The organism is Nocardia sp. NBC_01009 (assembly GCF_045208035.1).
Lineage (GTDB): Bacteria > Actinomycetota > Actinomycetes > Mycobacteriales > Mycobacteriaceae > Nocardia.
This window is the reverse complement of the sequence record NZ_CP108695.1, coordinates 4596110-4826795: the sequence shown is the minus strand read 5'-3', so window position 1 is coordinate 4826795 and position 230686 is coordinate 4596110. Positions and strand designations below refer to the sequence as shown.

The 230686-nt window shown below is 66.2% G+C and carries 212 protein-coding genes, 2 pseudogenes and 1 riboswitch (2 of these 215 cut by a window edge); of the genes and pseudogenes, 134 read left to right on the top strand and 80 right to left on the bottom strand.

What is annotated here, in order from left to right:
• The 3 genes from helR to OHA42_RS21595 form a co-directional block, all read right to left on the bottom strand.
• On the bottom strand, positions 1-591 hold the beginning of the coding sequence (helR, locus tag OHA42_RS21605) for an RNA polymerase recycling motor ATPase HelR (RefSeq protein ID WP_406229696.1). 1611 nt of this gene lie to the left of the window's left edge; 591 of the gene's 2202 nt are visible here — the first part of the coding sequence; its start codon is at positions 589-591; its stop codon lies off the left edge, out of view.
• Positions 592-629: 38 nt separating this feature from the next.
• Positions 630-1865 carry a glycosyltransferase gene (locus tag OHA42_RS21600; protein WP_406239513.1) on the bottom strand — a complete coding sequence of 412 codons (1236 nt, stop codon included), beginning with the start codon at positions 1863-1865 and terminating at the stop codon, positions 630-632.
• Between the two features lie 219 nt (positions 1866-2084).
• Entirely contained in the window at positions 2085-2606 is a 522-nt protein-coding gene (locus OHA42_RS21595) for a hypothetical protein (protein WP_406229695.1), read from the bottom strand.
• A gap of 228 nt (positions 2607-2834) precedes the next feature.
• Between OHA42_RS21595 and OHA42_RS21590 the strand changes: the two genes are divergently transcribed.
• Complete coding sequence (locus tag OHA42_RS21590) at positions 2835-3242, top strand: TIGR03668 family PPOX class F420-dependent oxidoreductase (RefSeq protein ID WP_406239511.1); 408 nt, start codon at positions 2835-2837, stop codon at positions 3240-3242.
• Positions 3243-3276: 34 nt separating this feature from the next.
• Here the strand turns inward: OHA42_RS21590 and OHA42_RS21585 are convergent, their stop codons facing one another.
• A complete protein-coding gene (locus OHA42_RS21585) occupies positions 3277-3990 on the bottom strand; it encodes a hypothetical protein (protein WP_406229694.1) in 714 nt (237 codons plus the stop codon).
• A 228-nt stretch (positions 3991-4218) separates the two neighbouring features.
• Here OHA42_RS21585 and OHA42_RS21580 point away from each other — a divergent pair, with 228 nt between their 5' ends.
• The 13 genes from OHA42_RS21580 to OHA42_RS21520 all read left to right on the top strand — a co-directional run bounded on the left by OHA42_RS21580 (position 4219) and on the right by OHA42_RS21520 (position 19692).
• Positions 4219-5217 carry a FecCD family ABC transporter permease gene (locus OHA42_RS21580; RefSeq protein WP_406239509.1) on the top strand — a complete coding sequence of 333 codons (999 nt, stop codon included), beginning with the start codon at positions 4219-4221 and terminating at the stop codon, positions 5215-5217.
• Positions 5217-6356 carry a FecCD family ABC transporter permease gene (locus OHA42_RS21575; RefSeq protein ID WP_406229693.1) on the top strand — a complete coding sequence of 380 codons (1140 nt, stop codon included), beginning with the start codon at positions 5217-5219 and terminating at the stop codon, positions 6354-6356. Before OHA42_RS21580 ends, OHA42_RS21575 begins: the two co-directional genes overlap by 1 nt.
• Entirely contained in the window at positions 6353-7243 is an 891-nt protein-coding gene (locus tag OHA42_RS21570) for an ABC transporter ATP-binding protein (RefSeq protein ID WP_406229692.1), read from the top strand. Before OHA42_RS21575 ends, OHA42_RS21570 begins: the two co-directional genes overlap by 4 nt.
• A 36-nt stretch (positions 7244-7279) precedes the next feature.
• Positions 7280-7672, top strand: coding sequence for a BlaI/MecI/CopY family transcriptional regulator (locus OHA42_RS21565; protein ID WP_328400153.1), 393 nt, complete (start codon positions 7280-7282; stop codon positions 7670-7672).
• Positions 7673-7734: 62 nt separating this feature from the next.
• Complete coding sequence (locus OHA42_RS21560) at positions 7735-8673, top strand: M56 family metallopeptidase (protein ID WP_406229691.1); 939 nt, start codon at positions 7735-7737, stop codon at positions 8671-8673.
• Positions 8674-8797: 124 nt separating this feature from the next.
• Positions 8798-10426, top strand: coding sequence for a DEAD/DEAH box helicase (locus tag OHA42_RS21555; protein ID WP_406229690.1), 1629 nt, complete (start codon positions 8798-8800; stop codon positions 10424-10426).
• A 3-nt stretch (positions 10427-10429) separates the two neighbouring features.
• Positions 10430-11275 (top strand): DMT family transporter, encoded by an 846-nt coding sequence (locus OHA42_RS21550; RefSeq protein WP_406229689.1) that lies wholly within the window; start codon positions 10430-10432, stop codon positions 11273-11275.
• 257 nt (positions 11276-11532) lie between these two features.
• Positions 11533-12969: a GuaB1 family IMP dehydrogenase-related protein gene (locus tag OHA42_RS21545; RefSeq protein ID WP_406229688.1), complete on the top strand. Its 1437-nt coding sequence runs from the start codon at positions 11533-11535 to the stop codon at positions 12967-12969.
• 707 nt (positions 12970-13676) lie between these two features.
• Positions 13677-15074: a hemolysin family protein gene (locus OHA42_RS21540; RefSeq protein WP_406229687.1), complete on the top strand. Its 1398-nt coding sequence runs from the start codon at positions 13677-13679 to the stop codon at positions 15072-15074.
• Positions 15067-16131 (top strand): hemolysin family protein, encoded by a 1065-nt coding sequence (locus OHA42_RS21535; protein WP_328400143.1) that lies wholly within the window; start codon positions 15067-15069, stop codon positions 16129-16131. The genes OHA42_RS21540 and OHA42_RS21535 overlap by 8 nt, the downstream gene beginning before the upstream one ends.
• Positions 16132-16147: 16 nt before the next feature.
• Positions 16148-17122: a 3-methyladenine DNA glycosylase gene (locus OHA42_RS21530; protein WP_406229686.1), complete on the top strand. Its 975-nt coding sequence runs from the start codon at positions 16148-16150 to the stop codon at positions 17120-17122.
• 231 nt (positions 17123-17353) lie between these two features.
• Positions 17354-18928: an LVIVD repeat-containing protein gene (locus OHA42_RS21525; protein ID WP_406229685.1), complete on the top strand. Its 1575-nt coding sequence runs from the start codon at positions 17354-17356 to the stop codon at positions 18926-18928.
• A gap of 101 nt (positions 18929-19029) precedes the next feature.
• Positions 19030-19692, top strand: coding sequence for a DUF305 domain-containing protein (locus OHA42_RS21520; protein WP_406239507.1), 663 nt, complete (start codon positions 19030-19032; stop codon positions 19690-19692).
• A 195-nt stretch (positions 19693-19887) separates the two neighbouring features.
• Here OHA42_RS21520 and OHA42_RS21515 read toward each other — a convergent pair whose 3' ends face one another.
• The gene (locus OHA42_RS21515; RefSeq protein ID WP_406229684.1) at positions 19888-20463 is read right to left on the bottom strand and encodes a hypothetical protein; all 576 of its coding nucleotides are present in this window, start codon (positions 20461-20463) and stop codon (positions 19888-19890) included.
• A 439-nt stretch (positions 20464-20902) separates the two neighbouring features.
• Complete coding sequence (locus tag OHA42_RS21510; protein ID WP_406229683.1) at positions 20903-23086, bottom strand: malate synthase G; 2184 nt, start codon at positions 23084-23086, stop codon at positions 20903-20905.
• Between the two features lie 349 nt (positions 23087-23435).
• Here OHA42_RS21510 and OHA42_RS21505 point away from each other — a divergent pair, with 349 nt between their 5' ends.
• From OHA42_RS21505 to OHA42_RS21490, 4 genes are all read left to right on the top strand, one after another.
• A complete protein-coding gene (locus tag OHA42_RS21505) occupies positions 23436-24116 on the top strand; it encodes an SDR family NAD(P)-dependent oxidoreductase (RefSeq protein WP_406239505.1) in 681 nt (226 codons plus the stop codon).
• A gap of 73 nt (positions 24117-24189) precedes the next feature.
• Positions 24190-25239 (top strand): alcohol dehydrogenase catalytic domain-containing protein, encoded by a 1050-nt coding sequence (locus OHA42_RS21500; RefSeq protein ID WP_406229682.1) that lies wholly within the window; start codon positions 24190-24192, stop codon positions 25237-25239.
• Positions 25236-25877, top strand: a complete 642-nt coding sequence (locus OHA42_RS21495; RefSeq protein WP_406229681.1) for a TetR/AcrR family transcriptional regulator — start codon at positions 25236-25238, stop codon at positions 25875-25877. The genes OHA42_RS21500 and OHA42_RS21495 overlap by 4 nt, the downstream gene beginning before the upstream one ends.
• A gap of 2 nt (positions 25878-25879) precedes the next feature.
• A complete protein-coding gene (locus OHA42_RS21490; protein ID WP_406229680.1) occupies positions 25880-27169 on the top strand; it encodes an acyl-CoA dehydrogenase family protein in 1290 nt (429 codons plus the stop codon).
• A 45-nt stretch (positions 27170-27214) separates the two neighbouring features.
• Here the strand turns inward: OHA42_RS21490 and OHA42_RS21485 are convergent, their stop codons facing one another.
• Positions 27215-27877, bottom strand: coding sequence for an SCP2 sterol-binding domain-containing protein (locus tag OHA42_RS21485; RefSeq protein ID WP_406229679.1), 663 nt, complete (start codon positions 27875-27877; stop codon positions 27215-27217).
• Positions 27878-28064: 187 nt separating this feature from the next.
• A complete protein-coding gene (locus tag OHA42_RS21480; protein WP_406229678.1) occupies positions 28065-28316 on the bottom strand; it encodes a hypothetical protein in 252 nt (83 codons plus the stop codon).
• A 260-nt stretch (positions 28317-28576) separates the two neighbouring features.
• Here OHA42_RS21480 and OHA42_RS21475 point away from each other — a divergent pair, with 260 nt between their 5' ends.
• On the top strand, positions 28577-29479 hold the full coding sequence (locus OHA42_RS21475; protein ID WP_406239504.1) for a cutinase family protein: 903 nt from the start codon (positions 28577-28579) through the stop codon (positions 29477-29479).
• A 48-nt stretch (positions 29480-29527) separates the two neighbouring features.
• Here the strand turns inward: OHA42_RS21475 and OHA42_RS21470 are convergent, their stop codons facing one another.
• Positions 29528-29746, bottom strand: coding sequence for a hypothetical protein (locus tag OHA42_RS21470; protein WP_406229677.1), 219 nt, complete (start codon positions 29744-29746; stop codon positions 29528-29530).
• Between the two features lie 630 nt (positions 29747-30376).
• On the opposite strand from OHA42_RS21470, the gene OHA42_RS21465 reads away from it, so the two are divergent.
• The 3 genes from OHA42_RS21465 (at position 30377) to OHA42_RS21455 (ending at position 33046) form a co-directional block, all read left to right on the top strand.
• The gene (locus OHA42_RS21465; RefSeq protein ID WP_406229676.1) at positions 30377-30931 is read left to right on the top strand and encodes an HNH endonuclease; all 555 of its coding nucleotides are present in this window, start codon (positions 30377-30379) and stop codon (positions 30929-30931) included.
• 18 nt (positions 30932-30949) lie between these two features.
• Entirely contained in the window at positions 30950-31225 is a 276-nt protein-coding gene (locus OHA42_RS21460; protein WP_406229675.1) for a WhiB family transcriptional regulator, read from the top strand.
• A 144-nt stretch (positions 31226-31369) separates the two neighbouring features.
• Positions 31370-33046, top strand: a complete 1677-nt coding sequence (locus tag OHA42_RS21455; protein WP_406229674.1) for a VWA domain-containing protein — start codon at positions 31370-31372, stop codon at positions 33044-33046.
• A 231-nt stretch (positions 33047-33277) separates the two neighbouring features.
• Here the strand turns inward: OHA42_RS21455 and gcvP are convergent, their stop codons facing one another.
• From gcvP to OHA42_RS21420, 7 genes and pseudogenes are all read right to left on the bottom strand, one after another.
• Positions 33278-36085 (bottom strand): aminomethyl-transferring glycine dehydrogenase, encoded by a 2808-nt coding sequence (gene gcvP / locus OHA42_RS21450; RefSeq protein WP_406229673.1) that lies wholly within the window; start codon positions 36083-36085, stop codon positions 33278-33280.
• Positions 36086-36244: 159 nt separating this feature from the next.
• Positions 36245-36345: riboswitch (glycine riboswitch) on the bottom strand.
• 129 nt (positions 36346-36474) lie between these two features.
• A pseudogene (locus OHA42_RS21445) lies at positions 36475-37026 on the bottom strand (MerR family transcriptional regulator); the annotation flags it as partial.
• Positions 37027-37241: 215 nt separating this feature from the next.
• Positions 37242-37715 carry a bifunctional nuclease family protein gene (locus OHA42_RS21440; protein WP_328400111.1) on the bottom strand — a complete coding sequence of 158 codons (474 nt, stop codon included), beginning with the start codon at positions 37713-37715 and terminating at the stop codon, positions 37242-37244.
• Between the two features lie 252 nt (positions 37716-37967).
• The gene (locus OHA42_RS21435) at positions 37968-38780 is read right to left on the bottom strand and encodes a MerR family transcriptional regulator (protein WP_406229672.1); all 813 of its coding nucleotides are present in this window, start codon (positions 38778-38780) and stop codon (positions 37968-37970) included.
• Between the two features lie 72 nt (positions 38781-38852).
• Positions 38853-39338: an FHA domain-containing protein gene (locus OHA42_RS21430; RefSeq protein WP_406229671.1), complete on the bottom strand. Its 486-nt coding sequence runs from the start codon at positions 39336-39338 to the stop codon at positions 38853-38855.
• Positions 39339-39507: 169 nt separating this feature from the next.
• Complete coding sequence (gene gcvH, locus OHA42_RS21425) at positions 39508-39906, bottom strand: glycine cleavage system protein GcvH (RefSeq protein WP_328400105.1); 399 nt, start codon at positions 39904-39906, stop codon at positions 39508-39510.
• Positions 39907-39949: 43 nt separating this feature from the next.
• Positions 39950-40606: a CDP-alcohol phosphatidyltransferase family protein gene (locus tag OHA42_RS21420; protein WP_406229670.1), complete on the bottom strand. Its 657-nt coding sequence runs from the start codon at positions 40604-40606 to the stop codon at positions 39950-39952.
• Between the two features lie 159 nt (positions 40607-40765).
• Here OHA42_RS21420 and OHA42_RS21415 point away from each other — a divergent pair, with 159 nt between their 5' ends.
• The 4 genes from OHA42_RS21415 to OHA42_RS21400 all read left to right on the top strand — a co-directional run bounded on the left by OHA42_RS21415 (position 40766) and on the right by OHA42_RS21400 (position 45640).
• Positions 40766-42460 (top strand): GMC oxidoreductase, encoded by a 1695-nt coding sequence (locus OHA42_RS21415; RefSeq protein WP_406229668.1) that lies wholly within the window; start codon positions 40766-40768, stop codon positions 42458-42460.
• Positions 42461-42569: 109 nt separating this feature from the next.
• Positions 42570-43961 (top strand): DUF2252 domain-containing protein, encoded by a 1392-nt coding sequence (locus OHA42_RS21410; RefSeq protein ID WP_406229667.1) that lies wholly within the window; start codon positions 42570-42572, stop codon positions 43959-43961.
• 103 nt (positions 43962-44064) lie between these two features.
• Positions 44065-44961, top strand: coding sequence for a nuclease-related domain-containing protein (locus OHA42_RS21405; protein ID WP_406229666.1), 897 nt, complete (start codon positions 44065-44067; stop codon positions 44959-44961).
• A gap of 31 nt (positions 44962-44992) precedes the next feature.
• Positions 44993-45640, top strand: a complete 648-nt coding sequence (locus OHA42_RS21400) for a phosphatase PAP2 family protein (RefSeq protein WP_406229665.1) — start codon at positions 44993-44995, stop codon at positions 45638-45640.
• Positions 45641-45666: 26 nt separating this feature from the next.
• Here the strand turns inward: OHA42_RS21400 and OHA42_RS21395 are convergent, their stop codons facing one another.
• Entirely contained in the window at positions 45667-47619 is a 1953-nt protein-coding gene (locus OHA42_RS21395) for an acyl-CoA dehydrogenase (RefSeq protein WP_406229664.1), read from the bottom strand.
• 157 nt (positions 47620-47776) lie between these two features.
• On the opposite strand from OHA42_RS21395, the gene OHA42_RS21390 reads away from it, so the two are divergent.
• The 4 genes from OHA42_RS21390 to OHA42_RS21375 all read left to right on the top strand — a co-directional run bounded on the left by OHA42_RS21390 (position 47777) and on the right by OHA42_RS21375 (position 53083).
• Positions 47777-48406, top strand: a complete 630-nt coding sequence (locus OHA42_RS21390; RefSeq protein ID WP_406229663.1) for a TetR family transcriptional regulator — start codon at positions 47777-47779, stop codon at positions 48404-48406.
• A complete protein-coding gene (locus tag OHA42_RS21385; RefSeq protein WP_406229662.1) occupies positions 48406-49341 on the top strand; it encodes an ATP-binding cassette domain-containing protein in 936 nt (311 codons plus the stop codon). Before OHA42_RS21390 ends, OHA42_RS21385 begins: the two co-directional genes overlap by 1 nt.
• Positions 49338-50972 carry an ABC transporter permease gene (locus tag OHA42_RS21380; protein ID WP_406229661.1) on the top strand — a complete coding sequence of 545 codons (1635 nt, stop codon included), beginning with the start codon at positions 49338-49340 and terminating at the stop codon, positions 50970-50972. Before OHA42_RS21385 ends, OHA42_RS21380 begins: the two co-directional genes overlap by 4 nt.
• 185 nt (positions 50973-51157) lie before the next feature.
• Positions 51158-53083 (top strand): vWA domain-containing protein, encoded by a 1926-nt coding sequence (locus OHA42_RS21375; RefSeq protein ID WP_406229660.1) that lies wholly within the window; start codon positions 51158-51160, stop codon positions 53081-53083.
• An 87-nt stretch (positions 53084-53170) separates the two neighbouring features.
• Here the strand turns inward: OHA42_RS21375 and OHA42_RS21370 are convergent, their stop codons facing one another.
• The gene (locus tag OHA42_RS21370; RefSeq protein ID WP_406229659.1) at positions 53171-54040 is read right to left on the bottom strand and encodes a TIGR03619 family F420-dependent LLM class oxidoreductase; all 870 of its coding nucleotides are present in this window, start codon (positions 54038-54040) and stop codon (positions 53171-53173) included.
• 133 nt (positions 54041-54173) lie between these two features.
• Here OHA42_RS21370 and OHA42_RS21365 point away from each other — a divergent pair, with 133 nt between their 5' ends.
• Positions 54174-55724 carry a threonine/serine exporter ThrE family protein gene (locus OHA42_RS21365; RefSeq protein ID WP_406229658.1) on the top strand — a complete coding sequence of 517 codons (1551 nt, stop codon included), beginning with the start codon at positions 54174-54176 and terminating at the stop codon, positions 55722-55724.
• 74 nt (positions 55725-55798) lie between these two features.
• Positions 55799-56461 carry a heme oxygenase (biliverdin-producing) gene (locus tag OHA42_RS21360; protein WP_406229657.1) on the top strand — a complete coding sequence of 221 codons (663 nt, stop codon included), beginning with the start codon at positions 55799-55801 and terminating at the stop codon, positions 56459-56461.
• 10 nt (positions 56462-56471) lie between these two features.
• On the opposite strand, the gene OHA42_RS21355 is transcribed toward OHA42_RS21360, so the two are convergent.
• The gene (locus OHA42_RS21355) at positions 56472-57983 is read right to left on the bottom strand and encodes a sugar transferase (RefSeq protein ID WP_406229656.1); all 1512 of its coding nucleotides are present in this window, start codon (positions 57981-57983) and stop codon (positions 56472-56474) included.
• Between the two features lie 491 nt (positions 57984-58474).
• On the opposite strand from OHA42_RS21355, the gene OHA42_RS21350 reads away from it, so the two are divergent.
• From OHA42_RS21350 to OHA42_RS21335, 4 genes are read left to right on the top strand one after another with little or no spacing between them, the layout of a single operon-like run.
• Positions 58475-59749, top strand: a complete 1275-nt coding sequence (locus OHA42_RS21350; RefSeq protein ID WP_406229655.1) for a methyltransferase domain-containing protein — start codon at positions 58475-58477, stop codon at positions 59747-59749.
• Positions 59746-60528 (top strand): glucose-1-phosphate cytidylyltransferase, encoded by a 783-nt coding sequence (locus tag OHA42_RS21345; protein ID WP_328400077.1) that lies wholly within the window; start codon positions 59746-59748, stop codon positions 60526-60528. Before OHA42_RS21350 ends, OHA42_RS21345 begins: the two co-directional genes overlap by 4 nt.
• The gene (locus tag OHA42_RS21340) at positions 60525-61175 is read left to right on the top strand and encodes a PIG-L deacetylase family protein (RefSeq protein WP_406229654.1); all 651 of its coding nucleotides are present in this window, start codon (positions 60525-60527) and stop codon (positions 61173-61175) included. The genes OHA42_RS21345 and OHA42_RS21340 overlap by 4 nt, the downstream gene beginning before the upstream one ends.
• A 2-nt stretch (positions 61176-61177) precedes the next feature.
• Positions 61178-62221 carry an NAD-dependent epimerase/dehydratase family protein gene (locus tag OHA42_RS21335; protein WP_406239502.1) on the top strand — a complete coding sequence of 348 codons (1044 nt, stop codon included), beginning with the start codon at positions 61178-61180 and terminating at the stop codon, positions 62219-62221.
• Here the strand turns inward: OHA42_RS21335 and rfbC are convergent.
• Positions 62205-62759: a dTDP-4-dehydrorhamnose 3,5-epimerase gene (rfbC, locus tag OHA42_RS21330; RefSeq protein WP_406229653.1), complete on the bottom strand. Its 555-nt coding sequence runs from the start codon at positions 62757-62759 to the stop codon at positions 62205-62207. The two genes, OHA42_RS21335 and rfbC, sit on opposite strands and share 17 nt — an antisense overlap.
• A gap of 29 nt (positions 62760-62788) precedes the next feature.
• On the opposite strand from rfbC, the gene OHA42_RS21325 reads away from it, so the two are divergent.
• A complete protein-coding gene (locus OHA42_RS21325) occupies positions 62789-63892 on the top strand; it encodes a class I SAM-dependent methyltransferase (protein WP_406229652.1) in 1104 nt (367 codons plus the stop codon).
• Between the two features lie 197 nt (positions 63893-64089).
• Positions 64090-64728, top strand: coding sequence for an MspA family porin (locus tag OHA42_RS21320; RefSeq protein WP_406229651.1), 639 nt, complete (start codon positions 64090-64092; stop codon positions 64726-64728).
• An 81-nt stretch (positions 64729-64809) separates the two neighbouring features.
• Here OHA42_RS21320 and OHA42_RS21315 read toward each other — a convergent pair whose 3' ends face one another.
• From OHA42_RS21315 to OHA42_RS21305, 3 genes are all read right to left on the bottom strand, one after another.
• Complete coding sequence (locus OHA42_RS21315; RefSeq protein ID WP_406229650.1) at positions 64810-65643, bottom strand: glycosyltransferase family 2 protein; 834 nt, start codon at positions 65641-65643, stop codon at positions 64810-64812.
• Between the two features lie 12 nt (positions 65644-65655).
• The gene (locus OHA42_RS21310) at positions 65656-67017 is read right to left on the bottom strand and encodes a polysaccharide pyruvyl transferase family protein (RefSeq protein WP_406229649.1); all 1362 of its coding nucleotides are present in this window, start codon (positions 67015-67017) and stop codon (positions 65656-65658) included.
• A 125-nt stretch (positions 67018-67142) separates the two neighbouring features.
• Entirely contained in the window at positions 67143-67838 is a 696-nt protein-coding gene (locus tag OHA42_RS21305; protein WP_406229648.1) for a TetR/AcrR family transcriptional regulator, read from the bottom strand.
• Positions 67839-67941: 103 nt separating this feature from the next.
• Here OHA42_RS21305 and OHA42_RS21300 point away from each other — a divergent pair, with 103 nt between their 5' ends.
• The 11 genes from OHA42_RS21300 (at position 67942) to OHA42_RS21250 (ending at position 82878) form a co-directional block, all read left to right on the top strand.
• Positions 67942-69777 carry an FAD-dependent oxidoreductase gene (locus tag OHA42_RS21300; protein WP_406229647.1) on the top strand — a complete coding sequence of 612 codons (1836 nt, stop codon included), beginning with the start codon at positions 67942-67944 and terminating at the stop codon, positions 69775-69777.
• A 248-nt stretch (positions 69778-70025) separates the two neighbouring features.
• On the top strand, positions 70026-71123 hold the full coding sequence (locus OHA42_RS21295) for a glycosyltransferase family 4 protein (RefSeq protein ID WP_406239501.1): 1098 nt from the start codon (positions 70026-70028) through the stop codon (positions 71121-71123).
• Positions 71120-72322, top strand: coding sequence for a glycosyltransferase family 4 protein (locus tag OHA42_RS21290; RefSeq protein ID WP_406229646.1), 1203 nt, complete (start codon positions 71120-71122; stop codon positions 72320-72322). Before OHA42_RS21295 ends, OHA42_RS21290 begins: the two co-directional genes overlap by 4 nt.
• Positions 72315-73724 (top strand): lipopolysaccharide biosynthesis protein, encoded by a 1410-nt coding sequence (locus OHA42_RS21285; protein ID WP_406229645.1) that lies wholly within the window; start codon positions 72315-72317, stop codon positions 73722-73724. The genes OHA42_RS21290 and OHA42_RS21285 overlap by 8 nt, the downstream gene beginning before the upstream one ends.
• Positions 73721-74821: a glycosyltransferase gene (locus OHA42_RS21280; RefSeq protein WP_406229644.1), complete on the top strand. Its 1101-nt coding sequence runs from the start codon at positions 73721-73723 to the stop codon at positions 74819-74821. Before OHA42_RS21285 ends, OHA42_RS21280 begins: the two co-directional genes overlap by 4 nt.
• On the top strand, positions 74818-76215 hold the full coding sequence (locus OHA42_RS21275; RefSeq protein ID WP_406229643.1) for a hypothetical protein: 1398 nt from the start codon (positions 74818-74820) through the stop codon (positions 76213-76215). The genes OHA42_RS21280 and OHA42_RS21275 overlap by 4 nt, the downstream gene beginning before the upstream one ends.
• Positions 76206-77483 carry a protein tyrosine kinase gene (locus OHA42_RS21270; protein ID WP_406229642.1) on the top strand — a complete coding sequence of 426 codons (1278 nt, stop codon included), beginning with the start codon at positions 76206-76208 and terminating at the stop codon, positions 77481-77483. Before OHA42_RS21275 ends, OHA42_RS21270 begins: the two co-directional genes overlap by 10 nt.
• Before the next feature lie 2 nt (positions 77484-77485).
• On the top strand, positions 77486-78841 hold the full coding sequence (locus tag OHA42_RS21265; RefSeq protein ID WP_406229641.1) for a glycosyl hydrolase family 28-related protein: 1356 nt from the start codon (positions 77486-77488) through the stop codon (positions 78839-78841).
• 3 nt (positions 78842-78844) lie between these two features.
• Entirely contained in the window at positions 78845-80200 is a 1356-nt protein-coding gene (locus tag OHA42_RS21260; protein ID WP_406229640.1) for a GNAT family N-acetyltransferase, read from the top strand.
• Between the two features lie 80 nt (positions 80201-80280).
• The gene (locus OHA42_RS21255; protein WP_406229639.1) at positions 80281-81648 is read left to right on the top strand and encodes a glutamate-1-semialdehyde 2,1-aminomutase; all 1368 of its coding nucleotides are present in this window, start codon (positions 80281-80283) and stop codon (positions 81646-81648) included.
• A gap of 114 nt (positions 81649-81762) precedes the next feature.
• Positions 81763-82878: a glycosyltransferase gene (locus tag OHA42_RS21250; RefSeq protein WP_406229638.1), complete on the top strand. Its 1116-nt coding sequence runs from the start codon at positions 81763-81765 to the stop codon at positions 82876-82878.
• A 28-nt stretch (positions 82879-82906) separates the two neighbouring features.
• Here the strand turns inward: OHA42_RS21250 and OHA42_RS21245 are convergent, their stop codons facing one another.
• The 5 genes from OHA42_RS21245 to OHA42_RS21225 form a co-directional block, all read right to left on the bottom strand.
• The gene (locus OHA42_RS21245) at positions 82907-83446 is read right to left on the bottom strand and encodes a sigma-70 family RNA polymerase sigma factor (RefSeq protein ID WP_406239499.1); all 540 of its coding nucleotides are present in this window, start codon (positions 83444-83446) and stop codon (positions 82907-82909) included.
• A gap of 208 nt (positions 83447-83654) precedes the next feature.
• A complete protein-coding gene (locus OHA42_RS21240) occupies positions 83655-84419 on the bottom strand; it encodes a GAF domain-containing protein (RefSeq protein ID WP_406229637.1) in 765 nt (254 codons plus the stop codon).
• Positions 84420-84635: 216 nt separating this feature from the next.
• Positions 84636-85358: a GAF and ANTAR domain-containing protein gene (locus tag OHA42_RS21235; protein ID WP_406229636.1), complete on the bottom strand. Its 723-nt coding sequence runs from the start codon at positions 85356-85358 to the stop codon at positions 84636-84638.
• 172 nt (positions 85359-85530) lie between these two features.
• Entirely contained in the window at positions 85531-85938 is a 408-nt protein-coding gene (locus tag OHA42_RS21230) for a hypothetical protein (protein WP_406229635.1), read from the bottom strand.
• Entirely contained in the window at positions 85935-86207 is a 273-nt protein-coding gene (locus OHA42_RS21225) for a hypothetical protein (RefSeq protein ID WP_328400034.1), read from the bottom strand. Before OHA42_RS21225 ends, OHA42_RS21230 begins: the two co-directional genes overlap by 4 nt.
• A 73-nt stretch (positions 86208-86280) precedes the next feature.
• Between OHA42_RS21225 and OHA42_RS21220 the strand changes: the two genes are divergently transcribed.
• Positions 86281-87987 carry a bifunctional metallophosphatase/5'-nucleotidase gene (locus OHA42_RS21220; protein WP_406229634.1) on the top strand — a complete coding sequence of 569 codons (1707 nt, stop codon included), beginning with the start codon at positions 86281-86283 and terminating at the stop codon, positions 87985-87987.
• A 340-nt stretch (positions 87988-88327) separates the two neighbouring features.
• The gene (locus OHA42_RS21215; RefSeq protein ID WP_406229633.1) at positions 88328-90376 is read left to right on the top strand and encodes an SDR family oxidoreductase; all 2049 of its coding nucleotides are present in this window, start codon (positions 88328-88330) and stop codon (positions 90374-90376) included.
• A 90-nt stretch (positions 90377-90466) separates the two neighbouring features.
• Here the strand turns inward: OHA42_RS21215 and OHA42_RS21210 are convergent, their stop codons facing one another.
• The 3 genes from OHA42_RS21210 to OHA42_RS21200 form a co-directional block, all read right to left on the bottom strand.
• A complete protein-coding gene (locus OHA42_RS21210; RefSeq protein ID WP_406229632.1) occupies positions 90467-91129 on the bottom strand; it encodes a cutinase family protein in 663 nt (220 codons plus the stop codon).
• 495 nt (positions 91130-91624) lie between these two features.
• The gene (locus OHA42_RS21205) at positions 91625-92287 is read right to left on the bottom strand and encodes a cutinase family protein (protein ID WP_406229631.1); all 663 of its coding nucleotides are present in this window, start codon (positions 92285-92287) and stop codon (positions 91625-91627) included.
• Positions 92288-92484: 197 nt separating this feature from the next.
• Entirely contained in the window at positions 92485-93498 is a 1014-nt protein-coding gene (locus OHA42_RS21200; RefSeq protein WP_406239498.1) for a zinc-binding alcohol dehydrogenase family protein, read from the bottom strand.
• 214 nt (positions 93499-93712) lie between these two features.
• Here OHA42_RS21200 and OHA42_RS21195 point away from each other — a divergent pair, with 214 nt between their 5' ends.
• On the top strand, positions 93713-94372 hold the full coding sequence (locus OHA42_RS21195; protein ID WP_406229630.1) for a TetR/AcrR family transcriptional regulator: 660 nt from the start codon (positions 93713-93715) through the stop codon (positions 94370-94372).
• Positions 94369-96060: an FAD-binding dehydrogenase gene (locus OHA42_RS21190; protein WP_406229629.1), complete on the top strand. Its 1692-nt coding sequence runs from the start codon at positions 94369-94371 to the stop codon at positions 96058-96060. Before OHA42_RS21195 ends, OHA42_RS21190 begins: the two co-directional genes overlap by 4 nt.
• 19 nt (positions 96061-96079) lie before the next feature.
• Here OHA42_RS21190 and OHA42_RS21185 read toward each other — a convergent pair whose 3' ends face one another.
• The 3 genes from OHA42_RS21185 to OHA42_RS21175 form a co-directional block, all read right to left on the bottom strand.
• Positions 96080-96895 (bottom strand): expansin EXLX1 family cellulose-binding protein, encoded by an 816-nt coding sequence (locus OHA42_RS21185; protein ID WP_406229628.1) that lies wholly within the window; start codon positions 96893-96895, stop codon positions 96080-96082.
• A 296-nt stretch (positions 96896-97191) separates the two neighbouring features.
• The gene (locus OHA42_RS21180; protein WP_406229627.1) at positions 97192-98445 is read right to left on the bottom strand and encodes a bifunctional 3,4-dihydroxy-2-butanone-4-phosphate synthase/GTP cyclohydrolase II; all 1254 of its coding nucleotides are present in this window, start codon (positions 98443-98445) and stop codon (positions 97192-97194) included.
• Between the two features lie 73 nt (positions 98446-98518).
• Positions 98519-99154, bottom strand: coding sequence for a PadR family transcriptional regulator (locus tag OHA42_RS21175; RefSeq protein WP_406229626.1), 636 nt, complete (start codon positions 99152-99154; stop codon positions 98519-98521).
• Positions 99155-99341: 187 nt separating this feature from the next.
• Here OHA42_RS21175 and OHA42_RS21170 point away from each other — a divergent pair, with 187 nt between their 5' ends.
• From OHA42_RS21170 to OHA42_RS21150, 5 genes are all read left to right on the top strand, one after another.
• A complete protein-coding gene (locus tag OHA42_RS21170; protein ID WP_406229625.1) occupies positions 99342-100808 on the top strand; it encodes a KamA family radical SAM protein in 1467 nt (488 codons plus the stop codon).
• 322 nt (positions 100809-101130) lie between these two features.
• A complete protein-coding gene (locus tag OHA42_RS21165) occupies positions 101131-102174 on the top strand; it encodes a GNAT family N-acetyltransferase (RefSeq protein ID WP_406229624.1) in 1044 nt (347 codons plus the stop codon).
• Positions 102162-103463 (top strand): MFS transporter, encoded by a 1302-nt coding sequence (locus OHA42_RS21160; RefSeq protein ID WP_406229623.1) that lies wholly within the window; start codon positions 102162-102164, stop codon positions 103461-103463. The genes OHA42_RS21165 and OHA42_RS21160 overlap by 13 nt, the downstream gene beginning before the upstream one ends.
• The gene (locus tag OHA42_RS21155) at positions 103460-104878 is read left to right on the top strand and encodes an amino acid permease (RefSeq protein ID WP_406229622.1); all 1419 of its coding nucleotides are present in this window, start codon (positions 103460-103462) and stop codon (positions 104876-104878) included. Before OHA42_RS21160 ends, OHA42_RS21155 begins: the two co-directional genes overlap by 4 nt.
• Positions 104879-105169: 291 nt before the next feature.
• A complete protein-coding gene (locus OHA42_RS21150; protein WP_406229621.1) occupies positions 105170-106804 on the top strand; it encodes an MFS transporter in 1635 nt (544 codons plus the stop codon).
• A 566-nt stretch (positions 106805-107370) separates the two neighbouring features.
• Here the strand turns inward: OHA42_RS21150 and OHA42_RS21145 are convergent.
• Entirely contained in the window at positions 107371-108216 is an 846-nt protein-coding gene (locus OHA42_RS21145; RefSeq protein WP_328400006.1) for an IclR family transcriptional regulator, read from the bottom strand.
• 241 nt (positions 108217-108457) lie between these two features.
• On the opposite strand from OHA42_RS21145, the gene OHA42_RS21140 reads away from it, so the two are divergent.
• From OHA42_RS21140 to OHA42_RS21110, 7 genes are all read left to right on the top strand, one after another.
• Entirely contained in the window at positions 108458-108952 is a 495-nt protein-coding gene (locus OHA42_RS21140; protein ID WP_406229620.1) for a flavin reductase family protein, read from the top strand.
• A 172-nt stretch (positions 108953-109124) separates the two neighbouring features.
• Positions 109125-110267: a Rieske 2Fe-2S domain-containing protein gene (locus tag OHA42_RS21135; protein WP_406229619.1), complete on the top strand. Its 1143-nt coding sequence runs from the start codon at positions 109125-109127 to the stop codon at positions 110265-110267.
• Between the two features lie 11 nt (positions 110268-110278).
• Complete coding sequence (locus OHA42_RS21130; RefSeq protein WP_406229618.1) at positions 110279-110506, top strand: hypothetical protein; 228 nt, start codon at positions 110279-110281, stop codon at positions 110504-110506.
• Positions 110507-110565: 59 nt separating this feature from the next.
• Positions 110566-111528: a 2Fe-2S iron-sulfur cluster-binding protein gene (locus OHA42_RS21125; RefSeq protein WP_406239496.1), complete on the top strand. Its 963-nt coding sequence runs from the start codon at positions 110566-110568 to the stop codon at positions 111526-111528.
• A gap of 13 nt (positions 111529-111541) precedes the next feature.
• On the top strand, positions 111542-112429 hold the full coding sequence (locus tag OHA42_RS21120) for a VOC family protein (protein ID WP_406229617.1): 888 nt from the start codon (positions 111542-111544) through the stop codon (positions 112427-112429).
• Between the two features lie 34 nt (positions 112430-112463).
• Entirely contained in the window at positions 112464-113669 is a 1206-nt protein-coding gene (locus OHA42_RS21115; protein WP_406229616.1) for an LLM class flavin-dependent oxidoreductase, read from the top strand.
• 28 nt (positions 113670-113697) lie between these two features.
• Positions 113698-114729, top strand: a complete 1032-nt coding sequence (locus tag OHA42_RS21110) for a zinc-binding dehydrogenase (protein WP_406229615.1) — start codon at positions 113698-113700, stop codon at positions 114727-114729.
• Here the strand turns inward: OHA42_RS21110 and OHA42_RS21105 are convergent.
• The gene (locus tag OHA42_RS21105) at positions 114702-114998 is read right to left on the bottom strand and encodes a three-helix bundle dimerization domain-containing protein (RefSeq protein ID WP_406229614.1); all 297 of its coding nucleotides are present in this window, start codon (positions 114996-114998) and stop codon (positions 114702-114704) included. The two genes, OHA42_RS21110 and OHA42_RS21105, sit on opposite strands and share 28 nt — an antisense overlap.
• A gap of 255 nt (positions 114999-115253) precedes the next feature.
• Between OHA42_RS21105 and OHA42_RS21100 the strand changes: the two genes are divergently transcribed.
• From OHA42_RS21100 to OHA42_RS21090, 3 genes are all read left to right on the top strand, one after another.
• Positions 115254-115736 carry a nuclear transport factor 2 family protein gene (locus OHA42_RS21100; RefSeq protein ID WP_328399990.1) on the top strand — a complete coding sequence of 161 codons (483 nt, stop codon included), beginning with the start codon at positions 115254-115256 and terminating at the stop codon, positions 115734-115736.
• A 29-nt stretch (positions 115737-115765) separates the two neighbouring features.
• Positions 115766-116179, top strand: a complete 414-nt coding sequence (locus tag OHA42_RS21095; RefSeq protein ID WP_406229613.1) for an SRPBCC family protein — start codon at positions 115766-115768, stop codon at positions 116177-116179.
• 115 nt (positions 116180-116294) lie between these two features.
• A complete protein-coding gene (locus OHA42_RS21090) occupies positions 116295-117344 on the top strand; it encodes an aminotransferase class V-fold PLP-dependent enzyme (RefSeq protein ID WP_406229612.1) in 1050 nt (349 codons plus the stop codon).
• Between the two features lie 201 nt (positions 117345-117545).
• On the opposite strand, the gene OHA42_RS21085 is transcribed toward OHA42_RS21090, so the two are convergent.
• Both OHA42_RS21085 and OHA42_RS21080 read right to left on the bottom strand, forming a co-directional pair.
• On the bottom strand, positions 117546-118613 hold the full coding sequence (locus OHA42_RS21085) for a diacylglycerol kinase (RefSeq protein ID WP_406229611.1): 1068 nt from the start codon (positions 118611-118613) through the stop codon (positions 117546-117548).
• 1 nt (position 118614) lies between these two features.
• Positions 118615-119406 (bottom strand): SDR family oxidoreductase, encoded by a 792-nt coding sequence (locus OHA42_RS21080; RefSeq protein WP_406229610.1) that lies wholly within the window; start codon positions 119404-119406, stop codon positions 118615-118617.
• A gap of 103 nt (positions 119407-119509) precedes the next feature.
• On the opposite strand from OHA42_RS21080, the gene OHA42_RS21075 reads away from it, so the two are divergent.
• Positions 119510-120379 carry a helix-turn-helix domain-containing protein gene (locus OHA42_RS21075; RefSeq protein WP_406229609.1) on the top strand — a complete coding sequence of 290 codons (870 nt, stop codon included), beginning with the start codon at positions 119510-119512 and terminating at the stop codon, positions 120377-120379.
• A gap of 109 nt (positions 120380-120488) precedes the next feature.
• Positions 120489-121772: a serine/threonine-protein kinase gene (locus tag OHA42_RS21070; protein WP_406229608.1), complete on the top strand. Its 1284-nt coding sequence runs from the start codon at positions 120489-120491 to the stop codon at positions 121770-121772.
• Positions 121773-121803: 31 nt separating this feature from the next.
• Here OHA42_RS21070 and OHA42_RS21065 read toward each other — a convergent pair whose 3' ends face one another.
• From OHA42_RS21065 to OHA42_RS21055, 3 genes are all read right to left on the bottom strand, one after another.
• Positions 121804-122799 (bottom strand): TAXI family TRAP transporter solute-binding subunit, encoded by a 996-nt coding sequence (locus tag OHA42_RS21065; protein ID WP_406229607.1) that lies wholly within the window; start codon positions 122797-122799, stop codon positions 121804-121806.
• The gene (locus tag OHA42_RS21060) at positions 122796-124889 is read right to left on the bottom strand and encodes a TRAP transporter permease (RefSeq protein WP_406229606.1); all 2094 of its coding nucleotides are present in this window, start codon (positions 124887-124889) and stop codon (positions 122796-122798) included. The genes OHA42_RS21065 and OHA42_RS21060 overlap by 4 nt, the downstream gene beginning before the upstream one ends.
• A 213-nt stretch (positions 124890-125102) precedes the next feature.
• Positions 125103-125504, bottom strand: coding sequence for a nuclear transport factor 2 family protein (locus OHA42_RS21055; RefSeq protein WP_406229605.1), 402 nt, complete (start codon positions 125502-125504; stop codon positions 125103-125105).
• A 104-nt stretch (positions 125505-125608) separates the two neighbouring features.
• Between OHA42_RS21055 and OHA42_RS21050 the strand changes: the two genes are divergently transcribed.
• Entirely contained in the window at positions 125609-126205 is a 597-nt protein-coding gene (locus OHA42_RS21050; protein WP_406229604.1) for a TetR/AcrR family transcriptional regulator, read from the top strand.
• 150 nt (positions 126206-126355) lie between these two features.
• Here OHA42_RS21050 and OHA42_RS21045 read toward each other — a convergent pair whose 3' ends face one another.
• The 4 genes from OHA42_RS21045 to OHA42_RS21030 form a co-directional block, all read right to left on the bottom strand.
• Positions 126356-126718, bottom strand: a complete 363-nt coding sequence (locus OHA42_RS21045; protein ID WP_406229603.1) for a VOC family protein — start codon at positions 126716-126718, stop codon at positions 126356-126358.
• Positions 126715-127719 (bottom strand): alpha/beta hydrolase, encoded by a 1005-nt coding sequence (locus tag OHA42_RS21040; RefSeq protein ID WP_406229602.1) that lies wholly within the window; start codon positions 127717-127719, stop codon positions 126715-126717. The genes OHA42_RS21045 and OHA42_RS21040 overlap by 4 nt, the downstream gene beginning before the upstream one ends.
• Positions 127720-127729: 10 nt before the next feature.
• Positions 127730-128518: a glucose 1-dehydrogenase gene (locus OHA42_RS21035; protein WP_406229601.1), complete on the bottom strand. Its 789-nt coding sequence runs from the start codon at positions 128516-128518 to the stop codon at positions 127730-127732.
• Between the two features lie 132 nt (positions 128519-128650).
• A complete protein-coding gene (locus tag OHA42_RS21030; protein ID WP_406229600.1) occupies positions 128651-129778 on the bottom strand; it encodes an LLM class flavin-dependent oxidoreductase in 1128 nt (375 codons plus the stop codon).
• 203 nt (positions 129779-129981) lie between these two features.
• Between OHA42_RS21030 and OHA42_RS21025 the strand changes: the two genes are divergently transcribed.
• From OHA42_RS21025 to OHA42_RS21010, 4 genes are read left to right on the top strand one after another with little or no spacing between them, the layout of a single operon-like run.
• Positions 129982-130680: an SDR family oxidoreductase gene (locus OHA42_RS21025; RefSeq protein ID WP_406239495.1), complete on the top strand. Its 699-nt coding sequence runs from the start codon at positions 129982-129984 to the stop codon at positions 130678-130680.
• Positions 130681-130707: 27 nt separating this feature from the next.
• Positions 130708-132384 (top strand): 3-oxosteroid 1-dehydrogenase, encoded by a 1677-nt coding sequence (gene kstD / locus OHA42_RS21020; RefSeq protein WP_406229599.1) that lies wholly within the window; start codon positions 130708-130710, stop codon positions 132382-132384.
• A gap of 51 nt (positions 132385-132435) precedes the next feature.
• Positions 132436-133167, top strand: a complete 732-nt coding sequence (locus OHA42_RS21015; RefSeq protein ID WP_406229598.1) for a glucose 1-dehydrogenase — start codon at positions 132436-132438, stop codon at positions 133165-133167.
• 13 nt (positions 133168-133180) lie between these two features.
• Positions 133181-133999 carry an SDR family NAD(P)-dependent oxidoreductase gene (locus OHA42_RS21010; protein ID WP_406229597.1) on the top strand — a complete coding sequence of 273 codons (819 nt, stop codon included), beginning with the start codon at positions 133181-133183 and terminating at the stop codon, positions 133997-133999.
• Positions 134000-134286: 287 nt separating this feature from the next.
• On the opposite strand, the gene OHA42_RS21005 is transcribed toward OHA42_RS21010, so the two are convergent.
• From OHA42_RS21005 to OHA42_RS20995, 3 genes are read right to left on the bottom strand one after another with little or no spacing between them, the layout of a single operon-like run.
• Complete coding sequence (locus OHA42_RS21005; RefSeq protein ID WP_406229596.1) at positions 134287-134478, bottom strand: hypothetical protein; 192 nt, start codon at positions 134476-134478, stop codon at positions 134287-134289.
• Between the two features lie 54 nt (positions 134479-134532).
• The gene (locus OHA42_RS21000; RefSeq protein WP_406229595.1) at positions 134533-134751 is read right to left on the bottom strand and encodes a hypothetical protein; all 219 of its coding nucleotides are present in this window, start codon (positions 134749-134751) and stop codon (positions 134533-134535) included.
• The gene (locus OHA42_RS20995; protein ID WP_406229594.1) at positions 134711-134917 is read right to left on the bottom strand and encodes a hypothetical protein; all 207 of its coding nucleotides are present in this window, start codon (positions 134915-134917) and stop codon (positions 134711-134713) included. Before OHA42_RS20995 ends, OHA42_RS21000 begins: the two co-directional genes overlap by 41 nt.
• Positions 134918-135542: 625 nt before the next feature.
• On the opposite strand from OHA42_RS20995, the gene OHA42_RS20990 reads away from it, so the two are divergent.
• On the top strand, positions 135543-137720 hold the full coding sequence (locus tag OHA42_RS20990) for a pyruvate, phosphate dikinase (protein WP_406229593.1): 2178 nt from the start codon (positions 135543-135545) through the stop codon (positions 137718-137720).
• 58 nt (positions 137721-137778) lie between these two features.
• Positions 137779-138546, top strand: a complete 768-nt coding sequence (locus OHA42_RS20985) for a tyrosine-protein phosphatase (RefSeq protein WP_406229592.1) — start codon at positions 137779-137781, stop codon at positions 138544-138546.
• Between the two features lie 141 nt (positions 138547-138687).
• Here the strand turns inward: OHA42_RS20985 and OHA42_RS20980 are convergent, their stop codons facing one another.
• Positions 138688-140091: a cellulase family glycosylhydrolase gene (locus OHA42_RS20980; RefSeq protein WP_406229591.1), complete on the bottom strand. Its 1404-nt coding sequence runs from the start codon at positions 140089-140091 to the stop codon at positions 138688-138690.
• 198 nt (positions 140092-140289) lie between these two features.
• Between OHA42_RS20980 and OHA42_RS20975 the strand changes: the two genes are divergently transcribed.
• From OHA42_RS20975 to OHA42_RS20950, 6 genes are all read left to right on the top strand, one after another.
• A complete protein-coding gene (locus OHA42_RS20975) occupies positions 140290-140427 on the top strand; it encodes a hypothetical protein (RefSeq protein ID WP_406229590.1) in 138 nt (45 codons plus the stop codon).
• Positions 140428-140751: 324 nt separating this feature from the next.
• Positions 140752-141630 (top strand): glycosyl hydrolase family 32, encoded by an 879-nt coding sequence (locus OHA42_RS20970; protein ID WP_406229589.1) that lies wholly within the window; start codon positions 140752-140754, stop codon positions 141628-141630.
• An 84-nt stretch (positions 141631-141714) separates the two neighbouring features.
• On the top strand, positions 141715-143127 hold the full coding sequence (locus tag OHA42_RS20965) for an L-fucose/L-arabinose isomerase family protein (RefSeq protein ID WP_406229588.1): 1413 nt from the start codon (positions 141715-141717) through the stop codon (positions 143125-143127).
• Positions 143128-143172: 45 nt separating this feature from the next.
• A complete protein-coding gene (locus OHA42_RS20960) occupies positions 143173-144696 on the top strand; it encodes an FGGY-family carbohydrate kinase (RefSeq protein WP_406229587.1) in 1524 nt (507 codons plus the stop codon).
• A 25-nt stretch (positions 144697-144721) separates the two neighbouring features.
• Entirely contained in the window at positions 144722-145150 is a 429-nt protein-coding gene (locus tag OHA42_RS20955) for a thioredoxin family protein (RefSeq protein ID WP_406229586.1), read from the top strand.
• Complete coding sequence (locus tag OHA42_RS20950) at positions 145147-146169, top strand: glycoside hydrolase family 172 protein (RefSeq protein WP_406229585.1); 1023 nt, start codon at positions 145147-145149, stop codon at positions 146167-146169. The genes OHA42_RS20955 and OHA42_RS20950 overlap by 4 nt, the downstream gene beginning before the upstream one ends.
• Positions 146170-146227: 58 nt before the next feature.
• Here the strand turns inward: OHA42_RS20950 and OHA42_RS20945 are convergent, their stop codons facing one another.
• The gene (locus OHA42_RS20945) at positions 146228-146725 is read right to left on the bottom strand and encodes a hypothetical protein (RefSeq protein WP_406229584.1); all 498 of its coding nucleotides are present in this window, start codon (positions 146723-146725) and stop codon (positions 146228-146230) included.
• Between the two features lie 107 nt (positions 146726-146832).
• Here OHA42_RS20945 and xylB point away from each other — a divergent pair, with 107 nt between their 5' ends.
• The 3 genes from xylB (at position 146833) to OHA42_RS20930 (ending at position 150215) form a co-directional block, all read left to right on the top strand.
• Positions 146833-148245: a xylulokinase gene (gene xylB / locus OHA42_RS20940; protein ID WP_406229583.1), complete on the top strand. Its 1413-nt coding sequence runs from the start codon at positions 146833-146835 to the stop codon at positions 148243-148245.
• 118 nt (positions 148246-148363) lie between these two features.
• Positions 148364-149959, top strand: a complete 1596-nt coding sequence (locus OHA42_RS20935) for an esterase/lipase family protein (protein ID WP_406229582.1) — start codon at positions 148364-148366, stop codon at positions 149957-149959.
• Positions 149960-149996: 37 nt separating this feature from the next.
• The gene (locus tag OHA42_RS20930) at positions 149997-150215 is read left to right on the top strand and encodes a hypothetical protein (RefSeq protein WP_406229581.1); all 219 of its coding nucleotides are present in this window, start codon (positions 149997-149999) and stop codon (positions 150213-150215) included.
• A gap of 103 nt (positions 150216-150318) precedes the next feature.
• On the opposite strand, the gene OHA42_RS20925 is transcribed toward OHA42_RS20930, so the two are convergent.
• Positions 150319-150603, bottom strand: coding sequence for a tyrosine-protein phosphatase (locus tag OHA42_RS20925; protein ID WP_406229580.1), 285 nt, complete (start codon positions 150601-150603; stop codon positions 150319-150321).
• A 147-nt stretch (positions 150604-150750) separates the two neighbouring features.
• Here OHA42_RS20925 and OHA42_RS20920 point away from each other — a divergent pair, with 147 nt between their 5' ends.
• Complete coding sequence (locus OHA42_RS20920; RefSeq protein WP_406229579.1) at positions 150751-151494, top strand: hypothetical protein; 744 nt, start codon at positions 150751-150753, stop codon at positions 151492-151494.
• 44 nt (positions 151495-151538) lie between these two features.
• Positions 151539-152081 carry a DUF302 domain-containing protein gene (locus OHA42_RS20915; protein WP_406229578.1) on the top strand — a complete coding sequence of 181 codons (543 nt, stop codon included), beginning with the start codon at positions 151539-151541 and terminating at the stop codon, positions 152079-152081.
• Here OHA42_RS20915 and OHA42_RS20910 read toward each other — a convergent pair.
• Both OHA42_RS20910 and OHA42_RS20905 read right to left on the bottom strand, forming a co-directional pair.
• Positions 152047-152364, bottom strand: a complete 318-nt coding sequence (locus OHA42_RS20910) for a hypothetical protein (RefSeq protein WP_406229577.1) — start codon at positions 152362-152364, stop codon at positions 152047-152049. The two genes, OHA42_RS20915 and OHA42_RS20910, sit on opposite strands and share 35 nt — an antisense overlap.
• 157 nt (positions 152365-152521) lie before the next feature.
• Complete coding sequence (locus OHA42_RS20905) at positions 152522-153175, bottom strand: winged helix-turn-helix transcriptional regulator (RefSeq protein WP_406229576.1); 654 nt, start codon at positions 153173-153175, stop codon at positions 152522-152524.
• Positions 153176-153319: 144 nt separating this feature from the next.
• On the opposite strand from OHA42_RS20905, the gene OHA42_RS20900 reads away from it, so the two are divergent.
• Entirely contained in the window at positions 153320-155002 is a 1683-nt protein-coding gene (locus OHA42_RS20900) for an MFS transporter (RefSeq protein ID WP_406229575.1), read from the top strand.
• A gap of 9 nt (positions 155003-155011) precedes the next feature.
• On the top strand, positions 155012-155479 hold the full coding sequence (locus tag OHA42_RS20895; RefSeq protein WP_406229574.1) for a hypothetical protein: 468 nt from the start codon (positions 155012-155014) through the stop codon (positions 155477-155479).
• Between the two features lie 242 nt (positions 155480-155721).
• Here OHA42_RS20895 and OHA42_RS20890 read toward each other — a convergent pair whose 3' ends face one another.
• Positions 155722-156027, bottom strand: coding sequence for a MarR family winged helix-turn-helix transcriptional regulator (locus OHA42_RS20890; RefSeq protein WP_406229573.1), 306 nt, complete (start codon positions 156025-156027; stop codon positions 155722-155724).
• Between the two features lie 223 nt (positions 156028-156250).
• Here OHA42_RS20890 and OHA42_RS20885 point away from each other — a divergent pair, with 223 nt between their 5' ends.
• The 4 genes from OHA42_RS20885 to aac(6') all read left to right on the top strand — a co-directional run bounded on the left by OHA42_RS20885 (position 156251) and on the right by aac(6') (position 160067).
• Positions 156251-156700 carry a hypothetical protein gene (locus tag OHA42_RS20885; RefSeq protein WP_406229572.1) on the top strand — a complete coding sequence of 150 codons (450 nt, stop codon included), beginning with the start codon at positions 156251-156253 and terminating at the stop codon, positions 156698-156700.
• Positions 156701-156734: 34 nt separating this feature from the next.
• Entirely contained in the window at positions 156735-157685 is a 951-nt protein-coding gene (locus OHA42_RS20880) for a hypothetical protein (RefSeq protein ID WP_406229571.1), read from the top strand.
• Between the two features lie 280 nt (positions 157686-157965).
• Positions 157966-159417 carry an FAD-binding oxidoreductase gene (locus OHA42_RS20875; protein WP_406229570.1) on the top strand — a complete coding sequence of 484 codons (1452 nt, stop codon included), beginning with the start codon at positions 157966-157968 and terminating at the stop codon, positions 159415-159417.
• Between the two features lie 209 nt (positions 159418-159626).
• Positions 159627-160067 carry an aminoglycoside 6'-N-acetyltransferase gene (aac(6'), locus tag OHA42_RS20870; protein ID WP_406229569.1) on the top strand — a complete coding sequence of 147 codons (441 nt, stop codon included), beginning with the start codon at positions 159627-159629 and terminating at the stop codon, positions 160065-160067.
• A 205-nt stretch (positions 160068-160272) separates the two neighbouring features.
• Here the strand turns inward: aac(6') and OHA42_RS20865 are convergent, their stop codons facing one another.
• Both OHA42_RS20865 and OHA42_RS20860 read right to left on the bottom strand, forming a co-directional pair.
• Positions 160273-161196 carry a tyrosine-protein phosphatase gene (locus tag OHA42_RS20865; protein WP_406229568.1) on the bottom strand — a complete coding sequence of 308 codons (924 nt, stop codon included), beginning with the start codon at positions 161194-161196 and terminating at the stop codon, positions 160273-160275.
• A gap of 52 nt (positions 161197-161248) precedes the next feature.
• Positions 161249-163699, bottom strand: coding sequence for a PEP-utilizing enzyme (locus OHA42_RS20860; RefSeq protein ID WP_406229567.1), 2451 nt, complete (start codon positions 163697-163699; stop codon positions 161249-161251).
• 168 nt (positions 163700-163867) lie between these two features.
• Here OHA42_RS20860 and OHA42_RS20855 point away from each other — a divergent pair, with 168 nt between their 5' ends.
• From OHA42_RS20855 to OHA42_RS20840, 4 genes are all read left to right on the top strand, one after another.
• Positions 163868-165349, top strand: a complete 1482-nt coding sequence (locus tag OHA42_RS20855; RefSeq protein WP_406239493.1) for an FAD-dependent oxidoreductase — start codon at positions 163868-163870, stop codon at positions 165347-165349.
• Between the two features lie 117 nt (positions 165350-165466).
• Positions 165467-166633 (top strand): 3-hydroxy-9,10-secoandrosta-1,3,5(10)-triene-9,17-dione monooxygenase oxygenase subunit, encoded by a 1167-nt coding sequence (hsaA, locus tag OHA42_RS20850; protein WP_328399924.1) that lies wholly within the window; start codon positions 165467-165469, stop codon positions 166631-166633.
• Entirely contained in the window at positions 166633-167484 is an 852-nt protein-coding gene (locus OHA42_RS20845) for an alpha/beta fold hydrolase (RefSeq protein WP_406229566.1), read from the top strand. The genes hsaA and OHA42_RS20845 overlap by 1 nt, the downstream gene beginning before the upstream one ends.
• A gap of 126 nt (positions 167485-167610) precedes the next feature.
• Complete coding sequence (locus tag OHA42_RS20840) at positions 167611-168132, top strand: DinB family protein (RefSeq protein ID WP_406229565.1); 522 nt, start codon at positions 167611-167613, stop codon at positions 168130-168132.
• A gap of 10 nt (positions 168133-168142) precedes the next feature.
• Here OHA42_RS20840 and OHA42_RS20835 read toward each other — a convergent pair whose 3' ends face one another.
• Entirely contained in the window at positions 168143-170488 is a 2346-nt protein-coding gene (locus OHA42_RS20835; protein ID WP_406229564.1) for a LuxR C-terminal-related transcriptional regulator, read from the bottom strand.
• A gap of 103 nt (positions 170489-170591) precedes the next feature.
• Complete coding sequence (locus tag OHA42_RS20830) at positions 170592-172376, bottom strand: 2-isopropylmalate synthase (protein ID WP_406229563.1); 1785 nt, start codon at positions 172374-172376, stop codon at positions 170592-170594.
• Positions 172377-172626: 250 nt separating this feature from the next.
• Here OHA42_RS20830 and OHA42_RS20825 point away from each other — a divergent pair, with 250 nt between their 5' ends.
• The 5 genes from OHA42_RS20825 to OHA42_RS20805 all read left to right on the top strand — a co-directional run bounded on the left by OHA42_RS20825 (position 172627) and on the right by OHA42_RS20805 (position 176336).
• Positions 172627-173292, top strand: a complete 666-nt coding sequence (locus OHA42_RS20825) for a FadR/GntR family transcriptional regulator (RefSeq protein WP_406229562.1) — start codon at positions 172627-172629, stop codon at positions 173290-173292.
• Complete coding sequence (locus tag OHA42_RS20820; RefSeq protein ID WP_406229561.1) at positions 173289-174122, top strand: ABC transporter ATP-binding protein; 834 nt, start codon at positions 173289-173291, stop codon at positions 174120-174122. The genes OHA42_RS20825 and OHA42_RS20820 overlap by 4 nt, the downstream gene beginning before the upstream one ends.
• Before the next feature lie 199 nt (positions 174123-174321).
• A complete protein-coding gene (locus OHA42_RS20815) occupies positions 174322-174678 on the top strand; it encodes a YciI family protein (RefSeq protein ID WP_406229560.1) in 357 nt (118 codons plus the stop codon).
• Between the two features lie 15 nt (positions 174679-174693).
• Entirely contained in the window at positions 174694-176019 is a 1326-nt protein-coding gene (locus OHA42_RS20810; RefSeq protein ID WP_406229559.1) for an RNA polymerase sigma factor, read from the top strand.
• Positions 176020-176066: 47 nt separating this feature from the next.
• The gene (locus OHA42_RS20805) at positions 176067-176336 is read left to right on the top strand and encodes a hypothetical protein (RefSeq protein ID WP_406229558.1); all 270 of its coding nucleotides are present in this window, start codon (positions 176067-176069) and stop codon (positions 176334-176336) included.
• Positions 176337-176427: 91 nt separating this feature from the next.
• Here the strand turns inward: OHA42_RS20805 and OHA42_RS20800 are convergent, their stop codons facing one another.
• The 3 genes from OHA42_RS20800 to OHA42_RS20790 form a co-directional block, all read right to left on the bottom strand.
• On the bottom strand, positions 176428-177171 hold the full coding sequence (locus OHA42_RS20800; protein ID WP_406229557.1) for a hypothetical protein: 744 nt from the start codon (positions 177169-177171) through the stop codon (positions 176428-176430).
• Between the two features lie 109 nt (positions 177172-177280).
• Positions 177281-177616, bottom strand: coding sequence for a YnfA family protein (locus OHA42_RS20795; RefSeq protein ID WP_406229556.1), 336 nt, complete (start codon positions 177614-177616; stop codon positions 177281-177283).
• Positions 177617-177772: 156 nt separating this feature from the next.
• Positions 177773-178060, bottom strand: a complete 288-nt coding sequence (locus OHA42_RS20790; protein ID WP_406229555.1) for a hypothetical protein — start codon at positions 178058-178060, stop codon at positions 177773-177775.
• Between the two features lie 842 nt (positions 178061-178902).
• Between OHA42_RS20790 and OHA42_RS20785 the strand changes: the two genes are divergently transcribed.
• Both OHA42_RS20785 and OHA42_RS20780 read left to right on the top strand, forming a co-directional pair.
• Complete coding sequence (locus tag OHA42_RS20785; protein WP_406229554.1) at positions 178903-179745, top strand: IS5 family transposase; 843 nt, start codon at positions 178903-178905, stop codon at positions 179743-179745.
• Positions 179746-179825: 80 nt separating this feature from the next.
• Positions 179826-179960, top strand: coding sequence for a hypothetical protein (locus OHA42_RS20780; RefSeq protein ID WP_406229553.1), 135 nt, complete (start codon positions 179826-179828; stop codon positions 179958-179960).
• 27 nt (positions 179961-179987) lie between these two features.
• Here the strand turns inward: OHA42_RS20780 and OHA42_RS20775 are convergent, their stop codons facing one another.
• The 4 genes from OHA42_RS20775 to OHA42_RS20760 form a co-directional block, all read right to left on the bottom strand.
• Entirely contained in the window at positions 179988-181223 is a 1236-nt protein-coding gene (locus OHA42_RS20775; protein WP_406229552.1) for an FxsB family cyclophane-forming radical SAM/SPASM peptide maturase, read from the bottom strand.
• A gap of 22 nt (positions 181224-181245) precedes the next feature.
• The gene (locus OHA42_RS20770) at positions 181246-183039 is read right to left on the bottom strand and encodes an HEXXH motif domain-containing protein (protein ID WP_406229551.1); all 1794 of its coding nucleotides are present in this window, start codon (positions 183037-183039) and stop codon (positions 181246-181248) included.
• Between the two features lie 16 nt (positions 183040-183055).
• Positions 183056-184294, bottom strand: coding sequence for an FxsB family cyclophane-forming radical SAM/SPASM peptide maturase (locus OHA42_RS20765; RefSeq protein ID WP_406229550.1), 1239 nt, complete (start codon positions 184292-184294; stop codon positions 183056-183058).
• Between the two features lie 67 nt (positions 184295-184361).
• On the bottom strand, positions 184362-184514 hold the full coding sequence (locus tag OHA42_RS20760) for a hypothetical protein (RefSeq protein WP_406229549.1): 153 nt from the start codon (positions 184512-184514) through the stop codon (positions 184362-184364).
• A gap of 1029 nt (positions 184515-185543) precedes the next feature.
• On the opposite strand from OHA42_RS20760, the gene OHA42_RS20755 reads away from it, so the two are divergent.
• From OHA42_RS20755 to OHA42_RS20745, 3 genes are all read left to right on the top strand, one after another.
• A complete protein-coding gene (locus tag OHA42_RS20755) occupies positions 185544-185756 on the top strand; it encodes a hypothetical protein (protein WP_406229548.1) in 213 nt (70 codons plus the stop codon).
• Positions 185757-185836: 80 nt separating this feature from the next.
• Positions 185837-187627 (top strand): HEXXH motif domain-containing protein, encoded by a 1791-nt coding sequence (locus OHA42_RS20750; protein ID WP_406229547.1) that lies wholly within the window; start codon positions 185837-185839, stop codon positions 187625-187627.
• Positions 187620-188858, top strand: a complete 1239-nt coding sequence (locus tag OHA42_RS20745; RefSeq protein WP_406229546.1) for an MFS transporter — start codon at positions 187620-187622, stop codon at positions 188856-188858. The genes OHA42_RS20750 and OHA42_RS20745 overlap by 8 nt, the downstream gene beginning before the upstream one ends.
• A gap of 343 nt (positions 188859-189201) precedes the next feature.
• Here the strand turns inward: OHA42_RS20745 and OHA42_RS20740 are convergent, their stop codons facing one another.
• The gene (locus OHA42_RS20740; protein ID WP_406229545.1) at positions 189202-189696 is read right to left on the bottom strand and encodes a hypothetical protein; all 495 of its coding nucleotides are present in this window, start codon (positions 189694-189696) and stop codon (positions 189202-189204) included.
• Positions 189693-190061, bottom strand: a complete 369-nt coding sequence (locus tag OHA42_RS20735) for a hypothetical protein (RefSeq protein WP_406229544.1) — start codon at positions 190059-190061, stop codon at positions 189693-189695. The genes OHA42_RS20740 and OHA42_RS20735 overlap by 4 nt, the downstream gene beginning before the upstream one ends.
• 21 nt (positions 190062-190082) lie before the next feature.
• Between OHA42_RS20735 and OHA42_RS20730 the strand changes: the two genes are divergently transcribed.
• Positions 190083-190676 (top strand): TetR family transcriptional regulator, encoded by a 594-nt coding sequence (locus tag OHA42_RS20730; protein ID WP_406229543.1) that lies wholly within the window; start codon positions 190083-190085, stop codon positions 190674-190676.
• A gap of 36 nt (positions 190677-190712) precedes the next feature.
• On the opposite strand, the gene OHA42_RS20725 is transcribed toward OHA42_RS20730, so the two are convergent.
• Positions 190713-191363, bottom strand: a complete 651-nt coding sequence (locus OHA42_RS20725; RefSeq protein ID WP_406229542.1) for an HAD family hydrolase — start codon at positions 191361-191363, stop codon at positions 190713-190715.
• A 228-nt stretch (positions 191364-191591) separates the two neighbouring features.
• Here OHA42_RS20725 and OHA42_RS20720 point away from each other — a divergent pair, with 228 nt between their 5' ends.
• Positions 191592-192266, top strand: coding sequence for a PaaI family thioesterase (locus tag OHA42_RS20720; RefSeq protein WP_406229541.1), 675 nt, complete (start codon positions 191592-191594; stop codon positions 192264-192266).
• A 130-nt stretch (positions 192267-192396) separates the two neighbouring features.
• On the opposite strand, the gene OHA42_RS20715 is transcribed toward OHA42_RS20720, so the two are convergent.
• Genes OHA42_RS20715 through OHA42_RS20705 form a run of 3 tightly spaced genes read right to left on the bottom strand, consistent with a single transcriptional unit; the run spans position 192397 to position 195540 of the window.
• Positions 192397-193566 (bottom strand): sulfotransferase family protein, encoded by a 1170-nt coding sequence (locus OHA42_RS20715; RefSeq protein WP_406229540.1) that lies wholly within the window; start codon positions 193564-193566, stop codon positions 192397-192399.
• A 34-nt stretch (positions 193567-193600) separates the two neighbouring features.
• Positions 193601-194377, bottom strand: a complete 777-nt coding sequence (locus tag OHA42_RS20710; protein WP_406229539.1) for an SDR family oxidoreductase — start codon at positions 194375-194377, stop codon at positions 193601-193603.
• Positions 194377-195540, bottom strand: a complete 1164-nt coding sequence (locus tag OHA42_RS20705) for a hypothetical protein (protein WP_406229538.1) — start codon at positions 195538-195540, stop codon at positions 194377-194379. Before OHA42_RS20705 ends, OHA42_RS20710 begins: the two co-directional genes overlap by 1 nt.
• Positions 195541-195657: 117 nt before the next feature.
• On the opposite strand from OHA42_RS20705, the gene OHA42_RS20700 reads away from it, so the two are divergent.
• The 4 genes from OHA42_RS20700 to OHA42_RS20685 all read left to right on the top strand — a co-directional run bounded on the left by OHA42_RS20700 (position 195658) and on the right by OHA42_RS20685 (position 200455).
• On the top strand, positions 195658-196545 hold the full coding sequence (locus OHA42_RS20700; RefSeq protein WP_406229537.1) for a helix-turn-helix domain-containing protein: 888 nt from the start codon (positions 195658-195660) through the stop codon (positions 196543-196545).
• Between the two features lie 119 nt (positions 196546-196664).
• Positions 196665-197579 (top strand): sulfate adenylyltransferase subunit CysD, encoded by a 915-nt coding sequence (gene cysD, locus OHA42_RS20695; protein ID WP_406239492.1) that lies wholly within the window; start codon positions 196665-196667, stop codon positions 197577-197579.
• On the top strand, positions 197579-199417 hold the full coding sequence (gene cysC, locus OHA42_RS20690; protein WP_406229536.1) for an adenylyl-sulfate kinase: 1839 nt from the start codon (positions 197579-197581) through the stop codon (positions 199415-199417). Before cysD ends, cysC begins: the two co-directional genes overlap by 1 nt.
• 600 nt (positions 199418-200017) lie before the next feature.
• Positions 200018-200455 (top strand): hypothetical protein, encoded by a 438-nt coding sequence (locus OHA42_RS20685; RefSeq protein WP_406229535.1) that lies wholly within the window; start codon positions 200018-200020, stop codon positions 200453-200455.
• A gap of 258 nt (positions 200456-200713) precedes the next feature.
• Here the strand turns inward: OHA42_RS20685 and OHA42_RS20680 are convergent, their stop codons facing one another.
• Positions 200714-201532 carry an MBL fold metallo-hydrolase gene (locus OHA42_RS20680; protein WP_406229534.1) on the bottom strand — a complete coding sequence of 273 codons (819 nt, stop codon included), beginning with the start codon at positions 201530-201532 and terminating at the stop codon, positions 200714-200716.
• Positions 201533-201544: 12 nt separating this feature from the next.
• Between OHA42_RS20680 and OHA42_RS20675 the strand changes: the two genes are divergently transcribed.
• Entirely contained in the window at positions 201545-202252 is a 708-nt protein-coding gene (locus OHA42_RS20675) for a helix-turn-helix domain-containing protein (RefSeq protein ID WP_406229533.1), read from the top strand.
• Positions 202253-202379: 127 nt separating this feature from the next.
• Positions 202380-203216 carry an alpha/beta hydrolase gene (locus tag OHA42_RS20670; RefSeq protein WP_406229532.1) on the top strand — a complete coding sequence of 279 codons (837 nt, stop codon included), beginning with the start codon at positions 202380-202382 and terminating at the stop codon, positions 203214-203216.
• Here OHA42_RS20670 and OHA42_RS20665 read toward each other — a convergent pair.
• Positions 203205-204512, bottom strand: coding sequence for a helix-turn-helix domain-containing protein (locus tag OHA42_RS20665; RefSeq protein WP_406229531.1), 1308 nt, complete (start codon positions 204510-204512; stop codon positions 203205-203207). The genes OHA42_RS20670 and OHA42_RS20665 overlap by 12 nt on opposite strands.
• A 321-nt stretch (positions 204513-204833) precedes the next feature.
• Between OHA42_RS20665 and OHA42_RS20660 the strand changes: the two genes are divergently transcribed.
• The 4 genes from OHA42_RS20660 (at position 204834) to OHA42_RS20645 (ending at position 207318) form a co-directional block, all read left to right on the top strand.
• Positions 204834-205508 (top strand): hypothetical protein, encoded by a 675-nt coding sequence (locus OHA42_RS20660; protein WP_406229530.1) that lies wholly within the window; start codon positions 204834-204836, stop codon positions 205506-205508.
• 86 nt (positions 205509-205594) lie between these two features.
• A complete protein-coding gene (locus OHA42_RS20655) occupies positions 205595-205723 on the top strand; it encodes a hypothetical protein (RefSeq protein WP_406229529.1) in 129 nt (42 codons plus the stop codon).
• A gap of 2 nt (positions 205724-205725) precedes the next feature.
• The gene (locus OHA42_RS20650) at positions 205726-206655 is read left to right on the top strand and encodes a radical SAM protein (protein WP_406229528.1); all 930 of its coding nucleotides are present in this window, start codon (positions 205726-205728) and stop codon (positions 206653-206655) included.
• A gap of 9 nt (positions 206656-206664) precedes the next feature.
• Positions 206665-207318 carry a hypothetical protein gene (locus OHA42_RS20645; protein ID WP_406229527.1) on the top strand — a complete coding sequence of 218 codons (654 nt, stop codon included), beginning with the start codon at positions 206665-206667 and terminating at the stop codon, positions 207316-207318.
• On the opposite strand, the gene OHA42_RS20640 is transcribed toward OHA42_RS20645, so the two are convergent.
• Positions 207315-208220 carry a carbohydrate kinase family protein gene (locus OHA42_RS20640; protein WP_406229526.1) on the bottom strand — a complete coding sequence of 302 codons (906 nt, stop codon included), beginning with the start codon at positions 208218-208220 and terminating at the stop codon, positions 207315-207317. The two genes, OHA42_RS20645 and OHA42_RS20640, sit on opposite strands and share 4 nt — an antisense overlap.
• A 25-nt stretch (positions 208221-208245) precedes the next feature.
• Positions 208246-208713, bottom strand: coding sequence for an NUDIX domain-containing protein (locus tag OHA42_RS20635; protein ID WP_406229525.1), 468 nt, complete (start codon positions 208711-208713; stop codon positions 208246-208248).
• A gap of 199 nt (positions 208714-208912) precedes the next feature.
• Between OHA42_RS20635 and OHA42_RS20630 the strand changes: the two genes are divergently transcribed.
• Together OHA42_RS20630 and OHA42_RS20625 are read left to right on the top strand one after the other, a co-directional pair.
• Positions 208913-209113, top strand: coding sequence for a hypothetical protein (locus OHA42_RS20630; protein ID WP_406229524.1), 201 nt, complete (start codon positions 208913-208915; stop codon positions 209111-209113).
• Positions 209114-209199: 86 nt separating this feature from the next.
• Complete coding sequence (locus OHA42_RS20625; protein ID WP_406229522.1) at positions 209200-209322, top strand: hypothetical protein; 123 nt, start codon at positions 209200-209202, stop codon at positions 209320-209322.
• A 738-nt stretch (positions 209323-210060) separates the two neighbouring features.
• Here OHA42_RS20625 and OHA42_RS20620 read toward each other — a convergent pair.
• Together OHA42_RS20620 and OHA42_RS20615 are read right to left on the bottom strand one after the other, a co-directional pair.
• Positions 210061-210873, bottom strand: coding sequence for a thioesterase family protein (locus tag OHA42_RS20620; protein WP_406229521.1), 813 nt, complete (start codon positions 210871-210873; stop codon positions 210061-210063).
• 272 nt (positions 210874-211145) lie between these two features.
• A complete protein-coding gene (locus OHA42_RS20615; RefSeq protein ID WP_406229520.1) occupies positions 211146-211745 on the bottom strand; it encodes an ABATE domain-containing protein in 600 nt (199 codons plus the stop codon).
• Between the two features lie 150 nt (positions 211746-211895).
• Here OHA42_RS20615 and OHA42_RS20610 point away from each other — a divergent pair, with 150 nt between their 5' ends.
• Both OHA42_RS20610 and OHA42_RS20605 read left to right on the top strand, forming a co-directional pair.
• A complete protein-coding gene (locus tag OHA42_RS20610) occupies positions 211896-212813 on the top strand; it encodes an MBL fold metallo-hydrolase (protein WP_406229519.1) in 918 nt (305 codons plus the stop codon).
• 23 nt (positions 212814-212836) lie between these two features.
• A pseudogene (locus OHA42_RS20605) lies at positions 212837-213061 on the top strand (MFS transporter); the annotation flags it as partial.
• Between the two features lie 134 nt (positions 213062-213195).
• Here OHA42_RS20605 and OHA42_RS20600 read toward each other — a convergent pair.
• Positions 213196-214131, bottom strand: coding sequence for a MerR family transcriptional regulator (locus OHA42_RS20600; protein ID WP_406229518.1), 936 nt, complete (start codon positions 214129-214131; stop codon positions 213196-213198).
• A gap of 243 nt (positions 214132-214374) precedes the next feature.
• Positions 214375-215535, bottom strand: a complete 1161-nt coding sequence (locus tag OHA42_RS20595) for an epoxide hydrolase family protein (RefSeq protein WP_406229517.1) — start codon at positions 215533-215535, stop codon at positions 214375-214377.
• A gap of 149 nt (positions 215536-215684) precedes the next feature.
• On the opposite strand from OHA42_RS20595, the gene OHA42_RS20590 reads away from it, so the two are divergent.
• Together OHA42_RS20590 and OHA42_RS20585 are read left to right on the top strand one after the other, a co-directional pair.
• Positions 215685-218528 carry a helix-turn-helix transcriptional regulator gene (locus OHA42_RS20590; protein ID WP_406229516.1) on the top strand — a complete coding sequence of 948 codons (2844 nt, stop codon included), beginning with the start codon at positions 215685-215687 and terminating at the stop codon, positions 218526-218528.
• Between the two features lie 30 nt (positions 218529-218558).
• The gene (locus OHA42_RS20585; RefSeq protein ID WP_406229515.1) at positions 218559-219557 is read left to right on the top strand and encodes a 1-aminocyclopropane-1-carboxylate deaminase/D-cysteine desulfhydrase; all 999 of its coding nucleotides are present in this window, start codon (positions 218559-218561) and stop codon (positions 219555-219557) included.
• A gap of 3 nt (positions 219558-219560) precedes the next feature.
• On the opposite strand, the gene OHA42_RS20580 is transcribed toward OHA42_RS20585, so the two are convergent.
• Entirely contained in the window at positions 219561-220163 is a 603-nt protein-coding gene (locus OHA42_RS20580; RefSeq protein WP_406229514.1) for a QsdR family transcriptional regulator, read from the bottom strand.
• Between the two features lie 164 nt (positions 220164-220327).
• Between OHA42_RS20580 and OHA42_RS20575 the strand changes: the two genes are divergently transcribed.
• The 8 genes from OHA42_RS20575 to OHA42_RS20540 all read left to right on the top strand — a co-directional run.
• On the top strand, positions 220328-222124 hold the full coding sequence (locus OHA42_RS20575) for an acyl-CoA dehydrogenase (protein ID WP_406229513.1): 1797 nt from the start codon (positions 220328-220330) through the stop codon (positions 222122-222124).
• Between the two features lie 394 nt (positions 222125-222518).
• Positions 222519-223304 carry a GntR family transcriptional regulator gene (locus OHA42_RS20570; RefSeq protein WP_406229512.1) on the top strand — a complete coding sequence of 262 codons (786 nt, stop codon included), beginning with the start codon at positions 222519-222521 and terminating at the stop codon, positions 223302-223304.
• On the top strand, positions 223304-223531 hold the full coding sequence (locus OHA42_RS20565; protein WP_040689749.1) for a ferredoxin family protein: 228 nt from the start codon (positions 223304-223306) through the stop codon (positions 223529-223531). Before OHA42_RS20570 ends, OHA42_RS20565 begins: the two co-directional genes overlap by 1 nt.
• A gap of 26 nt (positions 223532-223557) precedes the next feature.
• The gene (locus OHA42_RS20560; protein WP_406229511.1) at positions 223558-224985 is read left to right on the top strand and encodes an ABC transporter substrate-binding protein; all 1428 of its coding nucleotides are present in this window, start codon (positions 223558-223560) and stop codon (positions 224983-224985) included.
• 64 nt (positions 224986-225049) lie between these two features.
• Positions 225050-225892 carry an ABC transporter permease gene (locus tag OHA42_RS20555; RefSeq protein ID WP_406229510.1) on the top strand — a complete coding sequence of 281 codons (843 nt, stop codon included), beginning with the start codon at positions 225050-225052 and terminating at the stop codon, positions 225890-225892.
• A gap of 41 nt (positions 225893-225933) precedes the next feature.
• The gene (locus tag OHA42_RS20550; RefSeq protein ID WP_406239490.1) at positions 225934-226647 is read left to right on the top strand and encodes an ABC transporter ATP-binding protein; all 714 of its coding nucleotides are present in this window, start codon (positions 225934-225936) and stop codon (positions 226645-226647) included.
• A 32-nt stretch (positions 226648-226679) separates the two neighbouring features.
• Complete coding sequence (locus OHA42_RS20545; protein ID WP_406239488.1) at positions 226680-229352, top strand: fumarate reductase/succinate dehydrogenase flavoprotein subunit; 2673 nt, start codon at positions 226680-226682, stop codon at positions 229350-229352.
• 284 nt (positions 229353-229636) lie between these two features.
• Positions 229637-230686 carry the 5' portion of an alkene reductase gene (locus tag OHA42_RS20540; protein ID WP_406229509.1) on the top strand. 24 nt of this gene lie beyond the right edge of the window, so only the first 1050 of its 1074 coding nucleotides appear in the window; it begins with the start codon at positions 229637-229639; its stop codon lies off the right edge, out of view.

Below are 230686 nucleotides of genomic sequence, written 5' to 3'. Positions count from 1 at the left end.
GCCACCCTCGATCACCAGCACCCCGGGGTGATCGAGCCGGATGATCTCGTCCTGCTCGGCCTGGATCGTCGCAACGATGTCGCCCATCCCGTCACCGCGCGGCGCGTTGACCGCAGCCAGCAGGGCCGCGTCCCCTCCCTCGCCACCACTGGGGCGGCCGAGCACATCGTCGGTGAAGCCGACTACGTGACGCCCGCGGGTGTGGAACTGGCGGCGGCGGCGCATGTTCTCCGGGGTCGCGGCGGTGGCGACATAGAACGCGCGCGCGGCCGGCGCCCGCCAATCGAGTAACACCGGTTCGTACTCGTTCTCCTCGTCGAAAATGCCGATCCGGCCGATGTAGGAATGTTCGCCCGAAAGAGTGTCCAGCCGACCGAAACACAGCCCGTTGTCGGCCACATCCAGCCGCTTCACCTCCTTGGCCAGCGCGCGCACCTCGACTTCCCGTTCCATCGGTGTTCCGCCGTTTCCCCGCAACGCCGCGCTGTACTGACCCTTCACTCGCCCGCGCTCGGCGTCGAGCCGCGTGTAGAGCCCGGCCACGTAGCTCCGCTCGGACCGCAATTCCGCTTCGTACCCTCGAGTTGACATGTGCCCCTTACTTTTCCGGCTCGACGATCCCATGTGGTTCATGCGGACACCGGCGGTCTTTCTCGGCTGACCGCGTCGAGCAGCAGAGTCGCGGCCACCGTCGCGCCGTCGGTGCGGATCGCGCCGGCCACGGCGGTCGCTCGTGCGCGGGTCTCGGAGGTCAGAGCCGTCACGAGCGCGGCCGACAGGGACTCGGTGGTCGGTGTCGGACCGTCGTGTGCCGCGCCGATGCCCAGGTCGGCCACACGGCCGGCCCAGTACGGCTGGTCCGTCGCCTGTGGCACCACCACCTGAGGCGCGCCGGCCCGGGTGGCCGTCGTCGTGGTGCCCGCGCCGCCGTGGTGCACGACGGCGGCCACCCGGCCGAACAGTGCCTGGTGGTTGACCTCGCCGACGACGAAACAATCGTCCCGGTCGTCGATCAGGCCCATGTCCGCCCAGCCGCGGGCGACGAGTGCGCGGCGGCCCTGCGCGCGGATCGCCTCGATGGTCACCTGGGCGATGTCCTTCGAGGCGCGCATGGGCATGCTGCCGAAGCCTGCGTACACCGGTGGTGCGCCGGCGTCCAGGAACGACACCAGCTCGTCCGGGAGTGGGCGAACGTCGGGCAGGATCCACGCGCCGGTCTGCACGACATCGAGGTCCGGCGTCTCCAGCCACGGGTCCAGGGTCGGGTCCGTCGCCAGCCACGGCTGGTCGCCGATGACGTAGTCGCGAACATTGTCCACCGGGGGCAGGCCGATCGACGCCCGGTTAGTGTTGAGCGCCGCACCGAACAGCGCGTTGCTGCTTTGGGCGTCCAGGTCCCACAGCACCCGGTTGTCGGTCACCTCCGGCGGGAACGGCCGGCCCGCATACGCCAGCGGCGGGTGGTGCGGCGACGGCAGCGTGAGCTGCTGGAAAGTCACTGACACGGAGCGGATGCCCAGCTTCTCGGCCACCGAGAGCGCGCCGGCCGCGGCAGGCAACATGCCGGTCGCCACCAGCGCGTCGCATCCCTCGGCCGCCCCGGCGACCGCCTCGAACTGGCTGGCGATCAACTCGGCCGCACGCTGGGGCAGGGACGACGACGGCGGCGCCGCAGTCGTCAGCGCGCGCGCCGACCGGCCAACCGGCACCATCGGCACGCCGACACCGGCCAGCCGCTGCGCGAAGTCCTCGTCCGGCGGCGCGCACACCCGCACCTCTGCGCCGCGTGCCCGCAACTGCACCGCGAGTCCCACCAGCGGTTCGACGTCCCCGCGCGACCCATAGGTCGACAACAACACACGCAATTTCACGACTCCCATTTCCGCGGGTTTTGGCCTCGGCCGGCAATTCTGCGGCACGACCCGGGTCTTGCCACAAGCCCCCCGGTGCGTTATAAGTTGAGGGTGGAAGGAGTGGGTAGCCTCCTTTCTCTTTATGAGCGTGAGCCCGCGGACGCGTCGGTGGCCGACCGTCCGCGCCGACCGAATTGCAGGTCCTCGGGCAACTGGCCGTGAGCGACCAGGTCATACCTTGGGGCGCACCACACGGCGCTCATCGTGATCGTCGAGCAGCTGCAATCCCTCCATCAGCGCCGCACCGATGCGAAATTCCTCGGTCCACCACTTGGCCGACCGGATCGGCAGACCGCGCGGCCGATACTTCCGCATGATCTCGACGTGGTAGGGCAGGCCCATGAACTTCGCCAATCCCCTGTCATCCACCCAGATCGACAGCGACCCGACCTGACGACGTGCGGGTCGGAAATAGGTCAGCACGCCGACCGCGCCGTCGATCATCGCCAGCTGATCACCCAACCGCTCCGAGGCACGCCAGATGGCCGGAACGTCGGTCACCTGTGTGGTCGTGTATTGGGTCATGCTGATCATGAACGGGCCACCGGCTCGGGCCGCGGTTCCGGATTTCCATCTGCTGTTGAGCACCAGGTCGGCCAGCGACGAACCGGGCGCGCGGTGCCGACGCCAGGTTTGCCACGGCAGCCTGCGGTCGTCGAGGAGGTCTCTCCACAGAGGTCGTGTATTTCCCATTGATGGTCAGGGGCGATAGATCGGGGACGCACCCTGCACGGCGCAAACCCCTATGCCCCGTCCTCCTTACTTATCTAGAGACCGAATTGATCTACAGGTGCGTACGATATGTACATGCTTATCATTAGTCAATGCGGCGACACGGACAGGTGCGGCAGCATGAACAACTCCCGCTCGCCTGCATACTTACTGTGGACACCGCGCCAATTCGAGGAGGCCGGCGTGCGACTGAGTCCCGACGAAGCACGCAGACGGTTCGCTACCAGCCCCGTCGCACGACTGGCGACCGCGTCGAGGTCCGGCCTGCCACACATCGTTCCGATTGTGTTCATCCTGATCGACGATGTCGTCTACACCAGTGTCGACGCGAAGCCCAAAACGTCCATGAAGTTGCGACGGTTGACGAACATCGCGGCCAATCCGGCAGTCAGCGTGCTCGCCGACCGCTATGACGACGACTGGACCCAGCTGTGGTGGGCGCGCGCCGACGGCAACGCCCGGATCGCCGACTCCGAGGAGGAGCGAATGGCGAAGCGCCAGTTGACCGCACGCTATCCCGACTACACGAAACAGCCGCCGCCGGGACCGGTGATCGCCGTCGATGTCCACCGCTGGTCGGGATGGAGCTCGAGCTGACGCCCGATGTGCTGCACAGTGCTGCCATTTCGGGCTACCTGACCAGGCAACCCGCCGTTCGACGCACCGGCAGGCCGCGCTCCTCCAACGCCATGAGCAGCCCCCGACCACGCTGTGCGCCGACCAGCGCATCCGTGCGTGCCAGGTCCGGCACGTAAGTCGCTGCGCCGATGACGGATTCGCCGACCAGCGACCAGAAGCGGCGGGCGCTCAGGGCCGAACAGCGCGCGAGGCTGTACTGGATCATCGTCAGCGACGGCTCGCACCGGTGCGCCAGCCAGACGTACATCGCGCGCTCGCACGGCAGCGTCACCACACCGGACTCTCCAACCAGCCGGTCACCGTCGAGCACGCGAATGGTGGTGTCCACCAAGCCTGCCCAATCGATGCCGCCATCGTTGTCGGTGTGGATCCAGAGGTTCTCCAGCCCCGGATCCCAGGCCCGCCCCTCGGAGACCAGCAGCGCGACCACCCGGCCGATCACCGCATGGATCTGGGCGGTCGCCACCACCTCGGCGGCAGTGTCCGCGCTGATCATCTCTGCCGCGTGGCGGCGGTACATCAGCTCGATCCGCCCCTCCCGCAATCCATCCGAGAGCCGCCACCATCGACGTTTGCTCTGCTCAGACATTGCGGCCACCGCGTAGACGCGCGGATGTTCCGGTTGCAGTGCGCGAAGCCGGTTACACACGCGTCCGAATTCCACGTGGGAGCGGCGGGCCGTGTAGGTCATCACTGGCTCGGGCATCGAACCTCCTCGGGGTCGGCTCCGTCATGGGTCCATAGCGGAAGATAGGTTAGGCTTACCAGACCTCGCAACCCGCGCGGGATACAGAGTCAGGAGTAGTTCGTCGCCGTGACGGCATCAGGCACCGCCGCGCCGAAGGCGGCACGATCGAAAACTGCGCAACAGGCGCGGGCACGCAGCACCAGACCGCAGGCGAAAACCGCGCGGCGTCGGTGGCTCGGACTACTCCTGCTGACGGCTCTGCTGCTGGCCGCCGCGGTGGCCGGCATCGCGATCGGGACCCGCACGCTCTCGCCCGGCACTGTCTATGCCGCGATGCACGACGCACTCACCTGCCCGGGCGGCCCCTTCCACTGCCAGGCCGGATCGACGGCCGAAGAGATCGTGCGCGGACTTCGATTGCCCCGCACCGCGCTCGCGCTCGCCTGTGGACTGGCACTCGGCATCGCCGGTGTGCTGATCCAGGGCTACACGCGCAACCCGCTCGCCGACGCCGGGCTGCTCGGCCTCAATGCGGGCGCCGCATTTCTGGCGGCCCTGAGCGTCTACCTCTTCGCCTTCACCGCGCCCGAGCAGTACATCTGGTTCGCCTTCGCCGGGGCGCTGGTCGCCGGGCTCGTGGTGTTCACGGTGTCGTCCATCGGCGGCGGAAAGGCGAACCCGCTGAGCCTGGTGCTGGCCGGCGCGGCGGTGACCGCATTCCTGCAGGCAATGACGAATACCGTTGTACTGCTGGACACCACGGCGCTGGACACGTATCGGTTCTGGGTAGTCGGCAGCGTGAGCGGGCGCGACGCGGAAGTGTTCTGGCAGGTGTTGCCGTTCCTGGCGGTCGGTCTCGTGCTCGCGGTGACGGCGTCGCCGGGATTGAACCTGCTCAGCCTCGGCGACGAGGTCGCCCGCGGGCTCGGTGTCAATATCGGTCGCAGCCGGGCGCTGGGGCTGGCCGCGATCGTCCTGCTGTGCGGAGCCGCGACCGCCGCCGTCGGGCCCATTGCCTTTCTCGGCTTGGTAGTGCCCCATCTGGCCCGAGTGTTCACCGGGCCCGACTATCGCTGGTTGATCCCGTACTCCGGCTTGTTCGGCGCGTTGCTGCTGCTGATTGCCGATATCGTCGGACGCGTCGTGGCAAGGCCCGGCGAGCTCGAGGTCGGTGTCACCCTCGCCGCGATCGGCGCACCGTGCTTCATTCTGCTCATGCGACGCCGAAAGCTGGTGAACCTGTGATGCTTTCCTCGAACACGCTCGCCACGACGAGCCCACCGACCAAAGACATCGGCAAGTCCGCGGGGCCCGGCCGCTTCCGCCCTCCCCTGCGCATCGGCCCGCTGTCGCTGGTGCTCCGGCCCACGATGCTGTTGGTCGTGTTGATACTCGCCGCAGTGCTTTTCGCCATGTTCTGCCTCGACATGACGATCGGCGACGCACACATTCCCGTCGGCCGGGTCCTTGACGTGCTGACCGGCGGCGGCACGCGCTCTCAGCGTTTCATCGTGCTGGAGTCGCGCCTGCCCCGCGCGCTCACCGCGGTCGTGGTCGGCACCGCGCTCGGCCTCGCAGGCGCCCTCACCCAGTCGATCCTGCACAACCCGCTCGCCGCTCCGGATGCCCTCGGCATCACCGCGGGAGCGAGCCTCGGCGCGGTGGCGGTCATCGTCGGAACCGGCGGCGCCACAACGGGGTTCGCCGCATCGGTCGGCGCGCCACTTGCCGCACTGACGGGCGGCCTGCTCACCGCGGTGGCGATCTACCTGCTCGCGTGGGGGCGCAGCCCGACCGGCGACCACGGCGTCACCGGTCTGCGGTTGGTACTGGTCGGCATCGGTGTGAACGCATTCCTTTTGTCCGGTATCAGTTTCCTGCTCACTCGCGCCAGCCTGCAGGACGCGGCACGCGCCCAGCTCTGGCTCAACGGGTCACTCAACAGCACCGACATGTCCCGGTTGATCCCGGCGGCGCTCGCGCTGACCGTCGTCGTTGCGGTTGCGCTCGGCTCGGCCCGCACGCTCGCCGCGCTGCGCCTCGGCGCCGAGACCACCAGGGTGCTCGGCGTACGTATCCAAACGCAGCAGGCGATGCTGATCGGTGCGGCGGTCGTGGCCGCCTCGGTTGCCACCGCTGTCGTCGGCCCGGTCGGTTTCGTGGGCCTGGCCGGACCCCAGATCGCACGCAGATTGCTGCGAACACCCGGCGAACCGCTCATCGGCTCGGCGCTCGTCGGCGCCATCGCGGTAGTCGGGGCAGATGTGGCGTCGCGAACACTGTTTCCGGTGGATCTTCCGGTCGGTGTGGTGACCGCGGCGTTCGGCGGTCCGTTCCTGCTCTACCTGCTCGTGCGTATGAATCGGAAGGCGACCCTGTCATGACTACCGAATCCGCCGAAAGCGTCGACGCACACCGGCTTTCCGCCGAGAACATCACCCTCGGCTACGGCGATCGCGTCATCGTCGACGGGCTCTGCATCGACGTCGCCCCCGGCGTGATCACCACCGTCATCGGCCCGAACGGCTGCGGCAAGTCGACACTGCTGCGCTCGCTCGGCCGCCTGTTGCGGCCGCAGCAGGGCCGAGTCCTGTTGGACGGCAAGGCGATCTCGTCGATGAAGACCAAGGATGTCGCCCGCGTTGTCGGCATGCTTCCGCAGGCTCCCGTCGCACCGGAAGGGCTGACGGTCGCCGATCTGGTTGCCCGCGGCCGCCACCCGCACCAGTCCTGGATCCGGCAGTGGTCGGTCACCGACGAAGCCGAGGTGATGACCGCACTGGAGCAGACCGGCATCGCCGATCTCGCCGACCGCCCGCTCGACGAGCTCTCCGGCGGGCAGCGCCAGCGGGCCTGGATCTCGATGGCGCTGGCCCAGGGCACCGACATCCTGCTGCTGGACGAGCCGACCACCTACCTCGATCTCGCGCACTCGGTCGAGGTGCTCGACCTCGTCGACCGGTTGCACGACGACCTCGGACGGACCGTGGTGATGGTGCTGCACGACCTGAATCTGGCCATCCGCTACAGCGACGAACTGATCGTCATGCACGCGGGCCGGATCGTCGCACAGGGCAAGCCGGGTGACATCATCGATGCCGGGCTGTTGCGCGAGGTGTTCGATCTCGACGCCTCGGTGCTGGAAGACCCGGTGTCCGGTCGGCCGATGATCGTGCCCATCGGCACCAGGCACGTGCGCGCGGCCTACGGGTCGAGGCCGCCGGGTATGACAAATGCCACACAGCTATCAGACAGTTACGACGGCGTGTAGTACGCAATTGTGTCGTTGAGTCCGTAAACTTGTGGGATGGCAGGACTTGGTGAACTCGAGAAAGCGGTCATGGACCAGTTGTGGTCGAGTGACGAACCGCAAACGGTCCGGCAGGTGCACGAGGCATTGGCTGCGCGACGTGAGCTCGCCTACACCACCGTGATGACGGTGTTGCAGCGGTTGGCGAAGAAGAACCTCGTCGTCCAGCGGCGCGACGACCGCGCACATCGCTATGCGCCGGTGCACACTCGCGACGAGCTGGTCGCCAGTTTGATGTTCGACGCATTGCAACAGGCCGACGAAGCGGGCAGCCGGGCAGCGGCACTCGTCCATTTCGTCGAACAGGTCGGCAGGGATGAGGCTGACGCTTTGCGCGAAGCACTCGCTAAGCTCGAAGCATCCGAGGGCACTGCGCCGCCGTCGCAGTAATCTTGGACCTGGCCTCACAATGCCGTGAGCGCCCTGGCCCCACAACGCAGTGAGCTGAGTCGATGAACGCAACCGCGCCGGTCTTCGCCGGACTCGCTTTGCTTCTCGCGGGGCCTGCCCCAGCACTACTGAGCCGGGCGACCTGGACATACCGGACGCCTCGGGCCGCACTCGTGCTGTGGCAGGCCATCGCGCTGGCCGCCGTGCTCAGCGCATTCGGCTCCGGTCTGGCCATCGCCGCCGAACTGCTCGTCCCGGGACCCGATGGCCGACCGACCACCTCGCCGGCCAGGGAAATCGACGCACTCGGCCTGCCGCTGTGGCTGGCTTACGTCTTCGTCTTCGCGCTCACCCTGATGATCGGTGCCCGGCTGATCTACGCAGTGATCCGAGTCGGCGTGCACACGCGCAGACGGCGCGCTCACCACCGCATGCTGGTCGACCTGCTCGACCAGAGCGGACCGCATCGCCGGGCAGCCGACATCCGGGTGCTCGCCTCGACCGAGCCGATCGCCTACTGTCTCCCCGGCTTGCGCCAACGGGTCGTACTCAGCGAGGGCACGCTCACCAATCTGGCCGATGCCGAAGTCACCGCCATCGTCAGCCACGAACGCTCGCACCTGCGCGCCCGCCACGACCTGGTACTCGAGGCATTCACCGCGGTCCATGAAGCCTTCCCAGTGGTGGTGCGCAGCAGGGCCGCGCTCGGCTCGGTGAAGCTGCTGATCGAACTGCTCGCCGACGACTCCGCCGTAAAGGTGACCGGCCCGACACCGCTCGCGCGGGCGCTGGTCGCCTGTTCGAAGTCCACCGCCCCGCAGGGCGCGCTGGCCGCGGGCGGGCCGACCACGCTCATCCGCATCCAACGACTCGGCGGACGTATCGGCGATATCCGGGTCGCCTCGGCCGCCTATCTCGGCTCGGCGGCCATTCTTGTCGTTCCGACCATGGCCGTCGCGGTACCCTGGTTGGTCGAACTGGATCGGCTGCTCCGCAACTGAATCACTCGGTCCTCGCTGACCACCCGGCCCCAGCACTCTTCCCGAAGGCCGGGCCAACTTTCTCGGCACGCACCACGAGTGCCCGGTTTCCCGCCGCGCCGAGACACGAAAGGCACACACACCTTTGACCTCCTCGCCCCCTGCCACCGCGGCGCCCGCCGTGACCTTCGCCGATCTGGGCCTGCCGGTCCCGCTGGTGCAGGCACTGCGCAACGACGGCATCGAGGCTCCGTTCCCGATCCAGGCCGCGACGGTGCCCGACGCAATGGCGGGCAGGGATGTGCTCGGGCGCGGGCCGACGGGTTCCGGTAAGACGCTCGCCTTCGGGCTGCCCATGCTCGCCCGGCTCGCCGGTGCGTCGGCCAAGCCCGGCAAACCACGCGGACTCGTGCTGGTGCCTACCAGGGAGCTGGCCGCACAGATCGAACGCGCACTGGACAACCCGGCGCTTTCGCTCGGTTTGCGGGTGGCCGCGGTGGTCGGAGGTGCGCCGATCAAGCGTCAGGCCGACCGGCTTGCTCGCGGCGTCGACCTGCTGATTGCCACACCTGGCCGGCTGGAAGACCTGGTGAATCAGCGCTCGGCCGACCTCTCGGAAGTCCGCATCACCGCGTTGGACGAGGCCGACCACATGGCCGATATGGGCTTCCTGCCCCAGGTCACCAAGTTGCTGGACCGGACACCGAAAGATGGTCAGCGACTGCTGTTCTCGGCCACACTGGACGGTGAGGTAGACAAGCTCGTCAAGCGCTACCTGGACTCCCCGGTCACGCATTCGACCGCGCCGCCGTCGGCCTCGGTCGCGACCATGTCGCACCATCTGCTGCATCTGCGCAAGATCGACAAGCGCACCGTCATCGCCGAGATCGCCGCCCGCGACGGGCTGACCATCATGTTCGTGCGGACAAAGCACGGCGCCGACCGGCTGGCCAAGCAGTTGCGCGCCGCGGGCATCGCCGCGGGCGCGCTGCACGGCGGCAAGGCGCAGAACAACCGGACCCGGACCCTCGCCGCGTTCTCCGACGGCTCGACCCCGGTTCTGGTGACCACCGACGTCGCCGCGCGCGGTATCCATGTGGACGGGATTTCCCTTGTCGTGCACGTGGACCCGCCTGCCGAGTCCAAGGCCTACCTGCATCGCGCCGGGCGCACGGCCCGCGCGGGCGAGGACGGCGTCGTCGTCACGCTGGTCACCGAGGACGAGCGCGACGACGTCGACAAGATGACCCGCAAGGCGGGTGTGGACATCGACGCGGTGGAGGTGCGGCCGGGAGATCGGCGACTGATCGCGATCACCGGTGCCAGGCAGCCGTCTGGCATACCCGTCGTTGCCGCGGTGGCCAACGATGCAGAGCCGAAGTCCGCGACGGCCGGCGGTCGATCCGGGTCCACGAGCCGCAAGTCCGGCAGCGCCGCGGCAGGCGGTCGCGGGTCGAGCGGGCGCGGCGCACGTTCGGGTGCGCGCGGCGCGGGCGCAGCGAAGACTTCCGGCCGTTCGACAGGCACTTCGGCGGGGGCAGACCGCGCAGCGGGCGCGACGAAGACGTCACGAGCCGCGGGCCCGGCGTCGTCGTCGAATCGCGCCGCCGGTTCGGCGACGACCGGTCACGCAACGAGTTCGACCGGGCGCGCGACCGGTTCGTCGAACGCCGCGCCGAGCCGGACCACCGCGGGTGACACGCCCGGGAATACACGTCGACGCGCCGGTCGGCCACAGGGCGTGGCGGACAACAGCAACCGCATGGCAAACTGACCTATGCCCCACCATCCGCTGGCCGCCATCATCTGCGCATTGCTCGCGGCGCTGCTGTTCGCAGTCGCCGCGGTCGCCCAGCAGCATGCGGCCGCGGCGGTGCCCGAGGGCGACTCGTTGATCCGCGCACTGCTGCGCAATCCACGGTGGTGGGCCGGGATCCTCGGGGACGCGGGCGGCTTCGCAATGCAGGTCGTTGCGCTCGCGCTGGGCGCGGTGCTTCTCGTCCAGCCGATCCTTGTGAGCATGCTCGTCTTCGCGCTGCCGCTGTCCGCGCGACTCAATAAACGCACCGTCACCGCGCGCACCTGGGCGACCGCCATCGCACTCGTCGCGGCATTGGCGTGCTTCCTGATCGTCGGTGATCCGTCGGAGGGAAATGCCAACGCACCCCTGCACGAGTGGATCGTGCCGCTGGCGATCCTGCTCGGCCTGATCGCCGCCGCGATCGCGATCGGTGCCGCCACCGCGGCCCCGGCCCTGCGCGCGATGCTGCTCGGCACGGCGGGCGGCGCGCTGTTCGGTCTGGCCGCCGCGCTCACCGAATACGTCACGACCTTGTTCGAGCACGGCCTCGGTCAGGTACTCGGCAGCTGGCAGACCTGGGCGCTCGTCGCCGCCAGTTTGATCGGTTTCTACCTCCAGCAGCGCGCGTTCCAAGCCGGCCCCCTCGTCGCCTCGCTGCCCGCCATCTGCATCACCGAACCCTTGGCTGCCGCCTACGTCGGCATCACCGTTCTCGACGAGCGGCTGCGCACCGGCACCATCGGCCTCGTAGTGATCGGCTGTACGGTGATTGTCATGTGCGCGACCACAATCCAGCTCTCACGTGCCCAAGCGGAGGCTTGAAGTCCGACGGACAACCCGGCCGCGGACCGAGAACGGACTCGGCACCACGTAGCCGAACACCGCACCGCCGATCTTCCTCCGCTGCCGCGGATCCGCCGTCATCTGGGCGCGCCTGTCGATGCCAGCAGCCGGTATTGGTCGCGCTGCTCACCCCGACCCGACAACCGCCACCGTGTGTGATGGGTGTCTCTCTTGCGCCAGGCGTCGAATGCTGGGGAATTGCACGCGGCCCCACAGAGCCGGATATCATCGGTTAAGTGCAGTTTCTCCCTGGCCATCAGCCGCCGTATGACCTGACCTACGACGACATCTTCCTCGTCCCGAATCGGACGGATGTCGCGTCGCGGTTCGACGTCGATCTGTCGACTGCCGACGGGTCCGGCACCACCATCCCCATCGTCGTGGCGAATATGACCGCGGTCGCGGGGCGCCGGATGGCCGAGACGGTCGCCCGTCGCGGCGGCATCGTGGTGTTGCCGCAGGACCTGCCCATCAGCGCGGCCGCCGACACCATCGGATTCGTCAAGAGCCGATCGCTCACCGCCGACACCCCGGTGACCCTCGACCCCGAGCGTTCGGTGTCCGAGGCCGTCGCTCTGATGCACAAGCGCGCCCACGGTGCGGTCGTTGTGGTGGACGGCGGCAAGCCGATCGGCGTCGTCACCGAGGCGTCGTGCACCGACGTCGACCGGTTCGCCCGGCTGCGCGACGTCGCGATGACCGATTTCGTGCAGGCCCCGGCCAGCACCTCACCGCGCGACATCTTCGATCTGCTCGAAGCCAAGCATGCCCAGTTGGCCGTGCTGGTCGGCGAGGACGGCTCCCTGGCGGGTGTGATGACTCGCACCGGCTCGGTCCGTGACGGCATCTACCAGCCGAATGTCGACGCCAACAACCAGCTGCGCGTCGCCGCCGCCGTCGGCATCAACGGTGACGTGGCCGCCCGGGCCAAGGCGCTCGCCGACTCCGGCGCCGACCTGCTCGTCATCGACACCGCACACGGCCACCAGGCCAAGATGCTCGAAACCCTCAGCGCCATCCGCGACCTCGGCCTCGGCGTTCCGTTGGTCGCAGGCAACGTCGTCTCGGCGGCGGGCACTCGCGACCTCGCCGCGGCAGGCGCGGACATCATCAAGGTCGGCGTTGGCCCCGGCGCCATGTGCACCACGCGCATGATGACCGGCGTCGGCCGCCCGCAGTTCTCCGCGGTCGCCGAATGCGCCGCCGCGGCAAAGGAACTCGGTGTGCACATCTGGGCGGACGGTGGCGTCCGGCACCCGCGCGACGTCGCACTCGCACTGGCCGCCGGCGCGTCCAACGTGATGATCGGCTCCTGGTTCGCAGGCACCTACGAGTCGCCTGGCGACCTGCGCGTCGACCGCGACGGCAACGCCTACAAGGAGAGCTTCGGCATGGCCTCCAAGCGCGCCGTCGCCGCCCGCACCGCCTCCGACAGCGGTTTCGACCGAGCCCGCAAGGCACTGTTCGAGGAGGGCATCTCCAGCTCACGGATGCGTCTGGATCCCGAGCGCCCCGGCGTCGAGGACCTCATCGACCACATCTGCTCCGGCGTTCGTAGCGCCTGCACCTACGCGGGCGCACGCAGCCTCGCCGAACTGCACGACAAGGCCGTCCTCGGCGTCCAGTCCGCCGCAGGTTTCGCCGAGGGCCGCCCCCTGCCCAGTGGCTGGTAAACCGGACGCAATCCATCAGCGGCGCTGCGCGTGCACCTACCCCGCACGCGCAGCCCGACCCGAACCGCACAACAAGATCATCCTCCAAGTGCAGTCGGCCGCCCGTTTCACCGAAGAACACCCGCACCCAGCAGCGGGCAAGACCAGGCACAAACCATCAATGACGCTGCGCGCGCACCTACCCCCGCACACGCAGCCCAACCCGAACCGCACAACAAGATCATCCTCCAAGTGCGGTCGGCCGCCGGTTTCGCCGATGGAATACCGCCACAGCGACCAGCAAGAGCCCGGCAGCCCTCTCCAGCAGGCTCGCCTCGTCATGGCACCTGACACCACCAACCCACCCACCACGGAGCGAGTCTTACGAGCGACCGTTCGCGGCCGGCTCGCGGCCGAGCGGCCGAAGCGCATGTGCCGCAGGCACGAGTCTCGGCCGCTCGGACGCGAGCCTCGGGGGCCGCGAACACGCCGCGCCGCAGGCGCGGCCAAAAGACACAGCCGGTAGCATGAGGGTTGCCGGTCTCCGGCATTACAGCTCCCATTCGCGAAAGGAACAAGTTGTCACCCGCGTCCGAGGGCGCCGCACAGGAGGGCTCCTCTACCGAGCCGGGTGACAAACCCGGCGCTCTCCTTCCCGCAGCAGTCCACTCTGATTCAGTTCGATTCCCCGCGGTCGACCGTGCCGCGTCCCGCGGGCGGTGCTGACGATGTCTGTCGTGCTCACCGCGCTCAGCCTGGTCGGTTTCATTGCACTCACCGCAGGCACCGCGCTGTTCGTCGCCGCCGAGTTCTCCCTGACCGCACTCGAACGCAGCACCGTCGAGGCACATGCGCGCACCGGTGACGCACGCTCGCGGATGGTCCGTCAGGCGCATCGCACGCTGTCGTTCCAGCTCTCCGGCGCCCAGCTCGGGATCACCATCACCACGCTGATTACCGGCTACATTGCCGAACCGGTGCTGGCCAGGCTGCTGTCCCCGCCGTTCACCGCGCTCGGCGTGAGCGCGGGTGCCGCGCACGGCATCTCGCTGACGCTGGCGCTGGTGCTGGCCACCTCGCTGTCGATGATCTACGGCGAGCTGGTGCCCAAAAACATCGCGATCGCGATGCCGCTCGGCACCGCGCGACTCACCGCGGGTCCGATGATCGCGTTCTCGGTGGTTTTCAAGTGGATGATCCACTTCCTCAACGGCACCGCGAACTGGGTGGTTCGCCGCCTCGGGGTGGAACCCGCGGAGGAATTGCGCTCGGCGCGTTCGCCGCAGGAGCTCGGCTCGTTGGTGCGAACGTCTGCGCTGCGCGGCGCGCTCGATCAGCGCACCGCAGTGGTGATCGACCGCTCGCTGCAGTTCGGCGAGCGCAGCGCCGAGGAGCTGATGACCCCGCGCGTCAAGATCGAATCGCTGGACAAGTCCGACACCATCGCCGATCTCATCGCGGCCGCCAGCCGCACCGGGTACTCCCGCTTCCCGGTGATCGACGGGGATCTCGACAACACTCTCGGAGTTGTGCACGTGAAGCAGGCGTTCACCCATGCGGCGAACGTCCGGAGCACCATACCGCTGCAGTTGCTCGCGCGGCCGGTGCCGATCGTGCCCGCCAGTCTCGACGGTGACGAGGTGCTCGAACGAGTACGCCGCGACGGCATGCAGGTGGCGCTGGTCGTCGACGAATACGGCGGCACCGCAGGCATCGTCACCATGGAGGACATCATCGAGGAGATCCTCGGTGATGTGCGCGACGAGCACGACGAAGAGGAGCGCGACGTCCGCCGGGTCTCCGACGGCTGGGACTGCTCTGGTCTGCTGCGTATCGACGAGGTGTCGCGCGCGACCGGATACGACGCACCCGAAGGTGAATACGAGACGCTCGGCGGCCTCGTGCTCACCCGGCTCGGCCGCATTCCGGTGACCGGTGACGAGGTGGTGCTGCCGAATCCGGGTTCGCACAACCGACCGTCGAACGACTCGGACGAAGGCGGCTGGATCGCCAAGATCGAACGGATGGACGGGCGGCGCATCGACCGCGTGCGGTTGATCCCGGTCTCCTCCGAGGTGCTGCATTCCCGTGTGCACCACGCAGACCAGGAGCACAGTCGTGGGTGATCTGTTCGGAGTGCTGCTCACGGTGGTGCTGCTCGCGGGCAATGCCTTCTTCGTCGCCGCCGAATTCGCGCTGATCTCGGCCCGCCGGGACCGTCTGGAAGCGCTTGCAGCACAGGGCAAGCGCAATGCGACCACGGTGATCCGGGCGGGTGAGAACCTGTCGATGATGCTCGCCGCGGCACAGCTCGGCATCACCATCTGCTCGATCCTGCTCGGCCGAGTCGGCGAGCCCGCGGTGGCGCATCTGCTGGAGGGCCCGTTCGAGCTGGTCGGCCTGCCGGATCAGCTGCTGCATCCGGTTGCGTTCGCCGTCGCGTTGACGATCGTGGTGATCCTGCACATCCTGTTCGGCGAGATGATCCCGAAGAACATCGCGCTGGCGGGTCCGGAACGCAGCGCGCTGCTGCTGGTTCCGATCCACCTGGCGTGGCTGCGGCTGGCCCGCCCGCTCATCGCGATCTACAACATGGCCGCGAACCTGTCGTTGCGACTGCTGCGGATCGAGCCGAAAGACGAGCTCAATGCCACCGTCTCCAGCGTCGAGCTGGCCGAGATGATCGGTGAATCCCGGTCGGAGGGACTGCTCGACGAGGAGGAGCACCGGCGACTGACCCAGGCGCTCGGCACTTCCGATCGTGTGGTCGCCGATGTCGTGGTGCCACTGGAAACAACCAGGTCGGTCCCATTGCGCGGCAACGGAACCACGCTCGGCGACATCGAGTCCGCCGTCGCGGAGACCGGTTTCTCCCGTTATCCGGTCCGCGCCGTCGATGGATCGCTGGTCGGTTATCTGCACGTGAAGGATGTGCTCGACAAGGTCGCCGATGAGACGGCCGGACCGAACACGCCCATCCCGCGCACCGATATTCGGCCGCTGCCGACGGTGAGCATGGGCACCACGTTGTACGAGGCGCTTGCTCGGCTGCGCCGCACCAACAGCCACCTCGGCCGGGTGGTGGACAGTCGCGGCAACACCACCGGCATCGTCGCACTCGAGGATCTGGTGGAGGAGTTCGTCGGCACGGTCCGTGACAACACGCACCGGGTGATCGAATGAGGCAGGTCCCGTTCGAATGAGTCTGCGCGTACTGCCCGAGGCGCAGTGGCGAGCCCACGCCGCTGCGCATCGGGCACGGCTGGATGAACTCGTCGGGCCCTATCTCCAACGGCGGGCGGCGGGGTCGTCGCATCCGGTGATCGACTTCCTGTTCACCTACTACGGGCACAAGCCTGCGCAGTTGCGGCGCTGGCATCCCGGCTACGGGGTGGCACTCGCAGGCGCAGCCGAATACGAGGGCGCTCGCGGATATCATCGCGTCGTGCCGACCGGCGATCTCGTGGCGAATCCGAGCACCACCGAGATCGCCGGCGACGGTTCGCGAATCGAATCCGATTCCGGCAGTAGCACGTTCACCGCCGATCCCGCGTATCTCGCACGGCGTCGGGACACCATCGAGTTCGTCGCGAACCTGGTGCGCGCCACCGCATCTCGACCCGCACAGCTGTCGTGTTTCGGGTTGCACGAGTGGGCTATGGTCTATCGCACCGACGACGTCCGCCACCAGCAGGTCCCGCTGCGGTTGGGCAGGACAGGCACCGACGAGGTCGTGGAGTCGATGTCGCTGCGCTGCACCCACTACGACGCCTTCCGTTTTTTCACGCCGGAAGCGATCGGGCGAAATATCGAGCCGCTGACGCGCGCGGACCAGGTATCCCGCGAACAGCCCGGCTGCTTGCACGCCAACATGGACCTCTACAAATGGGGTTTCAAACTGGCCCCGCTCATCGCCTCGGACATGTTGCTGGATTTCTTCGAGTTCGCCTGTGCCGCACGGGAACTGGATATGCGCGCGAGTCCGTACGATCTCTCCGCCTACGGGTACGAGCCGGTGCGCATCGAAACGCCGACAGGACGAGCCGAATACGTCCGAGCACAGTCGGACCTCGCGAAACAATCGGTTCGACTCAGACAGCGCCTTCTAGAGCTCTGCGACACGTTGCTCGCCGTCGACACGCAGGCGCTCGACACCTCCCTGCTCAGCAGCTAGTACCTCGCAGATCTAGACCCGGTTCAACCCCCGGCCACCCGCGCCGACCAGCCCCGGATCCGGCGATCTCGGTGAGCGTCATGCCTTCCGAACAAACCAAGCATTTGGAATTATCTCCAAACCACTGCCATAAGTTACTGAGTATTACTACTATTCAGTCAGTTCGCGCCTGCTGACTGAGTCAGCGCGGCCGGCATGGTTCGAGATCGAAGAAAGTTGGGGGATGCAACGATGCGCCCATTGGTGAGGATTCGCCGCGCCCGCACGCTGGCATTGGTCGCCACCGCGGTGATTGCCGCGATGATGGTGCCCAGCAGCGCGTCGGCCGATCTGCAGTCCGATATCGCCACCTTCGTCCAGGAATTCCTCGATGTCGGCCGCACTTCGGTGCCGCGTGCGAACTGCGGGCCGGGGTCAATGCCGGAAACCGGCCTGCAGGGCGACGTGCCTGCCGCCGACCGCGACAGTCGGCGCAGCACCCAGGGCTACCGGTGCAATATGACCATGCTCGGCGGCTTCGCAGGGCGCGGCGCGGGCATCACCTCGACCAGCTACGAGAACTGCGCGTACATGGGCTCGTTCTTTCCCGGCGACTTGATCAGCGAAGGCCGCGGCGTCCAGGTGCTCGACGTGTCCGATCCGGCGAACCCGCGGCCGACGGCGACCTTGACCGAACCCGCAATGCTCGCGGGCACCTGGGAGAGCCTGAAAGTCAATGCCGCTCGCAAGTTACTGGTCGGCACCGGCGTTCCCGTCGGTGAGGGCGTCGGCTACCTCTCGGTCTACGACATCTCCGATTGCGCACATCCGCGCCTGCTCAATCCTGGCGCAGGTACGAATCTGCTGATGCCACTGCCGATCACTACCCACGAGGGTGGCTTCTCCCCCGACGGCAACACGTATTGGGCCTCCGGTGTCGCCCCCGGCTTCGTCAGCGCCGTCGACCTCACCGATCCGACCAACCCGCGTGTCATCTGGCAGGGCCTGACCGGTATCGAGGCACACGGCTTCGGCATCAGCGCCGACGGCAATCGGATGTACCTGTCGGCGCTGGGCGGCTTCACCGTGCTCGATATCAGCGCAGTGCAGCGACGCGACCCCAACTCACAGGTGCAGCACATCGGGCGGACGTTCTGGACCGACGGCTGGGCCACCCAGCACAGCATTCCGGTCAGCTACAGCGGCAAGCCGTACCTCTACACCGTCGACGAAGGTGGTTCCGGCGGTGTGAAACTCATCGATATCTCCGATGACACCGCCCCGAAGGTCGCGGGCAAGATCAAGCTGGAGATCAACCTGCCGCAACACATCGACGCCAATATCGGTTCGTCCATGGGTGGTTCGGTCTTCGCCTACGAATCGCACTACTGCGCCGCCGACCGACCGACCGACCCCACCGCACTGGCCTGCGGCTGGATCTCCTCCGGTATCCGTGTCTTCGATATCCGCAACCCGCACGACATTCACGAGATCGCCTACTTCAATCCGCCTGCCCGCACCGACCAGAACCTGTCGCTCTGGAACTCCCCGCACGCTTTGGCCTCGATCATCGGCGTCCCGCTGATGACCGCGCCGCCTGCGGCCCGCGCGGTGCTCGAAGGACAGTTCAACCCCTGGGACGCCATCACCCCACGCACCGGCAAGCTCGCCTTCGGCGACGTCTCCACCGACTGGTGCTTCTCCCCGCCGGAGTGGCGCGGCGACCAGCTCTACGTCGCCTGCTCCGACAACGGATTCATGGTGCTGCAACTCGACAACGATGTGTACAGCCCGCCCGCCGACCAGCAATCAATCGTCGGGTCGTAGGCAAATTGTCCAGCTCGAACCGAACAGACGCCGACGCAATCCGCCCGGACGTGGCCGGCGCGAGCGATGCCGATGCTCACCGGGTCGGCTCGCGCACAGCGATCTGGCACACCGGTCGCATCAAGGTCGCCGCAATCGCTTCGTCGGCTTTCGCGCTGCTGGTGATCGGGGCAGCACTGCGCCCACTCGTTCTCCCCGAACACCACACCGCCGCACCGATTCTCACCTCGGTCGAGGTCGGCTTCGCCCAGGATATGACCGCGCACCATCAACAGGCCTTGATCATGGTGCAACGCCTGGACCGCAGCGCGGACCCCACCGTTCTGCGCCTCGCACAGCAGCTCGCCGACGCGCAACGCATCGAAATCGGCACCCTGCTCGGCTGGCTCCGCCTCGCGAACGAGACCCCTTTGTCCCCACACCCCATGGCCTGGATGCACACCGAAGAACCCGCGCCGCACCACCATTCGGTAGCCGCCCCCGACCACCCACAGACGCCGCCGGACACCACCATGCCGGGGCTGGCGACCATGTCCGAACTCGACGCCCTCGCCACCGCCCGCGGGCGCGACGCTGCAATCCTCTTCTTACAACTCATGTTCCGCCACCACCAGGGTGGCCTCACCATGTCCCAGGCCGCCGACCGACTCCTCCCCTCCGGCCCGGTCAAAGAATCCGCCCGCTCCATGTTCCAATCCCAAAGCCAAGAAACGGGTGTAATCAGCGTTCTGCTGACCCAGCTCGGCGCCCAGCCCCTCCCTTGACGCCGCCGTACTGTCAAAAGCAGGGAGCCGAGATCGTCGGCTGTACCGCGCCGCTCGACTCATGGAACGGAGCAACAGCCAGCACGTTGACGGAAGTGCTCGGCGAGTAAGTCACGCAATCGGCGGATCGCTCGACGCAGGTGTTCGTCCGATCATGATCAGGGATAGGAAGTGCCGGAGCTCCACCCGAGGCCCTCAGGACGAGTCGACGAACCGGTACCAGCGCCCATCGTAGGGCCGATATTCGACACCTCGTTCGGCCGGTGGACCCAGACTCGGCGGCGCATTTTCGGGCGGGAAGTAGGCGAAGCCTTCCGAAATTTTCGATGTCCCTTGGACATAGAACAGACAGCCGCCATCACGCGGAGTGATGGCGACGATGGTGTAGACACCGAGCCTGGTGCGAGGCCCGGGGTTGGCACAATCGATCGACTGGTCTTCGAGGATGCCTCGCGACACCTGCCAGCCCGCTTCCTGCGGGACCTCGAACCAGACCAGGGCGGCGAGCACAGTGATCGACAAGGGCACCGCGAGGCTGAGCTGAATGGTGTGATACCGAATCAGACCGATCAGGCCGAAGAACAGCGCGACCGCGCTGACCACCGAAAGACCCACCCACAGCAGCACTTTGGTGAAATGATCCCCGAAGGATGCCAACTCCCAGCACAGCGCGGCGCACACGACCGCGACCACACAGGTGAGGAAACCCATCCACAGAACGAACCAGCGCGGCGGGCCCGAACGCGCGCGGGCGGTGGCGACACTGTTCATGCCAACAAGATACGGCGCAGAGCGGTGGCCCGAGCCGCAATCGCGTGTCTCGAGCGCACTGCGCGCCGAGCGGGGTTGGCGTCCGATGAGCAAACACCCGCCGGATAAAGAAACCCCTGGCCGTGGCGACCGAAAACGACGGCCACGAGCCAGGGGCTCGGATGCTGGACGATCAGCTCGGCATCACAGCGGCGGGAAACCGGCCGAGCCGGTGACAGCCCAATTCCAGAACGACGCGGCGCGGTTGGCAACCAGGGCAATCACATCAAGGACAACGCTTCCCATAAAACTTCCTTACATCGGGCGTCTGCAGTGCAGGCCAAGAGTAACGGATAGGCATCGGGCCCCGAATTCGCCCGGCCACCCGACAGCGACCTTCGGGTGATAGCCGAACTCCCTGGTCGACATCGTGCCGACCAGGGAGTTCACCGTCGAGAACTCAGAGGCAGTCCAGCGCCTTGGCCTCACGGCGGCGGCGGTGCAGGATCGGCTCGGTGTAGCCGTTGGGCTGCTTGGTGCCCTCGAGGACCAGTTCCTTGGCGGCCTGGAAAGCAATGCTGCCCGCGAAGTCCGGCGCCAGCGGCCGGTAGTTCGGGTCGCCCGCGTTCTGCGTGTCCACTACTGGAGCCATCCGCTCCAAACTGGCCAGCACCTCGTCGGCAGTGACGACGCCGTGGCGCAGCCAGTTCGCCATCAGCTGGCTCGAGATGCGCAGCGTCGCACGGTCTTCCATGAGGCCGACGTCGCGGATGTCGGGCACCTTGGAGCAGCCGACACCCTGGTCGATCCAGCGCACCACGTAGCCGAGGATGCCCTGCGAGTTGTTGTCGAGCTCCTGCTGCTTCTCCTCGGCCGACCAGTTCGGGTTCGCGGCCAGCGGGATCTCCAGGATCTGGTCGACCGTGGCGCGGCGGCCACCTGCGGCGATCTCCTGCTGGCGCTCGAAGACATTCACCTGGTGGTAATGGGTGGCGTGCAAGGTGGCCGCGGTCGGCGAGGGCACCCATGCGGTGTTCGCGCCCGCACGCGGGTGGCCGATCTTCTGCTCGAGCATGTCGTGCATCAGATCCGGCATCGCCCACATGCCCTTGCCGATCTGCGCCTTGCCGGGCAGGCCGGTGGCCAAGCCGGTGTCGACGTTCCAGTCCTCGTAGGACAGGATCCACTGCTGCTGCTTCATTTCGGCCTTGCGGACCATCGGCCCGGCCTCCATGGAGGTATGGATCTCGTCGCCGGTGCGGTCGAGGAAGCCGGTGTTGATGAACACGACCCGCTCACGCGCGGCCTCGATACACGCCTTCAGGTTCACCGTGGTGCGGCGCTCCTCGTCCATGATGCCGACCTTCAGGGTGTTGCGCGGCAGGCCGAGCACGTCCTCGATCCGGCCGAACAGCTCGTTGGTGAAGGCGACCTCGTCGGGGCCGTGCATCTTCGGCTTCACGATGTAAACCGAGCCGGTGCGGCTGTTCTTCAGCTTGGTGTCGCCCTCGAGGCTGTGGGTGGCGATCAGCGAGGTGATCAGGCCGTCCATGATGCCTTCCGGCACCTCGTAGCCGTCGGAGTCGACGATCGCGTCGCTGGTCATCAGGTGACCGACGTTGCGCACGAACAGCAGCGAACGGCCGTGCAGTACCAGCTCGCCGCCGTCGATGGCGGTGTAGACGCGGTCGGGGTTCATGGTGCGGGTGAAGGTCTTCTCGCCCTTGCTGACCTTCTCCGCCAGATCGCCCTTCATCAGGCCGAGCCAGTTGTGGTAGCAGAGGACCTTGTCCTCGGCGTCCACCGCGGCGACCGAATCCTCGAAGTCCATGATCGTGGTGATTGCGGACTCCAGCACCACGTCCTTGACACCCGCGGGGTCGGTCTTGCCGATCGGCGAGGAGCCATCGATCTGGATCTCGGCGTGCAATCCGTTGTGCCTCAGCAGCACCGAGGTCGGCGAGGCCGGGTCACCCAGGTAGCCGACCAACTCGGCGCCGTCGGCGGCCAGCGTGGTCACCTCGTCGTTGGCCAGCGTGACGGCCAGCGCGCCGTTCTCGATCGCGTAGTGCGTCGAGCTACGGTGCGAGCCGTCGGCCAGCGGTGCCGCGGTGTCGAGGAAAGCGCGCGCGAACTCGATCACCCGGGCGCCCCGGACCGGGTTGTAGCTGGTGCCCTTCTCCGCGCCGTCGGCCTCCGAGATGGCGTCGGTGCCGTAGAGCGCGTCGTAGAGCGAGCCCCAGCGCGCGTTGGCGGCGTTGATCGCGAAGCGCGCATTCATCACCGGAACCACGAGCTGCGGACCCGCGGTGACGGCGATCTCGGTGTCCACGTTCTCGGTGGCGATCGCGAAGTCGGCCGGTTCCGGGCGCAGGTAGCCGATCTCGCCGAGGAAGCTCTTGTAGGCGGCCTTGTCATAGTTCGCGCCGGCATGCTCGGCATGCCAGGCGTCGAGTTTGCCCTGGATCGCGTCGCGTTCGGCCAGCAGGACACGGTTGCGCGGAGCGAGGTCATTGATGACCTGCTCGGCGCCGGCCCAGAACGCGGCGGAATCTACGCCGGTACCGGGGAGCGCCTCGTTCTCGATGAACTCGTGGAGAACGCTGGCCACCTGGAGCCCGCCGACCTGAATCCGCTCTGTCATCTACTGCCTCACTTTTGAGAAAGCCGGGTAGGAAAATCGCCGCCAATGTTACCCGTGGGTAGTGACACCTCGATGCGTCGGGTCGACGCGTCGCACTTCCGGCGCCTGCTGCCACAGCATTCCGCCACGCCGACCATCGGGCGCCCATTCGTCTGCGCGTCCAAAGGGCGCGGCGGAAGGTCGTGCAGACCCTTGATTGTATCGGCCGGTACATTTAATGTACTGACTGGAACATTTCCTACAGGTTCGTATGCCTAGACCAATGGAGTGCAGGGTGTCGTTGCCGGGACAGTCGTTGTCGGACAAGGTCGTGCTGGTCACCGGGGGAAGCCGGGGCCTCGGCAGGGAGATGGTGCTCGCGTTCGCAGAAGCGGGCGCCGACGTGGTGATCGCCAGCCGCAAGCTCGACGGGTGCGTCGAGCTCGCCGACGAGGTGCGCAGCACCTACGGTCGCCGGGCCTTGCCGGTGGCGTGCAATGTCAGCGATTGGGCGCAGTGCGATGCACTGGTCGACACCGTCTACGCCGAATTCGGCACGGTCGACGTGCTGGTCAACAACGCGGGAATGTCGCTGCTGTATCCGAGCCTGGACCAGGTGACCGAAGCGATGTTCGACAAGGTGATCGGGGTGAACCTCAAGGGTCCGTTCCGCCTGTCCGCCGTGATCGGCACGCGCATGGCGGCTGTGGGCGGCGGTTCGATCATCAATATCTCCTCGATCGAGGCGGCACGGCCGGAGCCGCTCGCGGTTCCCTACGCGGCAGCGAAGGCCGGGTTGTCCAATCTGACCGGCGGTCTTGCGCAGACATTCGGACCGACGGTGCGCGTCAACACCATTCAGTGCGGCGCCTTCGCCACCGATATCGCCAAGTCGTGGCCCGACGAGCTACGGGCCGAGATGACCAGACAGAACGCACTGGCCCGGGTGGGCGAACCGAACGAGATCGTCGGCGCCGCGCTCTTCTTCGCCACCGATGCCTCGGCATTCTGCACCGGAGCCACCCTCGCCCTGGATGGCGGCTGGCGATGAAAGCCTCTGAATACCAAGACACCCCACCGATTTCGCGCAACACAGCGCTCGACTATGTGGAGGGCAGCATCCGATGAAGGCATTGACCTACGTGGGCCCGCAGCAGATTTCGTTCACCGAAGTGCCCGATCCGGCATTGCCGGGGCGCGACGGGGCAATCATCCGCGTCACAGCGGCGGGCATCTGCGGTAGCGACCTGCACATCTATTCCGGACACGGCTTCACCGACGGCACCGGATATACCGTCGGCCATGAAGCGGTCGGCGAGATCATCGAACTCGGTCCCGATGTCGAAGGTTTCGCGATCGGCGACCGGGTGCTCGCCTCCGCCTCGGTCGGCTGCGATCGGTGCGCGCAGTGCAAGCGTGGCATCGTCGCCGCCTGCGAACGCCATCCCCTGCCGATCGATGCCTGCTACGGGCTGGGCGGGTCACTGGCAGGCACGCAGGCCGAACTACTCGCAGTCCCCCACGCCGAAGGAAACTTGGTGCGCCTACCCGACGCGGTCGGCGACGAGGCCGCGGTCGTGCTGACCGATAACGCCCCCACCGCCTGGTACGGAGCGCGCCGGGCCCGCATCACACCCGGTGACACCGTGGTGGTCATCGGGCTCGGGCCGGTGGGGCTGATGGCGGTCCAGTCGGCGTTCGCGATGGGCGCCGCGCGGGTGCTCGGCGTCGATCTGGTCGGCGAGCGCCGCAAGCGGGCCGCCGAATTGGGCGCAGAGCCCATCGAGTCCGACGATCCCAAGGCTGCCATCCGCGACATGCTCGGCGGCGGTGCGGACGTCGCGCTGGAGGCGGTCGGCGCCGACGCGACGATCAAGCTCGCCATCAGCGCGGTCGGACATCGGGGTCGGGTCAGCGTTGTCGGAGTGAGCCAGAATCGAGCGTTTCCTTTCCATATGCAGCTGGCGCAGGTCAAGGAGCTCGAGTTCCACATCGGGCTGTGTTCGATCCAATACGAATTGCCCGCACTGCTTCGTCTCACGGCGGCCGGGCGGCTGACTCCGGAAGCGGTTGTGTCGCATCGACTCCTGATGTCCGAGGGGCCGAGTGCATATCGGATGTTCGCCGAACGAGCCGACGGCGTCTCCAAAGTCGTGCTGGATCCACGCCGATGACCGATATCGCCACTCCACGCCGCCGCGGTCGCCCGCCCGCGACGGAAACGACTGCCGAGGCGACCCGCGAGCGCATTGTGGATGCCGCTGTGGAACTGTTCGCGGAGAAGGGTTTCCACGGCACCGGCGTGGCCGAGATCGGTAATCGGGCCGGGGTGCAGCGCGGTGCGCTCTACTACCACATCGGGTCCAAAGAAGAACTACTGTGGCAGATTCTGCGGGACTACATCCACTTGATGCTCATCGATGCCCAACAGATCGCCGATAGCGACGACGACCCGATCACCAAGCTGCGCAAGCTGATCCACAGTCACGTCGACCTGATCGTCCGGCACCGTCGCGAGGTCGCCATCCAATTGCGCGACGTGACAGCATTGACCGGCGAGCGCGGCACCCAACTGCAAGACCTGCGCGATCAGGTGCAGCACTGCTGGCAGCGCGTCATCGACGCGGGCTGCGCGGCCGGACTGTTGCGCACCGACGACCATGTCGTCACCAACAGCGTGCTCGGCATGCTGAACATGGTGACCTTCTGGTACCGCCCGCGCGGCGGTCACACACCCGAAGAGATCGCCGACATCCTCGCGATCACCTTCCTCGACGGCATTGTGCACCCGACCGAACAGACGAAAGGCTGACCATGGCTTGGGATTTCGAAACCGACCCGGAATATCAGAAGAAACTGGACTGGGCAGCGGAATTCGTCCGCACCGAGGTGGAGCCGTTGGATCTGCTCTACCCGAATCCCTACGACCGCACCAACACCGAAGCCATGGCGCTGATGCGGCCACTCAAGGAGCAGGTGAAGGCACAAGGCCTGTGGGCCTGTCACCTGGGTCCCGAACTCGGCGGCCCCGGCTACGGGCAGATGAAGCTCGCGCTGCTCAACGAGGTGCTCGGCACCTCGATGTGGGCACCCTCGATATTCGGTTGTCAGGCACCGGATTCCGGCAACGCGGAAATTCTCGCGCACTACGGCACGCCGGAGCAGAAGGCGAAGTACCTCGAACCGTTGCTGTCCGGTGAGATCGGATCCTGCTATGTGATGACCGAGCCGACCGGCGGCTCCGATCCGACGACATTCAAGACGACGGCCGTGCGCGACGGCGACTCCTGGGTGATCAACGGCGAGAAGTGGTTCAACTCGAACGCGCAGTTCGCGAGCTTCCACATCGTCATGGTGGTCACCGACACCGAAGTCAGTGCGTACCAGGGTATGTCGATGTTCATTGTGCCCGCCGACACCCCCGGCCTCGAGATCGTCAAGAACTTCCACGTCCACGGCTTCAGCGAGCACGAGGGCCACCTGCGCTTCACCGACGTCCGGGTCCCCGCCGACCATCTGCTCGGCGCCGAAGGTCAGGGTTTCGTCGTGGCCCAGACCCGTCTCGGCGGCGGCCGCGTGCATCACGCCATGCGCACGGTCGCGTTGGTGCGCAAGGCCTTCGACATGATGGCCGAGCGCGCCGTCTCCCGGCCGATGCGCAAAGGACCGCTGGCGGGACTGCAGATGACGCAGGAACGCATCGCCGACAGCTGGATCGAGATGGAGCAGTTCCGGCTACTGGTGCTGCGCACCGCGTGGCGCATCGATAAGGAACAGGACTACGTGAAGGTGCGCAAGGACATTGCCGCCATCAAGGTCGCGATGCCCAAGGTGATGCACGACATCGCACAGCGCGCACTGCATCTGCACGGCGCCATCGGCGTCAGCACCGATCTCCCGTTCGTCGACATGATGAACTACGCCGAGGTCATGGCCATTGCCGATGGACCGACCGAGGTCCACAAGATCACGCTGGCCAAGGAGGTGCTGAAGGACTACGCCCCGGGCGATCCGGTCTATCCGAGCGGCTACCGCCCGGCGCTGCGCGAACAGGCACGCGAACTGGTGGCGCGCCGTCTCGAGCACCTCGTCGGGAACCTCTGACGCGACACCCTATCGGCCCCGCCCGCCCGGCGATTCGCGGCGCCGCTACGAGGCGCGGGTGGCGGGGTCGAGGGTGGATAGCGAATCCGAGTACGGCGCAACGGGGCTCAGTTTCAGTACCGAGGGCATGCGGCGGGTCAGTGCGGACGGGCCCGCGAATTCGACGCGGCCTGTTCGCACAGCGTGCGACAGGGGCATGCGGCCGAGCCAGACCTGGTAGAGCGAGGCCATGTCTGCGGTGATCGTGACGTCGACCCGGTAGCCGGGGTCGCCGACGCAGACCGAGGCGATGCCGGATTCGACGACGATCCAGTAGCGGCGGACCTCGTCGCGGAAGCGGACCGCGAACACGTGCCGTTTGCCGGGAAACGACGAGGTGTCCAGCCGGGAGTGCATCCACCAGACCAGCAGACCCGGGTCGAGTTCCTCTTGCCGCGGTTCGCCGAAGGTCCAGCGGGCGCCCCATTCGCCGAGGCCGAAGAGGATCGGTTCCAGCTCCTGCCCGGACGCGGTGAGCAGGTATCCGACAATCTGCGCTTCGACAACACCGATGCCTACGCCGCCCGCACCCTGAGCCGCAAGACGGTGGCCGCCGAGGCTCTCATCTCGGCCGTCCGCCTCGCCATCGAAACCGTCGGCGGTCTGGGCTATTCCCGCACCTGCGATATCGAAATGCGTTACCGCGACGTGCACGGCAGTCTGTTCCACCCGCTCCCGCGGGCCAAGCAGACTCGGTTCAGCGGACGCGTGCTGTTGGGGCACTCCCCGATCGGCTGAACACGACGTGCGGGTCGCTCGAAACAACACACCGGCGTTAACACGCCGCGCCGAGCGCTCCAGATGACCAGTCGGGGGCGAAATCCGCCACAACGAGGTTGACTGGGTCGAACCGTGGTCACGAGATCCGGAGGAGAAGGATGATGTCCGTCCGCACGATAGCCCGCTCTCCGATCACCTGGGTGCTGACCGGGCTGCTGGTGATCGGCGTCGGCGTCGGGCTCGCGCTGTTCGAGCCATGGCGATTGTTCACCGACACGACAGTGAACGAGGCGGCGCCGTCGGTCGCCTCCCCTGTCTCCTCCGGTGCCACCTCGCAGCACGCTTCAACGTGTCTTTCGGCGCGGCCCGACTCGAACAGAGCTGACACGTCGGCAAACCTCTTGCCGCACAGGGCGGCCCACACATAGAGCTGGTCGGCCGCCCAATTCAAATGCGGCAGAGCCGGAATCGGATCATTCTCCCTGATGAGAAGCCTGCGCAGGACGGTCGGCGGAAAATGTCTACTCTTTGTCGGCCGTGATTCCCATCGAACTCCCCGGACAGACCGTACGGTTGTCAGTGTGGGGACCAACGTGGTCGCCAGCGGCAACCAGCCAGCTTCGGAACCAGCACACCCGGGGTATGAACATGATGATTCGCAGAATAATCGGCGCCATCGTCGGATCTGTCACGATCGGCGCGGCAGGCGCCGTCGGTGGAGCAGGCATAGCGCCTGCCGCACCCGAGTGCCCCGATCTCTACGTCGTTGCGATACCCGGTACCTGGGAGACCTCCGACAGCAAGCCCGGCGAGGGCATGCTCGCGAGCGTCACCGACAATCTGCCCTCCGATGTGCAGACCGACTACGTGAGCTATGCCGCCACCGCTTTCCCGTGGGAGGTCGACGTCTACGGCCGCTCCAAGAAGCAGGCCACCGACAACGCCCGCGGCCTGGTCACCGCCATGGCTCGGCGGTGCGGCGCGACGAAGATCGCGCTCATCGGCTACAGCCAGGGCGCCGACGCCGCCGGCGACCTGGCCGCGGAAATCGGCACCGGCTTCGGTCCGGTCGAACCGGAGCGCATCGCCGCGGTCGGCCTCGTCTCGGATCCGCGCCGCTCCCCCAATGACGCGCTCGTCGGTCCGCCGGTGCAGGGTGCGGGTGCGGGTGGTCCGCGGATCGGCGGCTTCGGCCTCCTCAGCCACAAGACCCGGACCTTCTGCGCGGACGGCGACCTGTACTGCTCGACCCCGCCCACCGATTTCGCGGCCCGTTTCGCAGGCTTCCTCGCCCAGGCTTCCGATCCGAACCCGGCGCAGCTGTGGCGTTACCAGCAGGAAGCCGTCGCAATCTTCAACGATCTGATGACCGTCGGCATCGTCCCGATGTTGCAGAACCAGCTCGCCGATCCGGGCATGGACGAGCGCAAGCAGAAACTCGAGGAGTTCTACAACTCCTTCGTCCACCAGAACTATCCCGCCTACGTCGTCGACCCGTCGGGCGCCACCGCCACCTCCTGGCTGCGCCAGTGGTTGGTCGATCAGACATGAGCCGTTGGACGAGCTCGGAACCGGCTAGCCCCGCTCTGGGGCCTACCCTCACATCAGGAAATACAGCGCGAGCATTACGACTACGGTACCGCTGACACCGCCCACGACTTCGACGAAGAGGTATCCGTTGGAGTAGGCGCCTTGTATCCACAGGGCCCAGACCGGCGGATAGACCCGCAGCGCGGCGAACAACCCGGCCAGCAGCATCGCTCCGGCCAGACCGTGCACCGGGAGCAGCGGATGCAGCCAAGCAAACCCGATCGTCATGATGTACACCTCGATTTGCGTACCCAGCAAACGAGTGGACATAGCGCGAGGCCTGGCCGATCCGATCCGCGCGGGCGGGCTCACCTCGCTGTCGGCGGCATAAATCCGTTTCACCAACGGACTTCCGTACAGGACCACTATCGCAACAAAGTGGACAAGTCCCGCGACGAGTCCCCACAGCAGTACTTCGACCGCAATCATTTCCCTCGTTCCCACGGTCCCACGACTCGATCGGTGCGCACTCCACCTCGAGAACGATGCGCCATGTCATCCCATGGCAGACCCGACAGCCGAAACTCGACGCGACTCAGTATGTCAATGCCGTTGCGCAAGACCGCCTTTACGTATTCCTGTGACTGGAAACTCCGCCACCGCTGATCGCCGAAAGCACGCGAGGCCCCGAAAAATAACCCGACAACGGCGAGTGTGGTGTGCCACCATGTGATTCGACGACGATCACCCGATTCCGAGGCGATCAAGAGCACCACGAAAGGAGGAGGTGGCTTTGATCAATACGCGCCAGTGCGCAACCAGCAGTGGATCGGATCTCGGCCGCCTCCCGGCCGGCGTCTGACCGCCCGCCACTCTCCTTCGAATTCGCTCACCCTCACTCGAAACATGGTGATTCCCATGATGTTCCACCGTGCCGCCGATCCGGTGGTGTTGACTGTCGACAATTGGATACGCACCCGCGTGCTGGTGCTCAACGCCAGCTACGAGGCGCTCGACGAGATCACTGCCGAGCGGGCCGTCGTGCTGCTCATGGGCGGGGTCGCCGAATCCGTCGCCGACCGGGAACCGCACTTCCCGATCCGGTCCAGGCACCTCGAGATCGCACTGCCGGAAACTATCCGGCTGCTGCGCTACGTGTACCTCGAGCATGTGGTCCGAGTGCAGGACGAGAGCCGCGCGACGCTGGCCGGGGTGCTGCGCCGCGACAGCCACCGGTGCGGCTACTGCGCCGCGCGGGCCAGCACCGTCGACCACGTCCGCCCGCGCAGCCGCGGCGGACCGAATACGTGGAGCAACCTGATCGCCTGCTGCGCGCCGTGCAACACGATCAAGGCCGACCGCACCCCCGAGGAGGCGGGCATGCGGCTGCTGTGGGAGCCGAAGGCGCCGCATCATCTGGAAAAGCGGCAGCGGCAGATCTGGAAGCAACTGGCAGGCACTCGAGCCGCGTGAGAAAGGAGAAGGACCGCCATGAACGTCCGACTGGAGACAACCGCACCCGCCGAATCGACACTGAGCGATCTGCTCCCGGTCTCGGACAGCCAGGGCTGGCACCGAGCGGCCTGCCGCGGTGACCCGAATCACGAAGCGTGGTTTCCGTATCCGTCGCAGGATTTCGACTATGCCCGCGAGGTCTGCGCGGGCTGCCCGATCCGGGTGGCCTGCGGTGAATTCGCCGCTCGCACCGATCAATCCGGTGTCTGGGGCGGCCAAGAATTCGACCGTGGTCGGATGATCCGCGAGTAACCGAATGCCGGTACCTTAGCCAGCCGGTGTAAGCGGGGCCCCGAAGTCCCGGCTTACACCGGTTTGACGGGCGGTTTGGTGTCGGACGTCTCGATCGATGCCACACCCGCTCGGCAAATCTCACGTGAACATACACTTGATCTCGTGGGCACTCATCGCAGCGGAACCCGATCACGGGGGGTCAGCAAAGGTCCGGTTATCGCAGTGGCGGCCGTCGTGCTGCTAGTCGCGGGCGTGTTCGCCTGGAACAAGCTGAGCAACAGGGCCGCCGATCGGGACAGCGCCGCCGCAATGGAGTGCGTGGAAGGGCCCGCAACGCTGTACGTCACAGCCGACTCGGACATCGCGCCCTCGGTGCGCACGATCGCCGACGCCTACAACGCGACCAATCCGCGCATCCGTGATCACTGTGCGAAGGTCGAGGTGACCGCCCAACCGTCCGCGGCAATGGTGGCGGCCTTCACCGCGAACGCGTCGTGGAACCAGCAGCTCGGACCACAGCCCGCGCTGTGGATCGCCGACTCGCTGCGCTCCATCGAATCCATGCGGACGCCAGGTCTGATCGAGGGCAGTCCGGCGCCGGTCGCCGTCAGCCCGATCGTGCTCGCCGTCCCAGAAGACCTGAGCCGGGCGCTCGACGATGCCAAGGTCACCTGGTCAGATCTGCCACGCCTGCAACAGGGTTCGCTTGCCGAGATCGGCCTGCCCGACTGGGCCGGACTGCGCATGGCGCTGCCGCCGGGCGACGCGACGCTGGCCGCGGCCGCCGCGGTCGGCTCGACCGTGTCCGGCACCGATCCACTCTCCGATCAGGCAGCGCAGTCCGGCCAGGTGGTGTCCGCAATCTCCCTGCTCGCCGCCAAAGCACCCGAGGCTCAGGACACTACGATGGCACTGGCCGCCGTCGCGGGCGCGCCCCAACCGGCAGACGCGCCCGTTCATGTGGTGGCCACCACCGCGCAGCAGGTCAAGGCGCAGGGCGGACTCGCAACGTTCAGCCCCGCCGGTGCGGCGCCGGTGGCCGACCACCCGGCCGCATTGATGTCGGGACCCTGGGTGGACAAGACCCAGAACCTGATCGCAGGCATATTCGCCGACTACCTGCGCACCCCACAGCAGGCACAGACCTTCGCCGCCGCCGGCTTCGCTGCCGCACCGGCCACCGCGACCGCCGTGCCATCCCGCGCCGCGCTCGACAAGGTGCGCGCCACCCTCGCCAACCCGGTTCTCGGTGTGCAGTCGACGGTGCTGCTCGATGTCTCCGCCTCGATGGGCAACACCGACGGCTCGACCACCCGACTCACGAATGTCCTCGGCGCACTCACCTCGACGATGAATGTCATGCCGCCGGACTTCGGCCTCGGTGTCTGGACCTTCGGCAAAAATCTCGACGGTGCCGCTCCGTACCGGGTCGAGGCGGTCACCGCACCACTCACCGTCGACCAGCGAACCGCTCTCACCACAGCGCTGAATACCCTGCGCCCCACCGAATCCCGCACCGACCAGGCGTACCCTTCGCTACTGGCCGCCTATCGCGCCGCGGTCCAGGGCTACACCGCGGGCCGCACCAATTCGGTCCTCCTGATCACCGACGGCCCCGACGACGACTCGACGGTCACCGGCACCAAACTGATCGCCGACCTCAGCAATGCCACGGACAAATCCCGCCCTGTCCGCATCGACGTCATCGTCATCGGCGGCAACGGCACCGAAACCCTGCAAACCGCCACCCAGCGCACCGGCGGTACCTACACTCGCCTGGCCAGCTCCGACGACATCAGCTTCGGCACCGCCATGGTGCACGCGCTGACCACACCCTGAGCCCGGCTCGCCCCTCATAGCTGAGCGCGCAGACCGCCGACGATCGGTTCGGTCATCCGCGCGGCACGAGCCGCACCACAGCGCGCGCAGCTGCCGAAGATGTCCTCGGAGCGAGGACGCCCGCCCGGTTCCCGACAGCAGCCGAACCCGTTGCGGCACAATAAACGAACCGATGCTCGCGCCATACCGGCCCAACCTCCGAAGAGAGGAGGCGGGCCGGTATGGCGGTGGTCAGTCGGCGTACGCCTCCAGCGGCGGGCAGGAGCAGACCAGGTTGCGGTCGCCATAAGCACCGTCGATACGGCGAACCGACGGCCAGACCTTGCCACGGTCGGGGGTCAGACCGTGCGGGAACACCGCGACCTCCCGGCTGTAGGGGTGATCCCATTCGCCGACGAGGCACGCCGCCGTGTGCGGTGCGCCGCGCAACGGGTTGTCTTCCACCGGCCACACGCCGGCGGCCACCTTGTCGATCTCATCGCGGATCGAGGTCATCGCGAGGATGAACTCGTCGAGTTCGGCCAGGTTCTCGCTTTCGGTCGGTTCCACCATCAGGGTGCCTGCGACCGGGAAGCTCATGGTCGGGGCGTGGAAACCGTAGTCCGCCAGACGCTTTGCGACATCATCGACGGTGACGCCGGTCTGCTTGGTGATCTCGCGCAGATCCAGGATGCACTCGTGGGCGACCATGCCGTGCTCGCCGGTGTAGAGCACCGGGAAGTGCTCGTCGAGGCGGCGGGCGATGTAGTTGGCCGAGGCGATCGCGGTCAGCGTGGCCTTGCGCAGACCGTCGGCGCCCATCATCCGAATGTAGGCCCAGGTGATCGGCAGGATCGAGGCCGAGCCGTACTCGGCGGCCGACACCGCGTGCGAACCGGTTTCGAGCGGATCGCCGGGCAGGTACGGCGCCAGGTGCGAGCGCACCGCCACCGGGCCGACGCCCGGACCGCCGCCGCCGTGCGGGATGCAGAAGGTCTTGTGCAGGTTCAGGTGGCTCACATCGCCGCCGAAGCGACCCGGACGGGCAAGTCCGACAAGCGCATTCAGATTCGCGCCGTCGACATACACCTGACCGCCCGCGTCGTGCACCAGCGCGCACAGGTCGGCGACCTCATGCTCGTACACGCCGTGCGTGGACGGGTAGGTGATCATGATGCAGGCCAGCCGGTCGGCGTGGTCGGCGATCTTGGCGCGCAGGTCGTCCAGGTCGACATCACCGTTGTCACGACACTTCACCATCTCGACGCGCAGCCCGGCCATCGCCGCGGACGCCGCGTTGGTGCCGTGCGCGCTGGACGGAATCAGGCACGTATCCCGGTGCGTGTCACCACGATCGAGGTGGTACCGCCGGATCGCGAGCAGCCCGGCGTATTCGCCCTGACTGCCCGCGTTCGGCTGCAGGCTCACCGAGTCGTACCCGGTGATCGCCGAGAGCCAGCTCTCCAGATCGTGGATCACCCGCAACAGGCCCGGCGCATCCTCCACCGGCGCGTACGGATGCACCCGCGCGAAGCCGGGCCAGGTAATGGCCTCCATCTCGGCGGTCGCGTTCAGCTTCATGGTGCAGGAACCGAGCGGAATCATGCTGCGGTCCAGAGCAATATCCTTGTCCGACAGCCGCCGCAGGTATCGCAACATCGCGGTCTCGGTGTGGTAGCTGCTGAAGGCCGGGTGCGTGAGATATTCGGAGGCGCGGGTCTCGATCGATCCGCCCGCGGCCGGGGCCGACGCCTCGGAAGACAGTGCGGTACCGAAGGATTCGAGCACGGCGGCAACATGCGCCGCGGTGGTGGCCTCGTCGCAGGCGATGCCGATGTGATCGGCGTCCACCAGTCGCAGGTTGATGCCACGCGACTTCGCCTTCGCCACAACGGCTTCCGCGCCGCCGGGCACGTGCACCAGCACGGTGTCGAAGAAGTTGTCGTGCACGACGGCGCCGTCGAGTCCGGCGGCGATGGCCCGTGCATGGCCGTGCACCCGCCGCGCGATCTCCCGCAATCCGTCGGGACCGTGATAGCTGGCGTACATCGCGGCAAGGATGGCGAGCAGCACCTGGGCGGTACAGATGTTGGAGGTCGCCTTTTCGCGGCGAATGTGCTGTTCACGGGTCTGCAGTGCGAGCCGGTAGGCGACCGAACCGTCCGCGTCGACGGAGACGCCGACCAGCCGGCCCGGCAACTGCCGCGCATGCTTGGAGTGCACCGACAGATATCCGGCGTGCGGTCCGCCGAAGCCCATCGGCACGCCGAACCGCTGTGTGGTGCCGAAGCAGGCGTCCGCGCCATGTTCCCCCGGCGGCGTGATCAACGTCAGCGCGAGCAGATCGGCACCGACGGCGACCAGCGCACCGCGCTCGTGTGCCGCCTCGATCAGCGGCGCCCAGTCCACCACCCGGCCCGACGCACCGGGAATCTGCACCAGCACACCGAAGAACTCGCCGTCGGGCAGACCGCAGGAGAGGTCGGCCTCGACAATCTCGATGCCGAGCGGCTCGGCCCTGGTGTACAGCACGGTCTTGGTCTGCGGGAAAAGGTCGGTGTCGATGAGCAGTCGCTCGGACTTCGACCGGCCCGCCCTGCGCAGCAGCGTCATCGCCTCGGCAGCCGCGGTGGCCTCGTCGAGCATGGAGGAGTTGGCGACCTCCATACCGGTCAGATCCGACACCATGGTCTGGAAGTTGAGCAGCGCTTCGAGACGGCCCTGGCTGATCTCGGGCTGGTAGGGGGTGTAGGCGGTGTACCAGGCCGGATTCTCCAGCAGGCTGCGCACCAGTACGGGCGGGGTCAACGTGTCGTAGTAGCCGAGGCCGATCATCGAGGTCGCGACGGTGTTCGAATGGGCGAGCTCGGCCAGCTCGGTGAGCACCTCGTGCTCGGTGGCCGCGGGCGGGAGCACATCGAGACCGGAGCCGTCGAGGATGCTCGCGGGCAAGGCGGCGGTGGCGAGCTCGTCGAGCGAACCGACGCCGACGACGTCCAGGATCCGGGCGAGTTCGTCCCGGTCGGGTCCGATATGGCGGTCGGCGAATGATCGAGTCACGGCAGCAGCTCCCAAGGTCGGGCGGGTCGACCAACGCGGTCGACGAATACCAGCCCTCCCCCTCTGTCGTGGAGCCTGAGAGATTCGGGGTGCGACCCCTTTCCCCATGGGCGGGCGACCGTGCGCTGTCTGCAGCGGTCACCACTTTCCAGAGGCGTCGAAGCCCGAACGGTCCCTGTTGCCTGAGAGGTTGACGGGGAGGTGCTGCTCCTTCGGCGCCCGGACTCTTCTGAAGACCGGGACTCTCCCGCACGGCGGCGACGCACCGCCAGTTTATGCCGCGCGCGCAACGAACCGCGCCACCGGACCCCGGATGGCGGTGTCGCCCTCGTCACTTTCCGCACAAAGCAAAGTGCCCGCCGCATGCGACGGGCACTCCCATGGAATCTCTAGCCGGTCTTCTGGTTCATCCGCGCCTTGCGCCGGAATGACAGTTCGTCCTCGGGGCGCTCGCTCGCGCTGCCGCTGACGGCACGCTCGGCTGGGAAGTTGGCGATCGCGCCGGTCAACTCACGCATTGCACCGCTCACCGCGATGCCGAAAACGCCCTGCCCACCCTGCAGTAAATCAACTACCTCCTCGGCCGAGGTGCATTCGTACACCGAGGTGCCGTCGGAGAACAGTGTGATGCCCGCCAAGTCCTGCACGCCGCGACTGCGTAAGTGGTCGACCGCGATGCGGATGTTCTGCAGCGAGATCCCCGCGTCCAATAGTCGCTTCACGATCTTCAGGACCAGAATGTCCTTGAACGAGTACAGCCGCTGACTGCCCGAACCCGCGGCGCTCCGGATGGACGGCACGACCAGACCGGTGCGCGCCCAGTAATCGAGCTGCCGATAGGTGATCCCGGCTACCTGGCATGCGCTGGGAACGCGGTAGCCGACAAGATCGTCAGGTACCGAATCGTCCGGGAACAGGCCTGGCTGTACCACTCCCTGCGATTGCTCTGCCACTGACCACTCCCTTGCTTCGCCGACGCCTTGGCCTCATCAATGTCCCGGCTCCGTTGACCACATACACCCAGTCATAACGGACGTGGCCCAACTATCGAGGTTACTCCCTCTGATTGTCCCGGGAGCGGCATCGTCCGACCAAACGCGACGCGCGGTAAGAGTCTCGACCTGTAGTTGAGGTCTAGAAGAAAGTTCGAAATCCCTCAGCTGTCAGTGGCTTTGAAGTCATCGGGCGAAACCGACTCGAGGAACTCCTTGAACTTCTCGACCTCGTCCTCGCGCTCGTCCGGCATGACCAATCCGGCTTCCTCGAGGACCGGTTCCTCGGCATAGATCGGGCAACCGACTCGCAACGCGATCGCTACCGAATCCGAGGGCCGGGCCGAAACCCGTAGATCGTTCTCGAAGACCAGATCCGCGTAGAAAGTGCCCTCTTGCAGATCCACGATCCGCACTTCCTTGAGGGTGTGCCCGAGGTCGGTGATCAGGATCTTGATCAGATCGTGGGTCAATGGACGAATCGGGGTCACCCCCTCCTGCTCGAGCACGATCGCAGTCGCCTCGGCCTGTCCGATCCAGATCGGTAGATACCGATCGCCGGACGCCTCACGGAGCAACAGCACGGGCTGGTTCTGTGGCTGCTCGACACGAATGCCGATCACGCGCATTTCACTCATGCCTGCGCCTCGCTAACGCTCAGCTCCGGCATGCGCGAAGCACCCTGTGACATGATTCGCTCGCTGCGCTCACTCATCGCACTGCCTCCCAATACCTCCGCCGGCCACCCGGCATGACTACCGCAGAGCTCGCCGTACCACCGAGTCTAAGCGAACGGGAAGGGGTCTAGCGATCCGTGTGCACAGCCGAAATCTCCGTGTTGTCGGAGTGGAACCCGCTACGGCCGTGACAAGCGACGACGCACCGAAGACTCAGCCGCCGAGCGAGTTCCGCACCGACGCTTTCACCAGGCAGGTATGCAGGGTCAGCGACAGCGCGGCAAGCTCGCGCACGGTCTCCTCTGCGCGGGCGCGGGCGCCCGCATCGCGACTCTTGGCGATCGGGGCGGCGATCTGGGCAACCAGCGCCGCTTCCCGGTCCGCGGCGAGCTTGAAGGCGCGCAGGTGCCGCGCCTCCAGACCGAATTCCGCCATCGCCCTGGCGGTCCGTGCGAGCGTCACCGCCTCGGCGTCGAAGAAGCCCGCGGCGCCGGGGGTGATCAGATTCGCCCGAATCAGGTCGTTCAAGAACTTCTCGTCGATGTCGGCCTGCGTCAGCAGATCGGCACGGGTGAGCCGGATTTCGTGATCGAATCGCAGCTCGTCCGGCGAGACCTCACCGGGCACGACACCCAGCCTGCGCGGCGCGCTGACAGTCACGCCGCGGGCGGCCCGACCATTCTCGGAGGGTGTGGCGAGCTCGTTGTCGCGGACGGCGTGCGCCCGGGCGCGGGCTTCCCGCACACCGAGCGTCGCCGCACCGCTGTCGATCGCTTCGAGCTGCTCCTTGATCACCTTCAACGGCAGGTACTGGTCGCGTTGCGCGGTCAGTACGAACCTGAGCCGTTCACAGTCGGCAATCGAGAATCTGCGGTATCCGGACGGAGTGCGCTCCGGCCGGATCAGACCCTCGGCCTCGAGGAAACGGATCTTCGAGATGGTGATGTCCGGGAAGTCCGGCCGCAGCAGGTCCAGCACGGAGCCGATCGACATGCCTCCGCGCGCCCACTGCGCCGCGCCCGTCATAGCATCGAGTCTTTCATGAAGCCGCGTTCTTCCCTGCCAACACGGCCGTCACGAGGACCCGTGCCGTGTGCGTCATAGACTGCCAGCACCCGCAGACGACTCGTTCGCCTGAGCGCGCGGGCCGGTGAGGAAGACGAGACGGAACTTTCCGATCTGCACCTCGTCACCGTTCTGCAGCTCCGAAGAGTCCACCGGCTCCCGGTTGACGTAGGTGCCGTTGAGGCTGCCCACGTCGACCACCTGGAAGGAATCGTCGTCCTGCCGGAACTCGGCGTGCCGACGGCTGACGGTGACGTCGTCGAGAAAGATGTCACTGTCGGGATGGCGACCTGCCGACGTGGTCGGCTGATCCAGCAGGAACCGCGAGCCGGCATTCGGTCCGCGCTTGACCACCAGGAGAGCCGCACCAACCGGCAGACCCTCGACCCCTTGGACCGGCTGCTCACCGGTCGGCTCCCCGGAGCGCGACGCGTCGACCTCGTTCAGGAAATCCGCGCGGAAGACCGACGTCGTCTCGGCCGCGGTCTCCCCGTAACCCGGGTCTTTGTTCTCGCTCACCGTTTCTCTCCTCCTCGAACCTGATTATCCGTGCAAGCAGGTGCTGCCTTCACCGCCACGACCTGGGATCGTTGACGCTAGAACACCGGATCAGCTCACCGGCACATCTGTTGGCTTTGACCGTACCCTGCCGGGGCGTACCCGTGCAGGTAGAACCGGGAAGGCTGATTCAGCCCCCGATAACTCCTTGATAACCTGCGGCATCCAGCAGCTCGCCAAGTGCAGCATCCAGGGTTGCCGGGTCGGCCAGTTCGAGCTCGAACAGCCACCCTTCGCCGAACGGATCGGTGTTCAGCGTCTCCGGCTTCTGCACCAGATCCTCGTTCACCGCAACAACTTTCGCGGCCAACGGAGCGTAGATATCGGACACGCTCTTGGTCGACTCGACCTCGGCGATGCTCTCGCCGGCGGCCGCATCCCGATCTGCCTCCGGCAGCTGCACGAACACGACGTCACCGAGTTGAGACTGGGCGTAATCGGTGATGCCCACCCGAACCCGTGTCGGGCTGATCCGTTGCACCCACTCGTGCTCTTCGGTGTAGCGCAGATCCTCGGGGGTCTGGGTCACAGGCCGTCCTTTCCGTCGGGAACCTTCACGCAAACTCTAATCGCTATGTGGACCGGTGCGGCACAGACGGTATCGCTCGCGCTACGGCGACGGCCTTCCCGGTGTAGAGGACACCCGTCCACACATACACCGCCGTACCCCAGACCAGGAATGCCCCGCCGAAGGCCCGGCCGAAACCTGCCAGCGCCCAATCCATCTGACCTGCAAGCAACCAGGGCAATGCGGACATCAACGCGAAGGTAGCCGCTTTGCCCAGGTAGATCACCTCCGGCGGGTCGAGTGCGCGACGTTTGTACACCGAAAGCGTCAGCGTGAGCAGCAGATCACGACCGACCAAGATCACCGCGACCCACCATGGGATGAGCCCGCGGATCACGAAAGCGGCCAGTGTCGTCACCAGGTAGAGCCGGTCCACGAACGGGTCGAGCAGCGCACCGAGGCGCGAGGACTGGTCCAGCAGCCTGGCCAGCTTGCCGTCCAGGAAGTCGGTGACGCCACTGGCGACCAGCAGCGCGAACGCCCAGCCGTCGGCCCGCTCGACCAGCAGTAACCACAGGAACAGCGGCACCCCCAGAAGGCGCAGCACGCTCAGCGCATTGGGGACGGTGAGGATGCGGTCGGCGAAGATACCGCCGGCCGCGCCGTCATTGCCGGAGCCGGCGCGCTCGCCCGGCTCCGTGGTCCCCGATTCCGTTGTCACAGCCCGTGCATACCGCACCGACCCCCGCCGGCGCCATCCGGGCACGCCGGTTGCGACCACATCGGCACGGCGGCATGCTATGGATTCCGTCGCATCCGACCCGGTGACAGAATGACTGTGCAAACATCTCATCCGTTATTCGGTCAGTGAGAGGAAGTCATGCCCGCATTCGACTACGACGTGGTGGTGATCGGTTCCGGGTTCGGCGGCAGTGTGAGCGCGCTGCGGCTGACCGAGAAGGGGTATCGGGTCGGTGTGCTCGAGGCGGGCAGACGCTGGAATGCCGAGGACATCCCGAAAACGAATTGGGATGTGCGCAACTCGATCTGGGCGCCGCGGCTCGGCCTGACCGGTCCGCAGCGGATCAGCATCCTCGGCAAGTGCGCGGTGTTCTCCGGCGCCGGGGTCGGTGGCGGCTCGCTGATTTACGGCAACACCCTCTACGAGCCGCTGCCGAACTTTTATACCGATAACCAGTGGTCGCACATCACCGACTGGAAATCCGAGCTCGCGCCGTACTACGACCAGGCACAGCGCATGCTCGGCGTAGCGCCCAATCCACGGATGACCCCGGCCGACGAGGTGATCAAGGAGATCGCCGAGGACCTCGGCGTCGGCCACACCTTCCATCCGACCGATGTGGGGGTGTTCTTCAACGAGGACGACCCGGGCACCGAAGTGGACGATCCCTATTTCGGTGGCGCGGGCCCACGGCGGCGCGGCTGTGTGCACTGCGCGCAATGTTTCACCGGCTGCCCCAACAACGCGAAGAACACCACACCTACGAACTACCTCTACCTGGCCGAACAGGCCGGCGCCGAGGTCCGCCCACTCACCACAGCTACCGCGGTGCGGCCGCTTCCGGAGGGCGGCTACGCGATCGATACCGTGCGTTCGGATCGCTGGATCCGCAAGGAGCGCACAACCTTCACCGCCGAACAGGTCGTCTTCGCCGGTGCCGCGCTCGGCACCCAGAAGCTGCTGCACAAGATGCGCGACGAGCACGTGCTGCCCAACCTCTCGCCGCGCCTCGGCGAACTGACGCGCAGTAATTCCGAGGCCATCCTCAATGTGGTCAGTCGCGCACGTCACGATTTCGCCGAGGGCATCGCTATCACCTCCTCGATCCATCCGGAGGCCGACACCCATATCGAGGTGTGCCACTACGGCAAGGGGCAGAACGCTCTGTTCCCGATGTCGGTGCCGATCGTCGACGGCGGCGCGTTCCGGTTCCTGCGCTTCCTGCTGGCCATCGTGTTGCATCCCCTGGTGTTCCTGCGCAGTCTCAATGCCAGGCACGCGTCGGAGAAGTCGGTGATCCTGCTGGTGATGCAGTCGCTGGACAACTCGCTGACCTCCTTCCGCAAGCGCGGGCAGCTCAAGACCAAGGCGGGCACCGGCGAACCGAACCCGACCTGGATTCCCTTGGCCCACGATGTCGGCCGCCGTTTCGGCGCGAAGGTGAACGGTGACACCCACGGCCTGATCATGGACGTGCTCAACATCCCGGCGACCGCGCACTACATCGGCGGTTGCGTCATCGGCGAGAGCGCCGACACCGGGGTGGTCGACCCGTATCAGCGGGTGTACGGGCATCCCGGGCTGCATGTCGCGGACGGCTCGGCAGTGACGGCCAACCTCGGCGTCAACCCGTCGCTGACCATCACCGCACAAGCCGAGCGGGCAATGGCGTTCTGGCCCAACAAGGACGAGGCGGACGCCCGCCCGGCGCTCGGCACCGCCTACCAGCGAATCACCCCGGTCGCGCCGAACCATCCGGCCGTCCCCGGCGCGGCGCCCGGCGCGCTGCATCTGCCGATCACTCCGGTCGACCCGGGCGTTCCGGCCAACTGAACAGCCGTCCCGTCGCTGCGCTCCCCCGGCACGGGCGGGCGGCGGGACGTGGCCGACGTGGCGAATCCGACAAGACCAGGCGGTTCCATACCGGCTAGCGTGGGATGTTGTGTCCAACAGTGGTATCGACCTTCGCACCTACGTGCCCGCCGACGAGGTGCTGGCCCGCGGCCGTGCGCAACGCCAGCGGGTTCCGGTCACCGCTCGTGATCGCGCGGCCACCTGGGCCACGCGCCCGAGCGTGCTCGAATTCATCGAGGCGAGCAATGCGGGTCGGCTGCCGCATCTGACGCCGTTGCGCGTCGGCCGCATGCTCGCCACCCCGTTCACCTTCTACCGTGGCGCGGCCGGGCTGATGGCCGCCGATCTGGCAGGCAGCCCCGACAGCGGGCTGGCCGCGCAGATCTGCGGCGACGCGCATGCCGCGAACTTCGGCCTGTACGGCACGCCGCGCGGCGAAATCATCATGGACATCAACGATTTCGACGAAACCATCGTTGGGCCGTGGGAGTGGGACCTGGAACGACTCGCGGCGAGTCTAGTGCTCGCGGGCCGTGAGGGCGGTGCCGACGAGGACAACTGCTACCAGGCGGCACGCGACGCGGCGACCTCTTACCGGCTCGCCGTCACCCAGTTGGCGCGGCTGCCGTTCATGGAATCGTGGACCGCACTCCCCGACGAATCGGTGATCAGCAAGGCCAGAGCCGACGATCTGCTCGACGACTTCAAGAAGGCTGCGAAGAAGGCGCGCAAGAACACCAGCGCCAAGGTGGTGGCGAAGTGGACCGAGCACTTGGAGGATCACGAGACCGGCATCAGCAAGCACCGATTCGTCAGCGACCCACCGATTCTCACCCACGTCGAGGCTACGGTCGCCGGAGCTGTCACCGACGGCCTGGAACGGTACACCGACACGTTGCGCGAGTCCCGCCGGAATCTGATCGCCCGATTTGCCGTGTCCGACATTGCCTTTCGGATCGTCGGCACCGGTAGTGTCGGGTTGCACAGCTATGTTGCGCTGCTGCACGGCAATGACGGAGAGGCACTGGTGCTCCAGGTGAAACAGGCGAACCCGTCCGCGCTCGCCCCGTTCCTGGACGCGCCGCCGCCGCGACACGAGGGGGAACGAATTGTGCAGGGCGCCAGGCTTGTTCAGTCCGAGAGCGACATCCTGCTCGGTTGGACCACACTCGAGTTGCCCACGGGTGCACTACCGTTCGTCGTGCGCCAATTCCGTAACCTCAAAGGCGATATCGATCCCGCGGGTCTGCCGTCGAGCGATCTCGACGACTACGGCAGGCTCGCAGGCGCCCTGCTCGCTCGCGCACATTCGCGGTCGCTCGATCCGCGGCTGGTGGCGGGCTATCTGGACGGTGACGATCGTTTCGACGACGCGGTCGCCCGCTTCGCGGTCCGCTACGCCGACCGCACCGAGGAAGACCACAGCACATTGGTCGCCGCGGTGCACGCCGGAAAGGTCGTCGCCGAACAGCCGCAGTAGATCTCGTGCCCAACACGCCGTGTCTGGCCGCAGGCGCAGCGAACCGGGCCCGGGTGCTCGTATCCTTTCCACCATCGAGTGTCGACGTGAAGGGCGGTCGTGAATGCTCGTGCGAGTGCAGAATCCGGCAGGCACCAACGCCGAACGGGCGTTGATCGACTGGCTGCGCACCTGGAAGGACCCGGCAAGCCCGCACGGTGTCGCGACAATCAACTGCAGTCTGTTCCACAAGGATCGGCTGCACCAGTTCGACGCCGTGGTCTGGACACCGACCAGTTGCGTGGTGATCGAGGCCGAGGCGCTGGTCGCCCGCCAGGACGGCGTGCTGGAAATCCCGCTCAACGGCGCATGGACGATCTCGGGTGAGCCGGTCGCCATGGAGGGCCGGGATCGGCGCACCCCACTGGAGAAGTCGCGCGAGCACACCTTCGCCCTGCAGACTTGGTTGGCCGCGCGCGGCCTCGGCCAGCGCGCGGTGCACGGCGTCGCGCTGATCGTCCCGTTGCGCGGTGCGGAGCTGAAGGTCCAGCAGGCGTGGAGCGACCCGAGCTTCGATGTGATCCTCGGTACCGACCCCGGCAGGTTGCGCCACTATTTCGACACCCTGGCCGAGAGCGAGAAGCAGCTGTGGACGGCCAATGATGTCGCGGTGGCCTTCCGCAGCCTGGGCATCCTGCCGTATCTGCCCGCACCACAGGAATTGCTGAACGAGGGGTTCATCGGCCCGATCGACATCACGCTCTGGCACGGCGGCCCCCAGCAGGCCCAGGCCGAGGCCTACGCCGAGGAACTGGCGATGGCCGAGCGGGAAGCGCACTCGCCCGCCCTGGTGATCGAAGCGCCGTGGTACAGCCCGTGGAAGCTGTATCCGCGAGAGTCGGGCGATATGGACCTCGGTAGGGCGTTCATGCGGATCACGCTGGCGATCGGTATGGTCATCGGCTTCGCGTGGGTTCTCTGGTTCGTCGTCACCGCGATCCTGACCTACGGGCCCGGCTGATCCACCACGACCGCTGGCTATCGTCGTCGGCGTGAGCACCACACGACAGGCACTCGGTTGGCCTACCGCATTCCGGCTGGGCCTTGTGTCGCTCTGTGCTGTGGTCACGGTGAGTCTGCCGCTGAGTTTTCCGCACGACGACGGGCCGACCGACCTCGATCGCGACCTTGCCGCGCCGATCCACTCGGCGCTCGACAGCCATCCCGGCGTGTACCAAACCCTCGTGATCCCGAGCAACGGCTACATCGTGATACCACTGCTGCTCGTGGCCGCCTGCTGGTTCGCCTACCGCGGCCAATGGTGGCGCGCGGCAACGATGGTCGTGGTTCCCGAACTCGCCGTCGCGGTCAACAGCTGGTTGCTCAAACCGCTGTGGGAGCGGCCGCTGCACGATTACCTGGCGTATCCGAGCGGACACACGGTGCACCTGGTCGCAGTGGCCAGTGCCTTCGTGCTGCTGACCGACGTGCCGAGGGCGCGGGCGACAACACTCGGGTCAAGTGTGCTCGCCATGCTCTGCGCGGCTGTCGGCATGATCGGTCTCGGCTATCACCTACCGACCGACATCCTCGGCGGTGCGGCCGCCGCGATCGCCATGGTCACCGCGCTGTGCTGGCCTGCCGAACGGTTTCTCCTGCGGACCGAACGCGTACACCCGGCCGCGCGGCTGGACGCCTAGCGACCCAGCCCCAAGCCGCGACTGTCCTACACCGGCGCCTCGCTGCGGCCCGCCCGATCGAAGACGCTCGCGTCCGACAGCAGCGCCGCACGCAACATCCCTTGCGGCACACCCATGCCTTCGACGAGCGTGAGCGCGTCCGGGCGCAGCCGGTCGACCAGCTCGTTGACTCCCCTGCGCACGGCCTTCGCCCGTTCGACCGACATGAACCGGTGCATGATGAACCAGGCCGAATCCTCCTCGAGCATCGAGTACGCGAACAGATCGCAGACCGTCTCGGCGAGGTCGCGTGCCGCCGGATCCTCGATGCCCGCAATACCTTCGATGAATTCCTCGAGAATCAACCGATCGATGTGCGCGGTGCCTGCGGCGAGGATGTGGTCCTGCGCGTTGTTGAACGCTTCGAACGGAGTCGTGTCCTTCGCGCGTGCGCGCAGCCGGTGGCCTGCGGTGCGGACCAAATAGTCCTCACGGTCGGCGAACAGCTGCAACTGCACCGAGCGGCGTGACACATCGGCCTCGTCGACGGTGTCGTCACCGCGGTCGCGCAGTGTCTGGATCAGTTGGCGCACACCGGAACGCTTGCGCACCACGTCGCCGGCCATGGTCGCAGCGAAGCGCACCCAGCCGAGCGCGTCGAGCTCACGAATCTCATCCGAATAGGAGGTGAGCAGTTCCTTGGCCACCAGCTGGGTGAGCACGACATTGTCGCCCTCGAAGGTGGTGAACACATCGGTGTCGGCTTTGAGCGTGACCAGCCGGTTCTCGGTGAGATAGCCTGCGCCGCCGCAGGCTTCGCGGCACTCCTGGATGGCGCGGGTCGCGTGCCTGGTCTGTGCGACCTTCAGGCCCGCGGCCCGCGTCTCCAGCGCCCGCTGCGAGCCGGGGTCCAGGTCCTGACCGGTCTGCACGAGATGCATACGGCGCACCAGATCGTTCTGCGCGAAGGCCAGCGCGTAGGACCGGGCGATCAACGGCAGCAACCGGCGCTGGTGACTGCGGTAGTCGAGCAGCAGCGTCTCCTGGCCGGTGTCCGGGTCGGAGAACTGACGCCGCTCGAGCGCGTACCTCGTCGCGATGCTCAGCGCGACCCGCGCACCGGCGGCCGCGGCACCGCCGACGCTCACTCGACCGCGCACCAAGGTGCCGAGGGTGGTGAAGAAGCGGCGGCTCGGATTCTCGATCTCGGTGTCGTAGGCGCCGTCCGGAGCTACATCGGCGAAACGGTTGAGCAGGTTCTCCCGTGGCACCCGTACCTGGTCGAACACGATGCGCCCGTTGTCGACACCGGGCAGCCCGCCCTTGAGCCCGTCGTCGTAGGTGGTGACGCCGGGCAGATCAATGCCGTGCTCGTCCCGGATGGGGACAAGCAGACAGTGCACGCCACGGTTCTCGCCCTGGGTGATCAGCTGCGCGAAAACCGCTGCCATCCTTGCGTGTTCGGCCGCACCGCCGATGTAGTCCTTGCGCGCCGACGGCGTCGGCGAGTGCACGACGAATTCCTGGGTGTCCGGATCGTAGGTTGCGGTCGTCTCGAGGTTGGCGACGTCGCTACCGTGCCCGGATTCGGTCATCGCGAAACAACCGAGCAGATCCAGCGACAGCAGCGCCTTGACCACATCGCGGTGACGTTCGGTGCCGAGGTTCTCCACGGCACCGCCGAACAAGCCCCACTGCACACCCGATTTCACCCACAGTGACAGGTCCGCGTATGCCAGCATCTCCAAGGCGACGACGGCCGCGCCGGGTTCTCCGGTACCGCCGTTCTCCAGCCGGAAGCCACGCTCGGCGATCCCCATGGTCGCGATGGCCCGCATCTGGTCGAGGACCCGCGCCCGCGCTGCCTTGTAGTCGAGGTAGGGGTCTCCGGCGAATTTCTCGTCCGCGAGCTGGCCGCGGGCCTCTTCCCGGACCGCGCCCCATGGTCCGTCGAGCGCTGCGCGAAGGTGATCTGCCGTCGATGCGGTGCCGGTAGTCATAACTCGACATTAGCCCGCCCCGGCTCGGGCAAACCGTGACAGTTGACACGACATCCTGCGCGAAACTCTTGCCCCTCGTTGAACAGTCGTTTAATATATTGAACATGCGTTTAACCGAGGAGCCCTACCGCAAAGACCCGCCGAGATAGAATTCGCCGTGACACAGACCTCAGATCTCACGACCGCCGCCCGAATTCGCGATGCCGCGATCGAGGTGTTCGGTGAGCACGGATTCCAGGTCGGAGTCCGTGTCATCGCCGCCGCCGCCGGCGTCTCCCCCGGATTGGTGAACCATCACTTCGGCTCCAAGGACGGCCTGCGGGCCGCCTGCGACGAGCGGGTGCTGGAGCTGACCAGGAATGAGAAGGCCAAGGCAACCACTGCACCGAGCATCGCGAAAGGCATGCTCACCGCGCTGGCCGACATCGAGGAATACGGACCGCTGGTCGCCTATATGGTGCGCAGCCTGCAATCGGGCGGCCCACTGGCCGAATCCCTTTTCGAGCACATGGTTTCCGATGCTGAGGTGTACATCCAGGCCGGAGTCGACGCCGGCAGCATCAAGCCGAGCCGAGACCCGGCTGCGCGCGCCAGATATCTGATGATGCTCAACCTCGGCGCGACCCTGCTCTACGTGCAGATGCGTCAACAACGAGGCGAGAAGCTCGACTTCCGCAAGATCACCCGTGAGCTCACCGAAGAGCTCACACCACCTGCCCTGGAGTTCTACACCCAGGGCCTACTCACCGACCCCTCGATTTTGGACACACTCGACAAGGAGACCTGATGTCCGACATCATCGAAGTTCATGATCTGCACAAGAACTTCGGCCACTTCACCGCGCTCGACGGACTCGATCTCACGGTCAGCGAAGGTGAAATCCACGGCTTCCTCGGCCCCAACGGGGCCGGCAAGTCGACCACGATCCGCATCCTGCTCGGCATCCTGCGTGCCAGCTCAGGGAAAGTCGCGCTACTCGGCCGCGACCCGTGGGCCGATGCGGTCGCCCTCCACAGCGAAATCGCTTATGTACCAGGTGATGTCACACTATGGCCATCGCTTTCCGGCGGCGAAACCATCGACCTGCTCGCCAGAATGCGCGGCGGCATCAACGAACAGCGGCGCACCGAGCTGATCGAACGGTTCGACCTGGATCCGCGCAAGAAGGCGCGGACCTATTCGAAGGGCAACCGGCAGAAGGTCGCATTGATCTCAGCGCTCGCCTCCGACGTGCGCCTGCTGCTGCTCGACGAGCCGACCTCGGGTCTGGATCCGTTGATGGAGCAGGTATTCCGTGAATGCGTCGACGAAGCCAACCAGCGCGGCACCACAGTCCTGTTGTCGAGCCACATCCTGTCCGAGGTCGAGGTGCTGTGCGACCGGGTGACCATCATCCGGGCCGGCCGCACCGTGGAGAGCGGCTCGCTGGCGGATATGCGACACCTCTCACGCACCTCGATCACCGCTGAATTGCTCGGCAACCCAGGCGATCTCACCCGCATCCCCGGCGTCGAGGATGTCGAACTCGACGGCTCGACACTGCGCTGCCAGGTGGAGGGTGAGCACCTCGGTGAGCTGATCCGAGTGCTCGGCGACACCGGCGTACGCAGCCTCGTCAGCGCGCCGCCGACGCTGGAAGAACTGTTCATGCGGCACTACCACGTCGACGGCAACGACTCGCGGACCGCCGCCACGCATTCCGGAGAGAAGGTGCGAGCATGACCACCATCACCGCCGGCAGGCACCACGCGGCCCCGGCCGTGCGCGGCTCGGCCGACTTCGCCGGTACCGCCAAGTTGCTTCGCCTCTACCTGCGCCGCGACCGAATCGTGTTGCCGCTGTGGGTACTCGCCTTCGGCATGCTGCCCGCCTCCTACGTCGCGAGCACCAAGAGCGTCTACGACACCCAAGCCGAGCTCGACAACTACGCCAAGTCCATCACCGAAAGCCCGGCGCTTGTCGCCATGTACGGGCCGGTTTTCAGCACCGAACTCGGCTCGATCGCCCTGTGGAAGGCCGGGCCCTACTTCGCGATCATCGCGATCGCGACGATCCTCACCGTCATTCGGCACACCAGGGTCGAAGAGGAAACCGGACGCGCCGAGTTGGTCGGCGCGACCAGCATCGGCCGCTATGCCGGACTCACTGCAGCCATGCTGATGACCGCGGCAGGCTGTCTGGTCACCGGAATCCTGTGCACGCTACTGCTGACCGCCAACGACCTGCCCGCCACCGGTTCGCTGGCCTTCGGGTCGGCGCTGGCCGCATCGGGTCTGGCCTGGGCTGGTGTCGCCGCGGTCGCCGCCCAGGTCAGCACCAGCGCGCGAATCGCACGCGGCGTCGCGTTCGGCGCGCTCGGGTCCGCGTTCGCGCTGCGCGCGGTCGGCGATGCGGGAAATGGTGTGCTGTCCTGGTTTTCACCGCTCGGCTGGTGCATCCAGATGCGGCCGTACGCGGATGAACGATGGTGGGTCCTGATTCCGCTCGCGGCGGTTGCCGTGCTCACCACCACGGCCGCCTATGTACTGCTGAGCCGGCGCGACACCGGCTCGGGGCTGCTCGCGGAGCGCCCCGGCCCGCCGGTCGCGGCGCCGACATTGTCCGGACCGACCGGGCTGGCGTGGCGGCTGCAGCGCGGCTCACTGCTGGCCTGGTCCGTCGGCTTCCTCCTCTACGGCATGTTGATGGGCGGCGCCCTCGACTCCGTCGGCAAGATGCTCGACAACAGCCAACAGATCCGCGACATGCTCGCCCGGGTCGGCGGCACCGATGTCCTGCAGAATTCCTTCATCACCTTCGCGATCGCCATGCTCGCCGTCGCGGCGGCCGCCTACTCCATCTCGGCGGTGCTGCGCCTGCACGAGGAGGAATCAAGTCAGCGCGCGGAGGCGACCCTGGCCGGGTCGGTGAGCAGGGTGCGGTACGCGGTGAGCCACATCGGTCTCGCACTGCTCGGTCCGGTGGTGGTCCTGATGATCGCCGGCGCGGCGATCGGCATTGTCTACGGCGCGATGGACGGTGACCTGGCCGCCAAGCTGGGCGACACACTCGGCGCGGCGGCGGTTCAGCTGCCCGCGGTGTGGGTGGTGACCGGAATTGCGGTGGCCATTTACGGCATAGTGCCACGATTCACGCCGGTCGCTTGGGGCGTACTGAGCGTCATGATGGTGATCTTCTTCCTCGGCTCGCTCGACGGACTGCCGCAGTGGCTCGTAGACCTGGTGCCGTTCGTCCATCCGCCGAAGCTGCCCGGCGCGGCCTTCCACGCTGCCCCGGTGCTGTGGCTGCTCGGGATCGCGGCCGTGTTGCTGACGGTCGGCATCGCCGCCTTCCGCCGTCGCGACCTGCGCTGATCGCGAGGCGACCCGCCAGGGGTTCCCGCTCCTGGTGGGTCGTCGCGCACGCGCCGACCTGGTGCGATAACCAGCAGCGATGAACGATTTGTTATGCGGGTGAGCTTTTGAACAAGGGAACCGACTGGTTGCTGTCTGTAATGTCCAACTCGCAATACAGCAGGCGAACCAAGCAGACGAGGACCATGTCGAGAGTTACCAAGCGACTGACAGGGCTCACCGCGGCGATAGCTATCGGGCTGACAAGCCTTTCCATTGCTGCCCTACCCGCCCACGCGGAGGAGGGCCAAGAGCAGGCCCCTCAATACGCGCCGACCATGCTCATCCTGGACGCATCGGGTTCCATGCAGCGTCCCGACCCGGCGGGCACCATGATGGATGCCGCCAAGAACGCCGTACGGACTTTCGTCGGCTCCGCACCCGCCGAATCCAAGGTGGGGCTGACTGTTTACGGCACAAGCACCGGCAACGCCGAGGCCGACAAACCGGCCGGGTGCCGGGACGTACAGGTACTGCACAAGCCGGACACGCTCGACAAGGCCGCGCTCACCAGCGCGGTCGACGGCATCAAGGCAAGCGGCTGGACGCCGATGGGCACCGCGCTGCGCGAGGCCGCAGCGACCCTGCCCAAGTCGGGACCGCGCTCGATCGTGCTGGTCTCCGACGGCGACGACACCTGTTCACCGCCCGACCCGTGTGAGGTCGCAAGGGAATTGAAGCAGCAGGGCCTCGACCTGGTCATGCACGCGATCGGCTTCGCGGTGGATGCCAAGGCCCGCGCCCAGCTCACCTGTATGGCCCAGGCCACCGGTGGCACCTACACCGACGCCGCCGACGGCCCCGCGCTCGAGCGGACGCTGCCCCGAGTCACCTCGGCCGCGTTGCGCAACTACAAGGCGGCAGGGGCACCGATCACCGGCACCGCCACCTACGACACCGCGCCGGTGGCGACACCGGGCCAATACCTGGACACCATAGGCCAGAAGGAAAAGCGCTACTGGTCCGTCGAAGTGCCCGCAGGCGCTACCGCCTACTTCAGCGGCACCGTGTCCTTCCCTCGGCTGCCGAACATCTCCTCCACCGACGACATCAACACCCTCCAGATGCACGTCTACGGGAGGGATGGCAGGGACTGCAACGCCTTCGAATCCGAGATGACGACCAGTTCCAGCGACGGCGTGGCGCTCACCGTCGCCCAGGCCTTCGACGGCGCAACCAAGGAACGCAAGGACGACACAAGCGCCGACAAATGCAAGGGCGGCGGCCGGTACTACTTCGCGCTGACCTGGGATCACGTCTCCAACGGGGTGCCGGAGCGACTGCCGATCGAATTGCTCGTCGGCATCGAACCCGCCGCGACCGATCCCGGCCCGGTCGCCGTGCGACCCGCGACGACCTTCACCGAGCCGACCGGCGCGCGTACCGCGGCAACGGGCGGTGGGTCCTTCAATGTCGCCGCTGAGTTGCCTGCCAGCGGCACTTACACCGACACCGTGCGGCCCGGCGAGTTCGTCTTCTACCGAGTTCGACTGAACTGGGGACAAGGTCTGGCGTATCGAGTGCGCTTCGGCGCGACCGGCAACCACCAAAGCGAAAACTTCTCGAATATCACCACCACCCTGTACTCCCCCATCCGCGAGAGAATCGACAATGACACCATGGTGTACACCGGTTCCGACCAGGTGTTGCCGTCCAACGACCCCGCGATGGCGACCGTGCCGATCAGGTACAACAATCGCAATGCCGACGACCACGACATTCGCACGCAAGCCGTCGCGGGCTGGTACTACATCGCGGTCAAACTCGGCTCGACCTCCGCGGACCGCGGAAGCACCCCGGTTCCGATTCGCCTCGATCTCACCGTCTCCGGCGCTCAGGAGGGCGGGCCGAAGTATTCGACCTCGGCCACCGACGGCGTCTTCGGTGAGAACACCCCGGCGGGCGGCGGAAAGTCTACGGGTGCAGGCGCCCCCGGCGCGGCCGCGAGTGCGGCGGGCGCGACCGAATCGAAATCCTCGGCGTTGATTGTGGTGGCCATTGTCGGCGCCGCGGGCGTCGGTGTGCTCGGCGCGATCGGTGGCTGGCTGTTCGCACGGAGGCGGCGCGGTTAGCACTCAGAAGAGACTCCGCCCGCGGCACCGGGTCTGCGACCCTGGTGCGGCGGGCGGAAAATCTCTACGACAGGACCGCTGATGAGGTCAGCGAGCAGCTTCGACGCCAAGCTTTCCCGCCAGCCGCGTCAGGTACCCACGCACTTCGTCAGCGTCGCGGTCCGGCACTCCGAATACCGCTTCGGTGACCCCGAGTTCGGCCCATTGCGCGAGCTGGGCGGCATCGTGGCGCCCGGCGAGCGCGATGATCTCCGGAGTCCCCGTTCGTTCGTGTTCACGCCAGACCCGGTGCAACAGTTCTATCTTGGTATCCAGACCGTCCTCGGTCGGCGTGGTGAGCCAGCCGTCGGCATTCTTCGCCAGCCAGGTGAAGGACTGTTCGGTGCCCGCCGCACCCAGGATGACCGGGATGCGCTTCTGCACCGGCTTCGGCCACGACCAGCTCGGACCGAAGTTCACGAACTGTCCGGCGAAGCTAGCCTCCTCCTCGGACCAGAGGGCTCGCATGGCGTCCAGATGCTCGCGCAACACCGTCCGGCGTTTCCCGGCCGGCACCCCGTGATGGGCGAGTTCGTCGGTGTTCCAACCGAATCCGACGCCGAGGCTGACCCGGCCGCCGGACAGGTGGTCCAGCGAGGCCACGGTTTTGGCGAGGGTGATCGGATGGTGCTCGGCGGGCAGCGCCACCGCGGTCGACAGGGTGATCCTGCTGGTGACAGCGGCGGCGGTGGCCAGCGCGACCCACGGATCGAGTGTGCGCAGGTAACGGTCGTCGGGCAGGCTCGCATCGCCCGTGCGGGGATGCGCCGCGGCACGGACCACCGGGATATGGGTGTGCTCCGGCACGTAGAAGGCATCGAAGCCGGCCTGTTCGGCAGCTGCTGCCGCATCGGCGGGCGTAATGCCCCGGTCACTGGTGAACAACACAATTCCGTACCGCACCGTACGCGCTCCCATCGCAGAATTAGAACAAGTTCTACCACCTTTTCAGGACAGGACCAAGGCTGTTGCCGTACCGAACGAGAACCGACGCGCCCGCCGCGAACAGCGCGGATGACGCCGACACCTCGAGATGACTAGGTTCGCGGTCATGGGCTCTGACGCACTTTCGGGAGGAGAAGACGTCGATCCGCGGATCGACGAACTCGGCGGGCGACGCGCCCGATGGTGGCGCCGGCCACCGCGAATTCCGGTGGTGAGTCAGGCCGTCGGGCGCTTGGTCGCCGACCGGCAGGCCACCGCCGACACCATCGTTGCTGCCCCGACCCCGCTGCAGCCGATCGATCTCACCGACGACGCCCGCGTCGCCGAGGTGCTCGATCTTGCCGTTCGCGTCGGCGAAGTGGTGCTGGCATCGGGCACCGGTGTCATCGACACCACCACTCAGGTGCGTTTCATCGCCGCCACCTACGGGCTGTCGCGCTGCAGCATCGACGTCACCTATGACGCGATCAGGATCTGGGCTGATCGAGGTCCGGAACTGCCGCCCGCGAGCACCATGCGAATCGTGCACTATCGGTCGCTCGACTTCACCAGGTTGGCCGCCGTGGACCGTCTCACGCGCCGCATCCGCAATGAAGTGGTCGCCCCGGAGGACGCACGTACCGCGCTCGACGCCATCACCTCGGCCCCGCATCCCTACCACCGCTGGATGGCCACCTTCGGCTGGTCACTGCTCGCCGCGGCCATCGCGGCCCTGCTCGGCGGCGGTGTGCTCGTCGCCGCAATCAGTTTCGCGACCACCCTGGCGATCGACCGGGCCAACCGGGTGCTCAATCGGTTCGGACTGCCGTTCTTCTTCCAGCACATGGTCGGCGGCGCCATCGCGGCCGCACCCGCGGTCGCGCTGGCCACACTGGCCGGGCCACTGCATATCGATGTCGACCCGACACTGATCATCGCGGCCGGAATCACCGTGCTACTCAGCGGTTTACAGCTGGTCGGCGCGGTGCAGGATGCCATCACCGGCGCGCCGATCACCGCATCCGCGCGCATGCTCGAGGTCGTCATGATGACCGGCGGCATCATCGCGGGCATTACGGTCGCGTTGCGGATCGGCGACCTCGTCGGCGCCACGGTTCCGCCGGTGTATCTAGCCAGCCGTGACATCACCGATCTCGCGCTGAAGGTACTCGCGGGCGCGGTCGCGGCGCTGGCCTTCGCCCTCGCGTGTTATGCCGAGCGCCGGGCCCTTGCCGCCGCCGCGTGCAGCGGTGCCGCGGGCACGATCTGCTATCTGCTCGTGCAGCAGACCGGTTTCGGACCGGTGGTTTCCTCCGGCGTAGCCGCCACCCTGGTCGGCCTCGCCGGTGGTCTGATGGCACGGCGCGCATTGACGCCGCCGCTGGTCGTCGCGGTCGCAGGCATCACGCCACTGTTGCCGGGACTCAGCGTGTACCGCGGTCTCTACGCGCTGCTCAACGACGAGTTGCTGATCGGAGCCAACCAGTTGCTCGCGGCCATCGGTGTCGGCTGTGCGCTGGCCGCGGGCGTTACCCTCGGTGAATGGTTCGACCGCACAGTGCGCAGGCCACGGATCCTGAGTCGCTTCGGTGCGCTGCGCAGGCCGATCGTGCGCCGCCGCCGAGCCGACCGCGGCTTCCGGGCCGCGTTGCGGACTCCCGTGCGACTTCGGCGGTGACCCGGTATCGTCGTACCGGTTAGTTAGGGTAGCCATACAGCGGACTCCCGCGCGATAGCGAGGTGGTTTCGGACATGTCGGACACAATTCCGTTCTCGACGGCGATCCGTACCGCCACCGAGGAACAGCACACCGAGGCCGAGAACTCCCGGTTCATGAGCGACATGCTCGGCGGCGCGCTCGGGGTGGACTCCTATCACCGCTACACCGGTCAGCTCTGGTTCATCTACCGCGCACTCGAAGGGCGCTGGAGCCACCTCTCCGACGATCCGGTCGCCGGTCCGTTCATCCGACCGGAACTGGCGAGGACCGCAGAATTGGAACGCGACCTCACCCACCTGATCGGACCGGCCTGGCGCGAAGATCTGCAACCGCTGCCCGCGACCGCCGCCTACGCCGCCCGCATCGTCGAGTGCGCACACCAATGGCCCGCCGGCTACATCGCCCACCACTACACCCGCTACCTCGGCGACCTGTCCGGCGGACAGGTAATCCGCGGCACCGCCGAAAAACTGTGGAACCTGCCGCATCGGGGCGATGGCGTGCGCTTCTACGTCTTCGATGCCGTCGGCAACCCGGCCGCCTTCAAGCGCGAATACCGGGCCCTGCTGGACCAACTGCCCTTCGACGAGCTCGAACGCCGCAGAGTGCTCGACGAAGGCAAGCGCGCCTTCGCCATGAACACCGCGGTCTTCGAGGAGTTGGCCGCCGAATTCCCGGCCCGGCGGCCATCCTGACCAGGGCCGATCAGTACGCACCTTCGCCGCGGGCCACGGCGCCGATGGTCTTGGCGATCAACAGCAGATCCAGCACCATCGACCAGTTCTCGACGTAGGAAAGATCCAGTCGCACCGAATCTTCCAGCGACAGATCCGATCGCCCGCTGACCTGCCACAACCCGGTGACCCCCGGCTTGACCAACAGCCTGCGGCGCATGTTGCCGTCGTAGGAGTCCACTTCGCGCTGCACCTGCGGGCGCGGCCCGACCACGCTCATCTGACCGCCGAGCACGTTCAGGAACTGCGGTAGCTCGTCGAGGCTGAACTTGCGGATGACGCGCCCGATCGGCGTGATGCGTGGATCGTCCTTCATCTTGAAGAACACCGGGTTGCCGCCGTTGCGCTCGATAAGTGCGGCGACATTGCTGTCTGCATCGACATACATACTGCGGAACTTGATCATCCGGAACGGCTTACCGCCACGCCCGATTCGCTCCGACAGGTAGAACACCGGCCCCGGGCTGGTCAGCTTGACCGCAAGCGCGATGGCGAGCAACACCGGCGCGATCGCCAGCAGCACCGCGCCCGCGAAGCAGACGTCGAACACCGCCTTGCCGGTCGACTTGGCACGGTCGTACTGCGGTTTCGCAATATGCAGCATCGGCATGCCGGCAACCTGACGGTTTGTCAGGCGGGTGCCCGCGATGTCCACCACGCCGGGAGCCACGATCAGTTCCACCCCGATCGGGTCGAGTTCCCAGGCCATGCGGCGCAATTCGACCGGGCCGAGATGGTCGGTCGCGGTGACTGCGACGGTATCGGCGCCGCTGCGGCGCACCGCCTCGAGTACCGACCGGTCATCGCCGACCACCGAATAGGTGCGCCCCGATGCTTCGATGCCGTAGGCGGTGCTTCCGTCGACGCCGTCCGGAATGCACACACCGACCACCTGATAGCCGGAGTCCGGGTCGCGCGAGAACGCGGTCGCCATCGCCTGTGCCGCCTCGGCACCACCCACCACCAGGACCGATGTCCGGTACTCACCGATACCGCGGCGTGCACGCGCGTGCAACCGCCACAGCAACCTGCTGAACATCAGCCCGAGCAAGCCGAGCGGCAACGCGATCGCCAGATAACCACGTGCGAACTCGATCTGGAAGATCAGCGACGCGATGGCAAGGAAACCGAACAAACGCAATGTGGCCGAGACCAGGCGCCGGTATTCCTCCGAGCCTATGCCGACCACCTGTGGTGACCGGGTATTGCACACGGCCAGAAAGGTTATCCAGGCCAAAGCCAATGTTGTAGAGACAACTACATAGCCGACCTCATAGGGCATCGGCCAGGCCAGCGGCGGTGCGACCGGCCCACCGAAGCGAATGACCTGTGCCAACCCGACAGCGACGGCGATGACCACTGAATCCGTTGCCGCCAAGCGGCGTACATACTCGGCCTGCCAGCGCTCGCGTTCCGAGCGCGGCGAAGTCAGCGGCGGTCCGGATACATCCAGATCGTCGCCATCGGTGAGCTCGAAGCTCATAAGAAGACGCACCTCCCCCTGGGAGAGAAACTCGTTGCCCCCGATCGACATCGATCGGTCCCCTCGGCTCAGCCTGACCGCCTGGGGTGTTCCATCAGTCGGTGACCAGAAGCTGATTGTTACAGAACACAATCTGTTTCACATATCGAATCACAAGGGCCGCACAGTATTCCACGCGATAGCCAATAGCGGGACGGTCAGCTTCCCGCCCGTCACCCGACAGTCGTTGTAGCGACAACCAAGCAGGTGAAGCACGTACGTCACCGATGGCCGCGCTTCGCGATCACAGTATTGCCCCCGACATTATCGGTAACTGTTCGGATGCTACCGATCGTTAATGGGGGAAATCCGTCCAGAAACCGCTATCACCCAGAAGATTTCAGCATCGCCATGCAGGCGATTCGTTGTAACGTCTCACTGGATCGCACCGACGTCTGGGGCGTGCCGGTAATGCGCCGGGCGATCAAACTAGCCGCAGAAGTGGGGCCTGCATGCGTTGTCGACTCTGTGATTCCAATAAGCTATCAAGCGTTCTCGACCTCGGCGCGACCCCACCATGCGAGAAGTTCCTCGCCGCAGCCGAACTCGATCTCGCCGAACCCACCTTCCCATTGCACCTGCGCTTGTGTGACGAGTGTCTCCTTTTGCAAATTCCGGCACTGATCACGCCCGAGGAAACATTCACCGAGTATGCCTACTTCGCATCGTATTCCGATAGCTGGGTTCGGCATGCCGAAGCTTTTGTGACCCACGCCATCGAAAAGCTCGGCCTCGGACCGGATTCGTTCATAGTGGAAGCTGCAAGCAACGACGGCTACCTGCTGCAGCACGCAGTCGCTGCGGGGATCAGGTGCCTGGGGATCGAGCCGTCGGTCAATGTCGGCGCAGCCGCCCGGCTGGCAGGCGTACCCACCGAAACCGCTTTCCTGGACGAGGATTCCGCCGCGAAGGTCCGCGCCCAACACGGGCCCGCGAATCTGGTCGTCGCCAACAACGTCTACGCGCACGTCCCCGACCTGCGCGGTTTCACCCGCGGGCTGCGCGAGCTCATGGCCGACGACGGCTGGCTTTCCATCGAGGTGCACCACGCGCTGAACCTGATGCGCCTGGGCCAGTTCGATACGATCTACCACGAACACTTCCAGTACTACACGGTGCTCTCGGCCCAGCGGGCCCTCGCCACCGCCGGATTGACGGTGGTCGATGTCGAACTGCTTGCCACCCACGGCGGCTCGATTCGGCTCTGGGCACGGCCCGAGGCGGTCGCCGACGGGCCGAGCGAGCGGATGCTCGAGGTGCTCCGCACCGAGGAAGCCGCCGGTCTCCACGACGTCGCCGGCTACCGTGACCTGCAACCCCGTGCCGACGCGGTGCGGCAGGAGCTGCTTCGCTTCCTGCTCGAACAGCGCGCCGAAGGCAAACGCGTGGTCGGCTACGGCGCACCGGGCAAAGGCAACACACTGCTCAACTATTGCGGCATCCGGCCAGACCTGCTGAACTACACGGTCGACCGAAACCCGTATAAGCACGGGAAGTTCACGCCAGGCACCAGGATCCCGATCCACGAGCCCGAGCGGATCGACAACGATCGGCCCGATGTCGTGCTGGTCCTGCCCTGGAATCTCGAAGCCGAGATCACCGAGCAGCTTCGCCACATCACCGAATGGGGCGCCCAGCTCGTCTATCCACTACCCACGCTGCACTTCGCCGCGCTGGACTCCGGCGCCGATCCGAGCAATCAAAACACCGAAAGGCCTGCGCGATGAAGGTTGTGCTGTTCTGTGGCGGCTACGGCATGCGGATGCGTGACGGCACCGACGACGTGATCCCCAAGCCGATGCAGATGGTCGGCCCCCGGCCGCTGCTGTGGCACGTCATGCGCTACTACGCACACTTCGGGCACAAAGAATTCATCCTGTGCCTCGGCTATGGCGCCCAGCACATCAAAAACTTCTTCCTGAACTACCAGGAATCGGTGTCCAACGACTTCGTGATCCGTGACGGCCGTGTCGAATTGCTGCACAGCGACATCAGCGACTGGTCGATCACCTTCGTCGACACCGGCGTCCAGTCGGCGATCGGCGAACGGCTGCGCCGGGTGCGCCCCTATCTCGAAGGCGAAGAGACCTTCCTGGCCAACTATGCCGATGTCCTCACCGACGCGCCGCTGGACGAGATGATCGAGAAGTTCACCGCTTCCGGTGCCGCCGCATCGATGATGGTCGTGCCACCGCAGTCGTCGTTCCACTGCGTCGACGTGACGGCGAACGGCGAAGTCAAAGAAATCATGCCGGTGTCGCGGATGCCGATCTGGGAGAACGGCGGCTACTTCGTGCTCACCCAGGAGGTTCTCGACCTGCTGCCGCCGGGCGGCGATCTCGTCGAAGACGCCTGCGGCGCCCTGGCCGGACAGGGGCGGTTGTTCGGCTACCAGCACGAAGGCTTCTGGAAGCCCGCCGACACGTTCAAAGAACGCGCCGAGCTCGACGCGGGCTATCGCACCGGCGTTCGTCCGTGGATGGTGTGGGAGAAGCAGGACGCATGATCGCGCTGACCACCGCACCGCTGACCGAAATAGCTGTACTCGGCGCGCATTGCGACGACATCGCCATCGGTATGGGCGCCACCCTGCTGACGCTGGCCGGGAAGCATCCCGGTCTGCGGGTCCGCGCCCTGGTGATTTCCGGCGGCGACAGTGAGCGGGAGTTCGAGGAGCAGACGGCGCTGGCCGAATTCTGTCCGAATGCCGATCTCGATCTCACCGTGCTCGATGTTCCCGATGGCAGGGCGCCCGCGCACTGGGACCGAATCAAGAACGCCGTACAGCACTTCCGTGGCAAGTCGGATCCGGATCTGGTCTTCGCGCCACAGCGCGGCGATGCCCACCAGGACCATCGGCTGCTCGCGGAGCTGGTCCCCACCGAGTTCCGCAACCACCTGATACTCGGCTACGAGATCCTCAAGTGGGAGACCGACACCCCACAGCCGACCGTATTCCACCCGGTCAGCACGGAATTCACGGAGGCAAAGGCCAGGCTGCTGCTGAAGCACTATCCGTCGCAGGCAGGCCGCGACTGGTTCGACGAGCAGGCGTTCACCGGCCTGGCCCGACTGCGCGGTGTGCAGTGCCGGGCCGAATACGCCGAGGCATTCGTGATCGATAAGGTTGTCCTCGATTTGGGAGGGAAATGAGCATGCGAGTTCTGGTCACCGGGCACCAGGGGTACCTCGGAACTGTGATGGTTCCGGTGCTGCGCGCCGACGGGCACGACGTGGTCGGACTCGATTCCGGGTTCTTCGCCGATTGCGTGCTCGGCGCGCTGCCCGGCGATCCGCCCGGCATCGCCGTCGACCTACGCGATGTGACCGTCGAGCAACTCGCCGGTTTCGACGCGGTGATCCACCTCGCCGCGCTGTCGAACGACCCGCTGGGCGCGTTGCATCCCGAGATCACCTACGACATCAACCATCACGCGTCGGTCCGGCTGGCCCGGCTCGCGAAAGCGGCGGGCGTCGCGCGCTTCCTCTATGCCTCGACCTGCTCGGTGTACGGTGCGGCCGGCGAAGAGCTGGTCACCGAAGACGCTCCGTTGAAGCCGATCACGCCCTACGCTGAGAGCAAGGTACGCGTCGAGGACGACGTCGCAGCACTGGCCGACGCCGACTTCACTCCGGTATTTCTCCGCAATGCCACGGCATTCGGCTTCTCGCCGCGGCTGCGCGCGGACATCGTGCTGAACAATCTGGTCGGGTACGCAGTGCTCACCGGGGAGGTCAAGGTGCTCTCCGATGGAACGCCGTGGCGCCCACTGGTGCACGCGGCCGACATCGCGACCGCCTTCGCGACCTGCCTCACCGCGCCGACCGAGGCGATTCACTGCCGCGCGTTCAATATCGGCACCGAGGCCAACAACCTGACCGTCGCGGACATCGCGCAGGCGGTGGTGGACGCGGTCCCGGGTTCGCGGCTCAACATCACCGGGGAGAGCGGCGCCGATCCGCGCTCCTATCGCGTCGGCTTCTCCGCCGCGCGCGAAGCCATCGGCTTCCACGCCGCATGGACCATTCCGGCGGGCGCGCAAGAGCTGTATCAGGAATACACAGCCAGGGGACTCACCAGTGACGACTTTTTCCACCGGTTCACCAGACTGCCGCACCTCGAGAAACTTCGCGACGCCGGGATTCTCGACACTTCGATGCGGCGGGTCGGCGGTCGGGGTGTCACAGCACTCGTGTGACCAGGTGCTGCCAACTGCCCGCGGCGCGGTCGCGGGCGGAGACGACGGTGACCGGCAACGGCCAGCCGATGGCGAGGTCCGGATCGTCGTAAGCGACACCGATGTCCTCGGTCGGATCATGCGGACGATCGATGCGATAACACACATCGGCCGTCGCGGTGAGCGCCTGGAAACCGTGCAGGAACCCGGGCGGCACGTACAGGTGCCGGAAGTCGTTGTCGTCGAGCCGGAAAGCCTGCTGCTGCCCGAAGGTCGGCGACGAGGGCCGGATGTCGACGAGCACGTCGTGCACCGCGCCGTTCGCGCACCGCACCAGTTTCGCCTCGCCGCGCCCGGAGCGGCCGTGCATGCCCCGGATCACCCCGCGTGTCGACCGCGACTGCGAGTCCTGCAGGAACGCTGCCGCGGCACCGGGCACACCCAGCGCGGCTTCGAACTCCTCGGCATCGAAAGTCCTGGTGAAAAGCCCGCGTTCGTCACGAAAGGGCTCCGGCGCCAGAACAAGGACATCGGCGAGTTCGGTCGGCTCGATACGCACGTGGCCATGGTGTCACGACTGTGGCTGTCGTGAACGCCGACGGTAGCCCTTGCCGCGGTTGCGGAAGCGACCGGCTGACAACGGTGCTCGATCTCGGCGCCGTGCCCGCCGCCGACTACTTCCCCAGCGCCGACGCGGCGATCGGGGTCGAGGAAGACGCGCATCCGCTCCGCATGGATATGTGCGAGGCGTGTGGGCTCGCGCAGCTGGCCGACGACGACACACGCACCGAGGAGCCGCGTGGCGTGGAACCGCAGGCGCTGCGCGATCAGGCCGCCGATGCGATCGCCCGGGTCGCGCAGGCGGGTCTGCTGCGCGGGACCACGGTGCGCGAGTTCGGCAGCCCGCACGGCGGCACCTGGCTACCGCTGCTCGCCGAACGCGGATTCCGCACCAGCGCGGAGTCTGCCGACATCGTGCTCGACTGCTTCGGCATCATGCACGAACCCGATCAGGCCACGGCTGTCGAGGAACGTGCCGCCGCCACCGCGCCGGACGGGCTGCTGCTGATCCAATACCACTCGCTGGCCACCATCGTCTCGGCGGGTCAGTGGAACGCGCTGAGGCACGGACACTTTGCTTACTATTCGCTGGCCGCACTCGGCCGATTGCTGACGTCGGCAGGCATGAGCGTAGCGACGGCGTGGGAATTCGACCTCTACGGCGGAACCGTACTGGTCGGTGCAGTACACGGCGCGGTCGAGCCCGATCGAGCGGTGCAGGCCGTACTGGCCGCGGAGGCGGAACACACCGACGTTGCCGCCCTACGGAGGCTCCAACACACGACCGACCAGCATGCCGAAATGTTGCGGGCATGGTTGGAAGCGACCACCGCACGCGGACAACGCGTGTACGCCTACGGCGCCGCCTCCCGCGCGGTGGCGCTGTTCAGCCTGGCCGGCCTGCACCGCGGACTCGTCGCGGCGGTAGCCGACGCCTCGCCCGCCAAACACGGACGCCGGATGCCCGGCACCGATATTCCGATCATCTCCCCCGCCGAACTCGTCTCGGCCCGACCGGATTCGGTGCTGCTGACACTGCGGGACCTGCTGCCCGAGGTTCGAGCCGAGTTCCCGGAGCTGGAAGGACGTTGGGTGCTCGACGACCCGGCGGGACCCTCGGAGGGATGGTGAAATATTGCATTGAATTCGCTGTGCCGAAACCAGATTGTTGCTGAATCAACCCGACGTAGTTGACATGACTAGTTCTATTTACCACCACCAGCCCACCCTGGACGATTGAAGGGCTTGTCGCCCCCATGAGCCGGGGGGGTCGGGCGTCGAGCGCGGCAGCGCTCGGCAGTGCGAGGGGAATCTAAGGGGATAATCTGATGAGGGAAACAGCACCGTTCCGTAGCCGGAGTCTGCGCATTTTTGCCATGGCCTCGGTCGTCGCGTCGGGCCTGATCTTCGCGAACGGCACCGCAGCGGCCGCCATCGACAGCACCAATCAAGTCGTCGACCACAGCGACCGTATGGTCGAGGCAATCCAATCCGATACTCGCATCGATTTCGTGGCACCGCTGGACGGAAACCCGTTGACCCGCGAGTGGTTTCACAACGGTGAGGCGGCATTCCAGATCTCCGGCCCGGACGCGGAGGACTGGACCGGCCACATCACCGTCGGCTATATGGTCGGATTCCCAGCCACCCTCAATGGAAAATTGCGATTCGAGTGGTCGTCACCGAGTCTCGGACTAGATCTCGGCGGCACCGAAGGCGCGTTGCTGAGGCTCAACGACCTGATCCCGCGCGGCGGCATTCAGCTCGAGGTCGGTTTCGGCCCCGGCATCCAGACGGTCGAATGCGCAGGCGGCGACGTCTCCGGTTCTGCAGGATTCATCCGGATGTCCGGTTTCCACGGCACTGTCACCGGTGTCCTCGGCCCGACCAACATCCGTCCGTTCGTCCGGGTGGTCAGTTCCAGCGGCGACACAGTGATCACCTACGGCAGGCTCTGGACCATCTGATCCCGGAAAGACCGAACGTGGTGTCCCGGCCGGGGCACCACGTTCGTCGTCGAGGGGCGTGCAGAGCCGAGTGCGGGCCGTTCAGAGCAGATCTGGACGGTGCCGTACCGTCGCGACGGTACGGATCCGCAACCGCTGCAGCGCCGCCTTCGCCAGCCGGGTGTCGCCGGCCAGCACGTCGGCACGCTTCACCAACTCCGGGTAGTCGCCAGCGAGACGGTGGTGGAAGCGGAGCATATCGGTGAGCTTGCTGACCGTCGAGGTGCTGCTGCACAGGTTGAACGATGAATTCCGCCACGCGGCGGTGATTTCGGGCATTCCGTAGAACACCCCGAACGACGACACCCGCGCGAACAGGTCGACATCCATCGGGAACACCAGGTCGCCGCGCAGCCCGCCGACCCGATCGAAATGCTCGCGATGGAACATCGCCGCCGCGGTCGGACCGAAATCGGCGGGCCCGAGGCGCACGATCGTGCGTGCCAGCGCACGGGCCGGCTGCCTGCCCTCCAACCCGGCCAAACCGAGATCGGTTTCCAGCACCTCGCCCGCCTCGTCGATCACCTCGAACCGGCTGGCACAGATGGCGATCGACTCGTCGGCCATCACCGTCAACTGTGCGGTCAGCGCGCCGGGTCGCAGCACGTCATCGGCGCAGACCACCTTCACGAGCTTTCCGGTCGAGGCCCGGATCACGGTGTTCCAGTTGTCGCCGATCGGCAGCACGGAATCATTGCGGAGCACCCGGATGCGCGGGTCGTCGAAGGAGTGCGCGATCTCGGCGGTGGCGTCGGTGCTCGCGTTGTCGAGGACGACGAGCTCGAAATCCACATCCTGTTCCAGCACCGAGCGCAGCGTCGTCGCGAGGGTGCGCGCCGAGTTGTAGGCCGGAACACATACCGACAGCGTTGTCATGACAGGTACCCCCTAAACGATCGCGCGGCGCACTGGGCCGCTCTCCACCAACCGGAACACTCGCTCCAGGCCGGCCCGGCTGGCGTCGATCTGATCGACGGCCTTCTGCCGCAACGAATCCCGGACAGCCGGCGCATCGTCCCATACCTCCCGGATCGCGCGGCCGAGATTGTCCTCGAGCTCCGCATCGTTCAGATGTACCACCTGCAGCCCGGTGCCGAACATTTGGGCCAGGCCGTGAAACTTGTCGTCGTAGTACTCCGAGGCGGTAATTCCGACCGCAGGAATGCCTTGCGACAGTGCGAATACCGCTAGATGGTAGGCACTTGTTACAAGCAGCCTGCAACGCGCGACCTGACGTGCCACATCGTGCGCGGTGCCGCCACGCCCGACCGGTGCCGCCGTCCGCGCCGCCCCGGCCAGCAGCGGCAAGGTCGCGAGTCGATCCTCCGAGGCGTATTCGGAGATGATCAGTGGCACCACACCGGCATCGAGCTCTACGGCCTGGTCCCGGACCACCCCACCGAGCGTCGCCTGGGCGGCCGCACTGACCTTCGAATAATCGGCCACCCGCAGGCACAGCCCGATATCGGTCCCGATCCGTGCGCCGCGCAACCGATAGCCGAACTCGACCGCGTCGTCACCGGTGATCATGACCCGCTCGGACTCCACGCCGAACCCGCTCAGCAGTTCCGGGCCGCGGCGCGGTTCCCGCAGCGCGATGAAATCGGCGCCCGGCAACACCTGCGTGGCACGGCGCTGCAGCAGCGGATCCCGCAGCGGCCCCATGCCCTGCCCGACCATCGCGGTCGGAATGCCCAACGCATGAGCGCGTTCGAGCAGGTTGAGGGTGCGATTGGCCTGGTAGCGATCCACATCGGTCATGTAGCCGCCGCCGAGGGCGATGACCAGCGACGCCTGGGCGACGGCGGCTGGGATCTCGACAGGAAACTCGGCGCCGGCCGCTTCGGCATCCGACTCGTCGTGGTACCGGCGCAGACATGCGCTGGAACGCAGGGCCCTCAGCCGATCCTTCGGCCCGTCGGTCGCGGCGCGCCACCGCAGTGCCGCAGGTCCGATCAGTCTCGTGCCCGCGGTTCGCGACAGCCGTCCCTGCCAACTGTCCGATCCCCAGCACCACTCGGGTCCACAAATCGGTTCCGCCTCCGGCAGCATTGCTTGAAGCACGGCGGGTTGATGGGTCAGCACGCCGATGCGCGCATGCGGCCAGCGTTCCCGTATCCGCTCGATGGTGACGGTCATCATGGCGATATCGCCGCGATTACGTAGCCAATACTCGCCGTTCTCGACAAGTACTCGAATCTCTTGTTGGTCGATGTCGGAATGATCTGCAACCGAATGCTCGGTCCCCACTGTGATTTCCTCCCGCCAGTCCCCCGCGGGTCGGTTCGTGCCCGGCACGAACTCGTTGTGAAATCTACCGCACCCGAGAGATGTCGGCCAGACTTGCGACCAACCCTTCCGGTAGGTTTCGTTCCCTAATCCTTTGTGCGCTTATCGATTTCGCCCGAATGGACGGCCCGCAGCGACGCCCCGGCAAAGGCGGTGCAATAGTCGATGAGATTGTCCATCGGCACCGCCAAACGACCGCCTTGTTTCTCCACGATGACCCGCTCCAGCATGCCGACCACCGACAACGCGAAAATATCGACGATCGGTGCCGGCGGATAATCTTCCGGCCGCGCCTCGGTGGCGGTGGCCGCGACCAATCGCGCGAAGCGCCATAATGCATCGTGCAGGCGATGCTCCGCCCCCGCTGCGGTCGGCTCGACGAACACGATGCGAAGTTTGCGCGGATCCTGCGCCAGCGCTGTGAGATACGTGCCGATGCCCGCCCGGAGTTTGCGTGTCCCCTGAGGCGGCGTCGCCTCCACCGCACGCGCCACGGCGGCGAACAACTCGTCGATGACGTGGTCGAAGACCGCCGCGAACAGCTCGCGCGTCCCGGCGAACGACTCGTAGAAGTATCGGTCGGTCAGGCCGGCCGCACGGCACAGGTCCTTGACGCCGGTCGCCGAATACCCGCGGGTGCCGAACAGCTCGAGCCCTGCATCCAGCAGCTTGCCGCGCCGGGCGGCAACCCGGGCTTCCGCGTCGACGCCGCCATAGGAGCGGACCGGCCGCCGCTGTCGTGGGGCGGTCGCATCTGCCGTTCGCTCGCCGCGCTCACTCACGACATCCGCGCCAACGTCGTTGTCATGCCTGCATTGTCTCCCATCCGCGGCGACCATCTGCTAAATATGACGATCAGGATAGTCAGAACTAGGCAGGGTCTTCATGACAACTCGGGGTTCATCGACACATCGCCCGCAGGACTCGGGCTTCAGCAGACGCTCGTTGCTGCGCGGAGCCGCCGCGGCGGCGGGAACCGCGGGTCTGGCGGCAACGACGGGAATGACCGCGGGACCGGTCGCCGCCCGGGCGCCCCGCAGGCGAAACGGTCCCGCACGCAACACCGTCGCGGTGCTCGGCGCGGGGATCGGCGGGCTCACCGCCGCCCACGAACTGGCCGAACGCGGATTCGAGGTGACCGTCTTCGACCGCAAAGAACTCGGCGGCAAGTCGCGCACCATCCCGCTGCCCGGCACCGGCGTGGACGGCCGGGCGCCGCTGCCGGGTGAACACGGCGCCCGCGGCTTCACCTCGTTCTATCACCACGTGCACGACACGATGCGCCGCATTCCGGTGCCCGGCACCGGCAAAACCGTCTACGACAATCTGATTCCGTTCTCGGTGAACGACCCGCGCTACCCGCGCGCGAACAATCTCCCCGACGGCTTCCCCCTGATGTTCGGGTTCTATTTCGATCCGCGCCAGGCGCTCACGGCGGAAGGGATGCAGCGCGTCCTCGTCGAGGTGTTCATGAAGAACAACCTCATCCCGCCGCCGGAGGCGATGTACATGGCCGGGCGGGTGATCACCTATCTCACCTCCAGCGAGGAACGCCGCTTCGGGCAGTGGGAGCACGTCAGCTGGTGGGACTTCGTCGGTGCGGGCACCCGTTCGGCCCAGTTCCAGGCACTTGCGGCGACCGGCCTCACCCGTGCACTAGTCGCCGCCAAGGAGTACGTGGCGAGCACCAGGACGATGGGCAACATGATGGAGGGCTTCTTCATCGCGCTGATGCAGGAGCTGACTGGCGGCCCGAAGGTATACGAGGTGCTCAACGGTCCGACCAACGAGGCTTGGCTCGACCCGTGGATCTCCCTGCTCCGCAATATGGGCGTGCAGTTCCACCCCGGCCACGCACTGCAGGGCTTCGTGGTGGACGACGACCGGATCGGCGGCGCCCGCATCCAGCGCCCGGACGGTTCGATCCAGGTCTTCGAGGCGGATTGGTATGTCTGCGCGATGCCGACCGACCGGGCCCGCCGCCTGTGGTCGCCCGAGATCCGCACCCTCGACCCGGCTCTGGGCCGGATGGACGCGCTCCGTGTCGACTGGATGAACGGCATGCAGATGTTCGTCAGCGAGAAGCTGGAACTCGGCGCGGGATACAACATCTACCTCGATGCGCCGTGGCGGCTGACCTCCTATACCCAGCGCGCGTTCTGGGATGTCGACTACGCCGCGAAGTACGGCGACGGCAGCATCGTCGACGGTCTGACCATCGACATCGCCGACTGGGATACCCCCGGCATCCTCTTCGGGAAAACCGCCAAGCAGTGCACGCGCGCGGAGATCTACCAGGAGACCTGGGCGCAGATGACCGCGGCGCTCAACGATGACGGCAGGATTCAATTGAAGGAGGGCATCGTGCGCGAGTGGTTGCTCGACCCCGGCATCACCTGGGCCGACGGGCAGAACCACAATGACGAACCGCTGCTGGTCAATACGATCGGGTCCTGGGCCGATCGACCCACCGCGCACACACGGATTCCGAATCTCTTCCTTGCCGCCGACTACGTGCAGACGAATTTCGACCTGGCCACCATGGAGGGGGCCGACGAGGCAGGCCGTACCGCCGTCAACGCACTGCTGGAGGCGGCAGGTTCGAGCGCGCCGCGTGCCCGGCTGTTCACTCGCGACTCGATACCGGCTTTCGAGCCGCTGCGCCAATTGGATGCGGCACGATATCGAGCAGGCCAACCGAACCTTTTCGACCTTGGTTAGATCCCGGCAAACACCCCCGCCCCACTGTGATGTCGACTCGCAGGTCGCCGGGCCGCACCGGACGCGGCCGGTAGCCCGGAGTTGAAAAAGACTGTTCCAGCTACTGGTCGATCTTCCTCGGGAGCCCGAAATGCCGGATGTCACTTAGACTGTTGCGCGGGAAGCGAGTTCGGTAGGAGGGCTCGCATCAAGATCACCAGCAACAGGGGGCAACGGTGACGGCATCGACCGGGCCGCTCCGCGTACATATGACCGGGTCCGAGTGGTTCGCAGCGGCGCCGGGTGGACTGAATCGGTACTTCACCGACCTGTTCGACGCACTCACCCGACAGCCGAATGTCGAGGTGTCCGCCGCCGCCTTCGGTGCGGTGTCCACGGACTCCGCCCCAGGCCTGCCGGGCGCCCGATCCTGGGGACCGCTCGGCGGATCCACCCTGCATCGGGCGCGCACAGCGTTTCTGGACCGCACCGAATTGCGTCGAGCAACGGTGCTCGACCGGCATTTCTGCCTGTACGGACCCGTCGCGATCGATCGGCGCGGACGGGTCCCGCTGGTCGTGCACTTCCACGGTCCGTGGGCGGCCGAGAGCAGGCTCACCGGTCAGAGCGAACTGGGCGCAAAGGCGAAATACCTGGTCGAGCGCCTGCGCTACGCCGGAGCCGACCGATTCGTCGTGCTGTCCAACTACTTCCGTGACGTGCTCGCCAACGACTATCGGGTGCCTGCCGAGCGGATCGAGGTGATCGCTCCCGGTGTCGATCTCAGCCGCTTCCGTGCGACACCGATCCCGGCGACAGCCTCCGCCGGGCGCACCGTCCTTTGCGTGCGCAGACTGGAACGCCGCATGGGCATCGCCAATCTGCTGCGCTGCTGGCCGGGCGTCCTCGACCAGCATCCCGACGCCCGTCTCGTCCTCGTCGGAACCGGCACGGCGGAGCAGGAATTGCGCGCTCAGGCCGCCGCGATGGACAGCAAGGCCGCCGAATCTATAGTCTTCGCCGGGCATATCGACGACACGCGACTCACCGAGCTCTACGAGCAGGCCGAACTGACCGTCGTCCCCACCATCGCCCTGGAAGGATTCGGCCTGATCGCGTTGGAATCGCTCGCGGCAGGCCGCGCGCCCATCGTCACCGACTGTGGCGGACTCCCGGATTCGGTACGTGGGCTCGACCCTTCACTCATCGTGCGCGCCGGTGACACCGACGCACTCGGGGACCGAATCTCCGCCGCGCTGCGCGGCAGCATACCCTCCCCCGCCGAATGCCGCTCGCACGCAGAAACTTTCTCATGGGATGTCACAGCGGCGCGACATTTGACGATGTACGAGGAATTAAGGCAATGACCAAAGCCCTCTTCCTCGCGCATACCGCCGCACCGTCCGGTGCCGAACTCGCCACACTGCGGCTGTTGTCCGCGCTGCGGGAGCTCGGGCGCGCCGAGGTCACGGCGATATTCACGGAGGATGGACCGATGGTCGAGCACATGCGGGCGCGCGGGATCGAGACCCACGTGCAGCGAAGTGGATTCGACAGTCGCGCCATGACCATCGGATCCGGCCCCGTCCGACTGCTCGCCGGGTTCCTCGCCCTGCTGCGTCTCGGCTGGGCGATCGGCGCCACCGCGAAACGCCTACACACCGAGGTGCTGGTCGCCGAGAGCAGCAAAGCGCTGGTGATGGGAGCAGTCGCCGCGCGCCGCGCGGGCATTCCGCTCGTCTGGCAGGTGCACGACCGCATCGCCGTCGACTACTTCGGCCGGGTACCCACCCTCGTCCTGCAAACCCTGGGGCGACTGATCGCGCGCGGCTACATCGCCAATAGCAAAACAACATTGGCGACACTGCGCACCGGTCGTCGCCCCGCGATCGTCGCCTACCCCGGCGTCGAATTGCACGCCGACGCCGCCGCGCACCGCGCCGACCAGCGCGTACCCGAGGAAACCGTGGTCGCCGTCGTCGGCCGACTCAGTCCGTGGAAAGGCCAGGATGTCCTGCTCCGCGCCGCCGCCGCCGCGACAGTGCGCCCGCACCGGATCTTTCTGATCGGTGGCACCTTCTTCGACGAAGAGCCCTACCGTGCCGAATTGGAACAGCTCGCGCGCGATCTCACGCTGCCGGTGACCTTCACCGGGCACGTCGACGACCCGAACCCCCACCTGCACGACGCCGACATCCTGGTGCACTGCTCGGTACTGCCCGAGCCGTTCGGGCAGGTCGTGGTGGAGGGCATGCACGCCGGCTGCGCGGTCATCGCCGCAGGTCCGGGCGGCCCGGCGGAGATAGTCGAGCACGGCGTCAGCGGACTACTCGTGGACGGCGGTGACGAAAGGCAGCTCACCGACGCGCTGGACACGCTCATCGCGGATCGCGCACTGCGCACCCGCTTGTCGGCCGCGGGCCGAGTCCGCGCGGAGCACTTCGATATCGCGGCCTCGGCGCACACTGTCGCCGACTTCCTCGACACCCTCACCCGCACTGACGCTGTAGGACACCGGAATCCGGACGAACGGACTCCGCGTGTCGAACGGAACCCGCATGTCTGAGCGCAAATATGCCGCAGGCCACCCCCCGCCGCCCGACCAACGGCCACCATCGACCACCGGCGGCGCCCACCGCAAATACGACGGCGGCCGCGGCCGCAACGGCGGCGGTGCGCACCGCTCGCAGGGCATTGTCGCGGTGCTGCGTGACATCGGCCTTGTCACCTTCGGTAAGTACGGGCAGTACGTCATCACCTTGGTGACGGTGCCGCTGATCGCGAGGGTGCTCGGGGCGCACGGTCTCGGCCTGCTAGCCATCGGCATGTCGTCGTACTTCATCGGATCGCTGCTCGTCGATCTCGGCATCACCTCCTTCCTGGCTGCGCGCGTCCACGATTCCCACGACCGCGATCGCATCGCGAACATCAACCAATTGCGCGGGGACTACCTCGCCATCCGCTCCGCGATCCTCGGTCTCATCGGCGCCGCCCTACTGCTGAGCCTGGCCGCGGGCGCTTCGGACCAAGTGGAAATGCTCCTGCTGGGGCTTTTTGCCGGCGGATTCTGGTCGGTCTCCGAAGACTGGCTGTTGATCGGGCAGGGCAGATTCGGCGCGTCCACCGGCTATCAAGCGGTCGGCCGGGTGGGCTATCTCGTGCTACTGGTCGTGGTGCTGCCGCGGATTCCCAGCGCGGAGATCGCGATGCTGTGCCTGCTCGTCTCGTCCATTCCCACCGTGGTGCTGACCTGGTGGGACTCGCTGCGATCGTTCGGGCCGCCCGCGCGGCCACGGCATTTCCGCGAGGTGCTGCGCACGGGTGCACCGGTTTTCGCCTCACGTCTGCTGGTCACCACCTACGGCCAGGGCGCCGCCGCGGTGTACGCGGCGGTGCTGGATGCGGTATCCCTCGGTCTGTACTCCGCGGGCGATCGGCTGGTGCGCGCCATCCAATCAACCCTCGACCCCATCGGTTTCGCGCTGCTGCCGCGGATGGCCAAGCGCAGCGCCGAAGCCGGGTTCTGGCGCCGCGCCCTGCAGGCCCTCTCGGCCTGCGTGTGTCTGGCCTGCCTCGCCGTGGTTGCCGTGTGGCTGGCCGCTCCCGCGATGATCCATCTGGTCTTCGGCGACGAGTTCGCCTCGGCGGTCGGGCTGTTGCGCGTCGAGGTCTTCATGCTGCCCGCCACCACCATCACCTCGTTCATCACCACCGCTGTGCTTCCGGTGCGCCAGGACACCACCGGCGTGCTGATCGGTGCGATCCTCGGGACCTGCGTTGCGGCCGTCGCGTTGGTCATCGCCTTCCGCACACACTCGGTGTGGACGCTGGTCTACGGCAGCGTGATCGTCGAATGGACGGTCGCGTTCTGGTATCTCGCGCGCGTGCGCACCCTCATCGGCCGCGAGCGCGCACTGTCGGCCGCCGGTCCCGCGGTCGTGCTCATGCGTGAGGAGAGACGCTCGTGAGGATCCTGTATGTCGGCGACGATTGGGTCGGCAGCAATGCCCGCTCGCTGGCCGACGGATTCCGGCAGGCCGGGCACGAGGTCGTCGTGATCGACTCCACGCCGGTCACCCTGCCCACGCGGTTGTCACCGCCGTGGCTCTACGCCAAGGCAACGCACCGGCGCGCGCCGTGGGCTGTGGAGCAGGTACACGCCGACATCGAGCACGCCGCCGCCGATTTCCGGCCCGACCTGTTGTTCGCCTTCAAATCCGTACACCTCGACCAGCGGCGACTGCTGGACACCCCGGCCCGGCTGCACGTGCACTACAGCCCCGACGACGTCGCCAACCCCGAGAACATCAGTCCCGAGTATCTCGCGCACGAATCCGAATGGGACATGATCGTCACCACCAAGCAGCACAATGTGGCCGAGCTGCGCGACCGTGGCGCCCGCGCGGCGACTTTCGTGCGCAGCGCCTACGACCCGGCTTGGCACCATCCGGCCGCGCGACGCGGCGCCCGGCAATTCCTGCTCGGCTTCATCGGCGTGTGCCGCCCCGACCGGCGCGATGACATGGTCGCGCTCGCCCGGACCTACGGCGATCGGATGCTAGTCCGCGGACCCGGCTGGCGTCGGGTCCCGGAATTGCGCACCACTCGCGCGGTGGTGGCCGGCCCGGTGTACGGACAGCACTATTCGGCGGTGATCGCCGATATCACCGCCAATCTGGTGCTGCTCAACTCGGACAACCGCGACACTCACACCTGCCGCACGTTCGAAGTGCCCGCAGCGGGTGGCCTTTTCGTCGGCCAACGCACCGACGAGCACGCCGAGCTACTGCGCGACACCGTCGAATGCTTCCTGTTCACCGAAGCGGCGGAGCTGCACGAGATCGTCCGGTGGTGCGCGGCGCACCCGGAGCAGGCGGCCGCGGTCGCCGAGGCCGGGTACCGGAGGATCGTCGACGGCGGCCATCGCTATGTCGATCGCGCCCGCGAAATCATCGCCTCGCTCGAGCAACCGACGGTCGCAAAGCCCGCGAGTGAGATTGCAGTTGCGGGCAACACCGTGTTTCCAGGTAACACGGCGCACGGTACCGACGAGTCACAGTCGTGAGTGCCTACGCCGAGCTCGTGCTGATCGCCTGCGCGCTGGCCACCCTCGTGGTGGCTGCCGCATGGGTCCCCGGTGTCGCACGGGTATTCGTGATCGCGCAGGCCGCCTTTTGGTCGCTGTCGTATATCGCGCGACCTGTCGTGCTGCTGGTGGTACAACCGGATCCGCACTACGGCGACAACGTGCCCGATCCGCGGCTGGCCGAATACGGTTACGACGACAGCATCGCGCTGGTTCTGCACCACGTCGTGTTCGGCATGTGGGTGTACGCGGTACTCATCGTCGGGTACGCGATCTGGTCGCGTCGGCGGTCCTCGATGCTGGGTGTCGCGCGCGAGCCTGCGATCGTCGCCGACCCGGACTTCATCCCGGCGCTGGTGGCCATCTATGTCGTCGGCGTCCTCGGGCGCGGCGCGACCATCGCCGCAGGCGCCACCGGCCATGCCGGTGATGTCGACAGCGCGAACCCGATTCTCAACTTCGTCGCCATTCTCGGCACCATCGCCGCGCTCGGATTGATCATCTTCGCCAGGCCCGCGCGGCCGCTGACGACGGTACTGATGCTGGGTGGGCTGCTGGTCATGGAGCTCGGGTGGACCGTGGCCACCGAGTCCAAGACCCCGATCCTCGGCGCCGCGCTTGCGGTGGCTGTCCGCTTCGCGCTCGTCGGCTGGACCAAAGGCAAGGCCGTCGGTGTGATGGTGATCGCGGTCCTCGGCATCGGCGGCTTCGGCTGGCTGCAGTCGTTCAAGTCCACGGAATTCGCCAAAAGCGAATCGGCACTGACGAATTCGAGCTACCCCCCCATGGTACAGCCGTTCCTCAGTATCCTGCGCCGCTTCGACCTGCTCGAGGCCGCCACCGACGCCTACTTTCACGGGCCCGGTTTCTGGGTGGCGCCCGACGAGGTGATCCGGCACGCCACCCTGACCCTGATTCCGGCTCAGTTGCTCGGCACGGAGAAGTTCCAGTCCGGCACCGCATGGGCCAACGACGTTCGCGGCGCCTCGGTGGACATGACGCGGGTCTCGGTGTCGCTGGCCGAGGGCAACGTCAATGAGGGCTATGTCCTCGGCGGCTACGCCGGTGTGGTGGTCTCGGTCGCCTTCACCTTCGGGCTGCTGCTGGCATGGGCCAAATCGCTGTACTCCCGCTACTTCCCGATTGTGGTGCTCGGCCTTGCCATGACCGGCGCCTCCTCGCTGTTCGAGCGCGGAATCCTGGGCAGCATGGAGGCACTGGGCAAGTTTGTGCAGTCCGCCGTGCTCGCATGGTTCATCTATCTGGCGGTCAAAGAGTATCGGCGGCGGGCCCGGCCCGGGCCGTTACCGCTGTCCCCGCCGCAAGCAACACCAGTATTCATCGGGAAAAGAGGATCCGGGCAATGGGTTTGATCGACTACTGGCATATCGCGCGCAGGCGCTGGCTGATCATTGCCAGCGTGCTGCTGTTGTGTGTCCTCGCGTCGGTGGGATACGCGCAAAGCCTGCCGACCACCTATGTGGCTTCCAGCAGCATGTATGTCACGATGGCCACCGGAACCTCGGTGAACGATTCCTACCAGGGCGGCCTGGCCGCGCAGCAGCGCGTGCGCTCCTACGTCGATCTCGCCAACAGCGCCACACTGGCCAAACGCACCATCGATGATCTCGGCCTCAAGATGTCCATCGATGATCTCCAGGGCAAGATCGCCGCCACCTCGCCGCCCGCGACCACCATGATCAACATCGCGGTCACCGACAGCACCCCGACGCGGGCGCGCGATATCGCCAACGGCGTGGTCGCCCAATTCCGGCGCCTCATCGGTGAACTCGAAACGATCGAGGTAGGCGCGGCGCCCGCGGCCCGTGTCGAAGTGATCGATCGTGCCGAGCTGCCCACCGGTCCGACCGGTCCGCAGACGACGCGGCTGCTCGTGCTCGGCCTGCTCGCCGGCCTCGGCCTCGGCTGCCTGGCCGCGTTCGTTCGCGACCGCACCGACCGCAGGTTGCGCACGTCCAACGAACTCGAGGCCGTGCTTGCGGTGCCGATCCTCAGCATCATCGATGCCGGCCGTCCTGGCGCCGAAGACGAAACCCGAAGGCTGCGGACCCGACTGCTGCGCAATGGCGATGCGGCCGCAATCATGCTGACCAGTCTCACGACCAAGTCGGAATCGGACGTCACCATGGCGCTGGCGAAATCGTTCGCCGACACCGGCCGTCACGTGGTGCTCGTCGATGCCGACACGTCGAACGCGGGGCGCCTGCAGCCCTATACATCGGACCAGTCCCCCGGATTGGCTCGCGTGCTGCGCGGCTCGGCACAGGTTCCGGAATCGGTGACCTGGTGGCAGCAGACCGGTGTCTCGGTGCTGCCGCTCGGCGACGCCGACCCACAGACCTCCGATCTGCTGGCCTCCGATCGGTTCTCGGCCGTCATTGCCAAACTGCGCACCGACTTCGATCACGTCATTGTGCAGGTGGCCCCGATCACCGACGCCGCCGATGCCATCGCACTGGCCGCACTGTTCGACCAGACCCTCGCCGTGGTCCAGCTCGGCAGCACCTCCAGCGCACAGGTGCGTGGTGCGCTCGCCACCTTCGGCGACACCGCGCTCACCGGTGTTGTCGCCCACAGCGTTCCGAGCAGCCGCCTGCAGCGACTGATGGGGAGGCCGTAAGGATGCCCGAGGACGCCGTCGGTCGACGACGACTGCTCGCAGCATCGCTGGGCGCCGCCGCCGCGCTCCCACTCGCGGCGTGTGCCTCGTCCGATCCCCCTGGTAACCCTTTCCGCTCGCCCAACGTCACCGACGCACCCGCGGCGCGCAATGTCCGTGACTTCGGTGCGGTCGGTGACGGCGTCGCCGACGACACCGCCGCATTCGCCGCGGCGGCCGCGGTCGGCGGCACGCCGCTGGTGCTCTACCTGCCCGCCGGGCACTACCTGGTGCAGTCGTGGCCGGAAATGTCTGACTACGCAACGGTCCTCGGCGACGGCGCGGACGTGTCGGTTGTGGTCTGCGATGCGGACACCACCTTGATCAACCTCCGCAAGCGCAATCGGATCCGGTTCGCCCGCCTCGGCATCTTCATGACGGGGCCACGCTCCACCGCCGTCGTGCTCTCGGAATGTTTCCGCTGTTCGTTCGACGCCGTGGTGATCCGCGGCAACCATCTCAGCGACAACCATCCACGCTTTCTGGAGCAGCGCGGTGTCGTCCTCGACCACAACACCGGCGGTACCGCATTCATCAACTGCGATATCAACAACTTCGGCGTCGGCATCGTCACGTCGTGCATCCAGAACTACGTCACCTCCTCCAAGCTCACCAGCAACTACATCGGGGTGCTCGGCACCGGCAGCGACCACAATGCCGGACTTGCCATGACGAACGTCGAATTCGTCTCCGACAACGACCCGCACACCACCGACAAGCACATCGCCATCGATGGCGCGGCCAATGACTGGTGGCTGACCAATGTCTGGTTCGAGGGCGCGGACATCGCGCTGTCGATCGGCCAGCGTGGTCGCGGCGGACCCGCCCAATTCGGCATGACCAACTGCAAGGTCGCCGCCCGCTCCGTCGGTGTCGACCTGGTCTACTGCCGTCAGCCCTATCTCGCCAATGTGCAGTTCGACGCCGACCTCGACAAGCCGCCGATCGAGCTGCGCATTGATCCCGCAGGCTGCCCCGAGGGCACCGCCATCAACCTCATCTCCAGTTCCACCGATGAACTCAGTCCGGCGATGTTCCCGGACGCCTGGCATGTGATGGGCCGCAACAGTGTGCATTCGCCTCGGTTCACCGGAACGATCGTCGGCAGAGCCGGGCGCGGCGACACCGATATCTTCCAGGCCCAGACCGCCGACGGAGCCGTGCGCTCCGCCGTCCTATCCAGTGGTGCATGGCTTTCCGATCATCCAGGAAGCGGGATCGTGCTCAAGGATCCGGCAGGTGGCTATTGGCGACTCTCGGTAGCTACCGACGGTGCGGTGAAAACGACCTCGCTCGGTAGTCAGCGCCCCCGGGAGTGAGCCGTGACCGATCACCCACCTTCGTTGTCCGATATCCGACTCGGGCCGGCCACCCTGCACGGCGTCATCGTCGTGCTGCGGCCGCCCCGGATCGCGGACTACGCGCAGTGGCGGCGGATCCGGTTGCGCGATCAGCGGACCATCGAGCCGTTCTGGACCAGTTCACCACTGGACTGGGCGGCACGGCACAGCGGAAAGCAGTGGGTTCGTGAATGTCTCGTGGTCCGCACGCAGGCGCGTGCGGGTCGGCGGCTGTCCACGGTGATCGAAGTCGCAGGGCGCTTCGCCGGGCAGATCGAGCTCGTCTCGATCGCACCCGACACCGGGTCCGCGGAACTGGGTCTCTGGGTGGATGCCGACATGGCACGGCACGGTTTCGGCGGGCTCGCGGCATCGCTCATCCTGGACTTCGCCTTCGGGGCGGCCGGACTGCAACGCCTCACCGCCCCGATCTCGCCCGCGAACATCGCGACCTCGCGCGGCGCGGCATTGATGGGGTTTCGACGCGAGGCGATGATGACGCGATATTTCGACGTCGGCGGCGCCAGGCGTGATCACGAACTGTGGGCGATCACCCGGGAGGCGGTTCCGCCGAACGGCTTCACGGCCCGCTGGATCACCCGCTACGACGGTCCGGTGTCGGCCGCACCGGCCACGCCGAGCGCTCCCGAGGGGGCACCGATTCCGGCGACCATCGTGCTCGTCGCCACCGCCCGGTACTACGCGGGCCGCGTCTTGCACATGCTGGATCCGCTGCGGACACCGAAACCGATCCGGCTCACCGACGCCGAACATCCGGCCCTGGTACTGCGTAGCCGCAGGCGTGGGGACTGGGCGCAGTGGTGCGCGGCGCGCATGCACAGCCGAGGCCGGCTCGATCCGGGACCCGGAGAATCCGAAGCCGCCTGGGCGGCACGGCACTCCCGTTCCCGGTGGTGGCGCGAATTGCTGCGGGCCAGGGCAGGTCTGCATTCCCCGACCGGACTGGTGCTCGCCATCGAGGTGGACGGCGCGTACTTCGGCGAAGGCAGGCTGTTCGATCTCGACATGTTCGACCGCAATGCCAAGATGTTCGTCTGGACCGACACCACCTGTGCTGAACCGACCCGGGTCGCGGCCACCCAACTGCTGCTCGACTACGCCTTCGCCGAGCTCGGCCTGTGCCGGGTCGAGACGGCCATAGAACTCGACGATCTCGGTGCCGCCGAAGTCGCCGCTCGGGTCGGGATGATCCGCGAAGGCCGGATGCACTCCTACGTCGGTGCTACCGGTCGACGCGCCGACCACGACCTCTGGGCGGTAACCACACCCACCGACCAGTCCTCGCGAGGACAAGTCTCCGAGCCGGACGTACAGTGATTCCGAGATCCATCGCGCGCAAACAGATTCGTGCCGACGGCTTTCTGTGTGCGTGCCTCACGACCCATCGGGAGCCGATCATGGTCCATGTCCCGGGTAGCAACCCGTCGGCCGATCGCCGACCCTTCACCCGCAGCAACCAACTCCAATCCCGCCTGCACGATCTGGTGCCCGGCGGCGCGCACACCTACGCGCGCGGCGCCGATCAGTATCCCGAATTCATGGCGCCGATCCTGGTCCGCGGCAGCGGTGCACGGGTGTGGGATGCCGACGGCAACTGGTATGTCGAATACGGGATGGGGCTGCGGTCGGTCACGCTCGGGCACGGGTTCCGGCCGGTGCTGGACGCAGTCACCGCGGCGATCGCCGACGGGGTCAGCTTCAGCCGCCCGACCGAGCTGGAAGTGCTTGCCGCACAAGATTTCCTGACGCTTGTGCCGGGTGCGGACATGGTCAAGTTCGCCAAGAACGGCTCCGATGCGACCACGGCGGCGGTGCGGCTGGCCCGTGCCGCGACCGGGCGCAGTGTCATCGCGATGTGCGATCAGCCGTTCTTCTCGGTCGACGACTGGTTCATCGGGACCACTCCGATGGACAGCGGCATCCCACGCGACGTGACAGCGGGCACCATGAAGTTTCGCTACAACGACCTGCCCTCCCTCGCGGCGGTGCTCGACACCGGCGCGGTCGCCGCCGTCGTCATGGAGGCAGCCACCGCGCTCGCCGAGCCGGAACCCGGCTTCCTCGAGGGCGTTCGCGATCTGTGCGACCGCTACGGCACCTTGCTCGTCTTCGACGAGATGATCACCGGATTCCGCTGGTCGGCCGGCGGCGCGCAAGCGGTGTACGGCGTCCGCCCCGACCTGTCGTGCTGGGGCAAGGCCATGGGCAACGGATTCCCCATTTCGGCGCTGGCAGGCAAACGCGAGTTCATGGAACTCGGTGGCCTGCGCACCGACCACGACCGCGTATTCCTGTTGTCCACTACGCACGGCCCGGAATCGGGCTCGCTGGCCGCCTTCCGCGCCGTGGTCGACGAATACCGCACCGGTGACCCGGTCGCCCGCATGGAACACGCCGGGCAGCTGCTCGCCGACGGCGTGAACGCGGTCGCGGCCGAACTCGGTATCGCCGACTACCTGCAGGTGCTGGGCCGCCCATCCTGCTTGATCTTCGTCACCCGAGATCCCGAAGGTAAGCCGTCCCAAGAGTTCCGCACCCTGTTTCTGCAGGAACTCCTCGAACGCGGCGTCCTCGGGCAATCCTTCGTCACCTCCGCCGCCCACACCGACGCCGATATCGCCCACACTGTCGGCGCGTGCCGCGAGGCGGCGGCGGTGTATCGCAAGGCGATCGAGCAGGGTTGTGTGGACGGGTTGCTCGAAGGCCGGCCCGTCGCCCCCGCATTGCGGCGACACGCCGCGCCCCGCAGGATCGACCCGACATGAATCCGCTCCTCGGTCCATCACCGACCGGCCCCGTGCTCCGACAGGAAGTCGAATGACTCATCGCCGCGCCGACGGCAACCACGCATGCACATGGATCGCCGAGCCGGTGAGCGCATGAACGAGCCTCGCCTTGCGATCGTGCACGAACGTTTCACCGAGTTCGGTGGCTCCGAGGCGGTCATCGGTGAATTCGTCGAAACCTGGCCGCACGCAGAGGTATTCGCACCGATCATCGAGCCCGACGGGGTTCGGCCGCCGCTGAAGACGGTGCACGACACCTGGCTCAGCCGTGCCCACGCCGCCACCGGTCGCCGTTCGCACGCCCCGCTGTTGCCCTTCGTGCCGCGAGCCTTGCGCCGCCTGCCGCTGCGTGGCCGGTTCGACGCGGTCCTCATCAGTCATCACTCCTTCGCCACCCAGGCCGTATTCGCCACGGACGCACCGACCATCGTCTATGTCCACAGCCCCGCCCGCTGGGCGTGGGATGCCGAATTCCGCGCCCAAGAGGCGGGCGGGCGGGCCGGGCAGCTGGCCCTCACCGCCCTCGGCGGGCTCGCCCGTCGCGCCGAACTGCGCGCCGCACCGCACCTCACCCACATCATCGCCAACTCGCATGCCGTCGCCGACCGCGTCCAGGACTGGTGGGGCCTGCCTGCCACGGTCGTCAACCCACCGGTGCAGGTCGAGCAGTTCACTCCGGATGCCGCGATCCCGCGCGAGGACTTCTTCCTGTTCGCAGGCCGGCTGGTTCCCTACAAGCGCCCCGATCTCGCCATCCGCGCCGCCCAACGCGCGGGGGTCCGCCTTGTCGTCCTCGGCGACGGCCGCTTCCGCAGCCAACTCGATGCCATCGCGGGCCCCGAAACCACCTTTCTCGGCGCCACGTCCTTCGACGTACTGCTCGACACCTACCGGCGCTGCAATGCATTGCTCATGCCGGGCATCGAGGATTTCGGCATCGTCCCGGTCGAGGCAATGGCCTGCGGCACACCGGTTCTCGCCGTCGGACAGGGCGGCGCGCTCGATACCGTCCGCCCTGGCGTCACCGGTGCGTACGTCGAGCACGGCAGCGACGAGCACATCATCGAAGGCATGGCCGCGGCCATGCGCGCCTTCGATCCGACCGCCTACCACCCCGCAACCATCCGCGACCACGCAATGTCCTTCTCCCCCAGCGCCTTCCGCACCAATATCGCCGAAACGGTCGCCACCGTCACGCATCGATCGTGACAGCGGCGACCGCATCCCCGACTCGGCGCTATTGCTCGGCGAGATCCGTTCTCAGATGCTGCAGCGCGGAGCGGATCCGAGATTTCGCGGCGGGCAGCCCGATGCCGAGGCAGGCCGCGACCTGCGGATAACTGAGACCGCGATAGTAGGCGAGGGTGATGGATTCGCGCTGCAGCGAGCTCAGACCGGTCAGGCTCCGGCGGACGGCTTCGCGGTCGTGGTTGCGCAGGGTTTCCTCGGCGACCACATCCATCGGCGGTTGGTAGGCGCGGGCGCCCCATTGGTGATTGTGGTCGACGGTCGCCCGCTCGTGCCGTACCCGGTCCACCGCCTGCCGATGGGCAAGCATACGTAACCACGTCAGTGCCGATCCGCGATGTTCATCGAAGCCACCCGCACACCGCCACACTTCCAGGTAGACGTCCTGGCACGTTTCTTCGGCATATCCAGGGTCTCGGACAACGGCGAGAACTCGCTGAAACACCAGGTTTCGCGTGCGGCGATACAACTGCGCAAATGCGTCACGATCGCCATTACCGATGCGGTACACCAATTCTGCATCGAGCATGGTCACGATTGCCCCCTGAAAACAGTGATACGACAAGAAAGAGATACGTCGAAACACTCCGTCGAGGGCATGGACGGTGCTGTGTGGTAAACGAATCCGGCCGGGGACAGGGGCCATCGGATCCACCGTTCGTCAGACTACCGGTCTTTATCGATGTGCCGTCGCGAATTCGTCCATGCGGTGAATGCCGAGATTGGCTGGGGCAGAATCAGATCCGGAGCCCGAGCTCCACGATGGCTTTGGCGACCGCCTGCACCGGCACGCGATTGGTCCGCGCATGGGCTCGGATGAGCTCGTAGGCGGCATCGGGTGTCGTCCGCCCGGCATTGGCGAGCACACCTTTGGCTTGCTCGACGATGATCCGGGTATCCAGCGCGTGCGTCAGCTGCTCGGTCAGCTGTTCCTGGCGACGAATGGCGGTCGACTTGACGATGTGCCCGGCCGCCATGCTGGCGAGTAAACCGCCCACCGAGAGATCTTGTTCGGTCCAGTCGCGCGGCTCGTGGGTGTACATGCCGAGCGCACCCACTGTGGCATCCCCAGACCGCATCGGTACCACCGCCACCGACGAAAACTGTTGTCGGACTGCCTCGGCGCAGAATTCCGGCCACACCGCACGACGACGGCCGATGTCGGTGACCGCGATGGGTGCGCCGTGCCGCAACGCGGCCACGCACGGGCCACGTCCAGTGCGGTGCTGACAGAGCTCGACCTCCAACAAGGCGTCGGGTGTCGCCGCAGTGAATCTCTCCGGCCCGTCCTGGACGAGCGTCACCGTGCAGCCCGCCAGATCCAGCACGTCGATGGCGCTGTCCATCAGCTGCCGCACCATCCGCGGGGTCTCGCCGACAACAGCGACCGCGTCCGCGAGCCGCGACACTGCCGCAACCAGCACCTGACTGTCCGACACCCGCACCACCCCGCACGCGAAGACCGATCGTCCTGTCGAGTCCAGCGCCGCACTCGCCGACATTTCCATGGTATGGCCAAGGCGACGAATTCCGTTGCTCTCGTGCACAATCGGTGGGTCGACACGCCCGGCTCCCGGATGTACCAGCTCCGATATGGATCGGGCCTTCCTGCGTATCCGTGCACATGCCCGCACCACCGGTGTTCGCCTCGCCGACATCGTCGAGGGCCGGATCGACATCGTCGTCGAACCACCGAAGTGAGCCCAGGCCGTCGGCGATCAGTCGGCGTCGGCGTCGAATCGGATCCGGTTGGCGACCACCGACTCGGCCACCTCGGCCAGCGACATCCCGTGCGCGAAGGCATAGGCACGCAACCGCGCGTAGGCATCCGCCGCGCGAATACCCAATTGCCCGATCACCATTCCGGCCGCTTGATGGATCACACCGCTTGTCAACGGCTGATCCCGCCACCGTGGCACACCATCACCCGGTTGTACAGCGCCTGCGACCAGCTGTGCGGTCACCAGATCGGCAATGTGCAGCCCCGCAGAGATCATTGCGGGCCGCGGCAGACCGGGATGCTCGCCGTAGAGATCGAGCGCACCCAACCGGACCGCACCCAAATGCAACGGCACCGCGACCATCGGTCCGGAAATCCTCGGGTGCCCAATCCTTTCGATGCGAGCGAGCTCCGCAGCGAAACCGGGCCACCGCTCGCCGCTCGCCGCCAGGTCGGCCAGCAACACCGGGACACCTTGCGTGACGGCCTCCACCGCAGGCCCCTGGCCGAGGGTGGTCTGCACCGTCTCGACGAGGACGGCGACACCATCACTCGCACACCAGGGTTGCAGCCCCGCATCGCATTCCCGCATGAGAATCGCAGCGCGGCACACCGGCAGCACCCGCACGCACGCATCGGCCAGCGCGGAGATCCCGCCACCGCCGATCGACAGCGCCGACAGGAAGTCATCGGTCAGGTGATCGAACTGCGCCACACTCATCCTACGAACTACTCACGACCATTGCCCCATTGCGAATTCGACGGTTCCGTCTCCTGGTATTCGTCACGCTTCCGGCAATGGACCCCCCGACGCATCGCAAGAATACGAAACGCCAACTCTCCACACCAGGGTCGAAGGGCCCACGAGCCGAGGGGCGAGACATAGGTCCGCCCTACGGGATGGTGTCGGCCTGCACCTCGGCGTGCAACCGCCGCAGCACCGGCGCGCGATCGGTCAGCACGGACCAATTTCGGGAGATGGCTTCGTGCACCGCGTGCGCCGCCGAGACGAGCGCGTCGGCGTCGGTATGCCCGGTCAGCAAGCCGCCGATGTCGGCGGCGATGCCGACGTCGAGCACCGGCACCACGGTGTGCGGCATGCCGAGCAGCGCCGCGAGGATATCCAGCTGACCGGCGGGCACCAGCGCCCTCGCCGCAGTGAGCACTGCGGCAGGAACGACAATCGTATTGCCGGATCCTGCTGTGGCCCAAGCGATCGCGTGCGGATAGGGATCCCGTCGGCACCAGCCGAGGACTGCGCCGAGATCGAGGACGACGCCGGTCAGGGTCGGCGGGTTCACGCGGCGCCGGCCGCGTACTCATCCTCGGTCAGGGGTGGTAAGCCCAATAGTGCGCGTCCGTGATTGATCATCTCCAGCGGCGGCTTGCCACCGTAGACGCGTTCGATGGTGGCAACAGATTGTGCGCGGTCCATGCGCTGCCGGACCGACTCGGCGACGAACTGCGAAACCGATTCGATCCGCCCGCCCTCACGCCATTTGTCCAGGGTCACGGCGATTTCCTCGGGGACTGTGACCGTCACCTTCCGAGTCTTCCGTTCTCTCGCCATATCGGAAGTGTACTCGGATATGGCTTGCCGAGACCGGGTGCATACCGGGCTGCGACATGGGAAAGTCTCGGTCATGAGAGCGCACCGTCGCATCGCCGTGGCCATGGCCGGGTTCGTGAGCGTCACACTGGTCGCGAGCTGCGGCACCGGGTCGCAGCAGAACAGCGGTCCGACCGCCGCCACCGTGTCCGGCGTGATTCCTTTGATCTCCACCGACGACCTGCGAGCCGCGCAGCCCGACGAGGTGCACCTGTTCGGACTGAACGATCTGCACGGCAACCTCCAGCCGCCGAGTGGTTCGAGCGGAAAGATCGCCGGATACGAAGCCGGCGGGGCCGCGTACCTCGCCACGCATTTGGCGCGGTTGAAGAAGGCCTTTCCGCACAGTGCCGTGGTCGCGGCGGGTGACAATATCGGCGCGAGTCCGCTGATGTCCGGGCTGTTCCACGACGAACCGACGATTTCTTTTCTGAACTCCGCCGGACTGGCCGCGTCGGCGGTGGGAAATCACGAATTCGACAATGGTGTCATCGAATTGGCGCGTATCCAGCAGGGCGGCTGCGCACCGGACGGCTGTTCGCCCGGCGCGCCGTTCACCGGGGCGAAGTTCCCGTACCTGGCCGCGAACGTCACCGACGCCCAGGGCAGACTGCCAGCGGCGCTGCGCCCGTGGACCATGCTGGAAGTCGGCGGCCACCGGATCGGCGTTGTCGGCACCGTCACCCCCGACACCGCGAATATTGTTTTCCCCGAAGGTATTCGAGGCTTCACGTTCGGCGACGAGATCGACGCGATCAACGCCTATGTGCCCGAGATGAAGGCGGCGGGCGCCGAAACCATTGTCGCGCTGCTGCACGATGGCGGCGTCCAGAAGGCAGGCCCCGACGCGGCGGTCGACTACAACGGCTGCGCGAACATCACCCCCGAGGTCACCGCGCTTGCCACCCGCACCGACCCCGCGGTGCGGGCGCTGGTCACCGGGCACACCCATCAACCATATGTGTGCACGATCGAGGGCAAGGTGATCACCCAGGCCGCTTCCTACGGCAGGCTGATCACCGACATCACCCTGACATTCGGCACCGATAAGGTGCAGGCGTCGGCAGTGAATCGGGTGGTCACCCGCGAGGTCACCCCGGACTCGGCCACCGCCGACCTGGTCGCTTTCTATGCCGGCCAGGCCACACCCCGGGCGGCCCGGGTGATCGGCACAACGGCGCAGACACTCGCACACGAACCGGCGGCCTCCGGCGAATCGCCACTCGGCGATGTCATCGCCGACTCCATGCTGGCGGCTACTTCGTCCGCGCCCGCCGCCGCGGTGGCGGCGTTCATGAACCCCGGCGGCGTGCGCGCCGATCTGAAATCCGGCGAGATCACCTACGACGATATCTACACCGTCCAACCGTTCGGCAACCAGGTCGTCACCGTCACCCTCACCGGCAGCCAGGTACTGCGTCTACTGGAACAGCAGTGGGACAACCCTGGCAAGCCCACCGTGTTGTCGCCCGCCGGACTCACCTATACCTATGTCGCCTCCACCCCGAAAGGCACCCAGGTGGTCGCCGACAGCATCCGCATCGCGGGCCTGCCCCTCAATCCGGTCGCCACCTATCGGATCACCACCAACAGCTTCCTCGCCGCGGGCGGCGACGGCTTCACCGTCTTCACCGAGGGTCTCGACAAGACCGTCGGACCTATCGACCTCGATGCCTTCGAGGCGTATGCGATGGGCCGCCCACCGCTGCAAGTACCTGCCGGCCGTGCCGAAAAGCGTTAGCTCGCAACGCACCGGCAATCGCCCGTGTGCCGGCGATCACACACCAGCAGGCAATCTGGACAGGCGACCAGTCATTACTTCAGGTAACTGAAATTCTGTGTAACACATACCCTTTGACCTGCACATACGGTGACCAAACCCACAGCCCACACAGGGCCCGGTAGCTTGCCCCGGCCGCGCTGGCCGAACTAAAGTTACTCACCAGTAGGACGAAGGTGTCACCTACTTCGGCCCGACCGCTATCGCTCGGGGGCCGACATCACCAGATGTCCGCATTCACTGCTGCATGCCGGATGAGCGTTGTCCGACAACATGGTTCGAACAAGAGCAGGAGATTGCGATGGCTACTACCTACATCGTCACGGGCGGTACCGGTTTTCTGGGGCGCCGGGTCGTGCAGGGACTCCTGGACGCGGATTCCGACGCCATTGTGCATGTGCTGGTGCGCGCCGCATCGCTGACGAAATTCACGGAGCTCGCCGAAAACTGGCACGGCGGCGAGCGTGTCTTCGCCCTGGTCGGAGATCTCACCGCGCATAGGCTCGGACTCGACAAGGACGCACCGCAGGCCGATCACATCATCCACCTCGGCGCTGTTTACGACATGACCGCCGACGAGGACACCGCACACGCCGCCAATGTCGCGGGCACCCACTCCGTACTCACGCTCGCCCGCGAGCTGGGCGCGGTGCTGCACCACGTCTCCTCGGTGGCCGTTGCGGGCGATCACAAGGGCAAGTTCTTCGAGGAGGACTTCGACCTCGGCCAGCGCCTGACCTCGCCGTATCACCGCACCAAGTTCGCCGCCGAGCAGCTCGTGCGCGAATCGAGCGGCGTGCGCTGGCGCGTGTATCGACCCGCCATCGTGGTCGGCGATTCTCGCACCGGCGAGATGGACAAGATCGACGGGCCGTACTACTTCTTCCCCGCCATCGCCAAGCTGGGTGCACTACCCACCGATCTGCCCGTGCCGCTGCCCGATCTCGGCGCGACGAACATCGTGCCTGTCGACTATGTCGCGGCCGCCATGGTCGAGCTGGTGCGCCGAAACGGCTTGGACGGACGCACCTTCCACCTCGTCAATCCCGAACCGCAGCCCTTCGGCGAGATCTATGCCGCACTGGCGACAGCCGCGGGCGCACCGACTGGGATCGGCACGGTGCCCGGAAGTGGACTCGCGCTCAACGGCCTCGCACATATCCCCGGCGTTCCCACCGTGCGCGATTTCCTGTTGGAGCAGATGGGAATTCCGGCCGCCGTCGCGCCACACACGTCCTTCTCCGCCGAGTTCATCTCCGACTCCACCCGCGCCCAGCTGCGCGGCACCGACTTGTCGGTGCCGTCCTTCGACAGCTACGCCGAGCGGCTCTGGGCCTACTGGCGTGAAAACCTCGACCCGAACCGCGATCACGCCACCGACAACGGTGACCCGTTCACCGGGCGAACCGTCCTGATCACCGGCGCATCGTCGGGCATCGGCCTCGCCACCGCGCATGCAGTGGCCAAACGCGGCGCGACCGTGCTCATGGTCGCCCGCGGCCGTGACGACCTGCTCGCGGCCGCCGCCGCCATTCGCGCCGAAGGCGGTGCGGCCCATGCCTATCCGTGCGACATCACCGATGCCGACGCCGTCGACGCGCTGGTCACCAGCCTGCTCGCCGACCACGGTCACGTCGACTACCTGGTGAACAACGCGGGTCGCTCGATCCGCCGCTCGGTGCTCAATTCCACCGATCGCATGCACGATTTCGAGCGGACCATGGCGGTCAACTACTTCGGCGCGGTCCGGCTCATCCTCGCCCTGCTTCCCTCGATGCGTGCACGGCGCTTCGGGCACATCGTCAATATCTCCTCGATTGCCGTGCAGACCAAGGTGCCGCGCTTCGCCGCGTATGTGGCGAGCAAATCGGCCCTCGACAATTTCAGCGAGATCGCTGCAGTCGAAAATCAGGACGCGGGAATCACTTTCACCTCGGTACGGATGCCATTGGTCCGCACCGCGATGATCGCGCCCACCGACCTCTACCGCTCCCTCCCGGTCCCCGACCCGGACCAGGCCGCGACCATCGTCGTGCGGGCGCTGACCGACCGGCCCGACCGCATCGACACCCCCGTCGGCACCTTCGCCCAGGCCGTCGAACTGCTGATGCCGACGGTCAAACGCACCATCATGCACCAGGGCTTCCGGATGTTCGGCGAATCCCATGCGGCACAGGGCGTTCCTGCAACGGTCCCGGCCGTACCGATCGCCGACTCCGACGAACGCCAGTCGGTGCCGGCGCCCAAGCGCAGCGCGCTGCTCGCCCTCGCACCGGTGCTGCTCCCGCTGATGGCGGTGCCGAGCCCCGCCGCGCGGGTGGCCAGGGTGGTCCCCGGCCTGCACTGGTAGCGCCTACCGCTCGGGTACGCACGGGTCCCCGAACACACCGGCGGCGGGGCCGACTCCAGTCGGTCCCGCCGCGCGGATTTCCCGGTGGTTCTAGACCCGGCTCGCCGCGAACCAGGCGGCAGGCCACATCGCCCAGCCGTAGTTCGAGTGCTGGGTCGGGTCGATTCCGCCGCCACACACCGGATCACCGCCTGCGCAGTAATTCGCGGTGCGCCAACCGAAATGACCGGGGACGCTCCACCCGATGAGCCGGAGCGGATCACCGAACAGCAGCACCGCCGCCACCTTCCACTGCAGATCGCCGGGCAGCGGGTAGATGCCGGGCAGCGTGGTCACGATGCCGGTGCCGAGGACACCGTGCACGACAGCCGCGCCCTGCGAGTAGCCGACCAGGATGAACCGCTGATCCGGGCACCAGGCGGACTGCTGGATAACGCGGTCGGTCATGTCCTGGGTGCCGCGACTGAGCGATGCCGGATCGAGCAGATCCGCAGGGTAATTCACGCGGTACGCGTCCACACTCACCGGAAGTGTTTGCAGGAGTGTGTCATACAGCGGATCGCCGATGACCGAACCGAGGAACCCTGGCTCATGGGTGCCTCTGGCAACGATCACCTCCACCTCAGCACAGTCATCCGCCGATGCATGCATTCCTAGATTCGTCGTCGCTGTGACTCCGACCACGAGCAATAGCACCGCGAATACCCGCGCCGCACGCCGCTTTTCGAACAGAGAAACCTTCCGGTTGACCATCGTGATCACCTCTCACGCCGTTGTGAGAAGCCGAGATTCTGACGATTGTCAGTGACAATTGCTCGGCTATATACGCGATGGTAGGGACGACCGGAGGTGCCGTCGAGCAACGGGACCCGAGCGATACCGAGTTACCGCACAATCGTGTCCTCGGTGGTCTCGCTGGAGTGACGAGAACCGCTGCGCCAGTGAAACGCCCGTGCGCGAGATCCGCGGGAGGGCGCGGTCCGCCGTATCCGGGGAGTACCCCCGCGCGGTCCGGTATATGCGGTGTTCGCCTGCCGGCACCAGGAATTCACGTGCCTCGACGCGGGTGTCGGCGGTCGCCGAGCGAATTTCCCGCTCCTGGAACAGGTGCCGCTGATGGTTCGGCGCCGGGATGCCGCTGCGAGCGGATACCCGCGATGGCGAGCACACTGCTGTGATGCCGGCGCGACCGTTGTGGAATGCCGCTGACTGCCTTGCCAAGTCCCGCCGCGCGGATTTCCGGTGGTTCTAGACCCGGCTCGCCGCGAACCAGGCGGCAGGCCACATCGCCCAGCCGTAGTTCGAGTGCTGGGTCGGGTCGATTCCGCCGCCACACACCGGATCACCGCCCGCGCAATAATCCGCGGTTGGCTCGGCGAATTGACCGGGGACGCTCCCGCCGATGACTCGGAGCGGATCGCCGAACAGCAGCACCGCCACCACCTTCCATTCCAGATCGCCGGGCAGCGGGTAGATGCCGGGCAGCGTGGTCACGATGCCGGTGCCGAGGACACCGTGCACGACGACCGCGCCCTGCGAGTAGCCGACCAGGATGAACCGCTGATCCGGGCAGTCCACCGACTGTTGGATGACGTGCTCGGTCAGGTCCTGGGTACCGCGGCTGAGCGATGCCGGATCGAGCAGGTCCGCGGTGTAGTTCACGCGGTACCGACTGGCGCTCACCGGAAGTGCTTGCCGGAGTGTGTCATACAGCGGATCACCGACTATCGAGCCGAGGTACCCCGATTCCTGGGTGCCCCTGGCAACCACCACATCGACATCCGCGCAGGATCCCGCCCATGCGTGCAATCCCAGGTTTGTCGTCGCCGTGATTCCGGCCGCGAGCAGTAGCACCGCGAATGCCCGGGTCGCCCGCCCCTTGTCGAACAGAGATACCTTCCGGTCGACCATCGCGATCGCCTCTCACGCCATGGTGAGAAGCCGGCTACACATCCTCATTGTAGGAACGCCCCGAGGAGCCGTCGAGCAACCGAACGCGAGCGGCCGCGGGTCATTCGCCTGCTGCCCCGACCGCCTGATCTGCGGCGGCGCCGACGCTCAGCGCGGCAGTACGCCACGCACTGACCTGGTTCGCCGGCTGCGCCCACTCAAGGGACAAGAACCGCTGCACCGGTGAAGCGTCCATGTGCCAGATCGGCGAGCGCGCGGTCGGCGGTATCGAGGGAGTAGCCCCGCGCGGTCAGGTGTATACGGTGTTTGCCTGCCAACGCCAGGAATTCACGCGCGTCGGCGCGGGTGTTGGCGGTCACCGACCGAATTTCCCGCTCTTGAAACAGATGCCGCTGATAGTTCAAGGCCGGAATGTCGCTCAGATGGATGCCCGCGACGGCGAGCACGCCGCCGCGATCGAGCGCCGCCAGCGCGGGCAGCACCAGATCCCCGACCGGCGCGAACAGAATCGCCGAATCCAGTTGGACCGGAGGCCGATCCGCGGCACCCTGCACCGACGCGGCGCCCAGATCCCTCGCCAGCTCGCGGGCGGCCGGGTCCCGAGTCATCACGTGCACCTCCGCACCACGCGCCAGCGCCACCTGGGCGGCGATATGCGCACTGCCACCGAAGCCATAGATCCCCAGCCGACCGCCCTGCGGCAGCGCGGCCCGCCGCAGCGCGCGATATCCGATAATTCCGGCACACAACAGCGGGGCGGTGTCGATGTCGGAGTAGCCTGCGGGCAGTCGCAACGCGTAGGCCGCTGGGACCGTGGCGAACTGGGCGTATCCTCCGTCCGCATCCCACCCCGTGTACTCCGACTGCGGGCACAGATTCTCAGCGCCGCGTAGACAGTACCGACACACCCCACAGGTATGCCGCAGCCACGCGATCCCCACCCGATCGCCGACCGCGAAGGCATCCGCGCCGCCCTGACGAACGCCAGGGCTCAGCGCCACTACCTCCCCGACGATTTCGTGCCCGGGCACCACGCCCGACCGATGCACCGGCAGATCTCCCTCGGCCACATGCAGGTCGGTCCGGCAGACTCCGCATGCCAGCACTCGCACCAACAGCTCACCTGACCTGGGTTGCGGCACGGGCGCGCGAACGCGGTCCAACGGACCGCCATCGATAGGTCCCGGCCGCCGCACCCGCCAGCCGATCATCGACGTGGCGCCTGAAACCTCGCTCATATCGATCACTCCTCGCTGTCCGCAGGAAGGTCGTATGGGTCCCGGCACGCGCCGAGACAACGGTCTGTGTTCGACCCTACCCATTCGATTTCCCGAATTCGCGGCACTCGCTTCTGATACATTTCTGTATCGGATACATTGATGTATCCAAGATCCAGTCAGCCGGTCCAGCACAAGGAGGTTCGCCTTGGCATCGCCCACAGCTGCGGCGAACCCAGCGAAACGGGTCACCCGCAGACGAATCGAAACCAAAAACCGCCTGCTCACAGCCGCCTACGAAGTCTTCGCCGAGGACGGCTTCGGCCGTTCCACTGTCGAGCGCGTGTGTGACCGCGCGGGATTCACCCGAGGCGCGTTCTACTCCAATTTCTCCTCGCTCGACGAGCTGTTCCTCGCGATGTGGGAGCAGCGGTCCGCGGCCATGCTCGCCGGTGTCCGGGCCACTCTCGACGAATTCTCGGTCGAGGGCGTGACCGACCTGCGCGCGGCGGTCGAACGCCTCGATCGCGCGGTGCCGATCGACGAGGCCTGGTACCGCATCACCGCCGAGTTCACCACCCACGCACTGCGCACCCCGGCGCTGCGACAGGTGATGGCCGCCCGCGAGGAAGCGATCGTCGCGGCGCTGATGCCGACCATCGTCGCCGCACTGGCCCGCGTCGGGCGCACCGTCCCCGACCCGGCCGCACTCGGGCAAGCCCTCGTCGCCGTGCACGACGGCACTACCGTGCAGGTCCTGATGGAACCACGCAGTCGTCGGGTGCGCCGCCGACGCACCGAACTCCTGTGCCACGTCGTACTGGCCTACAGCACAGCGACCGAACCCAGCACCGCAACCGAAGGATGAACATGGCCAACCGCAGTCCCGAATTCGCGCAAGAGGCAGACGTCATCGTCGTCGGCGCGGGCCTTGCCGGGCTCGTGGCAACCCACGAGCTGGTCAAGGCGGGCCGCACGGTGCATGTCCTGGACCAGGAGAACCGCAACAACCTCGGCGGGCAGGCATTCTGGTCGCTCGGTGGACTGTTCTTCGTCGACAGCCCGGAGCAGCGACGCCTCGGCATCAAGGACTCCTACGAGCTGGCCTTGCAAGACTGGCTCGGCTCGGCGGGCTTCGACCGCGACACCGAGGACCACTGGGCCCGCCGGTGGGCGCAGGCGTACGTCCGATTCGCCGCCACCGAGAAGCGGGATTATCTGCGTGACTTGGGCTTACGCGTGACACCGCTGGTCGGCTGGGCGGAACGCGGCGGGGCCTTCGCTGACGGTCACGGCAATTCGGTGCCCCGCTTCCACCTGACCTGGGGCACCGGCCCGGAGGTGGTTCGGGTGTTCCAGGAACCGGTGCTCGACGGCGAGCGCCGCGGCCTGGTCGGCTTCAGTTTCCGCCATCAGGTCGATGAGCTGATCGTCGAGGACGGCTCCGTTGTCGGTGTGCGCGGCAGCGTGCTGGAAGACACCGATCTGGAGCGCGGCAAGGCCTCGTCACGAAACGTGGTCGGCGACTTCGAGTTCCGCGCGAAGGCGGTAATCGTGACCTCCGGGGGCATCGGCCACAATCACGAACTGATCCGCCGCAACTGGCCGACCGACCGGCTCGGACCCTGCCCCGAGACCCTCATCTCCGGCGTGCCCGCGCACGTCGACGGCCGGATGCTCGGCATCACCGAGTCCGCGGGCGGCGCGATCGTCAACCGTGACCGCATGTGGCACTACACCGAGGGCATCATCAACTGGGACCCGATCTGGCCCGACCACGCCATCCGGATCATTCCCGGCCCCTCGTCACTGTGGTTCGACGCCAATGGAAAGCGTTTGCCCGCACCATGTTTCCCGGGTTTCGACACCAACTCCACGATGAAGGAGATTCTGGCCACCGGCCACGACTACTCCTGGTTCGTGCTCACCCAGTCGATCATCGAGAAAGAGTTCGCGCTCTCGGGTTCCGAACAGAACCCGGACATCACCAGCAAGGACCTCAAGCTCACGCTCAAGAGCCGGGTGGCCAAGGGCGCACCCGGACCGGTCGAGGCGTTCAAGCAGCACGGTGTCGATTTCGTGGTCGCCGACACGCTGCGCGAATTGGTCGACGGCATGAACAAGATCGCGCGCGGCCCGCACCTGGACCACGACGAGCTGGAACGCCAGATCGTCGCCCGCGACCGCGAACTGGCCAACAAGTACTCCAAGGACGCGCAGCTGATGGCGATCACCAACGCGCGCCAATACTTTGGGGACAAGGCGGGCCGGGTGGCCAAGCCGCACCGCATCCTCGATCCCGCGCACGGTCCGTTGATCGCGGTGCGGCTGAATATCCTCACTCGCAAGACGCTCGGCGGCCTGCAGACCAACCTCGATTCGCAGGTGATGCGCGAGGACGGCACCGTCCTGCCCGGGCTGTACGCCGCGGGCGAGGTCGCCGGGTTCGGCGGTGGCGGCGTCCACGGCTACAACGCGCTCGAGGGCACGTTCCTCGGTGGTTGCATCTTCTCCGGTCGGGCTGCCGGTCGCGCGTTGGCCACGAAACTCGCCTGACCGCAACCGTTTCCGCCCGTCAGGGCCGACAGCCCGAGGCCCGGCCCGACGTCTGCACGGCCCGGGTGCTCGGTGCCGGTGCTGCTGCGATGGGGGCCGAAGCCGTCGACGGCGCGCCCGAATACAGCCGTATGCCGGTGAACCGCTGCCCAGGCTCCAGCGAGATCCCCGACACCTCCACCTGGTGCCCGTATACATCGACAACCCGAGCCGAGAACGGTCCCGGTCCCGCACCCGAAATCGTCCAGTAGTTGTCCCTCCCGCGGTTGAGTTCCTGCCAGCCACCACCGGTGGTCGGCCGGATCGCGACACGCTGGATGGGATTTCCCGATCCGCTCACCAGGATGGCCAGCCACTGCGCCGAGGAGTCCGGTTTCACCTCGTAGAACAGTTCGGGCGCGGGATCCGGGTCACGGACGACCGTGTAGCCGACCTGAGCGACGCCATCGGACTGCTCGGCGATCTGCTCGAAGGCGGCGGCGCTCAGATCCAGTTGTCCCGGAGCGCATCCGGGGCAGCGGTCGGCGATGAGCGCGCGGACATCGCCGCGCGGGCCGTGCACATCGAGGTAGGCGCCGCACAGGTCGGCGTTGCCGTACTCCTGCGTGGACACCCCGACGTAGAAGCCGTCCAGGGGCAGGCCCGGAAAAGAACAGGCCACGCCCTGACTGAACGCGTAGTACCGCGCCTCGCCGGACACGCCGGGATCGGGTGGGACCTGCGTGTGCCGCGCTGCGAGGCTGGAACTACCGGTAGCCACCGGTATTCGTGCCGTCGTGAGGTTTTCGCTGACGGTGTGCAAGGTGTCGCATGACGCGGGTACAGGCCGTGTCACCCAGACAACCACCCCGGCAGCCGCCATCATCGCCCCGAGGGTCGACCATAGCCAACCCGAGCGGAAGTGTGCTTGCTCGATCGGTATTCGGTGCACCGCTGTCCCCGGCTTCCGGCTCACCCAACTCGCGGACTGTCCATCCTGACTGCATCAGGAAAGCAGTTGAAACGGCAACACAGGTCTCGAACGAAAATCTTCCCGGGGAAACACCCGCAGCGCGGCAATCTTGCCGCAAATAGCCAGCATTCACCTCGGCGACAGCGGTGCGAGCCGGAAAAGATCCGGAGCGCCACCGTTTACGAAGTAGCCCATTCCGGCACCGTATCCACCTCGGAGAGCTGGTGGTCCATCCGGTCCTGTTTGGCGCGCAGATAGCGAATGTTGTGTTCGGTCGGGGTCGACTGGAGCGGCAACCGCCGCACCACGGTGATGCCGTGCTCCACCAATCCGGCCGCCTTGGCCGGGTTGTTGCTCAGCAGTCGTACCGATCGGATGCCGAGATCGGCGAGTACCTGTGCACCCGCCGCATACCGGCGGGCATCCACCGGCAACCCGAGCGCAAGGTTGGCCTCGACGGTATCGGCACCACGATCCTGTAATTCGTAGGCACGCAACTTGTTCAGCAGACCGATGCCGCGCCCCTCCTGGCCGCGCAGGTACACGACCACACCGCTGCCCTCCGCCGCGACCGCACGCATCGCGGCATCGAGCTGATCGCCGCAGTCACAGCGCAGTGAGCCGAGTGCGTCGCCGGTGAGGCACTCCGAATGCAACCGCACCAGTGCCGAATCGCGGCGCGGCTCGCCGAAGACCAAGGCGAGGGTTTCGGTTCCGGTGAGGTCGTCGCGGTAGCCGAGCACCCGGAACTCACCGAATCTGGTAGGCAGCCGGGTCTCCACGACCCTGGTGAGTGTGCGCTCGACGCGGTGGCGGTAGTCGATCAGATCGGCAATCGAAATGATCGGCAGACCGTGCGCAGCGGCGAACTCGAGCAGGTCGGGCAGCCGCGCCATCGATCCGTCGTCGAGCACGATTTCGGCGATCACACCGGCGGGCCGCAGCCCCGCGAGCCTGGTCAGATCGACGGCAGCCTCGGTGTGGCCGGCACGGCCGAGCACACCACCGGGGTGCGCGCGCAGCGGGAACACGTGCCCCGGCCTGGTCAGCTCGTCATAACCGGTGCGTGGATCGGCGAGCAGCTGCACGGTGCGAGCCCGATCGGCGGCCGAAATGCCTGTTGTCACACCGGAAGACGCATCGACCGACACGGTGTACGCAGTGCCCTTGGGATCCTCGTTGACCGCTGTCATCGGTGGCAGTCGGAGCCGATCGAGGTCCGCGCCCGCCAGTGGCGCACACAGCACACCGCTGGTGTGGCGCACCATGAAGGCGATGGTCTCCGGCGTCGCCAATTCGGCAGCGAGCACCAAATCGCCTTCGTTCTCCCGGTTTTCGTCATCGACGACGACAACCATGCTGCCCGCCGCGAGCGCGGCGAGCGCCGCCTCGATCGTGTCCAACGACCGCTGCCGCACGAATTCGGTACCCATGACCACCTCCTATATGACTAGTAGATATATATCCGTTAGTCATAGGAAGCGGCAGTCCCGCTGAGTGGACAGCTCAGGAAGCGCGTGTGCCCTTGGCTTTCGGAGCCCGCTTCTGCGGTTGCCCGGCGGCGAGCTTGTCGACATCGGCGAGGAGCTCCTGCGCGAAATCGCGCTCGGCCTCGTAGTGGCGGACACACCACCGCAGCACGGCGCCCGGATAGGCCCAGTCGGGGTTCTCGTCGGCGCCCTCGGCATCGACCTCGGCCAGCTTGCGCATCTTCTCGGCGTAGCCGATGTGCTCGGTCAGGATGCCGCGCAGCCGCTCGGGTTCGGCGAGATGGCCGAGCCAGGCCCGCAGCATCACGCTGTGCTTGAGCACGGGCGCCTCCACCGGCGCGTGATTCACCCACTGCGCCGCCGCCGCACGGCCGGCGTCGGTGATCGCGTACATCCGCTTGCCGCGCACGCCGTCGTCCTGCAGGACGGTGCGCGAGGTGGCGTAGCCATGCTTCTCCAGCCGCTTGAGCTCGGCGTAGATCTGGCTGAACGACGGGCTCCAGTAGAAGAATTGCAGGCTCCAATCGGCCCATTTCTTCAGGTCGTAGCCGGAGAGTTCGTCGGCGTGCGAGAGCATTCCGAGCACGGCCCAGCTGGTCGTGGGCAGATCGGGAATTCCGGCCTCTGTGGAGGCAGGCTTGGCATCGGTCACGGTAGGACTATATCTCTTAGGCATATTTCGGGTGCTAGGACACTATTCCGCAACGAATTCGCCCCACTCGATGTGCAGTTCCGCCGCCCTTGCACTCGGCGAGTCCAACTCACCGATGCAGGGCGTGGACCTCTGCGGAAGTGGGCACGTTGAGCCTCGAGACCCACCTGCGAGATCGCATCAGTACTTGGAGACGCTGCGGTGGCGCATCGTCGAGCTCCTCGAGGCGATTTACATATTCTCATCACGATTTAACGGCACGCTTATTAAAGTAACGTTGTATGGCGGCACGTTAAATGAGGTGCATGGCGGCGGGGTTGCCTTTGCTGTCCGTTTCCGGCGGCCTCCGGAACGCCACAGAAGGGGAGCTGACAGTCAGATGAAAACCTACAGCGGCGACCGACTCGCCGAACTGGCCCACCGTCACGGTCTGCCCGACGACTATCTTCGTGACCTGCGCGTTGTGTCCTCGGTGCTGCCGTTTCGGGTGAACGACTATGTCGCAGAGGAGCTGATCGACTGGGCGGCGGCACCGGATGACCCGATGTTCCGGCTCACGTTTCCGCACCGGGACATGCTGCCTCCGGAATTGTTTGCGAGCATCGCCGAACTCCACGATGCAGGCTCTTCGCGGGATGCGCTCAGCAAGGTCGCTGCTGAGGCTCGTGGCCGGCTCAATCCGCATCCCGGCGGTCAGATCGACGCCAACATCCCACGGTTGGATGGGCAGCCGGTGCTCGGTCTGCAACACAAATACCGCGAGACGGTGTTGGTGTTTCCGTCCCAGGGGCAGACCTGTCATGCGTACTGCGGCTACTGCTTCCGCTGGGCCCAGTTCGTCGGCTCCGAAACCCGACAGGCGCTCTCGGCGCCTGCCACCATGGTCGCCTATTTGCAGCGGCATCCGGAGGTCACCGATGTGCTGTTCACCGGTGGTGATCCGATGATCATGAAGACGGCGGTGCTGCGTCGTTGGGTCGATCCACTGCTGGCACCGAACCAGGAGCGGATCCGTACGCTGCGATTCGGGACAAAGGCGCTGTCCTACTGGCCCGCCCGGTTCACCGCCGGCACGGATGCCGACGACCTGCTCAGGCTGTTCGAGCGATGTGTCGCAGTCGGCCGTCACGTCGCGGTGATGGCGCACTTCTCCCATGCACGGGAATTGCAGACCACCACTGTTCAGCGGGCGATCGCCAGAGTGCGGGCCACCGGCGCGGTGATCAGGGCACAGGCGCCGCTGATCGCACACGTCAATGACGAGGCCGAAGTCTGGGCAGATATGTGGCAGCGGCTGGTCGAGTTCGGAGTGGTCCCGTACTACATGTTCGTCGAGCGAGACACCGGTGCCCGCAGCTACTTCGAGGTTCCGTTGACCAAGGGGTTGGACATCTATTCCGAAGCCATGAGGAGAGTGTCCGGGCTGGCCCGAACCGCCCGCGGCCCGGTGATGTCCACCCGAATCGGCAAGGTGCTGATAGACGGCGCTCCCATCATCATGGGCAGGAAAGTGCTTGCCCTGCGCATGCTGCAAGCCCGGGATCCGGACCACGTCGGGCAGCAGTTCTTCGCAGGCTACGACCCGACCGCACACTGGCTGGACGACCTGGAGCCAGTGCTTGGCTCCGTGATTCCCGGCGTCTTTGCCCGATGAGTCGAAAAATGGCTATCGGCACTAGTGCAATCGCCGCTCCCCCGGTCGAACGTCAGCGAGGTGATGACCCGGTTCTCGGTCGGCGTCACATATTCCGATAGGTAGCGGAGTAGTTCCCAACGGCCCGATCATTCTCGGCGCCACCGACCTGGTGGCCTGCCGATCCGGCGACGCTCACGGTTGCCGAAGAGGACTCGCCGATTCCGCCATGATATGACGGCACGTTTGATAAAGTGTCATCAATTAGCGGCACGTTAGATAACGGCAGGTCGGCGAAAATCAGCTCCTGCCTGTCCATCAGAATCTGTGGTGAGTAATGCAGGTGACACTGACAACGTCCGAAATCCGCCCCCCGGAATGGGATTCGCTGGCGGCCTCGACTGCGGATTTCGAGGTATCGCCGCAATGGCTGGAGGCGATGGCTCCGCTGTTGCCCGGCGAACCACGCTGGCTGGTCGCCCATGTGGATGGTCAGCCGCAGATCGGGCTGCACACCCGGCTATTGAAAACCCCACCGGAAGAGCCACGCTACGACATCGCGGCTGTCCTGCGCGGAGATATCCCATCGCTGGAGCCGCGCCCCATACTCCTGTCCAAGGCGCCCGATAGCGAATCGCTTTATCCAGCCGTGTTGGCATTGCTGCCCGGCTACACCTGCGTGCCCGCAGGGCCTGGTGCGACCGACCCGGATCTGCTGGCCGGAACCCTGCGGGCCATGGACACCTGGGCTGGGCAGCAGGGTGCTCGGTCGGTGTCGTTCCTCTATGTTCCTGAGCGGCAAAAGATCCTGCAGCGCGCCTTGGAAGAGTTCGGTGCACGGCCGGTAGCGCTGTACCCGACCTGCGTCATGCCGGTGACATTCGGCAGCATGGAGGAATATCTGACGCAACTGGGGGGCGGGCGGCGCGCGGGACTGCGTCGGTTGCTGCGCTGGTTGGACGAGACCGGAATGACCCTCGGTGAGGAGGACCTGAGCGAGGTTCGCGAGGAAGTTCTGGAGCTACGGATGGGATTGCTTCGCAAATACCATCATTCGGCCGATGACCGGGACGCCCAGCTGGCGACCATAGACCGAATTGTCCGCAACTATCCACCAGCGGACCGGGCACTGACCACCCTCCGGCGTGGCGACCAGATGGTTGGCTTCACATTGGGGCTGCGCCATGGTGACACGTTGCGAGGGCTTTGGTCCGGGCAGCTGCCCGAGGCTCGCGGCGCCTACTTTCTGCTGGTGTTCTACGGCGAGGTCGAGGCCGCGTTGCGGCGTGGGATAACGAGCCTCAATTACGGAACGCTGCAATGGCAAGAGAAGATCTCCTTCGGTTGCAGGCTGGAGCAGTTGGTCGGCCACACATGGTCGCTCTGATTCGACTCGGCGGAACCCGACTATTCCTTGCGGGTCAAGCAGTTTCACTGCTCGGCGATGGGCTGGCTATTCTGGCGATCCCGCTGTTGGTGCTGGAACTGACGCACAACCCGGCGGCAGCGGCGCTGGCCTCGGTGCCCCGCGCGGTCGGCTACCTGGTCGCGGGGCTGCCCGCTGGCCCGTTGATCGATCGCGCCAATCCCTGGCATGTTCTCATTGCCGCCGACATAGTGCGGGTGGCCATCTTCGCGACGCTGTTCGGACTTTCGGTCAGCGGGAGCGACTCGGTCGGGGTCATTCTTGCGCTTGCGTTTATTTCGGGCGTTGCCGGAGTGTTCTTCGAGACTGCGCTGGCGGTCGCGGTCCGCGACCTCTGTCGAGATCGAGAACTTGTGCGTGCCAACTCTTTTCTCGAATCCGCGAGCCAATCGTCGATTCTGCTCGGACCGATGGCTGTCGGGTTGCTCGCTGTCAGTGTCGGATTGGGCGCTGCGCTACTGGTGAACGCGGGCACGTTCGTGGTGTCACTTGCGACGCTGTGGGGGGCCTCCCGCCGCGCGACCCGGATTTCCGACCCCCCCGGCTGGGCGCCGTGGCGTCAGTTCGGGACCGAATTCCGTAATGGTCTGCGCTATCTCGCGACCACCTCGATCCTGGTGTCGCTTGCGGTCCTGGCCGTCGTCGCAAATCTGTGTCTCGGTGCCGCGACGCTCGTGGTGTTCTTCGCTCGCGACTATTTGAGCGCCGCGCCGTGGCTGGTCGGCTTGGTTGTGGCCGGCGGCGGACTCGGCGGCGTGCTCGGCGCGGCGACGGCTCCCGCCCTCATCGCTCGGTTCCATCCGGTTCCGTTGTGCGTCGCGGCCACCCTGGTGACCGGTGTCGCGCTGGCGTCGGTGGGCCTGGCGCCCACTGTCTGGTGGCTTGCGGCGAGCAATCTCGTGTTGGTCTGGTCCGATGTACTGGCCAGCATTGTGGTCCGGACACTACGACAGCAGATAGTCCCGCGTGAACTCCTCGGCCGGGTGACCAGCGCGGTGCGGTGGGTTGTGCTGGCCACGACTCCGCTGGGGGCGGTCCTCGCGGGGTTGCTCACGCAACTTGCCGAAAACGATCCCCGCCCGGCATTTCTGATCGCTGCGGCACTTCTCGGGGTATCCACTCCGGCCATCTGGGCTGTCGGGCTGCGTCGCCACCGAAACACTCCCCTGCTCCCTGTCCGGCATCGTCCCTCCCCTAGGGCGTCCTCGGATCGGTCGACCACGTCACTCGTCGAAAGAAGGTCCCTGTGACAACTTCGTCACGTACGTCTCGGCCACTCGAGCACACCATCAATACTCGGCAGCTCACGATGATCGGAATCGGCGGAGTCATCGGTGCCGGATTGTTCGTCGGTAGTGGCAAGGTGATCTCGTCGACCGGGCCAGGCATCGTGTTCGTCTATCTGGGCACGGGCCTGGTCGTCATCCTGGTGATGCGGATGCTCGCCGAACTGGCGACAGCAAGTCCGGAATCCGGATCGTTTTCGACATACGCTTCGCGGGAACTGGGTTCGTGGGCCGGACTTGCGGTGGGCTGGTTGTACTCGTACCACTGGTGTGTCACGGTCGCATTCGAAGCGATCGCCGGGGCCGCGATCGCTAGTCAGCTCGTACCCGGAGTTCCGACGTGGTTATGGGCGCTGGGTTTCATGGCCGTTCTGACGGGCGTCAACTTGGCGGAGGTCACCTCATTTGCCCGATTCGAGTTCTGGTTCGCCATGATCAAAGTCGCCGCGATTGTCGCATTCATGTCTATCGGCGTCGCCGCCGTCAGCGGCTTGCTGCCACACGTGGACTCCCCGGGTGCCTCGAATTGGGTCGACAACGGAGGCTTGTTCCCTGCTGGGATGGCTCCGCTCCTGCCCGCAGCGTTGACGGTATTCTTCTCGTACTTCGGAACGGAGCTGGTGACGATCGCTGCCGGTGAAGCCAAGGATCCGGTCGACGCGGTGCGTCGCAGCATGCGCAGCGTCGGGTGGCGAATCTTCGTCTTCTACGTGGGCTCGATCGCGGTCGTCGTTACGTTGATGCCCTGGAATACCGCTGAGATCACCAAGAGTCCGTACACGGCGGTATTGAACACACTGCACATTCCCGGCGCGCAAACCATCATGAATCTGGTCGTGCTCACCGCCGTGCTGTCATGCTTGAACTCGGGGATCTACTCGTCGTCTCGGATGTTGTTCTCGTTGTCTCAGCGTGGCGAGGGGCCGGGTGTGCTCACGCGGGTAACCGGACGCGGTGTCCCGGTCAACGCGGTCCTCGGTGCGTCCAGTGCCGGATTCCTCGCTGTCATCGCGAACTATTTCCTGCCGACCGGAGCGGTATTCACGTTCCTGCTCAGCTCCTCCGGCGCGGTGGCGATTGTTGTCTACCTGTGCATCTGCGCGACCCAGATCGTCGGGCGCCGCAGGAAATCCGCCTCGGAGAATGCCGCTCTGCCGGTAAGGATGTGGGGTTTCCCCTACCTGTCGTATTCGGTGACGGCGATACTGCTGATTATCATCGGCGCGATGGCGTTCTCATCCACATCATGGACGCCGCTCATGCTCACGATAGTTGTCACGGTTGCCGCCGTGAGTGCCGGAATCGTGCATCAGAAGGTGCATCCGGCAGCGCGCCGTCCCGACACCGCACTAGTCGATTTCGATGCAGTCTCGGACTGAAGCGTCATCATTCTGTCCGGATCGGCGAACCCAGCAAATCCGGATCCTCGAGCCGGCGAAGAACCACCTCTTCGACAAACGCATCGACTGAGCACCGGCAGGATCCACCGGTATCCAGCACGTTATGGACACTCGGATGCGGCGAGTTCGCTGCGAACCGCAGTGTCCTAACGGAGGAAACATCTCGTTGAGTGGGATTCGCCAGGTCCGGATTCCCCAACCTTGTGACAGGTTTCACAACACGCAATTCCTGCGCACCCGAACGTAGTTCCCGAACACCGGAGCGTGGCCATGTCCACCATTCCCAAAGATCCGACCACTGCCGAAAGTCCAGGCAGCATAATCGAATCCGATGCCGACACCGGCAGACTCGACGGCGCGTCGCGTGCCAGGATTTTTACTGTCCTCGCGGTCATCGTGCTGTTCACCGAGGTCGCGCCGATGCAATACACCATCGTTGCGGCCGCGTTGCAGAAGATCGCGCCCACCTTCCCCAGCGTCGGCGCGAACATCAACTGGGCGATCATCGTCTTCGGCCTCATCGGCGCCGCTGCCTCCCCGCTCATCGGCAAGATGAGCGATGTCTGGGGCAAGAAGCGGATGTTCCTGGTCTGCGGCATGCTCTTCATGCTCGGCTGCGTACTGGACGCCGTCACCGACAGCTGGGCGATCTTCCTCATCGGGCGCGGCCTGCAGGCCACCGCCATCGCCACCGCGGTGATCGCGTATGGCCTGATCCGAGATCTGATGCCGCGCAAGTATGTACCGCTCGGCTTGGGTGTCACCGCCACCGGCCTCGGCTTCTCCGCGATCGGCGGACCGTTGCTCGGCGGCTATCTCGTCGACAACTACAGCTGGCGTGCCATCTTCTGGGTGCTCGCCGGATTCACCCTGCTGATGCTTCCACTGGTGTGGTTGGTCGTGCCCGAGTCCAAGCTGCGGGTCAAGGAGCGCATCGATGTGCTCGGCGCCGTCCTGCTCTCGGCGGGCGCCGGACTCACCCTGATCTACCTCGACAAGGGGCAGGATTGGGGATGGAGCAAGCCGCTGACGCTGGCCTGGTTGTTCGGCGGCATTGCGCTGCTGGTGGTGTTCGTGGTGGTCGAGCTCAATGTCGCCCGCCCGATCATGGATATGAAATTGCTGTTCCATCCCCGAGTCACGCTGGTACTCGGCGGTGCGCTGTTCGCCTCGTTCCTCATCGGCGTCCAGTCCTACGCGCTCGGCTACATGACGCAGACCCCGAACTCCGACACTGTCGCGGCAGGCGTCCAGCAGGCGACCCTCGCACAGATCCAGCAGCAAACCGGCCAGCCCATGCCCGCCGCCGCAGTTCAGGTCGCCCTCGACCCCGGCTACAGCTACGGAAACGGTTTCACCCTCCTCGAATTCGCGGTCCGCATCGCCCTGCTGCAAGCCGTGCTCGCCATGATCTGCGGCGCCGCCGCAGGCGCACTGGCCCGCAAGATCGGCGCCCGCATCCCCTTGGTCTTCTCCCTCGTCCTGTTCGCGAGCGCGGGCGTCTGCTACGCGGTCCTCCCCCACACCTGGGTCGTATTCCTCTGGGTGAGCGCGGCATTCGGCATCGGCTTCGGCTTCTACTACGCGTCCATGCCCATCCTGATGGTCGAAGCCGTCCCTCAGGAACAACAGGGCATCAGTCTCGGCATGCTCGGCGTCATGCAATCCATGGGCGTGGCCATCGGCCTGGCCATCGTCACCGCCTACCTCAACGCCAGCCCCATCACCGCCCAGGTCAGCGTCGCGGGCCAACCCCCACAGGGCAGTGTCATCCCCCAGGTCTTCGCCGACCACGGCTATGAAATGGGCTTCTGGTTCGCCGCGGGAGCATCGGCAATCGCCTTGATCATCGCCCTGATCATGCGCCACGGCCGCACCCCCGCCACCGGCGGCACCGCCTACTGATCTCCGCCAGAAGCAGGGAGATGGCGGCCGCCCCTCGACAGCCCGCCATCTCCCTACCCAACACCCCGCGTGGTACAGCTACACGGGGTGTTCGGTTGTCACTTGGGGTGTTGGGATCGCCCCAGGGTGGTGGGTCCGGCGGGCTCCCGGACCACACGAGGTGTGGATCGACACAGGCGTGGCGGGTATCGAGACCGGGTAGTGACCGATGGGATGCGGGGGTGCGAGAAGGTCCGCGAACGCAACCACAGCCAGTCCGCACGCCGGAAGCCGTGTGCCTGCCTCATAGAGCTGCGGAAGAGACAGCCGGGTACCCCACCCGACGTGCCCAGCACTGCCCGTAAACCCTTGGAGGGCAGCCGAAACTGGACCGCACACCCTGGGGTTCGAAAGCCGAGCCCACCCTCCTGGTTGCCTTCCAGGCGTTGTCGGCAACGGCGGTAGTGAAATGGTGGTTCCGTATGGCGCTTTCGCAGCCACCATTTCACTACCGTCGATAGCGCGGCGCCGGTGTTCTGGCGCGGGTTTCGTGGGGTCGGCCGGGTGGGTCGATCCGACAGGCGTGCTCAGCGCCAGCGGGCGTGGCGAGGGAAGAGGGCGCGGGCGGCTTCGTGGGAAACCTCGACAAGGACCCGCGCCAGGCGGGCGGTGTCGAGGGCGGGGCGGTCCGCGCCGATCTGGCCCGACAGGGACAGTGCGCCGACGGCGGCGCCGCGGCCGCGGATGGGGACCGCAACGCAGGCGATGCCGGTGACGGACTCCTCGTTGTCGACGGCGACGCCTTGGCGGTGCCTGATGCGGGTCAGCTCGCGGTGCAATTCCGCTCTGTCGCAGATGGTGCGTGGGGTCAGCTGGGGCAGGCGGTCGCGGAAGGACGCTTCCACAATGCTCGGTTCCAGCGTCGCAAGCAGGGCCTTGCCGAGGCCGGTGCTGTGCGCGGGCATCCGGCCGCCGAGGCGAGTCGGGATGCCCGCGGTACTGCGCCCACCCGCCTTGTCCAGGTAGAGCACCTCGCGGCCGTCGAGCACACCGAGGTGCCCGACCATGCCGGTGCGCTGCGCGAGATCATGCAGCAGGGGGCTCACCACGTCACGAATCTCGTTGTGGTCGGCGGCGAGTCCGCCGAGTTCGAACGGCCGCAGCCCGAGCCGGTAGCCGCCGGGGGCGTGCGCCAGCCAGCGCAGCCGGATCATCTGATCCAGGATGCGATGCACGGTCGAGCGGGGCAGTCCGGTGCGCTCGGCCAGCCCGAGCAGCGTCAGGACCGGCGTCGAACCGTCGAAAGCGTCTAGGATCAGGGTCATTCGCTCGATCATCGAGACCGGCGGTTGATTGTTGGTCCGTGCTGTCGTGGGGCCCGCTCCCGACCACAGCTCTTCGGACTCGGGGTGGGTCATCACCTCGACCGTCATGGCTCACCTCCAGTGTGTAGCTCATACAGCTTAGAAGTATTTCGATTAGGCATGTGCATTTTCGGCACGCCAACTTGTGTCCCCAATCACATTGCCGCCGCGATGGCGAGAGGGAATCCCGGAAACTACGTAGATCGCTACGGATCTTCTCGGTAGCCGGAATCGGTTGTTGACAGGCATACGAGGCGGCCGCTTACCTTCATGACGAAACGGAATATTTCTAGTCGAAACTAGGAGCACCATGGCCGTCGCCCTCGACTTCAAAGCCGTCCTCGGCCGGTTCTGCACCGGAGTCACCGCGATCACCGCACTCGACGGCGACGAACCGATCGGGTTCGCCTGCCAGTCCTTCTCCGCACTGTCGCTGGATCCGCCCGCGGTGGCATTGTTCCCCGCCCGCTCCTCGACCACCTGGCCGCGGATCCGCGCCGCCGAACGGTTCTGCGTCAATGTCCTCGCCGCCGACCAGCAGGACCTCTGCAAGCAACTCGGCCGCAGCGGACCCGACAAATTCGCCGGTCTCGAGTGGAGCCCGTCGCCCAACGGCTCACCCCTGCTGGCAGGCACCATCGCCTGGATCGACTGCACGCTGGCCGGCGAGCTGGACGGCGGTGACCACACGATCGTCATCGGCAACGTGACCGAGCTCGGCGAGGGCCGCGACGCGGGTCCGCTGCTGTTCTATCGCTCCGGATTCGAGCGCCTGATGAGCACTGCGGAGGCGGTCGGTCAATAGCGCACCGGACCGAGCGAATGCGACGCAAACCGACTCGATCAGCCGCTTACCAGTGTCCGAGCGCCACGGGACAGTCTCGGGCCGAAGCTCCCGATCAGTGGGACCACGCCTTTCGGCGACAGCCGACCCGCCGAACTATCGAAACAACGACGACCGTGGAGGAATCGACATCATGAGCCTCGCGAACACCGACGACCAGGTGCGCGTGATCGATACCGGAGCACCACCCGCCCGTTACGCACGCGGCTGGCACTGCCTCGGCATCGCCGATCGCTTCCGCGACGGAAAGCCGCACACCATCACCGCGTTCGGCACCGAACTCGTGGTCTTCGCGGCTACCGACGGCACCCTCAGCGTGCTCGACGCGTACTGCAGGCACATGGGCGGCAACCTCGGCGACGGCACCATCAAGGGCGATACCCTCGCATGTCCGTTCCACGACTGGCGCTGGAAGGGCAACGGGCGATGCGCCGCAATTCCTTACGGCCGCCGGGTGCCGCCGCTGGCCCGCACCAAGTCCTGGGTGACACTCGAGCAGAACAAGCAGCTGTTCGTGTGGAACGACCCCGAGGGCAACCCGCCGCCCGAGGACGTCACCATCCCCCGCATCGACGGTGCGTTCAGCGACGAGTGGAGCGACTGGACCTGGAACGAGATCGTCATCGATGGCGCGAACTGCCGCGAGGTGATCGACAACGTGGTCGACATGGCGCACTTCTTCTACGTGCACTTCGCCTTCCCCACCTACTTCAAGAATGTCTTCGAAGGGCACATCGCCAGTCAGTACATGACCTCCATCGGCCGTGAAGACGTGCAGGGCGAGATCGCCAAAGAGGCGGGTGGCAAGAACGTGCTGCAATCCGAGGCGCACTATTACGGGCCGTCCTACATGATCGACCACCTGGTCAACGAGTCGAACGGCCAGACCGTCGAATCGGTGCTCATCAACTGCCACTACCCGGTGTCGCCCACCAAGTTCGTGCTGCAGTACGGCGCGATCGTCAAGAAGCTGCCCGGCCTCTCGCCGGAGGATGCCGACGCGATGGCGGTGCGTTTCGCGAACGGGCTCGGTCGCGGCTTCGAACAGGATGTCGCGATCTGGAAGCGCAAGACCCGCATCGACAATCCGCTGTTGTGCGAGGAGGACGGGCCGGTTTACCAGCTACGGCGCTGGTATGAGCAGTTCTACCGGGACGCCGCCGAGGTCGAGGACAAGATGACCGATCGCTTCGAGTTCGAGGTCGACACCACCCGCGCGGTTTCTGCGTGGGAGGCGGAGGTCGCCGAGAACCTGGCCGCCAAGCGCGGCGTCTGAACGGCACGGCCATGGACTCCGTCACCTGCCAGACCTGTGGAATCCGGGTCCAGGTAGTCAAATTCAGCCCCGCGCACACCAGCGTGCAGTGGAGCGCGGCCGCCGCGAGGCATTGCACGGAACTCGCCGACAACGGCGGCGGCCCGGTGCGTGGCTGCACCGCGCTGCGCGCGTGCATCGAGAACGCCGTCACTGCGGGCGCAGTCGGTCTGAGCACCCGAGATCGGGACCTGCTGTGAATCCCGGTGTCGCGGTGGCATTGCGCGTGGTCCGCGTCGTCGCGGAAACGCCCGATGCGATGTCGCTGGAGCTGGTCGCCGAATCCGGGGTGCCGCTGCCCTACCGACCCGGCCAGTTCCTGACCTTGCGCATCCCCAGTGACCGAACGGGCTCGGTGGCTCGCTCGTATTCGCTGTCCAGCGCGCCGCACGAGGACGGGCCGCTGAAGGTCACCGTCAAGAGAACCGTCGACGGGTACGGGTCGAACTGGTTGTGCGACAACGCCACTGCGGGCATGAGCATCGACAGTCTGCCTCCTGCGGGCGTATTCACCCCCGAATCGCTGGACGCCGATCTGTTGCTGTTTGCAGCGGGCAGCGGCATAACCCCTGTGCTGTCCATCCTGAAATCCGCACTGGCACAGGGCAATGGGTGCTGCACGCTGATCTATGCCAATCGTGACGAGGAGTCGGTGATCTTCGCCGACGAACTGCGCGCCCTCACCGCCGCCTATCCGCAGCGCCTTGTGGTGCTGCATTGGCTGGAGTCGGTGCAGGGCTTGCCGGCGGCGCGCTACCTGACCGACCTCATCGCGCCGTGGTCGGACCGGGAGATCTTCGTGTGCGGCCCGGGCGCTTTCATGGACGCGGTGGTCGCCGCCGCCCGCGATCTCGGCGTCGACCGGGACCGGGTGCACGTCGAGAAGTTCGTCTCGCTGTCGGGCGATCCCTTCACGCAGGCTCCGATCGAAGTGCCCGACACCGCGGACTCCGCCACTGTCGAGGTCGAGTTCGACGGCGAAACAAACGAATTCGCATGGCCGCGCAGCAGCGTGCTGCTCGACGTGCTGCTCTCGCGCGGTGTGGCAGCTCCTTACTCCTGCCGCGAGGGCGCCTGCAGCGCCTGTGTCTGCCGGGTCGTCGACGGCGAAGTGAAGCTGCTACGCAACGACGTACTGGAACAACAAGACCTGGCCGAGGGCTACGTGCTGGCCTGCCAGGCGGTGCCGGTCACCGACTCGGTCCGGATCACCTATGAATGAGGAGAACGACCCCATGACTGCCATCAGCTCGCTCGGATACGTGAAGGTCGCGGTCGCCGACCCGGATGCCTGGCGCACCTTCGCCTTCGACGTGATCGGCTTCGCCGAGGGATCGGGTCCCGACCCCGACGCGATCTATCTGCGCGTGGACGAGCACGTCGCGCGCCTGGTGCTGGTGCCCGGTGACACCGACAAGGTGCTCGCCATCGGCTGGGAGGTCCGCGACCACCGTGCGCTGGCCACAGCGCGGGAAGCCGTGGAGAAGGCCGGCATCGCGGTGAACACGCTGACGGTGGCGGAAGCGGACGCACGCAGTGTCGAAGAGGCGATCAGCTTCGTCGATCCGTCCGGCACCACCGTCGAGGTGTTCCACGGCCCCGTCCTCGACCACAGCCCCGTCGTCGGCAAGCACGGCAACCGGTTCGTCACCGAGGGCCTCGGCCTCGGTCACGCGGTGCTGCCGGTCCCCGACCTGGATGTCGCTTTCCGTTTCTACACCGACGTACTCGGCTTCCTGCCACGCGGTGCGTTCCGCCTGCCGACGCCACCGGAGTACGGGCCGGTGCGCATCCGCTTCCTCGGCGTCAACCAGCGCCATCACAGCCTGGCCCTGATCCCGTCCGGCGGCAAGGAAGGCTCCGGTCTGGTTCACATCATGGTCGAGGTGGACCGCCTCGATGACGTCGGACGCGCCCTCGACCGTGTCAACAAGGCCGGCTACCACCTGTCCTCGACGCTCGGCAGGCACACCAACGACAAGATGATCTCTTTCTACGTCCGAACTCCGGGCGGCTGGGATCTCGAGTTCGGCACCGAAGGCGTGCTGGTGGACGAAACCACCTACACGGCAGAAGAAATGACCGCGGACAGCTACTGGGGTCACGACTGGGACCGGAGCTGAGGCTCCGGGTCCCCACCAGGTAAGGACAATTGAATTGAGCGACAACCAGTTCGGCCCCACCAGGTTCGGATTCTTCATCGCCCCCTACCATCCGCTCACCGGCAACCCGACCCTACAGATCCACCGCGATCTCGCCTTGGTGGAGCTGGCCGATCAACTCGGCTACAGCGAGGCCTGGATCGGCGAACACCATTCGGCCGGACTGGAAATCGTCGCCGCACCCGAGGTCTTTCTTGCCGCGGCCGCGCAACGCACCCAGCGCATTCGCCTCGGCACCGGCGTGAATTCGCTGCCCTATCACCAGCCGATGATGCTCGCCGACCGGCTCTGCTTGCTCGATCACCTGACCATGGGCCGGACCATGATGGGTGTCGGCCCCGGCCAACTGGCCACCGACGCCGCCATGATGGGCATCGATCCGGTACGCCAGCGCGACATGATGCACGAATCCATGGATGTGCTGGTGCGCCTGCTGCGCGGGGAGACGGTGACCGCCGAGAGCGACTGGTATCACCTGAACGAAGCGCGCCTGCAACTGCTGCCCTACCAGCAGGACGGCCTGGAAATGGCTGTCGCCTCGACCATTTCGCCGTCAGGCGCGGTGCTGGCCGGCCGGCACGGCGCCGGGCTGCTCTCGCTGGCCGCCTCCGATCCCAGCGGTTACGAGGCGCTGCTGCCCAATTGGAAGGTCTACGAGAAGACCATGGCCGATAACGGCCACGTGCTCGATCGCTCGCGATGGCGTCTGGTCGCGCCGATGCATATCGCCGCGACCAGGGAACAGGCGACGCGCGAGGCCGAGTGGGGCGTCGGACATCTCGTCGACTACATCGAGAAGCTCAGCGGCATGAGCGCGCCGTGGAACTCCTCGGCCCGCGCCGCCGTCGAGCAGTGGACCGGAGAGGGCTTCCCGGCCTTCGGGCGCGCCACCATCGGTACCCCCGACGACGCCATCGCCACCATCGAGAAGCTCGCCGAACAGTCCGGCGGCTTCGGCACCTTCCTGCTGCTCGGCCTGAATGTCGCCGATTGGGACGCCACGCAACGCTCGGCGCGGCTGTTTGCCGAGCAGGTGATCCCACACTTCACACGGGCCAATCGGAACCGGGTCGCCTCGCTGGAATGGGCGCATGCCAACAGCGAGCGCATGATCGGCGGCCTCACCGCGGGCATCCAGAGCGCTTTCGACAAGCACGGACAGGCATTGGCCGCGGCACTCGGCACGGAGGAAGCGAAGTGAACACCACCTCGACACCGGGAGCACACCGATGCGTGCAGTAGTAATGCGGGGCCGCAGTCTTGTGGTCGATGAGGTCCCCGAGCCCGTCCCGGGCCCGGGACAGGTCCTCGTCGAGACGGTGGCTTGCGGCATCTGCGGTTCCGACAAACAAGCACTCGACTACACCGACGAGTTCCTGCAGGCCTCCCGCGACAGCGGCGTGCCCACTTTCGAGTTCGACCCCTCGCGCGACGTCGTGATGGGCCACGAGATCGCCGCCCGGGTCATCTCGGCCGGACCGGACACCCCGCACACCGAGGGACAGCTGGTGGTCGCGCTGCCGTGGGCCATCGACCACATCGGTCAGATCCACGGTGTCGGCTTCTCCAATGACTTCCCCGGCGGCTACGGGGAACGAATGGTGTTGCAGGCCATGGCGCTGGAACCGATTCCCGATCATGTGCCACCGCATGTCGCGGCACTGACCGAGCCGCTGGCGGTCGGCTTCGGCAATGTCGCGCGCACCGGCATCGGGCCCGACGGCACCGGCATCGTCATCGGTTGCGGTCCTGTCGGTTTGGGTGCCGTCGCGGCGCTCGCCGAACGCGGTGTCGCACCGATCATCGCGTCCGATCCGTCGAAGCTGCGCCGCGACACCGCATTACGGCTCGGCGCGCATCGCGTGGTCGATCCCGCCGTCGAGGACCCGATCGAGGTGTGGCGCGAAGCGGCCGCGCCCGGCCAGCTGCTACACATCTGGGTGTGCGCAGCGGTGCCGGGCCTGCTCAACGAGCTGCTGTACAAAGCGCCACGCCAAACGACCATCCTGCAGGTCGGCGCGGTGATGACCGACGACGTCATCCGCCCGATCGTCGGCATCTACAAGGACATCTCACTGCAGATGTGCATGGTCTACCCGCACGAGGAGTACGCGAAGACGCTCGGCCGCATCGCCGACGGCACCGTGGACGCGTCCTCGCTCATCACCGACCAGGTCGGCCTGTCCGGAGTGGCAGGCGCTATCGAGGCGCTGCGTCACCCGGACGACCACATTCAGATCCTGGTCCGCCCGGATCTGTGAACGACAGGCGTCGGCCGGGCCGAGGAGACCTCGTCGGTCATGGCGTGCAGCCACTCGCGGGTGTAGCGCTCGGCGAGCAGGGGCAGAAAGTTGTCGACGGTGGCGTGGCCTGCGACGTGTCTATAGGCCGAGCGCAGGCACTGGTTGATGGCGTCGTCACCGACGCCATCGAATTCCCTGGCCAACCGGTGCGCGGCGGTTTGCAACGCAACCTCTTGGTCGATCGAAGGCTCGGGAGGCGGAGCTGGGGCAGCAGGACCTTCAGTCATGGCGGACTCCTGGTCATGTCGGAACGCACAATACTGCGGACGCAGTCGTGCGTACCGACGACCACGTCAAGCACTCGAATACCCGATCCGCCTCGATCGGACACCTCCGCCGGAACTCTGTGCGTGAATCGAGCTTTCGCGCGGCCCCACCGGGGTTCGAGTACCCGGATGGCCTCCAGCATCAGCGGCGCTGCCGCACCCGAAAATATAGAACAGGTTATTGTCTCGGCACCGCGCTCGTGCCAGGCTGGACCAATGGATCTCGCCGCCATAGAAGCAATCCGCCAGCTGAAGTATCGCTACTTTCGGACGCTGGATCTCAAACGATGGGACGAGTTCGCCGACACACTCACCGTCGACGTCGCGGGCCGCTATGGCACCCATGCCCTCGGCGAGCCGCTCACCCTGGACGGCCGCGACGCCGTCACCGCCTTCATGCGTGAGAATCTCGGTCCCGCAGTGGTCACCACCCACATCGCCAATCATCCCGAAATCACCGTCACCGATGAGACCGCCACGGGCTCATGGGCTTTCGAGGACACCGTAATCGCCACCGAATACGGCGTGCTGATCCGCGGCGCCGGCTACTACACCGACAGCTACCGCCTCGATCCCGACGGCCGATGGCGCATCGCCGCCACGGGCTACCAACGCATCTACGAATCAATGCAAGCCCTCTCCGACACCCCCAGCTACCAACTGTTGTCGAACATGTGGGCAACGCCGACCCCGAAGTAACCCGCCCGACGCGATACGGTGGACCCGCTATGGCCACCATCACGCAGGAAATTCTCATCGAGGTCAGCGCGGGCGAGGTGTGGGAGGCGGTGCGCGACGTAGGCGCCGTGCACGAACGCCTGCTCCCCGAATACGTGCTCGACACCCGCATCGACGGCGACACCCGATTACTGACCATGCCCGGCGGCGCCGTCATTCGCGAGCTGATCGTCACCATCGACGACGAAACTCGCAGGCTGGCCTACTCGGCGATCGACGGCTTCCGCCTGCCCCTCACCCACCACCACGCCTCGTTCCAGGTCTTCGCCGAGCCCGGTGACACCACCCGACTCGTCTGGACCACCGATGTGTTGCCTCACGACGCCGCCGAACAGGTCCGCCTCCGTATCGAGCGCGGCGGTCAGGTCATGAAAGCGACTCTGGAACGACGACATCCATCCTGATTCCGACGCCGCGGCACTGCCCCATCGGCCTACCGCGGTTTAATGTCCGCGAAATCGGTCCACTATCGGACCGCTGGCGCTGGACGCGGGCCGGATACGGGCGGATGCTGCGCATATGACTTCGCTGGCGCCTGATGAGTTCAGTCCTGAAACCACCTATCTCAACACCGCCTCCTTCGGGTTGCCGTCCGCCAGGGCTTTGTCCGCCCTGCGAGATGCCAACACCCAGTGGGCGGCAGGACGTGGCGGTCCGATGGCGCACGACGATGTCGTCTCCAAGTTGCGGGCCGCGTTCGCGCGACTGCTAGAGGGTGCAACGGTTGCTGACATCGCGTTCGGCAGTGGTGTCGCAGGGCTCATCGCACCGATAGCTGTGGCACTGCCACCAGGCTCGGAGGTGTTGCTGGCCGAGGGCGAATTCTCCTCCGTGTCCATGCCTTTCGTGCACCGCGGTGACCTGTCGGTGCGCTTCGTGCCGCTGGAGCGGCTGGCCGAGGAAGTGCGGCCGGAGACCGCATTGGTCGCGGTCAGCGTCGTCCAGTCGAAGGACGGCCGGATCACCGACCTGTCGATATTGCACGCGGCCACCCAGGCGCACAACGCCCGCCTGCTGGTGGACGCCACCCAGGCCGCGAGTTGGCTTCCGCTGCGCTTCGCCGACGCGGACTACTGGGTGTGCGCGGCGTTCAAATGGCTGATCGGCGCCCGCAGCATCGCGTTCTTCGCCGCGACACCCGAGACGACGGCGGACATACGCCCCGTCGGTCCCAGCTGGTACGCCGCGGCGGACGCATGGGCCGAGTTGTACGACCCGATCGCACTCGCCACCACAACCCGGCGCTTCGACGCGACACCGGACTGGTTCGGTGCGATCGCCGCCTCGGCGGGCATCCAGCTGATCGAGGAACTGACGGTGGACAAGATCGGGGCGCACAATCTCGACCTTGCCGACCGCTTCCGAACAGGTCTCACCGAACTCGGCTATGAGCCCGTCCCCGGCCCCTCTGCCATCGTTTCGGTGCCCGGCGCAGGCGACGCGGCCGCATACCTCGAACAAGCCGACATCGTCGCCTCGGTCCGCGGCGGCGGTCTTCGCTTCGCCTTCCACCTCTACAACAGCACCACCGACGTCGACCGCACCCTCGACGCCCTCCCCAAAAAGTAGCCCGCCACCACTAGCGCGGTCGCAGTTCGCGGCCACCCATCCGGATGCGTGCGTCCACCATTGCGTGCCAGCCCTTCGGATACGGGTCCGGGCGCGATGGGCATTGCTGTACGACGAGTGGCACTTGGTGGGAGGCGATACGCCGGTGCGATCCCTACGAAGTGCCACTCACACGCCGAACGCGGGGGCGGACAGCAGATGTCAGTGGGCGGCGGGGGTGGTTATCAGCGGGAGGTCAAGGGCCGTGAGGATGCCCGGGGGTGCTCGGACGACGGCGGGGACTGCGTTGACGATGCGCATGGCGGTGGCCAAGAGGGTGGCGTGGTTGTGATCGCCGTGCGGGCTCGAGGTGACGAGGTCCATCGCGTAGCTCGGGTCACCGGCGATTTCGACGCGGTAGGAGCCTTCCGGATGTGCTGGTTGCGGCCAGTCGGGGCACAGGTCGGGGCGTAGGCGGGTGACGTGTTCGAGGACGGTGACGGGCTGGTCGCCGACCATGCCGCGGACCTCGAAACGCAATGCGGCAGCGGTTCCTTCGGCGATGTGGCCGGTGGCGATGTCGAACGCTTCCGGTGCGGGGATTCGGTCATAGGTCTCGGTGACGGAGTCGAGGGTGACCCCGATTCCCGCGGCGAGCTGGCGCACCGTGCCACCCCAGGCGAGCGAGAGGACTCCGGGCTGCAACAACAACGGGATGTCGTCGAGGGGCTTGCCGAAGCCCATGATGTCGAACATCACCTCACGGTTGTCGTAACTGGCGTAGTCGACGATTTCCAGGCACCGCAGTTGATCGATACGCAGACAGGTGCCCGCGAGCGCGAGCGGCAGTAGGTCATTGGCGAAGCCGGGGTCGATGCCGTTCACCCACAGTGACGAATTGCCCTCGGCCGCAGCATCTTGCACCGGCTTCAACAATTCATCGGGCAGCACGCCGTACGGGTACTGGAAGAACACCGGCGCGCAGGCGACCACGTTGATGCCCGCACGCAAGAGCCGCTGCAAATCCTGCACCGCATCGAACAGGCGGTTGTCGGTCATGGAGCAGTAGACGACGCAGTCGGGTGCGGCGGCGAGGATCGCCTCGCCGTCCGTCGTGGCGGCCACCCCCACCGAATGGTCGAGCCCGGCAAGGGTTCCCGCGTCTTTTCCGTCTTTCGACGGCCCCGAAACCCACACGCCTGTCAATTCGAGATCGGGGTTGGCGATAATGCCGGCGAGCGCATGTTTGCCGACATTGCCTGTGCCCCACTGCACTACGGAATACGTCATGTCACAGATCCGGAATCGGTAGGTCGAGGTTCGGCGCGATCAGGCCGCCATCGGGTTCGAGGATCTTGCCGGTGACGTACTTGCCCGCGGGCGAGACCAGGTACAGCGCGGCGGCTGCGATGTCCTCGGGATCGCCGATGGCGTGCAGCGGCGTCTTCGATTCCAGCTCGGTGCGCATGGCCTCGTTGCCGGCGACGATTTCCAGCGCCGAGGTCAGGATCGAACCGGGCGCGATGGCATTCACCCGAATGCGCGGATTCAGATCGAGCGCGGCCAGCCTGGTGTAGTGCGCAAGTGCCGCTTTGGCCGTGCCGTAGGCGGCGAACGCCCGGCCAGGCAGTCGACCCATTGTCGAGGTGATGTTGAGAATCGAACCGCCACCGGCGGTTTCGAGGATTCGCGGCACCGCGGCCCGCACCAACGCGTGGGCGTTGGTGACATTGAAATTGAAGGCCTCGACCAGCGCCTCGGGCGTCGTGTCCAACAGCGTGCACGGCAACGCGCCACCCACATTGTTGACCACGATGTCCAGCCGCCCGAACCGATCCACCGCGGCAGCGGCGAGCCCCGCCGTCGCCTCGATATCGCTCAGATCGGCGGGCACCACATGCGCCTGCCGTCCGGCCGCAGCCACCTTCTCGGCCACCTCGTCCAGCTGACTTTCGGTGCGTGCGGCGATGACGACATCGGCCCCTGCCTCGGCGAAGGCAACGGCGATCGCCGCGCCCAAGCCGCGACCCGCACCCGTGACAACGGCGACCTGCCCGTCGATTCGGAATCGATCCAGAATCATCCAGCACTCCATCCCTCGCAGCAGGTGTCGAATATTCGACACGTTTGTATACTAATATTCGACATCGTAAGTCGTTCCGCCGCGCCGAACAAGAGGTACGCCCATGCCCGACCGGTCACCGTCGCCACCGACCCGCCGGGTCGTCGAGGTCGTGTCACTGCTCGCGGCCGCACCCGACCCGATGAGCGTCGCGGGCATCGCCGACCACCTCGATATCGCCCGCGCCACCGCGACCGCGATTCTGGCCGAACTGGATTCGGCGGGCTGGGTGGTGCGCGACCCGAACCGCGGCTATGCCATCGGCCCTGCACTGACCGGTCTCGGCAGCTCCACACTCCCCAATGGCGTCGGCGAAATCCTTACCGCCCTCACCGTGCGCACCGGATCCGGCGCCACCCTCAGCCGCATCGAACCCGACCGCCTCACCGTCCTCGACGTCCGGCACGGCCCCGACCGAGTGGTCCCCGGAATCCCTGTCGGACACCGCATCCCACTGCAATTCCCGGCGGGCGCCAGCGTGATGCCGTGGCGCGCGGCCGCCGAACAGAACACCTGGCTCGCCGCCGCCCCCGATGCCGAGCGCCGCACCGCAAGCACCTTGCTCGCCCTGGTCCGCGAGCGTGGTGTCGCTGTCTTCCGTCCCCTCGCCGATGATGCGGGCATGGTCGACTTGCTCGCCGATCTCCTCGGCGCGATGGGACCCGAACTGCTGCAGCCACAGCTGCGCACCCGCATACTCCGCCAGCTGGCTGCCCTCACCTCCCGCCCCTACAGCAAACACGAGCTCGATGCCGACACCACGCTGCCCCTGAGCTACCTGGCCGCCCCGGTCTTCGACGCCGTGGGCACCGCAGCCTACGAAGTTCAACTCGGCCCGCTACGCGCGGCGACCACCAAGCTTGAACGCGACGAGTACATCTGCGCGACCCTCGACGCCGCCCGCTCGCTGACGGCCGTCATGACCTCCCGGTAGCGACGAAGCGGGGCCCCTGAGCTGCTGACCCGTGCGTACGATGGGCGTAGTTGCCGCATGGCCAACCGTGGGGCGCGGTGCGCTATCAACTGTGGTTGTGGGGATTCGCATGTCACAAGAGATGTCTTCGGATCGGCTGGTAGCAGGCCGGTACCGACTCGCGAAGGTACTCGGACGCGGCGGCATGGGGGTGGTGTGGTCCGCGACCGACGAGGTGATCGGCCGGCAGGTGGCGGTCAAGGAAATCAGGGCCCCGTCCGATGAGCTCAGGGAGGACCGCGAGGTGTTCATGGCCAGGGCGCTGGCCGAGGCGCGCAATGTGGGGCGGATAAGTCATCCGGGCGTCGTCGCGCTCTACGATGTGATTCCCGCAGGCCAGGACGACGACGCGGTCTATCTGATCATGGAGTTGGTGGCCGCACCGACGCTGGACCGGTTGATCAGGGTGTACGGGAAGAGGCCGAGTCGCGAGGTCGCCGAGATCGGGTTGCAGTTGCTCGACGCGCTGGCGGCAGCGCATGCGCTGGATGTCGTGCACCGGGACGTCAAACCTGGGAACGTCTTGGTATTGCCGAGCGGCCAGGTCAAACTCCTCGACTTCGGCATCGCACGCGCCGCCACCGATCCCCGGCTCACCCGATGGGGCGCGTTGGGCACCGTCTCCTACATGGCACCCGAGCGGTTCGGGCCCGGTCCCATCACTCCCGCCGTCGATTACTGGGCGCTGGGTGCCACGCTGTACCGTGCCGCGACCGGCAGCAGTCCGTTCGAGCGCGAGTCCACCGCACAGACATTGCAGGCCATCATCTACCAAGACCCACCGGCCCCCGACTGCGACGAGCCTTTAGCGTCGGCGATCACGGCACTACTGGCCCGCGACCCCCGCGACCGACCGACCATCGACCGGGCACGCGCCATGCTGCGCGCGGCCACGACCGATCAGCCTTCGACGCAGATCGGCGAGCCCGCCGTCCGGAAACCGGCAGACACCGCGGTGACACTGCCCGCGTCGCCCGACAACGATTCGACCTCGAATCCACCGCGAGAAACCCGGGCGAGGTCTGCCCGACTGCGCGGCGACGAGGCATCGAGGCCCGAAACTTCCGCGCGCCCTCGAGCTGTCAAACCCCTTGCCGCGGCCGCGCTCTGGTTCCTGTGCGGGCTCCTGTTCCTAGTGCCCGGCGTGACGGTTATCGCAATAGCGGCGGAAACGATGCTCACGGGCGCCGACGCCGCATCGTCCGCTCAGCGCTTCGTCGGCCCGACCATCGGTGCACTAGTCGGTGCGGTGATGATTACGCTCGCCGTCTTCCCGATACTCATCGGCATCCGCGAACTGAAGGACGGGCGCGGCCACCGGGCCGCGAGTGCGGCGCTGCCGAAAGAGCGGTAGCGACCGCCGATTCCAGCCGATCGCCCGCGGGTCAGTTGGTCAGTGCTTCGGCGGCGCCTCGGTGCAGGGTGACGGGAGCGGTCAATGGTGCGGCATCGCGATTGATGCCCTTGGCGGCCGAGTTTGCCTGTTCCAGTTGGGTTTTGCGGTCGAACAGGGTTTTGGTCAGAACGCAGGCGAGATCCGCGTCGAGGTCGTTGCGGACCAGAAGAACATTCGGGACGACGATGGTTTTCACGTCCGCGGGCAGACCATAGGTGGCGGCCGGAATGACGCCCTCTTCGTAGACGGGGTTGGCGGTGCGCATGCTGCCCGCGAGATCGGCGATGTCGAGGAAGCGCACCTTGTCCTTGGCCGAGGTGAACAGGTCGGTGATACCGGGGGTCGGCAGCCCGCCGGAGAAGAACATCGCGTCGATCGAGCCGTCTTTCATACCGTCCACCGTCTTGGTGAGGTCGAGGCGCTGAGCCGAGATGTCGCGGTCGGGGTTGAGCCCGGCGGCCTGCAGTACTCGTTGGGCGATCACCTCGGTGCCGGACTTGGGCGATCCGGTGGAGACCCGCTTGCCGCGGAGGTCGGCGAGCGAGCCGATGCCGGCCCCGGTGCGGACGATCACCTGCGTGTAGTTGGGATACAGCCGCGAAAGTGCCTGTACAGGTTGCCGTTTCCCTTCGAAACTCGCGGCGCCGAGCACTGCGTCGGCTGCGGTGTCGGCCAGCGCGAACGCCACCTGATAGGTGCCTGCGACCAACTGCTGGATGTTCTGCACCGACGCACCGGTCTCCGCGGCAGTCGCCTTCACCTTGCCACCGGTGGCCTGCGAAATCTGTTCGGCGTAGGCATTGCCCAGCGCGAAGTAGACGCCGGTCGCGTTGCCGGTCGCGATCCCGACGCGAGTCTCCTGCTTCACCTCACAGGTGACCGCGCCACCTGCATCGGTCTGTGGCGCGTCGCGCCGTCCACCGCATCCGGCGAGCACGCCGGCCGCCACCACCGCGACGGCGAAAGCTATTGCGACTCTTCTCATGTCGTCCTCCTTCGAGAGACCAGAGTGATCCCGACCGCCACAGTCAGCGCGGCTACCCCGACGACGAGCGCGCCGGGCTCCAGGTACAACAGCGCCAGCCCGCCCACCGCGGCGAACACCCGCGCAAGCGGTCGCGCGGGACCGACTCCGAGAATCCAGCCCCCGGTCGCCGCCGCCAACGCCGCGACACCGACGCAGGCGGCCGCCGTCGTCCACAGCACGCCGAGCACCGGCCCGCGGCCGAGCAGATATTCACCGGGACCGCTGAGCACGAACACGATCGGCACCAGGAATGCGGGCAACGCATATTTCAGCGCCTGCCACATAGTCGGGACGGTGCGCGCACCGGTGATCGCCGCCGCGCCCACCGCCGCAAGCGCGGTCGGCGGCGTCACCTCGGAGAGCACCGAGTAGTAGAAGACGAACATCGCGGCGGCCGGGGCGGGAACGTCCAGTGCAAGCAGCGCAGGCCCGATGATCGCCCAGCCGATGATGAACGACGCCGTCACCGGCACCGCCAAGCCCAGTACGGCCAGCGCGATGGCCGCGAGCACGACCGTGCACGCCAGCACCACCGTGTGGTTGTCCGACACCGTCCGCGCCGCACGTACCAGCAGGGACGCCAACTGTGCGCCGAGCCCGGTCTTCGTGGTCATCGCCGTGATGACACCGGCCGACGTGCACACCGCCACCACTGGCAGCGCCGAGCGCACTCCGCTGCCGAGGGCCTCGAACACCTTGCGCGGTGAACTCGCCCGCGCGCGGGTGCGCGAATCGAGGAATGCGAGCACGAAAGCCAGCGCGGTGGCGTAGACGACGGCTCGTGTCGCGCTCACCCCAATCAGCAGCAGCACCACGATCGCGATCAAGGACAGGAAGTGGTAGCCGAATCGCGCGAGCAACCGCCACACGGACGCGCCGCCGATCTCCACCGGTCTGGTACCCAATCTGCGCGCGTCGATCTCGACGGCGAGCAGAATTCCCAGGTAGTACAGCACCGTTGGGATCATCGCCCAGCCGAGCACCGTCACATAGGAGACGTCGAGATATTCGGCGACGATGAACGCGGCGACACCGAGCGTGGGCGGCGAGAGGATCGCACCGACACCGGCCGCAGCCAGCATGCCGCCGGCCTGTTCCGGCGGATAGCCCGCCCGCCGCAGAATCGGCCAGGTGACCGCACCGACGGTCACCGCCGTCGCGGTGCCGGAGCCCGAAACCGTGCCGAGCAGGAAACCCGACGCGACAGTGGTCCGGCCGGCCGCGCCGCCCGAGCGGCGGAATGCGGCCACCGACAGGTCGACGAAGAACTGTGCGGCGCCGGAGAATTCGAGCACCGCGCCATAGAGGGTGAACAGCACGATGTAGGTGGCCGCGACATCCAACGGCGTGCCGTAGAACCCGCTGCCGGAGTTGTACAACGCGTCGATGATCTGCCCGAAATCCAACCCCGCGTGCGCAATTGTCCAGTGCTGTGGGAGCAATCCACCGTAGTAGCCGTACCCCACGAACACCAGACACACCACCGGCAGCACCCACCCGGTCGTGCGCCGGCAGGCCTCCAGCACCAGGACGAGCAGCACCGAGCCCATCCCGACATCGACAGGATCGAACTGTCCCTGTCGATCGAGGAAGGCGTTGTACCCGCCGCCACCCGACCCGATCGTCATCGGTAACAACGGATACAGGCACACCACCAGCGTCACCGCGGCCAATATCCAGTCGAGAGCCCCCGGCCCCTCGCCCCGATCCAGCCTGCGCACTCCGGACCGATAGGCGATGAACACCAACGGGAGCGTCCCGCTCAGGAATACCACCAGGTAGTACTGGCTGCCCTGCGGCAACGGCCGAAACACCTGCCACAGCACCAGGATCGCCACCGCGAACGCAACTGTCGCCACCAACTGTTCGGGCAGGCCGGTCAGTACCCGTGCCGGGCGCTCTTCATCGTCGACCTCGATCTTGGGTGGCTGATCGCCGACCGGATCCGTATCCGGGAGTCGCCGATCGCCGCGTGCTTCGTCGTCGGCGCCCCCACCGCTATCTTTCGGCAGCGCCGTACCTAGATCAGCGCCCCGCCTCTCCGACATGGCGCGACACTATCAACGCAAGGCCGTCTGTATGCGGTTAATGAAATCCGGGATCGGCAAATCACGGCTCGCCACCAGATTGTGTGCTGCAGGGTCGGTGGCGAGGCCGGCTCCAGCAATACCGGAGAATTCCCTCGGCCGAACATGCGCCGGAATGATGTATTGCCGACGATGTTGTGTCGGTGCAGTCCTCCGGCCGTGGCGTGATGTCGCTCAGGCCCCGAGCGCTGCCCGCCGCGCGCTCACCTTCCGATACGAGATTCGCCAGCCGACGGCCGCACGGACGACCATGTCGTCGTATACGACGCTGCGACAGGTTCCGTCCGCGTGGATGCCGATGCCCTTGGATTGCACCCGCACCGAATCACCGTCTGCGTCGGCGATGATGATGTTGGTGATGTGATGCCCCACCGGATTCCCTGCGCCGAGGGCGATCGCGGCGTCGCGCAAGGCTGGAATCCCGCGCAGTTCGCCGAGACCGAAATCGCTCAGCTCATAGATGATTCCGTCCGTGAAGAGCTCATCCATTCGATCGAGTTCCCCGGCATCCATGAGGTGACCGTGCCGCGCGATCAAATCTGTGATCTCGATTCTGTCCGCCGCCGACAGCGTCATGACGACCTCCTGCCGCCCCACTCGTACCATAAGATGAGGCATAGTCCGGTTATTTGGCACAGTAGCGGACTGTGTCCCCGGTTAGCAAGAGGGCGAGGTTGGGAATGCGCGAAACACCGTCCGGCACAACACGGCCGATGCGCGCCGACGCGCGGCGAAACTACGAACGACTGCTCGACCAGGCTCGAATCGCCTTCGCCGAACACGGTGCCGACGCCTCCCTCGACGACATCGCCCGCCGCGCAGGCGTCGCGAGCGGAACCCTCTACCGTCACTTCCCCACCCGCCTCGACCTCATCGAAGCCGTACTCGGCGAACGCGTCACCGAGCTCGCCCAGCTCGGCCACCGCCTGACGGCGGAGCCGGACACCGTCGCAGCCCTGACCACTTGGCTGCGCGCCGCGATCGACCACGCACTCACCTTCCGTGGCCTCTCCGCCGCCATCATGAATTCCGCGATCGACGGTGGTGTCGAGCTGGTGTCCGCTTGGCATGCAGAGACATTCGCCGTCGGGTCAGCCCTGCTGGATCGGGCCAAGCAGGCAGAAACCATCGCCCCATCCGCCCAGAACTACGACGTACTGCGCATGATCGGCGCGATCGCCTGGGCGGCCCAGGACACACCGAACCCGGCGGAGCGAGCAGACCGCCTCCTGGACCTCCTCCTCAACGGTCTTCGCACCACCCCTTCGAAGCCATGACCGCTTCGCCTGCCTGCACCGGTCCGCCCTCTCCCGGCGGGTGACTGCGGCCTCCACCCGAGCTGCCATGCCGGCGAATGGCACACCATCGCGAGGTCCGCGCGGGAACGCCGCAGCGATGTGCCACTCACCGACCACCACGGGAGGTCGTTACGGCGTGTGCTGGGCGGCGGGTAGCGGCTCGTAGAGGACGATCGCCCACGGGGAATCGGGCGTCGGGCGGACCGAGGTACGGCGTTCATGGGGTCCGGTGACCGGGTCGGCAGCGGCGAACCCGGCGGCGCGCAGCCTGGCAAGGGTGGCATCCAGGTCGTCGACCTTGGCCGACAAGGACGGAGTGTCGCCTTCGCGGTCGGTGCCCGCGAGCATGACTCGGGCCGGGCCGATGTCGAACTGCGCCCAGCGGTCGCTGTCGACAAAGGTGGCCTTGGTGCCGAACACGGCGGTGAGCAGGTCGATCGCGGCGGTCAGATTATCGGCGGGAAAGATCGTGCCGAGGCGTTCTACTGTCATCGGTGTGCTTCCAGGGCTCGGCGGAGTGCGGAAAAGGCTGCGGTGGCAGCTTCTTTCGCGTCGGACAGGCTATCGGCCATGCTGAAGAAGCCATGGAACTGGCCGTCGTAGCGGATCACGTCGGCGTGTACGCCGGCCTCCTGGAGTCGGACGCCGTATTCCTCGCCCTCGTCCCGCAACGGATCGAACTCTGCGGTGACGATGTGCGCGGGCGGCAGTCCGGACATGTCGGAGGCACGTAGTGGCGACGCGTAGGGGTGGTCTGCATCGCCGTCGGTTCCCAGGTATTGCTCCCAGTACCACCGCAAATGATCGTCGGTGACGAAGTATCCGTGCGCGTTGTCCCGATAGGACACCGTGTTTCGGGCCGGGTCGAGCATCGGATAGACAAGGAGTTGGAAGGTGACGGCGGGACCGTTGCGATCGCGGGCCATCAATGTGGTAGCAGCGGCGAGGTTTCCGCCGCAGCTGTCACCGGCCACCGCGACCCTGGCCGGGTCGCCGCCCATCGTCCCGGCATGTTCGGCGACCCAGTTCAGTGCCGCGTAGGCATCCTCCGCGGCCGCCGGGAACCGGTGCTCGGGCGCCTGCCGGTAGTCGACGGACACCACAATCGCGCCGACACCGTTGGCCATGGACCGGCACAACTGGTCGTGACTGTCGAGGCTGCAGATCACGAACCCGCCACCGTGGAAGAAGACAATGACAGGCAGCAGCGCAGGTGTGCCGGTCAGGTCCGATTCCGCATCGGTGGCCGACGACTGCGCGCCGAGAGACGAATCCGCGGGACGATAGATGCGCACCCGCAGCTCCGGCGCGCCGACCGGCCCCGGCATCAGACGCTCCTCGACCTGCTCGACCGGAATCGGTTCGGCGGCGGCCGCCGGGCGCGCCGCAAGAATGCGGCGCGCCTCGGTGGCGTCCTGGATTTCGGTGCCCAACCGGGGAAACGACGCAGTGGCCAGGTCGACGATCACCTGCGCTTCGGGTTTCAGCGGCATCGCCCGATCCTCACGCCTCGGCCGCGGCGCCGACAGCAGGCATCGAGCCCGGCGGAATGAACTGTCCCGCAGACAATCCGCCATCGATGGCCAGCTCGGCCCCGGTGATGAAGGCCGACGCGTCGGAGGCGAGGAACGCCACCAGGTCGGCCACCTCACTCGGCAAACCGACGCGGCCGAGCGGCAGTGACGGGAAGCTGCCGGGCCCGGTGCTCAAGCCGAGATGCCCGATCATCGGTGTCGCGATCGGCCCCGGGTGCACCGAGTTCACGCGGATTCCGAGCGGACCGAGTTCGAGTGCGGCCGTCTTGGTCAGACCACGCAATCCCCATTTCGATGCGCCATACGCAGAATGCCCCATCAGGCCCTGCAATCCGGCCTGTGACGAGATGTTGATGATCGAGCCACCGCCCACGGCCCCCATCGGCCCGATAACCGCCTGGATGCCGAGGAACGAACCGATGAGGTTGATGCGCAGAATCCGTTCCAGCTCCTCGGCAGTGGTGTCGGTGAGCGGTTTCGCGGTATAGATGGCCGCGTTGTTCACCAGCACGTCCAGCCGCCCGAACTCGCGCACCGCCGTCTCGACAGCGGCCGCCCACCCGGACGCGCTGCTCACATCGTGACGAACGAAACGCGCGGCGGCGCCGATGGATTCGGCAACCTCTTTACCCTCGGGTTCCAGCACGTCGGTGAGCACGACGCGGCCGCCGGACGCGGCAACGAGCCGGGCTTCTTCGGCGCCCTGGCCCCGGGCAGCGCCGGTGATCAGGACGACCTTGCCGGTCAGATCGGTCATATTCAGCTCCTTGCTCATGCACTTGTGGATCCCGGCCTGCGCCGGAAGAAGGCTTCGGCGCATCCGCCTGCCATGTCGGGCGGCGGCCGGGTTCCTGAGCCCACAGCCGGCGAGCGGCTGTGCGCGGGGTGACTAGCCCTTACGGAAGTGCGGGATGACCTTTTCGCCCCAGTGCCGGATGGTTTCCAGGCACGCTTCCTGGGGCACGGTGCCCATCTGGATCAGGCAGAGGATTTCGTCGGCGCCCGCCTCCTGCAGCCGCTCGACGTAAGCGATCGCGTCCTCGGGGCTGCCGTAGGCGTGCTCGGCATTGAACACCGAGGTGGCACCCGTCTTCACCGGAATCTTGGCCTCGTGCAGGTAGGCGACGTGGTCGTCGGCGGCCTGCTTGATCTTGGCCACCTCGTCGACAGTGGGATCGACAGCCTCGTCCGGAACCGGGCCCGCGCCGTACCAGTGCTTGATGGACTGGGCGAAGAAACGCTGACCGCGCGCACCGATCTGCTGGGCCTTCTCCCGATCGTCGAGCACGATGGTCGGGCACAGCGCCGCGAAATGGTCGTTGACGACGGTCGAGACGAACTTCTCCCCGGTGCGCGCCGCGATGGCCGCATCATAGGTGCGGCGCAGTTCGGCGATCTCCTCCACGCCCGCGAACCCGAGGACCAGCGCGCCGATTCCGTAGTCGGCGGCCAGCTTCAGCGTGTCCTTCTTGGTGCACGCCATGAACAGCGGCGGATGCGGCAGCTGGACCGGACGCGGCAGCATCGGGTGCGGGTCGATATCGAGCAGATCACCGTGCCACTCGAATTCGCCCTCGGGATCCTGCCAGGCCTTGCCGATGATCCGCAGTGACTCCTCCACCTCCTGGTAGGTGCGATCGGGGTCGACGCCACACATGGAGGTCTCTTGCGGGGTTGCGCCGCGACCCGCGCCGAGGTTCACTCGCCCGTTGGACAGCACGTCGAGCATGGCCGCACGCTCGGCCGCCCGCACCGGGTGGTTGAAGTTGAACGGCATGCACACCACGCCGTGACCGATGCGGATCCGTTCGGTGCGCGCGGCCACCCAGGTCAGGAAGATCTCCGGTGCGCTCATATGGGCGTACCACTTCAGCCCGTGATGCTCGACCGCCCAGACGGTGTCGAAACCCATCTCTTCGGCCAGCACCGCCTGCTCTACGCAGTCGCGCAACACCTGCCGTTCGTGGTCGGCGGACGGGTTGGTCATTTGTGCCTCGAAGATCATCGAGAACTTCATGCATTGCCTCCACTTCTCAATATGCCTAGTAGAAATATTTCCGATGCTCTCGTGGAGGTCAGGTGCATGTCTCGGTGGATGGGACTGCGCGGGCTCCCGCCGCTGTCGCGCCCCTAGCGTTCGGAGGTGACGCGGGAGAAAGGATGGGCCAAGTGGGCCGACTCGATGGCAAGGTCGCACTGATCACCGGAGGCGCACGCGGAATGGGCGCCGAGCACGTCCGCCGCTTCGTCGCCGAGGGTGCGCGGGTGGTGTTCGGTGATGTGCTCGACGCGGAGGGCAAGCAGCTCCGAGCCGAGATCGGCGCCGACTGCCACTACGTGCATCACGATGTGACGAGCGAGGCGGACTGGGCTGCCGCGGTGGCCGCGGCTCGCACGGAGTACGGCAGGCTCGACGTGCTGGTCAACAATGCGGGAATCCTGCGATTCCAGTCGATCGCCGAGATGAGCCTTGCCGATTTCACCACCATCATGACTGTGAATGTCACCGGCGCATGGCTGGGTATCAAGACGGCAACGGCGGCGCTGACCGAAGCGGGTGGCGGCTCGATCGTGAATATCTCCTCGGTCGAGGGATTTATCGGCGCGGCAAATCTCTCCGCCTACAGCGCGAGCAAATTCGCGATCCGCGGCCTGACCAAGTCGGCCGCACGCGAACTCGGCAAGCACGGGATCCGGGTCAACTCGATTCACCCCGGCGGCATCGCCACACCGATGACGGCCGCCGCAGGCTCGGGCGTCGACGGCAGCACATTCTTTGCCGGACTGCCGATCTCGCGCTGGGGCCAGCCCGGCGAGGTCTCGGAGGCGGCGGTCTACCTGGCGTCGGACGGCGCCAGCTACTGCACCGGCACCGAGATCGTCGTCGACGGCGGCATGCTCACCGGCGCGGGCTACTGATCAAGCGTGAACAACAAGGAGGTGGCGATGTCCGAGGAACACGAGTACGACGTCGTAGTTGTTGGTTCGGGAGCCGCGGGCATGACCGCCGCATTGACCGCCGCGTATCGCGGGCTGTCGGTGGTGCTGATCGAAAAGAGCGGCAGCTTCGGCGGTTCCACCGCGCGCTCGGGCGGCGGCGTCTGGATTCCCAACAATCCGGTGCTGGTCCGCGAGGGTGTCCCCGACAGCCCGGACCTGGCCCGGGTCTACTTGAAATCCGTTGTCGGTGACCGGGTTCCGCAGGAGAAGCAGGACGCGTTCCTGGACAACGGTCCGCGCATGATGACCTACCTCGGCGCGCGCACCCGCCATCTCGAGTTCGTCTACGACCGCGGCTACTCCGACTACCACCCGGAGTTGCCTGGCGGACTCGCGCAGGGCCGCAGCATCGAACCGGCGATCATCGACGGCCGGCTGCTCGGCGAGGATCTGGACAAGATCAACCGGCCGACCATGTCCGGCCCCAAGGGAATCGCATTCACCGTCAGCGACTTCCACGACCTCAACATGATCGCGCGGACCTGGAAGGGCAAGCGCACCGCTATGAAAGTCGGCGCACAAGCGGTGCTCAACAAGCTGCGTGGACGGCTGCCGCTGAGTCTCGGCAAGGCTCTGGTTGCCCGGCTCTGGCTGGCGCTGCGCGACGCGAACGTACCGGTATGGCTGAATACCCCCTTGACCGACCTGATTACCGAGGACGACGTTGTGGTCGGTGTGCGCGCCGAACGTGCCGGTGCCCCGATCACCATTCGGGCCCGGCGCGGTGTCGTGCTCGCCGCGGGCGGCTTCGAGCACAACCTGGAGATGCGGCAGCAGTTCTTCACCGGACCCGTGAGCACCGAGTGGACGGTCGGCGCCACCGAGAATGTCGGCGAGGGCATTCGCGCCGGTGAAAGTGTTGGTGGTGCACTGGATTTGATGGACGACGCCTGGTGGGGACCTTCGGTCCGCAACCCGGACGGTCCGCCTTTCTTCTGTTTGGCCGAGCGCTCCCAGCCCGGCGCCATCATGGTCAACGACGCGGGCGAACGCTTCACCAACGAATCGGCCAGCTATGTCGACGTGGTACACACGATGTACGAGCAGCATGCGAAAGGCATCGGCCATGTCCCCGCGCACTTCATCATGGACCAGCGCTTCCGCGACAGGTACTTGTTCCTCGGCACCTTCCCGAAGCAGGCCATCCCGCAGAAATATTACGACTCCGGGATCATCAAGAAGGCCGACACCCTCGCCGAACTCGCGGACAAGATCGGCGTGCCCGCCGACACGCTGACCGCGACCGTCAACCGGTTCAACGGTTTTGCGCGCGCCGGTCGCGACGCGGACTTCCAGCGCGGCGAATCCGCCTACGACCGGTACTACGGTGACCCCACCGTCAAGCCCAACCCGTGTCTGGCCCCGATCGACCAGGGCCCGTTCTACGCGGTCGAAATGGTCCCCGGCGACTTGGGCACCAAGGGCGGCCTCGTCACCGACGAGCACTCCCGAGTGCTGCGCGGCGACGGTGCCCCAGTCGCGGGACTGTATGCGGCAGGCAACAATTCGGCCGCCGTGATGGGAAACAGCTACGCCGGCGCCGGCGCGACGATCGGCCCGGCCATGGTGTTCGGCTACATCGCCGCCAACCATCTTGCCGACACCGCACCGAAGCACCCCTGATGCCACCGATGTTCGAACTATCCCGCCGATTCGGCCGAACAGGAGCATGACATGGACAGAGTGAATGGCAAGACCGTGATCGTGTCCGGTGGCTCGCGTGGCATGGGCGCAGCGTTCGCCCGACACCTCGTCGCCGAGGGCGCGGCTGTCGTGGTCGCGGATGTCCTGGTCGAGGAGGGCAAGGCGGTCGCCACCGAGCTGGGCGACCGGGCGCTGTTCGTTCCGCTGGACGTTACCGACGAAACCGCGTGGCACGCCGTCGTCGCCGAGGCCGAACGCGCCTTCGGCCCCGTCTCCGGACTCGTCAATAACGCGGGCATCGTGCACGTCGACCCCATCGAGAAGCTCGCCGAGGCCGACTACCGCCGCGTGATCGACGTGAATCAGGTCGGAGTGTTCCTCGGCATGAAAGCCGTTGTGCCGTCGATGCGCCGGGCCGGCGGCGGCTCGATCGTCAATATCTCCTCGATCGGCGGCATCATCGCCTTCAGCAACATTCTGGGCTACGTGGCCTCCAAGTGGGCGGTGCGCGGTATGACCAAGGCCGCGGCGCAGGAGTTCGGCGTCGACGGAATCCGGGTCAATTCGGTGCATCCCGGCGTTGTCGCCACCGAAATGACCGCCACCTCCGAGCGCTCCAACTCGATGGTGCACGACCTGCCGCTGTCGCGTGCCGCCGCGCCCGACGAGCTGGCCAGTCTGGTGCTGTTCCTGATCTCCGACGAGGCAAGTTACTGCACCGGCTCCGAATTCGTCGCCGACGGCGGCTACACCACCAAATGAAGGACACACCCCTGTGAAGAACTTTCAGGACAAGGTCGCCGTCATCACCGGCGCGGGCGCTGGCATCGGGCGGGCGCTGGCGGTGGAGCTGGCTCGCCAGGGCGCGAAACTGGCGTTGTCCGGCCGAAATCTGGCCAATGTCAGCGAGACTGCCGCGCTGTGCGAGCAGGCGGGCGCCAAGGCCCGCGCCTACCAGCTCGACGTGACCGACCGCGCTGCGGTCTATCAGCACGCCGACGAGGTACAGGCGGACTTCGGCCCGGCCAACCTGGTGGTCAACAATGCGGGCGTCTCGCTCACCGCTAATGTCGAGGAGCTGAGCTGGGAAGACTTCGAGTGGATCGTCAATATCAACTTCTGGGGCGTGATGTACGGCACCAAAGCCTTTCTGCCGCAGGTCATCGCCTCCGGTGACGGCCACATCGCCAATGTCTCCAGTATGTTCGGCCTCGCCGCCTGCCCCAGTCAAGGCGCATACAACGCCACAAAGTTCGGTATTCGCGGCTTCACCGACGCGCTGCGCCAGGAAATGAAGATCGCCGGCTACCCGGTAAGTGTGAGCAGTGTCCACCCCGGCATGATCAAGACCGAAATCGCCTGGAAGGCTCGAGCGGGCGGCGACCGCGACCGCGATGCGCTGGCCGCGAACTTCGACAAGCTGGCGAAAACGACCCCCGAATCCGCGGCGACCACCATCCTGCGCGGTATCCGCAAGGACAAGGCAAAGATCCTCATCGGTGCCGATGCTCGCGTAATCGACTTGTTGCCAAGGATTTTCGGCTCCGGCTACCAGCGCATCCTGACCGCTCAGATGAAGAAGGAAGTCTCGTAACATCCCTGGTGCGCGGCGGCGCCGGTGCGATCAGTGACCGGCACCCCGCAGCCGATGTCGACCATAGTGCCGTCCCTTCTCCGCAAACTCGGCTGATGGATACCGACATGCATGAGAACTCCGTTGTCCTCGGAAGTCGCCATTGACTCCCAGACTTCGATTCTGCACTGCGGCGTTCCGGCTTCCCTGAGTAGCGGACTACCTGTCTTGCACCACATCAGTGCAGGTCAGAGCATTGCAGACGTGGCCGCGCAGGTAGTTCGGCACCTGCGCTGCACACATATCGACTACGCGGCTTCCCACAGCGTTCTGTACAGATCGGATTCACCAGGCATGAGTGGCGCTAGCCGCCGCGCTTCGGCGATGTGGTCGGCAGCGGTGCCGGGCTGAAATCCGCGGGCGGCGACGATCGCGCCACAAAGGTGCCCGTAACCTCGTACCGCGTTCGCGGCCTGGGTGTCGCCTTCGATCAGGTTCAAACCTTTATCGGTGAGCGACAGACCGACATCGTTTGCGTTGTGGTGCGTGAGGATTCACGCCCGCTTGATCTTCGCTTGCGCCGCGTACAGCGGGTCGTCGGCTCCGGCGGCGGCCCATTCGAGCCGATCCAGCACCGAAGGCGCAAGGCTGGTGAACCCGAAATGTCGGCACAACCGTTCGGCCGTGACATGCGCCGCCGACAGCAGCGTGAACACCCGCGCCCGTTCGGCGTCACTGGTGGCGGCGTGCAACGCCCCGTACATCTGGCGCATGAGCACCCGGTACACGTGCCAGCGCTACCCGGCCCTTGTCGTTGCGGTAGGCCAGATCCACGCCCGCCATCTCGGCCTTCAGTTCGGGCAGGGTCGGCGGATCCACGGCCTTGACGTAGGGCACTTCGGCAAGCAGCGCCCGCAGCCAACCCTTCGAGGGGCCCATCCGCCTCGATCACGTCGTCATAGGGCGTGCCGGTCAAGTGCTCGGGCTCCACATGGAGCACGCGGGCCACTGCCGCAATGAACCCCGGCGACGCCGGTTCCCTGCCCTGTTCGACACCATGGACACGCTGTAGCGGATTTCTCCGCCAGCTGGATTTGCTTCCAACCGGCAAGCTCGCGTTCCGCTGCCTTCCGTTCACCAACGGTTGTCACACCGGTACCTCTTCGGCGGCTCGGGGAAAATCGGCCTCTGACCTCGACCGCACCGAGCGGGCCGGTTTCCGCGACACCTGTCACCGGACTGTCGCTATCGGTTTGTCAACGCGTCTAGCGTCCTTCCGGTAACCGAGCTCCGCCATCGGGTGAACCCGCCTGACCGACCTCGGCGGCCACCGAAGTCGGCCCGCATTCGTCTTGCTCACCGGGACGTTCGGTACGCCGTTGGTGCCCGAGCGGGCAGGCTGAATTCGCGCCGCCCCGCGATTGTGTCGCGCACCGCAGGGAGCCGCGCCATTCGCAGGGCGATCGGCGGCCGGGATTGTGCCCGGCGGACCGATGGCTGCCCTAAGCCGCCTGCCGAACGTGCGGTGGCTGCCGAGAACGTGCTGACCCGAAGGAGTGGTGACATGACGACCGGAGTGGAGCCTGTGGAGCGACCGGAGCTCGCCACTTTGGCGAGCATCGCACCATCGGTCGCCGCACTCGACGGCGCCTGCACCTTGTCGCGGGAGCGGATCGGCGGGAAGGCGTGGAGCGTGAATCACATGCGGGCGCTGGAGCTTCCGGTGCCGCCCGCCTTCGCGCTCACCACCGATGCGTGGGCCGAATTCTCGGTGAGCGGCGTGCTCGACGCGCAGATCTGGGCGGGCGTATGCGCCGGGATCGCGGCACTGGAACGCGGCACGGGTCGAGAGTTCGGCTCCACCGAACGCCCGCTGTTGGTGTCGGTGCGCTCCGGCGCCGCGGTGAGCATGCCGGGGATGATGGACACGGTGCTGAATCTCGGCATGAACGCCGAGGTCGAGCAGGCGCTGACCGCGGAGACGCGAAACCCCGGGTACGCGAGCGACACGCACCGCCGTTTCCTCGCCCAGTACCGCGAGATCGTGCTCGGTGACCCGAACGGCGTGGTACCGCAGGACCCGTGGGAGCAGCTGCGTGGTGCGATCACGGCGGTATTCCGTTCCTGGGATTCCGCGCGCGCCAAGACCTATCGGCGCACCCGCGGCGTATCCGACGAGCTCGGGACCGCGGTCACCGTGCAGGCCATGGTGTTCGGCAATCTCGATGCGCTCTCCGGGACCGGAGTGCTGTTCAGCAGAAACCCGAACACCGGCGAGCGACCGGTCTTCGGTGAGTGGCTGATCGGCGGGCAGGGCGAGGACGTCGTCTCCGGCCGTACCACCCCGCGACCGCTCGACGAGCTGGCGAGCACGCTGCCCGAGGTGCACACTCAGCTCATCGCGGCAGCCGAACTGCTGGAACGCGACGGTCGCGATATCCAGGACATCGAGTTCACCGTCGAATCCGGCAGGCTCTGGCTCTTGCAGTCGCGGCCCGCGAAACGCTCTGCGCGCGCGGCGGTTCGCGCCGCTGTTGCCATGGCCGACGAGGGGATGATCGAGCCCGCGGAATCGTTGCGCCGAGTCACCGCCGAGCAGTTGCGCACCGTGCTGCGCCCCGCCTCCAGCGACAATGCCGGGCTGCGGCCACTGGCCACCGGCGAGTCCGCCTGTCCGGGGCTCGCATCCGGCGTCGTAGTGACCGATCCCGACGACGCCGAGGCACGGTCCGCCGCGGGCGAGCACGTCATTCTGGTCCGCCCCACCACCAGCCCGGACGACCTGCACGGCATGATCGCCGCGCTGGCCATTGTCACCGAGCTCGGCGGCGCCACCTCCCATGCTGCCCTGGTCAGCCGGGAACTCGGCCGTCCGTGCGTAGTCGGTTGCGGCCCAGGCGTTGTCGACGCGCTCGTCGGACGCGTCGTCACCGTCGACGGCGGGGCCGGAACCGTCTGGCCGGGGCAGGTCACCGGCAAGCCGGTCGACGACTCGGTATTCGCGGATGTTGCGCGCCTTGCCGAGTGGGCCGGTGTCGAGCCGGATCAGCTGCCGGCATTCCTGTCCGGCGAAACCTCCGCTACCGATGAAACGAACACGGTGACAATGCATTCCGTTGATACGAGGCACGTCTCGGAACTCGGCCTGCTGCGTCTGATCGGGATCAAAGGCAGGGTGAAGCCGGCGGCCATCGCCTCCAGCCTCGGCCTCATCGAATCCGAAGCCGCCTCGCGCAGTGCGGATTTCGTGGCACGCGGGCTCTGTGCGAACACACCCGTCGGCGCGCGCCTGACCCCCGAAGGTCGCGAACATCTCACCCGGCTCCTCGAACAAGAGCGCGCCGACGTGGACCAGAATGTCATCGCCGCTGCCTACGATGAATTCTGCGAGTTCAATGCCGAGCTGAAAGAGGTCATTACCGCCTGGCAGATGAAGGACGCGAGCACGGTGAACGATCACTCCGACACTGCCTATGACGCAGCGGTATTGGACCGGCTCGTCACCATGCACCGGCGCGTCGCTCCCCTGGTCGGACGGATCGGGACCACCGCACCCCGCCTTGTGCAGTACGTCGATCGCCTCGAGCTGGCCGTCGAGCGGATCACCGGCGGCGACCACTCGTGGGTCGCAAGGCCGATTATGGACAGCTACCACACTGTGTGGTTCGAGCTGCACGAAGACCTGATCGGCCTGTGCGGACTCAGCCGTGCCGATGAGGCCGCGGCGGGCCGCGCCCATTAGCCGGCGCGGGGCCGACTCAACCAGCCCGACGCGGGCCGAGCGCATTAGCGAGGATTCGATGTATACCGACAGCGCACAACGGCGATGGGTGGAATTCGCCGAGATCGACAATGTCCGCGATCTCGGCGGGCTTCCGGTGGCCGGCGGTGGCACCACACGGTTCGGCGTCGTGTTCCGCTCCAGCACGCCACAGCATCTCACCGAGGACGACCTCGGGAGATTGATCGGTCCGGTCGGGCTACGCACGCTGATCGACCTACGACTACCCGACGAGATCGAACGGGAAGGGTACGGCCTGCTCGCGGGCGCTGCGGTGCGTCTGGTCAATCTCCCGGTGCGCAAGCAGACCCAAACCAGCGCGACCCCGACCGATCTCGTCCCGGACGGTCACGAGTACGACCTCGTCGCGCTCTATCGCGAACTCCTCGCAGGCAGCGTCGAATCCGTCGTCGCGGCCGCTCGGCTGATCGCCGACGCCGACCAGCATTCCGTCGTCTTCCATTGCGCCGCAGGCAAAGACCGCACCGGCGTGCTCGCCGCTGTCCTGCTCGACGCGGTGGGCGTCCCCGCCGAGGCCATCGCCACCGACTACGCGCTCACCGGCGAACGCCTCGAGCGCATTCGCGAACGTCTCGACACCCTGCCCTCCTATCACGGCCTGCCTCCGGTGCGCACCGGCATCCTCGCCGTCGACCCAGAGGTGATCATCCGATTCCTGCAGGACCTGCACGCCACCCACGGCAGCGCCGCGGGGTGGCTGCACGCCAACGGTTTCACCGGAGCGGAACTGGCCCGGCTGCGAGCGGTGCTCGTCGAGTCGCCCTGATGGCCGCGGGACAATGGCGGATCTGATCTCGGTCCAACCAGCCGGACCTGATGCTTGGGCAGGAAGGACCGACTGCTGTCGGAGACACTCGACGTCGTGGCGAACGCTGTCGGTGAGAACCTCAGGTGGCCTCGGTGCCGGTCACCGTCGCGTCACCGTCACTTGCACGGTGTCCTGTCCAGGGCTGGTGGTGAGTTGAAGTAGCCGGGCATCGGGCACCGACACGACATCGGCGCCCTGAATTTCGACCTGGTAGCCGTCGGGGTAGTTGCTCTGCGGCAGATATACCTCGGTGCGGGCTTCACGGGGGAACGGTTGACCGGAATCTGCGCGGCGGGCGCTGAATCTGATGGTGAACGTCCCCGTCGCGCTGTCGTAGTGCCACTGCAGCGGGGTGCCTGCGATTGCACGTGGATACGGCCGGACAATCGCCGGGTCCATCAGGTTGGGACCGGTCGGTGGCTCCTGGGCATGACCACGTGTCTGATCCTGCGGTTGGGACCAAAACAGCCAAGAAGCCATGTTGTCGTCGAATGTATCGGCGAGACGAGTCAGCTTCGCCCAATCCTTGGTCGCGCCGAACTCGGTCACCAGCCCGACAACGCCGTCGGCGTCGGCGCGAGCCAATCCGTTGCTCACGCAGGTGTCGATCGGGCCGAAGCAGTAGTCGTGAAAGCTCAACCCCGCGTTCGGATCGCCGGTGGGATTCGGCATCCAGTCCGGCGTACCGAAGTCGTTGGTCATGGACGGCTCGTAGAACAGCAGGTGTTTCGGGTCGACTCCGCGGATGGCGTTCATCACTTTTGCTTCGAACGTCGCGAGCGCACCGCGCTCGAACTGGGGGCAGCCCTGCGGAATGCAGGTCGGGTATTCCCAACCGGGCCACGGCTCATTGATCAGGTCGTAGCCCAGCACGTACGGCTCGTTTGCGAAGTGTTGCGCGACATGCGCCCACATGGCCGCATAGTGTTCCTGCAGTCCGACGCCATCTTGCGCAGCGTGGTCGTGCCAGAAGTTCGCCCACGTTTGATTTTGTGCGGGACTCGTCAGGTAGACCAACGGAAAGCCGGGGTCGGGCTGCAATGGGAACCCGTCGGTGACCGTCGCCCAGTCGGGGAACCCGCTCCAACTCGCGCCCACCGATTCGTTGAACGCGTCCTGATGGGAAACGACAAGGCTGTAGATGTTGTACCGGGCCAGCAGCTGCTGGGTCTGCTTGATCTGCGCGATGTAGTTGTCGTCGTAAACGCCGGGCTGCGGCTCGACCGCGTTCCATGCGAAACCCAGCCGCACCGCGTTGAATCCGTTCTCCACCAGGAACTGGGCGTCGTTCTCGCCGAAACCTCCCGCTGCGGGGAAGTACGGCGGGTACTTGTAGACCATATTCACGCCGTGCACGGTGACCACCCGGCCCAGTTCGTCGGTGAGCCAGCGGCCCGCGTGCCCCAGTTCCGGAGCCGTCGGTGTCGCCGCGGCCGGTGTGGTCAGTCCCAGCAGCAACATGACCAACCCGAGACACCGTGCTGTCGAGGACATGATGGTCATCGAGCAAACCTTTCGACGAGTATGCGCCGACGGCACTTCTACGGCGCTGACGACAAAAGCGAGAGACGCTCCGATACGCGGCCCTTACCGGCCGATCCCCAAGATGTCGGTGCCCGGAGTCGAACCGTCCTTCCTGTATGTCCAGGTACATCCAGTGCGGTCGGACCGGCTGTTACCCGCGGGCATGCCCTGGTCCTGGTGCAGTCGATCAATCCGAACAACACGATGGCCGAGACCACGACGCTGATGCGGAAATGCTATATATCGCTGGCCGGATTCGATCACGACACTCCGCTGCACACCGACGAGGTCGCATGCCTCGACCAGTTCTCGTAACCAGTCGACTATGTCCGGTGGAACCCGCTGTGGCTCGGCGGGACAAACCGCGCCGCCAGCCGCGACATTCGGCGTTCGTGCCAGCACCGGATTCCGCTCACCCTCATCCATCGCACCCTCGACAACCAGTGGACACATGCCCGAAAACGGCACCCCGACAGCAATATTCACCTCACGTACCGACGCATCGTGCCGTCACCGACACCAATACGCCACCGGAAGTGCACCAGAGCCGTCGATCAGACACTCCCCAATCCCTGACTCGCGGGCGGCAAATTTCCAGACCGGGCCGCGCCGAGACTGTTCGACGGCATCATGATGTCTATGGCGACACGCGAAGTGGTGAAGGCGGGCGTGTTCGCGAGGGTGTACGACCCCGGCGTCGGAGAGCCGGAGGCGTGGTACATCAACGACCACACCGTGGTTCGTGACGGCGCAGGGCGCTGGCACCTGTTCGGCATCACCCACCCGGAACCTGCGGATCCCTGGCACGAAGTCGAGTTCGCCCACGCCACCGCGCCCGCACTGCACGGGCCGTGGACCAAACACCGACCCGCGCTGACCGTCGATCCGAAGTACGGCGAAACACATCTGTGGGCCCCGTATGTCGTGGCGGTGCGCGGCGGGTATTTCATGTTCTATGCCGCCGGCGGCGCCGATCGCACGGCGGCCGCGATGAACCTGGCCACCTCGACCGACCTGTTCCACTGGACCCGCAACCCTGGTGGTCCGCTCTTTCGCGACGGCTACGACGCCCGCGATCCGATGGTGCTGCGGGTCGGCGAGAAGTGGATCATGTACTACTGCGCGACGAGTGCACCCGCCGGCGGCCATCACGTGGTCGCCTACCGCACCAGCGGCGACCTCCTGCATTGGAGTGCGCGCCACATCGCCTACACCGACCCCACCAGTGGCACCGAGGCCGGCAACACCGAATCTCCGTTCGTGGTGTCGCATGGTGGCTCGTGGTATCTGTTCATCGGCCCACGCCCGCAGTATGTCGGCACCGACGTGTTCCGCAGCGACAATCCCTTCCGCTTCCGTATCGGCGACAAGGTCGGCCACGTCGCGGCCCACGCCGCCGAACTCGTCGCCGACGACGGCCGCTGGTGGATCACCAGCGCCGGGTGGGCACAGGGTGGCGTGCACCTCGCGCCGGTCACGTTCCCGAGCCCACGCGTGATCAGCAACGTGCCGAGATAACGACCGTGGCGAGATGCCCACTCCGCGAGCCTCGAGCATGGATAATCCGATCTGGGCGGGCCTGCGGATATGGAGGCGATCTGAATGGCGCGTATCGGGGTAATCAGCATTTCCGACGGTCGGCCCTATGTGCACGGGGGCATCGCCGAGTTCATCGCGGCGGCCGAGGATCGGCTCGTGTCCGAGCTCACCACAGCGGGGCACGAGGTCATCCGGGGTTCCGAAACGATCAGCACCAATGCGCTCGCCGGGTCGGTGGCGCGCGAGGTGGGCGCCGCCGGGGTGGACCTGACGGTGCTGCACTACGCGGTCTGGGCGTTCCCGCATTTCACCATGTTGGCTGCGGGCGCCACCTCGGGCCCGCTGCTGCTGTTGTCCAATATCGACCCGGTCCAGCCGGGGATGGTCGGCATGCTGGCCGCGGGCGGGGCCTTGGACCAGATCGGTCGCGCACACACCCGACTGTGGGGTGATCCGACCGACCCGACGCTGATCGAGGCGATCGGTGTGCAGGCCACCGCGGCGGCCGTGGTGGCCAGTCTGCGCGGGGCGACTTTCGGGCGCTTCGGCGGGCGGCCGATGGGGATGAACACCGCGGTGGCCAATACCGATCAGTGGCAGCGACTGTTCGGCATCGACGTCGAGGAGATCGATCAGTGGGAGATCGTGCGACGCGCGGAACTCGCCGACGCGGGGGAGGCGAAGGCCGCGCGGGAATGGCTGGAGCGCCACACCGCAGGCGTGCACTACGACGGAGTGAAGCTGACGCCGGAACTGCTGGAGCGCCAGATCCGCTCGTATCTCGCCGTGCGCGAGCTGATCGACGAATGGCGGCTGGACTTTTCGGGGATCAAGGGACAACCGGAACTCACCCAATATTTCGCCACCATGGACATCACCGAGGCATTCCTCAACGACCCGTACGATTGGAACGGCCCCAAACAGCCACATGTCTGTGCCACCGAGGCCGATATGGACGGCGCGCTGACCATGCAATTGCTCAAGCAGATAGCCGCAAGTCCGGTACTTTTCGCCGATGTGCGGCACTACCACGCCGACCGCGATATCTGGGATCTGTGCAATTCCGGTCAGCACGCCACCTGGTTCGCCGCTCGCAGCGACGACCCGGCCGAGAACCTGGCCAAGGTGCACCTGTACCCCGAGGTGTTCTTCTTCCCTGCGGGCGGGGCTTCGGTGCACCACCTCGCCGCGCCCGGTCGAATGACCCTCGCCCGCCTCACGCGCAACAACGGCGACTATCGAATGCAGTTGATGCTCGGCGAGTTCGAGAACTACGACGACACCACCAACGAGGCCCTCATGAAGCAGTCCACCTGGGAATGGCCGCATGCGTTCGCCCGCTTGGACGCAAAGGCCGAGGACTTCCTTTCCCGCTTCGGCGCCAACCACATTCACGCCATTCCCGGCGATCATCGCGCCACGGTCCGCGCTACCTGCGCACTCCTCGATATCACTCTCGACGAGTTCACTCGCTGAGCAGCCGTGGACCCGCAGGTTCTCCCCCGCGAGAGGCGGTAGCGCATGTATCTGGGGATCGATATCGGGACCTCCAGCTCCAAAGGGGTGCTGGTACAACGTGATGGCACCGTGATAGCCAGAGCCGAACGGGCACACGATGTTTCGTCGCCGCGCCCGGGTTGGTTCGAGCACGATGCCGAGGCCGTGTGGTGGGCCGACTTCGTCGCCATCACCCGCGAGCTGATGGACATCGCCCATCGCGTCTTCGGCAGCGACAGTCCCCCGGGCAGCCGGACCGGCGTGCACCTTCTCGATGCGCTGGCGGTCAGCGGGATCGGGCCGTGCCTGCTGCCCGCCGATGCCGACGGACGTCCACTGCGACCGGCCATTCTGTATGGCGTCGACACCAGGGCAACCGCCGAAATCGCGGAACTGAACACTGAATTCGGTGTGCAGGCGGTGCTGGAGCGGGCGGGCGCACCGCTGACGAGTCAAGCCGTCGGCCCGAAGCTGCGCTGGCTGGCCAGGCACGAACCCGACATTGCGAGCCGCACCAGCATGCTGCTCATGGCGAGTTCTTTTCTCGTGCATCGGCTTACCGGCCGATACGTGCTCGATCACCAATCCGCCAGCCAATGCGTTCCGATGTACGACCTGGGCAAACGCGAGTGGGCGGCCGATTGGGCCGAGGTGGTCGCACCGGGCCTGACGCTGCCCGAACTCGCCTGGCCCACCGAGATCGTCGGCCGGGTGTCCACCACCGCGGCGGCCGCCACCGGACTGCCCACAGGTTTACCCGTCACCACCGGCACCATCGACGCTTGGGCCGAAGCCGCCAGCGTCGGTGTCCGGGCCCCGGGCGATGCCATGATCATGTACGGCACCACCATGTTCCTGGTGCAGGTGCTCACCGACCCGCACCCGCACTCGGGCTTGTGGGGCACCTGCGGAACCTGGCCTGGCACCTACACTCTCGCCGCCGGCATGGCGACCTCGGGCGCGGTGACCGACTGGTTGCGCCGACTGCTCGGCGGTGATTTCGCCGACCTGGTCACCGCGGCCGCCGAGGTGCCCGCGGGCAGTCGTGGCCTGCTCCTGCTGCCCTACTTCGCGGGTGAACGCACGCCGTTGTTCGATCCGGACGCCAGGGGCGTCATCGCCGGCCTCACCCTCGGGCACGGCCGCGCCGAGCTGTACCGGGCGGCCATGGAGGGCATCGCCTACGGCGTACGGCACAACCTGGAGGCGATGGTCGAGGCAGGCGGGCAGGCTCGGCGTTTGGTCGCCGTCGGAGGCGGCACCAAGGGCGGGCTCTGGACGCAGATCGTCGCGGACGTGACCGGTCTGCCACAACAACTCCCGGCCGATACGGTCGGCGCCGCGCTCGGCGATGCGCTGCTCGCGGCGGAGGCCTCGGGCATCGATACCTCCGCGTGGAATCCCGTGATCGGCGTGGTCGAACCCGATCCGGACCGCCACGCGACCTACACGTCCTACTATCGGCGCTACCGCGAGATGTATGAATCCACCGTCGACATCGCACACTTTCTCGCGGACGAGCAACACCGTGCCGTCCGCCACTCGTAGCACCACCGCATGTGCGAGGGACACCATGCCGACACTGACGCTGACCCAACACAATTTCCAGAGCACCGTCGCAGGCCATCCCATTGTGCTTGTCGACTGGTGGGCGGGCTGGTGCGGGCCATGCCGCCAATTCGCGCCGGTCTACGAGGCCTCTTCCGACCTGCATCCCGAAATCGTGCACGGCAAGGTCGACACCGAGTCCGAGCAAGCGCTGACCGCCTTGGCGAACGTCGACCGCTTCCCCACGCTGATGGGATTTCGCGAAGGGCTGCTGGTGTTCTCGCAGGCCGGCTTCCTGACTGCGAACGTGCTCGAAGAGGTGGTGCAACAGATCCGATGGCTGGATATGGATCAGTTCCGGGCCGCCGCCAATGCGGCGAGTCCCGCTGCCACCGCCGAGCGAATGGCAGGCCACGCGGCCGGGCCCGCCCGATACGGCTGGCCGGGTCTGTGACCGCGCCGGGGTCCGAGCTCTGGCGGCTCGATGCCGCACGCACCCGCTCGATCAGCGCGGAGAATCCGACCGGAGCACCCGGAGCGGGCGCTCGCGCGGTCGAGGGCACCGGAGCCGCCGCGGCCCGGCTACTCGGCCCCGGCTGGAAGATATCACCTTCGATCGAGCTCGCGGTGGACGAAACCGCCACGCTCGCCGAGGTTTCCGGCCCCGGCGTGTTTCGGCACCTGTGGCTGACCACCGAGCGCACCGTGCTTCGCCAATTGATCCTGCGCATGTACTGGGACAATGCACCGGAGCCCTCGATCGAACTGCCGCTGGGCGACTTCTTCTGCAATGGCTGGGACGAGCTGGCACTGGTGAGTTCGGAGATGGTGGTCGTCGCGCCGGCGGGCGGACTGAACAGCTTCTGGCCCATGCCCTTTCGCGAGAGCGCCCGCATCACGCTGCACAACGGCAGCGATCACGCGGTGCCCTTGTACTACCAGGCCACCTACACCGAGGAGGACGTCCCGGACTCCGCGGGCTATCTGAATGCCCAATGGCGACACAGTAATCCGCTCGGCGACCCGGCCGTCCACCCGATCCTCGACACCGTGCCGGGCCCCGGCCGTTACGTCGGTACCTACCTCGCCATCCAACCCGGCGCGCCCGGCTGGTGGGGCGAAGGCGAACTCAAGTTCTACCTCGACGGAGACACCACCCACCCGACCCTCTGCGGCACCGGCACCGAGGACTACTTCGGCGGCGCCTGGAATTTCGATCTCGACGGCGGCTACCGCACCTACTCCACGCCCTACCTCGGTCTGCACCAAGTCCTCCCTCGGGACGAGATCTACCAACCAGACCAGCAGTTCGGCATGTACCGCTGGCACGTGCGCGACCCGATCTGCTTCCACCGCGACCTGCGCGTCACGCTGCAGGCACTCGGCTGGCGCGACGACAAAACCTATCTCCCGCTCACGAACGCGCGTATTGCCAGCACTGCCCTGTGGTACCAGAGCCCTCGAAGCATCTAAGCAGTGAATATCTCGACCCGAGGGTCGGTGTACTCGAGCGGCGGCTCCGGCCCGGTTGCTATTCGACGTCGTCGATCGACAGATCGGGAATGTCCATCGCCAGCAGCTCGTCTGCTCGCGCGAGCGCCTGATCCATGCTGGATTGGATGTCGTCGAGGACACCGAAACCATCGAGCAGACCCTCGAGCTCACGCCGGGTGGTCTCGAGTTCCGCGATCGCGGGGTCGACAGGGAACCACGCGACGCCATCGCGCCACCAGGGGTTGCCGTCGATCCAGGCCCACATGACATCGCGAACCAGGGCGGCGTCGGGGGTGTACAAGTGGCAGAGCTCGTCCGGCCCGCCCGCGCGGTGTTCGAGCTCGTAGACGCCGTCGGGCAGCAGCCGCGTCTGAATGTAGTCGTTCTCGCCGCGGCTGACGACGATGAAGGGACATTCCGGATCGGGCGGGGCGCTGAGCAGGTCGTCGAACAGTGGGCCCGTCAGCTGCGGCACCGTGGTCCCGTCGCCGGTGCGGACGTGCACGTCGGCGTGTGGGTCCGGGTCGTCGCTCACTCGCGACAGTCTGCCTCATGCCCGATATCGGCAGCCCGACCGGACCCGCGGACACCGGATGCCCGAAATCCACCGAGCGACGGCAGATCGGGTGCAGAGTATTCCGAATGGCCAAGGTCGCGGGGGTGGACAGCTCCACCCAATCATGCAAGGTTGTTGTCTGCGACGCAGACACCGGCGAGATACTTGCGCAAGCGCACGCACCGCACCCGGCGGGCACGGAAGTGGCTGCCGAATCCTGGTGGCAGGCATTGTGCGCGGCCGGAGACGGCCTCATCGATGACGTCGACGCCATTGCCGTCGCCGGTCAACAACACGGTCTCGTCGCGCTGGATTCCGATGGTCTGCCGATACGGGATGCGCTGCTGTGGAACGACATCCGCTCCGCGACCGCGGCCGAGGACCTGGTCGCCGAACTCGGCGGACCGCAGGCATGGGCCGACGCCGTCGGCAGTGTGCCGCTCGCCGCGTTCACCGTCGCGAAGCTGCGCTGGATGGCCGATCACGAGCCGGATCTGGCCGACCGGACGCACCGGATCATGCTTCCGCACGACTATCTGACCTGGCGGCTACGCGGCGCGCCGACCGCGCCCGGGAACGAGCCGACCACCGATCGAGGAGACGCCTCCGGCACCGGCTACTGGTCGCCTGCGGCACAGCGCTATCGCAACGACCTTCTCGACCTCGCCTTCCGAGGCCGGACACCGGAACTTCCGCGCGTCGCAGGGCCCGCCGAAGCCGTCGGGCGCACGCCCGCCGGTGCGCTGATCGCGGCGGGCACCGGCGACAATGCGGGCGCGGCACTCGGATTGGGTATCGAGGAAGGTGACATCGTCGTCTCCCTCGGCACCAGCGGCACCGTCTACACCCGCTCGAGCCGTCCCAGTGCCGATGCCACCGGCGCGATCGCCGGATTCGCCGACGCCACGGGAGCTTTCCTCCCGCTGGTGTGCACGCTCAACGCCGCCGTGGTCCTCCGGTCCGCCGCCGAAATGCTCGGTGTCGACCGCACCGAACTGGAGAGACTTGCGCGGCAGGCGCCGCAGGGAGCCGACGGCGTTGTACTCCTGCCCTATCTGTCCGGCGAACGCACACCGAACCTCCCACACGCCGCAGGCAGCCTGCATGGACTCCGACCGCATTCCATGCGACCGAGCACGATCGCCCGCGCGGCCTTCGAGGGAATGCTCTGCAATATGGCCGAAGCGCTCGACCACCTCCGCGCCTCCGGTGTCCCGGTCCGGCGCGTCCTGCTCATCGGCGGGGCCGCTCGCTCCGCCCTCGTCGCCGACATCGCCGCCCAGATCTTCGGCGTCGCGATCACGGTTCCCGAACCCACCGAGTACGTCGCACTCGGCGCCGCCCGTCAAGCGGCCTGGGCGCTCAGCGGCACGGCGCAGGTCCCACGCTGGCCGGCGCGCACTATCGCCGAGATTGCCGCACCCGACGACGGCGGCGCGGCCGGGGCCCTTATCCGTGCGGAATATCAGCGAGCCCGAGAAGCCCTATACCGCCGGTGAGCCATTCGCGCGACGACAGCTTGCGAAACAATTGTTCCGATACGGCCGATAACCCGGCAAGCGGCGCCGAATTGCGCATAATGACAGACCTGGACAGTTGCGAGAATGTGGGTTCGACATGACATCCACCGCAGGCCACGCCAGTCGACTGATCGTCTATGTACCAGGACTCACCGAAAAGCCCGGTTCGGTAAACGACCTTTTCGCTCGGCTGCAATCCGAGCCGGGATACGGCCTGGACGAGACGATCTACTGGCAGTTCCCGGACCCCGTACGACGATTCACGCGCGGCAGTATGGCCGGTCGCTGCCGAGATCTGGCCGATCGCATCGATGCGTATTGGACGGGACCACGCCGTGCGCCGGAAATAGTTCTCATCGGGCACAGCATGGGCGGCGTCATGCTGCGCTACGCCTATCTGCAGGCGCTGTGCGGGCTCGACGGTTCCAGCCTGCGGTGGGCACAGGCGGTCACGCGCATTGTGCTGCTCGCGGCGCCGAATCGCGGTCTCGATATCAATCGGCAGCCGTGGTGGCGGCGGTGGCCGCTGAAACTGTTCGCACCGCTGCTGCGTATGTTCACGGCGATCGAACTGATCACCGGCTCGCCGTTCATCACCAACCTGCGCATCCAATGGATCCGCGAAGTCGCCGCACTCGCCGGCAAAGCGCCGATGGTGGTGCAGGTGCGCGGGCGCAACGACGCCGCCGTCCGCTCCGAGGACAGCCGCGATCTCGAGGCGCTCCCGACCGGCGTGCAGCGGGCATTGCCGCTGGCCACTCATGCCGACATCATTGCCACCGACAACGTCCGCGAGGACTATCCCGGGCAGCGCTACGACATGCTGCGCTGGGCCATCACCGAGTCCGTCGAGCCGACCTCGCCGAGTTCGGTGCCCGCCGACGAGGCGGCAAAGACGTCGATCGTGTTCGCGCTGCACGGCATCCGGTCCGGCAACGGTGAATGGCCCGCCGATCTGGAGACCCAGCTCGCCACGGGCGATAACGACATGATGGTGGTGACACCGTCATACGGGCGCGTGTCGGCATACGACTTCGCCCTCCCGCTCACCCGCCGCCGCAACTTGCGCTGGTTCGCCGACCAATACAGCTTCTATTTGGCGCGCCACCCCGGCAAGCCGTTCCATTTCGTCGGCCACAGCAACGGCACCTACCTGTTCGGCCAATCGCTGAAACAGATACCCGCACTTCGATTCCAGCACGTCCTACTCGCGGGCAGCGTACTGCCGCGCGACTTCGACTGGGTCCGCTGCGCCGACCGCGGCCAGGTCCGGTCTTTCGTCAATGTGTGTGCGAGCCAAGACAAGCCGGTCGGCTGGCTGTGCAGCGCCCTGCGCGGCTTGGGCATGCGCGACGTCGGTGTCGGCGGGTTCACCGGATTCGATGCCGTGCCACCCGGCGCCCGCCAGGTGCGCTACATCAAGGGCGGCCACGGTGCGGCCCTGGTAGCGGCCCGGCTTTCCGGAGTCGCGGGCTTCGTCCGAACCGGGCAGATCCCCGGTGAAATCGAGCTCGTCACCCCGACGCAATCCTTCGGCCTGATGTCTCGTTTCGCGCCAACCCTGACATGGGTCCTGGCGGCCGCCCTCCTCGGTCTCGGCTGGCTCGCCGTATCGATGGTCGGCCTGCTCGCCGGTGCGGCGATCGTCGCCGGCCTGCTCATCGCCGTATACGCCGCATTGAAGGTCGCATAGGCCCCCGAGCGAGAGAGACGTCGAGAAATTCCGCGCCATGTCCGGTTCGTCGGGCTCTGTCCTAGGAGCGTCACCCTTCTTCGGAGTCGACCTGGACGGCATCGAATTGCGTGCCGACGATATGGATTTCAGCTACGGCGCCGGTTCGGTCCTGGCGGGCTCGGCGCAAAATCTGTTGCTCGTGCTGTGCGGACGGACGCTGCCCGCGGGGAGCCTGCGTGGCGAGACCGCACAACGATTCACCGCGGACCGGTAGAAACAGGAGATGCCGGTGCCGGACCAGGTGGCCCGACACCGGCATCTCCCGCCGTCCGACGACCGAGACTCCAATGTCCCTGCCGAACGGCTTCCCAGCGCGACTAACCCAACAGCTTGGCTTGCAGCGCCGCGACAGTTGCCGCATCGACACCGAGCCCGTCGCTGAGGAAGCTCTCGAACGAGCCGTAGGACTGCCGCACCTCATCGAACGCCGCGTCCAGGAAGTCGCGCTGCACGCCGACAATGGGCTCCCACAACGAGCGATCGGTGACCAGCCCCTGTGCTACCAGCGCATCCAGCAGCGCCTTGTTGCCCGCGGCCAGATTGTCGTTGGACTCCAGGAAGTCGTTGTAGATCTGCCCCTTCGGGACATCGAGCGCGTTCATCTTGCTCGCGTCTGTTTGACAAATAAATAAAGCTAGTGGTTTACTAGTTTACCTAATTGAAACGGCGTTGAGTGCGCGGAGCTGCCCAAGCGCGACCCACTCGGGCGCGCTCGATCCGCCATCCGACGCACCGAAATGGAGCACGTCATGTCCACAGCACCGCCCCTTATCTGGGTTCTCGTGACAGTCGGCATCTTCGCGGTGCTACTCGCCACCGCCTCGGCCCTTCACTCGTCGGCACTCGCCGCAGGCCTCGGCCGCCGCACCGCGCTGCGAATATCGATCGTCTTCGGGCTGATCTGCGCAGCGTGGGCCGTCACCACCGGGGAACTGGCGGCCAAGCACGTCTATCTCCTGGACAGCGACGCGGTGAAACCGTGGCTGGGAGTGGGATTCCTCGTCCCATTCGCCGTTCTACTCGTCCTTTCCCGCGTACCGGTAGTTGCTCGGGCACTGTCGCATCCAGCGGCGCAGGCGCAGTTGATCCGCCTGCACAGAACGCGGGTTATGGGTGTCACCTTCTTGATCGCAATGGCCATGGGCGAACTGCCGCCCGCCCTCGCACTGCCTGCTGCCTTCGGCGATATCGCGGTCGGCTTGGCCGCGTCTCGGGTGGCCCGGGGGCTCGGTCGAGGCACCGGTGTCCGTCACGCATTGTGGTTCAACATCTTCGGTTTGATCGACTTCGTCTATGCGTTCGCTGTCACATTTCTCGCCGGACCCGGTCCCACCCAACTGCTGCATCTGACACCGTCGACCCAACAGATGAGCGTGCTGCCGCTGGTACTCATTCCGACCGTTGGAGTGCCGGCGCTTTTCGCGTCGCACCTGATCTCACTCGCGAAACTGCGCGCCACATCCCCCGCTGAGGCGGTTCCGGCCTTGGCGTAACAGGCAACTGAACAACCCACCCTCTCACCGTAAGGACAACACGCATGACCACCTCTTCCGTAGACCGAGACACCCGGATCCGACGCGTTCACCACGAGGTCAATCGGATCGTCATAGAAGTCGACGTCGCCTTCGACGAACTTCGTCGGCGTTTCGAGGAACTGGTACCCGACATCGACTTCGACAAGCTCGCCGAAGTGATCCGAACCGGCGATTTGGAAGAGGTGAAAAAGTACACCGCTGCGCGCACACCCAACTCGTTTGCCAACTTCTGGACCTTCGACCCGACCGAGATGATGCAACTGCGCGGAAATACAGCTCGGCTGGTCACCTACATGGTCGGCAACAACCTCACCGCCGAGACCATGTACCGGCACGACCCCGGCGTCATGCTCTACGCTCCGATCCGCACCGCTATCTACACCGACAACGACGGCAGGACATTTATCAGCGTCGACCAACCGTCCACACGCTTCGACAGTTTCGACGACGACAACATCCACGCGGTCGGCCGATTCCTCGACGGGAAGATCGCCGATCTGCTGCGCCTGCTCAGCGTTCCGGTACCGGCAGAACTACGACACTGACCGCGACACGGCGCGAGCTGCCGATATGAAGGAAGCGGACATACCACTCATCCAGATTTCCACCCAATACTCGCCTGGCGTCACCCGGCATGGCATAGAACAGGCCTTCTTCGCCGCGGGAAAGGACCTCGATCACCTTCAGCCGGCAGACCTCGGGCTCCTCGAGGATTTCCATACGATGGGCCGGTACGCCACAAGCCAATTGGCGGACCTGATAGAGATCACGGCCGAAGCACGAGGTGCTCGACGCCGGCAGCGGAATCGGCGGTACCGCCCGCTTCATCGCCGACCACTATCGATGCAACGTCACCGCCGTCGACTTGACCGCAGAATACTGCAACACGGCCCGCTGGCTGAGCCGCAAATCTAACTCGTGCCCTCGCCGACGGGCGGCTGCGAGCGGTCCAAGTCGTCGCCCGGGCGCCATCTTCCCTAGCGCCCTACGAAGCCGTGAGCGTGAACATGCTGCGGAACCTGTTCACGGCTCTGGTGTCACCAACGATCTGGATTTGCGACGCCGCTTGTTGCCGCAACTGCGCGTCATCGGCCAACCGGAAACGCACCAGATCGGCTGCGCGCGCGGTCAATCTGACCGACGGTTCGCCCTCGCCGGGACCCAAAGCTCCGTCCCGAACGGAGAATTCGAAGGTGCGTCCGCTGATCATCGCCTGATAGTCGGCGTGAGTTGAACGCGCGCGTGACGGATCGAAGGCGAGCAAAATACCGGCCAGGAAACCGTTGAGCGGTGTCGAGTCGTCGCCATCGTCCGGCGGGGTCACCATCGACAATCCGAACCGGGCGAACGACTGCAGTATGGGCAAGACTTGGCGCCAGCCCGCTTTGCTCATCGAATACACAGTCCGGGCCGCCGGCGGCGGCAGTTCATTACGCTCGATGAGCCCCGCTTCCTCGAGCTCCCGCAGTCTGGCGGCAAGCAAGTTGCTTGCGATTCCCGGAAGCTCGGCCCGCAAGTCGCTGTAGCGCCGAGCTCCGCCCAGCAACTCGCGGAAGATCAGTAGGGTCCACCGTTCGCCCAGCAGGTCGAGACTCTTCGCGATAGGGCAGTTCTGTTCATAGCTGCGCCGCTTCTGCACAATATTTATTCTACCAACAGAACAACTTTATTGTTCATACTGCTCGATGCCCCCGCCCAGATCGACGGCACCGAACCAGCGCATCTAGACAAACAATTCAACCAGACTGTTGAAATACATGTCTAACTGTTGCTACCGTGAAGCATGCCCAACAGTCGCTTCCAACCCGCGTCCCCCAGGCGGCCTGCCCTCGCGCTCGCCGTCATCTGCCTGAGTGTCTTCGTCATCAGCGTCGACGCCACGATCGTCAACGTCGCCCTGCCAACGCTGTCGCGAGACCTCAACGCCGGCACCACACAACTACAATGGATTGTCGACGCCTACACGCTGGTCATTGCCGGTCTATTGATGTCGGCAGGCAGTCTGAGCGACCGTTACGGCCGACGTGGGTGGCTCAGCATAGGGCTCATCGTGTTCGCGGCCATGTCTGCCGTCGCCGCGTTGGTTGATTCGTCGAACACGCTCACCATTGCCCGCGCCGGGATGGGCGTCGGGGCCGCATTGATCTTCCCGACAACCTTGGCACTGATCACCAATATCTTCACCGACCCCACGCGGCGCGGCGCGGCGATCGGTGCTTGGGCGGCCATGACCGGCGTCGGAGTTGCGGTGGGCCCGATCACTGGCGGTTGGCTACTGGAACACTTCTGGTGGGGATCGATCTTCCTCGTCAACGTCCCGATCGCCACCGTCGCACTCATCGGAGTGTGGCTGTTCATCCCGACTTCTCGGGACCCCGCGACCCCGCCGGTCGATCTGATAGGGCTGATCCTGTCCGCGATAGGCATAACGGCCGTCGTCTACACCGTGATCGAAGCGCCCGACTGGGGTTGGGCAACAGGGCGAACCATCCTCGGATTCTTATTCGGCGCAGGGGTTTTGGTCGTCTTCGCGGTCTGGGAGCGCAGCCGCAGGCACCCGATGCTGGATTTATCGGTGTTCTCCAATCGACGTTTCTCCGGCGGCAGCCTGGCAGTAACCGCAGGCTTTCTAGCGTTGTTCGGCTTCATCTTCGTCATCACCCAGTATTTCCAATTCATCAAGGGCTACAGCGCATTCGAAGCCGGTGTGCGGTTGCTGCCGGTCGCCGCGTCCATCGCCATAGCGAGTATTCTCGGACCACGCCTGGTCCACCGGATCGGCACTACGGCGGTGGTCACCGGTGGTCTGACCATCTTCGCGGCAGGGCTCGCCTGGTCTGCAACGGTCCAAACCGCCACCTTCTACAGCCAGATCGCGATGCAAATGGTGCTCCTCGGTAGCGGACTGGGCCTCACCACCGCCCCCGCCACCGAAGCGATCATGGGTTCACTCAGCGCCGACAAAGCCGGAATCGGCTCGGCGGTAAACGACACCACCCGAGAGCTCGGTGGCACCCTCGGCGTCGCGATCATCGGCAGCGTCTTCGCGTCGGTCTACACCCACAAACTCGCCGCGAACCCGACGTTGTCCGAGCTCCCACCGGCCATGCGGGCCACCCTAGGTCGATCCATCGCCGCGGCACATCAAGCCGTCGATCCGCTGTCCACGCAACAAGCACTCGATGTCCGCAATATCGTCGACCAAGCGTTCCTCGATGGCCTCCGCGTCGGCTCACTCGTATGCGCCGCAATAGCGTTGACCGCGGCCCTGGTCGTCGGATTCTTACTACCTGCCCGCGCGGCAGCGCAGCCGACGACGCCCCTTCAGACCGTGCCGGGCGGCCAAACTCGATCTCACGTCCCGGGTTCAATTGGCAGCCGATCTGACTCGACAACCACCCAGGCTGGCCATGGGGACGCCGTCCTCGCCGAAAGTTGGGCCATTTCTAAACCGACTATTCGTTAGCCTGTTGGCGTGGCCACTGAGGATCTGCGTGTCATCGTCGAAGGTCTACTCACCCTTGGTTTTCCTACGGAGGACGCCAGGGATGGGAATCGATCCAGCGGTCCGGGGCACCACGTGTGTGTTCTGCGGGCCAGCCAGGATTTTTGGAACGACCGCAGTGAGGAGGTCGTTGAGGCGGCCGAGGAAGAGATCGGCGCCGCTTTCCAGGAGTTGGTGACCGTTTTGACTGCACGCTGGGGCGGCCCCGAAGCGATCGATCTAGGGCCTTTTCTGTGGTGTGAGGGTCCGGTTCCGGAGCCGATAAGCCGTCTGTGCGGACTCAGTGGTGAGATGCTCGTCTGGCGGCAGCCGGAAGCGGGCCGGTGGGTCGCGCTCACTGTCGGCCAAGGCGATCCGGAATTGCCAATCGAATTGCTCGTGGCGGTTGGTGAAGAGCCTATCCCCGAGCTGGAAAGCAGTGATCATGAACGTGCGTAGGTTTGTTTATTCTGCTCACGGTCGGCGGTCACGATCCATCTAGGGAACATATTCAGTTCCGCCATCGAGGTTGGCCTAAATCTGCCTGGCGTTGCTGCGGTCCCCTTATGTTGACATAAATCCGCATGACTTGGATACCGGATGACTGAGCGGACGGAAAGCCTTCGGACAGTGAGCTTTTGCCTCGGGCCGCTCGGTTCGGATCGAGCCATTCGGCTCTACTTCATGGGAAGTCGCCACCATCATCGGCTGTCGAGAAGGCGCGATAAGAGTTCAGCCATGGTTTTCGATTCTTCTGCGGACAGGTTACGCAGCAGCTCGCTCTGCGCATCGCCGAGCAGCCCGCTGAGGTACTCCAGATGGTCCTTTCTGGCGGCGGTGATCGTCACGACATTCCGGCGTCCGTCTGACGGGTGCGGGCTGCGGTCGACAAACCCCTGCTTCACCATCGCGTTGATTGCCGCGACGATGTCGCTGCGATCGATCCCGGTACATCTTCCCAAATTCGCCTGACTGGACGGCCCGAATTCATCGAGCGCGGCAAGCATCGCGAAGTGGTAGCGCCGCGAGCCGGTGCTTTCCAGGGCATGGTCGGTTGGCTGCGATGGCCATTTGGTTGATCGACCAGCTCGGCAACGCGCGTAGCCGAGCCGGCGTCGGGTTCTCGACGTTGTCCACCGCACTAGATTACCGATCGTTGGCGCGACCATCAATCTCATGTATTGTTGGCTTCACCCACATTGGTTGCGCCAACGAAATGAGGAGGCTCCCGTGACGGAGAACCCTGCCCCGGGTCCCAGCTTCGGCCGAGCGTTCGGTGAAGCGGCACACAAGCTCACCAAGCTGCACCGTCGCGCGCTCGCCGACTTCGGCTCCGACTTCCCGAGCTGGATGTTGTACACGCTGCTGAAAGAGAAAGGCGTTCCACTGCCGGCCGACACGATCGCCGCCGAACTCAACCTGCGCATGGACCTCGCGCCGGAAGACACACGCCAACTACTCGACCGCGCGGCAACCGCTGGTCATATCACCTGCCAGCCCGACGATCCGAGGGCCGCAACTGTACTGACCGAGGTCGGCGCGGCCTACTTCGCAAGCCTGTACGCCCACGCGCGCACAGTCACCGATAGCGCACTCGACGACATCGATCCGGCCATGCTCGAGACAGCTCTCACCGTCCTGCTGGCCGTGAACCAACGCGCCACCACGCTCCTCGGCTGACTTCGCCCCCACCGCCTCGACAAGGAACCACACCATGGTTGCATCGCATGCCCCCAGGAGAAACAGACCTCGCACCAGGCTGCTCTGCGGCCTCGTCACCGTTTTCGCGTTAGCCGCCACGACATCGTTCGGGTCGGCCACAGCCACTGCCGAACCCGACACCAACGCGCAGAAGTACTACGGCTACTGGAACTACGACCAGCCCGACACTCCAACACTGAATAACGTCGCTGTGCTCGACTGCCCGAACGGCGCCGGCCAGTGCGACTCCCCGCTGCCGCTGCCGCTGCGCATACCTCAGGTCGGCTGGGTGCTGTTCTCCCCCGGTCCCGACGGCACCGTCAACGGGCACACCGATCAGGGCTGTACCTGGAACTTCACCGTCAATCCCATCGGGCTGGAGTTGTCATCGACGACACAGCAGTGCTTCAACCAGAACATCGGCTCCGGGTACAACATCACCAACTGGTCGGTCCACGTCGACGGTAACAAAGAACAGGAACAGATCACCTCCATCAGCCACCAACCCAACGGCATGGACCTGCTGGCGAGCATGAAATCCGGCTCCCGCACCAGAGTCGACGGCGAGGGCCAAAACCAGTACGTGCAGCGATTCCTCGGCAGCTACAACTACGACCAGGCCGACTTCCACACCCTGACCAACGTCGTGTCCACCGACAAGGGCAGCGCCTACCCCGAGCAGGGCACTGTCCAGTTCACCAGCAAGGACAAGGGAATTATCAACGCCCACACCCCCGATGGGTGCGACTGGACACTCGCCGTGCGCGGCGACACAGCCGAACTCGAGCCGGCCACACAAACCTGCCATACCCCCAACAGTGACAGTTCCCTGCGCTACTGGGCACTGGTCACCGACGACGCCCAACACCTCAACGGATTCCTGGCCGGGTCCACCACCACGGACGGCCAACCACCCACCAACACCTACCTATTCATCGGCGCTCTAACCCGGACCGCCGCCTGACCAACCCGAATCGGACCCCAGCCTCGGCCAGCCGTCCGGAGAACGCGGCCGCGGCGCAGAGGTATCGGCGATTGCGGTGCGTTCGGCTTTGCCGCGCACCGCTTTTCGCAGCCCGAGCTCACACATCAGTCGTTCGCGCTTGAATTCTGTGCTCCGACAGATGCTCCCAAGCCTGGGATCTTCCACACACACGGCTGGGTCGCTGCCGTCCGACGGCGATCCGGCGCAGCTGCCGCCGCCAAGTCGGCCGATCGACCAGGTCCGCACGTTAGGAGAAGTCATGGGCGACACACCAGAAGCTCCCACAGCAACAGCGGGAGGCGGTATGAACCGCCGCCGTTTCCTTGCGCTCAGTGGCGGGGTCGCCGCGACAACCACGTTGGCCGCGTGCTCGACCGATACACCCAACGGTGACGCGGACCGGCCCCGCATCGACGATCTGCGTTCGGCGATCCGCGGCCGGGTACTCCTGCCAGGCGATGAAGGATTCCAGAATGCCCATCTGCCGTGGAACCTCGCCATCGAGCAGCCGATCGCCGCAGTGGCTGAAGTCCTCGACGCGGCCGACGCCGCCGCCGCGGTACGTTTCGCCCGTCGCGCCAACCTTTCGGTGGCCGTCCAACCTCACGGTCACGGCGCTTCGGACAACCTGCGCGGAACGATCCTGCTGCGCACCACGCGCCTCGACGAAATCCGGATCGAGCCCGCCACACGATCCGCGCGGGTAGGCGCGGGCGTCTCGTGGGACCAGGTCATGGCCCAGACCGCGGAGAACAACCTCATCGGATTGGCCGGAAGCTCCCCCGCCGTCAGCGTCACCGGATACATCCTAGGCGGCGGATTGAGCTGGTTCAGCAGAATGCACGGCTGGGCCGCCGACAGCGTCACCGCCTTCGACACCATCGACGCCGATGGCCGCCCGACCCGCGTAACAGTCAATTCCGACCCCGACCTGTTCTGGGCACTACGCGGTGGCGGCGGCGACTTCGCACTGGTCACAGCCACCGAATTCCGACTCCATCCGGCCACCACGATCTACGGCGGGCGGATGCTCTGGCCAGCCCGCAGCGCGCCGGAGATACTCGAGGCATTCCGCGACATCACCGCCACCGCTCCCGACGAATTAACGCTGTGGTGCAACCTCTTCCAACCCCCCGACGGCCAGCCGATCGTCGGCATCGACATGACCTACCTCGGTGACGCCGCCACCGGCCAGGCACTCGTGCACAAGTTCGACACGATCAATGGTCGGATACGCGACACCAGACGTGTCCTACCCCCAACCGAACTCGGTTCCATCGCCGCGGAGCCGACCACACCGAACCCCGGTCAAAACCACGCCCAGTTCCTCACCGCCATCAACGACGACGTGATCACCGCGCTCCTGGAGAAACCGATCACCCCGCTGCGCGGCGTCCACATCAGACACCTCGGAGGCGCCCTGTCCCGAACCTCGAACAGCTCAGCAAGCAACCTCACCGAGCCCTACTTCATCAACCTCCAGGGCACGCCCTCCACACCGCAAACCCGCGCAGCACTGACAGACCGAATGAACGACTACCGGCGCGCACTACGCCCACACCTCAGCACCCGCACACCCTTCACCTTCCTATCCCCCCACCAAACCGCCGCAGACGCCTTCACCCACGCAACCCTTACCCGACTACGCACCACCAAACAGCAACACGACCCACAACGCCTATTCCGCAGCAACTATCCAGTACTGCCGTGAAATGTTCGCGAAGCCGATCGATCCCGATGGACGCCGCACAACCACAGATCCGAAAGCGGGCCGGTCCAGCGGCTTATGCAAGATCATCAGGCTCTGGTGGCGGCATCGCCCAGAGACCAACGCCGCCAGAGCCTGTTGATCTTGGTGTGGCGGACGGCGACACGCGCGGGGCCTGGTGGCGGGGTAGTTTCCAGAATACTGTGGGCGGCATGAGGATCCACCGATGCGGCGCGGACGACCTGGACGACCTGGCTGCTCTGCGCGCGCAGTTATGGCCTGAGAGCTCGGCCGAGGAGCATCGTGCCGATCTTGGTGATCTGACAGACAGATCCCATGCAGTTGCCTTTCTCGCCCGCAACTCCCAAGGTGCCGCTATCGGCTTCGCCGAGGCCACGTTACGCAGCGACTACGTAAACGGTTGCGATACATCACCGGTCGCCTTTCTGGAGGGCATGTACGTGGATCCGGCGTACCGGCGCAGCGGCATCGCCCGAACGTTGTGCGACGCTGTCGAAGCATGGGGCCGAACCATGGGCTGTACCGAACTCGGCTCGGACGCCCTGCTGGACAACGCGGAAGGTCAGACAATGCACGCTGCCCTGGGTTTCGACGAACGCGAACGCGTCGTCTACTACCGAAAGATGTTGTGAATCAAGGCAGCCTCATTTGCGCGTGACCCTCCCAAACGCACACACCCGTCAGCGACACTGCGCGTCGTGAGCCCTTGGCGGGCCGATTTGGACTCGCCGGGGCCTTGTCGACCCCGGTCGAGTACTCCTCAGCGACCGGTCAGGCCGCCTAACCACTGTCACCTGACCGTGCATCAGCCCCCACCTGTCCCTGGCAATACCGCCGCTAGGTCAGCAACTTGGCCTTCAGCGCGGCGAGGGTCGCGTCGTCGATACCCAGCCCGTCGCTGAGGAAGCTATCGAACGAGCTGTAGGACTGACGCACCTGATCGAGCGCCGCGTCGAGGAAGTCGCGCTGTACGCCGACGATGGGCTCCCACAGCGACCGATCGGTGACGAGTCCCTGCGCAACGAGCGCATCAAGCAGCGCCTTGTTGCCTGCGGCCAGATTGTCGTTGGAGTCGAGGAAGTCGTTGTAGATCTGTCCCTTCGGGACATCGAGCGCGCTCATCAGGATCGCGGTCATCCAGCCGGTGCGATCCTTGCCCGCGGTGCAGTGGTAGAGCACTGCACCCGGTGCGGTAGCGATGTCTTTGAACGCCGCGCCGAACTGAGCGCGCGCGGTCGGGTCGGTGACGAACCAGCGGTAATAGGTGCGCATGATTTCAGCGCTCTTGCCGTTACCGAGCGCTTCCTGCTGCGCGGCGGGTCCGGCCTGGATCAGTCGCGACACCATGACGTAGAAGTCGTTGGCCGGATCGTAGACGGGCTGCTCGGTGCGGCGAATCGACGCGGGCAGGCGGTCGGGGTCGCGGCCGGTTTCGATGGGGCTGCGGAAGTCGATCACCTGACCGATATTGAGCGACACCAGCTTCTGCTGCTCGCCGTCATCCAGTTTGGCCAGTGCATCGGTGCGGAAGACGACACCGGAGCGCAGCTTGCCGCCACCCTTGGCCGGGTAGCCGCCGATGTCCCTGGCATTGGGCGCATGCGGGAGGCCGAGCAAGCGGTCGTGCTGGCCGGGCGACTGCAGCATCGGGGCCGCTGTGGCCGGAGCCGACAGCACCGGGACCACGGTGGCCGGGAAAATGCCGACCAACGTGGCGGCCGTTGCCACCAGGGCACCGCGTAAGGCGCGCGAGAGTGTCACGAGGGGTGTTCCTTTCCACAATGAGCCGGCGAGAATGGTTCCGGCCCAAGCTCTACTGCGCGGCCGCGAGCAGCGTCACGGTGCCTGCGGCGCCGTCGACACGGACAAGCTGGCCGTCGGACAGGCTGGTAGTGGCCGTCTTGGTGTCCACCACGCACGGGATGCCGAATTCGCGGGCCACGATCGCGGCATGCGAGGCCGAGCCGCCGATATCGGTGATCACCGCGGCGGCGTAGGCGAACATCGCGGTATGCCCGGTGTCGGTTACCGAGGCCACCAGGATGTCGCCGGGTTCGATGTCGTCGTCCAGCGACAGCACCAGTTTCACCCGGCCCTCCACCACACCCGCGCACACCCCGATACCGGTCAGGCTCTCGTCGGTGCCGAGTGCACCGGCGTCCGCGGCCGGTTCCCAGTGTCCGGCAATGACATCCGGCATGCGCAGGCCCTGCAGTCTGATGCGCTCGGCGCGCCTGCGCGCGACCTTCTCGGCGACATCGAACGGGAGGCAGAAGATTTCGTCCAGGGTCAGGTAGCAGGCGTCGTCGGTCTCGCGCAGTCGACCGGCGCGGACGAGGCGGTCCGCGCGCTCGCGCACCGCGAGTCGCAAGCAGTGGGTGATTCGCACGACGCCGTCGCGGGCGCGTTCCCGCGCGACGGTGGCTCCCGCCGCCATCTTCGCGGTGCGGCTCGGCGCGGCATCGACGGGTTCACGTTTGGGCGCGGACAATTGCGCCGCGCGGGCCGCCGCACTCACCAGCAGGGCAGGCCGGTCACCGAAGGTCGGGTTGATCAGCTCGCATTCACCGGGACCGCGGTGCCCGATCTTCGCGAGTTCCGCATCGAGAGCGGCGGCGAAAGCAGGCGAATTCGCCCGTGCCGCCGCGATGTCCCCGGCTCGGGCCGCCTCGTAGAGGTCGACATCGTCACGGCACAGCTGCGCGAGCCGTTCGACCGCGAGCATGGGCTTCGCCGACTCCAGGCGGTTCAGATCGATGGGCACCTCGCCCGCGTCCTTGCCTCGGGCATGCACGGCAGTGGCGGCGCCGGTCATCATCACCCCGATCGAGGCGGCCTGCCAGGCTTGATGCAGCCGGTCACGCCACAGCAAAGCGCGCACATGCAGCTGCTCGTCGGTCAGTTCGCGAATCTCGTCGGCACTCAACGCCTCCGCGTGCGAAGCCGCATTGATCACTTCCGCGGATTTCCGGAAGCGGGTCGCGGTGGTCAGGACACGGGAGGTTGCCCGCAAGGTCGCCACGGTGCTCGCGAAGCCGGTGGGCATCGGCGGCTTGCCGTGCGGCTGCAGGGCGATCTCGGCGGGGATATTGCCGTAGGCGTCGCGGCGGATGCTCTCCTCGTCCCACCCCGGCATATTCTCGGCGGCGAGCACGCCGATCGAGGCGTTGATGTAGACGTGATGACCGAGCACGGTGGTGACGCGACTCGTCCAGTGCTCCAAGGCGATTCCGTCGAGGGCGATCATGGTACCCATGGCCTCGTTGGCGAGGCGGATCGCGCCCGCGTGCAGGTCGATCGTCAGTGGGGTCATCGGGCCGGGCAGCGCTTCGGAGGTGTTGGTCGCGGTGTGCACCGGGTAGCGCTCGTCGACCCGATCGTCGAACTCGCCCTCGAGACCCTCGGGTGCGACATTCGCCAGCCGATGGTTGTCCGAGGTCGCGGCACGCGACGGAATGACGTGTGACGGCAAGGGAATCGCCCCGCGCTGGGTGCGGAATCCACCGCCATCGGGCTTGCGGCCGACCATTCCGCGCACCAGGTCGGCCATGGCCTCGCGAGCCGTCCAGCCGCAGCGGAATCCCCACCGTTGCTGTGCCACAGTCGGATCGAGCAGCTGCCGACGGGCCGACCAGCCCGGCACCCACGCGGAGTAGTGCACGCCCGCCGCGCGCATCATGCCGCGCACCTCGTCCTTCGTGACGACACCGGAGGCGGCGAGCTCGACGATCTCCAGACCCTCGACCTGCTCGCGGTTCGGCAGGGTGGTGACGGCGACGACCAGGAATCGATCCAGGTCGTCGCTGTGCAGCACTTGGAATCCGTCGTCGGATCGCGAGCCGAGAATCGGCTCGAGTGCCCGTCGGGTCTCGTGGCCGATCCGGCGACCGGCCACCGGCGCGGTGCGTATCAGCAGCCCGTCGGCACCCGATGTCCGCAGGATGGTCGCCACCTCATGCTCCGACATTCGCGCCGAACGCGCGCCCGCGACCACCGGAATCACCACGCGCGCATCAGCTTTGCGTGCTGCGTCAGCGATCTCGGGCATCCCGGAGTCGGCCAGATGCACAATGCCGGCACATCCGTCGACCGCTCGGGCGCAGACTCCGGCATCGACAGGATCTCCAGCGACGAACTGCACCCGGGGATCGACGTGGCGATGCCACCGGCGGTCCAGGCCGACCACTTCGTGCCCGGCGGCCAACAGCATGCGCGCCACCGCGCGACCGCTCGGCTCGGTGATTCCGGTGACCAGGACCCGCATCGATATCCTCTCCTCGTCGGCGTCGGGATACACAACGTGACGCCGTTCACACACCATCACCAGTGCGCCGTCGGAGGACCGGATTCAGTCCCACTGACCGGGAGGACCGAGTCGGCTACCGAGATGGTCGATACCGTCGCCCACCCTGTGGCCGGAAATGTCGGGCTCATGACGGTCCGGAATTCGGTGGCGCCGCGCGCCGCCGCCGAGGTGAGCCACTACGACATCGAGACCGACGTGCTGGTCGTCGGCTACGGCTGTGCCGGTGCGGCGGCCGCGTTCGAGGCGGCGCACACCGGCGCCGACGTGCTGGTGCTCGACCGGGCGGGTGGTGCGGGCGGGGCGTCGGCCATGTCCGGTGGTGAGATCTACCTCGGCGGCGGCACCCCGATCCAGCAGGCCTGTGGATTCGACGACAGCCCCGAGCAGATGGCGGCCTTCCTGCTTGCCGCGCTCGGACCGGGCGCGGACGAGCAGAAGATCGCACACTACTGCGAGCACAGCGTGGCGCACTTCCACTGGCTGGTCGATCGTGGCGTGCCGTTCAAGCCGAGTCTGTGGGATTCGCCCGCGTGGGTGCCGCCCACCGACGACGGGCTGATGTGGCTCGGCGAGAACAGTTGGCCGTTCACTGAGATCGCCACCCCGGCACCGCGCGGCCACCGGCCGACGGCCAACGACTTCGGTGGCAGGCTGCTGATGGACACCCTCGTCGACGCAGCCGAATCCGCGGGCGCGACAGCACAATACGACACCTACGTGACCAATCTGATTATCGGTGCGGACGGCGGCGTCGTCGGTGCGGTCGCGCGCCGCTACGGCAACGAGCTCACCATCCGGGCTCGGCGCGGATGCGTGCTGACCACAGGTGGTTTCGTCGACAACGACGGCATGCTCGCCGCCAACGCGCCGCGCTTGCTCGGGCACACCAAGGTCAGCGCGGGCACCGACGACGGCAGCGGCATCCGGCTGGCGCAGGCCGCGGGCGCTGCGGTTCGGCACATGGCGGCCGGGCAGGTCGGCATCTCACTCGTTCCCGCCTTCGCCGCGCGCGGCATGATCGTCAACGAGCACGGCACACGGTTCATCAACGAAGACACCTATCCCGGTCGCATCGGCCAGGCGGCACTGTTCCGGCAGGACATGAAGGTGTGGGTGGTGCTCGACGAGCAGGGCTACGACGAGGTGCCGGAGCGGGAACGCTGGGGCGTTCGTCCGACCCATGTCGCCGAGTCGGCGGCCGAGCTGGACGAACTGCTCGGCCTGGCACCGGGCGCGCTGGCCGCCCAGATCCAGCGATACAACGACTTCGCCGCACGCGGCGCAGATCCCGATTTCCACAAGTCCGAACGCTGGCTGCGTCCACTCACCGCGCCGCTGGCCGCGATCAATGTCAAAGCCGGCGTGCGCCCACCGTCGGAATCCGGCGACCGCCGCGGCACGGGCGCCTCCGTGTTCACCCTCGGCGGCCTGCACACCACCATCGACGGCCAGGTGCTCGATCTCGACGGCGCACCCATCCCCGGCCTGTTCGCCGCGGGCCGCGCGAGCTCCGGACTGCACGGCGAGGGCTACATCAGCGGTACCTCCCTCGGCGACGGCACCTTCTTCGGCCGCAAAGCCGGGACAGCCGCCGCGGCGAACATCTGACCGGCCGACACGGTTCCGATCACCGGGACTGTCGCCGTTGCACCACCCCGGACGCACATAGCGTCAGAGCATGGCGCTTTTCGCGCCGCAGCCCAGAACCACAGGAGGACACCCGTCATGACCAATAAGGTGCTCGATCGGGTCCGGGATCTGCTTCCGGCGATCCGGGAGCGAGCCGCGGACACCGACGCGCAGCGGCGCGTTCCCGTGGCGAGCATCAGTGAGCTGACCGAGGCCGGGGTGTTCCGGATGCTGCAGCCATCGCGGTTCGGCGGCGACGAGGTCTCGCCCGTCGCGTTCTACGAGGTCATTCGTGCGATCGCCTCCGCGTGCCCGTCCACCGGGTGGGTCTCCTCGGTGCTCGGCGTGCATCCGTGGCAGCTCGCGCTGTTCCCGTTGCAGGCGCAGGAAGAGGTGTGGGGCGCCGATTCCGACACCCTGATTTCGTCGTCCTATGCCCCGACCGGGCGGCTCACTCCCGTCGAGGGCGGTTACGAGGTCAGCGGCCGGTGGAGCTTCTCCTCCGGATGCGACCACGCGCAATGGGCCTTCCTCGGCGCGCTCGCCCCGGACGAGAACGGCAATCCCCGTGACTATTTGACGATTCTGGTGCCGCGGGCGGACTACCTGATCGACGATGTGTGGCATGTGGTCGGCCTGTCCGGCACCGGCAGCAACGACATCGTGATCGAGAAGGCGTTCGTGCCCCACCACCGCGCCTACAGCGCCACCGAGCAGTCCCAGCTGCGCGGACCCGGTCAAGACGCCAATCCTGCTGCGCTGTACAAGATTCCGTTCGCCGGGGTGTTCTCCAACACGATCACCGCGCCGATCATCGGCGCCGCACAGGGCGCCTACCAGGCGCACATCGAGATGATGCGGGAGCGGGTGCGGCTGTCCTACGGCGGGCAGAAGGTCGCCGAAGACGGTTTCGCGCATGTGCGGGTCGCCCGCGCCGGCTCCGAGATCGACGCCGCGATTCTGCAGATGGAGCGCAATATCTCCGAGCAATTGCGCTATGCCGAAGCGGGCGAGGAGATTCCGGACGAGGTTCGCCTGCGCACCCGTCGCGACCAGGTGCGCGGCACCGAACGCGCAATCGCGGCGATCGAGCTGCTGTTCGATAATTCCGGCGGCCACTCGATTCGCAAACCCAATACGATCGAACGGCATTGGCGCGACGCCCATGCGGGCAGCGTGCACGTGATCAACGACGTGGAGCGCGCTCTGGCAATGTTCGGCCGCGGCGAGTTCGGGCTGCCGGTCGAAGATCGGATGGTGTGATGCTCAGCGCCGAGGCGACCAGTCACCACATCACCGTCGACGGGCTGAAACTCCGCTACCACGAGGCCGGTTCAGGTCCGCCGCTGGTGCTGTTGCACGGCTCCGGACCCGGCGTGTCCGGGTGGGCGAACTTCGGCGGCAATCTGCCCGTCCTCGCCGAGCACTTCCGCTGCCTGATCCTGGATCAGCCCGGCTTCGGCGCCAGCGAGCGACCGGAGGTGTACGAGCGCAACTATCTGCGCATTTCCGCCGATGCGGTGATCGGGCTGCTGGATCAGCTGGAGTTGCCTCGGGTGCATCTGCTCGGCAATTCCATGGGTGGTGCGGTAGCCACCCTGATCGCGCTCGAGCATCCCGATCGCGTCGAGCGGCTCGTCCTGATGGCCCCCGGCGGCGTCGGGGTCAATGTGCTCGGCCCCGAGCCGTCCGAGGGGATTCGGCGACTGCTGGACTTCACCGCGGATCCCACCCGCGAGCGGGTGCTGAGCTGGCTGCGCACCATGGTGTTCGACGAGGCGGTGCTCACCGACGAACTCGTCGACGACCGGCTCGTCGCGGCCTCGGCTCCCGCCGCGATCGCGGCCATCAGAGACGCCTACATCACCTTCGCGAACCCCGCGTTCGCCGAACCGCTGCCGCTGTGGGCACGGCTGCGGAACTTGCGGCACGAGGTGCTGATGCTGTGGGGCCGCGACGACCGGGTCACCCCGGTCGAGGGTGCGCTGCTGCCGTCCCGGCAGCTGCCCAACGCCGACCTGCGGCTGTTCGGCCGGTGCGGGCACTGGGTCCAGATCGAGCGGAAAAATGCGTTCGAGCGCGCGGTCGTCGACTTCCTGAATGCTGGCCTGTAGGCGGCCGTCACCAGCGACGACAGCCGCCAAACCGATGCCGCGGCGCCGAGGTGAACACCATCGGCGCCGCGGCTTCGGCCGTTTATTCGCAAGCTCTGTCGGACGGTTTCGGGTTACAGTCGGCCGGTGACGTGGACCGCTCCTGACATCGACCGAAGCAAGACGCCACTTATCGCCGATGAGCGTCCGATGCTGCGGGCGTGGCTCGATTTCCACCGTCGGACGCTGCTGCTCAAGTGCGCGGGACTCAATCCCGAGCAGCTCAAACAGCGATGTGTCGCACCGTCCTCGCTGTCGTTGCTCGGCCTGGTCCGGCACATGAGCGAGGTGGAACGCGGATGGTTCCGCACCGGCGCGGGTGGCGAAGCGCTGGACTACCTCTACTGCAGCACCGACAATCCCGACGGCGACTTCGACGATATCCTCGAGGCCGACGCCGCCGCCGATTTCGCTGCCTATCGCCGTGAAGTCGAACTGGCCGATGCCGCCGTCGCCGACCTGCCGCTCGATCACACGTTCATTCATCCCCGGCGCCCGACCGAGTACAGCCTGCGCTGGGTCTACGTGCACATGATCGAGGAATACGCCCGCCACAACGGCCACGCCGACTTCCTGCGCGAGCGCATCGACGGCGTCACCGGCGACTGACCGCGCCGATTCACTTCGGATTCTGGCTGACCCAGCCCGCGATCTGCGTTCGGGAGGTGAACCCGAGCTTGGTGAGAATATGGTCGACGTGGCTCTCGGCGGTGCGGATCGAGATAACGAGCTCACTCGCGATCCCCTTGTTGCTATAACCTGCGGCGATCAATTGCGCCACATCCCGCTCCCGTCGGGTGAGCACGTCGGCGGCAACGGCTTTCGTCGGCGCGGCGGCCGGTTTGGTCTCGGTGCCCAACGCGTAGTCGATGGCTTCGTCCAGCCCGAGCGCGGCGCCCGCGTCGAAGGCGGTACGGAACTCCTTGTCCCCCATCGCGATACGCACTTGCTGCCGGACTTTGTCCCCGACCGCCTGGGTCATCGCATGCGCGAGCCGCTGGGTGCTGCCGTACCGCACCGTCGACGCCGCGCCCATCAGTCTGGCCGCGCGGATCCGATCACCGTCGGCGGCGGCGACCCAGGCCAGTCCGTCGAAGCCCGATGCGGTCCACACGCATCGGTCGAAGAGCCGGAACAGCTCGACTGCACGGCGCAGCGCACCGATCGCCTTGTCCTGGTTGCCTTTACGCCATTGATCCGTCCCCACCGCCCAGTACCCGAGGCCACCGAGTAGGTGCGAACCGTGCTCGGCGGTCTCGGCGAGAAAGCGCTCCGCGATGGCACCGGCGCGGGCATCTTCGAGCACCAGCGCGCAGACATAGGCGAACGCGAGACTTTCCATCTCCGCACCATGATGCGCGCATTCGCGGGCCCGATCCGCGGCCGATTCCGCGATGTCGAGAGCACGGCGCGGATCGGCATCGGTGAACGCCAGCAGCGCCGAGAGCAGCGTGGCCTCTACCAGCACCTCGACCGCATCCAATTCCGTGCCGATCTCGACGCATTCGTCGACGAACCGCGTCGCCTCGGCGGTGTCCGAGAGCATGGCGGCGATGACCGACGCCGCCGCCAGTGCCCGAGCCCGGTCGGTGGTGTGTTCCAAGTCCTTGTCCAGCGCATCGCGCAGCCAGCGATAGCCCTCGAGCAGGAACCGGTAGTGCTCCCAGAACGGTCGCAGTTCGGTGGCGATCTGCAGCCCCCGATGCGCGCCGTCCCGGTCGGCCAACGAGAATTGCAGTGCCGCACGCATATTGGCGTGTTCGCGGGTCACATCACGGAACCAGGAGACGTCCTGGCTGCCCCAGTAATCGGTGCGTCCGCGTCGAGCGACCCGATAGTAGTAGTCGCAGTGCCTGATCCGGACAGCGCGCTCGTCACCGTGCGCGGTCAGCCGGGCCAGCGCGAATTGCCGCAGCGGCTCGAGCATGGTGTACCGGCCGGTGCCATCGCTGTCGTGCCGGTGACTGAGCACCGACTTCTCTACCAATCCGGTGAGTGCATCCAGCAGCGCGTCCTGCGGATCGACCAGACACACCGACTCGGCGGCCTCCAGGTCGAAGCCACCGGCGAACACCGAGAGTTGCTCCCACAGGCGCTGCTCATCGGTTGTGCACAGGTCGTAGCTCCACCGAATCGCGGCTTCCAGGGTTTGCTGCCGTTCCGGCGCGGTGCGCAGCCCGGTGGTGAGCAAGCGCATCGCATCGTCGAGCCGCGCGAGCACCTGGTCGGGCGTGAACATTCGCAAACGCAGCGCTGCCAGCTCCAGGGCGAGCGGGATCCCCTCCAGCCGACGACAGATCGCCGCGAGCGCGCCGCGATTGGCGTCGGTCACCCGGAAGTCCGGATTGGCCGCCGCGGCCCGTTCGATGAGCAACCGCAACGCCTCGCTGTCGACGGAGCCGGCCTCGACAGCCATATCGGAGCCTTCGTCCAGGTCGGGCACCGGCAGCGGAGCCACCGGCATCACCTGTTCCCCGGAGACACCGAGCGGCTCTCTGCTCGTCGCGAGAATCCGCACCTCGGCTGTGGCCGGAATCAGCCGATCGACCAGCTCCGCGCACGCATCGATGAGGTGCTCGCAATTGTCGAGAATCAGCAGCAGGCTCTTGTCGGCCAGGAACTCCGTCAACCCGGCCAGCGGCACCCTCGTGTCATCGCGCAACCCGAGCGCCTGCGCGACGCTGAATGCCACCAGTTCCCCGTCGTTGACGTGCGCCACCTCGACCAGCCACACCCCGTCCGGGAACGCGCGCCGCACTGCCTCCCCGACCCGCCTGCTCAGCCGCGTCTTGCCCACCCCGCCCGGCCCGGTCAGCGTGAGCAGCCGCGTGCTGGCCAGCAGCTTCCTGGCCGCGGCAACCTCCGCGCCCCGACCGACGAAGCTCGTCACCTCAGCGGGGAGGTTCCCTGACACGTGCCGCACCACGCTGGATACCTTCGCACGAGCGCCGCCGCTATCGGGCATTTTGCCCAAGATGTCGCATACTCGCGACGAGCCTGCGGGGCGTGCGCTCGTGGACTCGGAGGTGCGGACGGGGTCGAGACAGCCCTTCCCCGCCCCTCGACCGCTACTTCCGGCGCCGCCGCTCGAGGATATTGACAGCGCGGACAACGGCCGCAAAGGTCGCCTCGAGCACGGAAGCGCTTCTTCCGCAGGACCATTCGGTTCCGCCGTCGGCGCGGTACCCGAGGTAGGTGATGGCCGTGCCGTCATTACCGGAGCCGATGGACTGCTGGGTCAGGTTCAGCACCTCGACCCGGTGTCCGATGCGGGCAAGCGCCTCTGTGAGAGCCTCGACCGGGCCGGTGCCGCGATGTTCGGTCCGGTGGGTGACATCGCCGACGGTCAGGGTGAACTCGGTGCTCGTGTCGGGACCGTCGCCGCGGGTACGCCACTCCTTCAGGCCGACCGGACTCGGGTCTATTGCGTCGAGGTAGCTCGCCTCGAACAGGACATAGAGTTCGGCGGCGGTGACTTCCCGGCCGGTGTGGTCGGTGTGCGCCTGCACCTGTCTCGCGAAGTCGATCTGCAGACGACGGGGCAGATCCAAGCCGTATTCGGTGAGCAGCAGGTAGGCGATGCCGCCCTTGCCGGATTGCGAATTGACCCGGATTACGGCGTCGTAGCTGCGGCCGATATCGGCCGGATCGATGGGCAGATAAGGAACCTGCCACTCGAGTTCCCGCTCCGGGACGCCGGCGCCGTTCGCCCGCGCGCGATGCTCGGCCATCCCCTTCTTGATCGCGTCCTGATGCGTGCCGGAGAACGCGGTGTGCACGAGATCACCCACGTACGGATGCCGTTCATGGACGGACATCCGGGTGCAGTGCTCGACCGTGCGCCGAATCTCATCGATATCGGAGAAGTCGATCATCGGATCCACACCCTGGGCGTGCAGATTCAACGCCAGCGTGGCGATGTCGACATTGCCGGTGCGCTCGCCGTTGCCGAAGACGCAGCCTTCGACGCGTTGCGCGCCGGCCAGCAGGGCCAATTCGGCGCAGGCGATTCCGGTGCCGCGGTCGTTGTGCGGGTGCACCGAAAGGATGACGCTGTCGCGCCGCGCCAGATTCCGGTGCATGTACTCGATCTGGTCGGCATACACGTTGGGAGTCGCAACCTCCACTGTCGCAGGCAGATTCAGGACCACCGGCCGCTGTGGGGTCGCCTCCCACAACGCCGTCATGCGGTCACAGATATCGAGCACGAAGTCGGGTTCGGTCAGATTGAACACCTCGGGCGAGAACTGGAAGCGCACATTCGGCATGTCGCCTGCGAACTCGAGCACGTCGCGTCCGCCTGCCAGGATCAACTCCTGCAGTTCGTCACGGTCCTTGCCCAACACCATGTTTCGCCAGGTCGGCGCGGTTGCGGTGTACATGTGAACGACCACATCGTTGCGGATGCCGCGAACCGATTCGACGGTGCGCTCGATCAGGTCTCTTCGGGCGGGGGTGAATACGACGATCGCGACGTCCGCCGGTGCGATATCGGTGTCCGCGATCAACCAGACGAAGTCGAAATCGGTCTGCGATGCGGAGGGATAGCCGACCTCGATCTCCTTGTAGCCCATCGCGACCATCAGTTCGAAGAAGCGCCGCTTGCGGGCCGGATCCATCGGTTCGGCCAGCGCCTGGTTGCCGTCGCGCAGGTCGACAGGCACCCACAGTGGCGCATGGGTGAGTCGCGCATTCGGCCATTCACGGTGCGTGATTGGCACATCCACGCGATCGTAGACCGTGCGATAGCGGTGCGACGGCATCTGGGAATGCCGCTGCCGATTCCACACCGGGGCGGTGGCGGGCACGTCACCGGCTGGTGTCGCAATGGTGGGGAAAACGCGGATACTCATGTTCGGGTCTGCTTCCTGGCCGTCGGCCGTCACACAAAAGGAGTGACCGGCCACGACAAAGCCCCACGGCGGGGGGCCGGTCGTTCAGGCCCCGCCGTGGCGGCTAAGGAGAAGCGTGGTGCGCGTCATGATGGCTAGACTATACACAACTCCTCAGACAAGTAGAGAGGTTGTGATGGCTCCTCGTAGCACACGGGCGGACGGAGATCCGGGTGAGCCGCACCGTCGGACCCCCGATCATCCGGCCGCTATGCAGGTGCGACGCCATCCGTTGGCGGCTCAGGCCGCGGAACTGTTGCTGGCGCGCATCCGCGACGGCGAATGGCCGCTCGGTCACCGGCTACCAGGGGAAACCACCCTCGCCGCCCAACTCGGCGTCGGCCGGTCGACACTTCGTGAGGCCATCCGAGAGCTCGCGGGCAAGGGGCTACTCGACAGCCGCCAAGGCGCGGGCGTCTTCGTCACCGCACTCGATGTCACCGAGGACTGGGACGTCGTACTGCGGCGCGCCACCATCGTCTCGGTGATCGAGGCCCGCATCGCCATCGAGGCCGAGGCCGCCGCGCTGGCCGCGCAGCGCCGCACCCCCGCCGATCTGCGCGCGATCCGGCGTGCGCTCGCCGCGCGGGAGACCCGCGGCAAGCCGATCCCCGAGCATGTGGACGCCGATATGGCCTTCCACCGCACCGTGATCCTCGCCGCACACAATGACGTGCTCACGCAGCTTTTCGATACCTTCCTGCCCCGGCTGCGCACGGCGATGATCGACATGCTGAAGATCCGCCCGGTTCCCTCCGAACCAGCCGACCACGACGCCCACATTCGGCTCACCGATGCGATCGCACACCGAAACCCCACGGCTGCAGCGGAATTAAGCCGCTCCCACCTATCGACATTGAAGGAAGCGTTCACGTGACCCGCACACCCGTGCTCGAACTGGCAGACGTGACATTCCGCCGCGAGGGCAAACAAATCATCGACGGCATCTCGCTCACCGTGCGCGCGGGCGAGCACTGGGCCCTGCTCGGCCCGAACGGCGCGGGCAAGAGCACCCTGCTCGGCTTCTGCGGCGCGGTTACCTTCCCGACCTCCGGCACCGTCCGCGTGCTCGGGGAGCAACTCGGCCGGGTCGAACTGGCGCGCTTGCGCCATGCCATCGGTCACGTCAATCCCCGCCACCCACTGCAGTATCCGCTGACGATCCGTCAGGTTGTACTGACCGGCATCACCGCAACCATCGACACCCCGATTCGCTGGACCCCGACCGCTCACGAACTACGCCGTGCCGACGCCATGATCGACACCGTCGGTCTCAAAGGCAAAGCCGACGACACCTGGCCCACCCTGTCCCAGGGCGAACGCGGCCGCACACTCATCGCCCGCGCCCTCATCGCGCAACCGCGCTTGCTGCTGTTCGACGAGCCGTCCACCGGCTTGGACGTGGCGGCCCGCGAACAATTGCTGGAAACCATCGACACCCTCGGCGACACGCATCCCGAGGTCGCCTCGGTGCTGGTCACCCACCACCTCGAGGAACTCCCGAGCACCACCACCCACGCTCTGCTCATCGCCGACGGCCGCACCGTCGCCAGCGGCCCCGCCATCGACACAGTCACCACCGACAACGTCACCGCCGCCTTCGACCACCCCGTCCGGGTCACCTACGACCACGGCCGCTGGACCGCCCGCGCTGCCCACCACACCGGCCCGTGGGCAACGCCGACCGACGCCGAGCCCAGCCGCTGACGGTCGGCACCCTGCGCCGAAGTCGCCGACCGCACGCCCCGGCTCCGCCGCGAGTGGCAGGATCGGTGCTGTGCCCAGGGCAGCGCAGCGACGGATTCGTAGAAAAGTTCCCCGGGTGATGTCGATTCCGGCCGTGGCCGTTCGATGCAGTGGAGTGAGGATCGGACGATCCTGACGACGACGAGCAAAGGATGCCGCTATGCGATACATGATGCTGATCCGCCTCGATAGGTCCACCGCCCCCGCGGAGGTGCCCGACGACGCGATGATGGAAGCCATCGGCAAGGTGATCGAGGACATGACCAAGGCAGGGGTGCTGCTGGACACCGCGGGGCTGCACCCGATCGCCGAGGCGACGCGGATCTCGCTGTCCGGCGGCAAACTGACCGTGCTCGACGGACCGTTCACCGAGTCCAAAGAGGTTGTCGGCGGATACTTCCTGCTGCAGGCCAAGTCGAAGGCGGAAGCGGTGGAGTGGTCGTCGCGCTTCCTGGAGGCCCACGGGCCGGACTGGGAGGTCGATGTCGAAATTCGGCAGCTCGACGAGCCTGCCTGATCGGACTCGCCGCCGATGAGTCGTGAGCAGCCGTCCGAACAGCACCCGGGTCGCGCCGTCGAGGCGGTGTGGCGGATGGAGTGGCCGCGCCTGGTCGCGGGACTGACACGCATCGTCGGCGATATCGACGCCGCCGAGGAACTGGCACAGGACGCGCTGGTCGCCGCGTTGGAGCAGTGGCCACGCGACGGGGTGCCGCCGAATCCGGGCGGCTGGCTCATGCTCACCGCGAAGCATCGGGCGATCGATCTGGTCCGGCGCAATCAGACCTTCGCGCGCAAGCTCGCGCTGCTCGGTCGCGAACTCGCGACCGAGCGGAAGGAGCAGCCGGGATTGTCGGTGGCGCTGGATCCGGACCCGGCGATCGAGGACGACCTGCTGCGGATGATCTTCACAGCCTGCCATCCGGTGCTGTCGTCGCAGGCGCGCGTCGCCTTGACGCTGCGCCTGGTCGGCGGCCTGACCACCGAGGAAATCGCGCGGGCGTTCGTGGTCCCGGAATCGACTGTCGCCCAACGCATCGTGCGCGCCAAGCGGACGATCGCCGCACGCCGCGTTCCGTATGCGGTACCGCACGGCGCCGAGCTGGCCGCCCGCCTCGACTCCGTGCTCGAGGTCATCTATCTGATCTTCAACGAGGGGTACTCGGCGACGGCGGGCGAGGATTGGCTGCGCGTCGAGCTGTGCGAAGACGCGCTGCGGTTGGCACGAATGCTCGCCACGCTGATGCCGGAAGAGGCGGAAGCACACGGTCTCCTCGCGCTGCTGGAGTTGCAGGCCTCGCGTTCGCGGGCTCGCATCGGTCCGGCGAAAACCCTTGTCCTCCTGGCAGATCAGGAACGATCCCGCTGGGACCAACTGCTGATCCGCCGCGGCTTCGCCGCGCTCGCCCGCGCCCACGCGATCGATAGGAACCGCGGCCGGCCGCCGGGCCGCTACACCCTGCAGGCGGCCATCGCCGCGGTCCACGCCATGGCGCCCAGCGCCGAGCAAACCGACTGGCGACGCATCGCAGGCCTGTATGCGGTTCTCGCCGAACGATTCCCATCCCCCATCGTCGAACTGAATCGGGCCGTGGCAGTGAGCAAGGTGCACGGCCCCGCCGCCGGACTCGAACTCGTGGATGCATTGGTCACAGCCGGTGTGCTCGACAGCTACCACCTGCTGCCCGCCGTCCGGGGCGACCTGCTCGTGCACCTCGGCCGACACCATGAGGCCCGCGCCGAGTTCGCCCGCGCCGCAACGCTGACCGACAATGATGCCGAGCGGGCGTTCCTACGCGACCGAGTGGCGGAGTGCGAACGGGCATCGGGCGAAGCGCCCGATGCCGAACCGAGCTAGGGCCTGTCTCGAAGTGGTGAGGGTAGGTCGGTGGCCTGCCTTCATTGGTGTCGGAGCCATTGGTTGATGACGGCGATGTGGATGGTGGCCAGGTAGCGGACGGCGAGTTTGTCGTATCTGGTGGCCACGGCCCGGTGTTGTTTGAGCTGGTTGATGCCTTGTTCGACGGCGTTGCGGTCGCGGTAGATCGCTGGGTCGAATGCCGGTGGTCGGCCACCGGCACTGCCGCGGCGGTGGCGGTGGCCGGCCTGGTCTGGTCTGCGGGGATGGGAATGGTGGCTTTGATGCCGTGGCTGGGCAAGGTCCGAGCGGCCTGAATCCGCCAGCGCCGCACCAGTACTACAGATCGGTAGGCGGCGGATGCGTTCGAGTTCATGTCGCGGTCGCTGATCGGACCGGCGATCGCGATCAGGTGGTGCTGGTTTTCGCCGTGGTGGCGGCGGCCAGGAGAGCTTGTAGCCGGGCGTACGGAAACTGATCCGTACCTGCTACCGGTTCCACACGCGTGCTGTAGAAGTCCCTCTCATGATCGTCTTCTTGGCGAGCCCAGAGGTTGCCTGCCTGGTCGAGTTGCCATGCCACGTTTTGACCACGGAAGTCCGCACGTGCGAGCCAGTCGGCGCCGCGCGGCCAATAGCCGTCCGACTGTTGCGGGCGTAACGAGCGGTATGCCGCATCCACTGCGGCGACGGCCTGGTTCACATCGTCGTCCTCGAAGACTGCGGAGAATCGGCAGAGTAACGCCAGTGGCGCCCCGGGATGCGGCAGTTGTGGGTCGAGGGTTGCGATGGCCTGGCAGATCAGGTCGAGTTCGCGCCAGCGCAGGGCGTAAGGGTGCCAGTGCGCCATGTCGTCCCAGCCGAGCTCGGCTGCATCGGGCGAGTCCGGCACGGCGATCTCCAGGCTGTGGAAGTCGGCCTTGGTATCGACACTCAGCAGGACGCGGTAGCCGCCGCCGACATCGAACTCCACACTCAGCGCGCTATCGTCATCCCAGTCGCGCTCGTCCTCGAGCTCTTCCTCCTCGTCGAGCAGATCCTGGATGTCGCCGAGCCGATCGGCCCCAGGGCCGTCGGCGTGCGCAAAGGTGTATCGCGCCCAGAACACCGGATCATGCAATAGCTCGCGCAGGGCTGAGGGAATAACAGTCACCTCAGGATTGTGATCCAGCGGTCCGGGCGTGCGGTCTTACGGTGTCGAAGCACACAGTCGCGTTCGGAGAATGGGAGAGTCTCGGACCCGATGACGGGACGGGCGAATATCAAGCAGTACGGGGTGCGTACATGATGAGCGCGACCCCGACCAGGCAGGTCACCGCACCGATGACATCCCAGCGGTCGGGCCGGAACCCGTCCAACGCCATTCCCCACAGCAGCGACCCCGCGACGAACACCCCGCCGTAGGCGGCGAGGATGCGCCCGAAGTTGGCATCGGGCTGCAAGGTGGCGACGAACCCGTAGATGCCCAACGCGACGATACCGGCGCCGATCCACGCCAAGCCGCGGTGCTCACGCACTCCCTGCCAGACCAGCCAAGCCCCGCCGATCTCGGCGATCGCGGCCAGGACGAATAACACGATTGAACGCACCACAGTCACGAACGCATCCTAAAGACCCTGCTCACGGTGAGTGCCGATGCCGGACACGGCTCGCGGAGAACTCTGAAGTCAGGGCTCGCTTCGTAGCCCCGCGCTATCTGTTCTCCGAGAAAGGGGATCGGACCGGGGTGCCGGTCCGATCCCGTCGCGGGAAGGTCAGAGCGCCAGTGCGAGAGGCTCGCCTGCCGGAGCCGTATCGGCCGCCGCACCCGGACGGCGCAGCACGGTGAAGCTCACCACCAGGGCGACGGCCAGCAGGCCCGCGGCGATGGTGAAGGCGAGACGGTAGCCGCTGGTGAGGGCCGCGGCGTCGGAAGCGCCTGCGGCGAGCTGGTTTCCGGTGCGGGACGCGGCCAGCGTGGACAGTACCGCGATGCCGAGCGCCATGCCGATCTGTTGCTCCCGCGCGGAACGCCCCAGTGCCCCAACCTGGCCGTTCACCAACGACTAACGATGTTCCTGCCGTCTATGTCCTGTGCGTGAAAGCCGCTGCCTGCAAACGCCTTCCGCATTCCGATTTGCCAGGCAAGAGCGGACCCGGCAATCTCAGCCCGACTCTCGGCGAGTCGGGCGACCCGATCGAGCACTTCCGACGATGTCGCGGCGATCATGGCGATGTTGGCCGCGTTGGCGACGCAAGCTGAACTGGGATGGAACGGGGCAGCGATTCCGTTTGCCGCGATACCGGGGTGTGCGGCTCAACATCATGATTGCCTTCGACCAGCGGCAATGAGCCGTGGATGGACCATCAGGTCCGTTCCTGCGAGAGCAAGCCCTCGACGCTGCCCTGGTGGCACCACATGCGGCCGGAGCACCTTGGTTGTGATCGGGGCAATTCAGCGACTGGCAAGGCGACAATCGCATGTGCTGGTGCAGTCCCCGCTTCGAATAGGCGACATGCGCACCGATTTCCTCGGACCCGGCGGCGCGGCGGACGCCCGGCAATCGCCTACCCCGCGGCGCAGGAGTACCGCCTGACCAGTCTGCGGCGATGTTGCTGACCCGTCGGTTGGGCTGCGTGCCAGGATGCCGACGGGTATTCGATGATTTGTGCCCGAAACATGCTTTGGTCGAACATATTTGGTGTATAGCTACGTTTCGGACGTGTCTGCTAGCCCTGGCTCCGACCTAGGGCCTGTTTCGAAGTGAAGAGTGGGGGTGTCACCGGCGTAGCGGTGCCACCCCCGCTGTGTTGTTGAAAGGCGTTGTCCGCGTTGGCATGTGGGTGAGGTCTCCGGTGGTTGGTTTAACGACCAAGAAAAACCGGAGACCTGACCGGAGACCTCGTGACCAGCGTAGCGGTGGCGGGGCGTGCGGATCTGACCGACGCTCAGTGGGCGCAGTTGGAGCCGTTGCTGCCTCGTGGCAAGAAGGCGGGCCGCCCGCCGATGTGGACCAAACGGCAGCTCATCGACGGGATCAGGTGGCGGACCCGGGTCGGCTGCCCGTGGCGGGATGTCCCGGTGGCCTACGGGTCCTGGCGGGCGGTGTACGGGTTGTTCCGCCGCTGGCAACGCGCCGGAGTGTGGGCGATGATCCTGAAATCGTTGCAGGTCTTGGCCAACGCGGCCGGTGAGATCGTGTGGCAGGTGAGCGTGGACTCCACGAACGCGCGGGCACATCAACACGCTGCCGGAGCCCGCCGCGAGGGCAGCCGGCAAGCCGAACCGCCTCACGGGCCGGGTGAATGCGAACCCTCCGATCACGGCCTTGGCCGCTCCCGGGGTGGATGGACCAGCAAGCTGCATCTAGCAACCGAGCAGGGCTGCCGGGTGCTGTCGGTGCTGGTCACCGCCGGCCAGGTCGGTGACAGCCCCCAATTCACGACAGTGCTCGATGCGATCGAGGTACCCCGCCTCGGTGGCGGTCGAGCCCGAGTTCGACCGGAACGGGTGCTGGCCGACAAGGCGTATTCGGCTCGCGCCAACCGGGATTGGCTTCGCCGCCACGGCATCAAAGCCACCATTCCCATCCCCGCAGACCAGGCCGGCCACCGCCACCGCCGCGGCAGTGCCGGTGGCCGACCACCGGCATTCGACCCAGCGATCTACCGCGACCGCAACGCCGTCGAACGAGGCCTGGCCACCATCCACATCGCCGTCATCAACCAATGGCTCCGACACCAATGAAGGCAGGCCACCGACCTACCCTCACCACTTCGAGACAGGCCCTAGTCGGACACGCCAGGTACCTACCGGTCGCGAAGCAGATGGACGGCACCAGCGACAACGCCGTCACCCCGATGGAGGCATCCTCCGTCGACGGCCCCGAACTCGACACGACACACCTGTTCGCCGAGTTCGACAAGGCCTGCGCGGCGCTCACACCCAGCCTCCGACGATGATCAGGATCCCATGCGCCCTGGCAGTGGTCACCCGTGGAGTGCCGTGGCGACGGCGGCGCGCATTCGCGATTCGATGTGGCGAATCAATTTGGTCAGGTCGGCGCAATACACCGAGGGATTTCGGAAGCCGTCGCCCTCACGGTATCGAGTGACGTAGTGACCACCACCGCACACGGTGTGTATCGAGCAGGCGCGGCAGGTGTCACTGAGCGCGTCCACGCCGATCTGGCGTGCCACGATCTCGGGTTCCAGCATTGCCCGGTCGAGCGGATTGCGTTGGCCGGCAGGCAGTTTGGTCGCACCCGAGAAGGTCGCCTTCAAGTCGTCGATCTGCGCTACACTGCCGTCGGTTTCGATCACCGCTATTCGGGTAGGACCGAGGCCCCAAACCTCCGATTCCACGGTCCCGCCCAGCAGCAGGTCCATGATGTTCTCGAACATTCGGATCCGCGTTTCCAGTTGCGGCGCGCCGTACCAGCGGTCGAAGATCGTGATCAGCCAGTCCGCATACGGAGTGACTCCGGGATCGGCGGAAAACCCGGGGGGCGGCGACGTCCAATTGCCCAGTGGAATCTCGAAATTGACTGCCGGGGGCTGAAACGCGAGCAATCCTTCATAGGCCTGCAAGGGGTCGTTTGCGAGGTCGATGACGCAGAGCAGACCGTTGAGCAGATGCCGCCGATCGCCGGCCGTCAATTTCTCGAGGGCGGCAGCGACCCGGGAGTAGCTCCCGGCGCCGCGGCGGTCCCGGCGATGGCGGTCGTGACTGTGCTCATCACCGTCGAGACTGACGGTGATGCTGATGTCCCAGTCGTCGCAGATCCTCAGGAACTCGTCGTCGAGCAGCACGCCGTTGGTCTGCAGAGTGAGGGTGACAGCGGTTATCGGCTCCAGCGCCGCCCGCGCGTGCGATGCGAAATACTCGAGATTGGCATGACCCGCCATGAGCGGCTCGCCGCCGAAGAAGACGAGACTCACCGCGGGAGGGCCGAACCTGCGAACGTGATCGGCGATTATTCGGAGGGCGTCGTCGAAAACCTCCCGGCGCATCGCCTTCGGCTGCTCCCGCCAACTCTGATCGGCCATTTCGTAGATGTAGCAGTAATCGCACGCCAGATTGCATCGGCTGTGAATCTTGAGGAGAAATTCCGTAAACGGAAGGGGCTCGAATCCGTTGCGCTGCAAGGCGGCCACGTCGAGTCCCGTTTCGGGCCATGACTTCCGCACTGCGGGCAGCCCCAGTGCCACCGATGTCGGTTCCATTGTGTGCTCTCGATTCCTGGTTTCAGATATCGGTGCGTGGGCGGTCGGACAACCACCGCACCAGCTCGACCACGTCGGTCTCGGTGCCGTCGGACAGCAGCCGCTGGTACAGGCGCGCCGCCACCTCGGCCCGATCATTGAGAACGCCGAAGTCGTTGTCGGGGAACAGTTCTGGCAAGCTCAAGGCCATACCGGCCCAGAGCTGCGGGAGCAGCGGGTCGACGCGCAGCTCCAGGGCGTACAACTCGACGGCCTCGGCTGGCTCGCCGGCCAGGTAGGCGCGAGTGCCGCGAGGCAGATCAGCGGGCGCGACGCTCGAAGCGGCGGCCGGGTCGTGCAATCTCAGCCGCACCGGAATATGCAGATCGCGGTGGCGATCCGGGATCGTCTCCTGATCCACGTACCGTACCGACGGCAGTATCGCGGGAGGTGCCGCTCGCGCGACCCACAGCCCTGCCAGCTCGGCCAGCTCGGCGTCGTTGGATGTACGATTGCGCACCTGCCAAGAAGTGCGATGTGCTACCAGAATCTCGGCCACCGCGTCGCGCGCCTCCGTCGGCACGTCCTCGTTGGCCCACGGCCGGACGCCTGCGGTCAGCGCGCTCATGAACTCCTCGCCACGCTCGGTCAGCAGGCCCGAACCCGATGCCTCCACCATCGCGGTCGCCAGTTGTGTACGCCAGCGCTCGAATTCGATGTGCGCCCGCATCGATCGGTGGCAGTCGGCGTGCCGGTGTACCCGCCAGAAGTCGGTCACCCCGAAGAAGGCGTAGATCCCGTGCATCAGACCGAGGATCGGCCGTGGATCATCGCGCCACGGCGCGTAGAAGCGACACGTCGGGTCGGGATCCACTATCAGCACCTGATCGGCGAGCATGGCGAGTTTGCTGTGCTGGATCTCGTGGATCAGCGACACCGCCATTTCACAAGAGTCCTTCGGGGCTGTGGTGTACACACAGCCGGTCCCGCTGAAGGCGGTGTGTCCGATAGTCGCCGCCACCGGCCGCGCGGTGAGCGGCGTCAGTAGCCGCAGGCAGGCACGCATCGGCGTCAGATAGCCGGGGAAGTCTCGTCGCAGCAGGTGCCAGGCCTGCGCGAAATCCTCTCGCCAAGTGCCGAATTCGTCGGTCGTGAGCCGCGGTGCCGCACCCGAGGGCAGGTCGCGGAACGGATCGAGATCATCGAGGACGACCTCCGGTTCGCCGTTCCCGCCGTGCACCCGCCGCAGCGGCAGCCACGCCGGGTCGGACTCGTCCGCCGGCGACGCCACCAGGATCGGGGCGCTGCCGTCAGTGACAATGCGTATCGCGCCATCCACCCAGGTCAGCTTGCAGTGGCCGTAGTCGCCCGCGGATCCAACCCGCGCCATCCCGATCCCGGGCAGCATGACTTCGCCGTTGCGTACGACAACCCGCATCGATCCGCTGGGCAGATTCGTGACCACGGCGGCTGCCGCCAACCAGCCGAGGTAGCCGCAGTCGGCCCACAACGGAGTTGGTTCCCGATCGTCCGAGGCGTTGCGCACGCGCTGGAGCACGCGGCCGAGCCAAACCCCGGTGTGCGGGTAGGCCAGCAGTGCCTCGACCGCGGCCGGATGTGACTCCTCCAGCTCGGTCAGGACCCGATAGGCATCGGAAAGGCCGGCGGCGGCGTCGATTTCCGGTTGGTGAGCGGTGACTTCGGTGATGAGCACGCGTAGTAGTACGAGTCGTACGGTCAGCATGTCCGAAGTCATCCGGACGACGGCAGCCTCCGTGCCGTAACCAGTGAACAGCTCGGCCGCTGCATCGTCGATACCGATGGTCGGGGCGGACATGGTTGCACTCCTGTCGTCAGTGACTGGCGGCGGTGGCGAGGTCGGTGCGGACCCGTGCTCCGATGTGGTGGATCAGCTTCGTCAGGTCGGCGCAATACACGGAGGGATTGCGGAAGCCGTTATCGGCGCGATACCGGTGCACGTAATGCCCGCCGCCGCAAACGCTGTGGACAGAGCATGCCCGGCAGATTTCGCTCAGGGCGTCCGCGCCGATCTGACGAGCGACGATCGCGGGTTCCAGCAGTGCGAGGTCGAGCGGATTGCCCACGTTCGCCGTGCGCAACTTGGCGGCCCCCGCGAAGGCCGACTTCAACTCGTCGACCTGCTCCAGAGTGCCGTCGGTTTCGATCACGGCCAGCCGAATGGGGGCCAGCCCGAGTAATTCCGATGTCACGGAGCCGCCCAGCAGCAGGTCGATGATGTCATCGAAGATCCTGACCCGGGTCTCCAGCTCCGGCGCCCGGAACCAGCGATCGAACACCGGGATGAGCCAGTCGGCGTAGGGGGTAGCGGTGTGGTCGGCGGTCGACGCCGGTGGTGGCGTCATCCAATTGCCGTGCGGAAGTAGAAAATCGACCGCCGGGGGTCGAAAGGCCAGCAGCGCTTCGTAGGTCCGCACCGGGTCGTTGGCCACATCGATGGTGCAGAGCAGGCCGGCGAACAGGTGCCGGTTCTCCTCCGTCGTCAGTTGCATGATCCCGGCCGCGACACGCGTGTAGCTCCCAGCGCCCCGCCGATCCCGGCGATGCCTGTCGTTACCGCTCTCGTCGCCGTCGAGGCTGACTCCGACGCGAACATTCCAGCGCGCGCAGATGCGCAAGAACTCCCGGTCGAGCAGCATGCCATTGGTCTGCACGCCCAGCTGCACCTCGGTGATCGGCTCCAGCGATTCGCGCGCCGACCGGGCGAAGTATTCGAGATCGCGATGTCCGACCAGCAGCGGTTCGCCACCGTGGAACACAAGATCCACCGCGGGCAGCTGGTAGCGGCGAGCATGATCGGCGATCATCCGAAGGGCCTCGTCGAAAACCCTGCGGCTCATGGTCTTCGGCTGATCGCGCCAGCTCTGATCGGCCATCTCGTAGACGTAGCAGTAGTCGCAGGCCAGGTTGCAACGGCTGTGGATCTTGACAATGAATTCCGTGAACGGCAGCGGCTCCCAGCCGCTGCGGCGCAGCCCGTCGACATCCAATCCATGTGCGGGCCAGAACGTTTGCACCACGGGAACGCCCAATGGCACCGGGCCGGACTCCATATTCGCTCCCTCGAGCTGCGGGAACGGCCACGGGCGCGCTGCTACCGAGTCGCCCGTGGCCGCGTGATCACTTGGTGGGGTTGATGAACGACTTGAACCCGCCGGGGGCCCTGTCCTGCGAACCGTTGGCGTAGCGCTCGAGGGCGGCTCGCATGGCCGGAGTGCAGTGGGTGGCCAGCTCTTCCGTGTTGAGTGCGGCGAGTTCATCGAGTCTTCCCATTTGCGGGACCTCCTTTTCTGTATTCCCGTACCGGCGCGGCAAATTGCCAGGCGTTGCAAGAATTGATCGGCTCGACAATGCCGACAAGCGAAACGGGATATCTACCAATGGGTGACCGGTTGTCGCCCCGAGAGTGATCCTAATCGCACGAAACGTGCGATCGCTCACGTCCGTTCCCGTTGCCGGGAAGGATAACTCGCACTTACGCAAAGGCTGTTCCCGTTGCTGGTAAGGATAACTCGCACTTATGCAAAGGCTGTTCACGGTGGTGGGCGAGTGCGAGGTTCGACATCGAGCTCAGATTTGCAGGGTGGGCCGGCAGGTCACTAATCCGCCAGCGCCACAGGCGCCCGCTGCGGCGCCCGCGCCCGCTGATGCCCTCTCGGGAACTTCCAATTCTCAACCATGGGAGTTGCGGCTGCCAGGAATCCTGTTGTCTTACAATAGACTTCAGCCAGCCGGGTCGACGACATGCCGTCCGGCGAATACAGTCGCCCACAACTGTAGGCGGAGTTGTCGGTCGATTATTCTACTGTGCGATCGGCAATTTCACTATCCGTAAATGGGAGTGAAAGAGGGAGGTGTCACGTGGGAAATCTTGCCGAACTTGCCGGACAGGTGCGGCGCAGTTGATGGCCAACTCGGGCCCGCTCTGCGTGCCGCGGTCGAGCGTCATCTCGTCCATGCCGATAAAGTCCGCGGGAGATTCAACTCGTTCATCAACCCCGGTAAGTAGTCCGGCCATATAGCAATTGGCCACGAGTGGCCTGGCGCAGTGCTGCTCGTGGTCGTTCACACAGGTAGAGAGAGCAAGGGGTGGCGCCGTCGCCTGTATCGATAGGACATTTCCGGGAGCAACCTTCTTTGCCCGCGGCGGGATTGGATGTCGACAAATTATGTCGCGGCGGCTGGTAGCCGCTGCCCTTCGTCGAGTTCCTCGTCAAGATTCACAGTAGGTGCAATTCGGCTTGTGACTGCTGCTATATCTACGAGATGGCCGACCAGAGTTGGCGTGAGTAACCGAAGACGATGAGCCATCAGGTTTTCGACGACGCCTGCCGGATGATCGGCGAGCACGCGCACCGATTCGCGCTGCCCGCTGTCGATCTCGCATTAGGGATTGCCGCACTGAGCGATACGTGTCGCGCCTGCCCGTTGGACACCGCGGCGGAGGTCACTACGCGCATCGGCATCGCGAGTGTGACGGATCGCGCAACCCCTCGGTGTATTGCGCCGACCTGAAGAAGTTGATCTACCACATCGAATCTCGTGTCCGTGCGGACATCGACTCTGCCATCAACACCTAGCGACGGGACACCCACATGCCAACGACAGTCATCGGGATCTCCGATGTCACGGCCAGTTTAAGTTCCGGCCACGGAACCGAGGCGGCCATCGCGACGCTGAGCGAAGGCGCGCTACTGATGCGGCTGATCCTGCTGCGCACACTCATCGCCGAAACCACGTCGCGCCCCGAAATTGCCGACGCCGCAGGACTTTCCCTTGCATACCAGACGCTGGCCGAACTGCAACGAACCCATCCGGCCGAGGTCGTGACGTTGTTGTCGTACCCGCACGTCGGCCCGTGGCTCGCCCAGGTCCTGCAGCGCCTTCATGCCGAGCCCGACGACGCGCCGACCCCACTGTGGGCCGACTGTGGCTACCTGGGCTGGCTCGCCGCGGCAGGCAACATCACCTGTCTACCCGAGGGTTCCATCAACGTCGTAGTGCGCAACGGCGTGGTGATGTTGCCCGGGATCGGCAGGGCCGAGCTCGGCCCTGCCGGGGACAACGGGCACTGCGAACTGCACTGGACACGGGACGGCGCACTGCGCTTCACCCGGGGCACCAGCACAGTTCTCGTCCCGTCCCGGGATGACGAGTCCGATCCCGCCTGGCTGCCGCTGCGGCGATTGCGGGGGGCGGATGCGGAACGGGAGGTGTTCCTGGACGACCTGGACCCGTTCCGATACTTGCTGGACGGTCAGCAGCCATCCCGGCTCACGACCACCCAAACCCGCACGTGGCAACAGGATTTCGCGGCGGCCTGGGAGCTACTGCGCCGCGATTTCGACGGGTACCTCGTGCCGATGCGCAGTTGCCTGCAGTCTTTGGCGCCGCTGAGCGCACAACCACTCGCGGCGAGCACGAGCCACACCGCATTCAACGGAGTCGGCTGCGTCTACACCACGGCCCCCGCGGACCCATGCCAGCTGGCGCTCACGCTGATCCATGAGGTCCAGCACACGAAGTTCACGCTGCTGACCGATCAGATCGTGCTGTTCGATCCCGATCCGGTGTGCCGCTTCTACGCGCCGTGGCGCGACGACCCGCGTCCGATCATGGGCCTGCTGCACGGGATCTACGCGTTCTTCGGCGTCACCGACTTCTGGCGAATCCATCGTCACGCCGACTGTCACCGATCGATGCAGGCGAACGTCGATTTCGAATTGTGGCGTCTGCAGGTGGAAGGTGCTGTGGCGCAGGCATCGACGTCGAGCCTGCTCACCGAGGCGGGTTCGCATTTCCTGAACGCGCTCAGTGCTGAAATGCGCCCCTGGGGCGAGGAGGACGTGCCCACGGCGGTCAGGGTCGCCGCGTCCGAGGTGGCGATAGCGCATCGGACGTTCTGGCAGGTGCGGAACCTGACACCGGATATCGGCGGCATCGCCGAGCTGGCCGCGTGCTGGATCGCGCAGGCGCCACGGCCCGAGTGCCTGCCGCCGGCGGATCATGTGGACCAGACGGCCGTGCCGAACGACCATCGCCGCCTGCACCTTCCAGCGCAGCTGAAGCTGCTGGACCACGCCGCGGCCGAAGCTCTGTCGATCCCCGAGCAGCCGCGCGGCGACCGGGCCTATCTGGCGGGTGACCTGGCTGCGGCGGTCGCGCTGTACACCGAGGAGTTGCACATCGACCCGCTCCGGCCACAGTTGTGGGCAGGCTTGGCGCTGGCGTTGCCGAAGCTCCACCCGGACGATGACTTCAGCGTTCTCGATGACAGGGCCGAGGTCGCCGCCCACCTGTGCCAGGTACTGCTGGCGGATGCCGAAGGTGTCGAGATCGTCGATCTGGTGCGGTGGTTGTCGAGGTATCCGCGCACTCATGGGTAGATCGGGAATCCACACCAACCGGAACTTCCTGCTGCTGTGGTCCGGAAACGCGACATCGCTGGTGGGATTCCACGGCGTCCGAATCGCCTACCCCATGCTGGTTCTCGCGGTGACCGGTTCGCCCGCCGCGGCGGGATGGGTCGGTTTCGCGTTGAGCCTGCCGAGTCTGATCTTCCAGATCGCGGCCGGCATCGTCGCGGACTATTCCAACCGGATCCGGACCCTGGTGATATGCCAGATCACCGGGTTGATCGCGGCCTGCCTGGCTGCCGGAGCGGTCGCTGCCCAGCTCCCGAGCCTGGCGCTGATAGTCGGTGTCACAGCGTTCATCGAGGGCAGTGTCTACGTCTTCGTCGGCGTCAGTGAGCTGGGCGCGATCCGCGACGTGGTGCCGCACGCACAGCGACCCGCCGCGTTCTCGTTCCTCGAGGCCGAGCAACCGATCGCCATCCTGGTCGGACGAGCATCAGGTGCGGCGGTCTACGGCGTGGCCCGCTGGCTGCCGTTCATCGCCGACGCCGTGTCGTATCTTTACTGTCTCGTCGCACTGTTGCTGATCCGTCCGGACTCGCCAGCACCGCCGAAAGTCGCCGAGTCCGAGCGTCATTCGGTCCGGCGCACCATCACCGACGGCTTCCGTGTCGTATGGACCGAACCTTTCCTACGGATGTCGACGGCAATGATCGGACTGTCGAATATCGTCATTCAGCTCGTCTTGCTGCTGACACTGGTGGAACTGAAGAACGGCGACGGTCCCGCGTGGACCGTCGGCGTGGTGCTCGGCGCCGCGGGCGTCGGCGGAGTACTCGGCGCCGCCGCGGCATCACGGCTCACCACTCGCTTCCCTCCCCGGAATGTCTATCGGGGCGCGCTCTGGGCATGGACGGCGCTGCTCGTTCCAATGGCGTTCAGCGCCAATCCCTTTGTGCTGGCTGCGTGTTGGTGTGGTATCGGCGGCGTGGGGGTCGTCAGCAACGTCGCGTTGACGATATCCCGGCTCGATGTGATCCCCGAACAGACGTTAGGTCGCGCGGTCGCGACGATGGCACTGTTCTGCAACGGCGCGGTCGCGCTCGGCGCGCTCGGGGCGGGCTATCTGTTGTCAACAGTGGGCGCCGTCGCCACGCGATGGTTAGCACTCACGGCCATGTTCACACTCGCCGCATACGCAAGTACTCGCACCACCCGCTCTCGCGATCTACCGCTTGCGCTGACATCACCCGATTCCTGAGGCGAGAGCCTGCTCGTCCCAGCGGCGCAGCAGTGCCGCTCGGGCAGCGCGATCCATGATGAGTTTCTGCTGTCTGCCTTTCAACCCGGCAGCCCGCCACGGTGGCGACTGCCGGTCGGCTCTCCAAGGTAATCTCGGTTGCGTACGTTTCACGGATCGGACTACCAGGTCCGCGGCCTCGGAAGCGAGGAACGCGCCGACCGAGCGGTACACCTCGGCGCGCTTCGCCACGACCAACAGGGGCGCACCGCCGGGAACGACGTCCGGCTCGGAGTCAGGGATCACGCGGCGGAGCGCGAAGGTGCGCTCGATCGTGAACCCGACACCGCCCGATACCCGCACATCAAGCGAGAGCGCGCTGTTCGGCCTCGGCCAGTTCCTTCAATGTCAGCAACTGCTTGCGCATCATCAACAGATCACCGAGCGCCAGTGCTCGCGCGACGATCCGTAGTGCGCCGCAGCGCATCCGAACCACAAGGCGGGTTCCGCTTCCCTCTGGCCGCACCGCGTAGGTGACGCATATCTTTCCGCTGACCAGCGTGATATGCCTGCCGAGGACGAAGGACACCATATCGAACTGGGACATGAAACGTTGCCCCACTTCGAGTTCGGTGAGCTCGGGGTCGCGGCGGCGGGGGCTGCGGCGGCCGAAGTGGTCGAGCAGGTCGTAGCTGTAGGGCGCAATGCGCAGCTGACACAGCCAGGCGTAGACCACCTGTGGTGATGCGTCGATGCTGATGGCCCGGTCCGCTTGCACCCCACCGGATTCCAGCTCGTCGCACGGCAAGGGTTGCTCACGCTCGGCCTCGGTCGCACCCCAGACCAGCCCGGGGATCATGCCGCGGCCGCTATCTGGCGCAGCAACCGGCGCACGACCACCTGGTGACCGCCGCTCCCGATCACCAGCGCTCGGTAGATCTTGCCGTGCAGGCCGGGGAACTCGCCCCATGACTGCGCCCGGATCCGAGTCCGGCTCGGCCCCTCTTCGTCGAGTTCGAAGATCAGCGCGTAGCGCGCGAACCAATGCCTGCCCGACAACGCCAACCGTGCGGGCGCGTCGGCCGAGTCGAGCCGGAATCCCGTCGGCGGATGAGACGGGTCGTCCGGGTCCTTGCACATGACTTTCAGCAACGCTTTCCAGGCCCGATCCCGATTCGCGTCGATCGATCTGGCATGCTCATCAATGTAGGGCAATCGCTCCATATAGAAGGAACGTACTAGTAGATGGCGCCACCCCGCAAGCACGACACCGATGTGATCCTCGACGCAGCACGCACCCTCGTGCTCGCCGACGGCCCCCGCGCGGCCAGTGTCGCGGCGATCGCCGCGGCGAGCGGCGCGCCCGTCGGCACGCTGTACCACCGCTTCGGCAACCGCAACGGCGTCCTCACCGAGGCGTGGTTGCGCGCGCTTACGCGCTTTCAGGAACGCGTCATGGCGGGTGCGGGCAACCGGGACCCGGTCGAGGCGGGGGTGGCGATGGCGGTGGCAGCCGTTCGGTTCGGTCGCGAATTGCCCGACGACGCAAAGCTTCTGCTCAACCTGCGCCCGAGCGACCTGCTCGACGGCGGACCCGACGCGGAGTTCCGCGGCCGCCTCGACCGGATGAACGCGCCATTATTCGAGCACCTGCGGCGCCTGGCCCGCGACCTCCTCGGCGCGGACGGAGACCGGGAGATCGACGCCGTCAGCCGCGCCGTCGTCGATCTCCCCTATGCCGCGCTGCGCCGCCATGCCCACTCCCGCGAGCTGCCCGACTGGCTCGACACCGACCTCGCCACCGCGGCTCGCACGCTGCTGACCTCATACCGGCGCTGACGCACCCGGGGGGAACGACCGGCGCGAGGCCAGGCCCTACCCGGAAATCAGCTCCAGGGTCAGCTCGTCGAGCCCGCCGATGACGTGCGCAGCCAACGCGAGCGCATCCGGCGCAGGCGGATACTCGGGCCGCGGCGCCGCGATCACCCGCATGCCCGCCGCATGGGCCGCGCGCAGTCCGTTGCTCGAATCCTCCACGGCGGCACACTCGGTCGACTTCTGACGCAGAAAGCCCGCAACGGCTACATACACATCCGGTGCGGGCTTGCCCCGATCCACTTCCTCGGTCGAGAACGTGACATTGAAGAATTCGATCAATCCCGTGCGGCCCAGCACGGTGTCGATGAGGCTGCGTGGCGAAGAACTCGCCACACCGAGCGGCCACTGCTCACTCATCCGCTGCACCGCGGCGACCGCGCCGGGCAGCAACGGCACCGCCCTGTCGTAGTGGACCACCATCCGCTCGATCACATCGTCGGCCACCTTCTCGGGCGATTCACCGACGCCGAGTTCGCCACTGAGATAGTCCGACCACTCCCCCGTGCTCATACCCATCAAGCGCTGCTGCGTATCCGGTAGCCAGCGGCCGCCCTTCTCGGCGACATACTCGCGGCGCACCTGTTCCCACACCGGCTCGGAATCGATCAGTACGCCGTCCATATCGAATACAACTGCCGTAATACGCATCGGGACAAAGCCTTTCGCCAGCCGCGCCGGTGGGTGCCGATCGAAAAAAAGTCGCCCACCGACGTTGTTCGGGTTCTTCGGAAGACCTGATGGAGGAGCATCGTAACCGGCGAGCCGAAACACTCGAATTGCATGCCCCGGAATCGGCGGGACCGTCGCACCCCGACGATAGCCGCACCGCTGACCCCGCCGGGCGAGCATTCCGCCGGCAACCGATAACGTGTTCTCATGAACGAACAGCAGGCCGGCGACTCGCTACCCGATCAAGAGCATCACGAGGGCGGGTTCCGGCCGATGTCCGAGCTGATCAACGTACACGATGAGCAGGACGCCGACATTACTCGAGGCGGACCACACTACGGCGAATTCATCGAGCAGGTGCGCAGCCTGATGGATCGAGTGCGGCTGGCCAGCCCCTCCGACGAGCTGGCGTTGGAGACGATCGGCGTCCTCAAGCAACTCAACGACAAACTGGACGCGGCCATCGTGGACGAGTGGTCCACGCCGGTCTGGACCCGGTTCGATCTGCCTGCCCGCGGAAACATCACACTTCCGCCTTTCATGATCGACCACGCCGACGCGAGCGGTGTCGACGCCCGCGTCACCTTTCGCACCTTCCACCTCGGCGGCAACAATGCCGCGCACGGCGGGCAGATAGCCATCGGTTTCGACGATCTGCTCGGCATGGCCGCGGCGGTGCACGCGGGAGCGGTGACCAGAACCGCCTCCCTCACCGTGGACTACCGATCCATCACCCCGCTCAACACCGAATTGACGGTCCGTGCCTGGGCCGAACGCATGGAAGGCCGCAAGGTTTTCGTGCGCGCCACCCTGCACGACGGCGACCGGCTCTGCGCCGAGGCACGCGGCCTGTTCATCGTGCTCAAACCCGGGCAGCCGTGAGTCGATAGTTCACGGGTCCGGTCTGCTCGCTATGAGTGCGCGGCGCCGGGCCGTGGTCCACGGCCAGAGTTCCGGCCCACCGGCGCACGAATCTCGGTGGGGCGGGACAGCATCCGACCCACCGATTCGCTTACCTGCCGGGAAAGTGCTCGTTGCGATAGTCGGCGAAACGAGCGTCGACCTGATCGGCGGTCAGCCCGAAATCCGCCAGCGTGTAGCGGTGTGCCGGACGTGCAGCGCCCGATGTGCTCTCCGAATGCAGCGCCGCCATCGCCGATTCGGCCTCCGCACTCAATGACAGACCGAAGCGCTGGTAGATCGAGCCGACGGTGCCGATCGGATCCGCGACGAAATCGTCGTAGTACACGTCGCAGAACTGTGCAGCATCGTGGTGCTTGCGGTCGGCGAGGAACCGGTCCGCTCCCCTGGCCCACAGGTCCAACTGCGTTGCGCCGACGACGGGTCCGTGGAACTTGTCCGACCACCCGGCCGAGGCCTGCTCGTTGAGGCTGCACACCGATCCGATAATGGTGCGCGGATCCCGATGCATCTGGATGACGAGCGCATCCGGGTACGTCGCGAAGATCGCATCCAGCGCGAACAGATGGCTGGGATTCTTCAACACCCATCGGCGGCCGGCATCCCGCAGGCCGATCAGCTGCAGGTTGCGCCGGTGCCTGCGGTAGGCGTCGGTCCAATCCTGTGCGCGCAGCCATTCGGAGTAGCCGGGCAGATAGCCCAGGCATTCGTAGGACACCGACATCGCCGACTGCCGCAGCAACTGCCAGCATTCCTCCACCTGGTCGGCCGAAATATGATGCACACCCATGAATTCCGGGTGCTCCACGTGATGTTTCTCGAACGCAGCCTCGATCCGCTGGTAGACCGGGTTGTCCGCCCACGTCTCGCGCGGCGGCCGCGGCTGCGGCATCTCGGTCAACCACATTTCCAGACCTTGGTGCGCCGGGTCGGCGTTGAGCAACCGGTGCACGGCCGTAGTGCCCGAGCGCGGCAACCCGGTCACGAAGATGGGCCGTTCGATCGCCACCTCGGCGTGCTCGGGAAACCGCTGCCACGCGGATTCACTGAGCAGTCGCGCGATCAGTGCGCCGCGCAGGAATGCGCGATTCACCTTGTTGCCGAAAGGGGTCAGCTCCGCGTCCTTGGCGTAGGACTCGAGCAGTACCTGAAGTCCTTCGCGGTAGCCGTCGTCGCCGAAGTCGTCCAGCCCGACGACCTTGGTCGCCGAGGCGTGCAGATCGTCGATGGTGCCGACGTCGTCTCTGCCGATCACAGTCATCTCCTCAGAATTGATGCGGGACACCCGCACCCGGTCAGTGGTGGTACTCGCCGCCGTTGACATCCAGGCAGGCCCCGGTGATCGCTCGCGCCAGCTGCGAGGCGAAGAACACCACGGCGTCGGCGATCTCATCGGGTTCGGGAAGCTTGCGCAGGTCGATGGTCTTCGCCGTTTCGGCGTAGACCTCTTCGGCGGTGATCCCCCGCTGCTCGGCGAGATAGTTGAAATACCACTTCAGGTTGTCGGCCCAGATATAGCCGGGGGCAACGGAATTCACCCGGATACCCTGCGGTCCGAGCTCGGTGGCCAGGCTCTGCGCCAGCGCGAGCAGGCTCGCCTTGGCCATCTTGTAGGGACCGAAGGTGCGTCGTGAATGCCGCAGCACCGCCGAGTTGATCATCACCACCGACCCCTTCGACTCGGCCAGCGCCGGCACGAACAGTCGGGTCAGCCGCAGTGCGGCAAGCACATTCGTCTCGAAGCCGGCCCGCACGTCGTCCAGGTCGACGGTCGCCAGATCGGTGATCGGTGGAATCGCGAACGCGTTGTTCACCAGGGTGTCCACCCGACCGAACGCGCTGTGCGCGGTCTCGACCAGGTTGAGCACGGCCGCCTCGTCGTTGATGTCGGTCGGCACCACCACCGCGCGCCTGCCGAGTTCGGTGATCTCCTTGGCCACCTCGGTCAGTCGCGATTCGGTACGCGAGGCGAGTACCACGTCGGCGCCAGCACGCGCACTCTGCACCGCGATCGCCCTGCCGAGTCCGGGACCGACACCCGAGACCACAACGACCTTGTCCTGCAACAACATCAGCCCAACATCCTTTCCGCCACGGCGACCTGTCGCGCCGCGATCCGTGCCCGCCACTGTTCCGGAGTCACCCGCGTCTGTTCGTAGAACGGCAACCGCTGCGGTAATTCGTCGAGCGACACCACCTCCACCGTCGGTCCGTCTTCCGGCTTCATTTCCCGCGCCAGCCGCTGCCAGCGGAACTGCAGATATCCGCGCGCGTGCCCGGTGCGTTCGATCCAGTTGGCCAGTCCTGGATCCTGTTCGCTGACCACAAGCCGGATCATGCCGTCGGGGTCGACCTGCGCTTGGTCTGCGGTGAGGCTGGTCTGGTGGTTGATGTAGTCCAGCGACAGATACCACATGCTGCCGAGCTGGAAGCCCTGATACGGCGCATCGGATTTCGGCACCGTGATGATCATGACCTGATCGTCGTCCAGCTCGTAGTGGCCCGCCGAGGAGAACTGCGTCGTGAGCCCGCCCGGGGTGGAACGCGGCTCGGTCATCGTATTGACGGGCAAGTTGAGATAGAACCACTTCGGGAAGGCCAGGAAGGTGTTCAGCCGCGACAGCAGCATCTTTCCCGCGACGCCGTACCGCTTGGTCATCAGGTCTTTGGTCAGCGGGGGCGGCGCGTCACCGATCCGGTCCAACCGTTGGATACGGACGGTGCCCGGCTTCTCGGTGGCCCAATCGCTGTAGACCTCACGAATCACGAGCATGGCGGAGTCCGGAGCGAGATGCACATAGCCGGGGCGCGCCGCACCCGGGCCGAGGCGCAGCTCGTAGGAGCCGTCGGCGGCGACCTCTATCGCGCGGTCGTCGAATGCGGTGAGGCTGTCGGGGACATCGACCGGCGAGTAGTCGCCGTTGAGCACCTGGAAGCTCAAGTCACGGGTGCTGCCGCGCTTACCGGTCACCACATATTCGGCGTCGGGTCGCAGGTAGGAGTGGAAGTACAGGGTGTCCGGGTTGTCCAGGCCCATTTTCGTGTACGGCCCGGTGGACTGAACGAAGAACGGAAAGTCCCGCTCATAGGCCCAGGCCATCTGGATGGCCGCGCGAATGCTGCCTGCGAGGTAGTCGTAGCCCTCGACGAGATCCTGTTCGGTCCGGATGTGTGGTGCGCCGGTGATGATCTGCTCGGCGGCGGCGATGGCGTCCGCGAACGGCTGTGTGAGCAAGTGGCTTCCCGGTTGTCTCGAGCGACCGGCGAACAGTCGCTGCTGGGTGTTCCAAATATGTACCGGTCTGGTACATTTCGATACGAGCAAGATTAGAACGTGTTCTAGGAGTGGTCAATGGTTGCCCGTAGATCCGCGCCCACCCAGCGGGTGGTCCAAGTGCTGGATTTCTTTGTCGAGCAGCGCGGCAAACGCTTCGGCCTTTCCGAGCTGGCCCGCGAGCTCGACCTGGCGAAACCGACCTGCCTGGGCATTCTCACCGAGCTCAGCGCGGGCGGCTACCTGGTGCGCGACGCACACACCCGCACCTACGGCCTCGGACCCGCGCTGATCGCGGCAGGACGGGTTGCCCAGGACAGCTTCGCCATCTCCGCCATCGCACGCGTCGAGCTGGAGAAACTCACCGCGGAATACCGCACGACCTGCACCGCATCGGCAGTGGTCGGCGAGCAGATCACGGTGCTGGAGAGCACCGGGCCCGGCATGGTCAAGGTCGGCGCCTCCTACCTGTTCGCGCCGCCGGTCGGCCTGATGTACGTACTGTGGGACTCCGACGCAGCCTTCGACGCCTGGCTGGCCAAGCCGTCGACGGTGCCGTTGCAACAGGATGTGGCCCGGCTGCGCCAGGTCGTCGCGGAGTGCAGGGAGCGCGGCTACCTGGTGGAGAGTCTCACCGGCGCGGGTCGCCGCCTGTACTCCTTGCTCGCCGGTGTCGCTGCCCGCGACCTGCCCGAAGAGGTGCGCGAACTCGTCGGCGAGCTGGTCACCAGCCTCGGCGAACGAGTCCATCTCGGCACCGATCTGCGACCGCGCAAGGAACATCCGGTGAGCTTGCTCGCCGCTCCGACCTACGGCGGCGACGGCCACCAGAACATGGTGCTCACCATGTATGTGGGCACCGCCATTACGGGTGCCGAAATCACCCGCCGCGGAGCCGCTCTCGTGGCCGCCGCCGATGCGGTGACCGCCGCGTCCGGCGGACGCAAACCCGAGTCACCCCATTGACCAATGACCGAAACGTGTTCTAGTTTTGGGACGTGAGCCAGTACGCAAAGTCGACGGCGAGCACCGAAGTAGGTGCTGCCGGACGTAGTCCCTCCGAAACCCGCGCACGGCTGGAGCGAATGCGGATGTCCTCCTACGAGCTGCCACATCTGGACGCACTCGAGGCCGAGTCGGCACACATCTTTCGTGAAGTTGCGGCGACGTTCGAGCGGCCGGTGCTGTTGTTCTCCGGTGGCAAGGACTCGGTGGTGATGCTGCACCTCGCGGCCAAGGCCTTCTGGCCCGCGCCGCTGCCGTTTCCTGTCATGCATATCGACACCGGGCACAATTTCGACGAAGTGATCGAATTCCGGGATCGCACGGTGCAACGACTCGGCCTGCGGCTGGTGGTCGGCCGGGTGCAGGACGATATCGACGCGGGCCGCTCGGTGGAGGAGACCGGACCACGCGCGTCCCGCAACCGCCTGCAGACCGGCACTCTGCTGCGCGCCATTCGCGAGCATGCCTTCGACGCGGTATTCGGCGGCGCCCGCCGAGATGAGGAAAAAGCCCGCGCCAAAGAGCGCGTGTTCAGCTTCCGCGACGAATACGGCCAATGGGATCCGCGCAACCAGCGGCCCGAACTGTGGAACCTCTACAACGGCCGCCATCGCGCCGGCGAGCACATCCGGGTGTTCCCGCTGTCCAACTGGACCGAGCTCGATATCTGGCACTACATCGCGGCCGAGCGGATCGAGCTCCCGCCGTTGTACTACGCCCACCGCCGCCCGGTGGTGCAGCGCGACGGCATGCTGCTGGCACACACCCGATTCCTCGAACTCCTCGACGGCGAGCAGCCCTATGACAGCACGGTGCGCTTCCGCACGGTCGGCGATGCGACCTGCACCGGATGCGTGGAATCGACAGCGTCCACCCCGGACGAGGTGGTGGTCGAGGTGGCGGCGACCCGGGTGACCGAACGCGGTGCGACCCGCGCCGACGACCGGATTTCCGAGGCAGGCATGGAAGACCGCAAACGAGAAGGCTACTTCTGATGACGACGACAACCCTGTTGCGCCTCGCCACGGCGGGCAGCGTCGACGACGGCAAATCCACCCTGATCGGGCGGCTGCTCTTCGATTCCAAGACCATCTTCACCGATCAGCTCGCCGCCGTGGAGCGCACCAGCCGCGAACGCGGCGACGACTACCCCGATCTGGCACTGCTCACCGACGGCCTGCGCGCCGAACGGGAACAGGGCATCACCATCGACGTGGCGCACCGCTATTTCGCCACACCCCGGCGGAAATTCATCATCGCCGACACACCCGGCCACATCCAGTACACGCGCAATATGGTCACCGGCGCCTCCACCGCGGACCTCGCTTTGATCCTGGTGGATGCCCGCAAGGGCATCGTCGAGCAAACGCGGCGGCACGCCTTCCTCGCCAGCCTGCTCGGCATTCCACACCTGGTGCTGTGCGTGAACAAAATGGACCTGGTCGGCTGGTCGCAGGAACGCTATGAAGAGATCCACGACGAATTCGCCCAGTTCGCAACCAAACTCGACGTCGCCGACCTCACCTTCATCCCGATGTCGGCGCTCACCGGCGACAATATCGTGCACCGCAGCACCGCTATGCCGTGGTACGAGGGCTCCCCTCTGCTGCACCACCTGGAAGAGGTGCACATCGCCTCCGATCGCAATCTGATCGATGCGCGTTTCCCGGTGCAGTACGTGACCCGCAGGCACGCCGAGGATTTTCGCGGCTACGCGGGCACCGTCGCGGGCGGGGTGTTCAAGCCCGGTGACGAAGTGGCGGTGCTGCCTTCGGGATTCACCAGCACCGTCGCGGCGATCTGGGGGCCGGGCGGCACCCCGGTCGCAGAGGCGTTCCCGCCACAGGCGGTCACCATCCAGCTGACCGACGAAATCGACATCGCGCGTGGCGATCTCATTTGCCGTCCGGCCAACCGGCCGCATGCCGGTCGCGACCTCGACGCCATGGTGTGCTGGTTCACCGAGGAGTCCGAGCTGACCCCCGGCGCCACCTACACCATCCGGCACACCACCCGCACCGCCACCGCCGAGATCCGCACCCTCGACTACCGACTCGACGTGAACACGCTGCACCGCGACGAGACCGCGGAGTCCCTGTCGCTCAACGAGATCGGCCGCATTCAGCTGCGCACCCGGCAGCCGCTGTTGTTCGATCCCTACCGCCGCAACCGCACCACCGGCAGTTTCATTCTCGTCGACGAAACCACCAACAACACTGTCGCCGCGGGCATGATTACCGGACCGAGTCTGCCGTCCTCCCGAGTGGTCTGGCACTCCACCGCCGTCGGGCGCGACGAGCGCCCGACCAAGGGCATGACCGTCTGGCTCACCGGGCTCTCCGGATCCGGAAAATCCACTGTCGCAGTGGAACTCGAACGCAGACTGGTCGCGGCGGGCCGCCCCGCCTTCCTGCTGGACGGCGACAATCTGCGTCACGGTCTCAATTCCGACCTGGGTTTCGCCGCGGCGGATCGCGTCGAAAACGTCCGCCGCGTAGGCGAAGTAGCCCGACTGTTCGCCGAAGCCGGTGTGGTGGCGGTGGTTTCCCTGATCAGTCCCTACCAGGCCGATCGCGACAGGGCACGAGCCACTCATGAAGCGGCGGGCATCGCCTTCGTCGAGGTCTTTGTGGACACGCCGCTGGAGATCTGCGAATCCCGCGACCCCAAGGGGATGTACGCCAAGGCCAGAGCCGGGGAGATCCGCGGCTTCACCGGAATCGACGACCCGTACGACGTACCGGCCGATCCCGAACTGGTCCTGCGTCCCGGCGACGGGGATCCTGCCGCGATGGCCGCCACCATCCTCGCCAAGTTGGCTGAACTGGACTGAAGGCCGTATTTCCCGTGCCGTTGAGAGGCCGCTACCGGTGGCCTCGGCCACCGCAAGGACTGGTACGGCGGTTGGCATGCGCAGTTGTGCGACGGCCAACCGTGGACGAATGACCGCGCTCGTAGCCGAACTTGCTCCGCAAGTGCCCGCCGGCCGTCGGTACTCGAGCAACTCCACCGACCTCGCCGAGCGGTCGCGCTGCTGCTGTGGATCGACCAGCACCCCAGCGAATCCGTACGCCAAGTTCCGAACGAGGCCGTTCGATCCAGCCCGCACACCGGCAAGATCGTCGCCAAGGAATTCGCGCAGTGGCGCGCCTGGGTGCACGGGCGACACTTCGCGAATAATGGGCCTCCTGGTCAGCCCGCCACAGATTATCGCTGCTCGATTCTCCCCATCGAGTGTCTTGGGTCAAGATCTTGGCAGGATCTGACGGTCCACGATCTGGGTGTGAGGCGGACGGACCGACCATGACTGACCGAACGCACGGTAATAGCAACCAGCGGGCACTCGCTTCTAGCAAACTGAGGTGGAGGCTGATCGATGCTGGGATGATATGCGGGTTGGCATCCTACGAACGAGCATCGACAGGAGAACATCATGTTCAACAGTTCGCTTCGCTCGGATCTGGCCGCTGTCGCTGGGGCAGTCGGCCTCTGCGGAGGAATCCTCGCCGCAACCGCAGCCGCCCAGCCGCCCACATCGATCACTGTCGAGCCTGAACTGGGCTACAACACCACCACCTTGACTATCAGCGGATCGGCCACCTGTGCTGGGGGCGGAACCGCCGGAGTGAACGTTGTGGACGGCTCGCTGGAACAAATGTTCCAAGGTGGCGCAGGTGACCCACTCGCCGTGCAACTCGACGGACCGATCCTGGTCGAGTGCGACGCCACCGCGCACAACTGGTCGGGGAATCTCGTCGCACCCGGTCGCGCACTGCCCAACGAATCTGGTGGCACGGTCACAGTCACACTCGCCCAAGGCTCGGACGTCATTGCATCCACCGGTCCGCAGCCAGTCCACATCGTGCGCTGAACAATCGCTCGCCGAGCAAAGGTCTGCGAACGGACCCAGCATCCGCGGAGGGCCTCGCCACCGATCGGTTCCTGGCTCGTGGGCTCGGAGTGCAAACCGAGCAACCTGCCAGAAAGTTTGACGCGCTAGATGCACTAACCCCCAACCTTGATCAACTTCTACGCGCCCGGGAAGTGCCTGATCGGCTCGACTACGTTCCGGACGAGCTTGCCCTCCTTGGCTGTCATCGCGAGCGCGGCCCTGGGCCGACAGGCTCGATCAGCCGATCGGTGGTGCGAGGTATTCCAGCGCATAACCATCGCCGGAGGGGGTTACGCGGGCGATGCCGGGTGAGTCGAGGTGGGCGCCGGCTACGAAGTGGTGTGGTTGGGTCAGTTGTTCGAGGAGGGCCGCTCGCGCGGCGCGGGCCTGGGACTGGTTGCCGTCGAGCTCCCAGGACACGTTCGGCCGATCGAATTGGAGCGTGGGAACGTGAACGGTGTCGCCCCAAGCGAGAAGGTGGCCGGTACCGCTCCTGACGTCGTAGACGGTGTGACCGGGTGTGTGGCCCGGTGTCGGGATCGCGGTGGTCCAGTCGTTGATCGCGACCTTCTCCGACACGGGTACGACCCGGTCGCGGATCGGCTCGAGCCGCCCCGTGAACACCGAGGTGTCGCCCGCGCCGATCCACACGCGCTCGAGTTTGGTGAACGCCTCTGAACCGTCCGGCGCGATCAGGCCGCTCACGTGGTCTTCGTGCCTGTGGGTGATGGCCACATCGGTGACCTGCGCGCGGTCGATTCCCGCTTCGTCGAGCGCATCGTAGATCAATCCCATGGTGGGGTCGTGCCAGGCGTTGGACGCGCCGGTGTCGATGAGAACCGACCGCGTGCCGTCGGTGACGAAGAAGGCGTTGACCGACAGCCGCAAGTTGTCGCCGGCCAGCGGCACGGCGGCTGGCAGCTCATCGAGCGTGCACCCATCCTCGTCGCGGAGCCGTGTCGGCGGCATGTCGATGTACCCGTCTCGCAACGAGATCACCTGCAGATCGCCGAATTCGAACGTGGCATGGTGCTGGCCACTCGAGATCAAACGCATGGAACCTCCGTCGTGTCGGGCGCATATCGCGTGTCTCTGATAGAAGACCATGTCTTCTTTAGGAGAACTCTACACTGTGGGCAGCAAGGTACCCATCGATCGAGGAGCATGGTGGTCGAGCAAGACGGAAACACGGTCGAACCACAGCACGGTGACGACCTGGCCGGCGCGTTCGGCGGTAACGTGCGGCGACGCCGCGAGGAGGCGGGCCTGACGCTGGAGCAGCTGTCCACACAGTCGTCGGTCAGCCGGGCGATGCTGTCCAAGGTCGAACGCGGTGAGAAGAGCCCGACGATCGGCGTCGCGTCCAGGATCGCCCATGCGCTCGACGCGTCGCTCTCGGACCTGATCGGTGGGGCAGCTGTTGCCGCGTCTGGTGTGGCCGTTGTCATGCGCAAGAACGATCGCCCCGTTTTCCATGACCCAGAAACTGGCTTCGAACGGCACATGGTGTCGGCGGCCCCGGGCGCGGGACGCGGCGAGATGGTCGTCCACTACCTCCCCGCACAGGTCTCTACCGGGCTGCTGCCCGCGTATCCGCCGGGTACGGAGAAACAACTCGTGGTGCTCGAAGGCACCCTCACCGTCGCGATCGGCGGAATCAGCGAGACCCTGAACACCGGCGACTCTCTGTTCTTCCAGGCCGACGCGGACCACGGCTTCGCCAACCGAACGAACGCTCCCTGCGAATACATCATGGTCATCTCGCGCAGAACCTGATCGGCCGCAGCCATCGCCCAAGGAGCACGACGGAGAACGCGCGAGCTCCTGCCGATCCCCCATCACCCCACCCACATGGTGATCAACCGTCTGGCCGCGGCTCGGGCCGTCTGGTTGACTGGCTCTCGTGGTTCCGACGAGCACCATCATCCACGTCCGTACCCTCGACGGCCTGCAGCTGGCGGCCACGCTTGTTACCCCTGACCAATCACCGACGCGCGCCGTTGTGCTGGTCCATGGTGGTGGTGTCACCCGTGAGGAGGGCGGCTTCTTCACCCGGCTCGCCGCTGGCCTCGCCGAGGCTGGGATTGCTTCCCTGCGGTTCGATCTCCGTGGTCACGGTGACAGCGAAGGTAGCCAAGCGGAACTGACGCTCGCCACGATCCTGAACGACATCCGCGTCAGCCTGGCGTACCTCCGTGAGGCCACGGGCGCGACTGAGCTAAGCCTGTGTGGCGCGAGCTTCGCCGGCGGCATCTGCGCCTACTACGCCGCCAAACGGTCGGACGATCTGTCACGGCTGGTACTCCTCAATCCGCAGGTGGACTACAAGAAGCGGACCATCGACACGCGGGACTACTGGACGAACGATTCCATCAGCGACGAGCGAGCCCATGAGCTGAATGAGACTGGCGCCATTCAATTTAAGGCCGACTTGCAGCACGGCCGCCCGTTCCTGAACGAGGTGTTCTGGTTCAGGCCGCTGGACGTGCTCGGCGAGATCACAGAGCCGACGCTCATCATCCACGGCAATGCCGACACCTTGGTTCCAATCGATGGCTCGCGCGAGGCCGCTACCAAGTTCACGTCCCCGGTTGAACTGGTGGAGATCGAGGGATCGCAACACGGGTTCGCCGTCCACGACGACCCGGAGTACCTGAATCCGACGAGCCAGGAGTATCAGGCCGAGGTTATCGGGATCGTGGCTAAGTGGCTGACGACCGGCTCGACATCAGGGCTGTAGCACGTCTCGCAGCTCTTGCACCCTTGGCCGATGACGCCACGGATCCAGGGTGCGAACCACATCAACGATCACGTTCATCGTTCGCTCTGACCGTGTTTCGCGGGCTACGGCGACTGACTCAACCGCGACCGTGGCCGCTTCATCCGGCTCACCGCTCAAGGCCAATGCTTTCGCCTGCCGAGCCCCGAAAAAGCCGGCGTCGCGCCGCGACAGTGAGCCACTGGCAAGGACCTGACTGAAGAGCTGCGTTGCCGTCTGCGGCCTGCCTGCTTCGGTGTAGCAGCAGGCCGACCGCACCAGGAGCGTGCCTTCGTTGAAGTAGCTCACCAGCGCCTGGTCATCCGTGCCGTTCGCCTGAGTGAGGAGGTGCCCGGCATCGGCCAGATTTTGTTCAACGACGCTGGTCGGTTCGCCCATCATGGCCAGGCCCAGAGCTTCCTGTTGCACGACTTCGGCCTGAACCCGCGTCGGCAATTGCCACGGGCCGTTCTTCACCGCCTGCGCCAGCGTCAGCAAGGTGCCTGTGTCGCGGGTCTCGTAAGCCATCTGGGATTTTTTGAGCAGCACATACCCCTGCATCGGGAGGCTACCCGCGGCCTGCGCCCACTCCATCGCGCGGTCGTAGAGGAACATGGCCGTGATCGGATCGTGCAGATCGCGGTACAACCAGCCGCCAAATTCGGCACCATCGGCTCCGACAGCCAGCAGCTGCCGTTGCACGTCCGGCCTGACCTGCCGACCATGCCGCCGAATAGCCCCGAGGATCCCGAGCACCAACGGGAGCGCTGCTGCTGGACCAAGCGTGCCGTCGTCGGCTTTGCACTTGGCAAGTTGAACCCGAAAGAACTCCACCACGGACCCGTCGAAAAACCGACGTGCATCTTCTAGCGCCCGGCTGACACGCTCCAGTTCTCCGGCGCAATTCGGTGGTGTCCCTGTGCCATCAGCAGCCAACCAGCGAGCGAGCGCCACGCTGTCATGGCCTGTGGCAGTGACGATTCCACCGGACGGAAGCACACCGCCGTCCTCGGTGTCGGGCAGCTTGAACCACAACAGGTCAGCCGGAATGTCGAGGACCTCGGCCCAGCGAATCAGCTTGGAAATCTGTTCCGGTGCCGCGCCCTTCTCGATCCGGCTCAGCTGCGCTTGGGTCAGTTCCAGCCAATTGGCAACCAGCTCCTGCGGCAGTGGTCGGCCGTGGTACGGGTGGGTCCGGTAAGCGAAGATGACGCGGCCCATATGCCAGGTGGCCAAGGCATCGCGGATCTTGTCCGTCTGCCAGAAATCCGGCGGCACGGTGGGTGGATGCAGTACTTGATCGCGGGCTGTGAGATTGCAAGGGCCGCATAGCTTTCCAGCGTTATACCGATTGAGCCTACTCCCACATCGAGCGCAGTAGCGTTGCGGCTCGGGTTCGCGCTTCATGGCTACTCCGGAATCGTTTTCGGGTGCCCAAACCCCACCCCGTTCGCCCTGGTCGCGTGACCTTACCAGGGCTTGACCGTCCTAACTATACGTTTCATACATACCCTGCATACCCCCTTGTCGTGGCCGTTTTCGCCCCGCCGATCGACTCTTGGGACTGGACATATTCGGGCCTCACGAAAGGGGTTGGCCGTGACCTTGTCCCTGGTAGTTCCCATATTCGGCCCACCGGCCGCTGGCAAAACCACTCTGACGTTGCGCCTCCAATCGCCGGGGCGGCGGATCTTCCGACTGCGCGAGCACGTGCCGCAGGAGGTATTGGCCGCGACAGCCAGCAGCAGCGAACGCCTGGGCTGGATCGACGAGTTTACTGTCGGTGATGCGCTCCGGTCATATTTCGTTGCAGCTCAACAAGATTCGGGAGTTCACACAATCCTGCTGGACAACTTCCCCGGATCGGCCAGCCAGGTCGACCAGCTGCTGGCCACGCTCTGGACACTGACGCCAACGCCGCACATCGAGCCGATCGAAGTGCTAACCGATGCACGAACACTGAAGCAGCGGGCCAAGACTCGCAAAGTGTGTCACCGCTGCGAACGCGATCCGATCTCGGACCCTCGCCTGCCTGCTGTCCCGGCTAGCGAGGACCCCTGGCAGTGCGCGCACTGCGGCGGCTTGCTGCATCCGAGGCGAGGTGACTCCCCGCGGTTGTTCAAAGCCAGGTTGCAGCGCTACCACCAAACGGCTACGGGCATCCGGGCTGGCTTTACAGATTCCGGGATCGCCGTCACCCCACTGGACACCACTAACACCATCGACGGGGCGGCGGAACTGCTTGCCCCGCTCCTCATTTCACGGAGTTCCTAACTATGACGACTGTTGACTTGCCCGTCCCACTTCTCAGAAGCAAAAGTGATGGCTACGGCCACGCCCGGATGCCCCGTGGTGCCAGCGTGCCGGAGCCGCAACGGATCGACCGCGTGGCCTACGGCCGCTTCCGCAACGTGTATCTGTACATCACGGAAGCCTGCCAATTGCGCTGTGAGCACTGCTATATGGGCGAACGGCTGGACCAGCGCTGAAGATGCCGCTGCAACAAATCGTGGATACGCTCGCCACCTGGCGCCGACTGGGCGGGAGCAAGCTGACCCTGCTCGGTGGCGAGCCGACATTGCACCCCGCCTACTGCGATGCCGTCCGGATGAGCCGCCAACTCGGCTACGAGCACGTCATCACCACGACGAACGCGCAGAAGCCAGCGCTCAAGAAGTTCCGGCAGCTGGAACCAGACGACTTCGCCTACGTCCAAGTGAGTTTGGACGGTGGCAGCGCCGACAGCCACGACGCGATCCGGGGTCCGAACACCTTCGACACTGCTCTGGAAACGACGGCGGAGCTGACGGCCCGCGGCTTCGACACCCGCATCATCTGCACGGTGAACAAGGCCAACGAGGACGATGTCCTACACCTGCTCGAGCTGGCCGATGAGCTGAACGTCAACTTGGTTAAGTTCCATGTCTTCTCGACCATCGGCACGGGGCACGGCAACGCCGAGATGGCGATGACGCCGCCCGAATGGGTGAACTTCTGCGATCGCCTGCATGTGGTTGCACCCGAGCACAAAACGCGGGTCTGGTACCAGCCGACGTATGCCCGGCGAGATCAGATGGACCGCTACGCCACCGAGGGCTACCAAGGGTGCATCGGCCGGACGCTGGATCGGATTTCCATTTTTCCGGACGGACGCTGCTACGTCTGCTCGTACCTGTTCGACACCGACCTCTACTTCGCGCAGATGGTGGCTGGCCAAGTCCAGCTGAACCACGGCACCAACGAGTTCGATCTGTTCACCAGCGCCCTGGCCGAAAATTCTTGCGGCAGTTGTAAAGCCAACGCCTGCATGGGTGGCTGCCCGGCCGAGGAGTTGGTCATGGGCCAAGCCTCGTGCGACGCCTACGAGGACATCGTGCCGGTCTGCCGGTTGTGGAAATCCAGCGCCAAGCCCGAGGAGTGAGGAACCGAAATGGACGACATGGACCGCATCGCCGAGAACCTGTGTTGGATCGACTGGAACGACATCGACGATGTTGAGATCAACTGCCGTGAGGCACTGAACGAACTTGCCGCCAAACCGCGGATCGTGCGCGAACGGCTGGACGATCTGCCCAACCGGCCAGAACTACTCGCGATGTGCGAACACTACGACATCCTGGACAAGATCGTGCTGCACAGCGACGATGATCCGGGCGTCCGTATCCGACTGCACATCTTTCTGCCGGGCTACTTCGACCGACCGCACAACCACCGCTGGTCCTACGCCAGCCGGATTCTGCGCGGGCAATACCGGCATTACTTGTTCGGCAACGCCGAGCTGGACGAGCAGGTAGATCCGAACAAATTGCCTGTGCTGCAAGTCAGGGAGGAGCCGGTCGGCACCAGCTATGCGCTCCACCACTCGATGGTGCATGCGGTGGTGGCCGAGCCGTTCACGGTCTCATTGGTGGTTCGGGGTCCTGCAGTCAAGGAGAAATTCTTGGTGATGGACCGGCATACGAACAAGGCGTGGTGGCAGTACGGGGCGAAGCAGGAGTCAGCCGAGGAGGCCGAACTCAAGCGGCTGACGCCGGAACGCTTGCAGCAGGTACGAGGGCAGCTGACGAAGTGGGGATTGTTCTAGCTGGCGACGAACTGCTCGCGAGAGGCGATCACCGCTTGCAGTTCAGCCAAGCTCGGCAGTGGGGCGTTCTGGTGTCGTGCGCACCGGAGCGCCCCACTGACCGATCCGAGCAACATACTTCGCTGCATCGACCAACCGGCACGCAGGCCGAAGAGCAGGCCACCGGAAAACGCTGCACCCGCACAGTGGGTATGGCGGACGATCACCGGGAAGGCAGGCACGGAGGTTTGTTCCGATCGGCTGACAGCGACGGCGCCGAAGGCACCGGCCGTGACGATCACCCAGGACACGCCAGCCTGCGCCAGTAAGCGTCTGGCGACGGCTGGGGCCTGCGCGTGGCCTGCGTCATCGACGTTGGTTTGGATCAGGAGGTGGGCGTAACCGCGGAGTGCATCGGCTGCTGACTCCGAGAGATCGGAGCCGCCAAGATTGAGGAGCATTGGCACCTCGGCCACGCGGCCTGCGTCGATCACGCGCAGGACTGCCTGCTCGATGATTTCGTAGCAATCGACGTAGAGGAACGAGGCCGAGGCGATCGGCGCCAGGTCGACCAGTTCAAGGCCGGCGGTGAGGCTGGGCAGATGCGCAAACCAGGTGCGGGTGTGGTCATCGTCGGCAGCGACGACAATCCGTGGTGTGGTGACTTCTGGCCGGATCGTGAAAGCGCATTCGACGGCGCGCTCAGCCAGCCACTGACGAACGAACATGCCGTGATCGTCCCTGCCAATGTCGTTGGCAACCAACAGGGTCGGCGCTCCGAGAGCTGCGAGCGCCGCCGCTGTTGTCGGCCCGTCAGGTGCAACGGACCGTTCAATGCTCCGGACTTCGGCCCCATGGTTCGCGCGCGGGAACTGGGCCACGGTCCACAGCTCCGCCAGCGCCAGGTAGCTGACAAACACCACTGGCCCGGACGAAAGCATCTTGGTGCTACCAGCCGTAAACCGAGAAGCTGTCGCCGTCAGCGATTGACTGCATGGCCGAGCGGCAGTAGTCGATCATGTGATCAGGCAACGCATCAGTCGAAAACCATTCCAGGACTGCACATTTGTCCGGCTCGCGGTTGTCGGGCTCACTCTGCCAGCTGCGCACGGTGAAGAAGAAGGCCATGCGGCCACTGGACGAGGAGTTATGCATGATGTGGCTGAACTGCACATCCTCGGCCGTGATGATGACGCCGATCTCTTCTTCGGCTTCGCGGATCAGGGCAGTGATGACGGATTCTTCGGCTTCGAGGTGTCCACTCGGCAGATGCCAGGCACCATCCTCGAAGCCGGTGTTCCGACGCTGACCGAAGAGCACTTCATCGCCGCGGCGCAGCACAAGGTGAACATCGCCAGTGACCTTGTGGCGGCGGGTATCTGAGCCGTGAGCTTGTTTGGTGACCGTGTCAGTCATGAAGTGAAAATCCCCTCTTTCCATAGTAGTTGAGCTGGGGTTTTGCAACAAGGGAGGAGCGAGCGAGGCCAGCCTAATGACCATAGTGGCGGTGGAATATACGCCGGACGCATACCGACCAACGGGTCACGGCATGGACCGGTCGTGGCGGTCGAGCCACCCTCGTTACCAGGCAATTTGGCCAACAACGGAGCGGGGATTGGTGGACATGCGGCATCCGCGCCACATCCGGATCGAATCCGGTGCATTGAGGCTGGACTACCAGGCATCGGCGGAGCAGGCACAGAACGTGGCCGATGAGCTGGCCAGCGGTTATTCCGCATTGGAGTTGGTCGTGACCATCGACGACAACGTGCATGACAGCCTCCGGCCACTCCCGTACGGGGAGCTGTGGGAGTGACGATGCCGATGCCAGAGCCTTTGAGCCACAGGACATTTGTGCAAGCAGATGGCAAGTTAGCTGAATTCATGTGCCAGGTGCACTTGATGGATTTGACGGTTGAGCGCGCCTGGGACCTGCGGGACATCCACCGCTTCCATCACCCAGACGATTGCATCGTGCACTTGGAAGCGGCGTACCTTCTGCTGCTCGACGAGGACGGTCTGTAGCCGGGATGCCGCCACCACTCTTGCTGATCCTGTGGCCAGCATCGGTGTTCTTCACGGCGGTGCTGAGCTTCCGGATGGGGATGTGGTGGAAGAGGATTCACGTTCCTGGTCGACACGAGTTCGCGCCAGGAAGCCATCGCGGTGACGATGACGGAGCGTATCTCGCGGACGATACGGACTGGCTGCCGACCAGACCGGCAGCGGCGCCAGAGGCCAGGATCGAGAATGGGCCAGGCGAACTGGAAGGTGTGCACTGGCCGCGAGACGATGGCGACACCGAGGTACTGCCGCGGATGCAGGACATCCGGCCACCACAGAGGCAGACGCCGGTTCGACGACCGCCGTGGGTGGGGTGAATCGAACTACCATCACCCCGAGGATTGATCCATACAACTATGGGACTCAGATCCCACTTACGGCCCAGCAACGAACGCCTCGAACGTAAGACCGTGTCTCATTAGCGTTGATCGCGCCGCCCGAGGTAGTCGGAAAGCTCGCATCCAACGGCCGGTACCACGCGTTCGTGGTCGCGTTCGAGCCGAGCGCGTTATCGCCGACCGTTGCTGCCGTCGAGCTGGCACCGACCTCTCAACGGTCGACGCTATCGACGTGCCGATCGCCCTCGCACCACCCGACTCCGGTCGGGCGCCGAAATCAGCACTGCCCAACGGCTGTTGATCACAAACCGACCACCGGGCCTGGATAATTGCGAGGCGCGGTTGGCTGGATACGCCGGTGTCAGCGCGGGCCGATGAACAGTGTCTGGGTGCCGCGGCCGATGGGCCCCTTCTCGTCGAACAGCTGCGATTCGGCTAGGCCGACGCCGCTGCGTTCGGGGTAGGTCACCGCATCCAGGCACACCCACTCGCCGACCGGTTCGCGATGCAACGTCACCGTGAAATCGGTATTGATGAAGTAGTAACTGCCCCAATCCAATACCGAGCTGACGCCATTGCCGCAGTCGGCCGCGGCAAGGGTACGTTCCAGCGGGCTGGGGACGGTGCCGGCAACGACGGGGTAGCGCAGGCGAATCCAGCACACGGCAGGGCCGAATTCAACGAAACTGCCAGAGACGAAGCGATATTCGATGGCGGTATGGAACCCGACCGACTGCGTCGACGGGAACTCCGTTCCCTCGAATGCGGTGTCCGGGCCCGGGCGCGCCCCAGTAGGTAGTGCCTCGACCGGCAGTTCCAGCTCCGGCTCGGCGTGCTGCAGCCGCCAAGCGCTCGCCTTCATCACCAGCCCCTGCTCGGAACTCAGTGTGGCCTCGATCAATTCGACGCCGCGGCCAGGGCGGGAAACCCGCGCCTCGGCTCGGATGACCCGAGCCGAGGCTGTCAGCGGCGCGATCGGCACCGGGCCGAGGATCTCCACCGCCACCCGCCCGACCCGAAACCCCTCGCGTGGCTCGCATCTCTCGATGACATGACCGAGCAGCGCCGAGGGCGGCCCCGCGTGCTGAGAGTCGGGCGACCACGGACCGCGAGTGAGCTCGGTGGAATGGAACCGATTCGGATCCGCTGGATCGGGCAGATAGAAGGCATCCATAGTGGTCTCAAGCCTACTTGGGCCAGGGAGTGTTTTGAAGTGAAGTGAAGTGAAGTGATGGTGTGGCACCGCTGCGTGATGCCACACCATCAGTGTGTTTGGTGAAAGTTGTTGCCCACGTTGATATATAGGCAAGGTCTCCGGTGGTGTAACGACCAAGAAAAACCGGAGTACCTACCGGAGACCTCATTGATCAGCGGCGGCGGGGCGGGCGGAATTGACCGATGCCCAGTGGGCGCGGTTGGAGCCGTTGCTGCCTCGCGAGAAGATGGTCAGTCCACCTTCGACTTGGCGCGGGCGTAGGCGCGAGCCGCGCGAGCGCGGTCGCCGCACCGCGTTGAACACCAGTGACGGCGGCCGTGGCGAATCAGGTACCGATTGCACGGGACGGAGTCGCAGGTGGTCAGGAAATCGGCGTCGGAGCCGGTGAGCAGGTCGGCCGTATCTGCGGCGAGCGTCGCGAGCGCGCGGTCGAGGATCTCGTTGGGTGGACACAGCGCAGCGCGGTAGGGGCCGTTCGTCTCATCCCAATGCAGCAGGGCGGCCGTTGGGGTCCTGCTCAGTGCGTCGTTGACGGCGGACAGCGCTGTGGGCATTACCGGCTGCCGCGCGACGTGGGCGGCGAACAATGCCCTGACGTGTTCGCGCAGCACCCGCAGCTGCGTCGCGCACATCTCCTGCACTCCGGCATCGGCAGGCGCGAGGCCGCGTTCGGCGAGCCACCGATTCGTTGATTCGGGGGTACCGAGCAGATCGATGAAGTGTCCACCGGGCAGCACATAGGAGCTGTCGGCGAAGTCGAGAGCGAGGTACTGCTCGGCCCCCGGTGCGGGCGGCAACGCGGCGGTCAAGGTCTCTCGCACGACTCTCACAACTCTCATGTTACGACTTGCTTTTATCCGTGAGAACGGCCTACCGTATCTCACGGATATGTGGTGTTTCATCCGTGAGAAGTAGCGAGCGCGTCCGCAGGGGATCTCGTAGATCGAGTACCTCGCGCGGCACCGACCGAGAGGACAGCCATGACACAGCACCCGCCGCCCGGTCGGTATCCGGGGCCGCAGCAGGCGTACCGGCAGGAGTCGCCGAAGGGTAAGGGCCTGGCGATCACCGCGCATGTTGTCAGCATCATCGCTCTGCTCAGCTTGCTAGTGGCTTGCGCAAGCACAACCGATCAGCAGGTCCGCGTCCGCGTCTTCGGCGGCCCGACCGCCCTCTTCGAATACGGCGGGTTGAGGTTCCTCACCGACCCGACCTTCGATGCGCCCCACGACTACCAGCAGCCCGGCGGCCTGCTGATCAAGACCGCGCCAGCCGCCGCCGCACCGGCCGACCTCGGCCGCGTCGACGTGGTTCTGCTCTCGCACGATGAGCACCCCGACAACCTCGACGACTCCGGCCGCGCCCTGCTCGCCGACGTGCCGCTCACCCTCACCACGCCGGGTGGCGGGCAACGCCTCGGGAACGGGGCCAAAGGGCTGGTCGACTGGGAGTCGATCGAGCTGGATCGCCCCGGCGGCGGCACGATCACCGTGACGGGCGTGCCTGCGATCCACGGGCCGGGCGCACGCGAGGAGGTCGAACCGATCACCGGCCAGGTTGTCGGATTCGTACTGACCGGGGAAGGCCTGCCCACCGTCTATGTCAGCGGCGACAACGCCTCGCTCACTGCGGTCAAGGAGATCGCCGAGCGTTTCGCACCGGTGGACACCGCCATCCTCTTCGCCGGAGCGCCCCGCTTCTCCGTTCTCTTCGACGGTGCGCCGATCGTCCTCGACAGTGCCCAGACCGCCGAGGCCGCCGGGCTCCTCCGCGCACGTCGGGTGGTTCCCATTCATTACGAGGGTTGGGCCCACTTCACCGAGGGCCGTGCCGAATTGGTCGCGGCTTTCACTGCTGCCGGACTCCGCGACCGCCTTGACCTAGGCGAGCCGGGCTGACTGTGTCGTGGCGACTTCAGTATCTGCCCGGATCGAATGATCTCCCCGGCTCCCAGGCGCAGCGCCGCACCCTGTTCGTCCTGATCGCTGCTCAGGCGCTGAGCGGCGCGGGGCTGGCGGCGGGCATAACCGTAGGTGCACTGCTCGCGCCGGACATGCTCAGCTCGACGAGCCTTGCCGGTCTCCCCAGTGCGCTCGGCACCGCAGGCTCCGCGCTGGCGGCCGTCGCCGTCGGACGAATTTCGCAAGGTGATCGATGATGGCGATGTATATGGTGGCCCTCGCCCATATACCAATGCGGGCAACAACTTTCACCAACCACACTGAAGGGGTGGCACCACAGCGGTGCCACCCCATCACTTCACTTCACTTCAAACACTCCCTAGGCGCCGGGCGCCTCCAGTGCCGCACCGAACCAAGCGAACACCGGTGCCAAACTCGATGGCGTCGGCCAACCGTTGATCGCGGCGAGCAACTGCCAATAACGTTCGGTCCGAGCATCTCCCGCGACGTCGAGGCGTGTTCGCAGCCACTGTCGCAGTGCGGCGTCGTCGGGGCGGCCGAACGTTGCGGCGTATTGTGCCGCGAGTTCGTCGACAATCGGCTTCGCTTCGGCGGAATCGGGGGCGATACCCGAGGCGAGGGCGTGCTCGACTCGGTCCCGGACCACCTCGGTCAGTTCGTGATGCAGGCCGGTGGTGTCGCCCTCGGCGCGCTGGGCTGCCTGATACTCGGCCATTCGACGTACCGCAGCACGGAAATCCGTGTCGCTGGTGAGCTCGGCGAGCTCCACCCAGGCTTCGATCTGAGCGGGTTCCGGATCATCCGGCAGTTCCGGCATCGCCGCACGAATCATGTCGACGAACGCCGGATTCGCGTCGAGGCCGCCGAAGGTGTCCTCGACGAAATCGCTGATCATTCGGCGGCGCTCGGTATCGGAGAGCTTGGCGAGTTTGTGCATGAGTTCCATCTCCTCGGTGGTCGAGCCCCGCTGGGCAATCGCGCGTAACACGGTGCGCTGCAACCGAAGCGTGCGCATCTGCAGTGCGATCGCGTCGGCATGCGAGGCGGCGACTTCCGGCAGCGATCGCGTCCGATCCAGCACCTGCCGGACGGAACCAAGATCGACACCGAGGTCACGGAGCGTTCGCACCAGCCGCAACCGAGCCAGCGCATCGGTACCGTAGAGCCGATAACCAGCGGGGTTGTATGTGGTCGGCGGCACGACACCGCTGTCGGAGTAGAACCTGATCGTCTTGACGGAGAGCCCGGACCGTTCGGCCGTCTCCCCGATCGAGTAAAGCGTGTCGCCGTCCATGCCCTCACCCTCCCGTCTCCCCCAGCGGGAGACGCAAATCTGCCTGATCGGCGCGGCCGCTTTCCGCTGAATTCTGCACGTCGGGCCCAGCTTGCCGCCGAAGCGGCCGCACTGCTCGCGGTGCGCGCCACGGTCGGCGGCATGCTCTTCCTCGCACTGCGCGGCCGGGCCTTCCGACCGGATTTGCGACGAGAACGCCGAGGCCCGCAGCACGAATGCTGCAGGCCTCGGCCGTGCGCAGAGTCAGCGCGTCAGACTCGCGAAGAACTCGCGGATGTCGCCGATCAGCAGTTCGGGGACTTCGAGGGCCGGGAAATGGCCGCCGGAGTAGAACTCCGACCAGTGGGTGATGGTATGTGCCTTCTCGGCGAAGCGGCGGATGGCGTAGTCACCGTCCTTGAAGACCGCGACGCCGGTCGGCACGGTGCCTTTCGGCTTGGGCGCGAACATCGTCGCATCGTGGAAGCGCTCGTAGTACAGGTTGGCGACGCTGCGGGCGGTGTCGGTGAACCAGTAGATGCTCACCTCGGTCAGCAGTCGGTCGCGATCGATGGCCTGCTCGGGCAGCTCATGGGACTGGTCGATCCACTCCTTGAACTTCTCGATGATCCACCCGAGCTGACCTGCCGGGGAATCGGCGAGCAGCTGCGCGATGGTGTTCGGGCGCGAGCCCTTCAGGTTCATGTAGGCCGAGCCGTCGTCCTGGAACTTCTTCATCGCACCGAGCCGCCGCTTCTCCGCGTCGGTGAGCGCCGCCATATCGGCGGGATCACCGGTCGGGAAGGTGACCAGCGCATTGGCGTGCACGCCGAGCACGTGTTCGGTGTCGATACGGCCGAGCTGCGGACCGATGAAGGCCCCGTGGTCGCCGCCCTGCACGCCATAGCGGTCGTAGCCGAGCCTGGCCATCAGTTCCGCAAGCGCGGCAGCGATCCGGCCGTCGTTCCAGCCGGCCTCGGTGATCGGCCCCGAGAAGCCGTGGCCCGGCAGTGACGGGATCACCAGGTGGAAGGCGGGCGCATCCTGGTTTCCATACGCTTTGGGGTCGGTCAGCGGGCCGATCAGGTCGAGGAAGTCGACCACCGAGCTGGGCCAACCGTGGATCAGCAGCAGCGGCGTGGCGTTCTCGTCCACCGAGCGGATGTGCAGGAAGTGCACGTTCTGCCCATCAATGGTGGTGGTGAACTGCGGGTAGGAATTGAGCGCCGCCTCCTGCGCCCGCCAATCGAACTTCTCCACCCAATAGCCGGCCAGCTCCTTCAGGTAGGAGCCCGGCACGCCGCGCTCCCAGCCGGTGCCGGGCAGGTCGTCGATCCAGCGGGTGCGGAGCAGCCGGTCGTGCAGATCGTCGATGGCGGCCTGCGGGATCTCGATGCGGAAGGGGCGGATGTCGTTGTTCGTCATACGAATTACTCTGCCGGTAACGAGGGTGCCCAGGAATCACGCGAATTCGTTATCTTCGGCCCTGTGCGCTCTTTATGTCGACGGCGAAACCGCCGCGCATCCGTGGCTGCGAAGTTGCCACCGCTGCGCAGCCCGTGCATGATCGCGGAGTGGTGAGCGTTCCCGTCAGCGGTGCCTTTATCGGGCGGGCCCCCGAAGTGTCGGCGTTGCAGAGCGCCTATGCGGACACATCCACTCACACCGTGCTGATCGCCGGTGAGGCAGGGCTCGGCAAATCACGCCTGGTCAGCGAGTTCACCACCCGGCTCGGTCCGGATGCGGTCGTGCTGGTCGGCCGATGCCCGGAGTTCTCCAGAGATGGCGTGCCGTACGCGCCGTTCCTCTCGGTACTGCGTGGCCTCGTGCGCGAGCTCGGCGCAACCGGGTTGGCGGAGCTGTTGCCGGTGGCCAGGCCCGCGCTGTCACGCTGGCTGCCCGAACTGGCCGCACAGGCCGGATCCGCCGACGCCGAGTCCGATCGGATCCGGCTGTTCGGCGAGGTCCTGACCGTGCTCGAACAGCTGGCGCTGACCAGACCGGTGGTCGTGGTGCTGGAAGATCTGCACTGGTCCGACGATTCGAGTCGGGAGCTGTTGTCGTTCCTGCTCGCCAATCTCGCGCAGCGTGACCTCCTGCTGGTCGGCACCTATCGGCCCGCCGATTCCGAACCGATGCGCAGGCTCGTCGTCGGGCTGCGCCGCAATCCCGGTGTCCGCCTGCTCGATCCGGCACCGCTGACCAGACACGAGGTAGGCAGGCAGCTCGCCGCGCTGCTCGGCCGCGAGCCGGAGCCCGGGTCGGTGACGCGAATCTTCGAGCGCAGCAAGGGCATTCCGCTGTTCGTCGAGGCGCTCAGCCGCTCGAGCGGCGACACCCCCGCCGAGCTGTCCGATCTGCTGCTCGACTATCAGGCGAGTCTGGCCCCGGACGCCGAGGCGCTGTTGCGATTGGCTGCCGTAGCAGGGTCACCCGTCCAGCATGCGCTGCTGGAATCGGCGACCGAACTCGACGAGGCGGCCCTCGAGCGCGCGGCACGCGAATTGATCGACAGGCAATTGCTGCTGGCCACCGAGACCGGATACGAATTCCGTCACGTCCTGATTCGCGACGCCGTCTACGATCATCTGCTGCCGATCGAGCGAAAGCGGTTGCACGCGCGGCTGGCCCGGGCACTGCACGCCCGTCGCGATGCACAGGACGAAGACTGGCCGATCGGGCAACTGGCCCACCACGCCTACGCGGCAGGCGATCTGCCCAGCGCGATCGAAGCGTCGTGGGGCGCCGCAGCGAGCGCGGCGAACATGGATGCGCACAGCGACCGGCTGCGCCACCTGGATCGGGTGCTCGAACTCTGGGATCGGGTGCCGGACGCGGCGGTCTTGGTCGCTGCCGATCGGCTCACCGTGTTGGAACAGGTGGTCGAAGCCTGTTACCTCGGCGGCATCATCGACCGCGGCATCGAAGCTGCCGACGAGGCACTCGGCATTGTCGACCTCGATCGTGCACCGTTGCGCGCCGCCCAGCTCTACTACCACCGGGCCGGTTTGAAGAATCAGAGCAGCAGCGGCTGTGACGACGATCTCACCGAGGCCCTTGCCCTGTTGCCCGCACACCCACCGACGGTTCTGCGCGGCGAGCTGCTCGCGGAGCTCGCCGCAACGCGCGTCTTCGGCGGCGACGCAAGCGGAGCCGAACGCGACGCGCGGGCAGCCGTCGAGGTGGCCGAACAGCTCGGCGCGCAGGCGCTGGCTGCGCGCGGCTACGCCTACCTCGGACTGGCCACCACCGCTCGATCCGACACGGCCGTCGCCCATTTCGAAAAGGCCCATGCCGCCGCCACCGCCGCGGCCGACCCTCAGACACTGCTCACCGTGGTGTTGTGGGAGTCGGCGACACTGGTCGCGGCGGGCGAGCACACCGCGGCGATCGACGCGATCCAGCAGGGCATCCGTGCCGCGCACGCGACGTTCCGCTTCGTGGAGGCCGGGCCCATTCTGTTGGTCAAGTGGACTCAGGCGCTCACCGCGCTCGGCCGGTGGCACGAGGCTCTCGATCTCATCGACGAATCACTCACCGAGCAACTGCCCCCACTGAGCAAGGCCGCACTGCTCCTATGCCACGCCGAAATTGCACTGGCACAGGGCAATTCGGCTGCGGCCGCGAACAGCGCTGACACTGCTGCGGGCCTGCTGAGCGACGGGCCATGGGCGCGCCAGTACCAGCTCCAATTGCGCACCATCCAGGCCGATATCGCGATCGCCACCGGTCAACCGCGCCGCGCCGCCGACATCCTCACGGTCACGCTCCACGCCGACGACATCACTGCGCACCACCACCAAGTGTGGCCATTGCTCGCACTCACGGCCCGAATCGACGACATCGCCATCGACGTCGACTCCTTTGCCGCCGCGCTGCCGATGACGACAGCGGTCGATGCCGCCTATCGCGCTGTCGTCACCGCCGCCATCAGCGAAAGCTCACCCGCCTGGGACGCGGCAGTCTCCTCCTGGCGGGCGCTTCGCCAGCCCTACGAACTCGCGCGCAGCCTGCTCGGGTCCGCCGGAGCCGAACTCGCGGCAGGCTACCGCTCCACCGCCCACACCGCATTGCGGGAGGCCGCGGACCTGGCCGTACAGCTCGAAGCACCGACACTCGCCGACGCCGCGCGCCAGTTGGCCGACCGCGCCGGGCTCGCCGTCGACGGCCCGAGCCGAACGAGCACGGCAGCTGCCGCCCGACCAAGCACCTTCGGTCTCACTCCTCGCGAACTCGACGTCCTACGCCTCGTCGCCAAGGGGCTGAGCAACAGGCAGATCGGCACAGAACTCTTCATCAGCGGTAACACAGCAGGCGTACACGTCTCCCGCATCCTGACCAAGCTGGGCGCCGCTACCCGCACCGAAGCCGCAGCGGCAGCCCTCGAGCACCGCCTCTTCGGCACTGAGGAACACTGACCTGCGGCTCCGCGCCGATAATGGGTCACTATGACGGATTCGTTGCTGCATGGACGGTTCCTCGAGCTGGCGGACACACTGCCGTTTCTGCGGCTCGGCGACTCGCCCACCCCGGTCAGGGAATTGGATATCGGCACCCGAGTGCCGGTGTGGTGCAAGGACGAGAGCGGTTACGGTTCCGGCGGCTGGGGCGGGAACAAGATTCGCAAACTCGAGTGGTTGCTGCCGGAGGCGCAGCGGCGTGGCGCTCGCACCATCCTCACCGTCGGCGGCACGGGTACCAATTGGGGTCTTGCCACGGCTCTGTACGCGCGCGAGCACGGCATCGAGACCGCGCTCGCGTTGGTCGACCAACCGGAGGACGATCATGTGCGCGAACAACTACAGCGCTTGAAGTCCTCCGGCGCCACTTTGCATTTCACGCACAGCAAGCTGCGCACCGTGCTCTGCGCACCGTGGTTGGTAGTTCGGCACATGCGCGGCCGCACCCTTCCGTATCTGCTGCCCGCAGGTGGGTCGTCGCCGATCGGAACGCTCGGCTACGTCGAGGGCGCGCTGGAGCTTGCCGCGCAGGTCAGGACGAGCATGCTCCCCGAGCCGACGTATCTGGTGACCGCTGTCGGATCCGGCGGCACGGCAGCCGGTCTCACCCTCGGCCTCCGCCTGGCCGGTTTGCGAACCCGAGTCCTCGGCGTCGTCGTCAACGACACCCTCCCCTTGGACGCGGAACACATCATCGGGCTGGCGAAAAGGACCGAGGGCGTACTCCGCACGCGCGGTGCACAATTCGCGCCGCTCGGACTGCGCCCCGAGGATGTGACCATCGTCCGCGACTGGATCGGCCCCGGCTACGGCCACGAGACCCCGGCCGCGGTCGCGGCACAAAAGCTCGGCACCACGGCTGGCCTCGAGTTGGAAACCGTCTACACCGCGAAGGCTTTGGCAGCGCTCATCGATCTCGACGCCCGCGGCGAGTTGGGCGACGGCCCGGTCGTGTTCCTCGACACCTACGGACCACGGCACCGGTGACCCTCAGCGCGGCTCGGGGTCCAGTCCCAGGATGACCACCAGCACGTCACGCAACCGGTCGACATCGCCCCGGATACCCGTTACTGCGTCCTGATACAGAAATGCCTCGATGAGGCGCACCAGTGCATACGCGAATGTGGGTGTGTCCACCCGATTCTCGTAGCCTTCGGCGACGGCGCCATCGATCAGATCCGCAACGGTGGCGACGACCTTCGGTTGCACCGGCCCATCGCTGGTGGTGATGATCCGGCCCGCGGTGGCCTGTTCGGTGGCAATGAAGTATCGATAGGGTTCGTTGCGCGCGAGCCATCGCGCCACCCGATCCAGCATCCACAGCACTCGACGTGCACCAGTTCCGACGCTGCGGCTGCGGGCGGCCTCGACCAGACGGTTGAACTCGGACACCATCACCGCGCCGAGCAGTCCGTCCCGCGATCCGAACCAGCGGTAGATGGTCGCCCGCGACAACCCGAGCTCGGCGGCGATGGCCTGCACATCGACGCGCTCGGAGGCCAGGAACTGGGCGCTGGCGGCGGCGAGCACCTGCTGTTGAGTCGCGGCCGCGGGCCGACCCACCGGCCGGGCGGCTCCGGATGTGGCGGTCATCGCAACCCCCACACAAATTCGCGACACATGGGTAGTAACGTACCAAATCGACCCGGGTGCGCTTCGTGTCCGCCCGGAGCGGGTGCCTGTGGGTCACCAGGAATGGCCTGCCGGCACTGTTCACAGGTAGACGTTCGGCTGTGCCGAAGCGAGAGGATGTGGTCGTGCGCTCGACATTGATCTCCCGCAGGGACCTGGATTTCCTGCTCTACGAATGGCTGCGGGTCGAGGAGCTCACCGCATTACCGCGATTCACCGAGCATTCCAAGGACACCTTCGACGGCTTCCTCGACCTATGCGAAGACCTGGCCACCCGACATTTCGCACCGCACAACAAGCGGGGCGACGCCAACGAGCCGACGTTCGACGGCGAGCGGGTCACCATCATCCCCGAGGTGAAAGCCGCGGTCGAGGCCTTCTCCAAGGCGAATCTGATCGGCGCCGCAATGGACGAGGAGATCGGCGGATTGCAGCTGCCCGCCACCGTCGAGGCGGCCGGATTCAGCTGGTTCCAGGCAGCCAACGTGGGCACCACCGGCTACCTGTTCCTCACCGTCGGCAATGCCAATCTCCTTGCTGCGCACGGCACCCCGGACCAGATCGACCGTTTCGTCAAACCGATGGTCGAGGGCAGGTTCACCGGCACCATGTGCCTGTCCGAGCCGCAGGCCGGTTCCTCGCTTGCCGACATCGTGACTCGCGCCGAACCCCGATCCGACGGCACGTACCGGCTTTTCGGCTCGAAGATGTGGATCTCCGGCGGCGATCACGAGCTGACCGACAATATCGTGCACCTGGTGCTGGCCAAGATCCCCGGCGGCCCTGCGGGCACCAAGGGCATTTCGCTGTTCATCGTGCCCAAATTCCTCGTCGAGGACGACGGATCGCTCGGCCGACGCAATGACGTGGCGCTGGCCGGACTGAACCACAAGATGGGCTACCGCGGGACCACCAATACAGTGCTGAATTTCGGTGAAGGCAAGCACGCACCGGATGGCGAGCCCGGTGCGGTGGGCTACCTCATCGGCGAGCCCCATCGTGGCTTGTCCTACATGTTCCACATGATGAACGAGGCCCGCCTCGGCGTCGGTCTCGGTGCGACGGCGCTCGGCTACACCGGATACCTGAAATCCCTCGACTACGCCCGCGAGCGCCGACAAGGCCGTCCGGTCACCGCCAAGGACCCGGCCGCGCCGCAGGTTCCGATCATCGAACATGCCGATGTGCGGCGAATGCTGTTGGCACAGAAGGCTTACGTCGAGGGCGCACTCGCCCTGCTGCTGTATTGCAACCGGCTCGTCGACCTCCGACGCACCGCCATCGATCCGCAGACGCAACGCGACAACACACTCCTGTTGGAGATCCTGACCGGTGTCGCCAAGAGTTGGCCCTCGCAGTGGTGTCTGGAGGCGAACAACCTCGCCATCCAGGTACACGGCGGCTATGGCTACACCCGCGAGTACGACGTCGAACAGCACTACCGCGACAACCGGCTCAACCCCATCCACGAGGGCACCCACGGCATCCAGGGCCTCGATCTGTTGGGCCGCAAAGTAATCCAGCACGATGGCGCCGGTCTGCGGCTACTGGCGGGGCGGATCGAGCAGACCGTGATGGCGGCTGCCGAAGCCGGTGGCGAATGGACCGAGTTCGGCGGCCAGCTCGACGCCGCCTGGCAACGCCTGCTCACCGTCACCGGGTGGATGTTCGGCTCCGGCGACATCGCCGCAGCCATGGCCAATTCCAGCGTGTACCTCGAGGCCTTCGGTCACATCGTGGTCGCCTGGATCTGGCTGGAGCAAGCCCTCGCCGCGCACGGCCGTGCCGGCGACTTCTACGAGGGCAAACGCGCGGCGGCGCGGTACTTCTTCCGCTACGAACTCCCGAGAACCGGACCACAATTGGATCTGCTCGAGCTGATGGACCGAACCACCCTCGACATGCAGGACGCCTGGTTCTGACCCACCGAACGCGCATCGGCCCCAGCCGATGCCGCGTCGGGTGTCTATGCGGGTCGCCCGGCGCGTTCGTGGCAGGGATTCCACCCGCTCGCCGCAGGTTCGCGAGGGGATCCTGACGATCGGCAATCTGCGCCGGAGTCTCGACTCCGGCGACTGAGGTCGCAAGCCTATCCGGGACACGGTGGTTCGAAGCTGGTGCCCGGCGGGTCCGCTGCCGGCTATTCGAATCTGTGTGATCGGAATCCACCTTCCGGCGGCGGACTGGCGCAATGCCTCCTCTGCGAGTTATTTCCCCAGGTCAGCGCAAGTGCCGGCCGGCGCAATAACATCCCCTGAATTGCGGCGGATTTACGGCGGGATCCGAGCCGTCGCAGGCCAACTATCGTCCCTGTCCATGCAGGTCAGCGATAGGAAGGTGGCGGAGGTGGGAGCCGAACCCATACCCGTGCGACGGTTGCGGGCCGACCAAGCGCGCCGGGTGGCCGACGTGTTGCGTCATCAGATCCACGCTGGTGCGTTCGATGACGTGCTGCCGAGTGAGCAACAGCTGGTTTCGGAGTTCGATGCTTCGCGCAATACCGTGCGTGAGGCATTGGCGCTGCTCAAGGACGAGGGGCTGATCGATCGGGTGCCGAAGGTCGGGACCCGAGTGGCCAACCGCAAGTTCGATCACGGGCTCGATGCGCTGCTGGGGCTGCAGGAGACGCTGAAGGGGCACGGCACGGTGCGCAACGAGGTACGCGCGGCCATGCATATCACCGCGCCGGCCGCGGTCGCACGGAAGCTGCGCCTGGACCCCGGCGAGCGCGTCGTCTACATCGAGCGGCTGCGTTATTTGGCGGATCTGCCGCTGAGCCTGGACCTGACCTACCTCGCACCGGATATCGGGACCGAGATCCTGGGTCACGACCTGGAGACCAACGATATTTTCGTGCTCATCGAGCAGATCAGCGGGGGCCCGCTCGGTTCGGCCGATCTCGCTCTCGAGGCGATCACCGCCGATGCGCACACCGCAGCAATGCTCGACGCCCCTGCGGGCGCGGCACTGCTGATGCTCGAACGGTTGAGCCGCCTCGACGACGGGCGACCTGTCGATCTGGAGTACATCCGGATGCGCGGGGACCGAATCACCATGCGCGGCAGTCTGATCCGCAGCACACCCGAATGGAAGGTCATCTGATGGCACTGGCGAATCAGCGCACCGATATCCCGGTCACCATCGACGAGTCGCTGTGCATCCAGGGCTGCACGCTGTGCGTGGAGATCTGCCCGCTCGATTCGCTGGCGATCAATCCGGAGAACGGCAAGGCCTTTATGCACGTCGACGAATGCTGGTACTGCGGCCCGTGCGCGGCGCGCTGCCCCACCGGTGCCGTCACCGTCAATATGCCCTATTTGCTCCGCTGAACCCTGCGCCGAATCCGGAAGTCACCATGAAGAAACGCCTCGCACCCCTTGTCCTCGCACTCGCACTCGCCGCCGCGGGCTGCTCGCTGCAGAGCTCCGACAATACCCCGACCGGTACTGTCAAGGTCGTCGTCGGCTACCAGTCCAAGACCATCAATACCGTCACCGCTGGCACGCTGCTGAAGGCCAAGGGCTACTTGGAGCAGCGGCTACAGCAGATCACCGACAATGGCGGCGCCAAGTACCAGGTGGAGTGGCAGGACTACGACACCGGCGCGCCGATCACCGCGCAGATGCTTGCCGAAAAGATCGATATCGGATCGATGGGCGACTATCCGTTGCTGATCAACGGATCTCGGACGCAGGCCAACGAGCGAGCCACAACGGCATTGGTGTCGGTCACCGGGTATCACCCGCGTGGCGCACTCAATATGGTTGTGGTGCCGCAGGATTCCACGGTCACGAGCGTCCGCGAGCTGGCCGGGCAGAAGATTTCGGCCAGCGTCGGTTCCGCTGGGCACGGCACCCTGGTGCAAGCCCTGTCGCGCGCGAGTGTCGACCCGGCCAAGGGTGTGGAGGTGCTGAACCAGCAGCCCCAGATCGGCGCAACCGCCCTGGAATCGCACCAGGTGGGGGCGCTCGCCCAGTTCGTGGCGTGGCCCGGGTTGCTGGTGTTCCAGAACAAGGCCAGATTGCTCTACGACGGTGCCGAACTCGGCGTGCCGACCTTCCACGGCGTGGTAGCCCGTCGCTCGTACACCGCCGACCATCCGGAGGTGCTGCACGCGTTCCTCACGGCACAGCTCGACGCGACCACGTTCCTGCGGGAGCAGCCTTTCGAGGCCGCCGAGATCGTCGCCGACGGCTCCGGACTTCCGCAGGAGGTCGTGTATCTCTACAACGGCCCCGGCGGCACGTCTTTCGATACCACGATCAAGCCGAGCCTGGTCGATGCGCTGAAAGGCGATGTGCAGTACCTGAAATCGATCGGTGACTTCGCCGAACTCGACATCGACCGTTTCGTCGATCTCGCACCACTGCGCAAGGCATTCGCCGAGACCGGTCAGGGCGACTACGACAAGGCGGTGGCCGCTACCGCGAACCCGAGCCGGGTCACCGGCACGGATCCGATCTGCGCTCGCGCCGTGGAAAATTCGCCGCAGGCCGGTGAACTGTGGCTCGAAGGCGCCGACCGTCCCCAGCCCGCCGCCGACCCCACCTGCCTGCTGCGGGCGATCCAGGCGGCGAAGGCACAGGGCAAGGTGATCCGGGCGGCGTATGTTCCCGATGCCGAGCTGGGCACGAGATGGTTTGCCGACAAGTCGATCTGGTTGCGCGAGGGCGACAGCTTCTTGCCGTTCACCACGCCGGCGGCCGCGCAGCGCTACCGTCAGACGCACGCCACCGCGGTGCCGGTCGCCTACGACCAGGCTGTCACGGAGGTCAGGGGATGACCGAGCGTGTCATGCGCCGTCGCGCGTCGCATCCGATGTTGCCGAGCGTGCCCGAGGCGCGCGGATGAGCACCGCAGCCCTGGTCGGCCCTACCGTGGCCGCGGGCGGTGCAGCTGCCAAGACGCCGAGGACCTCCGTGTGGCGCATCCGCCTGATCCAGGTTGCGTCGGTGGCGGCCGTGATCGGCCTGTGGCAGCTGCTCACCGCCAACAACGTGCGATTCTGGCTGCGTTTCGACACACTGCCCACTGTCACCGACATCATCGCCGAGTTCGGTCAGCAGTTTCAGAAGAACCAGTACTACGTGGACATCGCGCAGTCGCTGATCAGAATTCTCACCGGGTTCGGTCTCGCGGCGGTGATCGGCGTCCTCGCGGGCATCGGGCTCGGCCGTTCCGGGCTGCTGGCCGCCGTCTTCGGCCCGCTCACCGAACTGGCGCGCCCGATCCCGGCGATCGCGCTGGTGCCGGTCGCGATCCTGTTGTTCCCCAGCGACGAGTCGGGGATCGTCTTCATCACCTTCACCGCCTCACTGTTCCCCGTGCTGGTCAGCACGAGGCACGCGGTGCGCGCACTGCCGACCATCTGGGAGGACGCACTGCGCACCCTGGGTGCCTCGCGTACCGATGTCCTTGTGCGCGTGGCCTTTCCCGGCATCCTGCCCGGTGTCTTCAGTGGTTTGTCGGTCGGCATGGGCGTGGCATGGATCTGCCTCATCTCGGCGGAGATGATTTCCGGCAGGCTCGGCATCGGCTACCGGACCTGGCAGGCCTACACCATCGTCGACTATCCGGCGGTGTTCGTCGGAATGATCACCATCGGCATCCTCGGCTTCGGCACCTCCGGGCTCGTCGAACTGGCCGGGCGCCGGATCACCCGCTGGCTGCCACGGGAGGCATCGCAATGACGACCACCACAACACCGTCCACCACGGCCTCGACACCCCCAGTGGCAGGAATGCGGTTGGCATTGGATGGTATTCGGATCGCCTACGGCAGCAAAACCGTGATCGAGCACCTCGATCTCGCTATCGCGCCGGGCGAAATCCTCGTCGTTGTCGGCAAATCCGGGTGCGGCAAGTCCACGCTGCTGCGCGCCATCGCCGGACTGCGCACACCAGAAGCCGGGAGCATCCGGGCCGACGGCACAACAGTCACCGCCCCCTCCGCGGACCGAGCCCTGGTATTCCAGGACGACGCACTGCTGCCATGGCGCACCGCGCGACAGAACATCGAACTGGCGCTGCAGCTACGCCGGGTTCCCCGCGCCGAACGCAAAACCACGGCGCAACGCTGGGTCCAGGAGATCGGTCTCACCGGCTACGCCGACTACCTTCCCCGCGACCTGTCGGGCGGCATGCGGCAGCGAGTGCAACTGGCGCGCAGCCTCGCAGGCGAACCACGCTCGGTGCTGATGGATGAACCCTTCGGCGCACTGGATACCCAGACCCGAACCACCATGCAGCGCTTGCTGATCGACACCTGGCGTGCCCATCCGACCACCATTGTGTTCGTCACCCACGACCTCGACGAGGCGCTGCTGCTCGGCGACCGCATCGCGGTCCTGGGCGGCGGTGCGCTGCGCGCTGTCGTCGAGGTGCCGAATCCGCGCGAGGCCGTGGACCGCGGGTCCGTGAAGGCCGAAATCTTGGAGACATTGTGAGTTCAGGCGACACCACGAACCCCGCAGGGACACTGCCGATTCCGGACCTGTCCGATCGGATCCGACTGGACTGCGACGTGCTGGTCATCGGTGGCGGCACCGCGGGCACCATGGCCGCGCTCACCGCGGCGGAGCAGGGCGCGAATGTGCTGCTGCTCGAGAAGGCGCATGTGCGGCACTCGGGTGCGCTCGCGATGGGCATGGACGGGGTCAATAACGCGGTCATCCCGGGCAAGGCCGAACCGGAGGACTACGTCGCCGAAATCACCAGAGCCAACGACGGAATCGTCAACCAGCGCACCATCTATCAGACCGCCACCCGCGGTTTCGCAATGGTGCAGCGGCTCGAGCGCTACGGGGTGAAGTTCGAAAAGGACGAATACGGCGAATACGCGGTGCGTGGCGTACACCGGTCCGGCTCGTACGTGCTGCCGATGCCCGAGGGCAAGGACGTCAAGAAGGCGCTGTATCGCGTGCTGCGCCAGCGCAAGATGCGCGAAAGGATCCGGATCGAGAATCGACTGATGCCGGTCCGGGTGCTCACCGCCGAGGGCCGTGCGGTCGGCGCGGCCGCATTGCACACGCGCACCGGCGAATTCGTCGCGGTGGGCGCCAAGGCGGTAATTCTTGCGACCGGTCCGTCGGGCCGGCTCGGTCTGCCTGCCTCCGGCTACCTCTACGGCACCTACGAGAACCCGACGAACGCGGGCGACGGCTATTCGATGGCCTACCACGCGGGCGCCGAGCTCAGCGGCATCGAATGCTTCCAGATCAACCCACTGATCAAGGACTACAACGGTCCCGCCTGCGCCTACGTCGCCAACCCGTTCGGCGGCTATCAGGTCAACGCCGCAGGCGAGCGGTTCGTCGACTCCGACTATTGGTCGGGGCAGATGATGTCCGAGGTGAAGCGCGAGATCGAATCCGCGCGCGGGCCCATCTATCTCAAGGTCTCGCATCTGCCCGACGAGACGCTGTCCACGCTCGAAGGGATCCTGCACACCACCGAACGCCCCACCCGCGGTACTTTCCACGCCAACCGCGGCCACGACTATCGCACCCACGACATCGAGATGCACATCTCCGAAATCGGTTTGTGCGGTGGGCATTCCGCTTCTGGCGTCTGGGTCGACGAGCACGCGAGAACCACGGTCCCCGGTCTGTACGCGGCGGGCGATCTGGCCTGCGTGCCGCACAACTACATGATCGGCGCCTTCGTCTTCGGCGATCTGGCAGGCGCGCACGCCGCCGCCACCCTGCCCGAGCTCGAGGCGCCCGCAGCACTCCCCGAAGACCAGCTGGCCGAAGCCCATGAGCTTATCTACCGGCCGCTACGCCAACCGGACGGCCCACCGCAGCCGCAGGTCGAGTACAAATTGCGCCGCTTCGTGAACGACTATGTGGCCCCACCGAAGACGGCTGCGAAGCTCTCCATCGCGGTCGAGACCTTCGAGCGCATGCGCGGCGAGATCGCCGAAATCGGTGCTCGCTCGCCGCACGAGCTCATGCGCGCGGTCGAGGTTTCGTTTATCCGCGACTGCGCCGAAATGGCGGCACGCAGTTCACTCACCCGGACCGAATCACGCTGGGGGCTCTACCACGAACGGGCCGACCTGCCCGACCGCGACGACACCGAGTGGCGCTACCACCTCAACCTACGCAAGAACTCCGACGGCAGCATGGAGTTCCGCAAGCGCCCGGTCGCGCCGTATCTGGTTCCCGTGCCCGGTCTCGACGATCTCCCTTCGGCGGACTCCACCGTTGTCCCGGTCCAGCAGCCGGAGCTGGTCGGTGGTCGGGCGCCCGCAGCGGCCCGCCACACCGTCCGCGATTCGGTCGAACCGCCCTCACCCCGACTTGTGACCCTACTGGCCTTGGATTCGCCTACGGTGCAGGAACTCTCGACCTACCTCACCGACGAGGACCCGGGTGTGCGGGTCGCCGCGCTTGCGGTGCTGACCGAGAACACCCCGGGTGGTTTCACCACGATCCTGATCGATGCGCTCGATGATCCCGCCGCCTCGGTGCGCCGTGCGGCCACCGCCAGCCTGCGTGAACTCGTCGAGGTGCTGCCCGCGGCTGCTGGTTTGTCGGATCGGCTCGATTCACCCGACCCCGTCGTACGCGCGACCGTCATCGACCTGCTGCGGGCGCTGCGCTCCGGTTCCGCGCCACAATACCTTGCGGCACTGACGGATTCCGATCACCGCGTGCGCATCGAAGCGGTCCGGGCACTGGTGTCGCTCGACGACTGGCGCGGCGTCGCCGCGGCCGCCGCCGACGAGAATCGCGAAGTCCGCATCGCCGTCGCCCACGGCATCGCGGCCATCGCGCACAAAGGTGTCGACACCGTGCGCTCGCTCGCAACGGACCCCGATCCCCTGGTGCGCGCCGCAGCACTGGCCGCGTTCGCGAGTCTCGGCGTCACCCCCGGCGACATCCCGATCCTCGCGAACGCACTCCAACATTCCGCATGGCAGGTCCGAGTGGGCGCCGCCCGCGGACTGGCCGGAGCAGATCCGGGCACCGCGGTGCCCACGCTCACCGAAGCCCTGCTGGACCCGCACCTCGACGTCCGCAAGGCCGCCGTGCTCGCACTGAGCACATGGTCCGACGACGGATCCGCGCACGATGCGCTGAAACAGGCCATCGACGACACCGACGCCGATGTCCGCGCCTACGCCCGGCGCGCCATCACAGGATAGGCAGCACAAAGGCGTGGTTTGTGCACGAGAACGCGTCGGGTCGAGGCGGGTACCCGCCTCCGCCCGCGCTCCATCCATTAGCGCGGCTAACGCTTCGTTGAATGACTCGTCATTGATCTCGGTCTTCGCAACGACCATCGTTCAGGGGTAAGCCCGCCGCCCGCTCCCACATGGTTGCCGTGCAGCGGATCACCTGACCTCGACCCCTGGCAGCACAGGATTCAGCACACCGCCACCCGGCGAATGTGCCGATCCCGCATGCCGACGATCGACCGAGGAGTCACATGAGCGGATACTTCGAACCGCTGACCATCGGCAAGCTGGACTTGCCCAACCGCCTGGTGATGGCGCCGATGAGCCGCAATCGCTCGCCCGGCGGCGTGGTCCCCGCGTTGACCGCGGAGTACTACGCACAACGCGCGTCGGCGGGCCTGATCATCTCCGAGGCCACCGCGATCAGCGAGATTGCCCAGGGCTACCACCAGTCACCCGGGCTGTACACGGCAGCGCAGGTACAGGCATGGCAGCCGGTGACTGATGCCGTGCACGCCGCGGGTGGACGGATCTTCGCCCAGGTGGCGCACTGCGGCAGGATCGGACACTCGAGCCTCTACGCCGACGGAGCCCTCCCACTCGCTCCCTCCGCGATCGCGTCCGGGGAGCAGCTGTTCACCGCGGATGGCATGCTCGATCGCCCCACGCCCCGCGAAATGTCGGTCGAGGACATCGCCGAAACGGTGGCCGACTTTGTCACCGCCGCCCGCAACGCCGTCGAGGCGGGCTTCGACGGCGTGGAACTGCACGGAGCGAACGGCTTTCTGTTGCACCAGTTCCTGTCCGACACGACCAACCGGCGGACCGATGGCTATGGCGGATCGCTGCAGGCTCGTCTACGGTTCACGGTCGAGGTCGTGCAGGCGGTCAGTACTGCGATCGGGCCGGAACGAGTCGGCATCAGGCTCTCACCCGGCATCACGTTCAACGGTATGGCCGAGAACGACACCGCCGAGCTCTACACCGCACTGGTGCGGGCGCTGGCGCCGATCCCGCTCGCCTACATCCACGTATTCGAGATTCTCACCCGCGACATCACCGAGCTCATCCGGGCGGAATGGCCTGGGACACTTGTTCTTTGCGCACACCCAACACCGGATTCCTTCCCGAGCCGTCCAGAGATCGGCGCCGAAGCGCTCGGCGGCGGCGTCGCCGATGCTATCGCCATGGCAGAACCGTGGCTGGCCAATCCTGATCTGCCCGAACGCATTCGCGCGGGCGGCCCGTACAACGTGGCCGACAAGGCCACCTTTTACGGCGGTGATCACCTCGGTTACACC

Bases quoted from the DNA above. Each gene is read 5' to 3' on its own strand.
- OHA42_RS21595 (WP_406229695.1), bottom strand. From the start codon at position 2,606: ATGGGAAATACACGACCTCTGTGGAGAGACCTCCTCGACGACCGCAGG.
- OHA42_RS21585 (WP_406229694.1), bottom strand. From the start codon at position 3,990: ATGCCCGAGCCAGTGATGACCTACACGGCCCGCCGCTCCCACGTGGAA.
- OHA42_RS21575 (WP_406229693.1), top strand. From the start codon at position 5,217: ATGCTTTCCTCGAACACGCTCGCCACGACGAGCCCACCGACCAAAGAC.
- OHA42_RS21570 (WP_406229692.1), top strand. From the start codon at position 6,353: ATGACTACCGAATCCGCCGAAAGCGTCGACGCACACCGGCTTTCCGCC.
- OHA42_RS21565 (WP_328400153.1), top strand. From the start codon at position 7,280: ATGGCAGGACTTGGTGAACTCGAGAAAGCGGTCATGGACCAGTTGTGG.
- OHA42_RS21560 (WP_406229691.1), top strand. From the start codon at position 7,735: ATGAACGCAACCGCGCCGGTCTTCGCCGGACTCGCTTTGCTTCTCGCG.
- OHA42_RS21550 (WP_406229689.1), top strand. From the start codon at position 10,430: ATGCCCCACCATCCGCTGGCCGCCATCATCTGCGCATTGCTCGCGGCG.
- OHA42_RS21540 (WP_406229687.1), top strand. From the start codon at position 13,677: ATGTCTGTCGTGCTCACCGCGCTCAGCCTGGTCGGTTTCATTGCACTC.
- OHA42_RS21530 (WP_406229686.1), top strand. From the start codon at position 16,148: ATGAGTCTGCGCGTACTGCCCGAGGCGCAGTGGCGAGCCCACGCCGCT.
- OHA42_RS21525 (WP_406229685.1), top strand. From the start codon at position 17,354: ATGCGCCCATTGGTGAGGATTCGCCGCGCCCGCACGCTGGCATTGGTC.
- OHA42_RS21515 (WP_406229684.1), bottom strand. From the start codon at position 20,463: ATGAACAGTGTCGCCACCGCCCGCGCGCGTTCGGGCCCGCCGCGCTGG.
- OHA42_RS21510 (WP_406229683.1), bottom strand. From the start codon at position 23,086: ATGACAGAGCGGATTCAGGTCGGCGGGCTCCAGGTGGCCAGCGTTCTC.
- OHA42_RS21505 (WP_406239505.1), top strand. From the start codon at position 23,436: ATGGTGCTCGCGTTCGCAGAAGCGGGCGCCGACGTGGTGATCGCCAGC.
- OHA42_RS21500 (WP_406229682.1), top strand. From the start codon at position 24,190: ATGAAGGCATTGACCTACGTGGGCCCGCAGCAGATTTCGTTCACCGAA.
- OHA42_RS21495 (WP_406229681.1), top strand. From the start codon at position 25,236: ATGACCGATATCGCCACTCCACGCCGCCGCGGTCGCCCGCCCGCGACG.
- OHA42_RS21490 (WP_406229680.1), top strand. From the start codon at position 25,880: ATGGCTTGGGATTTCGAAACCGACCCGGAATATCAGAAGAAACTGGAC.
- OHA42_RS21475 (WP_406239504.1), top strand. From the start codon at position 28,577: ATGATGATTCGCAGAATAATCGGCGCCATCGTCGGATCTGTCACGATC.
- OHA42_RS21470 (WP_406229677.1), bottom strand. From the start codon at position 29,746: ATGACGATCGGGTTTGCTTGGCTGCATCCGCTGCTCCCGGTGCACGGT.
- OHA42_RS21465 (WP_406229676.1), top strand. From the start codon at position 30,377: ATGATGTTCCACCGTGCCGCCGATCCGGTGGTGTTGACTGTCGACAAT.
- OHA42_RS21460 (WP_406229675.1), top strand. From the start codon at position 30,950: ATGAACGTCCGACTGGAGACAACCGCACCCGCCGAATCGACACTGAGC.
- OHA42_RS21440 (WP_328400111.1), bottom strand. From the start codon at position 37,715: ATGAGTGAAATGCGCGTGATCGGCATTCGTGTCGAGCAGCCACAGAAC.
- OHA42_RS21435 (WP_406229672.1), bottom strand. From the start codon at position 38,780: ATGACGGGCGCGGCGCAGTGGGCGCGCGGAGGCATGTCGATCGGCTCC.
- OHA42_RS21415 (WP_406229668.1), top strand. From the start codon at position 40,766: ATGCCCGCATTCGACTACGACGTGGTGGTGATCGGTTCCGGGTTCGGC.
- OHA42_RS21405 (WP_406229666.1), top strand. From the start codon at position 44,065: ATGCTCGTGCGAGTGCAGAATCCGGCAGGCACCAACGCCGAACGGGCG.
- OHA42_RS21395 (WP_406229664.1), bottom strand. From the start codon at position 47,619: ATGACTACCGGCACCGCATCGACGGCAGATCACCTTCGCGCAGCGCTC.
- OHA42_RS21385 (WP_406229662.1), top strand. From the start codon at position 48,406: ATGTCCGACATCATCGAAGTTCATGATCTGCACAAGAACTTCGGCCAC.
- OHA42_RS21380 (WP_406229661.1), top strand. From the start codon at position 49,338: ATGACCACCATCACCGCCGGCAGGCACCACGCGGCCCCGGCCGTGCGC.
- OHA42_RS21375 (WP_406229660.1), top strand. From the start codon at position 51,158: ATGTCGAGAGTTACCAAGCGACTGACAGGGCTCACCGCGGCGATAGCT.
- OHA42_RS21370 (WP_406229659.1), bottom strand. From the start codon at position 54,040: ATGGGAGCGCGTACGGTGCGGTACGGAATTGTGTTGTTCACCAGTGAC.
- OHA42_RS21365 (WP_406229658.1), top strand. From the start codon at position 54,174: ATGGGCTCTGACGCACTTTCGGGAGGAGAAGACGTCGATCCGCGGATC.
- OHA42_RS21360 (WP_406229657.1), top strand. From the start codon at position 55,799: ATGTCGGACACAATTCCGTTCTCGACGGCGATCCGTACCGCCACCGAG.
- OHA42_RS21355 (WP_406229656.1), bottom strand. From the start codon at position 57,983: ATGAGCTTCGAGCTCACCGATGGCGACGATCTGGATGTATCCGGACCG.
- OHA42_RS21350 (WP_406229655.1), top strand. From the start codon at position 58,475: ATGCGTTGTCGACTCTGTGATTCCAATAAGCTATCAAGCGTTCTCGAC.
- OHA42_RS21345 (WP_328400077.1), top strand. From the start codon at position 59,746: ATGAAGGTTGTGCTGTTCTGTGGCGGCTACGGCATGCGGATGCGTGAC.
- OHA42_RS21340 (WP_406229654.1), top strand. From the start codon at position 60,525: ATGATCGCGCTGACCACCGCACCGCTGACCGAAATAGCTGTACTCGGC.
- OHA42_RS21335 (WP_406239502.1), top strand. From the start codon at position 61,178: ATGCGAGTTCTGGTCACCGGGCACCAGGGGTACCTCGGAACTGTGATG.
- OHA42_RS21320 (WP_406229651.1), top strand. From the start codon at position 64,090: ATGAGGGAAACAGCACCGTTCCGTAGCCGGAGTCTGCGCATTTTTGCC.
- OHA42_RS21315 (WP_406229650.1), bottom strand. From the start codon at position 65,643: ATGACAACGCTGTCGGTATGTGTTCCGGCCTACAACTCGGCGCGCACC.
- OHA42_RS21300 (WP_406229647.1), top strand. From the start codon at position 67,942: ATGACAACTCGGGGTTCATCGACACATCGCCCGCAGGACTCGGGCTTC.
- OHA42_RS21295 (WP_406239501.1), top strand. From the start codon at position 70,026: ATGACCGGGTCCGAGTGGTTCGCAGCGGCGCCGGGTGGACTGAATCGG.
- OHA42_RS21290 (WP_406229646.1), top strand. From the start codon at position 71,120: ATGACCAAAGCCCTCTTCCTCGCGCATACCGCCGCACCGTCCGGTGCC.
- OHA42_RS21285 (WP_406229645.1), top strand. From the start codon at position 72,315: ATGTCTGAGCGCAAATATGCCGCAGGCCACCCCCCGCCGCCCGACCAA.
- OHA42_RS21270 (WP_406229642.1), top strand. From the start codon at position 76,206: ATGGGTTTGATCGACTACTGGCATATCGCGCGCAGGCGCTGGCTGATC.
- OHA42_RS21265 (WP_406229641.1), top strand. From the start codon at position 77,486: ATGCCCGAGGACGCCGTCGGTCGACGACGACTGCTCGCAGCATCGCTG.
- OHA42_RS21255 (WP_406229639.1), top strand. From the start codon at position 80,281: ATGGTCCATGTCCCGGGTAGCAACCCGTCGGCCGATCGCCGACCCTTC.
- OHA42_RS21250 (WP_406229638.1), top strand. From the start codon at position 81,763: ATGAACGAGCCTCGCCTTGCGATCGTGCACGAACGTTTCACCGAGTTC.
- OHA42_RS21245 (WP_406239499.1), bottom strand. From the start codon at position 83,446: ATGCTCGATGCAGAATTGGTGTACCGCATCGGTAATGGCGATCGTGAC.
- OHA42_RS21240 (WP_406229637.1), bottom strand. From the start codon at position 84,419: ATGTCGGCGAGTGCGGCGCTGGACTCGACAGGACGATCGGTCTTCGCG.
- OHA42_RS21235 (WP_406229636.1), bottom strand. From the start codon at position 85,358: ATGAGTGTGGCGCAGTTCGATCACCTGACCGATGACTTCCTGTCGGCG.
- OHA42_RS21225 (WP_328400034.1), bottom strand. From the start codon at position 86,207: ATGGCGAGAGAACGGAAGACTCGGAAGGTGACGGTCACAGTCCCCGAG.
- OHA42_RS21220 (WP_406229634.1), top strand. From the start codon at position 86,281: ATGAGAGCGCACCGTCGCATCGCCGTGGCCATGGCCGGGTTCGTGAGC.
- OHA42_RS21215 (WP_406229633.1), top strand. From the start codon at position 88,328: ATGGCTACTACCTACATCGTCACGGGCGGTACCGGTTTTCTGGGGCGC.
- OHA42_RS21210 (WP_406229632.1), bottom strand. From the start codon at position 91,129: ATGGTCAACCGGAAGGTTTCTCTGTTCGAAAAGCGGCGTGCGGCGCGG.
- OHA42_RS21205 (WP_406229631.1), bottom strand. From the start codon at position 92,287: ATGGTCGACCGGAAGGTATCTCTGTTCGACAAGGGGCGGGCGACCCGG.
- OHA42_RS21200 (WP_406239498.1), bottom strand. From the start codon at position 93,498: ATGATCGGCTGGCGGGTGCGGCGGCCGGGACCTATCGATGGCGGTCCG.
- OHA42_RS21190 (WP_406229629.1), top strand. From the start codon at position 94,369: ATGAACATGGCCAACCGCAGTCCCGAATTCGCGCAAGAGGCAGACGTC.
- OHA42_RS21180 (WP_406229627.1), bottom strand. From the start codon at position 98,445: ATGGGTACCGAATTCGTGCGGCAGCGGTCGTTGGACACGATCGAGGCG.
- OHA42_RS21160 (WP_406229623.1), top strand. From the start codon at position 102,162: ATGGTCGCTCTGATTCGACTCGGCGGAACCCGACTATTCCTTGCGGGT.
- OHA42_RS21150 (WP_406229621.1), top strand. From the start codon at position 105,170: ATGTCCACCATTCCCAAAGATCCGACCACTGCCGAAAGTCCAGGCAGC.
- OHA42_RS21145 (WP_328400006.1), bottom strand. From the start codon at position 108,216: ATGACGGTCGAGGTGATGACCCACCCCGAGTCCGAAGAGCTGTGGTCG.
- OHA42_RS21140 (WP_406229620.1), top strand. From the start codon at position 108,458: ATGGCCGTCGCCCTCGACTTCAAAGCCGTCCTCGGCCGGTTCTGCACC.
- OHA42_RS21135 (WP_406229619.1), top strand. From the start codon at position 109,125: ATGAGCCTCGCGAACACCGACGACCAGGTGCGCGTGATCGATACCGGA.
- OHA42_RS21130 (WP_406229618.1), top strand. From the start codon at position 110,279: ATGGACTCCGTCACCTGCCAGACCTGTGGAATCCGGGTCCAGGTAGTC.
- OHA42_RS21125 (WP_406239496.1), top strand. From the start codon at position 110,566: ATGTCGCTGGAGCTGGTCGCCGAATCCGGGGTGCCGCTGCCCTACCGA.
- OHA42_RS21120 (WP_406229617.1), top strand. From the start codon at position 111,542: ATGACTGCCATCAGCTCGCTCGGATACGTGAAGGTCGCGGTCGCCGAC.
- OHA42_RS21110 (WP_406229615.1), top strand. From the start codon at position 113,698: ATGCGTGCAGTAGTAATGCGGGGCCGCAGTCTTGTGGTCGATGAGGTC.
- OHA42_RS21105 (WP_406229614.1), bottom strand. From the start codon at position 114,998: ATGACTGAAGGTCCTGCTGCCCCAGCTCCGCCTCCCGAGCCTTCGATC.
- OHA42_RS21100 (WP_328399990.1), top strand. From the start codon at position 115,254: ATGGATCTCGCCGCCATAGAAGCAATCCGCCAGCTGAAGTATCGCTAC.
- OHA42_RS21095 (WP_406229613.1), top strand. From the start codon at position 115,766: ATGGCCACCATCACGCAGGAAATTCTCATCGAGGTCAGCGCGGGCGAG.
- OHA42_RS21090 (WP_406229612.1), top strand. From the start codon at position 116,295: ATGACTTCGCTGGCGCCTGATGAGTTCAGTCCTGAAACCACCTATCTC.
- OHA42_RS21085 (WP_406229611.1), bottom strand. From the start codon at position 118,613: ATGACGTATTCCGTAGTGCAGTGGGGCACAGGCAATGTCGGCAAACAT.
- OHA42_RS21080 (WP_406229610.1), bottom strand. From the start codon at position 119,406: ATGATTCTGGATCGATTCCGAATCGACGGGCAGGTCGCCGTTGTCACG.
- OHA42_RS21075 (WP_406229609.1), top strand. From the start codon at position 119,510: ATGCCCGACCGGTCACCGTCGCCACCGACCCGCCGGGTCGTCGAGGTC.
- OHA42_RS21070 (WP_406229608.1), top strand. From the start codon at position 120,489: ATGTCACAAGAGATGTCTTCGGATCGGCTGGTAGCAGGCCGGTACCGA.
- OHA42_RS21065 (WP_406229607.1), bottom strand. From the start codon at position 122,799: ATGAGAAGAGTCGCAATAGCTTTCGCCGTCGCGGTGGTGGCGGCCGGC.
- OHA42_RS21060 (WP_406229606.1), bottom strand. From the start codon at position 124,889: ATGTCGGAGAGGCGGGGCGCTGATCTAGGTACGGCGCTGCCGAAAGAT.
- OHA42_RS21055 (WP_406229605.1), bottom strand. From the start codon at position 125,504: ATGACGCTGTCGGCGGCGGACAGAATCGAGATCACAGATTTGATCGCG.
- OHA42_RS21050 (WP_406229604.1), top strand. From the start codon at position 125,609: ATGCGCGAAACACCGTCCGGCACAACACGGCCGATGCGCGCCGACGCG.
- OHA42_RS21045 (WP_406229603.1), bottom strand. From the start codon at position 126,718: ATGACAGTAGAACGCCTCGGCACGATCTTTCCCGCCGATAATCTGACC.
- OHA42_RS21040 (WP_406229602.1), bottom strand. From the start codon at position 127,719: ATGCCGCTGAAACCCGAAGCGCAGGTGATCGTCGACCTGGCCACTGCG.
- OHA42_RS21035 (WP_406229601.1), bottom strand. From the start codon at position 128,518: ATGACCGATCTGACCGGCAAGGTCGTCCTGATCACCGGCGCTGCCCGG.
- OHA42_RS21030 (WP_406229600.1), bottom strand. From the start codon at position 129,778: ATGAAGTTCTCGATGATCTTCGAGGCACAAATGACCAACCCGTCCGCC.
- OHA42_RS21025 (WP_406239495.1), top strand. From the start codon at position 129,982: ATGGGCGCCGAGCACGTCCGCCGCTTCGTCGCCGAGGGTGCGCGGGTG.
- kstD (WP_406229599.1), top strand. From the start codon at position 130,708: ATGTCCGAGGAACACGAGTACGACGTCGTAGTTGTTGGTTCGGGAGCC.
- OHA42_RS21015 (WP_406229598.1), top strand. From the start codon at position 132,436: ATGGACAGAGTGAATGGCAAGACCGTGATCGTGTCCGGTGGCTCGCGT.
- OHA42_RS21000 (WP_406229595.1), bottom strand. From the start codon at position 134,751: ATGCGCCAGATGTACGGGGCGTTGCACGCCGCCACCAGTGACGCCGAA.
- OHA42_RS20995 (WP_406229594.1), bottom strand. From the start codon at position 134,917: ATGGGCCCCTCGAAGGGTTGGCTGCGGGCGCTGCTTGCCGAAGTGCCC.
- OHA42_RS20990 (WP_406229593.1), top strand. From the start codon at position 135,543: ATGACGACCGGAGTGGAGCCTGTGGAGCGACCGGAGCTCGCCACTTTG.
- OHA42_RS20985 (WP_406229592.1), top strand. From the start codon at position 137,779: ATGTATACCGACAGCGCACAACGGCGATGGGTGGAATTCGCCGAGATC.
- OHA42_RS20980 (WP_406229591.1), bottom strand. From the start codon at position 140,091: ATGACCATCATGTCCTCGACAGCACGGTGTCTCGGGTTGGTCATGTTG.
- OHA42_RS20970 (WP_406229589.1), top strand. From the start codon at position 140,752: ATGGCGACACGCGAAGTGGTGAAGGCGGGCGTGTTCGCGAGGGTGTAC.
- OHA42_RS20965 (WP_406229588.1), top strand. From the start codon at position 141,715: ATGGCGCGTATCGGGGTAATCAGCATTTCCGACGGTCGGCCCTATGTG.
- OHA42_RS20960 (WP_406229587.1), top strand. From the start codon at position 143,173: ATGTATCTGGGGATCGATATCGGGACCTCCAGCTCCAAAGGGGTGCTG.
- OHA42_RS20955 (WP_406229586.1), top strand. From the start codon at position 144,722: ATGCCGACACTGACGCTGACCCAACACAATTTCCAGAGCACCGTCGCA.
- xylB (WP_406229583.1), top strand. From the start codon at position 146,833: ATGGCCAAGGTCGCGGGGGTGGACAGCTCCACCCAATCATGCAAGGTT.
- OHA42_RS20935 (WP_406229582.1), top strand. From the start codon at position 148,364: ATGACATCCACCGCAGGCCACGCCAGTCGACTGATCGTCTATGTACCA.
- OHA42_RS20930 (WP_406229581.1), top strand. From the start codon at position 149,997: ATGTCCGGTTCGTCGGGCTCTGTCCTAGGAGCGTCACCCTTCTTCGGA.
- OHA42_RS20925 (WP_406229580.1), bottom strand. From the start codon at position 150,603: ATGAACGCGCTCGATGTCCCGAAGGGGCAGATCTACAACGACTTCCTG.
- OHA42_RS20920 (WP_406229579.1), top strand. From the start codon at position 150,751: ATGTCCACAGCACCGCCCCTTATCTGGGTTCTCGTGACAGTCGGCATC.
- OHA42_RS20915 (WP_406229578.1), top strand. From the start codon at position 151,539: ATGACCACCTCTTCCGTAGACCGAGACACCCGGATCCGACGCGTTCAC.
- OHA42_RS20910 (WP_406229577.1), bottom strand. From the start codon at position 152,364: ATGAAGCGGGCGGTACCGCCGATTCCGCTGCCGGCGTCGAGCACCTCG.
- OHA42_RS20900 (WP_406229575.1), top strand. From the start codon at position 153,320: ATGCCCAACAGTCGCTTCCAACCCGCGTCCCCCAGGCGGCCTGCCCTC.
- OHA42_RS20890 (WP_406229573.1), bottom strand. From the start codon at position 156,027: ATGCTTGCCGCGCTCGATGAATTCGGGCCGTCCAGTCAGGCGAATTTG.
- OHA42_RS20880 (WP_406229571.1), top strand. From the start codon at position 156,735: ATGGTTGCATCGCATGCCCCCAGGAGAAACAGACCTCGCACCAGGCTG.
- OHA42_RS20875 (WP_406229570.1), top strand. From the start codon at position 157,966: ATGGGCGACACACCAGAAGCTCCCACAGCAACAGCGGGAGGCGGTATG.
- OHA42_RS20860 (WP_406229567.1), bottom strand. From the start codon at position 163,699: ATGCGGGTCCTGGTCACCGGAATCACCGAGCCGAGCGGTCGCGCGGTG.
- OHA42_RS20855 (WP_406239493.1), top strand. From the start codon at position 163,868: ATGACGGTCCGGAATTCGGTGGCGCCGCGCGCCGCCGCCGAGGTGAGC.
- hsaA (WP_328399924.1), top strand. From the start codon at position 165,467: ATGACCAATAAGGTGCTCGATCGGGTCCGGGATCTGCTTCCGGCGATC.
- OHA42_RS20845 (WP_406229566.1), top strand. From the start codon at position 166,633: ATGCTCAGCGCCGAGGCGACCAGTCACCACATCACCGTCGACGGGCTG.
- OHA42_RS20835 (WP_406229564.1), bottom strand. From the start codon at position 170,488: ATGCCCGATAGCGGCGGCGCTCGTGCGAAGGTATCCAGCGTGGTGCGG.
- OHA42_RS20830 (WP_406229563.1), bottom strand. From the start codon at position 172,376: ATGAGTATCCGCGTTTTCCCCACCATTGCGACACCAGCCGGTGACGTG.
- OHA42_RS20825 (WP_406229562.1), top strand. From the start codon at position 172,627: ATGCAGGTGCGACGCCATCCGTTGGCGGCTCAGGCCGCGGAACTGTTG.
- OHA42_RS20815 (WP_406229560.1), top strand. From the start codon at position 174,322: ATGCGATACATGATGCTGATCCGCCTCGATAGGTCCACCGCCCCCGCG.
- OHA42_RS20810 (WP_406229559.1), top strand. From the start codon at position 174,694: ATGAGTCGTGAGCAGCCGTCCGAACAGCACCCGGGTCGCGCCGTCGAG.
- OHA42_RS20780 (WP_406229553.1), top strand. From the start codon at position 179,826: ATGGACGGCACCAGCGACAACGCCGTCACCCCGATGGAGGCATCCTCC.
- OHA42_RS20775 (WP_406229552.1), bottom strand. From the start codon at position 181,223: ATGGAACCGACATCGGTGGCACTGGGGCTGCCCGCAGTGCGGAAGTCA.
- OHA42_RS20770 (WP_406229551.1), bottom strand. From the start codon at position 183,039: ATGTCCGCCCCGACCATCGGTATCGACGATGCAGCGGCCGAGCTGTTC.
- OHA42_RS20765 (WP_406229550.1), bottom strand. From the start codon at position 184,294: ATGGAGTCCGGCCCGGTGCCATTGGGCGTTCCCGTGGTGCAAACGTTC.
- OHA42_RS20760 (WP_406229549.1), bottom strand. From the start codon at position 184,514: ATGGGAAGACTCGATGAACTCGCCGCACTCAACACGGAAGAGCTGGCC.
- OHA42_RS20755 (WP_406229548.1), top strand. From the start codon at position 185,544: ATGAGCCATCAGGTTTTCGACGACGCCTGCCGGATGATCGGCGAGCAC.
- OHA42_RS20750 (WP_406229547.1), top strand. From the start codon at position 185,837: ATGCCAACGACAGTCATCGGGATCTCCGATGTCACGGCCAGTTTAAGT.
- OHA42_RS20745 (WP_406229546.1), top strand. From the start codon at position 187,620: ATGGGTAGATCGGGAATCCACACCAACCGGAACTTCCTGCTGCTGTGG.
- OHA42_RS20740 (WP_406229545.1), bottom strand. From the start codon at position 189,696: ATGATCCCCGGGCTGGTCTGGGGTGCGACCGAGGCCGAGCGTGAGCAA.
- OHA42_RS20735 (WP_406229544.1), bottom strand. From the start codon at position 190,061: ATGGAGCGATTGCCCTACATTGATGAGCATGCCAGATCGATCGACGCG.
- OHA42_RS20730 (WP_406229543.1), top strand. From the start codon at position 190,083: ATGGCGCCACCCCGCAAGCACGACACCGATGTGATCCTCGACGCAGCA.
- OHA42_RS20725 (WP_406229542.1), bottom strand. From the start codon at position 191,363: ATGCGTATTACGGCAGTTGTATTCGATATGGACGGCGTACTGATCGAT.
- OHA42_RS20720 (WP_406229541.1), top strand. From the start codon at position 191,592: ATGAACGAACAGCAGGCCGGCGACTCGCTACCCGATCAAGAGCATCAC.
- OHA42_RS20715 (WP_406229540.1), bottom strand. From the start codon at position 193,566: ATGACTGTGATCGGCAGAGACGACGTCGGCACCATCGACGATCTGCAC.
- OHA42_RS20710 (WP_406229539.1), bottom strand. From the start codon at position 194,377: ATGTTGTTGCAGGACAAGGTCGTTGTGGTCTCGGGTGTCGGTCCCGGA.
- OHA42_RS20700 (WP_406229537.1), top strand. From the start codon at position 195,658: ATGGTTGCCCGTAGATCCGCGCCCACCCAGCGGGTGGTCCAAGTGCTG.
- cysD (WP_406239492.1), top strand. From the start codon at position 196,665: ATGCGGATGTCCTCCTACGAGCTGCCACATCTGGACGCACTCGAGGCC.
- cysC (WP_406229536.1), top strand. From the start codon at position 197,579: ATGACGACGACAACCCTGTTGCGCCTCGCCACGGCGGGCAGCGTCGAC.
- OHA42_RS20685 (WP_406229535.1), top strand. From the start codon at position 200,018: ATGTTCAACAGTTCGCTTCGCTCGGATCTGGCCGCTGTCGCTGGGGCA.
- OHA42_RS20680 (WP_406229534.1), bottom strand. From the start codon at position 201,532: ATGCGTTTGATCTCGAGTGGCCAGCACCATGCCACGTTCGAATTCGGC.
- OHA42_RS20650 (WP_406229528.1), top strand. From the start codon at position 205,726: ATGCCGCTGCAACAAATCGTGGATACGCTCGCCACCTGGCGCCGACTG.
- OHA42_RS20645 (WP_406229527.1), top strand. From the start codon at position 206,665: ATGGACGACATGGACCGCATCGCCGAGAACCTGTGTTGGATCGACTGG.
- OHA42_RS20635 (WP_406229525.1), bottom strand. From the start codon at position 208,713: ATGACTGACACGGTCACCAAACAAGCTCACGGCTCAGATACCCGCCGC.
- OHA42_RS20625 (WP_406229522.1), top strand. From the start codon at position 209,200: ATGGATTTGACGGTTGAGCGCGCCTGGGACCTGCGGGACATCCACCGC.
- OHA42_RS20620 (WP_406229521.1), bottom strand. From the start codon at position 210,873: ATGGATGCCTTCTATCTGCCCGATCCAGCGGATCCGAATCGGTTCCAT.
- OHA42_RS20610 (WP_406229519.1), top strand. From the start codon at position 211,896: ATGACACAGCACCCGCCGCCCGGTCGGTATCCGGGGCCGCAGCAGGCG.
- OHA42_RS20600 (WP_406229518.1), bottom strand. From the start codon at position 214,131: ATGGACGGCGACACGCTTTACTCGATCGGGGAGACGGCCGAACGGTCC.
- OHA42_RS20595 (WP_406229517.1), bottom strand. From the start codon at position 215,535: ATGACGAACAACGACATCCGCCCCTTCCGCATCGAGATCCCGCAGGCC.
- OHA42_RS20585 (WP_406229515.1), top strand. From the start codon at position 218,559: ATGACGGATTCGTTGCTGCATGGACGGTTCCTCGAGCTGGCGGACACA.
- OHA42_RS20580 (WP_406229514.1), bottom strand. From the start codon at position 220,163: ATGACCGCCACATCCGGAGCCGCCCGGCCGGTGGGTCGGCCCGCGGCC.
- OHA42_RS20570 (WP_406229512.1), top strand. From the start codon at position 222,519: ATGCAGGTCAGCGATAGGAAGGTGGCGGAGGTGGGAGCCGAACCCATA.
- OHA42_RS20565 (WP_040689749.1), top strand. From the start codon at position 223,304: ATGGCACTGGCGAATCAGCGCACCGATATCCCGGTCACCATCGACGAG.
- OHA42_RS20560 (WP_406229511.1), top strand. From the start codon at position 223,558: ATGAAGAAACGCCTCGCACCCCTTGTCCTCGCACTCGCACTCGCCGCC.
- OHA42_RS20555 (WP_406229510.1), top strand. From the start codon at position 225,050: ATGAGCACCGCAGCCCTGGTCGGCCCTACCGTGGCCGCGGGCGGTGCA.